This is a genomic window from Paenibacillus ottowii, assembly GCF_050516475.1.
Taxonomy (GTDB): Bacteria; Bacillota; Bacilli; order Paenibacillales; family Paenibacillaceae; genus Paenibacillus; species Paenibacillus ottowii.
In genome coordinates this window covers 4,423,621-4,654,306 of the sequence record NZ_CP191577.1, presented here as the reverse complement: position 1 = coordinate 4,654,306, position 230,686 = coordinate 4,423,621, and the positions used below count along the sequence as shown (strand labels likewise).

Below are 230,686 nucleotides of genomic sequence, written 5' to 3'. Positions count from 1 at the left end.
TTATAAGGTCGGCCTGTGTATAAGTTGGATAATATTGGTATTCACATGCCACACCGACGCACAAATTGGCTTGTTGTATTCATGGTCCAAACGACCATCTGATGACCGACTGAGAATGATATGGTATGCAACTAGAGCTGGAGCTAAGCCGACGAGAGAGAATAATTCAATGAAACATCCGGTGACAGTTACACGCTGATCAATTAGTGAACGAATACCTATAGAATATCTTCCATTCTTATAGTTGGAAAGGGTGTATAATAATAGAATAGGAAATCTCTAAAGGAGAATTATATGAGTCTTTTTAATAGATTGGAACAATTTACTTATTTGGTTGCACACCAACGGACTGATCGCTATCGGCCTATCGCCCGCGTCCTGTACGAACATCATCGTATATTTAGGACCATGCTCACAACAGAAGATATTTATACCGCTTTAAGACAAATGGATGAGTTTGTTAAACGGTTCCCTGACTACTCAATGGAGGATTTGGAGATGGACCTTGGTACGATGAAAGAGTGGGGGAATATCGAGATATCGCAACAAGAGAATGTCAAATACGTGGCATATGAAGACTTCAAGCGAAAAAAATATTTGATTCGAGCCACCGATGCACTCATAGATGTTGAAGAAATGATCACAACGATGGAGCGACGGGCAAATCGAGTAAGGGGGTCACTAGAGAAGAATTTAGCGGCCCGTATTATCGAAGAACTCGATCGTTTCAAAAGTGCAACGACAAAAGAACCATCCGAACTTTACAACCTTTGGAACGAAATCATGGGGCGACATGATCGCTTGCGCATTGATACGTCGGATTACCTCTCCCATGTGAACAGTAATGACATGGAAGCGGCATATCTCTCGGATCAGTTCCTTGAGCATAAAAATAAATTTGTTAGCTACTTGGACGAATTTGTTCGTGATATTCAAAAGCAGCAAGTTCGCATTTTAAAGAAACTGATGTCCGTTTCCAAAGATTACATAGAAAATGTCATTTATTTAATCGTAGATTACGAGATCAATCGGATTCAGCTTCCTACCCTAGGAGACACGGATCAAGAAGAGCGCGTGGAATTGCACAAAAAGCAGTGGCAATCAATGATTAATTGGTTTGCCAATGAAAGTTCCCAAGAGGGCGGGTACTACTTTTTGATGGAGCAAACCAAAACCGCAATCAACAAGGTCCTTCGTCTGTCTAGACAAGTAAGTGATCGGCTCTTCCACTACACCAACCGGAAGCATGATTACTTACATCTTGCGGCCCTATTTTTCAAGGCCAATGATGATGGAGAATGCAAAGAATTGTTTGGCTATATAAAGGGAATTGGTCCCGCTTCACAAATGGTTATTACCGACATACAGACATCAGACAGTGAAACCAAGACCGTATGGGAGTTGCCTGCAGAGCAGATCGAACTAATTCCCCGCAAAAAAAGAGATTTTGTTAAGCGAGTTAAATCGATCCTACTTGAAGACCCATTCGAGCGTCAGCGAATTGAAATGGAACACAAAGAGCAAGAGGAACGATTGCGAAGAGAAATGGAAGCGATCTCTTTGAACGGCCAAATTCGAATCCGAGACTTGAATGAAATTAGCCCCGCATTAAGGGATACTTTGTTGTACATGGAAACCGAAGGCTTGCGCAATCATGATATTGCTTATTTACCTGACGGACGTGAATTTCGCGCATTTGTCGCTAGTGAAGATCGCATTAAGATGAAGTGTACAGATGGAGAGCTTACAATGGATGACATTGAAATAGTGTTAGAGGACGGTGTTACAGATGAGTAACGCAGAAGCCCTAACCGAAGAGATTCAAACCCTTGTATTTTTGCTCTGGTCCGAAGAGTGGATCTATAAGGAGCATAAGCCTGAATTATACTTTCGCATTCGAAGTCACGAGCACAAATTAAAAGCTGTTTTTCGTGAATGGTTCTATTACCCTATCTACATGGGGGAAGGTTATGTTCGTTTGATCAAACGCCCTGAACGGAGAGTGCTCGACCCTAACCCTACGCACTCATTGAAATACCAAATGGATTTTGTTTTATATTCATGTGTACTGGCGTTCATGGAAGAGAAGGGCGAGGATCAACAATTTGTACTGCGTGAGTTGCTTGAAAGCATTAAAGCGTACTATCCTGGAGGGCCAGATGCCATTTCGTGGTCTGATCATGGGGTTCGTACAAGTCTGATTCGCGTAATTAAAACGTTGGAGCAAGAGCGGCTTCTTCTCATGTTCGACCGAACCATTGACCAATTTCGAGACAGCGAAGATTATGATTTACTCATGCAAGTCTCCAATGGGCTTAGGCATGTGATTCGTCAGACTCGTCTATCATTATCTGAATTTAGTAACATGATTTCGCTTAGGGAGGCACTTCATCAAGAAGAAATTAAAGAAGGCATGATCTGTGAACAGCAAATTTGGAGACGCTTATTTGCACAGGGCTGCCTGCTTTTATCCGAATTATCACATGATGAAGTGATTTATGCAGAAAGACATGGCCTTCGTATGCAGCAAAAGCTGGAGGAAGTATTTCAAGGGGTGTTTCTAGAGCGGTACGCCTCCACTTGGATTCTAGTCCATGACAAACCCAGGGAAGGGAAGAGCGTCTATCCTGCTTATAACACACATTCCCATATCGTCACTGCGATAGGGACTCATTTACGTGATCGGCTTGATCGAGGAGAAAATTGGTTGAATCACCGCGGCTATGTTGTGCTTTACGCCAAAGATGCCTTCGACCTTTTTGTTTCAGTTCGTAGGGCGAATCAGGAGTATTTAGCGAAGTCCAGCTTGTCTGACCGAGCGCTATGGGAAGAGGTTGCCGACTATATGAAGCAACTGGGCTTGTTGAAAGTAATAAACGATGAATGGATCTTTAGTGATGCTTTAGGCCGTGTGGCAGGTGAAATTGTAGAAGAAGTACCGCAAAAGGAGGACGTTAAGCGTGAGCTGGAAAGCGACCAGAATTGGCTATTTTAATGTTTGGTATCATGCCGATACGGAAATTGAACTTTCGGACGGAAAACTGTTTATTCGGGGTGACAATGCTAGCGGGAAGACGATAGCCTCGACTCTGATGTTGCCTCTGCTCCTTGATGGGAATTACAACCCTTCTCGTCTTGATCCTCAAAAGCGTACTGATCGCTTGTTGATTGACCTTCATCTTGGTGAAGAGGCGGTTAATCAAAAGAAAGACGGAAACGGCTACCTTTACATGGAATTTCGTAAGGGGGAGCAGCTCATAACCATTGGTATGGGCCTTACTGGCGTGCGCAAGTCAAGAGATTTAACGACCTGGTATTTCATTGTGACAAATGGAAAGCAGGTCGGGAAAGACTTGTTACTATACAACCAAACAAGGGATGGGAAGGCTCCGCTTGATTATCGTGATTTCTGTGACCGTTTCAAAGGATCGTTCATTACGGAACATAAAGCCGAATACGCGAAAGAGGTCAATCGGCTGTTGTTCGGGTTTCAAAATATGCATACCTTCCATATGTATATCAAGCTATTAATTGAACTGCGGCCACCGAAAATTAGCAAAGATGTCGGGCCTAGCATTATTAATACAAGTTTGACGGACGCGCTCCCAGAGCTATCCGATAACGATTTGGAGTCGCTAACGAATATTGTATCAAAAATTACTGAGCAAGAAGAACTCTTAACTAAGACAACATCTGAAGTAGAAGCACTGAAAAAGCTGAGCGAGGCCTATGAAGCTTACCAACTTGCTCTGTTCTTCGAGTTCACCGAGCATGTTTCTCGAGCCTCCCGACTGTTTGAAAGTGAGCAAAGTCGCCTTGTCACAAAAGAAAATGACTTGCAAGAGATGACCCAAAGACAATCAGATGCGAAGAGGCGAATCGATGAATCAGAGCAACAAATTACAGCGCTTGGAGTAACCGTTAATACGCTTAAAGAAGCTCATCAGGATGTCTTCAAAGCTGAAAAAAAGAAGCGAGAAATGGAGAGTCAGTTTGGTCAAGTTAAAGAAAGGTTAGGCCAAAAGGAAACCCAACTCCGCAACTCTAGGACGGATGTTCATAAGAATAAACAAACCATCAATGAGGCAGTTCAGGGTGAACTTCAAATCAAGGATGAGATCCAAGGAATCCTCGATTACTTGAAAGAGTATGAAACGTCGATCAAGTTCGATTACCACGATCGGTTTGTTAGTCAATTCTCAACGACGGCGGATCAGATTAGTTTAATTACGTCGTGGAAGGAAGAAATTAATCGGCATATTGCACGATTAAAAGAAATTGATGAAAATCTACGGTGCTATCAAGAACAAGAAGCGAAAACCATGCAGAAACGAACCGATTTTGAAAACAAACTTGAGGCATACAATGCTTCAATTGTAAAAATAGACTCGTTGTACAAGCAACTTCAAAAATCCAGAGTCGAGTTGTTCGAACGAATCGAAAGGTGGTCAGCTGATCACGGCCTATCAATTGAAACACGAGAGTGGGAATCATTACAGGGGATTTTAGGTGACTTATATGAATATAGTGAAGACGAGGAAAAGCTTCATTCTTGGAAGCAGAATATTTTAGAGCCTCGGGAAAAACCATTCCAAACCCAAAAAAGAGAAGCCGAGTACCATATTCAGCGGCTAACTGGTGAAATCAAGAAAGTTCAAATCGAATATGAGAAGGTTCTGTCAGCACCGTTTGTGGAACCTCCTGAGCAGAAAGAGGAGCGACTACAATGGAATGGCCTTGATGAGCTTCAAATCCCATATATTCGCTTTTTTGAAGCTGTCGAGTTCAAGGAAGCCGTTTCGGACCATATCCGAAAAAGTGTCGAGTCCGTCATTCAACGTTCTGGACTGCTCCAGGCTGTCATTGTACCTGAGGAATATGAAGCAAAGGCGAGTAGTCAAGCGGTTGTACTTCGCACACAAGCGCCGAAAAGCAAGCATCTAGGCGATCTGATGGAGCCTGTTTCTAGTAATAGAATCGATACAAAAACAATTGAGCGTGTTCTGCAGGGAATTTCAGTTGATGAAAATCAAGAAGGGTACATCGGCGAGGATGGCGTTTTCCGTAGCGGATTCCTAGAAGGAACTGCGCCTAGATGCAGTGAGTCGTATGTCGGTTTTCGGGCTCGAGAAGAGGCTCGTCAGCGGCGCCTGCTTGCCCTTCGAGAGCAACTAGATGAATTAGAACAGCATTTGTCGGATCAAAGCCACGAACTACGCGCGGCGCAGGCCGAGATCGACGAACTACGCCGAACATGGATGAAGATCCCTTCCACGCAAGAAATTAAGGAGGTTTATCGGGAGCAGGATGCAGAAAAGCGAAATGCTAAACGTTGTGAGTCGGAAAAAGAGGAAGCATATACGCATTATGAGTCCATTCGTCGAGAAACCCTTAATGTTCGAAATCAAGTTATGCGTTTAATTGGCGATATGGATCTCCCGCTTCGCCTGGACGTTTGCAGCCATACCCTAGAACAATGCAGGAAATATAAAGATGAAATCTTGGAATTAGGCAAGCTTACCGAAAAACGAATGGAAGTGGAAAGGAGGATTACCCAGACCAGGGGGCATCTGTATTCTTTGGAATCCATCGTAGAGGATTATCAAGAGGACTACGATGAATTATCGTACGAGCAATCGAAGCTCGAAAAGACCATTCAGCGCTTGCAAGAAGCTATGGATTCAAACTCCGATGTGTTTAAACAGATTGAGAATGCGAACCAGCAGCTTAACGATGCTAAAGATGGTCAGCGACAAGCAGAACAGGTATTTAACCAACTCACACCCCAAATAGATAATGCAAAAAAAGAAATTGAGAAACTCAAAACTGCTATTTTACAAGCTTCGAAACGGGAGAGCGTGTGGTTTAAAGAATTTCGCAAGCTCCAGACAATAAATAGTCCGTTTTCTTCTTACACGGCCGATCAAATAATAGGGCGGGACAGTGTAAGTGCTCCTAATCGTGAAGAGGCGCTTGAGCACCTTTTGGAAGTAGAAAGCGAGGTACGAGGCGATCTTGAAGACTACCGTTTACGTCGCCAACGCGAACAACCTTGGAACGGGGAAAATGAAGTAAAAGGGGAAATAGGAAGAACTGATGTGGACGCGCTAACTCGGTTAACCTCGTATTCTACGCTAAGCCTGCAGAGCAATAGTGGGGTTCCATGTTCGCCGCTAGAGTTGCTTCAAGAATTGTCCGACATTGAGCTTAAATTAAAACAAAATATCGGGGAAAAAGAAAAAGAACTGTTTACAGATATTATCATTAACGAGATCGGACGTACAATCCAGGCACGAATTTATGAAGCCGGACAATGGGTTAATGATGTAAACGAGCGGTTCCATGAGTTCGAGGGACTTCGGATTCGTCTGGACTGGAATGCAAAGGATGCTTTGGAAGATGATACACTAAAAACAAAACAGCTTGTGGATTTGTTAAGCCGTAATAGTAGATTCATTGATCCTTCCGACCTTGAAAAAGTTGCAGCTCATTTCCGCGCACGCATCGAAGCCGTACAACAACGAACAAAAAAAAATTTTAGAATGACCAGGCTGGAGGCCTACAAAGAGGTTTTGGATTACCGGAAATGGTTTATATTCGAAACGAAGGTTGATAAAGGTACGGGACCAGAAAAAGTTGGAAACCGCAACTTTGGGAGATATAGTAATGGTCAAAAAGCGATCATTTTGTATATGCCGCTGCTTGCGGCGATCGACGCGATCCTTATGAGTGCATCAGATACCGCACCAAGGTTAATTACGCTTGATGAGGCATTTGCGGGAGTCGATTCCAGCAATAAAGAGAAAATGTTCAATATGATTCAAGACTTTGGTTTTGATTACATTATGAATTCGTATGATTTGTGGGGCTGCTATCGAAGTGTAAAATCACTTTCGATCGTCACAATCTTGCGGCAACCTTCCTCTCCGCATATAGGTTTCCGTCGTTATCATTGGAACGGGAAGAGACAAGTGGAAGTGGAGTGAACAAAACGGACTTCAATTAAGCCATATTTGGACTAAAAAGAATAGACATTTTACTCGCCCTCTTCAATTATTTCTTTAGTGTTCAGTAACTTGATATAGCTCCAAAAACAAGTGAATTTTTTTGAGGAAGTGTATTTATGGAGTCTTCACTGATGGAACTGGTTCAGATTTTTCGAACTGAGAAAGGATTTAGCTCCTTGTTTACACTCTTTCGGGATAAATACCGAAGTTACGGAAGGATTGGGAGGAGCACCAAAGTTGTTCTTAGCGATCCATCACCACATGAACTGCAAACGTTAGAAGGTTTTTTTGGTGAGATATACAGGAATGATAAACCAATTATGATTACTGCTGCAAAATTTGAGAGAGCTATTATGAAAACAAAATATAAGAATTCATTTGAAGGTCTAGATATGAACGATCTTTTACAATTGTACTTTTTGGGGACTTTAACGTCTAAAAGCGAAGATAAACACAACTTTGAAAAAGAGAAGGAACTGTTTTTTCAAACTTTTTTGAGTCAATCTAAAGAGGGCAGCCCGTTCTATAGATTTGTTTTGTTCATAACAAACTATCGAAAAAATGCATTTATTCATTCCATTTATAAGGAAAACCCAAATTTACTTAAGCAACTACTTAACCTAATGAAAAAAATGTTTGACCATTTACCTTTGGGTAACAATATCTTTTTACCCTTACTCGCCTATAAGCTTACAGATGATTTCCATGCTTTAGCTCCTAATTCGGACGGCGGTAAGATGATGCTGTTTGCATTACAAGTGTTAAATCACTTGGATAATGGAGAGGATATCATTTCAAAACCCGATGAAGAACAGATTAAACACATTTTAGATGGACATCGTATCATATTCTGCTCGCAGTCCAATAAATTAGCTCGTCGTTTGTGGATTTTAGAAGACCAAAATGGTGAAGAACAAAAAAATCAATTAATTCCATTGGAAAAGGTCGGATCAGGTGGGTTTGCTGAAGTATACAGAGTTTTTGATTCAATTGAAAAGAAAGAAATGGCATGTAAAATACTCTTTGAGAAGTCAGTGTTTCTTCGAGAATATGGAAAAGAAGGAGAGGACTACTTACTGCGCTTTAAAAGAGAGATTAAACTTTTACGAGAAAGAATATCTCATGCAAATATTATTAAAATTAACAAAATAAAGCTCGATAATGATCCTGTTCTATTCACAATGCCATTGGCGGAAACCTCCTTAGAAAAATGGCTAGAGTTAAATCCTACCGCGTCGGATGAAACAAAATTAGGTATATTTAAAGATATACTTTGTGGTGTGTCTTATCTGCATAATTATAAAATCAGTCATCGGGATCTTGCCCCACATAATATCTTGTTATTTTCCAACAGTGACGGAACTATATTGGCAAAGGTTGCTGATTTTGGTTTGGCGAAAGACGACCAATCACTTTCTTCAATTACTAGACTTTCTAACATGTCATATGGAAGAGCCGCGTTTACTGCCCCAGAGCAAAAGATAAGCTTGAAAAATGCGGATTCTCTATCTGATATTTATTCGCTAGGGGCCATAATGTATTTCATATTTAGTGGGGAGTCACCAGAGCAAAGATTCAGATCATTTATTAAATATCAACCTATTGTTGGAAAAGCAATGGAGGAGGATCGTTCCAATAGGTATCAGACTGTCCAAGAATTAATGGATGATTTAATTAATAGTTCGGCTCAAAGTAATTATTTATTTGATAGTTTAAGGACTTATGAATTCCAAGATTTCTCTTTTGATGTGAAGCAAGTATTAAAATGTATGTCTGCCGTGAAGATTGAAGAGTCGCAAGAAGTTGTTGAAAAATTCGTTAGACCTTTCTTATCCATTCCCATTGACGTTCTTATGGAATGTGCAAAACATGAAACGATAATAGTGCCATTTATAAATGTAGCAAAAGAGAACATTTATAGAGTAATAGATTGTAATGAAGTGGATTGGGTTCACCTTTCAGAGCTTTTGAATGGAATCTATAAAATATCACAAAATCTTGTGGTGCAAATATCTACTTTAAACCTGATAATAATAGCTGCACTAGAGAAGAAAATTCCTTTAGCTCAAGCTATAATGGTCGATATTATTGGGAATTTGGCTGGTCAGGATAGAATTTCTCAACAAATAGCACACATAATTGGGGAGGAATTTTTAACTTCTCATGATTTATTAATCAGCCTTTTGAAGGATACTCATTATCCATCCGATATACGTTTCGTTTTAAATGACTATTAAAACGGGCGAACTCAGCGAATACGGACGACTTGTATATTTTGGATATACTATACAAAGCACACAGTTGTTTGTTGCTGATACCTAATACTTTGCACCCATTGAAAATATTTAAAAGTACTTTATGTAAAATCAATAGGTTTTGGTTAAATGTAGCTGTATCGTATGAATTATCATACAGGAAGCTATCTGGTCCTTAGATTACCAGCGTGCGTTAGAAAATGCTAACCTCATTTGGAAGAAAGTCTCCAACTTTCTTTTCATGGTAATTCCTAGTAGTTCCACACTTTCTTTTTTTCCCGTTTATCAAATGCCGTGGCAAGCACAATAAAATCAACAAAATTGGTTCCACACTTTTTTATCACCTGACAAAAAGTGTTCAGTTACTGTTCGGTTACACTAAAGTTGGTATCTTTACGTTATAGTTGGTTCCTGAGTTTTAAAAACCGGTTGTCCTAATTTAGGATAACTGGTTCTTTTAGTTGCTGAACTAACCGGTATTAAGCTGCCTTGATGTCAAAGAAAATAAAGTATTTTCTTTGTACTTTGATCAAGATAGTTTTAAGCATTACATGCTACCCGCATACGTTCTTTAGTTAAATATTGGGAATCTAATTTAGTGAGGAGGGCGTAGCCCAAGCGAAGGCGTGAAAGCGTCCTTTTATTGAACTAACGGGCAGGATAGCCACATATGGAGCAAAGCAGTGTTAACCACGTTGACCTACCCCTGGGACTTAATGTGTCGTATCGTTAGCTGCGCTAACAAACGTCGATACTGCAAATGCTATTGGAGCAATTACTTTCACAGGAGCTTTAATACAGCCTTAAGACTAAAAGCGGTTAATTCTTTGAGATTGGCTGCTTTTGCCTTTTGAAATTGCTGCGCAAAGCCAGTTCAGAAAAGTATAATTTTCTTTCTTTTAATGACTTTTTAGTTTATACACAAGAGAGATTTAGCATTACTAGCTATATAACGAAGAACATCAGAGAATGAACAGAAGAAATGTTCGGGAACATTCAGTGAATATGCTCTCAATCTACATGTCTATGTTCCAAAATAAGAGCTCAACCTAAAGTGGTTCCTAGTATGCGGCTAGCCGACGACCCGAAGTTAATTAGTGACAGGGAAAGGGGTATATCAAGCCAGTCATTACACTCGCAGAATCCTATATTGCTTTGCCTTCGGAAGAGGTTTAACTCCCGTTACTTCTATCTGCTCATCCCGCTCTCTGAGCGGGTTTTAGCTTTTTATTGAGTAGAGTATAGAAATGAGATTATTAAGTCTTAAAGGTTCATCATGATTTGTAAACATCATATAGAACGAGGAAAGATGGGGGGAATTAATTATATTTACTCACTCTCCTAAGATATACGATTTGATAGATTAGTTGTATAGCAAAGTCTTTATTGTTTACATTGAAAATAACACGTATTATGGTTCTTTCTGTAAACAAAATCACTAATCTATCCGATACATACATAAGGATGTTTTATTGTTAAATATACCCTTGAAAATTATGATTTCACATATCATTTATATTAGATTTCGGTTTAAGATAAACAGCTACTTTAATATGCACAGCAGTATGTAAACGCAGCAACCAGAAAGGAGATGGAACGTGAATCGTGAGGAAATTCTTCAACATTTTGCAAATGAGGTCTACGAACCGTTAAAGCATCAAATGTTATTTACGTTGGAAGCCTCTTTTCAAAATCGTAAGCATGCTTTGGCGAAGACATTTCGTAATTCACTGGAGCAACTACTCGGGAAAGTCAAGCAGATGCAGCGAGAAGGTACCAAGCAGGCGTTGGGATATATATCTTACTCCATGCTCCGTACCGAATTAGCAAACGGAAGGGCGACCTATTTGGTGGAGGCCATGGACAAGACGTGGTTTATGGATCTCCATCCTTGCCGGGATACCTATGATGCGAATTGGGCATTTCGCTATTTGGACGATTGGGAGACGGAATTAAGTAAGCACGCTAAGAAATATGGTGGAAGAATCGGATTAGATGATATTCAGAGGATGAAATTGCACGTAGCAGTACATGTTCATCAATATATCATTGCTTTGGCGCGTTTTAGTATCACAGAGGCATGGCTGGATGAAATACAGTTGGAAGATGTGTTCGAACTGAGAGTCGGAGAGTATTTAGATCGAAGCGAAGTCGTTTATAAACGAGATATGTGTGTCAAAGATTCGACGGTGATGAAAGAGTGGCTTGAGGAAAAGAAGCCATATGACTACATACATGAAGTTTTTCGGGGAATTGACGGATCTCAAGGAGATTATGAAGGAATACGTCTGCAATATGCCGATTTGAGTGAAAGTTCTTTCAACAATAGTGTTTTTACAGAAGGGAATTTGATTGGTTCTTGTTGGAATAAAGCCTGTTTACAAGAAGCGGATTTTAGTGGTTGTTTGATTCAGGAAGCCCGTTTTGAACAAGCCAACTTAAGAGGGGCATCTTTCCGGGATGTAATAGCTGTACCTGGAATTTACCAGTCTGAACGATGGGAAAGACCCGGTTTTCAACCCGTAAGTTTTGCAGGAGCGGATCTTACAGGAGCCCAATTTCAGGGAGCTTACTTGAAGGATGCAGATTTCACCGGGGCCATATTGCGGGGGGCTGACTTTATGGGGGCAGCGTTTGAGGGAGCCTGCTTCAAAGGAGCGGTGCTGGATGGAAGCCGGTTTAGTTTAGGCATGCATCCAGTCGTACAGAGTCTAACTTAATTTGTATAACACAATGCGGGGAAACGGAATGAAAGGGATGTGGCATAGTGGAGTATTTCCTTTGTCAGCAGGATGATCGGATGTTGTATGCTGCTGTTCCCGTATGGGATGAAGAAGCAAATGCAGAGATGATGGACCTAAATGACTGGACGAATTGGCCCCCATCTTATGCTGCACAGTTTAAGGTTAATGGTCACGATTATACAGTTTACCCTGATATTCTAATGGGTTCAAGGATGATGGTATCTGATGCTGTGCATGAATTGTTACAGGTCTATGTGCCGAGCTTGTTCAGCCGTATGGCTTTGCTTCGGGATATGGAACGTTCGCAGCAAAAGTTGTATTGGATGATTCAACCCCCTTTAGTGGATTGTTTGGGTGAGCAAAGCCAATTTCGTCCCGGAGGAACATTGATGAAGCTGGTCGTAGATCGAAAACGTACCGAGGGGAAATCCCTATTGCAAGTCCAAGGGTTGCGTGAAACCTGCATGTTGGTCAATCTGGCCTTGGCGGAAAGTCTGTTGCGGAGAGGGACAAGTGGCATCACCTTTCAGGAAGTCGCCATGCAGTAATAAAGATGGGAGTGGATGATGTATGGAACATCTGGATAAGAAAATTGTTTCGTTGCTACACACAGTAACAGCAGAAAATACCGAAAATGATCAATCTTTAATTCAGGATGAAGGAGTGAATCACGCTCACGGGAAGGAACCGTTTGGACAGCCCTTACAAACATTTATGCAACTCGGTGGGGAAAGATTTATTTTTGCTCAGCGACATTTGCTGGATGAACGCATCAGTATAACAATGCCAAAGAGCTTTCGGGATATGCCCATGCACGAGCAACGATTAAAATATCCCTCTCATCATCGTCCGGATTTTATTTTTACCAATGACACAGGCACGATTAACTTAACCTTCAAGCATACCGAAAGTCCATTACAAACCGAAGAGTTGGAGAACTTTACGGATGAGATGGCTCAGGTGGTAAAACAAACCCAGAAGTTGACTGAATGGTTTGGCCATGAAGTGCTGGAGAACGAAGAGTGTCAGATTGGATACTGTGAATTTATGACACCAGTATGGAATGCGCGTGTGTATAATTTATCCTTTTTTACGGTGCTGGAAGGACGTGCGCTCATGTGTACTTTTAACTGTACGGATGAAGAGATGGCGACCTGGCAGCCAATAGCCCGCAGTATGCTGCTAACGTTGAAAATCGAGTCTGAACGAAAGGAAAATCAACCCTTATGACATTAACCCATATTACATATGATCGGCTGCAAATTACACCATTTGAAGTGGTTAGCATTCAGGAACTGCATATGACCAAGCGACTGAATGAGCACACCCGGCTCTCTTTTACCGCTATTTTGCCTGAAGAACTACAGGACAGTTATGTCCAGTTGATTGAAGCCGATTCACCGGTTTGTGTATCACAACTAGATGAGGTAGGCACTCCAACACCGCTATTTAACGGAACGGTGCTCCATATGGAAGTCAAAGTGGTCAGAGATGTGTATTACCTGGAGGTCGAGGCAATATCACACACGTATAAACTGGATATTCGTAAAAAGAACAGGTCCTTTCAAGATAAAAATATGAAGGTTGAGGAATTGCTGCGAGCTGTAGGTGCAGATTATCCCGGTTTTGATATCATTGATTCGGCTACAGGGGGAGCGACTTTAGGCCGTATAGCAGTCCAATATCGTGAAACCGATTGGGAGTTCCTCAAGCGGATCGCTTCGCGTTACCATACTTCACTCACGCCTGCGTCGGTGTTTGAGGTGCCGAAGTGCTATTTTGGAGTCGAAGAAACCCAGTCTGGACTGGACTTAACCAATTATCATTATACCGTCAGCAAGCGAGTCGGAGATTATCGTTATTTCAACGGCAATGATACAGCACATGTAAACGAGCATGATTTTATTGATTACCGGGTTGAGGCGGAGCAGGTATTGGAGCTCGGCAGCACCGTTACCTTTAAGGGTAAAAATCTGTATGTGTACAAGGTAGACACTCATATGCAAAAAGGAATGATGCAGCACGTGTATACCCTGACTTCCCACAAGGGATTGAGACACCAAGAGGTGTTTAACGAGCAGCTTATCGGTCTGTCTTTACCTGGTAAAGTCATTCAGGTAGAGCGAGATCGTATCAAACTACATTTACATATCGATGCTGCGCAGGACCCTGCAAAGGCCCACTGGTTTACCTATGTTTCTCCTTATACTGCAGAAGGACATAGCGGATGGTACGTAATGCCTGAGCTCGGGGATACCGTTCTGCTCTATTTCCCTGCCCATCGCGAGGAAGAGGGCATGGCAAGTACATCTTTGCGCGAAAAGAATCAGAGTACGGGACAACATGCTCTTGCACACCCTGACATCAAATTGTTCCGTACCGCCCACGGCAAGGAAATCAAATTAACCCCTGATGAAATTGTCATCACCAGTAAAGAGGGGACGATGTATATCCAGTTAAATGAGAAAGATGGTATTCACATTGTAAGTGATAAACAGATTCAATTTTCAGCAGGAGGAAATATCTCCATTCATTCTGGCAGTAAAGTGAAAATCACCGCTGGGGATGAAATTCAAATGACGAGCAAAGGCAGTACCGTATCGCTGGGTGGAATAACCAATGTTTTGGGCAGTGAAGTGAAAACAAACTAAGAAAGGACATGGGGGGAAAGAGGAATGGCAAAAAAGTCTCATTCGGAAGAGGAACCTATCCAGGCTGGACGGGGAAGCAAGCAGGGCTACGTAGTTGCCGGGGCCATCTTGAGCTGCAGCTTTGGTACGCAGCCGACACGGCTCAAACGACCGTTCAGTCACGGCGTATATGTGAAGGAGAAAGCCCAAATGAATGTTGGAGATTACTTGCCCGGCACCAATATCAGCAATTTTGGCCGTTGCTCCTGCCCAGCCAATCCAGCGGTCAAAAGTAGTGACATGGTCGATATTTATGGGGTCAAAAAAGTGAACTGTGTTCCGGTGATCACCGGACCCTGGATCGGGGGCAAAAGCGATGTGCTTGTTGAAGGAGAACCAGCCCTGCTGGATCAATGTTCGAATGCGTGCCTATACGGGGGAATGATTCGGATTACAGACGATGGCCAGACGCTGGAGTAGGGAGGCACAAGTTGAATCATACACAAACAATGTTAACGTATACGGAGTTGGAATGCATAGGTCCATATCCTCTTCAGACGATCCATGAACTGCGTATTGAACGGAAATTGAACGATCATGTCCGGTTAAGGATCAGTGGATGGATAGATGAAGAGCAGAGAGATCATTACATAGAACAGGATCAGGATAACGAGCCTGTCATCATCCGAACCAAAACAGACAATGGTCAATCTGAACGCATTTTGTTCCATGGTTTATTGGTCCGTGCAGAAACACGAATGGTGCGTGGTATCTATTATGTGGAGCTTGAAGCCGTTTCCCATACGATTCAGTTGGATATCACACCTGTCACCCGTTCTTATCAGCATACCTTAATGCCTTACGAAAAGTTGATCAAGCAAATCATTCAGAAGTACAGCCAGGCTGATGTTATCGATAACGCAACAAACGGTGCTACCCTGCATGCCTTTACTTTACAGTATCAGGAGACGGATTGGGCCTTTCTCAAACGGATCGCTTCCCGATTTGGAGCTGTGCTGATTCCGGAAATTTCATTGAACGGACCCAAGTTCTGGTTGGGTATGCCGGAGGGACAATACGTTGAAATGAAGCATCCTGTTTACCGAACCCGGCGCAGTTTTGATCCCAACAGCAAAACGAATTTCAGCTACTTGTTGCAGAGTGAAACGCTTGCCCGGCCCGGGGATCTGACGGATTGGAATGGCGAGCAATGGATGGTAGCGGAAGTCACTTCTGAATTGCAAAAAGGAGTGCTGCTACACGAGTATGAACTGGTTCACGAACAGGGAATTCAGCAAACAGAGATTTTGTGCCCTCACCTGACAGGAGCTTCGCTCGAAGGACGTGTATTGGAAGCCAAATCAGGCCGAATACGTATTCATCTTACAGTGGATGAAAAACAGGATCGGGAAACGGCATGGTGGTTTCCATATGCCAGCAGTTATACAGCCGAAGGGCACAGCGGTTGGTACGTCATGCCGGAACAAGGAGATACAGTATCTGTCCGGTTCCCTACAGAGCAGGAGGCGGACGGATATGCGGCAAGCTCCATACGAAAAGGCCGAAATTCGCCGAAGCTCACTGACCCAGCCACCAAGTATTGGGGGACACCTCATGACAAGGACATCAAGCTAAGTGCCAGTGAATTGAAGGTGACGGCCAAGTCGGAACGGGTTCACATTCAATTGAATGCATCGGGGGTTCAGGTCGTCAGTGAGCATGGATTGTCATTGTCGGCAGGCAAGACGCTCTCCTTGCATGCAGATGGGGAACTGAATATTCAAGCTGCCGAGGCCATCTATTTCAAAGCAGGCAGCAGCAGCTTGGTGCTGGACGGTGAAACGGATATACGATCCGCTAAAGTCCAACTGGAAGGGACGGTTAAAAAACCGGTTTTTGTAGCTGAACTGGCACCAGTCTGGGAACCGCCATTAATGTCTGTAAAAGCCTATGCGGAGGCGCAGGCGGCGAAAAGTGCAGCAAGCAGCAGTACAGGAGAAAGCTCCAATTCAGGCGCTACATCGAAAGATGGGGGAGCCCTTAAGTCAGCCGTAAACACTCCCAGCTCACCGAAGGCCAGTCTACTGGATGGCGTATTGGGACTAGCCCAGAAAGTATGTGATGTGGCTGCGTCTATTCCTGTCTTGGGGGCCATTCCGAAAGCAGCAAGTCAAAAAATAGCCTCGATTCGTTCCGAGGTCGCTTCCTCCGGACCGTCATCCATAGTTAAATATGCGGCAGCCGGATTGTCCATGATTGCCAGTGTACCTTCCCATGGCTGGGGAGTGATGTTAGGGAAGACTGCCAAGGTTGCTGCTCAAACCTTACATGCGCACGCGGAGGAACAGAGGGCACGTGAACAACATGCGATGATGGATTTTCTAGGCAAGGTGTGGACGAGTGCCAGAGGATATGGAGGAGTACAATCCATTCCGGACTTCATCAACTATGTTATAGGAGTCAGTAAAGCTTCCGTACAAGCCTATGGCGAAGTTCCTCCTGATATACGGGAACGATGGTATCAAAGAAATGTGGATCAACAGTTTGAAAAGGCGCTGGATGCTTATTATAATAATCAGGATCTCTCCACAGATATAATTGCATTAATGGAACATCAGCGGCAGACAGACAACCATTTTCGATATAGTGACAGAGCTTTGATGAGTTCCAAGTATCGGGATGATATGAAAGGGTATACGACGGAACAGAAGAAATATCTAATTGATTTTCTGAATTCAATTGACGAATATAGAAAAGAGTATGGGCCGTTTAGGGAAAGTCCTTTTATGAAAGACTTGGATGAGACTGAGCGGATTGTGTTCAATGAAATCAAAAACTCTACTCATGAATATGTAGAGGCGACATGGGAGCGAATACGTAACTTTCCTAATCTAGATATTCGTCAAATGGTGATTGATAACTTCGAAGGAAAACAAGACGTAGCAGATAAAATTGTTAAAGTCATAACGCAACCAGATGCTGTTTATGAAAAAGCAAAAAATAGCTCCAAGCAAGAAACTGCCCATCTGTTAGTAGAAGCAGCATTTGCGTTTGTAGTTGGAAGGAAAGGAAAGAGACATTCCAAAGATGACGGTGCTTCACCAGGAGGATCGCATAAGAAGGATGATCATTCTTCTGAGGGGACGGGTGATGTTGTCCCAGTAATAAAAAACAATTTCGAGTTTGTAAATGGCTTTGACGATCATATGATAAATACACAAGGTATTGTTAGAAAAGGGAATAAGGGTGTTGTCGGAGGTCATAATTTAGAAAACTTCGAAAAAATTCTGACAGATCAAGGCTGGAAGCTAGATGATATCATTATTTCAAGAACACCGCATCCCACAGTTCCTGGAGTATTTCAGGTTCAGTATAGACTTCCAGCTCTTGATAGGGAATTAAACGTAATACCCGGTCAGTATAAAAATATTCCACACCCTAAAACAGTGTATGATCCAAATGTAATCTCGAATGATCAAATGATAAAATGGGGGAAGGAAGCGATGGAGCATGGCGAGATTGTAGGTAGGGAAATTCGAGGAACAGCATCAAATGGGTTGAAATTCACGGGATACCTTGATGGAAATGGAAAAGTGACGAATTTCTTCCCGACTATATCAGAATAATTTCTAGGGGGATTATTTGGTGAATGTTAAATTAACAGAGAAAGAATTATTGGAGATGTATTATAGACATCTTGAAGGGAAGTATTTTTTAGATGCACTTAAAAATTATTGTAACGGAAATGGGTTTGGTGGAAGCGAGTGCGTTTGGTGTGTTTTTGCAGGTGAGTTAGATGAATGGGATGAAGGTTATTTCGGGGAGACGGGAGTTTGTTATTTTTTTGACTACCCTGCAGTAGAGGAAGATCAGACTATTGTATTGGATTACCCTACTTTCTATCATTATCTAAAAGAAGCAAGTACGGATTATTTAATACGGAATCCAAATGTTAAGGATGAGGTTGAAGCTCGATTAGAGGAAATCAAACAAAAGTTCAATATCGCATAATGGACTTTTGTTAAGAAAGTAGACAAGGGTTTATTTATTCTGATGGGTGGAGTGAATAAGTTTGTAAAGTGAATTTGAAGCGGGACTTATTTGGGAATTATATTGTGTATTTACTTGTGGGGGTTGCTCAGTGCGGAGTGAACCCAACATTCAACTAATAACACATATAAACTATATAACACCCATATAATGATTTCTCCATTACCTTTGTGCGCACATCAAAGCTTGAGTTTTATACTCTAAATAAAGCTTTTGATTACATTGAACAGGTCGATCATGGTCAGATACCACCATGATTGACCTGTTTTTTGTTATCTTCGCTTTTTCGTATTTTTTTTAAAAAAATTAATTGCAGCAATGTACATACATAGGACGATAGTTAGGGTGGAAAGGACATTAACCAAGTCTAAAGTATCGGGATGATATGAAAGGGTCTACGCCGGAACAGAAGAAGTATTTAATAGATTTTCTGAATTCAATTGACGAATATAGAAAAGAGTATGGGCCGTATAGGGAAAGCCCTTTTATGAAAGACCTGGATGAGACTGAGCGGATTGTGTTCAATGAAATCAAAAAATCTGCTTATGAAAATGTAGAGGCGACATGGGAGCGAATACGTAACTTTTCTAATCTAGATATTCGTCAAATGGTGGTTGATAACTTCGAAGGAAAACAAGACGTAGCAGATAAAATTGTTAAAGTCATAACGGAGCCAGATGCTGTTTATGAAAAAGCAAAAAACAGCTCCAAATAAGAAAATGCCCATCTGTTAGTAGAAGTAGCATTTTTATTTGCCGTTGGAAGGAAAGGAAAGAAACATTCCAGAGATGATGGTGCTTCACCAGGAGGATCGCATAAGAAGGATGATCATCCCTCTGAGGGGACGCCAAAAGTTCCTAATTCTACAGGGAAGTTTGTTGGAAATATTAACGAGTTGAAGCCAGCAGAAAGAAAAGTTGCAAATGATTTAATTGCAGAGGGCAAGACAGTTGAGCGGATTCCAGAATCAACAAAGCACGGAGAAAAAACACCAGATTTTAAAGTGGATGGAGTTCTAACAGAGCTTAAATCTCTTCAAAATCCAAATGTTAATACTGGGGTTGGAAGGATTAAAGACGGATTTAAACAACATGCTGAAAAAGTTATTATTGATGGTAGAGAGGCAGGACTTACGAAAGAATAAGCACAGCAGATTCTTGACCGTGCTAAGGGGACTTATGCTGATAAGCAAATTCCGGGGAAAGTAGAAATATGGACAAACGATGGGAAGGTAACTAATTAGGAGGAATTTAAAATATGGCTAGATTGCAATGTAAGTGTGGGGAGTACTTGTCCACTGTAGAAGCTCCGAACGATGTTCAATTGCATGTTTATACTGATAGAGAGTGGGACGATATTATAAACATGGGGGACTCTATAGATCCGCTTTCAATACCTGATCCTAAGAAAGAAGTATGGAGATGTAATAATTGCGAAAGAATTTACGTTTTTAACGAGGATAATACAGTTAACAAAGTCTATGTAGTAGAAAAACAATAACGGAGTATACAATCACAAAAAATTAGATCGTACAATACAACCAACAAACCAAACACTAAACAGCTCACAAACACTTGATAAATTTTCAAAAGTTCATTCCTACTTGAATCATGAGTGGGGAATGAGCTTTTTTGGCATGCCCAAAATCAAGGAGGACGAAACGAATGGCAAAACGTAAATAGGTAATCAGCAGAACAGTTGAAGGAGCAGACAATCAGACAGGAACTAGAAAAGGAAATGCGGTCTATTACTCAGACACAAGCAGCATACGAAAAGCTTATGGATAGAATTCGTAGTTACTGCTAGCAAGCAAGGGAATTGCGGGAACAGGAGACAGAGTTGCAGCAATCAGGGTATACAGATTTCTAGGTTAGAGAAGAGATTCAGAAGTTGTAAACCGTGCAGAACATTTGGATGCGCTAGCATAATCAGAAGGATGGACCGCAGCGCCAACAGCAAGAGATATTGGCTGAAAAAGTGGCTTAGCATACAGAATTGGAGGGCTAGAAGGAATGAACAATGGCTTACCTAAAAAATATCAAGGTGTGATGCGTGATCTGTTTTAACAGTATAAGGGGACAGGCAAGCTATTGAACTAATTACAGAGAAGGGAGCCTATGCGATGCAGGCCAGCAAGGATAGCAACAATGACGTTATTGAAACGATTCAGCAATTGAAGTGAACGGAGTAGATTCCATTGAAGAATTGAGGTCAACGGTTCAGGGGGCAGTACTGAAACAAAGGATTGTCAACAGCAAATCAAATATCTTTTTTGAGGGCTAAATTTTAATAGTTGATAGGAGTCATGTACCCCAGTGTTCCATGGATCGATGTTTGTTGTACCAGTTTACGTAATCGTAAAGCTCCAGTTCCAGATGACGAAGGCTCTGGAAGTTCATCTGGTTGACGAACTCCGTTATCATGCCTTTAAAGGTAGCTTCAGCCACGGTATTGTCATAAGGACAGCCTTTCATACTGAGTGATCGGCCAATGTTAAAGGTGTTCAATATCTCATCCATCCTCTGATTTTTGAACTCACTTCCTCGGTCTGTGTGAAACCACTGAATCTGACGCAGATCGCCTTTCATCGTCGCAAAGGCGCGGGAAACCAGTGCAGTGTCCTTCTGGCGACCTGCACTATGGCCTATGATCTCACGATTAAACAAATCGACAAGTACGCAAATATAGTGCCACTGATTCCGGACTTTCAAAGGTTAGATCACTGAACACGAATTGCTTCTTGCGATTTGTAGGACGTCACACATGGCTGATACTGAGTATTTATCACGGTTGTTCTGGATGATGTCCCATGATCAGCGAGGCTTGCTTTAAAATATAGTTCTCCATTTTAAGACACTGGTTTTCTTTGCGTAAAGCCATCAGTCCAATTCTTAGGAAGAGCGATTGTCTTTCTCCTTGAACGAGCCCGTTGTCTGACCTTGCTTAATCCAGCGATCTAGAGCCGATGCTGTGAGGCCATATTCCTCCACCAAATCTGCTCTGGACTTCCCGTTCTCGTATAATTGAACCATCTGCTTCTTGAACTCTGCTGTAAAAATACGTCGTTGTTTCGGCATTGTAGATATCCGCTCCTTAGGATGATAGTTTTATTCTACAAGCCCTCATTTTTATTGTCCAACTAAGTGTAGCCGATCCATGATGAAAGGGTATACGACGGAACAGAAGAAATATCTAATTGATTTTCTGAATTCGATTGACGAATATAGAAAAGAGTATGGGCCGTTTAGGGAAAGTCCTTTTATGAAAGACCTGGATGAGACTGAGCGGATTGTGTTCAATGAAATCAAAAACTCTGCTCATGAAAATGTAGAGGCGATATGGGAACGAATACGTAACTTTCCTAATCTAGATATTCGTCAAATGGTGATTGATAACTTCGAAGGAAAACAAGACGTAGCAGATAAAATTGTTAAAGTCATAACGGAGCCAGATGCTGTTTATGAAAAAGCAAAAAACAGCTCCAAACAAGAAACTGCCCATCTGTTAGTAGAAGCAGCATTTGCGTTTGTAGTTGGAAGGAAAGGAAAGAGACATTCCAGAGATGATGGTGCTTCACCAGGAGGATCGCATCATGATCATTCTTCTGAGGAGACGAATAATGGTGGTTCGGGCAGTAGTAGGACTAGAACAATTTCAAGTGCTGATGATTTATCAGATGCAGCTAAATCTAAAATCACTACTAGTCAGAGGGCTACTTTGAATCAACAAGAAAGAACATACTCACATTTAACCGAAATGGATTTAAAGGGAGCACAGAGAGATTTAGATGGCAACCCTGTTCCAAAACCAGGCGGAGGTTATTATGATCATGCTCAAGAAGTTTCTGACGCATATCGTGGTTTAGTTGATATGAAAAAAAGTTGGGAAGGGGTTCTTAGAAATCCTAATTTGGACACTGAACTCCGACAACTTTATACTTCTAAGTTAAATGAAGTAGACGTTTCGATGAAAAAAATTGAAGATATGTTTGCCCCTCATGGCGGAGTGTATCCACCTAAATAATGATTGGAGTAATGTATATGATTAATAGAAGAAAAGCATTAAAAGAGTTTTTAACAAATGAAGAATATAGAAGTATTGTGGAAAACGCAACACAATTTTCAGATATGACACTACCTGTATGGCACTTACAGATTACAGGAAAATGTCTCTTTGAGTTATCAAACTTCGATTTGATTCGTTGTATTAGACAAGGCATTTTTACCAATCTAGCAATATTTGAAATTATTGAAAGGATTGATGAACAGAATACACCTTTCTATGCTGATATTGATTCAATGGAATTGATGGAGAAATTATCATCTGTTAGTTCTGAAATGCTTTCAGTGTACAAGGGTAAATTAGATAGAATTATTGAAAATATTGAACAGAAGCACTTAATAGATTTAGCAGATATCTGGATGTTTGATGAACAGAAAGAAACATACAAAGACTATATCNNNGTGTACAAGGGTAAATTAGATAGAATTATTGAAAATATTGAACAGAAGCACTTAATAGATTTAGCAGATATCTGGATGTTTGATGAACAGAAAGAAACATACAAAGACTATATCAATAAAATAAAGAATAAAATCCAATGATTAAATTTAATGAGGTGCTTTTAAATATGAATATCTGTCAAACGAGGTATGGTCAAGCCCCCATTTAGTGGATAGTAGGAACTGTAAGATATTTTGTGTAAACATTTCACAGTGTGAACATGAACCTCTGAATTCTGTTTTGTAGTGTGACCTTGAAAGGCTGTAGTCTTTCAAGGTTTTTCTTTGTTCACCTTGTCAAAGAAGAAGTAAATCATCAGGAAGTAATTCTGCCCTATTCTCAACGCTTGAATAAGCAATGCTACCACGTAAAAGAGTGACGATTGGGATGCGTTCTGCATCCCAAAGTATTGTTTGCTAGACTGATAAATTGACGGTAAAGCCGTTCTTGCTTTCTGGTGATTCAGTATACTGAATTATAAATTGCAAAAAGGGTATGATGCTCACAAGACCACTAAAAGAAAGAGAATTAAAATTGAAAGTTTCTATCTGATTCAAAATCGTCAAGCTTGCTAAGATGAATATGGAGACCATGGTGTAATGCGAATTATTTATAAGCAAACTCCTAAAGGGATTGAGTGGCATGTAGTACAATGGCACTAGGTTTTCTATGGTAGAATTACTTTTATTGCCATTAATCTGATATAAAGTCGTGTAAAAAGTTAAATTAAGTAACACTAACAATAGAAAGGGAGAAAGTCTAGTGGACGAGAAAGTTAAATATATTAATGAGCTATTCAAATATCTAACACAAAATAATGATACAAAAGAATATCAAACGTTTTTTGCTCTACTAGAAAAAGTAAAATATAATCCTAGCTTGCTAGAGTATTACGGAGAAGAATTTGTTGAACATTTGATGGACCTTCTCCCGCGTATAGAAGATAAGTATGATCAAGCTTCACTAATAGAAACGATCATTGAATGTTTAGACATTTACACATTTAGTGAAAACTACCTCAAGGAAATCTTTGATAAATATATGTTATGTATAGCTGAAAAAGCTGTTAATGTGAAAGGAATGTCAGCTTGTTTAATAGGGTTTATACAAGCGGCAATTAGTGGGAAAGAAATAATTAAGAAGTTGGAGGAGAATTTAGAGAAAGAACACTTAATAAGCGTACTCTCAAGAATGTACATCAATTATCTTGTTAATTCTGTAGAAACCAATTCTTACTTGATGAAGGAAGTACAAGAGGCCTACTATTTAAGCCAGCGTTCTGGAATTGTTGCTCAATTTTTATTATTAGTGCATCCACATGTTCGGAAATATGCGGGATTAAGTCAAATCACTTTCTTATATGATTCATACAGAGGTGTGTATGAGGATTGCTGGCCAAGAGGGTTACTTCCTAATATGAAAGACACGCTTATTAAGTCAAAGGTGTTGTCATCAAAGGAAGTAAGTGTTTTAGAAGAGTTGGATAGGTTAATCAATATGCAAGAAAAAGAATTAGATTCGATGGAAGTCAGAAAATTGTATGAAGATTTTTTCGAAGGTAAAGATCCACTTGAGGTAATCTTTACTTTGCCAGTGTAGAAAATTACGTAAAGAGTTCTACCTAACCACTTGATGATATGTTCCTTGGATTAAGCGGGCGTTAGATAACGAAGCCAAGCAAATTCGATTATTCTTACCCCTGCTAAGATTGAATTGATATATTATTCCGATGTGACATATTCAAGATTAAATAATCGCCCTATGCTTCTGTGTGTGATTCCTACCTATAGAGTGTCTACCATATAAGGGGAAGTATCTCGAAAGGAGAAATCGTTTATATCATCCTGTAAAAGACTGTATTCAAAAGTTTGGGCTAACACATCGGGCGTTTGTCGTTCTGTATGATATCTCTTGAGAGGTTTCGTAGTTGCTTGATTGCTACACTGATTCCATCCCCCGCTTCGGCTACGATGAACAGGAAGCATATATCTTATGATGGAAGTGGAGAGCAGCAAGAACCTACCGCCGCAGCGGTAGGCAGGGCGAATCAATGAAGCATCTCCTTTAGATACGACATAGTCCTTATACGGCGGGAGAATGTGCTTGAACATGGTTCTGACAATATGGACGAGCTTGTTAATCTTCGTCAAGCATATCAAAAACCAGTCGGCAATCTTCTACAACAAATTTATGAAGAAGATTTAATAAGGCCAATACACGATATCAAAATAATCAAAAAAACTTGTTTTGTATGCAGAAACGACACTCTTTTTCTTTATCCTGATATAAAATATTCTTCTCCTCACAACTTAATAAGGGAGAGCATTACTTTAAATTGGGTAAGACAGTTTGTACTAATTGTGGGTTTAAACTTTATAATGATGTAAGCGAACCAGCGGATTATGAAATAAACTAAGCGGAAGAACGCATTTTGGAGTCGGTTTCCAACTTTCTTTTCATGGTAAATTTTAGTGGTTCCAGACTTTTTATTTCTCGTGTTTATCACGTGCCGCGGCAAACCCAATAAAACCAACAAAATTGGTTCCGTACTTTTTTATCACCCGACAAAAAGCCCGATGTTCAGTTACATTAAAGTTGGTACCTTTACGTTATAGTTAGTACTTTGACATTATAGTTGGTGTCTTAGCATTATAGTTGGTTCCTGATTTTTAAAACCGGTTGTCCTAGTTTAGGATGACCGGTTTTTTAGGTACTTAAATTTATCTGTTGTAAGGAGAAAATAAAGTTGTAGACTGAGAAAATAAAGTATTAGACTGACGATGCTTCATTAAGCTAACGGGTAGGAGGTTTAAGATCAACCTCGGTGAACCGTATCACAAATAGAGGCAATTTCTCTGAAGAAAAACTTACAGAAGTCTGTATTTACAGAATGCGGACCCTTAAGAGTAGGTTAGGTCAGTCTTTATGGAGTAGTTTGAATGACAGACTCATTCTTTAAAATAGGGCGTAATCCCTCTTGAATATAGGTTCTCCACTAACTTGAGAAATTCTTCTGACGATAAATCCTTTTGACGCTGGAGCCAAAGACGAAATAAAGAAAGGGAAGTTGTCAGGTAAAACTCAATTAAGTATGGCGTTAAGGAATGGTTTTGCGGAACGTTTAATGCTAATTGGTCCAAAGTGATTTCTTTTTTTAAGCGGTTTATAAAACGGGTATTTCCATAATCACCTAAAAGGGCATTAAGAACCAGGAGATGTTCTCTTTTGTCCAAACAATAGAGCGTATCTTGAACCGTATGCATCGATAGCTCTTTATTCGCCAATTCTTTTTTTATGTCATTAAATAAGTCATTTTCAACAGAGTCTAACAATTCGTAAATGTCAGTAAAGTATTGATAAAAGGTGCTGCGGTTATATCCTGACTTATTCGCGATTTCCTGAACCGAAATTTTCTCAATCGGCTTTTGGCTATACAACTCACAAAAAACTTCTACAAACTTTTGTCTTGTTTTCTCCGTTATTTGGGGTTGCTTTTTCATGTTTCCCTCCTACTAGCGAATAAGAATATCATCCGACAAATAATAAAAAACTGATGATTGATCAAGGAATTATAAAAATTTATAATCATATCATACAACATGTTGTCGGATAATGAAAAAGAAAATATTAATAAGTAGGAGTGATTTTAATGCCAGCAAAACAAGAAAGAATTTTAATTTTTGGTGCAGGTGTTATCGGGAGCATGTACGCAATTAAGCTCATTGAAGCAGGGTTTGACGTTACCCTGTTTGCACGTTCTAATAGATTTAAAACATTAAGAGAAAATGGCCTGCAATATAAGGAAAAAGGTACGGTTAAATCGATACAAGTGAAAGTCATTGATACGCTAGAAAATGACGATGTATACGATTTTATTTTCGTTACCGTTCGCTATGATCGGTCCGAATCAGCGTTGTTAGCGCTAAAAGATAATAAAAGTAAAAATATAGTTACGATGACTAATAATTCAATTGGATTTTCTTCGTGGTTGGATATCGTAGGGGATAGACTTTTACCCGCTTTTCCCGGCTTCGGCGGGCAGATTAAAGATGGAGTTTTACATGCTCGATTTCTACCCAAAATTTTAGCGGCAACTGCATTTGGAGAAATTAAAGGTGTGGTGACAGAACGCATAGAAAACCTCGCAAAACTATTTAAAACAGCAAAGCTTCCCTACGTTATTAAAAAGAATATGCAAGCGTTTCTAATCACACATTCCGTATCGGATATTGCCATGCTGAGCTTTTTGCATTCTGAGAATAAGATAATTGACAACAATACAGTCAGAACCAAAAAGACGGCACGTAAAATAACAGCCACTTTAAAAGCGAATCTAAGGGCAATACAAAAAGCGGGTGTTTCAATTGATCCACCAAATCTTAAAATAGCGCTTAAATTTCCAAACTTATTTTTGGATCTTTTCTTTATGATATGGCTACGAACTAAAATGGTTAGGGATATGATGTTGCCGGAATTATGCGAATAATGCTAACAATGAGATTGTGCAGCTGAGTAATGATTTAATGAAATTTTTAAGTCAAAATGATATCAAATCGGAAATACATGTTCAGTAATTTTTTTGTTAAAATATTATGGTGATTTTTAACTTATTTTCATTAAATCCTTCAATAAGGCATTAATCTGAATATGAAAATCGAAATATATAGTTTTTTCGTAGCATCCTTGACTAAACTCCCTCAATATGATTTAGTTTTCTCACTCAGGCTCATGAATTCGCAGGTTACACTGCAATCAATGCCGCATCTCCAAGTTTAGAAAGAGAGACGCGACAAAGTAAATTAACAGTGCTTATTTGAAGTATGAAGGGATTACAAATACACTTTCTCTATGGGTTGAGATACCAACTATAATGTCACTAAACACCCGATGAGCAAGTTCATCGGGCTTTTTAAGTTAGGAATATCTGTCGACGGGGTAGAGCCACAAGGAAGTTTTTTTAGCCGGATACGGCGGTACGCAAGACGTTATGACCGTCGTCCAAAGCGGGGTATAAAGTTGTAGACGATGTAATTGTCTGCTTACAGACTTCTTTCTAAGCATTACTCTACTAACCCCAATTGCATATATTCGTTTATCGTGACGACGCCAGTTGGGGGCATCTGGTGATCGCTTTGATATCGTTTTAAGGCCGCGGTAGTATCAGAGCGAAACTTTCCGTTGCAAATTCCTTTGAAGTAACCTGCGCTCTTCAAGCGAGATTGAATCAATTGCACAGCGCCTCCGACGTCGCCTTCTGCCAAGTCCTTTGGATCTCGATCAGACTCTCCTAATACATGTCCATATATGGTTACTTTTGTGCCTAGAGGGATCAGATTGTATAATTCCATAACATCGTGGTTCCACATTCGAATACAACCATGGCTTTGATGCTGTCCAATAGAATACGGCCTATTCGTTCCATGAATGCCGTAATATCCCCAAGGTACATTTAATCCAAGCCAGCGCGGACCAAAAGACGCTCCCCAGTTTTCCCCCTTGTATACAATTTTATATTCCCCAATAGGTGTAGGGGTTGAATGATTGCCAACAGCGACCGAATATCTTTTCACTATTTTGCCATTAGCACGAACAAAAAGTCGGTGCTGCTGAGGATAAACTTCGATGGCGTAAACTCCTTGTTCAGATACGATCGGTAATGACGGATCGGCATGTGCGGTTATACCCCTGGAAAGAGCGGGTAAGAAAAGGATCGAAACCAGTACGACAATTCGAAAAGGAAGTGAATGCATGCTTTGCTTCAATTATTATCACCATTCCGTATTTAAGGTGGTAGGGCAGAAAAAGGCAATTGCTATGTAAACTTACTAATTGGTCAATTACCGGACAACCTTATTTTTCACCTTACAGCTGCTGTCTATTCCTATGTCAGAAAACATGAATTGTAAAAACTCCAATGGTGCGAGAATAAGCCATTTAGTGGTTTTATCTTTTATACAAAGGCATGAAAAAAGCGGCTTCAACGATGACAGTCGCTTTTTTAAATTTTTTCATGCTCTTTAGTAATTATTGATTGGAGCTTCTATCTACAGGCAAGTTCAGCTGAAATATAAAGGTGTTATTGGTATGATTAAGCGTTAAGGTGCCCTGATGTAACTCGGCAATATTTCTTGCTATGGAAAGCCCCAGTCCTGCTCCTGTTTGGATACCTTCGCTACTTCTAGAATGGTCAACCTTATAAAAACGATCAAACAGCTTCTCTTTTTGGTCTTGGGTGAGAGGAGTCCCTTTATTTTCGACCTCAATCGTAATTTGTTCAGGGGTCGTTTTCATTCGAATGTAAATGGCTCCAGGCTTTAAGGAATACTTTAAGGCGTTCATCAGAAGATTATCGATTGCTCTAGCCATTTTATCGCTGTCAACGGAGGTAAAGACCGGAGTGTCACCGATTTCCTTCACGATATATACTCCGTTTTCCTGAGCAATGGGTTCGAACTCGAATAGCAATTGATCTAAAAGTTGGAATAAATTAATCTTTCTCAGAATTAAGCGGGTATCGACTGAAGTCAGCCGTGTATATTCAAACAAGTCATCCAGCAACTTCTTCAAATGAATCGCCTTGTTATAGGTGTTCTGAACAAAGCGCGTATATTCATCTTTATCTTGATATGAGTCTGTTCTTAAAAGCTCGATATAGCCGATAATGCTAGTCAAAGGCGTACGCAAGTCATGAGAAATGCCAGTAATCATTTCCATCTTGGATTTTTCTACTTCACGTTCTTTTACAATCTGTTGCTCTAAACGTTCTGTCATTCGATTGATGTTGAGCGCAACCCGTCCCAGTTCATCTTGTCGAACAACAGGTACCCGATAGTGTAAATTACCTTCGGAAATAATCTGAAGCCCTTGCTCCAATGTAATTAAGTCTCGAACGATTCGTCGTGTCAAAACTAAAAATGTAATAATAAACATGACCATAAATAAGGGGGTAAGAAGATAAGGAAAAAAATTGCGAAACCACTCCCATTGCATGACACTACTAATTTTCAAGAAAAGTAGAATGAGAATATTATTTATAACAGTAGAGATAATTAAACTCAGCACCATTCTGATTAAAATGTTGACTTGAATGCTTTTTTTTTGCTTTGGTTTTTGTATATGCTCATTCAATTTTGTAGCCAACTCCCCACACCGTTTTAATATACTGAGGATCTCTTGGGTATTGCTCTAATTTTTCTCGTAAATTACGAATATGAACCATCACCGTATTATCTGAGGACCCATATGGCGCCTTCCATACACTTTCGTAAATGTGCTCCGAACTAAAAACCTGTCCAGGGTGGCTGGCAAGCAAAATCAGGATCGAAAACTCCAGAGGAGTCAGCGAAATTTCATTTCCCTTTAACTTTACCGAATGTTTACTCTTATCAATCACCAGGTCTTTAATAAGGATAAGGGAATTAAATTCTTCTTTTCCTATTAATGATTGACGCCGTAGCTGTGCTTTTACACGAGCAAGCAACTCTAACGGATTAAACGGTTTGATCATGTAGTCATCGGCCCCGGTAGTCAGCCCGTTGATTTTATCAATATCTTCTTCTTTGGCTGACAGCATGATAATCGGAATATTCGAGATTTCCCTTATTTTTAGGCATGCTTTGATCCCATCCATTCGTGGCATCATAACATCCAGGATCACCAGTTGAATCGATATTGTCTTTATAGCATCCAGGGCTTCTTCACCATCAGCTGCTTCAATCACTTGGTAACCTTCATTGCGTAGATATACATGAATAACATCCCGAATCTCGGAATCATCATCCACAACAAGGATTGTATTCATTACCGATGCTCCTTCTTTTTTTGACTTGGTAAATTAGGTTATTTAAGGGGCTAATTAAAGGGTCATTAACATTTACATGTTTTCCCTTTTGCGACAGACGTAAACAAAAGCAGGAGGGATATTAAGAGGCACCCAATTAACTTTTTCGATAATAAACTTTTCAGAAAGTTGCTTTTTCATTTGAAGCGAATATTGAAAGGCGATAAATAAGCCTCCAGGTTTGAGTGCTTTATAAATCTGTTCGACCAAGGTATCTCTCAATTCACGCTCAAAATTAAAAAAAGGTAGCCCGCTAAAAATACAATCCAACTGTTGAATGTTCTCTTGCTTCATCGCTTCTACTATACGTGCAGCGTTCGGATGACAGGAGAAGTTGGGATATTTGGTCTGTAAATTATTCCTCATCGTCTCATCCATCTCAAATAATAACACTTTCGTTGCCTCATTTACCTGGCTGTTGATAAAACGGGTGATAGCACCTGTACCTGATCCAAGCTCTGCGACTGCCTTAACCTCGTTCCAAGGCGCTTGCTTAACCATTTTTGTAGCCAGAAACCGAGAGCTTGGTATAACACTTCCCACATTTTTCGGACTGTGAATAAAGCTTCGCAAAAATAAAAGATTTTCATTGAATTTCAACTGATTATCCTCCATTACGGTTTATGTACACAAATCATAATGAAAAAAACTAAGGAATTTATGAGTATATTTCTAAAGAAAATCTAAAGAAGTTATCTATAGGAGGCTCAAAGTCTAGGTCATTCATTTCATACTTCAGAATTTCTTTAGAAATATCCCTATAATCTCCTAAGATTTTTATATTAATATGCTTTCATCGACATAATAAGGAGGTTAGAACATGATTAGCGATATCGTCTTACAGCTAGTCAACCATTACGGGTATTTGTTTTTTTTCCTAGCCTTCTGCCTAGGCCCATTTGGGGTCCCTGTTCCTAATGAGCTAACCATACTAACAGGTGGAATTTTGAGTAACAACGGAGTTTTAAACCCGTGGATTGTATATATGGCTATCCTCGCTGGCTTGTTAATAGCCATTTCAGTTGCTTATTTTGCGGGCAGAATCTTTGGAGAGAAATTCAAACCAAAGTTTCAAAACAACCGTCATTTCCAGAAGGCGGAGAAACTTTTTGAACAACATGGAGATATTGCAATGTGTTTTGGAATGTTAATTCCAGTCATTCGGTATATTCTGCCTGTATTTGTTGGTCTCAACGGAGTCTCGTACAAGAAGTTTGTTTTGATTTCGTATTCGAGCGCCTTTGTATGGACCATTACGTTTTTTACTATTGGCAAGTTCTTTGGGCATCATATATTAAATTGGCTAAATATAATTGATCCTAAATTAGCTGTGGCTGCCCTAATGCTAGCCGTTGGCACTTTTATCACGGCGAAATGGTTCAAGCTCATCTTTACTGCATGACAGAATAAATGAAGTAAATAAGACAAAACCGTTTGATCTTTTGGAACGATATAAAGGAGAGATGTGGTCCATGGAAAAAGTAAAGAAAGAAAAAATATTGATTCTTACTGGAAATTATGGGAATGGCCATATTCAAGTAGCCCAAGCCCTGCAAGATGCAATGCAAATTCGATTTCCTCATATGGAACCTGTGGTTATTGATTTTATGGAATGGATTCATCCCTATGTGAATCATTGGAGTCGATTGATTTATCTGCAAACCATAAAAACATTCCCTCAGGTTTATGGATATCTATTTCAGAAAACACGGAAGCAAAACGCTCTATCCCATATCATAAAGACCGTTTTCTCTACAGGAATGGGACGAATGATGAAATTAATCAGTAAAATACAGCCAGCTATTGTAGTAAGTACATTTCCTTTAGCAGCAGGCGTGATATCCAAGCTGAAATCAAATGGTTTAATCGATATCCCTATGGTTACTATCATTACCGATCACACTGATCATAGCTCATGGATTTATCCTTATACTGATCAATATATCGTAGGTTCCAGAGTTGTTCGTGATTCTTTGATTCAATTAGGTGTTGAAGAGGCACGGATTGCGGATACAGGAATCCCTATTCGGCCGCAATTTTCTCAGTCCATAGAAAGAGAGAAAACAGCAAAGAAGTATGGATTAAATCCTTATATGCCTACTGTGCTTATGATGGGAGGAGGTTGTGGCATGATTGGCGATGGAAGTACTACTATTCAGGAAATTGATCAATTGCCACAGCCTGTACAATTCATCATTGTTTGCGGACAAAATGAAAAACTTCGGATGGAATTAAGTGAGAAGCTGAAAGGTTCCAAACATCGCATCTATTTAACAGGTTACATTCATGATGTTCATGAGTTAATGGCCGTATCCGACATTATGATTACCAAACCAGGAGGAGTCACAACTTTTGAGGCGATTGCTATGGAACTGCCGATGCTACTTTGTAAGCCTATCCCTGGTCAAGAAGAGGATAATGCCGAATTTTTAGTTCGTTCTGGGGTAGCCATTCATGCAGAGACATCTCGGGATTTAACAGAACGTCTATCGCAATTACTAGATGATGCAAAACTTCTTCAGGATATGAGAGAGAATACTAAACAGTTCCATCCTAAAGAGTCCGCGTTTGCATCATTAGAAGTTATCTTTGGAACCATGAAAATGAACAATAGAGTCAGTGGAATGAATATATGCTCCTAGATGAAAGGCAAGCATGGATTTACTATTGTTAAAAAGGAGCAGGAGCATGAGACAGACATTAATCATTCTCTTTAGTGCATTACTCGTGTACACGATTATTCCAACCCTTATCGTTCGACTATTTGGAATCGGGGTTTATAAAAGAGGAACGGGCGAGCAGCCCATTGCCTTAACGTTTGATGATGGACCAGACCCAGAATATACGCCTCTTTTGCTGGATTTATTAAAGAAGCACAACATAAAAGTGACCTTTTTTGTGCTTGGTCAAAAAGCAGAGAAATATCCTGATTTAATCCAACGAATGCACCATGAAGGCCATCTTGTTGGAATCCACAATTACGTGCATTGGTCCAATGCCTTGATGAGTCCTAAGAGGGTTCGTGAACAGGTAAACAAAACGGCCAACGTTATTGATCGTATTATTGGAGAAAAAACGTTTTACTATCGCCCCCCATGGGGGGTTATCAACCTGTTTGACTTTTTATTGATGAAGAAATTTCGCATGATTCTTTGGTCTGTTATTGTAGGGGACTGGAAAAGCTCCGGCGGCAAGCAAAAAATTAAGCAAAGACTGCTGTCCAAGCTAAAAGGGGGAGCTGTTATTGTTCTTCATGATAGTGGAGAAACGTTCGGGGCAGACAGGAGCGCACCTGCATACATGCTGGAGGCACTAAATGAATTTATTACTGAGGCATTATATACAGGGTATTCCTTTCATAGAGTAGATGCTGATCAATAAAATAAAACTTAAGCCAGGAGCACATTTTGTTCAGGCTTAAGTTTTTTTACTTAGATGAGGATCATAGGGGTGTTAGACATTTTCCATATTTCAGTGCAGGCCTGGATACTATCCGTTCGTAGCATCCCAGTATCAAGGATGACCAGCTCGAAAGAGATGGATTTTATTAAATCTAGCGCTTCCAGACCATCTGCAGCTTCTATGACAAAGTATCCTTCATCGCGCAAATATACGTGAATAACGTCTTGAATCTCTGGATTGTCAGCTACAACAAGTACTGTATCCATTACAGGGCGCTCCTTTTGCGGCAGATATATACGAAAGCCGGAGGGAAGTTACAGGGCACGAATTCGACTTTTTCAATAGTAAAGTTTTCGGCAAACCTTTTTTTCATTTGGAGCGAGTACTGAAAAGCGATAAAGATACCGCCTGGTTTTAATGCCTGAATAATCTGATTAAGTAAATTCGCTCGCATTTCACTCGTAAAATTAAAAAACGGTAATCCACTAATAATACAGTCCAGTTGGCCGATGTCATCTTGATTCAATTTTTTAACTAATTGGCAAGCATTTGAGTGACACATGAAATCCGGGTATTTTGTCTTCAGATTCTCTCTCATTTTCTTATCTCTTTCGAACAATAACACTTTTTTTGATCCAGTTAACTGTGTCTTCATGAAACGTGTGATAGCACCTGTACCTGAACCAAGCTCTGCGACGGCCTTTACCTCATCCCAGGGTACAGATTCAACCACCTTAGCTGCCAGAAATCGAGAGCTAGGCATAACGCTTCCCACTCGTTGTGGATTGGTAAGGAATCCTTGCAAAAAAAGTAGGTATTCATTGAAATTCAACCGTTTATCCCCCATGACTTATTTTCTTCCTTTTGTTTTTTGTTCATATAAATAAAGGTAGCGAAAAAATCTAAGGATTTTACGAGGATATATCTAAAGAAAATCTGAAGATATGCAGACTAGTTCGAATCCGAAGTAATCCTCGCCGGGCTCTATAAAACTCAGGGAAATCTAAACATAGTAAAGTTTAATATTTAATTTGCCAAGTGGTTGTGTGATCGCTATTATTATATAATTTTACATATAAAGGAGGTGAAAGTAAGAAAACACGGGATATGGTTCACATGAGTGATGCACTGCAACGGAGAATCAGCCGACAAGCAGATGTAGAATGAAAATCACAAAATTTTGGGAGGTAAAATTATGTTTAAAAGTAGTAAGAAACTGTTAACGGTAGTTCTTGCAGCTTCCATGAGTTTTGGGTTTTTTGCATCAACTTCAAATGCAGCGACAGACTATTGGCAAAATTGGACCGATGGCGGCGGGACGGTTAATGCTGTTAATGGGTCCGGCGGCAATTACAGCGTAACATGGAAGGATACCGGGAATTTTGTTGTCGGCAAAGGCTGGACTACTGGATCGCCAGACAGAACGATTAATTACAATGCCGGTGTCTGGGCGCCGTCCGGTAATGGATATTTGGCCCTCTACGGGTGGACGAGAAACTCACTCATCGAATATTACGTTGTTGATAGCTGGGGGACTTATCGACCTACCGGAACGTATAAAGGTACGGTGACCAGTGATGGGGGCACATATGACATCTATACGACAACACGATATGACGCACCTTCCATTGACGGCCCAAAAACGACATTTACTCAGTACTGGAGTGTTCGACAGACGAAGAGACCGACCGGGGGCAACTCCACGATCACTTTCAGCAATCACGTGAAGGCTTGGGCAAGCAAAGGAATGCATCTGGGGAATAGCTGGTCTTACCAGGTGTTAGCAACGGAAGGGTATCAGAGTAGTGGGAGCTCCAACGTAACGGTGTGGTAACCTGAGGGCATAAAGCCTTATTACAACATAGATAAAGAAAAGAATGCCGAAGACAAATACTTATCTGGAAACTGGAACTGGCCTCATAGAGAGCAACAATAACGTAGAGAATAGTCGGAACAAGGCGCACTTAACAATTGTTAAACTAAAGAGATACGTTAGTTAAAGAACAGCGACAGTTGAGGACGATTTTTGTCTACGACTGTCGCTGTTTTAATAACTGAGATGAACATAACACCTGAGGTTGTGGAAATGGTAGGGAGAAGGTATAGTTTATATGTATGTATTTTGTCCGGGAAGAGGTTCATATGGCAACAATTCACGATGTAGCGTTAAAAGCGGGCGTGTCGGTCACTACAGTATCCCGTGTAATGAATAACCGGGGCTATATCAGCGAAACTACACGCAAAAAAGTGTTCGACGCAATGGAAGAGCTTAATTATCAACCGAATGAAATAGCACGCTCCTTGCTACGCAAGCAGTCCAATATTATCGGTCTTATTATTCCCAATGTCTCGCATCCGTTTTTTAGCGAGCTTGCTAATCAGGTGGAGTACTATGCCTATCAGCATAAGTGCAAGGTTCTGTTGTGCAATTCGCATATGGACCCTGTGAAGGAAAAAGTGTACATCGATATGCTGAAGCGGAACCGTGTAGACGGCATCATTATGGGTAGCCATACCCTGGAGGTAGAAGAGTACCGACATTTGAATTCACCGCTTGTGACATTTGACAGGCAGATTGACCCGCATATTCCGTACATTTCTTCGGACAACTATCGCGGGGGCGAGCTGGCTACAGAACTGCTCATTCGCAAAGGCTGCCGGAAAATTGCGCATATCTGTGGGAATCTGGAGCTGAACATGCTGTCCAATGAGCGTACCACAGCTTTTCGGGATGTCGTGGGCAGACATAATGTCGAGCATGTAATCGTTCAAACAGACCTGAATGTGTTCGACCAAAAGGAATACGAGCGAATGATCTCCAAACTCGTTCATGAACATCCGGATGTGGATGGGGTGTTTGCAACAAGTGATATTATTGCTGCTTTTGCGTTGAAAGAATATATCCGCGCCGGACGGCATGTGCCGGAGGAAGTGCGGATTGTAGGCTTCGATGACGTGAGCGCGGCTTCCTGGCTGACGCCTGAACTTACATCGGTGAGACAGCCGATTGCAGAGATCGGCAGGCTAGCGGTCGAGCTGATTCGTAGGCAGGCAGAAGGGGAGCAGGTACAGCCTGTCAATCTGCTGCCTGTTGAATTGATTGAGCGTGCAACGACCTGAATGAAGAAATCTGTTCCTCTAACAAGGGGAACAGATTTTTTTTAAAAAATGTTAAAGGTTTAACATGTCAAACGATTGACACAGATTGAATCTTTGACATATAATCCGTTTGTAAGCGTTTTATTTAACTGTACAGCAGCCATTATAGAAATAGGGGGATGACAACAGTGAGGAAATTCAAAAGAGTTCAATGGATGGTAATGCTGCTTCTTTTGGTTATGGTGGTGTCTGCTTGCGGCGGCTCCGGAGAAAAAGGTAATTCGGCTTCTGGAGGGGGATCAGCGGATTCGGGAAATGTCAAAATTACACTTTTGAACTCCAAAGGTGAAATCCTTTCACAACTGGAGGATGCCGCCAAGGCGTTCCAGAAAGACAATCCCGGCATTACTGTTGAAATTCAGCCGGTTCCGGCCGGTGGATCGCCTTTTGAGCGTGCCTCTGCATTGTATGCATCTGGAAACCCACCGACCATGATCATGCTTGATACAGGTGATGTGGAGAAATTCAAGGATCGTATCCTCGACTTAAGCGGGGAGAAGTGGAATAAGGACACTGTTGAAAACGCTACCACAAATACAACGTTTGACGGTAAAAATTACGCGTTTCCGCTGGCTGTTGAAGGCTACGGGTTCATCTACAACAAAGCGGTTGTCGATAAAGCGGTAGGTGGAAGCTTTGACCCCACTACAATTAAAACCCGAAATGACCTTGAAAAGCTGTTCCAGCAAATCGAGGCATCTGGAAAGAAAGCATTGGTAATTTCACCAATGGATTGGTCCCTGGGCGCTCATTATTTGCCACTTGCTTATGCCGGTCAGAACAAAGACATGACTCAAGTGGACAAATTCATAGCATCACTGAAGGCGGGCCAGGTTAATTTGGCTACCAATCCAGTATTTAACGGACTTATGGATACATTCGATGTCATGATGAAATACAATATCGATCAGGCTTCCCCACTGGCAGGAGCTTATGAGCGCGGACCTGAACTGCTTGGCAAAGGCGAAGTTGGCGTTTGGTTCATGGGCAACTGGGCATGGCCGCAAATCAGCGGTTTTGATACGGCTAACAAAGAATACGGTTTCTTGCCTGTACCCATCAGCAACAATCCCGATGACTATGGCAATCAGGAGATTTCATCCGCTGTTTCCAAACGTATTGTCATTGACAAGGAGAAGAGTACGCCGGAACAGCAAGAGGCGGCGAAGAAGTTCCTGAACTGGATCGTTTACGATGCGAAAGGCCAGGATTTCCTCGTAAACAAAGCGAACATTATTCCAGCGTTCAAAAATATTACACTGCCTGCGGCCGACCCGCTTGGTAAGTCTATTCAGGAGTATATCGCAAAAGGCAAGTCAGAGCAGTCGATGAGTATGCTGCCTGCCGACCACTGGTCTAAGCTAGGATCTTCCATGCAAAAATATCTGGCGAAGCAGGGCGATCGCGCAACACTGGCTAAGGAAATCGAAGACTACTGGAAAACCGTAAAATAAGGCCTAATTTCTAATTACCCGGAAATAGAGAGAGAAATCCGAAACAAAGAGAGGGATCACCATGATTGCGGAAAAAGGAGTATGGAACCGGCTACGGACGCGGCTGTTGTTCACCGGACCCACTTTGTTTGCCTTCATCACGGTAATGATCATTCCATTTGTGTACGGCATTTATCTGACGTTTACAAACTGGGATGGTATTTCCACGACACTATCGCTGGTTGGCATCCAAAACTATCTGGCCGTTTTTCGGGATATTGAGTTTTGGAAATCGTTCGGTTTGACGCTCAAATATGTATTTTATACCGTTGTTCTTATCAATGTTATTGCTTTTATGCTGGCTTATGTGCTGACTAAAGGATTAAAAGGACAGAGCATTTTCCGGGCAGGATTTTTCCTGCCCAACCTTGTCGGCGGCATTGTACTCGGTTTTATCTGGCAGTTCATCTTTAACAACGTGCTTGTCTATTTGGGACAACATGCCAACATACAGGCGCTCAGCACGACTTGGCTGGCTGATCCTGACAAGGCGTTCTGGACACTCGTGATTGTAACCGTATGGCAGAACGCAGGTTACATGATGGTCATTTATATCGCAGGATTGACGGGTGTGCCGAATGATATCATGGAGGCTGCAAGCATTGACGGGGCGAGCAGCTGGACCAGACTGCGGAAAATGGTGCTGCCCTTGATGGTTCCTTCTTTCATCGTATGTATATTTTTATCCCTGCAACGTGGGTTTATGGTCTATGACGTCAACCTTGCACTCACGAAAGGCGGGCCTTTCAGTAGTACTCAAATGGTGTCGATGCATGTGTATGAAAAGGCATTCCTTTCCCGTGATTATGGTGTGGGGCAGGCAGAGGCATTCGTGCTGTTCCTGATGGTTGCTCTCATCACTCTGCTTCAGGTTTATTTCAGTAAGAAGCTGGAGGTGGAGGCATAATGACAAGCAAAAAGGCTGCTTCCTCCGTGATCAAATTCATTGTGCTGACCGTCATACTCATATTGTTCATCGTACCGTTCGTCTTTCTGCTGATCAATTCGTTCAAGGAAAATATGGCCATTACCTCGAATCCATTATCGCTTCCAGAGAGCTTCAATGTGGCCAACTATACGAACGCATTCGATAAGATGAATTATATCACTGCCTTCACCAACTCATTGGTCATAACGGTGTTGAGTGTCTTGTTTATCTCCCTGTTCACAGCAATGACAGCTCACTACTTTGTCAGAAACAACACTAAGTTCAACCAATATACATTTATGCTGATGGTTGCTTCCATGATTATTCCATTCCAGGCCATCATGATTCCATTAGTAAAAATATACGGCTCCCTTGATCTGCTGAACAGCAAATGGTCGCTGATTTACATGTATATCGGTTTTGGCAGTTCGCTGGCTGTTTTCATTTATCATGGATTCGTAAAGAGTATTCCGAAGGAATTGGAAGAAGCGGCGCTGATAGACGGCTGTACGCGGGTTCAAACATTCTTCCGGATCGTGTTTCCGGTATTGATGCCCACGACGGCCACTATCTCCATTCTTAATGTGCTGTGGGTCTGGAATGACTTTCTGCTGCCTTCGCTCATTCTGGTCGATCCTGAGCAAAGGACACTTCCACTGTCCACGTACAACTTTTATGGAACCTACACAGTGGATTATGGTCCATTGATGGCAAGTTTGGTACTGACGATATTTCCAATCATTATCATCTATCTGTTCGCCCAAAAGTATATTATTCAGGGTGTTATGCAGGGTTCAATTAAATAACTGTAAGGGTAGGATGCCTTATCAAACATACTAGAGCATATACGAGAGAGAATGCTGATCAATTTATTTCCCAATCGAAGCATATGCTTCGGTCGGAGTATCGATTGAACTATCATTTAATGGCTGAATTCGGCTGGATGAACGATCCGAACGGTTTCATCCAGTATAACGGGCAGTATCACTTGTTCTATCAACATTACCCGTATAAATCGGAATGGGGACCGATGCATTGGGGACACGCAGTCAGTCGCGATCTTATGAAGTGGGACTATCTGCCGGTCGCGTTGGCTCCGGACGGTGAGTTCGACCGGGACGGCTGCTTCTCCGGCAGTGCGATTGAGCAGGACGGGAAGCTTGTCCTGATGTATACCGGACATGTTGTAACCGGACCTGACAAGGATCAGGATTACAAGCAGTCACAGGGGATTGCAGTATCGGAAGACGGGGTGACTTTTGAAAAGTGGGAGGGCAACCCGGTCATCGGATATGACGCCATACCCGACATGGTCAGCCGCAAAGATTTTCGTGATCCTAAGGTGTTCAGACATGAAGATCAATACTACGTCGTTCTTGGCTCTAATGATGCCCAAGGGAACGGGCTTGTATTGCTTTACCGGTCTAATGACCTGAGAAACTGGACGTATGTCAATGTGCTGGCTGTGAGTGACGGACGCTTCGGCGATAATTGGGAGTGTCCGGATTTGTTCCCGCTTGGCGATCGGCACGTATTCATGCTGTCTCCACAGCGCATGCCTGCTCAGGGAGAAGCATACCGTAACCTGCATTCCACCATGTACGGTATAGGTGACTTCAATGCCGAGGCTGGAACATTTACGGCAGAGCAGTATGCTCAGGTAGATCATGGATTCGATTTCTATGCCCCGCAGTCAACCTTGGATGATAAAGGGCGGCGGACTATCATCGGATGGATGGATATGTGGGAGTCGGAGATGCCGACCCAGCAGGGACACCACTGGGCTGGTGCGATGAGTCTTCCGCGGGAAGCGGTGATCGACCACGGCAGATTGTTGTTCCGTCCGCTTGAAGAGGTGGAGAATTACCGATCCAATCTGTTCGAGCAGCGGGACATCATACTGACAGGCGAGCAGATCATGGAGACATCCGGAGATAGCTACGAGTTGAAGGCAGTATTTGAGTTCGAGGCTGGCCATACGGATGAATTCGGCTTGAAGCTGCGGGTGGGCGGCGAAGAGGAGACTGTACTGTCGTACCGTCCCGATGATGGTCTGTTTCGTTTTAACCGTGAGCGTGCCGGTATCGGACCAGGCGGAGAGAGAAGAGTGCCCTTGGGTCTACAGGAGGGACGCCTGGAACTGCGGATTTTCGTCGATAAGAGCTCTGTGGAAATATTTATCGGCGACGGTGAATACGTTCTCACTGGAAGAGTGTATCCCGGAATGGAATCAACGGGTATTCGTGCATTTGCGAACGGAAAATGTACGATTGCCTCGTTCCAGAAGTGGGATATCCTCACATAGAATCGCATCACAAACAGGAACCTAACCGTGGAGGGTCAGATTCCTGTTTTTTTATAGCCATTTTGCTCGTGTGATTTTAGGCGCGCTTATGTTGTAGATAAGCATCAAGATAAGCGTCAATTTTTGCGAGAGCTTCTTTTGTACCGCCGGATTGCTGGAAGCTGTCATTTATTTTTTGTACGCCCTCTTTATACGCTGCGTTTGAGACTACCTCATGTACAGCATCTCTTAACGATTGTGTATTGATTTGATCCTTGGTTATCCGATAGCCAGCTTGAAGTTCCGTTAACCGCTGCGCGACCATGGGCTGATCTTTGTCCTGAGGCAGCACGACCAAGGGTACATTAAAGTGAATTCCTTCGTTCACACTGTTCATTCCACCATGGGTAATAAATACATCTGAATGACGTAATACCTCCAATTGAGGGACATAGGACGAGATGATAAAGTGTTCAGGAGCCGGGTTAATTTTGGTGAAGTCGGCTTTCTCGCCAGCCGCAATCACGACCATGCCTTCAAAATCGGAAAAAGCTTCAATGCAGGTGTTAAAAAAGTCCTCAGTATGGTCCAGCACAGTTCCCATCGAAATATATAAAACCTTTTTACCCTGTAATCTGTCGAGCGGGAATGAATTTTCTTCTTTGCGCTCCGGGAAGCTGGGACCAATAAAAAGATGCTCGTCCCCAAATTGTTCACCATTCGGTTGAAAATATTTGCTCGTATATACAACATTCAAAGCCCCTGAATTGTTCATAAATTGAACCAGCTCTTTGGGGGCAACACCGAATCTTTCTTTCATGAGCTGCAGTGAAGTCGTAACTTGTTCATCAGGATGAAACGGTACTTTAGCGTCGGAGCGGAAGAGATTGGCAGCCATCAGATGATTTGAAATGAGAAAAGATGGGGATGAAGAAATGCCTGGAATATTCAAATAATCTCTTACTAATTCACCAGCTCCGAATCGATCATAGAACACCAAGTCAAATTGAATACGCTCGGACAGCTCCTGAGTGATGGCTAAGATGTCCATCGAAGTCTGGATATGAATATTCAAAAATGCGTTCAGTCCTGCCGGCGTGTTGGTATCAATGGAAGCAGTCCTGACTAGATCAGGATGCAAGTGAACCTTCGCTCCAACGGCTTCGAGTCTATTCTTGTATTTCTCAGTTGTAATGTAATGAACCTGGTCCCCTCGTGCTGCAAAGGCTTGCGTGATCCCAAGCGTGGGGTTTACATGTCCTTCTGCCGGAAAATTAACCATTAATACATTTAACATCCATCCTTACTCCTTTCCTACTCTTTCATTTAAGATGCAGTTTTAACTGAATCTCTTAATCCATAATAACAATAATATTTATTTTTTCAAATGATATCCTTTCACGATTGCGTTTTAAAACGCGGTCAACATCATTCTGAAGAATAACATAAGGACATGTTGGCATGAAATGTGTATAACAAATATTTACCTCGTGCATAGTAAAGACGAACCTATTTAGCGAGGGAGGTTTTTTCTTAATGAATGTTCAAAGAGCACAAGAAATAGCGTCCTCTCCCATCATGGCAAATGTGTTGTGCGATGGGTTGCCCATCTATATTCAGCATGTGAACGAACAACGTGAGACGGCACGGATCTATGCGCTGAACAACCCGGAAGAGGAACGAGAAGTGCCTTTGTACACGTTGACAGAACGTGATCTGACCCTTGAATAGAAAGGAGCGACATGGAAAATGAAACCCAATCAACAGAAAGAAATCGAGGCAGATCGTTTGAATTTTCGTGATCAGACGGATGATGTGGTTAGAGAGGTACCGGCCACCACGGATGCCAGCGAAGCTGTTGCAGCAATGACCTCGCACATCAATAAATATGATGTACCAGATGAGTTGGAAGAAGAATAGAGAGTGGACAAGCGCGCACAGGATAACCTGCTGCGTGCTTTTTATATGACGCATTTCTTGGCTGCTATCGAACAACAAGCATTCAAAGCATTCAATGCCCAAACGTACAAGTGAAACTGCCCGTGTGTACGTTTTTTTTCTTTCGTTTTTTTGTAAAATGATATATAAATGTTTTTTGTTCAAAATTGAAAAGCTGAATTCAGAATTGTAGGAGGGAATTATGAACGATGCATCTAATGTACAGGTTCAAAATTTAAATCCGGAAACAAGTGAAAGTAAAAGTGAAGGTGAAGTTGAGAACAAGGATATTTCAAAAATATTAACGATCATATGGTTTTTTATAATTTATAGTGAGTCTGTTATTCTTCAACATTTGTTCGGTGGTTTAAATCTGCTGCAAAGTTCTTTATTCACTATAATTATCATATTGCACATCCTCTTGTACTTGCATGCTCATCGAGTGGCAAAATATTTTTCATGGGCTTATTTTGTGGTACAAGGGGGCTTGATCTTTGCAAGTGCATTTCTTTTACCCGAAAGCTTCTCCATAGTACTGGTGGGTTTAATGCCCGTTTTGGTGGGTCAGAGTATAGGTATTTATTATAAGCCGCTGAAGGTCATTCTTGTATTTTTGATCTCCTACGTTCTTTTTTGTGTGGCTGTGGTCTCTCACAACGACGGCAGGCAATTTGTGCTGCTCATCCCCCTATTTTTTCTAATTGTGGTTGTTATAGTAGCTTATGCGGTTCTTTTTTTCAAACAAGTCAAAGCACGAATCCGCACACAAAATGTTCTGAAAGAGCTTGAAATTGCACATCAAAAGGTGGAAGAACTTACAATTGCTAATGAGCGACAACGTATGGCCCGTGATCTGCATGATACGCTGGCTCAAGGGCTTGCTGGGCTAATCATGCAGCTGGAAGCCATTGACGCTCATCTGACCAAAGGAAGTACGCAAAGAGCCCAAGAGATTGTCCAACAATCGATGTCACAAGTACGGAGGACATTGTCTGATTCAAGGCGAGCCATAGACAATTTGCGTTCGAAAACGATCTCAGAGGTTGATTTTGCAGAAGCAGTAGAGGAAGAAATACAGCGATTTACAATGGCTACGAGCATTCGTGTCATACGCAACATTAAAATTAAAGCTTCAGTTCCTAGACTGCTGTTCGAGCATGGACTGTTTATTATAAGCGAGTGTTTAACCAATGTAGCGAAGCATTCACACGCGAATACCGTATGGATTCATATTTTAGATAATGAAGGCAAGATTGAAATTGAGATTCGTGATGATGGAAAAGGATTTGATACGAATATTATTGCCAAGCAAACAGGACATTATGGAATAATAGGGATACATGAACGTGTACGGATGCTAGGTGGAAAAATAAATATCAATAGTATATTGCAAGCAGGTACAGCTATCAAAATAGAGGCGCCTCTTACTAAAGGAGACCTATCATGAAATACAAGATTTTAATTGTCGACGATCATTGGGTTGTTCGAGAAGGATTAAAGCTGGTGTTGGAAACCAATGACAGTTATGAGGTTATTGGCGAGGCCGGAGAAGGTGCAACCGCTCTTAAACTGATCGAGGAGCTTCAACCGGATGTCATATTACTGGATTTATATATGCCGCAAATGAGTGGTTTGGAAACTATGAAAGCTCTCAGAGAAAAACAAAATGAAACGCCCGTCATTATCCTGACTACCTATAACGAAGATGATTTAATGATTAAGGGACTTTCTTTGGGGGCAAAAGGGTATCTGTTAAAAGACACCAGCCGTGAAAACTTATTTCGTACGATTGAGTCAGCGCTAAGGGGTGAAACGCTGCTTCAGCCAGAAATAACAGCAAGGGTGTTCGCTGCAACGAATAAGAAAGAAGCCAAGCTAGAATCCCGCGAAAGCAGCTTGGTGCTTACTGATAAGGAAAGGCATATATTAAAGTCTGTGGCCCATGGATTTAAAAGCAAGGAAATAGCATTTGATATGGGGATTTCCGAGCGTACCGTAAAGGCGCATTTGACGAATATTTATAACAAGCTTGGTGTTGATTCCAGATCCGAAGCCGTTGCCGTTTCGTTGGAACGTGGTATTTTACAGCTTTAGAAATTTTAACTGAATAAATGTTATTTCATTGCCCAGTCGTACATAAGGTGCTTGCCCCTTTGTACGATTTTTTTGTGTGTCCATTGTTATAACATGAAACAAGCAATGAAAAAAGCTTACTTGACCTGCGGGTTGCTGATAGCACCTTTAGAAGAGAGAATCAGGGAGGATGACGTGAAGTTGAAGAGAAAAGGAATCAGGATCATGATTGCAGGGGTTGCATTAGCTATAGTAGCTTCTGGTTGCTCCAGTGCAACGGAGAACGCTGTAACACAAGCAAATCACCCGGTGAAAGTAGAGAAACTTGTAATGAAACCTTTGGCCAACGATTTTAATCTGGCGGGAACATTACAGGCAAGTAATGAAGCTAGTGTTTCCTTTGAAGGGGATGGACGTATATTGAACACTATGGTTGAGGTAGGGGACTCCGTAGAAAAAGGGAGTGTCCTTGCGAAGTTAGATACATCTGCCTACCAGCTGCAGCTGGATCGGGCCAAGGCCACCATGGAAAAGGCAAAAGCCGGTCTTAGCCAAGCGGAGGCTTCTGTTCAATCGGCACAGGCGGGTATTCATAGTTCACAATCCCAGGTCGATGCGGCCCAGTCGAAATTGCAGGAATTAAACAATGGCGCCAAAAAGCAGGAAATTGCACAGTCACAAAATGCAGTTACCGCGGCAACCAAGGCTTACAATAAGAAAAAAGCGGATGCCGCACGGACGCAAAGTCTGTTCCAGGCAGGTGCAGCCTCATTGTCGGAAAATGAGAATGCACAGCTGGAATTAGCGAATGCACAAAAAAGTTTAAGTGACGCACAAGAGCAGTTGTCTCTCTTGCTTGCGGGAGCCTCGCAGGAGCAACGTGCCCAGGCTTCAGCTGGTGTAGAGCAGGCCAGAGCAGGGCTGGAGACCGCTATGGCTACGAAGCAGCAAGGGCTAGCCAGTAAAGCTCAGGCGCAGGCTACCTACGAGGATGCATTGGCTGCTTATGAGCAGTCATCCCTGTCACTTAAAAAGGCTACTTTAACCTCCCCGATCGCTGGCGTAGTCATTGAAAAAAAGGTGTCTGACGGTCAACTGGGCTCCAGTGGGAGCGAGGCATTCGTCGTCGGGAATATCAAGACCTTAAAGGTACTTCTTCCCGTACCGGACAACGAAATCTTATCGTGGAAGAAAAACCAGAAAGTAAATGTATCACTCTACAATGAAATTAGAACAGGGACCGTTACTCAGATCTACCCATCAACGAATGCGAAAACGGGCAGTATTAATGTGGAAGTCAGCCTGCCCAACCCTGAACTGGATTGGAAACCTGGACAAGTCATCAGCGCATCTAAAAGTGTGAATCAATCGGAAGCACTGTTAGTGCCTGTAGAATCCGTGATTAGCACGGGAAGTGACCCTTATATTTTTAAAGCTGTAAATGGTAAGGCTGTTAAAACCACAATTAAAGTAGGAAAAGTGACGAATAATCAATTCGAAGTTCTCTCCGGACTACAGGCAGGCGATCAAATTGTTACCCAAGGAGCAGGAACCTTGTTTAATGGCGATGTAATTGGGAATGATGTGCTTGGGAAATCGGAGGAGTCGTCCGAATGATTAAATATATCGTTAAAAAACAAAAAATTACGCTCATTTTCTTTGGCATGTGCATACTGCTAGGACTCTTTAATTTTACATCGTTACCCAAACAGGAGCAGCCTGATGTTATTCCCATGACCGCCAGTGTTACAACTATCTATCCGGGTGCCTCACCTGAGAGAGTCGAGCAAACCATTACTAAGGTTATGGAACAGAAAATTAAAGCTGTACAAGGTGTCAAAACGATTTCTTCCACTTCATCGAAAGGCCAATCCAGTATCATCATAGAAGCTTTGAATGATGCGGACCCGACAAAAGTATGGGCTGATCTTCGTACAAAGGTGCAGGATGCACAATCTGAGCTTCCAGACGATGCGATGCAGCCTATAATCAATGATAGCATGACCAGCTCATTCATTGGCTCATATGCGATCACCTCTGGTAAGGTTGAGGATTTATACTCATTAAATGAATTAATGAACAAATGGAAAGATCAATTAAAAACCGTCCCTGGTATTTCGCAAGTTAATATTCAAGGAATACCTGAGCAAGAGGTACGAGTCAGTTTAGACACACAAAAGATGCAACAATATAACATTTCCTGGGAACAAGTCGTTCAAGCGATCAAGGACGAGAATGACAGAGTTCCTACAGGGAGTTTGGATTTCAATGAGCGCAATTACCAGCTGACGGTGAATGCCTCAACTGATCCATCGATTCTAAATAACGTTCAGATTTCAAGCAATGACGATGGATTTCCGATATCTTTGAAGGATATAGGTACTGCCTCGCTTGTTTTTAAAAAAGCAGCCAGTTATACGTATGTGAATACGAAGCCTGCTATTTCGATCAGTGTAAGCGGAGATATAGGAACAGATGTGCCGACAGTATCTAAAGCAACCACAGCTAAAATCAATCAGCTAGCGAGCAGTTTGCCGAAAAATGTACATTTTGAGCTGCTTTTTGCCCAAAATGATCGAGTGAGTGAAATATTTGGAAACCTGACCAAAGAGATGATGATCGCTATTTTATCGGTCATTGTGATATGTACCTTAGGCTTGAATTTGCTGACTTCTGCATTTGTGGCGTTGGCCATTCCTGTTTCCATCGCCATCGGCTTTATTTTCTTGCCTATGACAGGAACTACGCTGAATCAAATTTCAGTCATCGGGCTCATCATCGTGCTGGGGATATTGGTTGATGATGCTGTCGTGGTCAATGACAATATTGAACGCCGACGCTCTGAATTTGGGGAAAATGCGACAGAGGCGGCCATTAAAGGAACCAAAGAGGTATCCTTATCGATCATTACAGCTACGCTAGCTACGGTTGCAGCATTTGCCCCGTTGTTATTCCTGCCGGGTAATATCGGAGACTTTATTAAACCGATCCCTACCGTTATTTCGTTAACGATGCTGGCTTCGATGATTATGTCGCTAACGATTATTCCTATTTTCCGTCAATGGTATGATCAACGCCGTAAAGGGAAACAGAGTAACCAAGCAGTTAAGCCGCCTGGGCTTCTGGGTCATCAAATCCAGTCTCTATCCAACGTGTACTCTAAAAATTGGATGCCAAGAATACTGCGGCGTCCGCTTTTAACAGCGTTGGTCGGTCTATTGATGGGTACGGTAGCTTATGGACTACTTGCGATTGTTCCCATTCAATTATTTCCGGAATCCGATCAAGCGGATGCCACGATCAGCGTGACCATGCCGGAAGGAACGTCGTTGCAGGCAACCAATCGGGTTATTAACGAAATTGGGATGTGGGTCAAAAAACAACCAGAAACAGAACGGTTGTCGGCCACGGCAGGTGGAGGAGCGCCTCAAATGTACAGCGATGTTGCGGGCGGTCACGGTTCCGGGGGAGCGGTCAACGGTCAACTTGCTGTCGTAGGAAAAGAGGGGCTATTTGATCTCCAGAAAACAGTGGATAATTGGACCCATACGCTGCAAGCCAAATATCCATCTGCATTGATCAGCATTCGGGTTCCTCAATTAGGTATCCCGGTCGGCAGTGCGGTGTCTATCCGAGTGAAGGGAGAAGATATTAATAAACTGCAAAAGATGACAGCTAAAGTCAAAGAAATAGTTGCAGGCACCCCCGGAGCAATAGACGTGACCGATAATATGGGGATGCAAAGCTATAATCTGAATTTCCAAGTCAATCCACAAGCGTTGGATAAATATAGGGTTACCTATTCTAATTTGACACGAACTCTGCTGTTAATGGGGGATGGGGTCAATGTTACGGATTTTGATACAGGTAAGGAATTGCTGGATATAAATGTATACATGAATAAACCAAACGATGATCCTGAGGTATTGTTCCAACAATTAAGTGTAACCAACGCGGCAAAAGAGCAAATTCCATTGTCCCAGTTAGTCACGATGAAACCGGGCTTTTCCATTCAGCAAATCCACCGCTATGATTTGGAGCGGACGGTCACGATCTCAGCCAATGCGAATGGGCGTACGGCTACAGAACTCACTAATGACATTCGTAGCAAACTAACGAATACACAGTTTGAACCAGGCTACACTTGGGAGATGGGAGGAGAAACATCCGCGCAATCTGATATTTTTAAAGATTTGGGCAAGTTAGCCATTATCGTTGTTTTTCTTATCCTGCTCTTGATCACAATGCAGTTCTACTCCATCTCCACACCGCTCATTATTATGACCACTGTGTATCTGGCAGCGGCAGGCGGTATTCTTGGAAGCTTTATTTCGGGCATGCCCATTGGATTCATGAGCATTATGGGGATCATTTCACTGGCCGGTATCGTCGTACGCAACGGTATTGTGCTGATAGAGTTTATTGAAGATGCGCGCCGTGAAGGGGCTGATCTGACAGACGCCATTCTGATGGCATGTTCTGCTCGTTTCCGTCCGATTCTGCTTACTTCGCTAACTGCGATTGTGGGGATGATCCCTATTGCCACAATAGGGGAAATTCTCTTCAAGCCGTTGGCAACGACTATTATCTTCGGGCTGATCTTTTCGACCATTTTAACCTTGTTTGTCGTTCCGACGCTGTATATGGTTGTAGCTCATCTGAAGCTAAAGCGGAAGCACAATCAGGAAAAATCTATAAATAACGATAGCTCATTGAACTTGTAGGAAAAATACGGAAAACAATATACTTCCATTGTTCTTTTTATAATACGGATCGTACATGAGGCGAAGGTCTTCATGTACGATCTTTTTATTTGTTGACATAGTCAACAAATGTCATTACTATAATTGTTGCAAAAGTCCACTAAATAGGGGGAGTTATGGTCAATATAGATGCTAATATCATAGCGGATATGAGGCGTTTTAATCGGTTCTATACGAATTTACTTGGTGTTTTAGATAGACATGTGCTGGATAGTGGATATTCCTTTACTGAGGCACGTGTCATTATAGAGATTGGGTTGATCGAGCCATGTATTGCGAATACGCTGGTCGAATCTCTTAAAATTGATCGCAGCTATATGAGCAGAATCATTGCTAAATTTTGCAAAGAGGGCTTTCTTGTTAAGGAAAATTCAACGTTGGATAATAGAACAAATCTAATTCGTCTGACACCCAAAGGAAAAACGTTCTACAACCAATTGAATGAAAGGTCTGATGAACAAATTCTACGATTAGTTCAAGGACTTTCAGAAGAAGAGATTCAACAATTACATGCTTCCATGTTGTTAATTCAGAAGAAATTGGATATTTCGGAGAGGATACAGAATGATACGATTTGAATGCGACTATACCGAAGGTGCCCATGAACGTATATTACAGCGACTACTGGAGACGAATGAGGAACAGACGCCAGGCTATGGTGTGGACGATCATTGTGAAAAAGCCAGAGCTTATATTAAAAAGGCATGTGACTCTGAAAATGCGGATGTACACTTTTTGGTTGGAGGTACACAGACCAATACAACGGTCATTTCTTCGATTTTGCGTCCGCATCAAGGCGTGATTGCCGCAGTTTCTGGACATATTGCTGTGCATGAGACCGGAGCAATTGAGGCTACTGGACATAAAGTACTAACATTGCCAAGCGAGGATGGGAAAATCCGGGGTGAACAGGTAAAGGAACTGTACGACGCTCACTGGCGTGATGCTGCTCCTGAGCATTGTGTACAGCCCGGGATGGTCTATATTTCTCAACCGACCGAGAATGGAACGATCTATAGCCGATCCGAGCTGGAAGTGTTAAGTAAAGTCTGTCGTGAATGTGATTTACCGCTGTTTATAGATGGGGCCCGCTTGGGCTATGGTTTGGTTGCAGAGGATAGTGATGTATCTTTAGCAGATATAGCACAGCTGTGCGATGTGTTTTATATTGGCGGTACCAAAATTGGAGCCATGATGGGAGAAGCTGTCGTTATCCTAAATGATGCTTTGAAAAAAGATTTCAGATATATGATCAAGCAAAAAGGAGGACTGCTGGCTAAGGGCAGAATGCTGGGCATTCAGTTTGAAACGCTGTTTGAGGACGGTTTATACTTTGAGATTTCCAAACACGCCATAGATATGGCCATGTTGCTGCAAAAAGGATTATCCGAGCAAGGATTTTCTTTCCAATATCATTCAACAACCAATCAGCAGTTTCCGATTTTATCAGATCGTATATTACAGGCATTAAGCGAAAAATATACTTACTCCTTTTGGGAGAAGGTTGATGATACACATACTGCTGTTCGATTCTGCACCAGTTGGGCCACGAAGAAAGAAAATATTGAAATGCTGCTTCAGGATATTAAAGCATTACAATAGAGGTCACGGATAAACGATGAGTATCATCTTGAAGAGGTAACATGGATGATGGAATAGGCCATACCTCGTTGCACACATTGCAGCGAAGTATGGTTTTTTTGTCGTGTAAATGACCTCATTCAGGCGGCCCGTCTTTAGTTCCATGAAAGAGCAAGTAGATATAAAAATGGAAAAACAAGACAAGAGTGGATGTATAAAATCAGCGCCTAATTATTTACACTGAATACCTAACGAACCTGTTTACGGTATTGAAGAGGGGAGAGCCCGGTTATTTTTTTGAAAATTTTATTAAAATGGGAAGCATGACCGAAGCCGACATCCTCTGCAATGTGCTGGATTTTGTCCTTGGTGGTTCGCAGTCTGGTTTGAGCAGCCCTGACCCTCACTATGCGGATGTATTCGCTAAAATGAAAGCCAGTTAATTTTAGAAAGATACGGCTTAGGTAAGCTGGACTAATAAAAAAGCAGGCGGCCACTTGTTCGAGAGTTAACGGCTCGCTGAAATGATTCTGAATAAAAGACGAAATTTCTGTGATTTTCTGATGCATGGGATGAGAGGAAACAAGTTCGCTACGCTCCGCTGCTTCTGATCGGTGCACGAGGATGAGCATTTCCAGCAGCAGGTGCTGTACACAACGGTCATGCAGAGGCTGCTTGTTTCTGCATTCGGTATTCATTTGCAGGAACAGCCGTTCCACTTCGACTTGTTCTCTAGCTGGTAAGCGAAGCAACGCGGATTGCTGATAAGGCGGTAGATCGAGAATGTCACGATCCTGCTGTGGGAGAAACGTCGGAGAAAAATGAATTAAAATGCGTTCGGTTTCCTCCAATTGCGTGCAGGCGGTAGAGTGTAAGTCATGAGGGAGGATGAATATCAGATCGCCCTTACGAGCGGTGTATACCTTGCCATTCATAAAGTAGATGCGTTCGCCCTGCAGCAAAAAATACAGCTCATACTTCTCATGAACATGAGGTCTGGGCATAACTGTGAAGCCGGTACGGTAGATGTGATGGATGGAGAATTGTTGTTCTCCGATGACATATTTGTCTTCCTTGATTTCATTCATGTGCTTCTTCCTTTGCCAATTAAGATAAGTAAGCGCATTCATATACCCTTAGTATATATGACACCTGCCCACGGTAAAAGTAGAAAAGATTGATGAAAGGAGGTGAAGTAATTTCTGAACGTCTCGGATCATTCTTTTATAAAAGTATGCGCTGATGTGAAAGAAATCTTAGGGAGGAAACAGAATATGAGCAAGCAGCGTACATGGAAAAAGGTGCTATGTAATATGGTTGTGGGTTCAATGTTGTTGACCTTGTGCCCGCCACTGATCCAGGCAGAGACTGCGGCAGGAACAGAGATGGCAAAAGTGGAAAAGGTAGAAAAAATAGCGACGAATATTCCGGCGTTTCCGGGGGCTGAGGGTGGTGGTAAATATGTTACCGGTGGACGCGGTGGTGAAGTATACGAAGTTACCACGCTGGCAGACTACGGCAAAGGGGAGCAGATGATCCCCGGATCTCTTCGTGCAGCGGTCAGCTCCGATAATCGGACGGTCGTATTCCGGGTGGGTGGAACCATTCATCTTAAGGAGCCACTTAAAATTTTGGGCAACAACCTGACGGTTGCGGGTCAAACAGCTCCTGGCGATGGCATAACTGTAAGCGATTACACCACAGGAATTGATGCAGATAACGTTATTTTTCGTTACCTGCGTTTTCGATTAACCGACCGTTACCCCAGCGAGGATGACGCATTAGGAGCCAGATATCATAAAAATATTATGATTGATCACTGTTCCTTTAGCTGGTCGGTGGATGAGGTGCTAAGTCTGTACGATAACGTAAATACGACGGTACAATGGTCCATTGCGTCCGAAAGTATGCTAATGACCACGCACCAGAAAGGTCGTCACGGCTATGGCGGCATATGGGGTGGTCGAAATTCCACCTATCATCATAACTTGCTGGCTCACAATGCAAGCCGCAATCCGCGTTTCCCAACCGATAAAAAACAAATTGATGCTGTGGAAATGACTAATAATGTCATTTATAACTGGGGATTTTTCTCTTCCTATGGCGGCGGTGAAGGATCGTATAATGTGCTGAATAACTATTATAAGTATGGACCCAACACATATAAGGATGTTCGCGGTCAAATCTTTGTAGACGTGGGGAGTAAAAAATATAAAACACGTATGTTTATTGGTGGCAACTATATGTACGGGAACGATTCGGTTACCCAAGACAACTGGCAGCTTGGAACATCCATTGGGTCGATTATTGATCCTTCCACTCGTTTGGCAGAGCCGATTGAAGTCAGAGGCGAATACGACAACGGAATTTCACCGGATGCGTACGGTCCATATCAAGCGACAGATGCACAGACCGCTTATGCTGAGGTGCTTGCTGGTTCAGGAGCGACGTTACCCAGAAGAGATGCGGTGGACGCCCGCATTATGAATGATGTGAAGAATGGAATGGGTGCATTTATCAACTCCCCACGGGAAGCAGGGTGGATATATGATGATTATAGCGTAACCACCGCGGAGCTTACTGATAGTGATCGTGATGGCATGCCGGATGAATGGGAACGTGCTCATGGACTGGACCCTAAAAATGCAGACGACCGTAACGGTCAGGAGTTTGCCGGCACAGGGGAGTATGCTCATTTTGCCAAGGGCTACACGAATCTGGAGGTCTATTTGAATGATCTCATTGCGAAGCTGTCCAATGGAAGTGAGGTGGATAATCCGGAGGCCGCCGTACAGGTATCGGATGAAGGCGGACGTTCATTGAAGCATAACGATATTTTGGAAGCGGGACGTAATGCAACCATAACTGCAACGGCCAAGGACCAAGATGGCATTGCTCACGTTGAATTTATCATTGATGGCAAACTCGCCGGAAAAGTAGAAAATGCGCCTTATCAAATCGATTGGAACCGTGTGATGGACGGTACACACTACATTGTTGCACGGGTGACAGACCGGAAGGGCACAGCTGCATTTTCTAATTCTGTCACCATCCATGTCAACACGACTGCATCATCGGGAAGCTGGCTCAGCGAAGAGGTTGGCTCTGAGGGCAACGATGGATATATCCAAGGGCATACTCAGGTATTAAAAGAAGATGCAAACGGCAGCAGCATACGACTAAAATCGGCGGGGGACATTGACGGTCAGGCTGATCTTTTCCATTATGCTTATCAGAAATGGGAGGGAGACGGCGAAATTACAGCCCGTGTGGAGAAGATTACTCCTGTGGACGATAATGCCGAAGCAGGTGTAATGATTCGTGAATCACTGAAGCCTGGATCAAAAATGGCCTTTATGTCTTTAGCATTTGTTAAATATGGCAAACAGGGCATTCTTATCAGTCGTGATCAAACGGATGGTAAAACGAAACGAGCGTCAATGGAGACGTTTATTACAACGCCATATTCGGTTCGTTTGGTGCGGCAAGGACAAAAGCTTACCGGATGGGTATCTGCCGACGGTGTGACGAACTGGGAGAAGGTTGGTGAAACCGTTATAGATTTTCCAGATCATCAACCGCTATTGTTTGGGCTCGCTACCGATGCATCCAAACAGCAAAACGATGTATGGAATTACAATACGTCGGAATTCAGCAATGTCACGGTCCACAAGCTAACAGGCTCAGGAGGAAACTCTCCTACTAGTGTGGTTGTATCGACCTATGGCCCTGCTGACTATACATCCCTCCAGGCAGCTATTGATGCAGTCCCTGACAACAGCAACACAAAGACTGTGATCCATCTCAAAAACGGTACGTACCGTGAAAAAATAAAGGTGAACTCCTCCAAGAAAAATCTGAGCATTATCGGAGAAGATCGGGACAAAACGATCATTGCTTTTGATGATACGGCCAAAACGGTGGTGGACGGTAAAGAATTAGGGACGAGCAACAGCTATACCATGCGTGTGCAAAGTCCTGATTTTGTGTTGGAAAATGTGACGGTCGCCAACACAGAAGGGACCGGGCAGGTGCAGGCTGTAGCGTTATATGCCGAAGGTGACCGTGGCAAGTATCACAATGTCAAAATCACCGGATTACAGGATACATTGCTTGTGAACCGTGGCAGACAGTATTTTAAGGACAGCTACATCAGTGGCAGTGTTGATTTTATATTTGGCAATGCACCTGCCGTATTTGATAATTCGATCATACACAGCCTGCGTGCCGGATATGTGACAGCAGCTTCAACAGAAGAGAACCAGCCGGGTTTTGTATTTACTCAGTGTCGTCTGACAAGTGAGGCTGGATTGACAGGCAAGGTGGATCTTGGGCGGCCTTGGCGACCTTACGCTCATGTTACTTTTTTGAAGACCTATATGGATGACCATATCAAGCCGGGGGGCTGGAACAATTGGGGGAAGGAATCCAATGAGCAGACCGCAAGATTTGGAGAGTTCGACAACTTTGGACCAGGTGCAGAAAGTAGCGGGCGTGTACCTTGGGCCAAACAGCTTGCGGCTGACGAAGCCAACCAGTACACCGTTGAAGCTGTTCTGAGCGGGACCGATCATTGGGATTGGCGTCTATAAATCTGATGTTCAATAGATAAGCGGGGGAGTCGCTTTGAATGCTCCAGCGTGTAGATGCCTTTATTACACATGGAGGAATGAACAGTGCGAGCGAAGCCTTGTATTACAACGTGCCGATGGTTCTGGTTCCCATGATATCGGATCAGCCGATCGTGGCTAATCGGGTGCAAGAGCTGGGATTGGGTATTGCTGTGAATAAAAATGAACTCACACCTGCTATCTTAAAAGCTGCTTTAGTAGAGGTGTTGAATCAAGCCAAGGGTGCGTGTACGGCAGTCCCCGATTTTAACCAATCAGGATTATGCGTGGCATAATCGTCATAACAAAGCAGCACGTAACCGGACTTTAGCTTCTTGTCCAGATTTACGTGCTGCTTCTTGTATTGACCTCGTCCTATAGACTGTGATTTCTTTCGTGTAGAGCAGCCGATTTGTCAAACTCTAATTTTTTTGAAATCGCCAGCAGACCAAGACAGCAGAGGATCAGGAATAAGCATATCCAATAGGAGTTTCGATAACCCATCCATTGAGCGAACAATCCGCCCAGCAAGCTCCCCGCCAGTCTTCCAATCGTTGTCGCATTGGAATACAGCGTCGAGGCGTATCCAGGGAGAGCTGGCAACAAGTCCTGCATATAGCTGATACCAATCGCTGAAATTACTGCAACAAAGAAGGCTAGAAGAAGCTGCCCCACGAATAGTTGCCACATCTCTGTAGACATAAGGACGAGCAGATAATAGACAACGCCTGTTAATGCCCCTAAAAATATAAGTAAACGGTTGGAGTATTTGGCTGCTAGTAGGCCCAGCATGAGCATCAAGGGGATTTCCAAAATGGCGCAAATACTGGCTACTAGAGCAACGTCACTCGTGTTACCTTTTAAATTGTGAATAATGAACAAGGAAATATTCAAACTATTCATCCAGTGAGATGTATAAAGCAAAGTAAGAACGGAGAAGGGGATCAGAATTTCAATATTTTTATGTAATGAAATGTGATGAAGAGAGCGTTGATCCTTATGTTTAAGCTGAACAGGAGACTGCTTGATAAAAAAGAATAGCAGAACGGCAATAAGTACAAAAATAGAGGTCGTACCGACAAAAATACCTTTAAAGCCCGTATGTGCAATCAAGAAGGAGCCAAAGAGCGGTCCGGTAATAAATCCAAGCGAGAACATAGAACGAAGCGTTGAATTCGCGAAGGCATGGTCCGCAGATTTACTGCGATCTACCGCCTCACGGGCACTGGCAAATAACTGAGGCATTCCAGGGGCACCCATAGCCGTAAAGATAGTCATATAGACAAAAAGTACATAAAAATTTTGGATGACAAGATATCCTGCGAAGGCTATCGCATTAAATACCGTACACATCACTAAAATTTGCTTGCGGTCCAATCCGGTATCGGAACGTTTGGCAATAAGAGAGCTTATCCATATGCCACAAATCAAAGTCACCGCTGTAAATACACCAAAGGTTCCCACAGATACGCCAAGTGTACCTGTAAAATATACGGCTAAAAAAGGTGCACTTATAGAAATAGCCATACCTTGCAATAACATACAGGTCATGAATAGCGGATAATTGGGGATAACGAAAAGATTTTGAATACGCTTTAGCATTTCATTTTTACACCCCTTCCAATTTAGAAGCAGAACAATACATACCTATCCTAACTAAACTATATACGACTTTAGCATAATTTGTATATTTTCATTGTATAAAATATTATAAATGATTTTCACTGAAGCGATCTATGAACTGCTTGACCAGTTCATTCAATGTTCCAGCGGCCTTCGTAGGAAGGCGGTGATCAGCTTTTTTAATGAAAACAAGCTCACTCTTCGGTAATTGCTGGTTCAATAGGTTGGCATAACGATGGAAATGTTGATCCTCTTCACCATAGACGAGCAGGACGGGAAGCTGGATTTCCCCCAGTCGTGAGGTACAGTTGTACTTCAAACTGTAACGGTAAAATTGCTCAACATTCTTGGGATTTCCATGCCTCGCATCGTTGAATAACCTGCGAAATAAAGATAATCGTTTCGTTTGTGACCAAGCATTAGAAAGCGCGATTGTACCGACTGCGCCGATCTTGGAAAGAGCAATACCCAACGAAATTTTGTTTTTTAGCCGCCAATCATTTACCTCCGACATCCCGCTGATCACAATCCCTCCCCATGCCCGATCTGGATAAGTTAAGAGGAATTCCAATACGATCGAGCCTCCGATCGAATATCCACACAAAAATACCTTATCCAAGTTCAACCGATCCATCAAATGTTTAATATCCTCTACAATGAGAGGGTAAGTAATCGTTTGCTTGGAAGGCAGGCTTTTACCGTGTCCTCTGATGTCAAAAGCAATTGTTCGAAAATAGGGCGATAAACCTTGGATTTGGTACGTGAAACTTAAGCTTGTGAGTACCGGAGGGTGAATGAATAGAATGGCCGTTCCTTCGCCGGAATCTATATAATGCATGGAATATTCGTGTAAGTTTGTTGTAGTCATCGTTCTGCTCTCTTTCGGAAAGGTTTGATTTTAAATGGGCTCTATTAGTATGTATGCATTAGTTATATAATCGAAGGGGTCACACATTGGATCCACTAGGTTATGTAGCCGAACGGTTTTTAATATAAGTAAATATTTACAAGGTAATGTAAATGTAATGGAGGTTTTTAGAACATTGATTTTGTTGGCATGCATTATATTCTTAGTCACTTTAGTTTTGGTCATTTGGCAGCCTAAACATCTGTCCATTGGGTGGTCTGCGTGCGGCGGTGCCATACTCTCCTTGCTGGTGGGGGTAGTGGATTTGCATGATGTTTGGGAAGTTACTCGAATGGTTTGGAATGCAACACTAGCTTTTGTTGCCATTATTCTGATTTCATTAGTCCTTGATAAAATTGGTTTCTTCGAATGGGCAGCACTTCATATGGCGCGGATAGCCCGTGGAAGCGGAACCCGGATGTTTGTCTATGTGAGCGTCCTGGGTGCCATAGTTGCTGCTTTTTTTGCCAATGATGGAGCGGCATTAATTTTGACGCCAATTGTACTGGCGATGGTTCGGGCACTGAAATTGGATGAGAAAATGGTGTTTCCTTTTATCATAGCAAGCGGATTTATTGCAGATACGACGTCGCTTCCGCTTGTAGTCAGCAACCTCGTTAATATTGTGTCAGCCGATTTCTTTGGAATCAGTTTTATGGAATATGCGAGTCGTATGATTGTACCTAATCTGTTTTCCTTAGCGGCTAGTATCGTGGTACTGTATCTCTTTTTTCGCAAAAGAATTCCTAAAACGTTTGATGCGACACAGTTAATCACGCCTGCAACTGCGATAAAAGATCCAAAGATGTTCCGTATGTCCTGGATCGTTCTCACAATATTGTTGATTGGCTACTTTGTATGCGAATTTTTTGACATTCCCGTCTCGGTGGTGGCTGGTTTGATTGCTATCCTTTTCTTGCTGATGGCTAGAAGAAGCCCTGTGGTACCCATGAAAGAAGTCATTAAGGGAGCTCCATGGGCCATCGTATTTTTCTCTATCGGGATGTATGTGGTAGTGTATGGTTTGCGCAACGCCGGTTTGACGGATCTGCTGTCCCACGTGATTCAAGCGGCTGCTGATCAAGGTATGTTTGTAGCCACCATGGCCATGGGTTTTATTGCGGCGATTATCTCTTCGAGTATGAATAACTTGCCTACGGTCATGATTGATGCGCTTGCCATTAATGCCACTCATACAACCAGTATGGTCAAAGAGGCACTGATTTATGCTAACGTCATTGGGTCGGACCTTGGACCGAAAATAACTCCAATCGGTTCATTAGCCACATTATTGTGGCTGCATGTGCTTCGTTCGAAAAACGTGAAAATTTCATGGGGCACTTATTTTAAAACAGGCATCGTCTTAACTATTCCTACACTTTTTATTACCCTGTTGGGCTTATATCTGTGGTTAATCATGTCATAATGAGCTATTCACTACATTGATATTTACAATGAAGTGCTTGATAATAAATGGATATCGCACGAGACCAAGATACCCAAAAGTGAGGGACTGAAATGGCGGCAAAATTATATTACACCGCTCCAAATCTTACGGAGTGGAACACTTATATTACACAAAGCATGGAAAGAGACGGAGCATTTTTTGTTATGCTTGAGGAAACGGCCTTTTATCCGCATGGCGGAGGTCAGCCGTGTGATACAGGAACGATACAGGGCATTCGTGTATTAGATGTTGTTCTCGAAGACGGGGATATTTGGCATCAGGTAGAACGCTTGCCGGAGGAGGGGAAAGTGGCCTGCCAATTGGATTGGGAGCGCAGATTTGATCATATGCAGCAGCATAGCGGGCAGCATTTGCTGTCAGCGGTTTGCCTAGAACTGTTGGGTGCGCGTACAGAGAGCTTTCATTTGGGACAAGAGTACGCCACAATTGATGTCAACTGTTCGGATATAACCTCTGCCCAGCTATCGGCAATCGAGCAGGAAGCCAATCGGCAAATCTACAATAACCGCAGCATTAAAAGCTATTTTGTAACCCATGAGCAACTGAAGGACATTCCACTTGTGAAAATGCCTAAAGTGACGGAAAATATTCGAATTGTTGAGATCGAGGGCATTGAATATAATGCCTGCGGCGGTACACATGTGGCTCAGACCGGGGAAATTGGGATGATTAAATGCTTGAAATGGGAGAAGCAAAAAGGGATGGCGAGAATCCATTTCAAATGTGGTGCTCGCGCACTCCACGACTTTAATGAGGGTGTTCGGATTTTGGACGTGTTATCTGCGAAGTTCAATACCGGACGGAAGGATATTTTGACCCGATTCGAAAAGTGGGAGCAGGAGCACAAGCAACTCAAGGCGCAAGTGGAGCTCCTGCAAGAGGAAAATGTATCGTACCAAGCAAAAGAGTTGCTGTCTGCTGTACAGGGGCATGTTCTTGCTCGTGTATTCGAACAAAAATCCTTTCAGGAGATGCAGCAATTGGCTGCCAAGCTGACCGCTGAGCATGATTTGCTTGTTTTATTTGCCACAACAGCAGAAAACAAAATCATTCTGGCACACAACGGTACCCAATCCATTAGCTGCGGAGCGTTTTTAAAGGAAAATCTGGGCGCGTTCCAGGGTAAAGGGGGCGGTAGCAACCAATCTGCTCAGGCAGCATTTTCGTCCCGCAATGACCTCTTGAATTTCTTTGAAACGGCCCAGCGGCAGTTCATTCAGGGCTAATGTAATGGAGGATTAGTGACGCAGCGGCAGCTTCCACTTTTCCTCTTCTGTAAATAAAATAAAAGAAAAGATAAGTGCAACAACAGCGCCCCAAACGGCTTTATCCCCAATCGTCAAAGTCAGAAATCCCCCCAGCAAGGCTCCTACCAAGAAGGCGGCCAGGATGACACCATAACGCATCGCACGAATGGCAGCGTTCGTGTCCTTGGTCGTTACGGCGACATACACAGCCTCGATAGCTGATCGGAGGTTGCCGGTGCTGACCGTGGAGGTGTACGGCACATCAATGAGCTTGCGGAAGGAAGTCATTTGCACGGAAGCGACGAACGAGACGATCACCACCACTACCGTATTGGGAACTCCTTGCGGAATCAATCCCACGATGAAAAAAATCGCAATTTCCAGTAAAAGAATTGCGCGGGTCCAGTCCGGAGTTAAACGGTGGGTTGATTTTCGTTTAATCCCTTCAGCAACAAAAACCCCCAGTGAAAAGGCGATCAGGGGCGGGATATAGGATAACGCCTGAATCCAGTGGCCTTGAATGACTTTGACAGCCAGCAGCACGATATTGCCTGTCTGTGCGTTGGCGAAAACACCGCCTCTTCCAACAAAGGTATATGTGTCCAAAAAGCCCCCTACTAATGATAGTAAGGCGCCCAGTCGCAACGATTCGGACGTTACCTGATGTAAATGGATTTTGCCTTTCATAAACACGGCATATAAGCCTCCTATGCTAAACGTCGGTTCTTTAAAGCTAACACGAAAATCCAGGACCATACAATTAAATTAATCACTTCAGCATGAAAATGACACAAAGAAGCCACATCAGGTCCCATACAATAGAAAGGACGTGATGCGGCTTCTTGGAGTTTTGTTTAAAGTGCCATCTGGAACTTCGAGAATGTGCTTATTGCAGAGCTTGAACGAGGGCTTTCCCAAACTCCTGAGCTCCGTCTGGACCATCGGCTGTAATAATATCGCTATGCGCAACGACATGCTGAGCGAGATATTCGGCTTGATGCGCTTGGAGCTGATCCTTTTGTACATCCACTGGATAGCATGTAGCTGTTCTTCCAGAGAGCAGTCCGGTTTGAGCCACGGCCACAGAGCCTGCACAGATGCCGCCCACTAAAGTCTTTTGCTCATGAGCTTGTTTCAGGAGAGCTTGGAGATCGGCGTTATTCCACAGATGATCATTCGTTCCTGATCCACCGATCACAGATACCACATTATAATCAGCCAGCACAGCGTCTGTAAAAACAAGATCAGCCGTCGCTTTACCGTTGTAGTCACCCATAATTTCGCCTGTTTTTGTACTGGCCAGTGTCACGGTAACGCCTGCTTGTTCCAGCGCTTCTTTGGGTTTAAATAATTCATCCTCATTAAAGCGCTCTGGGGGTATAATAAAAAGAGCTTTTTTACTCATACTCTATTCCTCCTTGAATGTGTAACGTTATCTACTATTGTAGGGTGGCTTTGCTAGGCTGTGAAGAATGCACTTTCAAGTACGGAGGTTACCTGCAGGTTACTAATAGTGTGCAAGATCATGATGATTCAGAAGGAGTTAATTGACATATGTCTGATACACTGAGAGAAGAAATACGGGAGAAAATTATAAACGGAGACTACAACTGCGAAAAGGAACTAACGTTATCTGTACTAAGCGGGAAATGGAAGGTCGTTATTTTATGGCATTTGGGTGTGGAAGGACCGCATCGGTTCAGTGACCTGCAAAGACTGTTTCCGAAGCTGTCACATAAAGTGCTGACCAACCAGCTGCGGGAGTTAATGGAAGATGGTATTGTGCACCGGGAAGTGTATCCGGAAGTGCCTCCAAAGGTGGAGTATTCAATGACTGAGCTCGGAATGACGATTTTACCGATTGTGGAGATGATGTATGACTGGGGGAAAAAGCGGGTGCAATCCATTCGTGATGAAATGCAACGCAGCAGTGAGAGAAACGCCTGAAATTTTGGATACGATCTAAGGTCGACCATTATTGCTTTGTCATATGAAAAATAGAACGCCTTGCGCTATGAGTACAATTGTACTCATAGCGCAAGGCGTTCTTTGCTTCAATATGAATCATTGCTGTTCAAGTGCGGGTAGAACCTCAATCCAGCGTGTAGCCCAGGTACCGATATGGTCAAATAAAGGAGCTAAATCGCGTCCTTTATCCGTAAGTGAGTATTCAATCCGCACGGGCTTCTCAGGATAAACCGTACGTTGTATGATTCCTTCTTCCTCCAGCTCTTTCAAACGGTCCGAAAGGACCTTTCCACTTAAATTAGGAATTGAATTCTCAATCGCTACGAAACGTTGCGGTCCATTCGTGAGTTGAAATACGATCAACACCGTCCAACGCTTGCTCAGTATCTCCATAGCTTTTTCAAACCGTGGACACATCTGCGGAATATTCATGTGATCACCTCATGCTCCTATTATTAACGATTCACTGTTAAAAGTAAATGATTTTACTTTACATAAATTTATTACTTGACGAAATTGAATGATATAAATATACTTTGTTACATAAAGTAACTTGTCGGATTTGAGACGGAGTTCTATATATTAATACTTAAAAATTGAACTTATTTTGATATGATTAATGATAAAATCAAATGAACAGGTACGAACGAATCGCGTGGTTATGGTTTGGACGCAGGGGGAAGTCGGATGATACTGGAATGTGAAGTGTGTGTAGTTGGAGGAGGACCCGCAGGGACTTTGTTATCCTGTCTACTGGCGGAGCAGGGTGTTTCCACGATATTAGTTGAGCGGCAGAGCGTGCCCGGAAAGGCTTTCCGCGGTGAAATATTAAATGATGAGGGTCAGGAAGTGATCCAAAAGCATAAGCTGCTCGAACAAATTCATAAGGATCATATTCTCGCTTCTACAAGAATCGAGTATTGGCAGCATCAACAGCTGGTCAAAACGGTTGAACCAGCTTCAAACCATGGTAATGTAGGAGTGCACATTCCACAACCTCGATTTTTGAAAGCTCTGCTCAAGCAGGCGTCCACCTACGAGTCCTTCCGTTACCTGGCAGGTACAACTGTGACTGCGTTGGAGGGTAACAGCACGCAGGGATATACGGGCCTGACCGCCCGCGACAAGGACGGCCGTGAGATTACGATTCACAGTTCGTTGATTGTGGGGGCAGACGGTCGCTATTCGACTGTGCGCAAGCTGGCGCAGATGCCTGTGACGAACATTCGTCACGGCTATGATCTGCTATGGGCCAAAATCACGGCACCAGCCGGGTGGGAGCCCATTACTCGTCTAGCGCTGGTCAATGGAGGGCAGCTGGCTTTATTTTCACAGGCTGAGGGCTATATTCAAATTGGCTGGAATGTGGAGGAAGGCAGCTTTCCAACCCTGTTTAAGCAATCTTTTGCACCTTTTATACACCAGTTTACAGACGCTTTTCCGGATTTGAAGCATAGTGTACTGGATCAGATTCGTTCATGGAAGGACTTCGTGCCGTTGGATATTTTCAGCAGTCGCAGCGAGACATGGGTACAGAACGGACTGATCCTGATTGGAGATGCGGCGCATACCATGACACCTACGGGAGCTTTTGGCTTGAATGCTGCTTTGAAGGATGCCGATATGCTGGCCAGTGAGCTTCTTCGTTTGCGTCAGCAGGTATATACCGTAGAAGATCTGAAGTCTTTCGAAGACGGACGACGGCAGGCTGTCACTGAGCTTCAGGAGCGTCAGCTGATCATGGAATCCACGTTTCATGAACATTTTTTACACATAGTAACATGATATAAAAACCTGACAACAACGATTAGCCTGAGAAAATATGAGGCGTTTCATATATAGAGTTTATATAAAGGATGGTGCAGAGAGATGAATATAAAAGATGTAGCTACGCTACTTAACGATAAAATTCAAACCGTTCGTGGAGAGCAATCTTCGACGATATTGGTAGGACCGATCAAGCTGCCAGTTAATTTGGAAGGAGAGACGGTTGTTTTTCAATGGTATTGCTGGCTGCCTGTACGGGACGAGGAAGATCGTCAGGACTTACTGAATGCTAATGCTGAGACGATTGTGAAGCGACTGTCTACACTGAATTTGGCGGAAGGACAACAATCGAGCGTTTTGGTGTACGGTGATCTCCAACGCTCGGAAAATGCTTTAGTTCGCATGCATAGTATTTGCCATACTGGAGATATTTTTGGTAGCAAGCGCTGCGATTGCGGATTTCAGCTCCACCAGTCGATGAAAATGATTGTAGAACATGGAACAGGTGCATTGTTCTATCTGGCTAATCATGAAGGTCGCGGGATCGGTTTGTTTAGCAAAGCTATGGCTTATATTCTGCAGGAAGAAGGCATGGATACCGTCGAAGCCAACCATCAGTTGGGTTTTGAAGATGATACGCGCAATTATGTGGATGCCATTAGTGTGCTTCAGCACTTGAGACAAAAACCGGTAACGCTGATCACCAATAACCCTAAAAAGCTGGATGCCTTGAAGAAGTCGGGGATGAATGTGGCGGGTCGTATGCCGCTCTGGGGCGATGTGTCGCAATATAATGAACGGTATTTGAATACAAAAATAGAACGATCCGGCCATTTGCGGGATTCCGATCTCAGGGAGGTTCTATGAACACTCACGAAAAATATATGCGCCTGGCACTGGAAAATGCCAGAAGTGCCAAAGGGCAAACAGAACCGAACCCGCTCGTCGGCTCAGTCATTGTCAGCAATGGCCGTATCGTTGGGATCGGGGCTCATTTGAAGCCCGGTGAGCCACATGCCGAGATTCATGCCTTGCGTATGGCGGGTGAACATGCTCAGGGGGCGACGATTTACGTAACGCTGGAGCCGTGTTCCCATCACGGCCGGACAGGCCCGTGCGCGGAAGCGATTGTGAAGGCTGGCATTCGCCGGGTGGTGATTGCAGCCCTGGACCCGAACCCGCTGGTTTCCGGCAGAGGGGTACAGATTTTGAAAGATGCGGGCATTGAAGTCATTGTCGGAGTATGCGAGCAGGAATCGATCCGCATGAATGAAGTGTTCAATCAATATATTGTGAACAAGCGTCCTTTTATTACGATCAAATCGGCAGTGACGCTGGACGGTAAAATTGCCACCCGGACCTCGGAAAGCAAGTGGATTACATCTGAGGCTGCAAGGGAGGATGTGCATCGTCTTCGGCACGAGCATGTAGGCATCCTGGTCGGTGTACAGACCGTGATTCATGATAATCCTCAGCTAACGACTCGTTTACCAGAAGGACGGAACCCGATTCGTATCATTTTGGATAGCAAGCTGCGTATTCCATTGGATGCTCGTGTTATTACAGATGGAGAGGCGCCGACCTGGATATTCACAGGAAGGGCTTACGATGAAGGTAAGCGAAGCCAGCTGGAAGAGCTTGGTGTGAAGGTATATCTGACACAGGATGAAAACAGTGAGCGGGTCAACCTTCCGCAAATGCTGGATATTCTGGGAGCAGCGGAGGTCTCATCGGTATTCGTGGAAGGCGGGGCCGAGGTGAACGCTTCGTTCGTGCAGCAAGGACTGGCAGACAAGCTGGTGCTGTATATGGCGCCAAAACTGGTTGGAGGACGCTCAGCTCCTGGTTTTCTCGGGGGAGAGGGCGTGTCTGCGATGAGCGACGCGGTAGCCTTACAGGATTTGAGCATAACGCAGGTTGGCGTAGACTGGAAAATAGAAGGGTATTTTGGGCGAGGAAAATGAGTCAATTGAGGGGGAAGGAGGCTCCGCGAAAGGGTTGATCTTCCGATCGCTGTTGCAGTGGGATTCTTCGGATTGTATAAGAGATTTAAAGGGTAAGAATCCCATTGCAAAGGCGAACGCTACCGCTTCTCCAGATTCAATCCCTCCGCTCCGCTGCTACCCACCGCAAAGTCACTCATTTTTCAAAATGGTGTGGAGCATGGGGAAGGGCATGAGAAATAAGTACTCAAAAGCTCAAAGACTTAAAAACTTATAAATTCAAAACAGAGGATCTGAAGGGCTAAAAGGCCTGGAGGGTCTTTTTTTATAAGCTAAATGTTTATTAGGGTGAATGGTTTATGGGGTGAATAACTCATGCGGTGAACGTCTTATGGGATGAATTCAAAATAGCATCATTACATAATACTTGGGTTTTTCGTCCTGGTTTCTTATGCATTTTTAGAGACTTTCGCCTTGTTTAGTTGAAATCTAGAAATATAAGGATTGACCTAGAAATGGAGATCAAGCACAATGAAGTTGAATTTAAGCTGGAAGGAAAGAAAAGGAAAGGAAAGGGGATAGCTTTGCAGGGAAAGGGAGAAAAGAATTCAAAGGAGGATGTAGGTTGTGAGAAAAATGATATTATGCTTGTTAAGTGCCAGTCTGATTTTTCTAGCAGCACCGGTTTCTACTAAAGCCTTTTCGGGCGAAGTCACGCAAGGCGCAGGCTCATATTCGACCACATTACCTGCCGGAGCAGCTACACCGCAAAACGAAATTTACAAGACAGCGAATGTAACTGGTCCAATGCCTACCAACGACTGGTGGAGCAGCCTGGCATGGGTACCCTACTCCGAGGCTCAATATCCACATCCGCTTGCCTTGAAAAATCAGCAAAATGGTTTACGCATTTATAACCCAAGCGGAAAAATTACGGCCAATCCGGGATACATTGCAGGCTGGATGGATGATGTGAACGATTTTACCATCGGACATTCTGTAAGCGCTTCCTTTCCGGATACCAAGGTAGATGGCTTCAGCGACTGGTATGTCAAATCGTTATTTCAAAGTGGAAGCAACAAAATGAGCGCTACCTATGGGCACGGCTCTCCTTATGTCTTTTTTGAGTTTGGCGGCGGCAATCCGAAGCTCTCGTTCAATGAGGTGCCAAAGGTCTGGTCTGGCTCAGCTACCTCTCCTGTGCTTGGCATTACGATCAATGGCTCGCATTATGGTCTGTTTGGCCCCTCCGGCAGCACTTGGTCCGGTCTCGGAACGAGTACTTTGATCAATCAATTGAACGGAAAAAACTATTTTACAGTGGCGGCCTTGCCAGACAATACAACGGCGACTTTGGACAAATTTCAGCAATACGCCTATTCCTTCGTTACAAACTCCAAAGTTCAGTACAGCTACAACCAAGCCTCTTCCGAGGTAACGACCACCTTTACCGTTACAACAACCGCAAAGCAAGGCACACAAGCCGGTACTATTTTTGCCTTATACCCGCATCAGTGGAAAAATTCATCGCAGTCCCTGCTCAGCTACACGTACAATTCTGTACGTGGTCTGATGAAAACAGCGGAGGGTGCTTCTTTTCAAACCAAAATGAAATTTACAGGGGTACTCCCGTCTTTGCCCGACATGGGGTCTTATGATAAAAATACACTGAACAGTTATATAGACGAAGCGAAAGCGGAAGTCTATACTGGCGATGGTGACACGTACTGGACTGGAAAACGACTGGGCAAGCTGGCAGCCTTGGCGCCAATTGCCGACCAGGTTGGCAATACCGCAGCAGCGACCCAGTTCCGCAATGAGATCAAAAGCCGGCTGCAGGACTGGTTTAAGGCCAGCGACAGCTCAGGAAAACTGAAGAGCTCGAATCTATTTGTGTACAATAGCAATTGGGGAACATTAATCGGTTATCCCGACAGCTTTGGCAGTGCAGTAGAATTAAATGACCATCATTTCCATTATGGATATTTTATTAAGGCAGCGGCCGAAATTGCACGGGTGGACAAGAGCTGGGCATCCAATTCACAATGGGGGCAGATGGTGCAGCTGCTCATTCGCGACATTGCCAATACCGACAGGTCTGATTCGAAATTTCCGTATTTGCGTAATTTTGATCCTTATGCCGGGCATACCTGGGCCTCCGGTCATGCCAAATTTGGCGACGGCAATAACAATGAATCCTCCTCGGAGGCGATGAATGCTTGGGCAGGTCTGATTTTATGGGGCGAGGCGACGGGAAATACCCAAACTCGTGATCTGGGCATTTATCTATACACAACTGAAATGAATGCGATTAACGAATACTGGTTTGATGTACAAGGTACGAACACCCCTTCAGGGATGCAAAGCGCGACGGCCAGTATGATCTGGGGTGGTAAAACGGTGGGGAATGCAACCTGGTGGACCAATAACCCCGCAGAGGTGCACGGTATCAACTGGCTGCCGATTACCTCGGCTTCCTTGTACCTTACACAATATCCGGAGTATGCGGCTAAAAATTATAATAATCTGCTACAAAAAAGCGGAGGGAATTTCAATCCGTGGGAAGATATCGTATATATGTACAGAGCGATCTCGAATCCGTCCGATGCCAAGGCCAAATTCAGTGCACGCGTAGCCGCGATGACACCGGAAGCGGGCAATTCCAAGGCGAATGCCTACCACTGGATTTATAATTTGGATACTGTAGGCAACATTGACCGCAGCATCACCGCCAATTCACCTATTTATGCCGTATTTCATAAGAACGGTGTAAAAACCTATGTGGCCTACAACTTTACAGACCAGGTCAAAACAGTAACCTTCTCAGATGGACACAGCATTACCGTGCAGCCGAACAGCTTTAATACTGGAAATGGAAGCGGCGGCAATCCGCAGCCGGATACAGAGGCACCATCCACTCCAGCAAATGTGCGAGCTACGACCAAAACGGCTTCGACGGTTACCCTGGAATGGGAGGCATCCACAGACAATGTTGGCGTTACGGAGTATATTGTGTATAAGGACGGGGCTCAGGCGGCAAAAATAAACGCTACTTCCGCTTCAATTACAGGATTAAATGCAGCTACTACTTACAGCTTTACAGTTAAGGCTCGCGATGCAGCTGGTAACATGTCTGCGGCAAGCCAAGCTGTATCGGTAACTACGGAGGCAGCATCTGGCGGCAATGAGGGAGGCGGAGAAACGGAGGATTACACCGTCAAGGCTCGTTTTGTCAGCGATCGTGAAGCACTGCTTCAATTTACCCCCAAAACAGCCTCCGCCTATGTTGACGTGCACTATACTTTAACAGGTGGACAACAGCTTAATTACCGGATGACCAACAATGCCGGTGTTTGGGAGCAACGGGTTACAGACCTCTCCATCGGGAAGGCCGTTAGCTATTGGTTCACGTATGAAAAGGCGGGATTGCAATATGAGACTCCTTCATTTAGCTATACCCACCAGACGGCTTCCACAACGACAGGGGATTCCGAAATTTCTGCAACCGAAGTGTTGAACACCTCTCCAAACCGGACTTGCTCCTGAATAATTACAAAACTTTGGATATGATAAATATAGAGGAGATACGGTATGACAGAATTTTGGGAATCAAGTTTTATAGAAAATCAAATGATGTGGGGCTTTGAACCTTCAGACTCGGCAATCCTGACCAAGGATTTTTTTCTTAAAAAGAATATTAAGGATATATTGATACCTGGTATTGGATATGGTAGAAATGCCAAGGTTTTTGTGGATAACGGAATCAATGTAACAGGTATTGAGATTTCAAAAACAGCGATTGATTTGGCGAGACAAAAAGAGCTTAACATTAGTATTTTTCATGGCTCCGTAACGGATATGCCTTTTGATAACAAACTTTATGACGGTATATTTTGTTATGCCCTTATTCACTTATTGAATAAACAAGAGAGAGAAAAGTTTATTAACGATTGTTATAATCAGTTAAAGCCAAACGGATATATGGTTTTTACGACGATTTCAAAAGAAGCTCCGATGTATGGAAAGGGAAAGCAACTGGGAAAAGACTATTTCGAGATCATGGAAGGGGTAAAAATGTTTTTTTATGATGCTGACTCGATAAAACAAGAATTCGGCAAATATGGACTAACCGATTTTTCGGAAATTGTTGAGCCACATAAAAACATGGAAAGCAAACCCCCATTTAAATTTATCATGATAAAATGCCAAAAAGAGATGTAATAGGAATTGTAAAAGAACGACACGAAGGAAGCACATATGCTCCTCCGTGTTTTTTTTGTTTTTTAGGGGTCGTAATACTTTCGCCATGTTCGTGAGTGCAAGGGTGCGCAATAATGATAAAGGCTGATACAGAAGGATATTGCCGAGGCGAGGATTTCCAATGTTCCCGCAGTGCCTGCCCTGATCGGGTCAGGTATCCTGTAAATCTAATGTATCCACCAGCAATTAGGGTTCGATTCCCAATCGCCTTCCACGCGACTTCTGGTAGAGTATTCGAATGATCGAATAACACAATGAAAAGACCTGGATAAGAGCATCCCATATCTGGTCCTGATGACGGATGCCGGGACGATGGCTATGCGGCCAGCGGATACCGGAGAGAGCAAGCACCGACAGCGCCCGTAGCTTCGGAGATAAGGGTTCACAGTCGATGTGGGCTGGTGAATTCCATCCCCGAATGCGGGAACAGGCGGCCCCTTCCTTTTTCCTTAAGCTTGGCCCCGCCCTTTATTCCGGGGGGATGCTCTGCAAGGGTCCTATCCCTACAACAAATAAAAATAAATCCTCATTTTAAAAATGTGTTTTGACTCAACGTGCGAATAAGCGGAGCGGTCCGTTTGAATCTGGAGAAGCGAATCGTTCGCCTTTGCCCCTGAAATTTAACCCTATAAGGGGTTCATCAAATCCAATATTCAGGGGCAACAGCGATCGGAAGATCAAATGGAACGTGGAGCCGCTACACGCGGAAAATGTACATTTTTAAGTTGAGGATTATCAATACTAGGAGTGATACGATGTTTAAGAAAATAACGATTAAATCCGATGAGCGCGGGCTGCTGTTTAAAAAAGGAAGCTACCACAAGTTGCTGAACCCAGGGACTTACCTAATGAAGACATTTCAGCAGGAAGAATTTGAAATTTTAAATGTAGCCGAACCCTTTTTTGTACGAGATCATGATATTCGTTTGTTTTTGACAGATCCTCTATTGCTGGAGCAATTGACCGTCATCGATGTGGAGGACCATGAATATGTGCTGCATTATGAGGATCATCGGTTTGTAGAGCTGCTGACAGCAGGGAAATATGCATTTTGGAACATGCTCAAGGAGCATCGTTTTGTTCGTGCAGATACTCGGCAGCCTGCCATTGATAAGGCTTTGGGGCAAGCATTCTTGTCCAAGACACCGGGCTTCTGGAAAGCTCTACAGGTGGCCAGTCATGAAGTGGGCTTTTTGTATTACGATAATGTGCTGCAAGGTGAACTGAAGCCAGGCAAATATTATTTCTGGTTGTCCACGGTGAACACAGAGATCAAAACCATAGATATGCGACAGCAGCAGATGGACCTGATGGGGCAGGAAATCATGACGGAGGACAAAATCACGCTGCGTCTGAACTTCGTATGCCAGTACCGGATCACCGACCCGCTGCGAGCGTTGGAGTTCAAAGCATACGAGGAGCAAATCTACATTATGCTGCAGCTGCTGTTGCGCGAATACGTAGGTACAATGAAGCTGGATGATCTGCTGAAAATGAAGCAGGAGATTGCGGAATATGTTTTGACGCGACTGAATGAGCAGAGCGATGAATATGGGGTTGCTTTTACGTCAGCAGGGGTGAAGGATATTATTTTGCCGGGGGATATCAAAGATATTCTGAATACGGTGCTATTGGCAGAGAAGAAGGCACAAGCCAACCTCATTACACGACGTGAAGAGACGGCATCCACTCGTAGTCTGCTCAATACGGCCAAGCTGATGGACGAAAATGCTACCCTCTATCGTCTCAAAGAGCTGGAATTCATGGAAAAAATCTGCGAGAAGATTGGTACGATATCGCTGACTGGCGGAAATACGCTGCTGGAGCAGCTAAACACGTTGGTTCATATGAAAGAGGGGCAGGGACTCCAATAACAGAAAATACTCCCGAACGATGAGTGCAAGCCGGCTCAAGGTTAGGGAGTATTTTTTTAGTTCGTTTTGGTGGATGCGAGAAAAGCGTCCATATCAATTACCGGAATGAGAGCACCCTGATGCTCCATCACAGTAGGGAACAACTCGCGTTGCCATTCTTCCTCATTGCTTTGTAGCTGACTGTCTTCGGCAGATGCCGTATCCTCCACCTGATCGACAAGCAAAGCAATCTTTGCACGACTGAGCAAAATCATTTTGTCCTCGGAGGAATCGCTTGCTGCGGGAAGAAGCAGCTTCTTGCGTAGATTAAGGATGGTAAATACATCGCCACGAATGGTCACCATTCCTTCATGCCATGCTTCGGAAAAGGGAAGCGGTGTCCCTTTTTTGGCATTCATGACTTCTTCTACTTCCAGAAAGTTTAATGCGAACTTTTTGTCCGCCAGACTGCACACAATATATTCAGACATAGCAATTCTCCTTACATATTCAGATAAGTCCATTACAAGTTGTGAACTAGCGATAAAATAGGTTAACTATTGCGTTTTGATAGATGGAACGATAAAGTGGAGGATGCGGTAAAATGGTTTTAGTTAATCACAGAATATCACAAACGAGCAGTTAAATCTTCCAAAATAACAGCCAAACGGACAGAGTGTAGCTTTGAGTTTCCCTTACATATAAATGTTGGGGCTAAGCCCATGTCCGATGGCACTACATTTTTAAGATAAGCGGGTTGAGGTAGAATGGATCATGAAAAGCAACGACTAAGTATCGAGGCAGCCAGATTATACTATCTGAACGACTATAGCCAGCAAGACATCGCGGTCAGACTCGGGGTTTCGCGACCCACGGTATCGCGCTTACTTCAGGCTGCCAAGGAACAGGGATACGTGCGGATCAGTATTGTGGACCCAATGGAGGATATGGACGCGCTCGGAGAGCAGGTGAAAAAGAAATACGGGCTGGATACCGTGCTGGTCTGTTATTCGCCATTAAATGATTATCAGGAGATCAAGAAGCACATTAGCAAAAAAGCAGCCGATTATTTGTATGAAACGGTACAGGATGCTGATATTATTGGAGTGACATGGGGAACAACCATGCATGCGGTGGCGCTTCATCTCCAGCAAAAGCAGGTCAAGGGAGTCGAGGTGGTTCAGCTTAAAGGAGGCGTAAGCCATTCACATGTCAACACTTATGCGGTGGAAACCGTAAATTTGTTCGCAGAAGCCTTTAACACCATCGCTCGGTATTTGCCGCTGCCCGTGATTTTCGACAGTCAAGCTGTTAAGAGAATGGTCGAGGAGGATCGACATATCCAACGTATCATTCAACTTGGCAAGCAGGCGAACATTGCGGTGTTTACGGTGGGTACGGTCAAGGAGGATGCACTGCTGTTCCGGTTAGGTTACTTTAACCATGAAGAGCAGAAGCTGCTGCAAAAAATCGGCAAAGGCGATATTTGCTCACGCTTTTTTGACGATGAAGGTAAGATATGCAGTCAGGAAATCAACAGCCGTACCGTGGGAATTGATTTGTCTGAGCTGCGAAAGAAGGAGAAGTCCATCCTCGTGGCTGGAGGTCAGCGCAAAGTAGAGGCTATTCGGGCATCGCTGCGTGGCAAGTATGCGAATATTTTGGTGACGGATCAGTTTACGGCACAAGCACTTTTGCAGTAGGGCATGTTGGCCTCATTCCAAATAAACATACGGTTATGGCGCAGGCCTACAGGGTATTATGAAATGTAGGTGAACGCCCTGTGTACAAGCGTGAACATAATTTCAAAATGTGTTTTACATATGTTCAAAGCCGTGCTATGATGATCTCATCACAGAGAAATAAATGGTTCATTTTCTTCACACTATTTATTGAATGAAGGAGCTTTCAGATATGAACATTGCAGCATTAATCGACCATACATTGTTGCGTGCAGATGCGACGAAGGACGAAATTACAAAGTTGACTGCTGAGGCAAAAAAATACCAATTTGCTTCCGTATGTGTAAATCCGGCGTGGGTAGCCTATGCTGCCGAACAGCTTGCAGGCACAGGCGTAGCTATCTGTACGGTTATCGGTTTCCCGCTGGGAGCGAACACGTCGGCAACGAAAGCATTTGAAACGAAAGATGCGATTGCTAACGGTGCGACTGAGGTGGATATGGTTATTAATATCGGCGCCTTGAAGGCACGTGATCTGGAACTCGTAGAAAAGGATATTCGTGCGGTTGTGGAAGCTGCTGCAGGTACACTGGTCAAAGTGATTATCGAAACCTGCCTGCTGACAGACGAAGAGAAGGTACTGGCATGTGAGCTGTCCGTCAAAGCCGGAGCGAATTTTGTGAAAACTTCGACGGGTTTCTCTACAGGTGGAGCTACTGTGGAAGACGTAGCCTTGATGCGCAAAACGGTAGGACCTGAGATTGGTGTTAAAGCTTCCGGCGGCGTACGCAGCCTGGAGGATGTGCAAAAATTAGTAGAAGCTGGCGCAAGCCGGATCGGTGCAAGTTCCGGTGTAAAAATCATCGAGGGCGAGCAATCTACATCTTCCTACTAAGTTTATTTTAAAGTCATGGAGGGATTCGGGATGAAGGATCAATTGATTCAGAAAGCGCTTGAGGCGCGCAAACAGGCATATGTTCCGTATTCGAATTTTCAAGTAGGTGCTGCGGTTCTCGGGAGCGATGGCACGGTATATCACGGATGCAATGTGGAAAATGCCTCCTATGGCTTATGCAATTGTGCGGAGCGGACAGCGATTTTCAAAATGGTATCCGAAGGCTGCCGTCGAATTGATTCGATTGCGATAGTAGCGGATACGGAAGGACCTGTGTCTCCATGTGGGGCCTGTCGTCAGGTTATCTCCGAATTTGCTCATCAAGATACCAAAATTTATCTGACAAACCTTCATGGCAATACGGAAGAGTGGACGATGGAGCAGTTACTGCCGGGTGCTTTTCGACCTGCAGATTTGGGAAAATAAAAAAAAGAATGCCTCTTTGGGGCGCATTCTTTTTATGGTCAATGTAAGCGCTTAATGTAATGAGGAGGAATTGAAATGAAATATGTAATCGCTCTGGTGGGATTGCTTGTTGTATTTGCACTTACTTACGTTGCCAGTAGTGACAAACGTAAAATCAGGTATCGTCCACTGGTGGTTATGGTTGTCTTGCAGGCGGCGCTAGCGTTTGTATTGCTGAACACAGGGATCGGTGAATTTTTGGTCAAGGGCTTTGCAGCTGGGTTCAACAGTCTCTTGGGATATGCAAGTGAAGGGATCAACTTTGTATTTGGCGGAATTGCCAATGAAGGGGCGGCGCCGTTCTTTATCGGAGTACTGCTGCCGATTGTGTTCATTTCCGCGTTGATCGGGATTTTACAATATATAAAAGTGCTGCCTTTCATTATTAAATATATCGGGCTTGTCTTGAGCAAAGTAAACGGAATGGGTAAACTGGAATCCTACAACGCTGTAGCTTCGGCTATCCTGGGTCAATCCGAAGTATTTATTTCCGTCAAAAAGCAAATTGGTCTGCTGCCGCAACATCGGCTGTATACGTTGTGTGCATCTGCGATGTCTACCGTATCCATGTCGATTGTGGGAGCTTACATGCAAATGCTGAACCCCAAATATGTAGTTACCGCATTGGTGCTGAATCTGTTCGGCGGCTTTATTATCGCTTCCATTATTAATCCGTACAAGATTGAGAAGGAAGACGATTTACTGGAGGTTCAAGAGGAAGAAAAGCAGTCCTTCTTCGAAATGCTCGGGGAGTATATAATGGATGGTTTCAAGGTTGCTATTACGGTAGCTGCGATGCTGATCGGTTTTGTGGCGCTGATTGCCATGGTTAACGGCATTTTCTCCTGGTTGTTTGGAATCAACTTTCAGGCACTGCTGGGCTATGTGTTTGCACCGTTTGCCTTTGTTATGGGGATTCCGTGGAACGAGGCCGTGCAGGCGGGCAGTATTATGGCTACCAAACTCGTATCCAACGAATTTGTAGCCATGCTGGATCTGACCAAGCAAACAGGGTTGTCTGAGCGTACGGTCGGGATCGTATCGGTATTCCTCGTATCCTTTGCAAACTTCTCATCCATCGGTATCATTTCCGGGGCTGTAAAGGGTCTGCATGAAAAACAGGGAAATGTAGTGGCCCGTTTTGGTCTGAAGCTGTTGTACGGGGCGACGCTGGTTAGCGTGCTGTCCGCAACGATTGCAGGGTTGTTTTTGTAAAAAAAACAGCGAATTAGGAAAGGATTTTTATGATGTCTAAATTTAAACGGATTCACTTGGTCGTTTTGGACTCGGTTGGTATTGGCGAAGCACCGGATGCTGCCCAGTTTGATGATTATGATGTAGATACACTTGGTCATATTGCGCGCGAACGCGGCGGGCTGAACATGCCGAATATGGGTAAGCTCGGTCTGTCCAACATTCGTTCCATACAAGGTGTGCCAGCGGCCGATAAGCCACTTGCTTATTACACCAAAATGCAGGAAGCTTCGAATGGCAAGGATACGATGACAGGCCATTGGGAGATCATGGGCTTGAATATTGCGGTTCCTTTCCGTGTATTCCCGGATGGGTTTCCAGATGAGCTGATTCAGCGCATTGAGGAGCATACAGGCCGCAAAGTCATTGGCAACAAGCCAGCCAGCGGCACGGAGATTATTGATGAGCTGGGCGAAGAACATGTGAAAACCGGTGCACTCATCATCTATACCTCAGCGGATTCAGTGCTGCAAATTGCTGCTCATGAGGAAGTTGTACCTTTGAAGGAGCTCTACGAGATCTGTGAGTTCTGCCGTAAAATTACGCTGGAAGATCCGTACATGCTGGGTCGCATTATTGCCCGTCCGTTCGTAGGTGGGCCAGGCAACTTCTCTCGTACCTCCAATCGGCATGACTATGCGCTAAAGCCATTTGGTCGTACCACAATGAATGAACTGAAGGATGCAGGACTGGATGTAATCGCCTTGGGTAAAATCTCTGACATTTTTGACGGCGAGGGTGTAACGAAGGCCGTGCGCACAGTGTCCAACATGGATGGCATGGATAAGCTGGTGGCTACGCTGGACGAGGAATTCACCGGATTAAGCTTCTTGAATTTGGTGGACTTTGATGCTGTGTACGGCCACCGCCGTGATCCGCAGGGATACGGTCAAGCCTTGGACGATTATGATGCCCGTCTGCCAGAAGTCTTCGCTAAAATGACCGATGACGATCTGCTGATCATCACCGCAGACCATGGGAATGACCCAACCTATCGTGGAACGGATCATACCCGCGAATATGTGCCTTTGCTGGTATATTCTCCTCGTTTTGTAGATGGAGGCAAGGAACTGGCGGTTCGTAAGACGTTTGCGGATATAGGAGCGACTGTTGCGGATAACTTTGGTGTAAGACTGCCTGAACATGGAACCAGCTTTTTGGCAGAGCTTCAGTAATCTAGGCAAGAGTGCGGGCAGGAAGATTAGTAACAATATAAGCATGGATAAATGGGACGGAGGAATAAAAAACATGAGTGTACACATTGGAGCCAAACCTGGAGAGATTGCAGAAACAATTTTGCTGCCAGGAGACCCGCTACGAGCCAAATTTATCGCTGAAACGTACCTGGAGGACGTGACCTGCTACAATGAGGTACGCGGAATGCTCGGATTCACGGGAACGTACCAAGGCAAACGCCTGTCTGTACAGGGAACCGGGATGGGATTGCCTTCCATCAGTATTTATGTCAATGAACTGATTAGCGAGTACGGGGTGAAAAACTTGTTCCGCGTGGGTACATGCGGTGGAATGAAGGAGCACGTGCATGTTCGTGACGTCATTTTGGCACAGGCATCCTGTACAGATTCCGGCATGAACCGCCATATCTTTGGCGGCTATGATTTCTCACCGATTGCCAGCTTCCCTCTTTTAAAAGGGGCTTATGATCGCGGTGTTGCCAAAGGCCTGAACATGCATGTCGGTAACGTATTCAGCTCAGACAGCTTCTACCGTGATGATAAATCAGTGGTCCAAAAGCTGATGGAATACGGCGTGCTGGGTGTGGAAATGGAAACTTCGGCTTTATATACGCTGGCAGCCAAGTTTGGCGTAAATGCCTTGACCATTCTGACAGTAAGTGATCACTTGCTGACAGGTGAAGAAACAACAGCAGAAGAACGACAAACCACGTTTAAAGAAATGATGGAAGTTGCACTGGATACAGCAGTATCCCTGTAAACGATCATACGCACAGTGAGGAGAAATGACATATGAGAATGGTAGACTTGATTGAAAAAAAACGTGATGGAAAAGAACTGAGCACTGAGGAAATTAACTTTATTATCCAAGGCTATACTCAGGGTGAAATTCCTGATTATCAGGTCAGTGCATTGGCGATGTCTATTTTCTTCAAAGATATGAACGAACGGGAACGTGCTGATTTGACCATGGCAATGGTTCATTCAGGAGATACGATTGATTTGTCCGCGATTGAAGGTGTAAAGGTCGATAAGCACTCCACTGGCGGTGTGGGTGATACGACAACACTGGTACTGGCTCCGCTTGTAGCAGCCTTAGACATTCCAGTGGCCAAAATGTCAGGTCGCGGCCTGGGTCATACGGGCGGAACGATCGACAAGCTGGAGGCCATCGCAGGCTTTCACGTAGAAATCACCAAGGATGAATTCGTGGATCTGGTGAATCGCAGCAAAATTGCGGTCGTCGGACAAAGCGGCAACCTGACACCTGCGGATAAAAAATTGTATGCCTTGCGTGACGTTACAGCAACGGTAAATTCCATTCCGCTGATCGCCAGCTCGATTATGAGTAAGAAAATCGCTGCCGGCTCTGATGCCATCGTACTGGATGTCAAGACAGGTGCGGGCGCATTCATGAAAACAGTAGAAGATGCCAAAGAACTGGCACATGCCATGGTAAGCATCGGGAACAATGTCGGTCGTAAGACCATGGCGGTTATTTCTGACATGAGTCAACCGTTGGGGTTGGCTATCGGGAACTCGCTGGAAGTTAAAGAAGCAATTGATACGCTGCGCGGTGAAGGCCCCAAAGATCTGGAAGAGCTGTGTATGGCTTTGGGCAGTCAGATGGTATTTTTGGCCGGGAAAGCAGACTCTCTTGAACACGCCGAAGAGAAGCTCAAAGAGGTCATTCGTAACGGCAAAGCCCTGGAGAAATTCAAAGAGTTTATTGCGAACCAGGGCGGCGACGCTTCTGTAGTGGATCATCCAGAACGCCTGCCACAAGCACAGTATCTTATTGAAGTACCTGCAAAGCAGGACGGTGTGGTAGCTGAAATCGTGGCTGACGAAATTGGTACCGCTGCGATGCTGCTGGGAGCAGGTCGCGCAACCAAAGAATCCGAGATCGATTTGGCTGTCGGCTTGATGCTGAACAAAAAAGTCGGCGATGCGGTTCAAAAAGGTGATTCACTGGTTACAATCCATGCGAACCGTGAAGACGTGGACCAAGTAATGGAGAAAATCTACACGAACATCCGTATTGCGGATCATGCGGAAGCCCCCGTGCTGATCTACGGAACAGTGACAGAGTAAGATATAGCTGTACTGCGTAAGTTAATAGCAATCCATGGTTATAGAGCCGGAGTCCTTAGCTTAAAGGGCTTCCGGCCTTTTTGTCGTTCTTTACTGTGGCAACTGAACGGCTGCATTAAAAAGCAGTCTATACTTGAGAGCCACTGGATGGATTCCTTTAAACAAGTTTGAAAAATATGACAGCCAGACTCATAATGGATATGAGTTTGGTTTTTTTATAGAAAATAAGCCGTTCCATCTGTGCAATCATGATGACGACTAAATTGATATAGTGTAGCTTCAGCATATCTTATGTGGGAGGGATTGAAATGGTGGAAAAATGGGTTTGGATGGGCGTGGCGGGTGTGATCGTAGGTTATGTCACTTTGGCTAACTTTCCGACGAACACGTATACTACATCAACGGCGAGTGTAACGCACCCAGCAGCTCCGCTTAGCAAGCAAAATAAGCAAGGAGAAGCAGCGAAGCGTATCGTACATGACCAATTCATGCAATTCGGAGGACAAGGACAAACAGAATTTAGATTTGAAGAGGGACGCAAGCTATACATCAGCATCAAGAATACAGGAAAGCAACCCGTACAATACAAGCTCAACAGTTCGAATGGGTCAGACCTACAAGGTACAACGAGCGGATTTTCCAGCCGAACGTTGCAGCCGGGAGAACGCCATGATCTGCTGTTTATTAAGCCAGAGGGGCAGAGCGGAGTAGATTCCCTGAGTGAGCTGATTTTAAAAGTAAGTACGGACGATGGATCACAAGGAAACGTTAAAACCTTCGCATATATTACACTGTAAGCTCCTTCCAGAATGGGCACGACATGCGGTCATTAGTCTACTTATGTTACAATAGAACGGTTAAAGACTTAATGAACAGAATAGGTCAGAGTAGAAAGCAGAAAGGATGACCCGTTGTGCCCAAAAATTATGAATCCAATAATCACAAAATGTCACGAAGGCTGTCACTTACAGCCATTTTACTTACACTTACATTTGTAGCTCTTACCGGCTGTGGCCAGGATAATAATCCTGGAACAAGTGATGCTGGGAGCAGTACAAGCATGATCGAGAACAAAGCTGGAGGCAACCCAAGCGATTCAAACCAAAGTGACAAAGCAGCTAAAGAGAGCGAGAGTGCAGAAAACAGCGGTACTGTTGCGCAAAAGTCAGCTCCTTCCGTCCCGGCAACTTCATCGGAAGCAGCTTCTGCTCCTACAGCCCCGAGTTCATCTCAGAATCCTTTTGAGGTAGCAGGTATTCAAGATCCTAAAGCGTTTTTGAACACATTCAAGGCGTTGCAGAAGGCGGTTGCCGACAATGACAAGGAGAAGGTAGCCAATTATATTTTGTACCCTCTGCGTGTCAATGATAGTGAAAAGTCGCTAACGATTCCGGACAAAAAAGATTTTATAGCCAAATATGATCAGATTTTTACAGATGCGATTCGCGAAGCACTAGTGAACCAAAAGACAGATGATTTGTTTGTTAATTATCAGGGAGTTATGGTGGGATCGGGTGAACTGTGGCTGAGAAGAGCTACGGATAATCCGAAGCAATTTGGAGTCTTTTCGATTAATCTTGAAACGGTAGCCAATTAAGTCGTAGTCCCCGTGTGCACATGCCCTCTAGGCGGTCGGAAACGTATAAAAAGTTTCTGACTGTCCCCCCTTGTCGAATGCAAATTTTAGACCATCCCATGCTAAAAAAAGGTTTGACATCCCTCATAAACTCTCGTATTATATCCATATAACTCATTAAACAGGTAGGAATTAAAGTATTAAGTATAACCTTGCCATTCTGGCGGAGAACCTCTAGGAACAGCAGGCAGACACTGTACACGCGACAGGTTTGACCTATCAGAGCTGCATCAGGGAATTCTCCGCTCTTTTTTTTAAGTCTGTCTGTAAATAACAGGCGTAAATGAATGTGTATTTACAAATTACATAGAATGAGGGGTGTCTTGATGAAAAGGAAATACAAAATGGGGCTTATTCTCGGGCTATCTTTGGTTTTAACGATGATGCTAAGTGCTTGCGGAGCAAGCAAGGAAGGGACGCAGGCCGATGGTAGCTCTGCTTCCGGCTCCAAGGATGTAGAGTTGCTCAATGTTTCTTATGATCCGACCCGTGAGTTGTATGAGGCGTATAATAAAGCATTTGCCGCCCATTGGGAGAAGGAGAAAGGGCAGAAGGTTACAATCAAGCAATCCCACGGCGGATCTGGCAAGCAAAGCCGCTCTGTGCAGGATGGACTGGATGCAGACGTGGTTACACTGGCTCTGGGCTATGATATTGATGCGTTACAGGAAAAAGGACTTGTTAAAGAGGGCTGGCAAAGTAAATATGAGCATAACAGTTCCCCGTATACATCAACCATCGTGTTCTTGGTACGTAAAGGGAACCCGAAGGGAATCAAGGATTGGGACGATTTGATCCGCGGTGATGTGCAGGTCATTACACCAAACCCTAAAACCTCGGGTGGAGCCCGCTGGAACTATCTTGCAGCCTGGGCCTATGCACTCAAAAAGAACAATAACGATGAAGCCAAAGCACAGCAGTTTGTGCAGGAGTTGTATAAGCATGTGCCGGTACTGGATAGCGGAGCACGTGGAGCGACGACGACTTTCGTAGAGCGTGGAATTGGCGATGTGCTGATCGCTTGGGAAAATGAAGCATTGCTCTCTGTGAAGGAGCTAGGTGCGGATAAATTCGATATCGTGTATCCGTCGATCAGTATTTTGGCTGAGCCTCCGGTAGCGATAGTCGATAAAGTGGTAGATAAAAAAGGTACACGCGAGGTGGCGGACGCGTACCTGAAATATCTGTACAGTGAAGAAGGCCAAACCATTGCTGCCGAACATTATTATCGCCCAACACTGGAGAGTGTGGCGGCAAAGTTCAAGGATCGGTTCCCAAAGCTGGAGCTTGTAACCTTGAAGGATGTATTCGGGACATGGAAAGAGACACAGCAAAAGCATTTTAGCGACAAGGGTATTTTTGACCAGATTTACGTACCTGGTAGTTCATAACATAAGTGGATTATAAAGGCGAGTGGATCGGTAGACGCGAGTGTCATAGTCAAAGGATGCAGAGAGGGATGGACAGAACATGAATCAAATGCAAGCCACCCGAAAACGCGTACTTCCCGGGTTCGGGTTAACAATGGGTTATAGTGTGTTGTACCTCAGTCTGGTGGTGCTGGTGCCATTATCAGCACTGCTCCTGAATTCGACCGGACTGACATGGGAGAAATTTTGGGACGTTGCGACAGATGCCAGGGTGCTGGCTTCCTACAAGGTGAGCTTTTTGTGTGCCGCGGCTGCGGCGCTGATCGATCTATTTCTTGGTTTATTGATCGCCTGGGTACTGGTGCGATATGAGTTTCCAGGGAAACGAGTTTTTGATGCGGTCATTGATCTGCCCTTTGCTTTGCCAACGGCAGTGGCAGGGGTTGCGTTGACCGCTCTATATGCACAGAACGGCTGGATTGGTTCACTGTTTGAACCGCTTGGGTGGAAATTGGCATACTCACAGACAGGGATTACGCTCGCGTTAATGTTTATTGGTATTCCGTTCGTCGTACGGACAGTTCAGCCGGTGTTGGAGGAACTGGACAAGGATGAAGAGGAAGTAGCTGCTACGCTGGGAGCGGGCAGATGGCGTACCTTCCGCAGCGTTATTGTACCGGAGCTGGTGCCGCCGCTGCTGACGGGGTTTGCGCTCGCCTTTGCCCGCGGCATTGGCGAGTACGGCTCTGTCGTCTTCATCTCTGGCAATATGCCGATGAAGACCGAGATTGCTCCGCTGCTCATTATGTCCAAGCTGGAGCAAAATGACTATGCAGGGGCGACAGCGGTGGCGCTGATGCTGCTGGTCATTTCATTCGTACTGTTATTCGTGATCAACAGTATTCAGCGCTGGTCGCGGCGCCGTACTATCTAACTAATGTAGCATTAAACCCCGTGTTTAAGGAGGATACACCATGTCACAAGCGATAACTGGGCAGGAGCTTGCTTCTGCTGCGCCAATGCCTGCATCTGCACCGCCCAACAGGGTTACAACCGAAGCCCCTTGGGTGAAGTGGACGCTCATTGGCGCTGCTTTTTTAGCTTTGCTTTGGGTGTTGGTATTGCCGCTAATCGTCGTGCTTACCGAAGCACTCAAGCAGGGATGGAGCGTATACATTGAAGCGCTACGGGACCCGGATGCCATGTCCGCATTGCGGTTGACGCTGCTGGTGGCAGCGATAACGGTTCCGCTGAATACGGTATTTGGTGTGGCTGCTGCCTGGCTGATCACGAAATTCCATTTTCGCGGCAAAGGTTTACTGGTCACCTTAATTGATTTACCTTTTGCGATCTCGCCGGTCGTCGGAGGACTGATGTATGTATTAGTGTTTGGCGCACAGGGCTGGCTTGGACCTTGGCTGGACGAGCATGATATTAAAATTATATTCGCTTTGCCGGGTATTATTTTGGCGACGTTGTTCATTACATTTCCTTTTGTGGCGCGCGAGCTTATTCCGCTGATGGAAGATCAGGGACAGCAGGAGGAGGAAGCGGCGGTCACGCTGGGTGCGCGCGGCTGGCGTATTTTCTGGCAAGTGACGCTGCCGAACATCAAGTGGGGCTTACTGTATGGCATTATTTTGTGTAATGCGAGAGCCATGGGGGAGTTCGGTGCAGTGTCCGTCGTTTCGGGACATATTCGGGGAGAGACGAATACACTTCCGCTGCATGTGGAGATTTTGTATAACGAGTATCAGTTCTCGGCATCCTTTGCGGTGGCCTCGTTACTGCTGTTACTTGCTCTGGCAACCCTGGTGCTTAAAAGCTGGTTTGGACGCAAACGCGTGCATTAATTGATGATTATGTATATGATCCAACAGGGCCTCTCTTTGTGTCTATCGTCTGTCAACGGCGAGAAGATGGGAAGGGAGGCCCTTGTTCTAAGGTAGCTTATATGGATAATAAAATGATCATATCAAGGCACGTTAGTATGCCCAGGAGGAGCGAAGGGAAATATGAAACATCCGTTTCAGTCCTATCGTCAGTTGTTTCCGGTGCTGTCCTCACATATCCATGTAGGGAGCTGTTCCCAGGGGGCGATATCGAGACCGGTTTCCGCTGCCATTGAGGAATATCATCGGAGCTTGCTGCAACACGGTCATAACGGCGACCTGTCTATGGCACGTCTGGAGGAAGCTAGAGGTCATTTTGCCAAGCTCATCGGGGCGGAGCCAAACGAAATTGCGGTGCTGTCCTCAGCCTCTGAGGCGATAGCCGGTGTGGCCACTGCCCTTCCTTATATACCGGGAAAAGAAAGGATTGTGTATGCAGATACCGACTTTCCGACGGTGGGGCACATCTGGCAGGCACAGGAAATGTTCCGTGATCATATTTGTTGTCTCCCTTCTACGGAGGGAGAAGTGACCATAGAGCAGTATGAGGAACACGTTACAGAGAATACTGCGCTTATTATGGTGTCCCATGTGAATTATGCCAACGGATTCCAGCAGGATCTCCAATCCATTGCCAATATAGCTCACCGAAATCAGGCGTTACTGTTCGTGGATGCTTATCAGTCTGCAGGCATAATCCCGGTAGATGTAAAGGCAATGGGGATAGATATTCTGGTCGCAGGAGCACGCAAATATCTACTGGGGATACCGGGAGTGGCTTTTCTTTATATAAGCAAGGACCGAATAGACCGCTTCAAGCCACGTCTTACGGGCTGGTTCGGACAGGAGTGCGCCTCTCGGTTTGATATTGCTCATCCGGTTCCGGCGGTGGGAGCCCGCTGCTTTGAGACGGGATTACCCTCCTTCATTAGCATTTTTGCCGCCAATGCTGCTTTAAAGCTGCTGCTGGAGATTGGGGTCACGAATATTCAGTCCTATATGAATGAGCTGTTGGACTTTTCTGTTGAATATGGACGCAGCAGAGGGCTACACATACGTATACCTGAAGGAGGAGACGTATTACCAAGTCTGCTTGCTGTTAAAGTAGCCGACGTGTCGGCGGTAGAGAAGCGTTTGCGAAGCCGAAATATGATAGTATCAGCACGAAAGGATGTTATTCGTGTGGCTCCGCATTTTTACAATACGGCAGAGGAAGTCCGACGGGTCATAGATGAGCTAGCTGGGAGTTGTTGAACAGCAAGAGCCTCTTCCGAGTCAATGGGAGCATAGCATGTCCCTTTTACACTGGAGAGGCATTTGTTGATTTAGAGGCTTTTGTTGATATAAAAATTTTAATTATACGATCCGTTTACGCAGCCAGCCGGATACCAGGTCCGTTAAAATGATCAGCACTACAATGCCGAGTAAAATAACGCCTACACGGTTCCAGTTGCGCATTTGGAGTGCAAACAGCAGCGGAGTACCAATCCCGCCTGCACCAACCAGACCGAGTGTGGTAGCGGACCGGATATTAATTTCAAAACGATAGAGCGAATAGGAAAGAAACTGTGGAATCACCTGCGGCAGCACGGCGAAGAAAATGACCTGCCAACGGTTGGCCCCGCACGCAATCAAAGCTTCCTGCGGCCCGTGATCGACACTTTCAATCGTTTCTGAGAACAGCTTGGCCAGCATGCCGATCGAGTGAATGCCAAGAGCAAGCACACCTGCAAACGAGCCGGGACCTACGGCTTTAATGAATAAAATGGCGACGATCATTTCGGGAAATACCCGGATCACACTTAGTACAAATTTCCCGCTGCCTGATAAGGGACGCAGACGGGTCATATTGCTGGATGCCCAAAAGGCAAATGGAAGGCAGACAAATGCGGACACGAAGGTCCCGAGCACTGAAATGACCAATGTATCCAGCAGCCCACGCAGCAAATCCTCTCCCTCAGGGATGTAGACGAACGACCAGTCAGGGTGAAGGAATCCGTCCAATATCGCGACAGAGACACTTTTGGCTGTCCCCTGTAATCCTTCGAACTGTATCCCGCGAAAAGCCCAAATGTAAATGATAATTAGCAGAATAGCTACCGCCCATAAGCGTAGGCGGGGGCCAATTGGTCTGCGAAGCGTAGGATCATTCATAATAATTTCCTCCGTAGCAGGTTACTGCCGTAATCAATCGCAAGCACGATGACGAGGGTCAGTAGAATAATAATGCTCGCCCGGTCATATCGGAACAGTCCAAGGGAACGGTCAAGCAGCAGACCGATGCCGCCAGCCCCGACCAGCCCCAGCACAGAAGCTGCGCGCACATTAACCTCAAAGGTGTACAGCAAGTACGACACAAAATAAGGAAGTGCCTGCGGCACCACACCGAAGGCGATAACTTGAATGCGGCTGGCACCAACCGCAGTCATAGCCTCCAGTGGTCCGGGATCAATGGCTTCAATCGCCTCAAAGGTCAGCTTGGCTATGATCCCGAAGGAGAAGAAGAGCAGGGCCAGCATCCCGGCAAACGGTCCGATGCCAAACACGGCCACAAAGATCGAGGCAAACAGCAAATCAGGAATCGTCCGTACCAGATTCAGAATCGTGCGCATCGGCAGCGAGATGAGCTTGCGCGGCATCACATTATAGGCGCACAGCAACGCGACAGGGATTGCCAAAATGGCTCCCAGCGTCGTGCCGACAATGGCGATCTGGATCGTTTCCAGCATCGGTTTCCAGATGATAGGCAGGTAACTCCAATCAGGAGGGAACATTTCCTCCAGCAATTTGCCCATCTCCGGTAAGCCAACGATCAATTGGTAAGGCGTGGCATCCGTATGAATGGAGCAGGCTACCAGCACCACGATAAAAATCATCCAGGTGGCGTAACGCTTGTAGCGTCCTGGCAGAGGTGGCCCTGCGGGCGGCTTGCCTGGCTGCGGCGGTCCCACAGATGGTGACGGTTGTATCGCAGAGAGCGGCTGGGCAGTAGAGTCAGGCTTCATGATCCCACTCCTAGCAGTTCATCATGCTTGATAGCCCGGCCGTAGATCTCTGCGAAGGCTTCATCCGTAGCCTCCTCCGGTGTGCCGTCGAACACGACCTCTCCGGCGCGTAATCCGATGATCCGCGTAGCATATTCGCGCGCCAGATCAATGAAATGCAGATTGACAATGGTCGTAATCTGCATTTCCCGGTTGATTCGCTGGAGGTCGTCCATCACCTGGCGGGTGGTTAGCGGATCAAGCGACGCGACAGGCTCGTCTGCCAGAATAATTTTAGCCTCCTGTGCCAGAGCACGCGCGATGGATACACGCTGCTGCTGGCCGCCAGACAGCTCATCGGCTCGGCTGTAAGCTTTTTCGCGGATATTCACGCGTTCCAGCGCCGTTAGTGCCAGTTCGATATCTTCCTTCGGGAAGAGACCGAGAATAGTCCGCAGCGTCGAATGATAACCGACGCGGCCGGAAAGTACGTTGCGAAGCACCGTCGAACGCTTAACCAGATTGAAACTTTGAAAGATCATGCCGATATCACGGCGAATGCGCCGCAGCTCGCTGCTTCCGGCAGACGTGACCGACCTGCCACCTACAACGATGTCGCCAGATGTGATGTCATGCAGTCGGTTAATGGAACGCAGCAGGGTGGACTTACCCGCACCGGATAAGCCGACAATGACGACCATTTCTCCCTTCTCAATCGTTAAATTAATATTGTTCAACCCTTTGGTGCCGTTCGGGTATGTTTTCGATACGTTTCGAAATTCGATCATATGCTCCCAACTTTCTCCCCAATGGGGTGGAATGAAAACAACACCGCCATGAATACATGGACGGTGCTGCCCTGTCATTCGTAAAGCCTGTTTCGTACTTGTTACTTAACCGCTTGGCCGACGGCTTCGGCGTATTCACGCACAGAGTCGAAGTTTTTATCGTCGCCTTTTTCATAACCTACATGGGTGTAAATTTCCTTAATGATTTCGCCGCCTTCAGGGTCGTTGGCAATGTCAATAAAGGCTTGGGCGATTTTGTCTCTCCACGTTTGATCCATATCGGAACGTACGCTGACAGTGTCATTTGGAATTTTAGCTGTGTAATGAATGACACGTGTTTTTTCAAATACATCCGGGATTTCCTTCTTCACTGTGTTACGTGCATCCTGGAAAACGGCGACTGCATCAACCTGACCGTTCAGTAGCGCCAGAATAGCAGCGTCGTGGCCTTTGATCGTCACACCTTGCACATCCGTGTCTGGATCCACGCCAGCTTTTTTCAGCTCTGCTGCGGGGTACACATAGCCTGCGGAGGAGGTTACATTTTGCCAGCCAACCTTCTTGCCTTTCAGATCAGCCAGGCTTTTTATCGAAGAATCTTTTTTCACCACGATCATGGCTTTATAAAAGTTTACTTTTTCAGTCGTGTCTTTGCCTGTGGCATCTTCAATGCCGTAGCGTTGAGCTTGCAGGAGCAAGTCGGCTGCTTTGCGGTTATCATGGGCCAGAACATAAGCATTTGGCGGAAGGAATCCTACATCTACCTGTTTGGAAGACATGGCTTCCACAATCGTATTATAGTCAGGAGATACGGTTACTTTTACCGGGATACTGAGCTTGTCCCCCAGCAGCTTTTCAAGCGGTTTGGCTTTGGCTTCGAGTGTATCTGCATTTTGGGAAGGGACGAACTGTACCTTTAACTCTTTAGGAACATAGGCTGTGCTTTCGTTTTTAGAGCCATCTGTACCTGGAGTGGAGGCGCTGTTGTTATTGCTTGCATTCGAGCCACAAGCGGCTAGACCTGCTGCCAGTGTGAAGGTCATGCACAAGGTCAGTGCTTTTTTGAACAAAATAATTTCCCCCTAAACATCGTAATAACGAAAATTTAAAAAACCTGTAAATTCAGTGACAAACCAAATCTTAACAGCTAGTCCCACAGGTAGGGTAAAAAGCACTCCTGACTTTGGTAAAAATGATGTAAAATTTATCATTTGCTAGAGGCCATAGGCTGTATTTAAGCGAATTGCTTATTTTAACATTCTCTTAACAGTGCTCTGTTAGACTTGTTCAAGCTCTATGACCGAAGCTGAGGGAGAGAACAAGATTGGATATTTTGGACGTTAATGATAAGACAGGGCAGGAACATGCAGGTGCTGTGAAGGTGAAATTCCGCATTATGGTTACCACCGATCTGCATGTCAGCTTGTGGAATTATGATTACTATACAGATCAGGAAACGCAGCATTATGGACTGGCGCAAACCGCGAGTCTGATTCATAGGGCCCGCGCAGAGGTGCCCAATCACCTGCTGCTGGATAATGGAGATGTGATTCAGGGGAATCCGATGGGAGATTATGCTGTACAGCGGCTCCAACAGGACCCAAGTGAGGTGCATCCCGCCTATAAAGCAATGAATCTGCTGGGATACGAGGCAGGCAGTATCGGTAATCATGAATTTAACTTTGGGTTGGAATATTTGCAGACTTGTCTTCGAGGAGCGCAGTTTCCTTACGTGAATGCCAACATTTATATAGCGGGAGACAAAGAACAAAACTTTTTCACACCTTATCTATTGCTGGATAAGACGGTTGAGGATGACGCAGGCGGCAAACATCTGCTGAAGGTGGGAGTCATCGGCTTTGTACCTCCGCAAATTATGCAATGGGACAAGGCATGGCTGGAAGGGAAAGTTATCGTCAAAGATATACTGGAAACCGCCAGACGATTTATTCCAGAAATGCAGGCAGCGGGAGCCGATCTCATTATTGCGATGCCCCATGCAGGCTTTGAGGATATTCCCGAAGCCCCCAATATGGAAAATGCGGTGCTGCATCTGAGCAGGGTGGAAGGGATCGATGCCATTGTGTTTGGTCATGCGCATAAAGTATTTCCCGGTCCTTCGTTTGCAGGTAAGTCAGGTGTTGATACTGAACAGGGCACCATCCACGGTATTCCAGCAGTAGAGCCGGGCTTCTGGGGAGATCATCTAGGTATCATTGATCTGGATCTGACCTTTATGGGAGAAAAATGGCAAGTGACTGCATCTGCTGCCGAGGCACGTCCGGTGTATGACCCGATACGCAAGGAAGCTCTCGTCCAACCGGATACTGTGATTCAGCAGTCGGTAGCAGAGGAACACGCTGGAACCCTAGATTATATTCGTGCACCTGTAGGTCGAACGACGGTAGCGGTGAACAGCTTTTTTGCCCAGGTGATGGATGACGCTTCGGTACAGCTCGTGAATGATGCACAAATTTGGTATGTGAAACAGCAGCTACAAGGGAGCGAGTACGAAAGACTGCCCGTTCTATCGGCAGCAGCTCCTTTTAAAACAGGCGGCAGATATGGCCCGGCGTATTATACCGATATTCCGGCAGGGACGCTGGCGATCAAGCATATTGCCGATCTGTACAATTTTCCGAATACGCTGCATGTCGTTCGACTAAGCGGGGCGGAAATTCGGGAGTGGCTTGAGTGGTCTGCCGGTCAATTTCGACAAATTGATCCTTCGGCAGAGGGGGAGCAAGAGCTGATAAATTCTGAGTTTCCAAGCTTTAATTTTGATATCATCGATGGCATTCAGTATCAGATTGATGTAACACAGCCGGCCAGATATGATGCTGCCGGGGAATTAAAGGACCTAGATGCGCACAGAATCATTCATATGTCTTTTGAAGGGGAACCGATGGATATGCAGCGGAGTTATCTGGTCGTAACGAACAACTATCGCGCGTTCTCCTCTGCGCTGGTTAATCTGGGTGGGGAGCGAGTTGTGCTGGCTTCACCGGATGAGAACCGGCATGTGCTGACCGAGTATGTACGGCATATGAAGACATTGACGCCAAAGGCTGATGGTCACTGGTCCCTCGCTCCATGGCCGGGGCATCCACATGTGACGTTCCTAACTTCACCGCAAGCAATGAATGTAGCCAATGCTTATGCTGAGTTGCTTTATGAAGGGCTGACGGTAGATGGATACGCCAAGTTTGCTCTTGATTTTCGGCGATTCTAAAAATGTCCTGCAAGTTATTATCCCTAAGTCCACAGCATCAAAATAATAGAAATAGACTGTCTTTTAGAGGACGGTCTTTTTTCATAAAACGGATTTGAAATCGTACGAAATTCGTGATTTTATATGTCCTGAGTCGCGTTTTAAAGTTATTGACCTCTCGTATAAATAGACATATACTTTGATTAAACAAATTTTGGTTTAAAAGGTAATGAAAAAGTCACCATCATTCGTTTGAGGGGGTGTCCCTTTGGAAAAAAACACCACGATCCGCGCAGAAATAGAAAAGTATATTCAAAGTGAAGGCATTTCGATGCAGTGTTTTGCAGATGCTTCTAAGGTAAATCCGGGTACACTTAGCGGTATACTTAACCGAAACCCGCCGCGACCTATTTCAGTGAATCAGCTTGATCTGATTACTGAGGCGATGGGATTGGAAGAAGGATCTTTGTTCGAAATGTATGTAGATGAGTGTTTTATTCATTCCTTGCCACACTGGAGGAGATTGCGTCCGTTTCTTCTTCGTTGCTCAGAGTTGAACAAGCTGGATTGTATACGCAGAGTACTCGGCTACTTAATGGACGATTTATCGAATATTCCAGCCATTTTTGAGACTGCAGAAGCGATGTTTGAGGATGGCCGACATGAAGCCTCCATGCTTTTGTATGATTGTGTCATCGAGAGTGAGAAGTATACCCACTCTGAACGATTGGCGATCAGCTATTTCCGTATATTCCAGATTCAGATTAAGGATAACCAACGGAACTTGAAGGCTGCTGTACAATTCCATTTGTACCGTAGTCGTCTACCGGAAATTTATGCACTGGAAGGCTTACATATGCTAGCTCAAGTGTTTGCTTTAAAAATGCAATGGGCCGAGATGGAAATGTATGCGGACGAGCTGAGAGAGCTGGCGCAAGCATTGTATCGCAATCGGAACCGCTTTGGAGATGAGCACCTGGAGCTGCTTAAGCCGCTCGTTTATTACTATGCTCAGGGGCATCTGCTCAAGGCCAGCTGCTATGAGCTTCAGGGTAGATATGAGGAATCCAAGCAATGGATTGAAGGTTATGCAGATTTGAGCTGGTTTGAAGGGTTGGACGAGGAAGGCTGGAAAGTGGTCAACCTGCATCGTGTATATGCACAGGGCAGCCGACTTTGTATTGAGATCAAAATGGGCAACACTTCTGCAATCTATGAATATATGACTTACCTGCGCGAGCATCCGGATGAGACACTGGAAGGCTTGAATACGTTGCTCGAATCGGCAAATCGGTTTGGTTATTTCGTGGACGCCGAGCTGGAGCTATTCAGCCAGCAACTCAAGAGCTTCTGGGAGCTTGCACCGGAACAATGGGACACCCATTATCACAAGCATTTTAATGCATTTCGCTTTGCCTCCTTTTGCAAGGTGTATGCGGAATATTATTTTCGAAAAGGCGACTACCCCGAGGGCTTGGCACAAACACTGCATTGCCTGCAACTGTCTGTCGATAACAGCTATACCGAACATATCATTGGTTGTATGGCTTTATTTGAGCAGCATCGGAATTTTGCTACCCCTGGTCAGCAGCAGTTGTATCAGAGTCTTTGTCTCGGCGTACGGGCAAATGAAAAAAATCATGCCTATGATCACAGTACGGGTGGGCATTTATAAGTCTAAATTTTATTCAAATTCTTCATATAACACGTGCTTACGAGGATGTCCCCGTTTCAAAGGAGGATATTCTCGTTTTTTAGTTGTTATTGATTCTTGTGACTTTTTGTATAGAAAGCATCGTTTTGCGCGTTGACAAGTTTCGTATGCAGGATTAGGATAAATGCAGCACAGAAAGTGAAGGAGAGCATGTACTAATGACGATTCCCAAAACACTAACGATAGCCGGCTCCGACACAAGCGGCGGAGCAGGTATTCAGGCGGACCTGAAAACCTTTCAGGAGCTTGGCGTATATGGCATGACTGTATTAACTACTGTAGTGGCGATGGAACCTAAAACCTGGAACCATCTTGTATATCCTGTTGCGTTGGACGTGGTTGAGGCGCAGCTGCGTACTGTATTGGAAGGTATCGGTTTTGATGCGATGAAGACTGGTATGCTGGGTTCTGTAGATATCATCGAACTGGTTGCCAGCCATTTGAAAAAGCATGATCTGAAACGGATTGTGATTGACCCGGTTATGGTCTGCAAAGGCACGGATGAAGTGCTTCAGCCGGAAAATACAGAGGCGATGCTGGAATTGTTGATTCCTGGCGCTGACCTGGTAACACCAAACTTGTTCGAGGCTTCACAACTGGCGAAAAGTGGACCAATTACGACGCTAGAGCAGATGCAGGAAGCGGCTGCCATTATCCATGAGCGTGGTGCCAAGCACGTGCTGATCAAGGATCGTGGCAAAATTCGCGCTGGTAAGGCGATGGATCTGTTGTATGACGGAATTACTTTTGATTGGTTTGAAGCGGATGTTGTACAAACCAACTTTACTCACGGTGCAGGCTGTACCACTTCGGCTGCGGTAACGGCTGGTTTGGCACAAGGACTGACTGTACGCGAGGCGGTGGATCAAGCCAAGAAATTCATTACACAGGCCATTGAAGGAAGCTTCAAGCTAAATGAATTTGTCGGTCCGACCCTGCATGTGGCACACCGTTTGCAAAATCAATAAAGGTACGAGGGTCTGCGATCCTAGAGATACTTATAAATCTCCATTAGACTGGATATTTATTAGATTGTTTTAGACAGTGACTTTTTGATATATAGAGTTAGATGAGGCATAAAAGCCGCAATACATGGTATTGCGGCTTTTATGGTTGTATTATTTTGGCATTCCAGCTTCCAGTTTGGTCTAATCGTACTGTATAATAGGCATCAGATTTATTACATTAAAGGGGGAAACGAAGCAATGACAATATTCAGCGAAATGGCTTATAGCCGGCCAGTGCAACCTGAAATTGAACAGCGGTTTAAAACACTGTTGCAGCAGTTTCGTGAAGCAGACAATGTAGAACGTCAAAATGAAGTTATACATGCGATTAACAAGCTGCGCAGTAACGTGGAAACGCAACTGCAATTAGTGGAAGTTCGGCACTCCATTGATACGGAAGATGCGTTCTACAAAGCAGAGCAAGAGTACGCTGATGATTTCATGCCGGTTATCCAGGAATATGTAACCGATTATTACCGGGCGTTGGTGGAGTCTCCATTTAGAGCTGAGTTGGAGAGCCAATGGGGGAGCCAGCTTTTCAGTATTGCTGAGGTGGCGCTCAAGTCGTTCCACCCGGATATCATTGAGGATTTGCAGCAGGAAAATAAGCTGACTTCGGAATATGCTCAATTGATTGCCTCAGCGAAAATCCCGTTTGAGGGGGAAGAACGCACATTGTCTCAGCTCCTGCCTTTTGAAATGGCAACCGACCGTGAGACGCGTAAACAGGCCTCCGAGGCCAAATATCAATTTATGAGTGAGCATGAGGATAAGCTGGACCGGATTTATGATGAATTGGTGAAGGTACGCACGCGCATGGCGCATAAGCTGGGCTATGACAACTTCGTAGAATTGGGCTACGCCCGCTTGGGACGTACAGATTACAATGCAGAGATGGTAGCCAATTTCCGCGAGCAGGTGCTGAAGCACATCGTTCCTCTGGCAACCAAGCTGAAAGAGCGCCAACGCGAACGGATCGGAGTAGATCAGCTTCGCTATTACGACGAGGGCTTCAACTTCTTGTCAGGCAATCCTACGCCAAAAGGCGACCCGGACTGGATTCTTCGTAATGGAGCGCGTATGTATGAGGAGCTTTCGCCAGAAACACATAAATTTTTCAGTTTTATGGTCGAGCGTGGACTGATGGATTTAATCAGCAAAAAGGGCAAGCAAAGCGGAGGCTACTGTACATTTTTAAGCGAATATGGCACGCCGTTTATCTTCTCCAACTTCAATGGTACATCCGGTGATATCGACGTATTGACGCATGAAGCAGGTCATGCCTTCCAGGTCTATGAAAGCCGGCATTTTGAAATTCCTGAATACCACTGGCCAACCATGGAAGCGGCTGAAATCCATTCGATGAGTATGGAATTTTTCGCATGGCCTTGGATGAAGCTGTTCTTCGAGGAAGATACGGATAAATATCACTTTGAACATCTATCTTCATCGTTGTTGTTCGTACCTTACGGTGTAGCCGTAGATGAATTCCAGCATGCTGTATATGAACACCCGGACTGGACTCCAGCTGAACGTAAAAGTGCATGGCGTTCCATTGAACGCAAGTATAAACCGCATCTGAATTATGAAGGCAACGAGTACCTTGAGCAGGGCGGATTCTGGCATAAGCAGGGCCATATTTTTCAATCTCCGTTCTATTATATTGACTATACATTGGCACAATTGTGTGCATTCCAGTTCTGGAAACGTATGGGCGAGGACCGGACGGCAGCGTGGGAAGATTATTTGAAGCTATGCCGTGCCGGGGGAAGCCGATCCTTTACCGGATTAGTTGAGCTGGCTGGATTGATCTCGCCGTTCCAGGATGGCTGTATCGCCTCTGTGATCGGGGAAATCGAAGCATGGCTGAACAGCGTGGATGATAAAAAGCTATAAACACAGCCCAAAAGGGTATTTCACTTGCCTGTTTAGCCTATCTAGCCGATCTAGCCAATCTAGCCGAAGAGCTTGTAGATGGGATGCTTTTTGAAATGAAAACAGAGCAGTTGCACGAAAAAAGCCGGGAACCTCTACATGATGTAGAAGTCTCGGCTTTGTGTTTATTTTTCAGAGCAAATATACCTTATTCATGTTTGGTGTTGAGTGGTTTGAGATTAGCCTCAATAGATGCACGGCGCGGCTCCAAGAATGGAGGCAGTGACAGGGATTCGCCCAGAAACTCCAATTCCTCGTCGGTGTCAAAGCCAGGTCCATCGGTAGCCAATTCAAACAGAATGCCGTTTGGCTCACGGAAGTACAAGGAACGGAAATAAAAGCGATCTACAAAACCAGAGTTGGAGATTTGCAACTGCCCAATACGGTCTACCCACTGTTTGAGCTCTTCCTCGGTTTCAACACGGAAAGCAACGTGATGCACACTGCCGCGTCCTGGTCGCTCTTGTGGCAGATCGTTGCGCTCTTCCAGATGAACTTCAGTTCCCGTACCACCTTCACCTGTTTCGTAGATAACCACATCCGGTTGTCCGGCAACTGGGGAAGGGTAGGAGCCTTTTTTGCGGAAGCCCATCACTTGTTCAAGAATAAGAATGGTATTCTCCGCTTTGGGAATGGTCAGATGAACCGGACCAAGTCCAACGATGCCGTATTCCGCAGGAACAGGGCTTTTCTCCCAAGGCGTGCCGCCCCGCATTCCGTTGTCATGCTCATCTGAAACGAGGAAGAAGCGTTGTCCTTCGAAATCCTCAAACGAAAGCGCCAAGCGTCCTGCTTGATCTATAATTTCACCATGCTTCACATCCAACTGATCGAAGCGGTTTTTCCAGTAATCCAGAGCCTTGTCGTTCGGTACCCGTAGGGAGAGCGCCGAAATGCTGTTATTCCCTGTGCGAGTTTGTCCCGCATGTGGAATTTCAAAGAAAGTGACTTCCGTACCCGCGGTTCCGCGCTCATCCCCATAAAAAAGGTGATACACACTAACATCATCCTGGTTCACCGTTTTCTTGATCAACCGAAGTCCCAATACCTGAGTATAAAATTCAACATTTTTAGCCGCTGCTGCTGTAATCGCCGAAACATGATGCAATCCTAACAATTTCATGTTATTTGCCCTCCTTGGTTTTTATATGATTAGGTTTTTCAAAGTAAAATAAACCGTCGTCGTAAACTTTTCTTTATATTTATTATCTTGATATTAAGATATATTATTTTTTATTGTTTGTCAACATGAATTACGATCTTACTTCAAAAACAGGCAAAATAGATACTCGATATTATGCAAAAGCAGATAGAATAAAGCATCTGGGAGCATAAGCCTTCCCTATGGCTTGAAATGGGGATAGGTATCTATGATTCAGGGTATTGGAGTGGTGGCTATGGTACGAGAGCTCTTCGATTGTGGATCGACCATTTGTTTAATACATTGCCTCTAGTAAGAGTAGGCTTTACAACCTGGTCAGGAAATCATCGGATGATAAGGGTTGGAGAGAAGCTGGGCATGACTCTGGAAGCCAGACTTCGAAAGTGCAGATATTATAACGGAGAGTATTATGATTCGATCCGAATGGGGCATTTACGGGAAGAGTGGAGGTTATAGGTATCTTGTAAAATAAGGTCTTACTAAGCATGAAAAGATGACCTCTGAATGAATCAGAAGTCATCTTTTTTGAGGCACATGGATATTTTGCTTTCTTATTGTTAGGTGCATCTACTCTGATTCTCGAAGTCGCTCTACAATACTTTGTTTGTTGTTCATAGAATAGACTGCTACTGGAATAAGTATCCCAAGCAATATCAGTAAAGGCAGTGAAACTAGCATTGGCCAAATTATAAAGTGATAGCTCAAAAACCACATCATACTGCTTAGGGGTTTCACAATTGAAATAGATGATATGATCCCTAATAAAATGGAGAATAGGGCGGTGCCGAGAACATAATATAGCCCTTCATAGATCAGCATACCCCGCAATTGCTTTTTGGTCATGCCGATACTTTGCAGCATGGCAAACTCCTGACGCCGTGTCAATATACTCGTCAGAATTGCGTTTACAAAGTTGAGGATACCAATTAGGCCGATAATCAGACTGAGCGTGCCACCGATCATCATGATGGTGTTTTGCATACCGGAAAACTCATTCATTGAAGTGAATTTGGATGTGTAGTTCATTACCGGCTCTGTAGTTTCGGTGTAACTTTTTAAAAAGCTCTCCATGGCCTCTTCCTGATCAGGTGATACATTAAAGGCGTAGCTCATCACAGCAGGCTGCTCCGCAAGCGGCTTGTAAATATTTGCCGGAAGATAGAAGTTATACGTACTTGAACGGCGATCAGAATTGGTACTATATTTAATTGCAACATGACCAAGCACTGTGAATGCATGCGTAGTATACTCTTTATCCAGCGGAGCTTCTGCTACTCCCATATAACTGTGAAGCGTGACCTTTTCACCCACCTTATACAGAGCTTTTTCCATATGGGGGATGTCATGGTCATCTAAATCTACCCCTTCCAATATATACTTACCGGAAGCCAGCTTTTCAAAATCAAGCTCACCGTCTAGTAATCGCAACCGGTGCAGTGGTAAATCTTCCAGCCCATATACTGCTGCAATGAAGTTGCCGCGAGAATCAGTCTCATCGTCCTCATTGGTGTATTTTCCATTCTCGACAGTAAGCACTAATCTGCCACCGTACAAGCGACCGCCCTCTTCAAAGCCGGGCTGTGTCTGTACAGCCTGAATAAAACTTTCGGAGGTCTCATTTTTAGGGCCGCTAAAATAGGGACGTTGAAAATATTCAGCATGAGCAATGAGAAAGTCAGTGTCATTGAATTTGGATACAAACTTATCCATATCAATGCTCTGAGACAGGGTGAACGCCGTGTTAAGAAGTACAAGGCTTAACGAAAGACTGATGACTACTAACACGGTACGCTTTGTATTGCGCCCCAAGTTGGAGCGAGCCATGTGGATCATTTTAGCGCCTTCAGTGGATTTTTTCAGCTTACGGCCGCCCTTGGTATTTCCGTCTGTGTATCTTACTGCCTCAACTGGCGAAACAGCTGCCGCAATTCTGCCTGGCTTGAAAGTGCTGATCATTACGGTAATGAGCGCGAACAAAGCCGATCCTATAAAAATCCATGGGTTGGGAGATACCGATACCTCGGTACCAGCAAAAGTAGTGTGGTTTATAAGAAGTGGTATAAGTGCTTTACCGACAAAAAAACCTGCTATTAACCCAAACGGGATTCCTATCCCTGAAAGAACTAACGCCTGTCTGCGAATGATCCGGCGGATCTGCTTGCCGCTTGTGCCGATCGTCTTTAAAAGACCATAAAAACGAATATCTCGCATCACCGATATTTGAAAAATGTTGTAGATGATCAAATAGCCGGTAAATACGATCAGTATCAGGGCGGAAGTAAGTGCCATGATTGTTCCCGCATCCATACTAAAATTGGTTGAGATGTATGACCAATTTACATTATTCGCGATATAGTTCGGTGCATCTTCGTCAAGCGAATACCCGCTTTCGGTAATCACTTTACTGAGCTTTCCCCGCAAATCAAGGCTATTGTCGAACATTATATTTGCACTAATGGTTCCTGTATAGAAATGATCTTTTTTATAGGTGCTTTGTAATTCCTTTGCATGAGCATCGACATAGGATCTGGAGGCGAATATTTGTCCTGTGTTAAACACAGGATCGCTTTTCCACCAGCCGGAGAGGATAAAATCACGCTGTACTTCTTTACCTCGTATGTCAAGCTTTAGCCTCAAAGGTGCTCCAACCTCCAGTGGAACACCCAATAGCTGCAACGTCTTGGAGTCTGCGATCACTTCATTTTCCGCCGCAGGCTTGTGCCCCTCTTTAAGCTCAATAAAACCAAGCTTCATCCCTACATCATCGTAATACCAGAACTCTGTGTGGCGTTTTAGAAATTTATCGTTCATAACTCCGTCGCTTAGTATACGGTTATAAGCTATTTCCTTGATCAACGGATGATCCTTGACATGATTAAATTCGTCATCCGTTATATATTTAAGTACGGCATGTCCATCTCCACCGACCTGTCGCATGGTCGCCCGTTGTAAATTTTCCCCAGCGCCAATCCCCATAGTGAACAGTGTTGTAAATAGCAATGAGGTTAGTGCTATGGCAACGATAGCAAAGAGGTTACGGGCTTTGTTTACTTTGAAGCTCTTCTCTGATAAATTACGGATTACTTTTTTGTTCTTTACCTTGATCATTTTGTATCACCGCCGACCATTTTACCGTCCTCAATTCGGATGATCCGGTCTGCCATTTGCGCAATTTCCTCGTTATGAGTAATCATTACCATCGTTTGGCGGAACTGCTGGCTGGATACTTTGATTAATCCCATCACATCCAGACTGGTTTTACTATCCAGGTTCCCGGTGGGTTCATCTGCTAAAACAATTGCAGGTTTTGCTGCCAATGCTCTGGCGATGGCTACGCGTTGCTGCTGGCCCCCCGATAGATGGTTGGGCAGGTTATTCAACTTTTGGTCAAGACCCAAGGTATGTACAATTTTATCTATGTGGGTTTTGTCTGGCTCTTTACCATCCAGTTCAATAGGAAGCACAATATTTTCGTAGACATTCAAGACGGGTACCAGATTGTAATTTTGAAAAACAAAGCCGATCTTTCGTCTGCGGAAAATGGTCAATTCTTCGTCCTTCAATGTAAAAATATCCTTGCCGTCAATCGTAACGTTTCCACTGGTTGGACGATCAAGTCCACCCAGCATATGGAGAAGGGTAGATTTGCCGCTCCCGGATGTACCGACAATGGCCACAAACTCTCCGCTTTCCACCTCCAGGTTAACTCCATCTAAGGCATGAACAGCAGTATCCCCGTTACCATAATACTTTTTTAATTCCTGTGTTCTTAACAGAGCCATATAAGTTCTCCTTCACAAAAAAATGTCTGGACCGTAGTCATCTACAGTACAGACACTAACACACTAATCTTTCTACAATCTTTCTGGAATCTAACAATACTGAAAGGATTAAGTATCCATAGAAAGAAAAATAGAGAAGGTAGAGCCACAGCCGTAGTGTGAATGTACCTTGATGTAACCACCCGCCGCAGCGATAATTTCTCTAGCTAAAAACAGTCCAATCCCGACACCCTCCTGCGTGTTAACAGTGGGAGAGCGATAGAAGCGGGTAAAGATTTTACCTTGTTCCTCTTCTGCAATCCCTATGCCGTTGTCAGTGATATCAATTCGGCAAAACAATTCGTATGCTATCACTTTTATAATCATGCTTCCGCCTGTCTCTGTATATTTTATAGCGTTATCCATAATGTTATAGACAGCTTCAATCGTCCACTTTAGGTCAAAATTAGCATGAATAGCGGTATCCTCCATAACAACTGAAATCCCTTTGGCATCTGCTTTTGGCGTTATTTGCTCCAATGCAGCATCAAGGAGCCTTTGCACAGATTCCCGTCTTGGCGATACCGTGATAATTCCCGTTTCAAGCCGCGATGTTTTCAACAATGCCTGGATAAGAAAGTTAAGCTTTTCGGCCTGTGCAGATAGAGCTTTCACACAAGTGGAGGTATCCTGTGATAATTCATATTCGCTAAGTAGTTGGGAATAAAGCAGGATGTTGGCCACTGGTGTTTTCGTTTGATGTGAAATATCGGAAATCAGCTCATTTATTTTATTCTTTTCGGCAAGCAGATTTTTGGAGGACACGGAACAAATGGAAAGAAATTTCGCAAATTTAGCTTCTATTGCAGAGAGAACGGATTCATCAAAGACATCCTCCGAGAAGCTGCCATTTATCGCGGCATCCAGCATGTTCTCAATGGTTTTCATTGTTTTATGGATGCTCCTGCGATAAAGCATAATAGCACCCACAGCGGTGCATACAGCAACAACGGCAACTCCAATACATATATAGAGGAGTGTTGTCATTTCAACGCCCATGTGTAGCCCAGCCCGTAAACCGTTTTAATATATTGTGGGGAAGAAGGATGATCCTCGAGCTTGTCACGTAGCCTTTTTATCGTAACTGACAAGGCATTTTCACCTACATATTCAGCTCCGTCAGTCCAGATGCTGTCTATCAAATGATCACGCGAAACGGTATTTCCTCGATTGTTGATTAGGATGCGCAACAATTTTTGCTCCGTTTTACTTAGTTCAATAGGTGTACCATTCTTAATAAATTGCATTCTCTCGAATGAAAAAGAAAAATTGTCTAGCTGAATGGAGTCTGCAAGCGAGTATCTGGATTTCTTAAGCTGAACGCCAACTCTTGCTCTCAGTACCATAAGACTGAAGGGTTTGGTGATATAGTCGTCAGCACCCAGCTCAAAACCAGTGACGACATCTGTTTCCATATCATTCGCAGTCAGAACGATGACGGGTCTAGTTGTTTTTTTTCGTATATCTGTTAAAAGATCAAGCCCGTTTCCATCTGGTAAATTAATATCAAGAATGACTAAATCAAAAGCAGTGATGTTCAATTGCTCTTTTGCAGCAGCAATGTCATACGTTTGTGTAAATGCGTTGTTAGGTTCTTTAAGGGCAAGAATAATACCGTTACTCAAGGCGATATCATCCTCGACGATTAGTATGTGATTCATCATTTGCCTCCTATTTTTTTGATTCATCAAGTTAATGAATCCCGAGTTCCAAGAATTGCTTACAGTAAAAATGAAAAAAGGGGGACCCTAAATCTTCCATCTCTATTTTACAGGATATTGCTCTTATTTGCTCATTCGCTCTTCAGACTATTCAGTTTTTGCTAGCATCTATTTACCATGGTTTATTCAATGCAAAAAATTTGACAGATACAATATCACTGCTATAATTTATCCTAGTTGTTTTGATAATGATTATCATTATTGGAAGGGAGGACAGGGCCGAAGCTTGGTACAGGTTATTGGACAGGCTCCCTTAGTTAGAAATGAAATTGCGCTATTTAATATTGGCTTTTCTCGTACTGGCCTTCGCCTCGGTGTTTATCGGTGTTCATGATGTAACTCCACTTGATTTGTTCCACTTAACCAACGATCAAGCACAGGTGCTCCTGATTAGCAGGCTCCCACGTTTGATCAGCATTATTATCGCAGGGGCGAGTATGAGTATCTGCGGGCTGATCATGCAGCAGCTTACCCGGAATCGGTTTGTTTCGCCTACCACCGCAGGGACGATGGATGCGGCACGATTAGGTGTACTGGTGGCCATTATGGTGTTTGGAGCGGCAGGGTTTTGGACGAAGATGCTGACGGCTTTTGGATTTGCTTTAGGGGGAACGCTGATTTTCATGAAGATACTGGATAAAATCCGCTTCAAGGACCCAGTATTTATCCCGCTGGTTGGTCTGATGTTTGGGGGCATTTTAAATTCGGTGACGACTTTTTTTGCCTACAAATATAATCTGATCCAGGGCATTTCCTCGTGGATGCAGGGAGATTTTTCTCTCATTATGAGTGGTCGCTACGAGATGCTGTATCTTAGTGTTCCTTTGGTCGCGTTGGCGTACATATATGCGAATCGTTTTACAATTGCAGGCATGGGTGAGGATTTTGCGGCCAATTTGGGCGTACATTACAAGCGCACCGTCAATGTGGGTTTGGTGATCGTGGCTTTGGTGTCCTCTGTGGTCATCTTAACCGTCGGGACGATTCCCTTTTTGGGGCTGGTTGTACCCAATCTGGTCAGTATGTATATGGGGGATAATCTGAAAAAAAGTCTGGCTCATACAGCGATTTTGGGCGCGGTGTTTGTGTTGTTTTGCGATATTTTGGGACGGGTGATCATATACCCATATGAGATTTCTGTAGGGCTTACGGTGGGTGTGATCGGGAGCGCGTTGTTCTTGTATTTGCTGCTGAGGAGAAGGGCTTATGAATCCTAAATTAAAAATCGGAATATTAGCCGCTGCCGCGCTTGTGTTGATTGCTGCTTTTGTGTTTATCGATCTTCCGCACACCTGGCATTACGCGCTGCCACGACGATTGAAGAAGGTCGCAGCCTTCATTTTGACAGGTGGCTCCATTGCATTTGCAACCGTTATTTTCCAAACGGTCACGAATAATAAGATTTTGACTCCGGGTATTATCGGACTGGATTCACTGTATATGCTGATTCAGACGACGATAATTTTTGCATTTGGTTCCGTCCCATTGATTTCGACTAGTAAAGAATTAAACTTTTTGCTGTCCGTGGGGATGATGGTGCTATTCGCGGGATTGCTATACAAGTTAATTTTCCGTAAGGATGGACGGGGAATTTATGTGCTTTTGCTGATTGGTCTGGTGTTTGGGACACTATTTAACAGCCTGTCTACCTTTATGGAGGTACTGATTGATCCGAACGAATTTGCGAAAATTCAGGACAAGAGCTTTGCCAGCTTTAGTAATGTAAACACCGAGCTGTTGTGGCTTTCTGTATTCGTGCTTGTGCTCGTATTTGCTTATGCGTGGAGATTCATCAAATACCTGGACGTGCTGTCACTCGGAAGGGAGCATGCCATTAATTTAGGGCTTCCTTACAGTTATATCATCAAAAGATTGCTGATCATTGTAGCGATTCTCATCTCCATATCTACGGCACTTGTCGGGCCGATCACGTTTCTCGGACTAATTGTGGCCAATGTGGCTTACCAGGTGATGAAAACCTACCGGCACCGTTATATCATTCCGTCCTCCATCTGTATTAGTGTGATTGCGTTGGCAGGATGCCAACTGCTGGCAGAGAGAGTATTCGACTTATCGACAACCGTCAGCGTCATTATTAACTTTATCGGGGGGGTGTACTTCCTGTACCTTTTGCTGCGGGAGAATAAATCATGGTAGAAGTCAAAAACGTATCCAAACGCTACGGGAATAAAAATGTGGTGGATCAGGTATCCGTCACTGTACCTAAAGGCACCATTACCTCCTTTATTGGACCTAACGGCGCTGGAAAAAGCACCCTGTTGTCCATGATCAGTCGCCTGACAGATAGTGATGAAGGAGAAATCCTTATTGATGGGCAGGCTGTGAGCCTGACGAAAAGTGAGGAGCTGGCCCGAAAGATATCCATTTTAAAACAGACCAATGATGTCAACATTCGCTTAACCGTGAAGGAACTGGTCAGCTTCGGCCGTTTTCCGTATTCCAAGGGCAGATTGAACAGTGAGGATCGCAAAATGGTGGAGCAGTCTATGGCCTACATGGGGCTGGAGGATATGAAGGACAAGCATATTGATTTGCTAAGTGGGGGACAGCGGCAACGGGCTTTTATTGCGATGATTCTGGCACAGGACACGGAATATATCCTGCTGGATGAGCCGCTGAACAATTTGGATATGAAGCATTCGGTTCAGATTATGAAGACGCTGCGCAATTTAGTGGATGATCTGGGCAAAACGATTCTGGTGGTGCTTCACGACATTAACTTTGCTTCCTGCTATTCAGACTATATTGTGGGGATGAAGGATGGAAGATTGCTGAAACAAGGAACGGCTGACGAGATGATCGATAGCCAGGTATTGAAGGAATTGTACGATATGGATATTCCGATTCAACAGATCGGTGATCATAAAATTTGTGTGTATTTCACTTAGGGGGAATGTAGAATGAAGAAAAATATGATGTTTTTAACGCTGATGCTTGCACTGGTACTGATCGTGTCGGCTTGTGGCCAAGCAGCTCCGGCAACACCGGAAGCGACAGGCGATGGCTCCTCGACTGCAACCACAGAATCCAAGACCATCTCGGTCAAACATGCACTCGATGAAAACCCGGTTCAAGTCAAAGTCAATCCGAAAAATGTCGTTGTGTTTGATTTTGGTTCACTGGATACGTTGGATAAGCTGGGCGTCGACGTTGCGGCGGTAGCGCAGCAGGATCTTCCTACGTATTTGAGCAAATATAAAGATTCCAAATACGCAAGTGCAGGCACGCTGTTTGAACCGGATTATGAGAAAATCAGTGATCTCTCTCCTGAACTGATCATCATCGGTGGCAGACAAGCGGATGCCTATAAAGAGTTGAGCAAAATTGCACCTACTATTTCGATGGCTGTAGATACCAAGGATTATATTAATTCCTTTAAGAAGAACGTGGAAACGTTGGGGCAAATCTTCAACAAAGAGGATGCTGCCAAACAGGAACTGGCTGCAATTGATAGCTCCATCAAGGCTGTGCATGACAAGGCTGTAGCGAGCAAGGCTAAAGGCTTGATCGTACTGACGAACGAAGGAAGCTTGAGCGCATATGGCTCACAATCCCGCTTCGGTATCATTCATGATGCTTTTGGCGTAACTTCTGTAGATCCTGACATTAAAGTGTCCACGCATGGACAAAAGGTTTCTTTTGAATATGTACAGCAAAAAAATCCGGATTATATTTTTGTCGTTGACCGCGGGGCTGTGGTGGTCGAGGAAGGCAAGGAACAGGTTACAGGTAAACAAACCATTGAGAATGAACTGGTGAAGAAAACCAATGCATATAAAAATGGTCATATTGTATACCTTGATCCTAACTACTGGTACCTGTCAGGTAATGGTCTGGAATCCGTGTCTGAAATGATCAAGGAAATAGATGCTGCACTGTAATGCCTACATTCACATCATGGAGGACTGCGTAGGATGAAAGGTCATGTAGATGAAATTTCATTAGATGGGTATCTTGTGCACGTCTATACACCTCCCGCTTCCGTGAATCATAATGAGCTGTATCCTGTACTGTATGTGCAGGATGGCAGCTCTTTATTTCTAAGCGGGTTGGATGAGCTGGAACGAGGTTTTTCTACGGGAGAGCTGCCCCGTGTCGTGCTGGTGGGTATTCAGCCTGTAAATCGACTGGATGATTATACGCCTTGGAAGGCAGCTGCTTTAGTAGAGGGAAGACCTGCCTTTGGCGGTGGTGGAGATGCATATCTGGCGTTTGTGGTTACAAAATTAATGCCATACGTCGAGGCAAAATATCCAGTGCAAACTGGGCTGAAGCATACCGGGATGATCGGCGCATCGTTGGGCGGACTGATTTCCATGTATGCAGCCTTCCAGTATCCGCATATATTTGGACGCATTGGTTCGATTTCGGGCTCGTATTGGTTTCCGGGTATGATCGATTATATGCAATCCGCATCATTTGCCACTGTAATGGCTGGGGTACATCGTGTATATATCTCTGTCGGGACCCGTGAAGGGGAAGGGAAAACGAATGTACAAAAAGACATGGTTCCGTTGACCCTCCAGGCACACGAGGTGCTGCTGACACAGGGATTGGATACCCAAGATGTGCTGCTTGAACTGGATCAAGATGCGGTGCATCGTGTGGATTGTTTTCAGCGTCAGTTTCCTCAGGCCATACAGTGGCTGTTCGGATAGCATAAAAGGGAATACGAATTTCATACGACAACTTCAAAGAATTGGAGAGCGTAGAGTCTCTATGTCTTTGGGGTTGTTTTTTTTGTACGTATTTTTCGTATAATAGAGAAATGTTAAAAATTTTAAGTTATACCTTATGGAAGTGAGGGGAGACAACCATGAAAAAAAACCGCCTGGGAGCTTCGGATTTGCTGGTAGGTGAGATTGGTCTGGGATGTATGTCGGTCGGTACGGAGGAGCAGCAAGCCGTTTACTTGATTCATGAAGCGTTGGATAAAGGCGTAAATCTGTTGGATACGGCTGATTTGTACCAGCATGGACGCAATGAAGAAATTGTGGGGGCAGCGATCCGTGGACGGCGGCAGGATGTCATCCTGGCGACCAAGGTTGGCAATCGGCGTATACCAGGGCAGGAGGGCTGGGAATGGGACCCGTCCAAGAAATATATCCTGTCAGCTGTGAAAGAAAGCCTGCGCCGCCTGGGAACGGACTATATCGACCTGTATCAGTTGCACGGAGGGACGATTGACGATCCGATGGACGAAACCATTGAGGCTTTCGAGCAACTGCAGCAGGAGGGCGTTATCCGTTACTATGGCATTTCCTCCATTCGCCCGCATGTTATCCGTGAATATGTGGAACGCTCGAATATCATTAGTGTTATGAATCAGTATAGTTTGCTGGATCGGCGTGCAGAGGAAGAAGTGTTGTCTTTGCTTCAGGAGCGGGGGATTAGCGTGATTGCACGTGGACCCGTGGCGAGCGGTGTATTGGCCGATAAGGGAGAAGAAAAGGCGGCCAAGGGATACCTAGACTATAAAGAAGCGGAGCTGCTGGACGTGCGTAAACAATTAAAGGCATTTGCAGGGTCGAACCGTAGTATGGAGCAGACAGCGATCCGTTATAGCTTGTCTCATTCGGCTGTCGCGGCTGTGATCCCGGGTGCAAGTTCTTTGGCACAATTGGAGCATAATATTTCTGCAGCAGATATTGCACCGCTAACTGAGCACGAGCGGGAGGCGCTACAGCAAATCAGCCGAGCCAATCGTTATGATGCGCAATACCGCTGATCCGAATATTTACAGAAGATGGAGCGATTGGTTCTCCCCGCGTTATCTTTACCTTTAGAACGGAAAATCTGTTAAACGTGTACTCACTATAGTTGCAATATATAAAAGAAACATTACAATATAAGAATGAACTCAATTTGTTCTACCATCATTTGGGATGGAGATGTTCATAATTTTACTCTAGGAGGGACCAACGAATGGAACGCATCGAATCTGAACAGCAATATCAGGATTTGATTAATAGTGACGGTTTGACCGTTGTAAAATTTGATACAACCTGGTGTCCAGACTGCAAGACACTGGATAAATTTATGGATGGCATTATACAGGAAAACGCAGATAAGCGTTTCTTTGCGCTGGATGCTGAGAAGTTTCAGCCGATTGCCGAGGAAAATCAGGTACGTGGCATTCCGAGTCTGCTCGTGTTCCGTAACGGCGAGAAGATTGCTCATTTGCACAGCAAATACGCCAAAACGCCAGCTCAAGTTTCGGAATATTTGACCACGCTGGAATCCAAACAATAATCAGCACGCAGGATTACAACGATGGAATGATAGGGATCATTTCAATAAAATATGATTTCAGTGTAATCGAAAAAGGGATATCCGCGGGCAGTGATTCATGCCCTGCGGATATCCCTTTTTGGTTATGAAGTAACAAATGATAGCTTACAAAATAATGAAAAAGAACACAGCTGCCAGCACGAAGCGATAGATGGCAAACGTAGTCAAGCTCAAACGTTTGAGCAGACCGAGGAACGTTTTGATCGCCAGCATTCCGACGATAAAGGCGGTAATAAAGCCGGCAGCGAACACTGGGAAGTCACTCATAGACAGATGATCCATACTTTTAATCATATCAATACCTGATGCACCCAGCATGACCGGAACAGAGACGAGAAATGTAAATTCTGCGGCTGCCGTATGACTGACACGTGCGAATAGGCCCCCAGACATAGTCGAGCCTGAACGGGAAAAGCCTGGCCACAAGGCTAGGACTTGGAACACACCGATGGTAAATGCTTGTTTGTACGTGATCTCATCCAATGTATGTGATCTAATAGGCGGATGGAATTTTTCAGCCGCGATCATGAGCAAGCCCCCGATCACCAAACTGTACAAAACCGTTTCAGGGCCAAACAGGTATTGCTTGATCACATCACGGAACAGTACGCCAATTAACCCCGCAGGGATCATGGCTAAAATAATGTGCAGCAGGTTTAGACGCGGTTGGCTTGAGACTTTGCGTCTGAAATCAAACAGGCTGAGGAATCTGCGCCAGTATAAAACAACGACCGCCAGTACAGCTCCTAATTGTACGATAACCTCAAATGTTTTGACCGTATCATTCTCTGTGTTCAATCCTAGAAGATCGGCCGTGAGGATCATGTGACCCGTCGAAGAGACCGGCAAAAATTCTGTCAGCCCTTCAATAATTCCCATAATAATAGATGATAAAATATCCAATTTACTAGCTCCTCCTTACACGCATGTAGGGCAAACAACCTGAGTCGTTTGCCCTAAAATATGTCATTTCAGTAGGAGTGAACGCAAGTGTCAAGTCCAAAAGCTAGTCGCTCAGGTTACAAAGGTTCACTCCTGGGAAGAAGTGTCCGATTCCGTATCCATGTCCGAGATCGGGGATTTGTGGTGCAAAATAATTTCCACCCGACGAATACGATTTTTACCCATTTCACGAATGATAAATTTCACATCATCTTCTATGAATTCCTTGCCCTGTCTCGGTTCCGGAACCCGGCTATACACCCACCCTCCGACAGTATCCACGTCTTCATCGTCTAATGTCAAGCCCGTCAGATCACTCAGATCAGAAAGCATTACTTTACCATCCATCAAATAACTGTTCTCCGTCAGTTTCTCGATTTCCTTCCGTTCATCCTTATCAAACTCGTCCCGGATTTCGCCAACAATCTCCTCCAAAATGTCCTCAATGGTAATCAGACCAGAGGTTCCACCATATTCATCGACCAGAAGAGCAATATGAACCTGCTCCTTCTGCATACGTTTCAGCAGCGTGTTGACGGGAATAACTTCCGGTACGGTCAAGATCGGTTGAATTAGGCTATCAAAATCAAGCTCGGGATTGCGATCATACTCAAGGAATAGCTGCTTGGTATTGATCATACCAATGATCTGATCCTTGCTGTCTGTCGCTACCGGAAAACGGGTATACTGTTCTTCGTGAATAGTCTGCATGTTTTCTTTGAGCGAGCGATTCGTAAACAAGCATACCATATCTGTACGTGGCACCATAATTTCTTTGGCGACGGTCTCGTCAAAAGCGAAGATACGATTTACGTAGCCATATTCGGTGTTATTGATCTTACCACTTTCCACGCTTTCGGACAAAATGATCTGAATTTCTTCCTGAGAGTGCGCTTCTTCATGCTCACTAGCCGGTTGAAGACCAAACAGACGAACCAGGCGATTGGCTGAGCCGTTAAGAAGCCAAATAAACGGATACATGATTCGGTTAAACCACACAATGGCTGGAGAGGCTAACAGGCTGACAGCTTCCGCCTTGCGAATCGCCAAGGTTTTGGGAGCCAATTCTCCAATTACCACGTGCAAGTAAGTTACAATGACAAATGAAATAATAAAGGCCAGGATATGTGAAAACTCCCCATTGATGTTGAGCTGTTGAAAGAGAGGCTCCAGCAATTTGACTACAGTTGGTTCACCGAGCCAGCCGAGTCCTAACGCTGTAATCGTAATACCAAGCTGACAGGCAGACAGATAGCCGTCCAGATTGTTGACGACTCTTTGTAGCGCCAGTGCGTTTTTACGGTTCTCCACCACCAGCTGATCTACCCGGCTGGAACGGATTTTAATAATCGCAAACTCGGTAGCCACGAAGAAAGCACTAAATAAAATCAACACCGCAAACAAAAATAGACTGACACCTATACCCATATAATTTTCACTCATCCCTTTTTCGTTCAATTTTTTAAGAAACTCTATTTTGAGTTCACTTGAACTTATTTTAAGAACTTAAAAGAAAATATACAAGGTTCATATGGAACCGTAGCAGGTCACCTACCTCTAATTTGCACGAAAAATAAGGCTTAATAGAACCCGCACGGCTCATTGCTTCACTTTACAAGCCTAGTTTAAGGGCGTATGATGAGTTCGAATGAACTTGAAATGTACCATAGGGAGGAAAGCAGATGGAGTCTTTTACCCTCACTCGCCGTGATATGGCCCATTTGCTGCTGGCCATGGAAGGTCGCAGTGAATTGCAGCCTTTAGCCGTTCTTCAGGACGCCTGGAGGCGCACTCATAGCCATCTTGCCCGTTCCGGCAGCACAATGCCGACATTTCTGTACACCGAGGTGACACCTGTGCTGGATAAAATCATCAAGGGCAAGCACAGCGCAGCCTTTTCGCTGCAGGAGATCGTTTCTCTAGGTCAACTGGTCGAATATAGTCATGTCTCACTGGCCTCTATGCAAAATTGGGTCAAACGTGATTTCAAGGAGTTCCTCGGTGCTCCGAAGATCGGCAAAAAATACTCAGTCAACCAGGCTGCCATATTGCTCATCGTGGAAGATTTAAAATCATGTCTGGATTTTGAATCCATCCGTCAGCTATTTCATATCCTGTTCCAACAGCCCGAAGATGATACGGATGATCTGATTCAGCCGGTCGATCTGTATGCTGCATATTCAACTTTATTTGAAGAACTGGATGCGAACGGAGACCAACTGCTTGATGTAGCAGGTGCAGGGTATGCAAAAGACAACGGAAATTCTGCTACAGGACAGCAGCGTCAGGAAGCTGCGACAGAAGAGCTGCTGATTCAGGCCGCAGATCAATATACCCGTCGTTTACAGCATTTGACCTCTAATCAGCGTGAAGCAGTGCGTAATACATTACTGGTGGCAGCGGTATCGGTACAAAATAGTTATTTTTTGTCCATGGCACGTCGGTATGTGAACGCGACTTTGTTTTTGGATTTTCAAGAGTAGATCAGGATTGGCGCAAGAAGCCGATCCTATTTTTTTGCTCTTTTTTAAGGATTGTCTACCCTTTTGGAGACTGAAAAAGTATACAAAAGAGGTATATACACTCAAACGCTGTCAAAGATACAATAAACATATATAATCCAGCAATTGGAAAAACTTTGAATATCTCTTCCAAAGCACCTGGATACACATACAGGAGGTAATGGCATGTCCGATGTCTCCATCATCATTTGTACCCGCAACCGGATCGAAGACCTGACACGCTGTATACAATCTATTGCTGTACAGCAGCAATTGGAGCATACGGCTGTAGAACTGCTGATTGTTGATGACGGCGATATTTCCGACCAACAGATTGAACAGTACCGTCACTTGGTATCCGGATTGCCTCAAGGCGTTCTGAAATATTATAAAAAAAGTCGTCCCGGCGTTTGGTTATCCCGCTATGAGGCCTTGTCTCTTGTGAGATATGATATAGTGCTGTATTTTGACGATGATGCCGAACTGGACGATAAACTCTATATCCGGCGCTTGCTCGATACCTACGAACAGGATGAAACGATTGTAGGTGTTGGAGGGATTGCAAAGGGACTACATTCGAGCCGGGCAGGAAAGCTGCTGGGCGTTTTGACTTTTCAGATGTCTTCTTCCCTCGGCAAGCTCTCGCCCAGTAGTCTGGCGGGGTCGTTGCTGCGTTGGGGTGAAGCAACCGAGACTTTTGACACTGAATTTTTCCATGGCTGCAATATGTCATTTCGGAGGGATGCGCTTCGGGACATGAAGCCGTATCCGTGGATGACCAGCTATGCCGTGGCTGACGACTTGTATATGTGCCAGTTAGCGAGTCGTTACGGCAAACTCGTGATCAATCCCGACTTAAAAATCATCCATCACGAGTCTCCAAGCTCGCGCGATAAGGCGGGCAGAGTAGCCAAGGCAACAGCGATTAACCACTATTATTTTCTTGCCCTGAAAAAGGCGGGATTTATCCAGTATGGAGCTCTTTTATGGACCTTAACCTACTTGATGCTTAAAGAAACGCTGCGCCGTAATTTTAACGCAGCAGATGGATACAAGCAGGGGGTGTTGTTCATTCTGAACCCGCGAAAGCAAAAATATAACGAATATTTAGGCCCGGCGGTTCAGTAATCCGCTTTATACACATTGACAGGATAAAGGGGGAGTATGATGTTAAGCTTGTCCATTGCTCTGTGCACCCGCAATCGGGTTGACGATCTGACCCGATGCATTAATTCCATTGCCATGGGGGGAGCACCGGAAGCATGTGAAACCGAGCTGTGGATTATTGATGACGGAGATTTGCCAAAGCATGTGCTGGAACGTTATGAACATCAGTTGGGCAGAGCGGGAATTGCCTACCGCTATCACCGTAAGGAGCAGCCTGGATTATGGCTATCACGTGTAAAAACGGTGGAGCTTGCACAAGGTGACATCATTTTGTTCCTTGACGATGATGTGGAGCTGCCGAGCAACTACTTGAATGAGTTAATGCGCACCTATGAAGCATATCCGCAGGCGGCTGGTGTCGGCGGTATAGCACAGGGAATGAGCAACAGCTTCATGGGTACTATTCGCTGCTTGCTATCATTCCAGCAATCCTTGTCCAAAGGGAGATTGTCCCTCAGTGGTCAGTCCGGCTCAATGTACAACTGGCATAAGGCCAAGAAGACGTTTAAGACCCAGTTTTTTCATGGCTGTAATATGTCATTCCGTCGTGAAGCAATTCTAAGTTTGGAGCCGGTACCCTGGTTGCAAAGCTATAGCGTCGGCGAGGATCTACTACTTTCCCGTATAGCCATGAAAAGCGGTCCATTGTATATAAATCCAGCTCTTACGCTGCTTCATCACGAATCGCCGTCCTCGCGCGACAATATGGAGCAGGTGACTTATATGCGGGTGATGAATCATATTCATCTACTTCGCGACGAGGGGGCTGGGCCGCTCGGTTATGCAGCCCTATATTGGACGACGATGTATCAGATTTTGAGAGAAAAGCCTAAAAAAAATCATAAAGCCATTCAAGGCTATAGAAGAGCACTAAAAGAGATCTTCTCAAGTGCGAAGGAGCCTGTTAGTGGAGGACAGCTGCCTGAACGTAATTCCAAAAAAACGGTAGGCTGATGGAGGTGCGTCAAAAGACGCAATGTGAGCATAGAGACGAGAGGCTTAATAAGGAACAGGAGTTGGACGTAACATGAGCACATGGACAGCAGCAAGGAAAGTATTCACGGGTGACAGTCTCGCCAAAACGATCATGCGCACGAGCTTTAACAATTTCTTTGTGCTAATCGTCACGACCCTGACTTCCATCCTGACCGCACGTATGCTCGGAGTAGAGGGGAAAGGTGAACTGGCGGCTGTTCTGTTCTGGCCTACACTGATCGGCAGTGTATTGAGCTTCGGCTTGCCAACCTCGTTAATTTATAACCTTAAGAAAAAAACAGGCACGACGGAAGAACTGCTGGCGTTGTCGCTCTGGATTCAGTTGCCTGCCAGTTTGTTGGCGGGAGCGGTGGCCTGGATATGCATGCCGTTGTGGCTGAATGGCTATGGTGCGGACATCATCCAACTATCGCAGATTTATTGTGCGGCAGCAGTGCCGCTAGCCGTGCTGACAGCACTCACGACGGCATTATCGCAAGGATTGGATCGGTTTAGCGTATATAACGGCCTGCTGTTTTACTATCCATTACTGAATTTCATTGGTTTAGTGACCCTGTGGCTGATGGGCTTGCTCAATGTGCAGCTGGCGGGGATAGTGAATTTTGCCGCGAGTTTCCTTGCGCTCGTGTGGGCGTTCCTTCGTTTGTGCAAGCATATGAATTTGCGCGCATTTCGTCCGTTGACCAGCCGCCAGGTGCTGCGCCCCTATTATAGCTATGGAGCGCGGGTGTATGGGATGGAGTTGATGGGAACGCTGTCCACACAAACAGACAAAATCGTCATTGTGGCCCTGCTGTCACCCAAAGCGTTCGGTCTGTACTCTGTTGTCTACGCCTTGTCCCGAGTGTTCAATGTGGTGCAAAATGCCGTCACTAACGTTACCTTTCCCAAGGTGACGGGAATGGAGCACAGCAAGATTGTCGAAACGGTGGGGCGTGCTTTTCGCATCTCCATGGCTGCGATGCTAATCGTCATTGTACCGGCTCTTTTCATTGGTCGATACATGCTGGGTTTGCTGTATGGTCCCGCTTTTCTGGAAGCATCGCTAACGTTCTACCTGCTGTCGCTGGAATGTATTATTGGTGGCGGCTCCTGGATTCTGGCTTCAGCCTTTAACGCACTTGGTCGTCCGGGATTGGTACTGTTCCGGCAAATTGTAGCCTATGCAATCACCGTGGGTCTGTTTTTCATTTGTACACCGATCTTCGGTCTGGACGGCATTGCTATTGCTTTGCTTGTAGGTGCTTGTGTACGGTTGGCGTTCTCGCTGTTCTCGTTCCCGATGTTTTTCAATGTTCCGTTATCTCGGATCATTTTTGATAAAAGTGATATTACATTTGTCTTGCAGACTATACAAAAGAAGCGCAGGAAGGGTGAACTGAAAGATGCCGAATTCGCATCCCATGGCTAAACTGAAAAATAAGCTGAGCGTCATTCTCGACGTAGTCCCTCAAGGTTCGAACATTATTTATGTCGATTATCCCGTCTATAATAACGGTGGGGACGTACTGATCATGAAAGGCACCGAAGCGTTCTTCAAGGATAATGGCATTCGTGTCCGTGCCCGTTATAGCGCCATGGATATACCCGATCAGCTTCATATTCCGGGCGACTGGATTATCGTGTGTCACGGCGGGGGCAACTTCGGCGATTTATATGCAAATCACCAAAATTTGCGGGAACGCATTGTTCGTGATTTCCCTAACCACCGAATTGTAATCATGCCGCAGACAATCCACTTCCAGTCTGAACAGAAGGCTAATGAGGTGGCGGCCTTGTTTAATGCGCACCCGGATCTACATATGTTTGTGCGGGATACACGCTCTTATCAGTGGGCTAAGGATAAACTGAACCAATGCAGTATCACATTATGTCCTGATATGGCTCACCAGCTCTGGCCATTGAAGCCAACAACGGAAACCGTGAAGGACGTATTGTACTTCCTGCGTACAGATATTGAAACGGTAGGAGGACAAAAGAAATTCGATGACGAGGCGGATGCCTCTCACCGTCTGGATTGGGATACTTTATTCACTCCGCTGGAAGTGAAGGGGATCGTCTATTTCCAAAAGTTTTACCGTCTGAATAAAAAAATCGGCGGCCCGCTGCCTACGCGTACATTTTGGTACAAGTATACCGACCATCTCATGAACAAGGCGGTTACGCTGTTCAGTTCTTACCGCGAGGTTCGCACTTCACGGCTGCATGGTCACATTCTAGCCTGTCTGCTAGATATGCCGCATGTTGTCATCGATAACTCTTACGGCAAGAATTCGCAATATTATAATACCTGGACACAGCCGAATCCAAAGGCGAAGCTGTTCAGTGAAACCCCTGATGCATTAGAGCAACCGTCTTAATCGCGGGAAAAGCCCTCTAACAACCTCCTGAACACTTCATTGGTTTAGGAGGTTTTTGGTTCAGTGCAGCATAGAGTATTCATATGAATTAATTAGATAAACAATTAAGCCAATGAATATTTAATGACTTAATATATAAGAGAGGATATTTTCGCTCTATTTTGACAATTCATTTCATGAATAGATATAATTTATGGGATAAAACTTGCAGAAAAGCGGGGAATTCTCCGACTTTTGCTGTACATCACATGATCGTATATTTATTTAAATGAATCGAGGCTGACGAATGAGCAATCAATCGATAGACATGCTTCTCACGAAGGATATTGTGCGTGAAGGGGAGCCGATTTTGCGCACAAAGGTTGATCCGGTATGTCTGCCGCTGTCTGAAGAGGATCTTCAACAGATGCAGTGGATGCTGGATTATCTGAAAAATAGCCAAAATGAAGAGCTGGCCACCCGCTATGACTTGCGCCCGGGCGTAGGGCTATCTGCCAACCAGGTTGGGTTGAATAAAAGAATGTGTGCTATCTACTATGAAGATGGGGACCAAACGGTAGAATATGCCCTGTTTAATCCAAAGCTGGTCAGCCACTCTACATCCATGATTTATTTGGAACAGGGCGAGGGATGCCTGTCTGTAGATCGGTACATCCCCGGATATGTCCCGCGGTACGAGAAGATTCGCATCAAGGCCATTTTACCGGACGGAACTCAGGAGCTGTTAACGTTTAAGGGCTATGCAGCAATTGTAGTACAGCATGAAATGGACCATCTGGATGGGATTATGTTCTATGACCGTATCAACCCGGAAGATCCTCATAAGCTGCCACAGGGAGTGCATATCGAACCTTGTGTACGTTAATCGTTCGTGTCTGTAAAGTGTGGTGACTCCGTTCACCACCTTTTTATTTTGCAAGAAAACATGGAACTAAATGTTGTGAAGCTTTAAAATTGAAAACATGTAAGCCGTGATAAAGGCTATTGAGAACGAACAAAATGTAAGCGCTTATCTTGTGGGAGGGATGGCATGTATCGTGGAGTACGGCATCTGATGAATAATATGCGTATGCGGAATAAGCTGCTCTTCTCCTATGTACTGATTGTCATGATCCCCGTGCTGGTGGTTGGCGGCTGCGTTACTTTTTATTTGCGAGCGCAGGCACTGGACAGTGCGATTGCCCAGACGGTAAATAATGTGGAGAAAATTAAGAGCCAGACGGCAAATTTATTGCGGGTGCCAACGGATATTTCAAACGGGCTCATGTTCGATAAAAGGCTGAGGGAAATGGCAAACCATCGTTATTCCGGCATGGTGGAGCTTATGAATGCCTACCATCAATACAAGGATTTTAATGAGTACACCCAGCAATATAGAGAGGTTGCTACCATTCGCTTCTATTCGTACAATCCGACCATAGTCAACAATCTGGAGTTTATTCCTGTGGACGCCAACATTGAGCGGCAGCCGTGGTTCCAGGCGGCTTTGAAGGGGACGGCGATTAACTGGTTTTACATTCAGGATAAGGAGGATAACCCGGTTAATCGCCTCAGCCTGGTACGGCAAATTCCTTTTCCCGAATACAATTCCAAGGGAGTCCTGATGATTGCGCTGAGTCAGACCGAGTTGAATTATATGCTGAGCAAAGAGCCCTTTGAAACATTGATTGCGGATCATAACGGGATAGTAGTCGCAGCTACCCATCCGCAGTCGGTAGGTCAGACATTGACCGATTTACATTTAGGCTTTGATGTCCAGCGTGCAGGTAAGGGTATATATGAAGCAAAAGTTAACGGAACGCCCTCGAACATTATTGTGGATGAGCTGCTGCCAACTTCAAGTGTGAGCGGATTCACAATTATTTCGGTGTTTTCGACAGAACATATCGTGCAGGGGGCGAACCGGGTCAGCCTGATCGGTGCATTATGTGTTCTAGCGGTACTGATCATGGCGTTGATTCTCATTACCATCATTTCCTGGCTTATTACCAAACGGCTTCAGCGGCTGAGCTATGAGTTGGGTAAGGTAGCTGCGGGTGATTTTCATGTGGTATCAAGTGTGGAGGGAAGGGATGAGATCGGTGATTTATCCCGCCGTTTCAACTACATGGTGAGCAGTATCCGCCAGCTTATGGCCCAGGTCTATGAGACGAGTGAGCACAACAACAAGCTTGAATTGGCGCAAAAGGATATCAAGCTAAAAATGATGGCAAGCCAAATTAATCCGCACTTTCTGTTTAATGCGTTAGAATCCATCCGAATGAAAGCACATCTGAATGGAGAAGCGGAGATTGCAACGACAGTACGTTTGCTTGGCAGGCTGATGCGTAGGAATCTGGAGATTGGTAGTGGTAAAACAACCGTATTACAGGAACTGGATATGGTGCGATCCTATTTGCAGATTCAGCAGTTCAGGTTTGGAAATCGCTTGATCTATGAAGTGAATTTGGAAGAAAGCGCGAAGGACATGTCGATTCCTCCCTTAATTATACAACCGCTGGTGGAAAATGCAGTCATTCATGGCCTGGAAAATAAGGAAGAGCCCGTTACTGTGAAGGTAGATATCACGATAGAACGAAGAGAGCTGCAAATTAAAGTTGCTGATAATGGAATTGGCATGGAAGCAGAGCAACTGACCCGTCTATTGGCTCGGATTACAGGTACGGAGGAGCCGGAAGGGAGCAGTATTGGTCTGCGTAATGTACATCAACGTCTGACATTAATGTATGGGGAACGTTATGGTCTGCATATTGAAAGCGCATTACAAGTAGGAACATCCGTATACTTTTCCATTCCAAGGGAGGAAGCGTCGAATGTATAAAGCGATGATTGTAGATGATGAGCCTGCGATTCGCGAAGGATTGTCTTCCATTATTGACTGGGGGGATTGTGGCTTCCACATCGTCGATACAGCAGGGAACGGGCGCGAGGCGCTGGAGAAGTTCGGAGAACATCGACCGGAACTGGTCATTGTAGATATTCGTATGCCTGGGATGAGTGGACTGGAGGTGATACAAAACATACGTCAAATGAACGGGGAGCCGTTTCACTTCCTGATTTTGAGCGGATACGCAGACTTTGATTATGCAAGGCAAGCCATGGGATTCGGGGTGGATGGTTATCTGTTGAAGCCCGTTGATGAGGAAGAAATGACATTAGAGCTCAAACGGGTACGGCAAAACATTGAGAATGAAAAGGGAGATGGAAAGTGGGGAAGTCCGACTTCGCATGAGCGCGATTGGATTGAAGCATTGCTGTTTCCGGTTCATGGAGAACATGCTCGCGATGCTGTCGAACCTAGCCAGAGTGCATCCGAGCAAGCTGAACAACAAAGCGGAGGTGGAAAATACGGACAACAGCCAGCGTTACCCGCATTGGACTGGAGCAGCTATCAGGTGGTTCTGCTGGATATGCGTATACCTGACTGGGATCGGCAATCCCGGCAGCTCGCAGCCAAGCAGCGGCTAGCGGAATTGTGTCGTGAACAGGGTAGAGGCATTGTGTTTGAGGCTGGAATATATACGGGTCTGCTGCTCCCCGCCATGTTAAAAACAGAGGAAGATGCTGTTCAGCTGCTGGCTGTATGGCGACAGGAGCTAAAACCGTGGGTAACTGAAATTTATGGAGCTGCGGGTGCTCCGGTAGACATACTTGGCGAGATTCCCAGATCTTTTGAGCAGGCGTTACGATTGTTGGAGCGTGCGTTTTTGTTCCGGGCAGAAAGAGTCATGCTCCCCGGTGACCTGCATGAATGGGAGACAATCCATGCTGAAATGGATGAAGCGTCGGATCGAGCCTCGAATGCTCCCATACGTTATGCAGAAAAGCTGTACTATGCGCTGGATATGGCTAACGGTAAAGCCGCGACCCGTGTCATTAAGGAAATGGAAGCCCAATTTCCCAAAATTTATCGTACCGAATCTGGAATCAAGGCAGCATTCGCCCAGACGTTCACACTGGCACTCAACAAGTATGCAGCTGGACAGGAGCACAGCCGAACCGTGCTGGAGGACCATTCCAGCTTGATTACCAACGTATATGCTTATTCAACATTGGGGGAGCTGGTGGATCACTCGCTTGAGCATGTATTGCAGTGGATTGGTCAGACTGACACAGGTGGCAAGGAAATCATCATGAAGCAAATGATAGATTTTATACATGGTCATTATGATGAAAATTTGCGACTGGAGTTACTGGCAGATATGTTCAATTACAATAGTGGATATTTGGGCAAATTGTTCAAAAGTCATACAGGCGAAGCCTTTAATGCCTACCTGGATAAGGTGAGGATTGAGCGAGCAAGGGAATTGCTTGCACAGGGGATTAAGGTACACCAAGTGGCGGGACGCGTGGGATATGCAAATGCAGATTATTTTCATAGTAAATTTAAAAAGTATGTTGGCATGTCACCGTCCTCCTACCGTAATCAGGTTCAAAAGAACGGAGGAACCGATAGCTGTTGATCAATTTCTAGGTTTAACATTATAAAGTCTCTCTTGCAGTTGTCGAAGGTATGTTCTCCGATATCTGTAAGAAAGGCTTTTTTATATGATGAAAAAGGGTGGATCAATAGAAAAAGTCACATTCACTATGGAATTTAGGTAGTTTTCATAGAAAAGACATCGTTATGACACAACTTTGACACGATGTTCACATTTTTGATTCTATTTCATTTAAATTAATTCTATATAATGGGGATATTCTGAAGCCGGGCGATGATAACTATGCAAGTTAACTGTGAGAGTTATTTCCCAAATAAGTGAAGTTTTCATATGTAAGAATGTGAATACAATCACAAATGTAAAAAGCTTCAGATTACATACATTATAAAACACTGTTAGAAGAAGTGCAGGGGGAGGAGCAGTATCATGGACGTATTGGATTTGGCACGGTTGCAGTTTGCAACCACTACAATTCTTCATTTTGTTTATGTGCCGATCTCCATTGGATTGTCGTTGTTAGTGGCAATTATGGAGACAATGTATGTTATCAAGAAAAAAGACTTGTACAAAAAAATGGCTCAATTCTGGGGAACATTTCTGCTGATTAATTTCGCGCTAGGGGTAGTCACCGGGATTTTGCAGGAGTTCCAGTTCGGAATGAATTGGTCGGACTTTTCCCGTTTTGTCGGTGATGTATTTGGTACACCGCTAGCCATTGAAGCATTACTCGCATTTTTCCTGGAATCGACCTTTATCGGTCTATGGGTATTCGGCTGGGAAAGATTATCGAAAAGCGTCCATCTAATTTGTATGTGGTTGGTAGCGATCGGTACGATGCTCTCGGCTTTGTGGATTCTGGCTGCCAATTCCTTCATGCAGCGTCCTGTAGGATATGGGGTTGTAAATGGACGTGCAGAAATGCAAGATTTCGCTGCCTTGTTAACGAACGAACAGCTTTTATGGGAGTATCCTCACACCATATTTGCTGCCATTGCAACCGGGGCTTTCCTCGTAGCCGGTATTAGTGCCTGGAAGCTGATGCATAAGAAGAACATGGACTTTTTTAAACCTTCTTTTAAATTAAGCATTATTGTTGCATTAATCTGTGCGATTGCTATTCCTTTGTTTGGTCATGGACAGGCTCAATATTTGATCAAAACACAGCCCATGAAAATGGCTGCCAGTGAAGCTCTGTGGGGAGACAGCGGCGATCCGGCGCCTTGGACGGTGATTGCAAATATTGACCCTGATAAGCAGGAAAATACCTTTGAGATTAAGGTTCCGTTTGCACTGAGCTTTCTGTCGTATAGCAAGTTTTCCGGCTCTGTGCCTGGTATGAAGGAACTTCAAGCAGAGTATGTAAAAACCTATGGTCCGGGGAATTATATTCCACCAGTCCGTACGACCTTCTGGAGCTTCCGCATTATGATTGCGGCGGGATGTGCGATGATTGCACTTGCTCTGTACGGGGCTTACCTAAGTTTTCGACAAAAATTGGAGGGCTCCCATCGTTGGTTCTTCCGTCTTATGCTGTGGGGGATATCTCTCCCATTCATCGGAAATACCGCGGGCTGGATCATGACAGAAATGGGACGCCAGCCGTGGACTGTATTTGGTTTGCTGCAAACAAAAGATTCCGTTTCACCTACCGTTGTAGCAGGAGAAGTGCTGTTCTCACTGATTGCATTTACATCGCTGTATCTCATTTTAACGGGGGTACTGGCATTCCTGTTTGCTCGTACCGCTCGTAAAGGTCCAGATATGGAGCCGCATCAGCATACGGTAATTCATGATCCATTTGCTCAAGGGGGTGACAGCATTGACGTTAAATGATTTATGGTTCTTATTGATCGCTGTGCTGTTTACAGGCTTCTTTTTTCTAGAAGGCTTCGATTTTGGCGTGGGAATGGCCACTGGATTAGTGCCGCGCAATGACCAACAAAAACGTTTGATGATCAATACAATTGGTCCATTTTGGGATGCCAACGAAGTGTGGCTGATTACAGCCGCAGGTGCGATGTTTGCCGCTTTCCCGCATTTTTATGCAACGATGTTTAGCGGATATTATCTGGTATTTGTGTTTATTTTGCTAGGCTTGATCTTGCGAGGAGTCTCCTTTGAGTTCCGTGGCAAGGCCGAAGGGAAAGGGTGGACAGGAACGTGGGATGCCTGCATCCTGATTGGCAGCTTCCTGCCGCCGATGCTGTTTGGTATGGTCTTTGCGGCTTTGGTAAAAGGCGTACCTATTCAGCAAAACATGAATTTGAAAGCTGGATTTATGGATGTATTCAACGGATACACCGTATGGGTTGGACTGACAGTGGTTGGGATGTGCCTTATGCACGGACTAACGTTCATTTCTCTGCGGACGATTGGTGAGGTAAGGGATCGTGCTCGTGTGATTGCGTCCAAATTCCTTCCAGTGTTGGGGATTCTGCTTGCTGGTATGGTCGTATGGACTTATTTTGCAACGGATTTCTTGGCACGTCGTGGTCCCTTTATGTATGTTGCGGTGGCAGTGGGAATTGCCGCCTATGTGCTAACATGGTATTTCCTGAAGCAGCGCCGTGAAGGATGGGCTTTCGGGATGACAGGTGCCATCATTTTGCTAAGCTTCGTCTCGTTATTCGTTGGCTTGTTCCCAAGATTTATGGTGAGCTCGATCAACAGTGCTTTTGATTTGACGATATATAATGCAAGTTCCAGTCCTTACACATTGAAAAATATGACGATTGTTGCAGCAACGCTTTTACCCTTTGTGTTGGCTTATCAGGCATGGAGCTATTTTGTTTTCCATAAGCGTCTCAGTGAGAAGGATCACCTGGAATACTAATGGATAAAGCCTGGTTTGAATTAAAGGGCATTCGGCCAGTAATGCTGCTGCTGGCCGCCCTTTCGCTGCTCCAGGGAGCAGCTGTAATTACACAAGCCATCTTTTTGGCAAAGGCTGTAACGATTTTGTTTAATAAAAATCCGTTGGTAATGGCTTGGCCATCGCTGGCGTTGTTTTTCGCGGCTTTTGCAGTGAGGCATACGACGATCTGGCTGCAACGCCGGACAGCTGGTCGTTTTGCCGAAGCAGCAGGCGCTTCCTTACGGGAGCGTCTGCTTGCGCGTTTGCTCGAGCGGGGTCCGGGTTTTGCTGCGCAGGAAGGAAGCGGCAAGTTGGTGACGCTAGCGCTAGATGGTGTAGATCGGTTTCGCAATTATTTGGAACTGTCGATTCCCCGTATGATAGACATGATGGCTGTGACCCTACTTGTGCTTGTGTATGTTTTCACATTGGACATGATCTCAGGTGTGATTTTAACGATTACGATGCCGATCCTGGTGGGCTTCTTTATTTTGCTCGGCCTGGCGGCGCGCAAGCAGGCAGACAAGCAGTGGCGTTCCTATCGACTGTTATCACATCATTTCACAGATTCGTTGCGTGGACTCCAGACACTAAGGTTTTTGGGACGCAGTCGGGCACATGGGGAAACCGTGGGGAAGGTCAGCGACCAATATCGCATGGCCACGATGCGTACGCTGCGGGTTGCGTTTCTTTCTTCATTTGCTCTCGATTTTTTCAGTATGCTGTCGGTTGCTTTTGTAGCGGTAGGCCTGGGTCTGCGCCTGATCAGTGGATCCGTGGGTCTGGAGGCAGGCTTGGCGGTGCTTATTCTAGCACCGGAATATTTTATGCCTATACGCCAGTTGGGATCAGACTACCACGCCTCATTGGACGGTAAGGAGGCGTGGGAAGCGATACGCTCCATTCTCGTTGCAGAGGATGAAGTGATAGAGCCGAATGCACAGACAGCTAATGATAAAGGATTAGACATCACGGGACAGGATATCCTCAAGCTGTCTGATGTGTGTTTTCTTAATGAAGACGGTTCCGCCCGGCTTGAACATGTGTCTGCAAGTGTGGAACCGCACATGAACATGATCGGCATCGTCGGGGCGAGTGGTGCAGGCAAAACGACATTGCTAAGTTTGCTGGGCGGCTTTTCTGCCCCCACTTCAGGTGAGCTGATCCTGAATGGATGCCGATTATCTGCGGATACCCAAGCTGAATGGCAGCGGCATATTGCCTATATTCCACAGCATCCATATCTGTTCAGCGCTACTTTGGCTGATAATATTCGCTTTTATGAACCGGAAGCGTCCAACCAGCAGGTAGAGTGGGCGATTGATGCCGTTGGCCTACGTGAACTGGTGGACGGTCTTCCGGGTGGATTAGATGAGCCTATTGGGGAAGCAGGCCGGACATTGAGCGGAGGGCAGGCGCAGCGGATTGCCTTGGCGCGGGCTTTGCTCAGTGACCGTCCGATCATATTATTGGATGAGCCGACGGCACATTTGGATATTGAGACAGAATGGGAGTTAAAACAGACTATTTTATCCGTATTCAAACACAAAAGGATGTTTCTCGCCACCCACAGACTGCATTGGATGCCGGATATGGATTGTGTCTGGATGATGAACCAAGGTCGTCTGGAAGAGGCAGGTTCCCATCAGCAACTGGTTGCACAAAAGGGAGAATATTATCGATTGCTGACGGGAATGTCGGAAGGAGGGGACGGACGATATGAGAGCAACGGACAATAATAGCCAAGGCTGGTTTTTGCCTTATTTGAAACAGTATTTTTGGGCCTTTCTGGCAGCGGCTCTTTTGGGTGCGCTGTCCATTGGATGTGCAGGCGCGCTGCTCTTTACGTCCGGCCACCTGATTACTCGTTCGGCCTTAAAGCCTGAAAATATATTAATGGTGTATGTGCCCATTGTGCTTGTGCGAACGTTTGGTTTTAGTAAAGCCGTCATTCAGTACCTGGAACGCTTGGTAGGCCATGATGCTGCGTTGCGCCTTGTGTCCCGTATGCAAGTACGACTGTATCGGGTAGTGGAACCGCAGGCGCTGATGATTCGCAGCAAATTTCGTACAGGGGATCTATTGGGGTTGCTGGCGGAGGATATTGAGCAGCTTCAAAATATCTATTTGAAGCTGGTCCTGCCTGCGTTATCGGCTTTGCTGATCTATGCAGCAGGCATCTTGGCGCTTGGCTGGCTGGACGGAACATTTGCCTTGCTCATGGCGCTATATGGGGGATTTTTGCTTTTTATCGCCCCGGCTATCTGGCTATGGACCTCACTCGCCAAACGGCGAGCGTTCAAGCAGGAACGAAGTAAAGCCTATCAGGAACTGACGGATGCTCTGTTCGGCATGAGTGATCTGGTGCTGAGCGGGCGGACTGGGCATTTCCTTAGCGCCTTTACACAACAGCACAAGAGGGCTGCCATGTTGGAAAATTCGCTTCGCCGGAACGAGTGGCGTTCTCATTGGATCGCACAATGCCTTGTAGGCGGCGGAATTGTGATTATGACTGTATGGGCTGGAGGGCTGGTAGCACAGGGCCGTATTGAAGCCACATGGTTGGCTTCCTTTGCTCTAGTAACTTTTCCGTTGCTGGATGCTTTCGTTCGCGCTGGGGAAGCGTTGGTTCATGCGCCGGAGTATAAGGATTCACTTCAACGTTTAAAAGATTCCGAGAAGGATACATCTGCATTTGCGGCACGAACAGATGCAGAACAACCAGCGGCAGACGATGCGGCGGACACTACCAAGGAACAGAAACAGGCTACCGCTCAGCGCCTAAGTCACGGAGGCGACCTACTGCTGAATAACGTGAGTTACCGTTATGCAGCAACGCAGGATTGGAGTGTGCGTAATATCTCTCTACACGTACCGCAGGGGGGCAAGGTTGCATTGCTTGGCCGCAGTGGTGCGGGCAAGTCTACGCTGCTGAATCTGATTCAGGGAGCATTGCAGCCTGATGAAGGGAGCGTCACTGTCGCAGGGGTGCCCGTATTTACAGGTGGAGCATACTCCAGTCTGTTTGCGGTGCTAAACCAGCAACCGTATTTGTTCGATACGACGGTAGCGAACAATATTCGTTTAGGGCGCCCTGACGCTACGCTGGATGAGGTTCGTGCAGTGACGGAGCAGGTAGGGCTTGGAGCCCTGATCGATTCTTTACCGGAGGGTTACGATACTAGAATGCAGGAGACGGGACTTCGCTTCTCCGGGGGAGAAAGACAGCGCATTGCACTGGCACGGATTTTGCTGCAAAATCATCCGATTGTTTTGCTAGATGAGCCGACAGTGGGGCTTGACCCGCTGACGGAGCATGAACTTATGCAGACGGTATTTCGCGTGCTGGAAGGCAAAACATTGATCTGGATCACTCATCATCTCACAGGAATGAAGCATATGGACGAGGTGATCTTTATGGAACAAGGCACCATCCCCATGCGAGGTAGTCATGATGAGCTTTGGCGTGAGCATGCCCGGTACCGTCATCTGTATAAGCTGGATCATCCGAGTCTGTAAAAATAGGGATAATCACCAGGTCGGATAAATATGATTTATCCGCTAGGAGTTTTAAAACAAGGTATTTAAAATTTCGTTTAACTTTTATATACTGTTAGAGTTGATGCGTCACATATCATGTAGATTTCAACTGGAGGGGCTGATAGGAATGAAAACACTCATCTCTAAACATTGGCATTTGATGCTGATTGGTTTTGTAGCCCTGATCATGGGCGGGTTTGTCTTGTTCTATTTTCAGGGGAGTGTGTCATCGTTTCCGGCCGCTCAACCTAAACAAGCTCAGGAAGAGCCAGACAAGACCCAATACGAGATCGTTACAGTGGGTGTAAAAGGGGATGGTTTCTATCCTAAAAATATTGAAGTGAAAGCTGGCGTTCCAGCCAAGATTAATTTTAAGAAAATGACGTCCTTTACTTGCATTAATGAAGTACAGTCGCTGAAGATCGGAATGGATGTTTACTTGGATCACGAAAATAACTATTATTCCGTCAAAGATTTAAAACCGGGGGTATATGAGTACAATTGCGGTATGTACATGTACTACGGGACGATCACGGTAAAATAAATCAAAAAAGCTTTCTGGCACATTGCTGCTAGAAAGCTTTTTTTCTTCCCTCAGGGAATTTACATGGGAACGGAGCAGGCGGAATGGTGCTGGACAAGCAACAGCGATGGGAAGCACCATCCGCATGCGTAGTGGCACAAATGTAATTTTTTTCATCCCATATATCTAATTTTGAACTGATTTTTCTCCTAATTCGTCGGGTACCCGCTTTTGAACCAGCAAAGTATGATAATAGTATCTAGAGATGAGGAGGAGCTTGTTATGGGATCTTCAACTGAAACCGCTTCCAGTACTGATGCTGTGATTCCTGAATCCAATCGGGGAAGACCGCGTAAGGCTCGCGGATCGAAGCCTGAACGCGGTGGAAAAGGCTTGTGGGACAGTGTGAAGCAGCAGAAGTATCTTTATTTTATGTCTATTCCTTTCGTCATATGGGTGTTTGTTTTCAGTTATTTTCCACTGTGGGGCTGGACAATGGCGTTTCAAAACTATAAGCCAGCCAAATCGTTTTGGAATCAAAAGTGGGTAGGGCTGGACAACTTTGTTGAGCTTTTTCAGGATGAACGTTTTTATCTGGTTTTACGTAATACGCTGGCGATGAGCTTGATGGGTATTGTTTTTGGTTTTGTTGTACCGATCTTTTTTGCAATTCTGCTAAATGAGCTGCGCGGTATGCTGTTCAAACGAGTTGTGCAGACAGTATCCTACCTTCCGCATTTTGTATCCTGGGTAGTGGTGGCCGGACTGGTGACGAAAATGCTGTCCATTGACGGAGGGGTTGTTAACGATATATTGGTAGCGCTTCATATTGTGGATGAGCCGATTCAGTTCATGGCCAAAGGCAACTGGTTCTGGTACATTGTAACCGCTTCCGACATTTGGAAAGAGACAGGCTGGAATACGATTATTTATTTAGCCGCCATCACCGGAATTGACCAAGAACAGTATGAAGCTTCGCGGGTAGATGGGGCCAGTCGCTGGAGACAGATGTGGCATATTACGCTGCCAGGTATTCGTTCGACCATTGCCATTCTGTTTATTATGGCGATTGGACATCTGGTCAGCAATGGTTTTGAAAAGCAGTTCTTGCTTGGCAACAGTCTGGTAACCGATTATTCGGAAGTGCTGGATTTGTATGCACTGAATTACGGGATTAATTTGGGTCGCTTCTCTTACGGGACGGCAATAGGGATTTTCAACTCACTGGTTAGCATTCTGTTGTTGTTTACAGCGAACGGTATATTCAAAAAACTGACCAAAGAAAGCATCATGTAGGGAGGGAGAAGCGAAATGACGAATAAGGCATTTAATGCTACACGGTCTGAAAAGCTGTTTGACCTGTTCAACTATATCCTCATGGCTCTGATCGTGGTGTTGACGCTGTATCCGTTTCTAAACGTACTAGCGATTTCCCTGAACAATTCGACGGACACGGTTCGCGGCGGTATTTATATATGGCCTCGCCAGTTTACACTTGAAAATTACAAAACGATTTTCCAATACGATGGCCTTCTTCAGGGTCTGCAGATCTCGATTTTACGTACAGTGGTTGGAACGGTACTGGGACTTATCTGTGCTTCAATGCTTGCATTTACACTCAGTCGGGTCGATTTCCGCGCACGCAAGTTCATATCCACTTTTCTAGCCTTAACGATGTATTTTTCCGGCGGGATGGTGCCTGTGTTTATTTTGATGCGTGATTTGCATTTGCTGGGCTCATTCTGGGTGTATATTTTTCCGGGGCTGATCAGCGCGTTTAACGTTTTTGTCATTCGCTCCTTTATGGACGGGTTGCCGTATGCGTTACAGGAGTCTGCCAAGCTGGATGGAGCCAATGACTTTACGATATATTTAAAAATTATTTTACCGCTGTGCAAGCCTGTGCTGGCGACCATTGCTCTGTTCTTGGCGGTAAATCAATGGAACGCATGGTTTGATACGTATTTGTACAACGGAACAGCCGCACAATGGACAACGCTGCAATTTGAGCTGATGAAGATACTGCAAAGTACCCAGCAAGGCGGTGCTAATATGGCGAATAGCAATGATATGGCCAAGCAAATGGCTCAAATTTCGCCAGAGTCGATTAAAATGGCGATCACGATTACCGTTACGCTTCCCATTTTGCTCGTATATCCGTTCCTGCAAAAGTATTTTGTAGGCGGTATGACACTGGGAGCTGTTAAATCATAACCATCCAATCGTAACACTCAATCTTCAACGGTAAAATCCTACAAACGCAGGAGGTCCTGAACATGAAAAAACACTGGTCCAGATTTGCACTAATCCCCTTGCTCGCCGTGTCACTTGCCACACTCGCAGGATGCGGTGGAAGCGATAAAGCAGCGAAGGAAGGCTCATCCAGCAGCACAGATCCGATTACGTTTAGCTTTTTCGGAGCAGATACAAGCCCGCAATGGAATGGAATGAAGGATGAAATAGGCAAGGAAATCACCAAGAAAACAGGTGTAACCTTGAACGCGGAATTTGATGTCAGCGGCGGAGGTGGAGATGACCGAATTGCTTTGATGGCAGCAAGTGGTGAATACCCAGACCTGGTCTCTCCTAAAGCAAATATTAACAAGCTTGTGGATGCGGGAGCGATGATTGATCTGACTGATCTGATCAACGATCACGCACCCAATCTCAAAAAGCTCTACGGCCCCTATATGGATCGGCTGAAGTACAGCAATAAAGATCAAGCCATCTATGTTATTCCTACGTATGCAGGAGTGGGGCAGGAGAGTTTTGACGCGACGGGAGGATTTGAAATTCAGCATAAGGTGCTCAAGGAGCTGGGTTATCCCAAGGTAAGAACCTTACAGGATTTTGAAAACGCACTCAAAACCTATACAGCCAAGCATCCAACAATCAATGGCAAAAAGACAATCCCGCTCACGCTGGATGCAGATGACTGGAGAATTATGATTACGGTAACGAACCCTGCTTTCCAGACGACGGGAGCGCCGGATGATGGTGAGTATTTTATTGATCCCAAAACGTTTGAAGCCAAGCTTCATTACAAACGTCCGGAAGAAAAGGAATATTTCCGTTGGTTGAACCACATGTACAATGAAGGGCTGCTTGATAAAGATTCGTTTGTGCAAAAAAGCGACCAATACAAATCCAAAATTGCCAGCGGTCGTGTCCTCGGTCTGATCGACCAGGAGTGGGGTTATCAGGATGCCGAAAATGCATTAAAAGCGTCAGGTAAGGCTGATGCCAGCTACGCGCATTTTCCAGTTACACTTTCGGAGGAATATAAGGATCATTCCTTTCAGGATACAGGCTTTGCGTCCGGTTATGGTGTAGGGATTACGGAAAGTTGCAAGGACCCGGTGCGGGCTATTAAATTCCTGGATTATTTAGCTTCCGATGAGGGACAGGTGCTAGTGAACTGGGGAATCGAGGGCAAGCATTATGAAATCAAAGACGGCAAACGCGTCATTCCTGCCGATGTGCTAGATCAAAAAACGAACAATACAACCAGCTTCAATAAATCCACTGGAATAGACTTGTACACATTAATGAGCGGACACTATGGCGACGGAGTGAAAGACCCTACGGGGAACTACTACACTGCCAAATTCCCGGAACAAATTATCGCGGCTTATTCGAAGCCGGAGAAAGAATCACTTAAAGCATATGGCGTAAAAACGTGGAAGGAACTGTTTCCAGGCAAAGAAGAATTTGATGTGAAGCCTTGGGGCGCAGCCTATAACATAACGACAGACAATGAATCCAACTATAACGTTACATTCAAAAAAACGACAGACATTATCCGCAAACGGATACCGGAAGCCATATTAGCACCAGCTTCCAATTTTGATACGGTATACGACAACATGATTAAAGAACTGGATGCCGCCGGAGCTGTTCAAATGGAACAGCAATACACGCAACTGGTGAAGGACAGAGTAGAGTTATGGAGTGGGAAGGCTGCTAAATAGTAAGTCCATTTATCCAAACTTTGAAATCTCGGAGTGACAGAGCGCATGCGTCATAGGCAATTTTGGGAGCAGCACTTTGTCTGACCTCATTTGAGGGAGGGTTTGACGTGACGAAGGGCGAAAGGCCACAGTCCCTGCGGTTATGGTATCGCCAGCCTGCTGAGATATGGGAGGAAGCATTGCCAGTCGGCAATGGAAGGCTGGGAGCTATGGTATTTGGCGGAATCAGGGAGGAGCATTTGCAATTAAACGAAGATACGCTCTGGTCCGGATTTCCAAGAGATGGCGTTCAGTATGATGCATTGCGATATCTGCAGCCTGCCAGAAAGCTGATTGCAGATGGAAAATACAAGGAAGCGGAGCAACTGATTACTACAAACATGCTGGGCCGCGATACGGAAGCCTATCAGCCTTTGGGTGACTTGTGGATTACGCAGGAGAACCTGGGGGAGATTGCGCATTATGAACGGGAACTGGATATGCAGACGGGGACGGCAGCGGTCACTTTTCAGAGTGATGGAGTCCGCTTTACCCGCAAAGTTATCGCCAGTGCACCTGATGGAGTCCTTATGGTGTCGCTGACTGCGAATGAGGTCGGGAAAATCCATGCATCTGTGCGCATGACCACACCCCATCCTTGTGAAGATGAAGCTGGAGAGGATGTGCATTTTGCTGATTCCTCCAAATGGGCTAGCGATGACGATCCATCCGAGGAACCGACCAGGGACTTTATTACGTTGACTGGACGAGCGCCCAGTCATGTGGAATCAAATTATCACGGCGATCATCCACAGGCTGTCGTTTACGAAAATGGTTTGGGAATGGCTTTTGCCGTTCAGGCGAGGGTTATTCCCGAGGGAGGAACCTTAACGTCGGGTAATGACGGAGCGTTGATCATCTCGGGCGCGGATAAAGTCACGGTGTATTTGGCAGCAGCTACCGGATTTCGGGGATTTCATGCTATGCCGAATAGTGATGCAACGGAGTCAGTAGAAGCATGCAAAGTCATTCTTGACGAAGCGATTTTGCTGGGAAGTGAGCAAGTGCGGCAACGCCATGAGCAGGATCACCGGAAGCTGTTTGACCGTGTTGCATTGGAACTGGGGGGTGACACGCAAGCTGACGAGTCCGCTCTACCGACCGATCTGCGGTTAGAACGTTACCAGAAAGGTCAGGCAGACCTTGGGCTGGAAGTGCTGTTGTTTCAGTATGGACGCTATTTGCTTGTGGGCAGTTCGCGTCCAGGCAGTCAGCCCGCCAATCTGCAGGGCATCTGGAATGACCGGGTACAGCCGCCTTGGAACAGTAACTATACAACCAATATTAATACACAGATGAACTATTGGCCCGCAGAGGTGTGTAATCTTGCCGAGTGCCATGAGCCGTTACTGCACATGATTGGAGAAGTCAGCCGTACGGGGCGCAGGGTCGCTTCCATCAATTATGGGGCTCAAGGATGGACAGTTCACCACAATATAGATGTATGGAGATACGCCGGACCGTCGGGTGGCCATGCCAGTTGGGCATTTTGGCCACTTGGGGGTGTATGGCTGACTGCTCACCTATGGGAGCGTTATCTGTTCACCTTGGATACAACCTATTTGGCAGAACAGGCTTATCCGCTTATGAAGGGGGCGGCAGCCTTTTGCCTGGACTGGCTCGTGGAGGGGCCGGATGGTCGGCTCGTAACGTCTCCATCCACATCACCTGAAAATAAATTCAACACGCCCGAAGGCGAGGATTGCAGTATATCGATGGGTTCCACGATGGACATGACGCTAATTCGGGAGCTATTGAGCAACTGTATTCAGGCCGCCGATCTGCTGGAATTAGACGATGAATTTCGCAAACGCTGCGAGGAGACACGGGAACGATTAATGCCCTATCAAATCGGCCGCCACGGTCAGTTACAGGAATGGTTGGTCGATTTTGAGGAAGCGGAGCCTGGGCATCGACATGTTTCGCATCTTTACGGGGTTTATCCCGGCCGACAGATCCATATCCGTGATACACCGGAGCTGGCTGAGGCGGCCCGCATATCACTAAGTCGACGACTTGATCATGGTGGCGGGCATACGGGATGGAGCTGTGCTTGGTTGATTAACCTGTACGCCCGGCTGGAAGATGGCGACGCTGCCCATCGGTATGTTCGCACGTTGTTGTCGCGATCGACTTACCCTAATTTATTCGACGCTCACCCACCTTTTCAGATCGACGGTAATTTTGGTGCGACGGCAGGCATCGCAGAAATGCTGCTGCAAAGCCGCCCGGGAGAGCTGACACTATTGCCTGCCCTGCCATCGGCATGGTCGGAGGGACGGGTCAGCGGTTTGAAGGGACGTGGCGGGGTCACGGTCAGTCTGGAGTGGTCCAGCTCGCGGCTGGTCCGTGCGGAACTAACCGCCTCCGTCCAGACAGGAAGCTTCACCATTCGCAGTGCATATCCGTTTCACGCTGATACTCGTCAGGCTCAGCCTGACCCCAAGCACGGAGGATTTATTTTGTCATGGATTTTTACCAAAAGGCAGGAAAAAGCAAAACAATATACGATTATAATTGAGGGAGAGGAAGAGAGACAATGACTATTTTTCAATTTCCGCAGGACTTTATGTGGGGTACCGCAACAGCTGCCTACCAGATCGAGGGAGCCTATCAGGAGGATGGGAGAGGCCTGTCGATCTGGGATACCTTTGCCCATACGCCTGGTAAAGTTTTTAACGGGGATAACGGCAATGTAGCTTGTGATAGCTATCATCGCTACGAGGAAGATATCCGCCTCATGAAGGAACTGGGCATTCGTACATATCGGTTCTCGGTGTCCTGGCCGCGTATATTCCCGAATGGTGACGGTGAAGTCAACCAAGAAGGGTTGAACTATTATCATCGCGTTGTTGATTTGTTGAACGACAACGGGATAGAACCGTTTTGCACACTGTATCACTGGGATCTGCCTCAGGCGCTACAGGATGTTGGAGGGTGGGGAAATCGCCGTACGATTCAGGCATTTGTCCAGTTTGCGGAAACGATGTTCCGTGAGTTTGACGGTAAGATACACCATTGGCTCACATTCAATGAACCTTGGTGCATCGCCTTTTTATCCAATATGTTAGGGGTTCATGCTCCGGGTCTGACGAATCTCCAGACAGCCATTGATGTAGGACATCATCTGCTGGTTGCGCATGGTCTATCTGTACGCCGATTCCGAGAGCTAGGTACCAGTGGCCAGATCGGGATCGCTCCCAATGTCTCCTGGGCTGTTCCTTACAGCACCTCGGAGGAGGATAAAGCGGCTTGTGCACGCACGATTTCTCTGCACAGTGACTGGTTTCTTCAGCCTATTTATAAAGGCTCGTATCCTCAGTTTTTGGTAGACTGGTTTGCGGAGCAGGGAGCTACTGTGCCTATTCAGGATGGGGATATGGACATCATCGGTGAGCCTATTGATATGATCGGTATCAATTATTATAGTATGTCGGTTAATCGCTTTAATCCGAAAGCAGGATTTCTTCAATCCGAAGAAATCAATATGGGACTACCTGTAACAGATATCGGCTGGCCGGTCGAGTCGCGTGGACTGTATGAGGTACTGCATTATTTGCAAAAATACGGGAATATCGATATTTACATCACCGAGAACGGGGCTTGTATCAATGATGAGGTCGTAAACGGCAAGGTGCAGGATGACCGTCGGATTTCCTATATGCAACAGCATTTGGTGCAGGTGCACCGGGCAATTCATGATGGCCTTCATGTTAAAGGCTATATGGCATGGTCACTTATGGACAATTTTGAGTGGGCAGAGGGATATAATATGAGATTTGGCATGATTCATGTCGATTTTCGCACACAGGTCCGCACTCCAAAGGAAAGTTACTATTGGTATCGAAATGTAGTAAGTAATAACTGGTTGGAAACTAGACGTTAAAACGAAGAAAAATGTTATGAAAATAGAGCAGATTTAAGCCTGCCTCTGCTCCCGTTTGTTTAAATAGGAGGCCCTCTGGGGTAATAATAGCCAAGATGAATTATAGATAATTCTAGTATGTGGAGACCAGCAGGAATAAAAAAATAAAAAATGTGCATACTGAAAAAAAATACCTGGCGAGGGCAATTTTTAAACCATTTTAACTAGAGGGAGTGGAGGGTATGGCTTTGAATTTTAGGAAATCAGGATCAAGGGATAACCAAATGAGCCGCACGGTATCTGTTATTTCTTTGATCGCTTGTATTGCAGGTATTATTCTTATTTTGCTTGATATAGGAAATTTAACTGATCGTAATATCTATCTAATGACAGGCATTGGCGCCTTTGCTGCCGGAATTTTTATTTTTCTAATTGGGAAATCATTTGTCATAGCCCGCAAGAAGGAAGACCAAGAAAACGGACATCGTTAATACATTGACAATGCTGTACAGAAAACGGATAACGAGAATAACAGCACGGGGCTTCGAGCAGTGTGGCATGATAACTGTAAGGAGTCCCGATTTTTGCTTTAATATAGCTTTTTTAAGATACTTTAAGATGCATAATTAACGTTTTTATATGTCATTTTTGAATTAAAAAGAATTTTTGAATTGCAAGAGAAATTTTAATTTTAGAGAGGTTTTTCACAAAAATCGGACAAATAATCGACAATTCTGTTAACAATAAAAAAAATGGCCGCTTTTCTGCTATCTTATATAAGGGCAACATTACAGGAGTTCGTTAAGTCTTGAGTAATTTACTATTTTAAGGAGAGGGGAACAACATGAACAAAAAACCAAAAGCGATTATTGCGTTGGTTTTGACCGTGCTCACGGTAGCATTGCTCATCTGGACGTGTTTTTATGCTGGCGGAAAATACGTTGTTTTCGATCCGAAAGGACCAATTGGGCAAGCACAAAAAGAGCTGATCATTCTTACAACGGCATTGTCTGCGCTTATAATTGTACCGGTTATGATTTTGACATTCTTCATCGTTTGGCGGTATCGAGATACCCCAACAAACAAGGTGAAGTATCAACCTCACTGGGATGACAGCAAAAAGCTGGAAACCACATGGTGGGCTATTCCGATTATCGTTATCCTTATTATTGCGGTCATCACTGCAAGATATACCTACTTGCTGGAGCCTTCCAAGCCGATTGCAAGTACGCAAAAGCCAGTAACGATTCAAGTAACTTCACTGGACTGGAAATGGCTCTTTATGTACCCAGAGGAAGGTATAGCTACTGTTAACCAAGTTCACATTCCTAAAGGTGTTCCAGTCCGTTTTGAGCTGACTGCTGACGCCCCGATGAACTCGTTCTGGATTCCGCAATTGGGCGGTCAAATCTACACCATGTCAGGCATGGCTATGAAACTGCATTTGCAGGCCGATCACGAAGGAACTTACTTTGGCTCGGGTGCAAACTTTAGCGGTGAGCATTTTGGACAAATGCGTTTTGATGTAGAAGTCCAGTCGGATGAAGAATATAAAAACTGGGTCGCTGACATCAAGAAGCAGTCTAAGCCGCTGACGAAGGACGGCTATTTGGCGCTTGCAAAACCAGGTTTGTCCCAGCCTGCTGAGTATTCTTCGATTCCAGACGGCTTGTTCAAAGAGATTGTCAACAAGTATGTAGTGGAAGGCTCTAACCCCCATGCTGGGCATGGCGAAGCTACATCCACAGAAGATTCATCCAAGTCCGGCACAGAAGAGCATGCTGCAATGGACATGAGTCATATGAATATGAGCGGACACAATTAAATGATTATAGGGAAGGAGGCCCCCAATGCTTGACAAAATAAAAGAGTTTGCATCCACTTTCTTCGTTACTGGAGACCCGATGATCTATGGAGCGGACGTTTCCATCGCACTAGCAACGATCGGGATCGTGTTTGTGCTCACTTATTTCAAAAAATGGGGCTGGCTTTGGAAAAACTGGTTGACTACGGTTGACCATAAAAAAGTCGGTATTATGTATATTCTTGCGGCCATCTTGATGTTATTCCGCGGAGGCGTGGATGCATTATTGATGCGTATTCAACTTGCTACACCGGATGTGACACTCCTGCATCCTGAGCATTACAACCAGATTTTCACCACTCACGGCACAATCATGATCTTGTTTATGGCGATGCCGTTGATGTTTGGTTTGTTTAATATCGCTGTCCCCCTGCAAATTGGTGCGCGCGACGTTGCGTTTCCTTTCCTGAACGCATTGAGTTTCTGGCTTTTCTTTATGGGTGCGATGTTGTTCAACTTGTCCTTCGTTATCGGCGGTTCGCCAGATGCAGGCTGGTTGAGTTATCCACCGCTTTCAGAGCTACAATTTAGTCCTGGCGTCGGTCAGAACTTCTATATCTGGGGGATTCAGATTTCCGGTATAGGTTCATTGGCTACAGGGATCAACTTTATTGTTACCATTATTAAAATGCGTGCACCTGGTATGACATGGATGAAAATGCCTGTCTTTACGTGGTCCGTATTTTCATCATGTGTTATTATCATTTTCGCGTTCCCGATTCTGACGGTTACTTTAGCATTGCTATTCCTTGACCGCTTCGGAGGGGGACACTTCTTTACCCTTGATTTCGGCGGTAACCCGATGATGTATATCAACTTGATCTGGATGTGGGGTCACCCTGAGGTATACATTGTAGTATTGCCTGCTTTCGGTATTTATTCCGAGGTCATCAGCGTATTCTCCAAAAAGAAATTGTTTGGTTACAAATCCATGGTTTACGCCATGTTTATGATTGCGATCCTGTCCTTCTTCACGTGGGCGCATCACTTCTTCACGATGGGATCAGGCGCAGATGTTAATGCATTCTTTGCGATTTCGACAATGGTTATCGCAATACCGACAGGGGTTAAAGTATTTAACTGGCTGTTCACGATGTACCGGGGTAAACTTGAATTTAAAACTCCGATGATGTGGTCTATTGCATTTATTCCGAACTTCCTGATTGCAGGTTTGACGGGCGTCATGTTGTCTGTAGCGCCTGCTGACTTCCAGTTCCATAACAGTTACTTCCTGATCGCTCACTTTCACTCCGCTCTGATCGGTGGGGTAGTGTTCGGTTACCTGGCAGGTCTGTACTACTGGTGGCCTAAAATGTTCGGTTTCACATTGCCTGAAACGCCTGGTAAATGGGCTTTCTGGTTCTGGAATATTGGGTTCTATGTATGTTTCATTCCGCAATATTCTCTCGGTCTGATGGGGATGACTCGTCGTCTGAGCACTTACGGCTGGGATACTGGCTGGCAGCCGCTTAACATGGTTTCCACCGTTGGGGCATTCCTGATGGGGATTGGTTTCTTGTTCCAGGTTCTTCAAATTCTTCTGGGTATCAAAAATTACCGCAAGCTGAAGGATACAACTGGCGACCCTTGGGGTGGTCATACGCTCGAATGGTCGATTCCTTCACCTGCACCGGAATACAATTTTGCTACCATTCCGCAAGTAGAAGAACGCGATGACTGGTGGGCAGAAAAAGATAAACGTGCAAAAGGTATTTTCAGAAAGCAACCGCCAATTGAAGCGATTCATATGCCGAAAAACTCGGCGATTCCATTCATTATGTCGGTATTCTTTTTCATTGCAGGTTTCGGATTCGTATTTGGATGGTCGTTCTTCTATATTCCAGGGCTGATCGGTGTGGCAATTTGTATGATTTGTCGTTCGTTCTTCTCCTATGATAGCGACTACTATATCCCTGCGGATGAAGTAAAACGCACGGAAGCGGCAATAAGGGGGTCTGTATAATGGCACAAGCTGCAGCACATCACAGCCATGATCATGACCACGGGCATCACGATCCGCAAGAATTGAAGATGCTTGGTTTTTGGATCTTCCTCGTAACGGACGTAATCCTGTTCAGTACCTTGTTCGCAACCTTCGTCGTCCTTCGGAATAACACAGCCGGAGGACCAGGTGGCGCAGAGCTGTTTAACATGACGGGCGTTATTATTGAAACGTTCCTCTTGCTCACAAGCAGCTTCACAAGTGGTCTGGCTGTGTTGGCTATGAACAAAGGAAGCATGAAGGGATTAATCAGCTGGTTAATCGTGACGGCGATCCTGGGTCTTGGTTTTATCGGTTTTGAAGTTTACGAGTTTGTTGAAATGGTACACGAAGGAGCTAATTACGGAACCAGTGCGTTCCTGTCGGCATTCTTCACACTAGTCGGCACACACGGACTTCACGTTTCCTTGGGTCTGGTTTGGATGATTGGACTCATGTTCCAAGTGAAAAAACGTGGGCTTATCCCTGAAACAAAGGGTAAGGTTTCGGCATTGAGCTTGTACTGGCACTTTTTGGACGCTGTCTGGATCTTCTTGCTGACAGTTGTCTATTTGATGGGGGTGATGTAGATGGCACAGCATCAATCAGGAGCAGGATCGCATGGTCATGATGAGTCTCACGGTTCAGTGAAGTCCTATGTTATCGGGTTTATTCTGTCCATCGTACTGACCATCATTCCTCTCTTCGTGGTGATGAATCATATGTTAAGCCGCACTTCGACCATGGTTGTTATTTTAGCCGCGGCAGTGCTGCAATTTCTGGTTCAGCTATTCTTCTTCATGCACATCCGTGAAAGCAATGGACCACGTTGGAATGTTATGACCTTGATTCTTGGTGTAGTGATCCTGTTGACCGTCGTTGGCGGATCTGTATGGATTATGGAATACAACATGGTAGCACACTAATAGAAACACACTAGTTTTAGATAAGAGGGAGCGGCTTTAGGTCGCTTCTTCTTTTTTTTGTAAAAAAGCCTGCCTAAAATTAAACTGTGGCTCCTTGAACTCAAGTTTATAAGTGTGTAAAATGGAATTGTATAACAGAAGAGTGGAAAAGATAATAATAATCGAGAGTGAGGAAAACGTCATGAACACCGAAATATTGTTTAAACCTTTTAAGTTAGGTAACTTATCTCTTCCCAATCGGATCGTTATGGCTCCCATGACACGGAATTTTTCTCCTCAAGGTATTCCAGGGCCTGAGGTTGCCGCATATTATCGGCGCCGAGCGGAAAACGCTGTTGGGTTGATTATTACGGAGGGAACAGCTATTCATCATCCCGCAGCTGTGGAACACACAAGCATCCCTAATTTTTATGGTGAGGGGTTAAAGGGCTGGGCCAAGGTAGTAGAGGAAGTCCATGCGGCAGGCGGCAAAATTATACCGCAGCTTTGGCATGTGGGCACAGCCCGGAAAATAGGTGCGGATAACCAGCCGAATCCCGAGGCATTGCCTGTCGGCCCTTCAGGTATTTCTCCCGCTGGTGAAAAGGTAGTTGAGCCATTGACAGAGGCGGAGATAGCAGATATCATTGCAGCCTTTGCTCAGGCCGCTGCCGATGCCAAACGGGTAGGTTTTGACGGCATTGAGCTTCATGGAGCACATGGCTATCTGATAGACCAATTTTTCTGGGACAAAACGAATAAGCGTACCGATCAATATGGAGGCGATTTAGTTCAGCGTACCCGGTTTGCAGTCGAGGTCATTGAAGCTTGTCGCCGTGCAGTAGGCCCGGATTTTCCAATTGTCCTGCGATTCTCCCAGTGGAAGATGTACCATTATGGAGAAAAGCTGGCACAGACACCGCAGGAACTTGAACAGTTCCTTGCTCCATTGGTACAAGCCGGGGTGGATGTATTCCATTGCTCAAGCCGTCGTTTCTGGGAACCTGAATTTGAAGGATCAGATCTAAACCTGGCAGCTTGGACTAAAAAGATAACAGGCAAGCCGGTTATTACAGTAGGATCGATTGGTTTGGAGAAAGCCTTTTTGAGTGATTTCGAAAATAACAATAATCGTCAGACTGAGCAATCCGGTAGTGTAGAGGCCAGATTGGAACAACTTGTGCAGCTAGTAGAACGAGAGGAAGTTGATCTGGTTGCAGTTGGACGTGCATTGCTGGTTGATCCCGCATTTGCAGTAAAGCTACGTGATCAACAGATAAAAGAAATAATTCCTTACAATGATGAGGTATTACAAACGTTGAATTAAGAAAATTTCAGTTACAGGGCAAGCTGTAATTTAAGCTATTCGTAAATTCTACGAATTTGCTATAATAAAAGCATCAAGTCGAAATACACGGGGTGAAAAGGATGAATTCTGAAACGGAAGCTTTGGATTGCGAGCCGGCTTGTCACGGTTCAGATCAGGAAATTGAGCGCATAAAATCTTCCCTAGTTGAGGATTCCATCGCATACAAAATGTCGGAGCTGTTTAAAGCGCTGGGTGACCCTACACGAATCAAGTTGATTTATGCCCTGGCTCAAAAGGAACTGTGTGTTCATGATTTAACACAGGTGTTGAACATGGGCCAATCTGCGGTATCCCACCAGCTTCGTTATTTGCGCAACCTGCGTATTGTCAAACGACGCAAGGAAGGCAAGACAGTGTTTTATTCACTGGATGATAATCATGTGGAGCAGATTTTTTTGCAAACCCATCAGCACATATCACATCAATGAATTTTGACAAACCAACAGTAGGGCGCCAAGCAATTGGCGCTCTTTTGGTGTTGACTCTGAGTTTAATTTTTTTCGTTAAAAAGGGCTATAATCATTGACTTTTGCCCCTAAACCTGAATATAATGACCTTAATAAATAATATATGAACAGTTGCTCATATATAGCTAATTGGAGGCCAATTATTATGGATGCTCTAAAAAGAAATGAACGGCATGAATGGATTTTGGAAGGTTTAGATTGCGCTAACTGTGCTTTAAAGATTGAAAATGGTGTCAGTAAAATAGAAGGGGTCCTGGATTGCTCGGTCAATTTTGTTACAAAAACGTTGACGATGACCACAAATTCGGATCAACAAGAAGAGATTTTCCGCCAAACAGAACGGAAGATTCACAGACTTGAGCCTCATGTTCGGATGGTTGCCAAAAATGCTGGTAGAAGCTTGCGTGAGGACAGTCGAAGTGACGCTGGTGCAGTAGAGACAAGCTGCGCAGAGGATTGCGCGTGCGGCCATGACCATCAAGGTGCAGGACATAATCACAATGATGGAAAGCATGCTGCTCACAGTCATGGTGGTCATAGCCATGAAGCACACGGCGCGCACGATGGGCACGACCATGGTAATCATGCATACATGCATCACAATCACCATGCAGTGCACGATCATGGTGAAGCTGACCATGCTCATTCTCATTCGCATGGAGATGATGATCATGCTGGGCATACGCATGATCATGGCACGGACGGTATGCGCCGTATGATTGCACGTCTGTCCATAGGTGCGGTTATTGCGGCAGTTGCCTGGTGGTTACCTGTCGAAGGAGTGGGCAAGCTGGCTCTATTTTTAGTAGCATATATCATCGTTGGCGGTGATGTTGTCTTGCAGGCTGTGCGCAGCTTGGTACGTGGAATGGCCTTTGACGAGTACTTCCTGATGACGCTGGCTACTGTAGGCGCATTTGCTATTGGGGAATATCCCGAAGGCGTGGCTGTCATGTTCTTTTATCAAATTGGAGAGCTATTCCAAGGCATTGCAGTTAACCGTTCACGCAAGTCTATCAGTGATTTGATGGATATTAGACTGGACTATGCCAACCTGAAGACCGCTGAGTCCGTACGGAAGGTTTCCCCAGAAGAGGTTCGCGTCGGAGATATGATCGTGATCAAGCCGGGGGAGAAAATCCCGCTGGATGGTAAGGTTGTAGAAGGCAAGTCGCATGTCGATACCTCGGCGTTAACCGGTGAATCTGTGCCTCGTACCGTTGAGCCGGGAAGCAGCGTGATGAGTGGATTTGTGAATACGAATGGACTTCTGACGGTAGAGGTCAGCAAAGAATTTAGTGAATCCGCGGTCTCTAAAATTTTGGAACTGGTGCAAAATGCGAGTGCCAAAAAAGCACCGACGGAAAAGTTTATCACGAAATTTTCCAGATATTATACACCTGTAGTGGTTATCGTAGCGTTGCTGCTGGCAGTTGTTCCCCCGCTTGTTATGCCGGGGGCACAATTTGCAGATTGGTTATATCGTGCGCTTGTTTTCCTTGTTATTTCTTGTCCATGTGCGCTGGTAGTGTCTATTCCACTGGGCTTCTTTGGAGGAATCGGGGCTGCCTCCCGTTCAGGTGTGCTGATCAAGGGCGGGAATTATCTTGAAGCTCTGAATCATGTGAAGTACGCTGTTTTTGATAAAACAGGTACGCTCACCAAAGGTGTTTTCCATGTGACAGGGATTTATCCTGCCGAATCTTTTACCAAGGAAAACCTGCTGGAGACCGCTGCATTGGCTGAGGTGCACTCCACGCATCCTATCGCTGCGTCCCTGCGAGAAGCTTATGGTCACGAACTTCAACCGGAGCGAGTTCAGCAATATAGCGAAATCTCCGGCCATGGCATTCAGGCCCAAATAGATGGGCGCCTGGTATTGGCTGGAAACGCTAAGCTGATGGAGCGGGAGCATGTTGCTTTGAATGCAGGGCAGCAAGCAGGATCACTGGATGAAGGAACGGTCGTACATGTGGCTGTAGACGGAACGTATGCCGGGTGCATTCTGATATCGGATGAGGTCAAGGAAGATGCGGCCAAGACGATTGCTTCCCTGAAAAAGCTGGGCGTAGCAAAAACCATCATGCTAACAGGCGACAATCGGACAGTTGCCGAGGCTGTAGGGCGTCAGCTAGGTTTGGATGAAGTACGGGCAGAGCTGTTGCCTCAGCATAAAGCCGAAGCCATTGAGCAGTTGTCTGCAAGTAAAAAAACGAGCGATAAGATTCTGTTTGTAGGTGATGGAATTAATGATACGCCTGTGCTTGCTTTGGCAGATGTCGGTGTAGCGATGGGCGGTTTGGGCTCGGACGCAGCGATTGAGGCAGCAGATATCGTAATCATGAACGACGAGCCCTCAAGGCTGGTGACGGCGATTCATATTGCCCAACGCACGCGCCGTATCGTATGGCAAAACATTATATTTGCGCTAGGTGTCAAAGCTGTATTTCTCACATTAGGCGCATTTGGTATTGCTACCATGTGGGAGGCTGTATTTTCTGATGTAGGTGTAACACTACTAGCCGTATTAAATGTGATGCGTGTACTGAAAGTTAGCTCTAACGAATAAAAAGGAGACACCCCCTGTTAGTATTGGATGTAGCATCCTATGAAAACAGGGGGTGTTTTTTATAGCTGACTTTTTTGTATAGACATGTGTGTGCTATAGGCAGTATAGGGATCTATTTTGGCATATATAGTAGTTGTGCAGAGATGTATAAATGTGGGGAGGGCCTAATACGTTTAAGGTAGGGACTTTACAAGTAAAGTCCATGTAACATTCAGTTGTCCAATAATGAGTAAGCGTTTTCTTGAATTGGAGGGGGACTCGAATTCGTGGGTGCCAACTTCCTGACGAAAGAAAGGATGGATTAATAAGCATGGAGGCTAAACTGATGCATGTATTCGCAGAGCTGTTGGGTAGCATAAACAGCCGGGATTGCAATGTTCCAGAGCCAGATATGGAGTCTGCTGCACGGAGATTGGCTATGGAGACGCTAAGAGCAGGAAGCCAGCAAGTATCTGCTGCACAGGAGGAAGATCCATTGGGCTGGCTGGTTGGTTTAGCTGAGCAGGGGGCCATCAGTCGAGCGGAAGCATTGCTGGCTGTAAGCCCGGAATTACTTGGAGAATCGGTGCTGAATCACAGCAATGATATGGGGCAGGCCATGGGCACATTACTGCAATGGAGTGATGAATACAGGCACACCTCCATACGGCTTTATGCTGACGCTCCTGCAAGTATAAGTCGTAAAAGTACAGAGGAAGCCTCAGAAATAGGCAGTCTTGATGGTTATAGTCTCCTACATGGTCCTTTGTCGCAAGCATCCGGCCGCGTGAGGGAATTATGCTATGCCTATCTGGACGTGGCGGAGTCGGGACAAAAGGTTCATGCTCCTGACGGGAAGCCTGGTCCCATTCTTATCCCCGGTTCCCGTGCATCCGAAACGTACACAACATTTAATAAAGCATCTGGTTTGCCTGGAGTATGTGAACACCTGTCCCGACGGATCATTGGACTGCTGGAAACCGAGTACGAAGGCTTGTTTGAGTTGCTGGACGGATTGCCGTTGACTATAGCTTTGACTGAGCAGAACAATGCAGTGGGCATTGGAAGCCTGCAAGATATGCAGTTGGAGGCCCTACTGCGTGCAGCGTTGCGAAGCATGCGACAGGGAGGAGAACCACGGCTGGAGATTATGGTGCGCAATCCGGCTGACGCAAACCAGTTCCAGACCATCCGAGACTGGATTGACGGCGTTGCCGAGCAAACGTTGTGCGGCCGTCTGAGGTGCGTTCCATATCGGGTAGGCGTGCTTATGACGGTGGATACAAATTTGGTGCCTAATGCAGGCCAAACATGGGATGAACAATCTGCACAGTCAAGGAAGTCGGCCAATGCCGATAACATATCCGAGGTGAGCGCACGGCAGACCAAGCAGGCGGCTCAGGCTGCAGATTTGGCGCGTTTTGCCGACACGGTCATTTTAGAAGTCATACTAGCGCCATCTTCCCATGGTAGCGAAGCTGGCGAGCAGTTAATTCCAGCCACTGTTGATGGGCATGAGAATGCTAATGATACGATAAAACACATAGTGGAAGCTGTTCGGCGTATAAAGCCTGAGCTTCCTATATGGGTGGCGATAGATGAAATTTACCCGTCTCTAGACGGCATTAGGATCTGGGAAAATGAGCTGACGGGCGTCATTTGTTCAGACCCTGCAATTCCAGCTATACGCCTTGCCGCTGCCCGTTGGAGACTGCAGCAGCAAGCCAACCAACAACATATTGCAGGGACCACACATGCCCATGCGTGGAAGTTTCCGCTTTAGCCTGAAGGTAATCTGAATTTAAGTGGTTGAGTGCTTTGAAATGTTGAGGATACCCGCGTTGTTTGCGCGGGTATTTTTTTATTTTAGGGTATTGCCAGTTTACAAGCAGAAAGGAAAGGGTATATAATAAAACAAAAGTTTCTCTAAACCAAAATATTTGTATAGATGCAAAAATGATTATCATTCTCATTGCCAAACATGCTGCTTCGGGCTTCCCGAAGCAGCATGTGCTATTTTAGGGCACTTAACAATGGATATCATTCTCAGTGAAATTCAAGTACAAAGACCAAAAAAGGAAAGGAACGTGACATGATGCAAGCAGTTCAACGACTACAAGATACATTATCTCCCTCTAACCGGGCACTCACAAAAAACAGTGGCAGCGGACGACCCGATCCGAATCGCAAGCCGAAATTTCAGTTTAAAAGTATGCTGAAAAATAAGGAGATGCAGGCTGCTCTAGGCAGTGGAATGCTAATGCTGATGGCATGGGGGGCTTCACATTGGTGGCAATGGCTATCCGTCGTTCTCTATGTGGTGTCTTATGCCCTTGGAGGCTGGTCCAAAGCCAGGGAAGGGATTGAAACCCTGATCCGGGAACATGATTTGGATGTTAATTTACTCATGATCGCTGCGTCTTTAGGAGCTGCAGCCATTGGCTACTGGAATGAAGGAGCCATGCTGATCTTTATTTTTGCACTCAGTGGTGCGCTGGAGAGCTATACCACCGAGCGCAGCAGTAAGGATATTTCCGAGCTGATGGCGTTGAAGCCGGAAACGGCTCTGCGTTTGTCTCACGAGGGAACAGAAACGGTCGGCATTGAGCAGCTGTTGCCAGGCGACCTGTTGCTGGTTAAGCCCGGTGAATTAATTCCGGCGGACGGCCGAATCTCCAAGGGCGTGTCAGCCGTGAATCAAGCATCCATTACCGGAGAATCTGTTCCGGTAAACAAGGTGGCAGGTGACGAAGTATATGCAGGCACCATCAATGGAGAAGGCGTGCTGTATGTAGAAGTCAGCCAGTCCTCGGAAGATACTTTATTTTCAAAGATCATTCGGATGGTAGAAGAGGCACGGACCGAAGTTCCCGATTCGCAGCGGTTTATTAAAACATTTGAATCGGTATACGCCCGAATTGTTGTTGCTGTCACGCTGATTGTCATTGTGGGTGCGCCCCTTGTATTGGACTGGACATGGGCAGCGGCGTTTTACAAGGCGATGGTATTCCTTGTGGTGGCTTCACCTTGTGCGCTCGTGTCGTCCATTATGCCGGTGATGCTATCCGCTATTTCCAACCGTGCCCGGCGAGGCATTCTGTTCAAAGGTGGCGCACATGTAGAGAATATGGCGCTGACATCTGTCGTTGCTTTTGACAAAACAGGCACGTTAACGAAGGGTTCTCCTGTGGTCACGGATTGGATCACCGCCCCAGATTACGATGCTGATGAGCTATTGCACATGGTCGCAACAATCGAAAGCTATTCCTTACATCCGTTGGCACGAGCAATTGTAGCCAAAGCCGAAGCTGAATTAGGACAGAGGGAGCTTCTCACAGCTGAGCAAGTGCAGGCACTTACCGGATGGGGAATGGAAGGCACTATAGGCGGGGTCAAATGGAAAATTGGCCGCACCAATGTGCTGGATGAACCTGGACTTCTGGCAGAGCCAGAGTGGGTGGAGAGCCGAGCCCGACTGGAAGCTGAGGGCAAAACCGTATCCATTATTCTCGCAGATGATCGGATTGTCGGAATGCTGGCGCTGCGTGACGAGCTGCGTCCCCAGGCGCGTGAGTCCGTGAAACGCCTGCAAGCACAGGGGATCCGGGTCGTCATGCTGACTGGAGACCGGCCGGACACGGCTGCCGTAATCGCGGCGCAGGCTGGAGTTGACGCCGTATATGCCGGCTTAATGCCGGAGGACAAAGTCAGCCATATTCGCATGCTGCGGGAGGAATACGGGCATGTCGTCATGGTCGGCGACGGTGTGAATGATGCCCCGGCTTTGACCGCAGCGACTGTAGGGCTGGGCATGGGAATGCACGGCAGTGGAGCAGCACTGGAGGTCGCAGACGTGGTGCTAATGAATGACGGAATCGAGGAGATTGCTCCGACGATCGCATTGGCGCGCAAGGCGCAGCGGGTGGTCAAACAAAATATGATCTTCGCGGTAAGTGTGATTATGCTGCTGGTGATTAGCAACTTTGTACAAAATATAGCCCTGCCTTTTGGGGTCATTGGACATGAAGGTAGCACGCTCCTTGTCATTTTGAACGGTCTGCGTTTATTGCGGTCATAAGACTAACTATCCAATTCACAAATCACAAGTTTACACATAGGCAGGAGCATTGAACCCTCTTACAATCTAAGAGGGTTCAATGCTCCTTTTTGCTGTGTCAGTCTACTTTGCAGGCAAGGCAAGTTCATACCATCTCTAATTCGCAATTGCTACGCCTATCTGCGGCGCGGTGTAGACCGCCGCAAGAACAGGGAAAACAATAGACCCGCCAGTGCAATTCCGGTTGCAATGATGAAGGCATCATTAATCCCATGGATCGTCGATTCCGTAACAGCACTTCCGTATACTTGTTGTATGGCGAGTGCAGAGCCGCTTTCCGTAGAGATACCCGCTGTTTGCGCAAGGGTTTGTCCCAGTTGGGATATGCCTTCCGTTACAGAAGCATTCGCTGTGGTAGCGACATTTGCATAGTCCGCCAAATGAACCGTAGTTCGGCTGCTCATGACCGTAATGAGCCAAGCGGTACCAATAGATCCAGCAATTTGCCGTACCGTGTTGGACATGGCAGTACCATGGCTGCCAAGATGGGCAGGCAGCTGGTTTAGCCCTTCCGTCTGAACGGACATCATCAGCAGTGACATCCCGAAGCTGCGAATCGTGTAGATTATCATGATATGTCCATAAGTGGTGGCATCGGTCAGCAGACTGAATTCCCATGTCGTGACTGCTGTAATAATCAGCCCGACGATCGCTAACGGCCTTGCGCCAATGCGGTCGAATATTGCCCCTGATATCGGTGACATCACACCCATCAGCAGTGCACCCGGCAACAGCAGCAGACCGGATTGCAGCGGCGTAAAGCCGCGTATATTTTGCAAATAAATCGGCAGCAGCAGCATCCCGCCGAACATAGTCATATTGACGGTAGCCCCAACCAGCGTAGATACCGTAAAAATGTCGTATTTAAATACACGGAACTCCAGCATAGGCTCCAACATGTTCAGCTCGCGTACGACAAAAAATACAATAAACAAGATCCCGAAAGCGAGCGAGAGTATGACTATATTGCTACTCCAGCCCTTGTCTCCGGCTGAACTAAAGCCATACAGGAGAAGACCAAAGCCAAGAGTGGAAAAAATGGTTCCCAGCAGGTCAAAACTCGGTTTTGTCAGCTTGGACACATTTTTGAGCCAGCGTACAGCAAATAGAATATCAATGATCGCCAGCGGAATGACTAACAAAAATAACAGCCGCCAACTGTAGTGCTCCACAATCCACCCGGATAAAGTTGGCCCTACCGCCGGGGCGAACATCATGGCGATCCCCATGGTTCCCATAGCTGCGCCCCGTTTTTCGGGAGGAAATACAGTCAGGAACACGTTCATCACCACAGGCATGATGATGCCGGCGCCGCTGGCTTGGATGACGCGTCCAACCAGCATAGGCGCAAAGCCAGTGCTGATCGTGCAGACGACAGACCCGGCAGTAAACAAACCCATCGCGGATATGAACAGCGCACGTGTTCCAAAGGATTCAATGAGAAAAGCGGTGATTGGAATCAGGATTCCGTTCGTCAGCATATATCCGGTGGATAACCATTGAACGGTTGTGGCAGACACATTGAAGTCATTCATCAGGTGTGGAATAGCCACGTTGAGCAGCGTTTGATTCAAAATCGAAATGAAGGCGCCCAGCAGCAGTACGGACAGAATACGTCCGACGGACATTTTTTGATCCATGACAGCCTCCTACTTGTGAACTCTAATCGTTGCACTCATTCCCGGGATAATCCCCAGACCCTTGTAACCTTGAATGGAAATGGTAACCGGCACGACCTGCGTCACCTTGGTATAGTTGGCAGTGGTATTGGAAGTGGGCAGCAATGAAAAGGTGGCTGCGGTCGCCAGACCGATCTTTTCGAGTTTGCCGGTCAAGGACGTATCCGGGTAAGCATCGATATACACATCTACGGTTTGTCCTACTTGGAGATCCTGTACAGCCGTTTCATCTATATTGGCCGTAATCCAAAGGTTGTTCAGATCAAAAGCCTTCGCTAACGGTGTGCCCGCACCGACAATCGAGTTATTGACAGCAGTTTGCTGTACGATCGTACCGTCAGTCGGGATCGTAACGCTGATCCGGCTTCCGCCTCCCTCTACACTACCAAGCGTGCTGCCAGCGGTGTACGTTTTACCAACTTCAGCGTTCCAGCCTGTGAGCTTTCCTGCGCTTGGAGAGGCAACAGTAACCGCTTGTCCGCTCACTTGTGCATTGTCGGTTTTTATGTAGTTGGCGGACTGGTTGTAGTAGTAGGCGGCGGCTCCACCTCCTGCCAGAATAATAATAATTACCAGCAGATTAACTAATATGGCGCGCGAATTCATATTGTGCATGCCTCCCTAGTGTTTTTGAATGTTCAAAGTATGCGTCAAACCATTCATAATATTCAGATCGATTTTGGGAAAGGTTAAGAGCGTATGCAAAAAGGATGATCTTGCTGATAAAGGATGATGCGGATAATGACGACCAGAATTATGATTGTATATGACAGTGAAAATGGACATACCGAACATCTCGCTCGCTCAATCGCAGAAGGGGCACGTCTGGATCACACAGAAGTACTGTTAAAGCATGTAAATGAGGCCGACGTGAATGAACTAGTAAACGTGGACGCGATTATCTGGGGGTGTCCAGGTCATTTTGGTACCATCAGCAGCGGTTTGAAGAACTGGATTGACAAGCTCGGGTATCTATGGGCGCAGGGCAAGCTGGTGGACAAAATCGGTGCAGTATTTTGCACAACCGCTACCGTTCATGGTGGATTGGAATCAACGCTGTTGAATTTGATTACTCCTATGCTTCATCAAGGCATGATTATTGTTGGACTGCCAGCTAGTATCGCGGAAAATGCCCTCTATGGCTCCTATTACGGTGTAGGGGTAACATGTCCGGTGGAGACAGATCCCGATGGACCACCCAACCTTCCAAAGGATGATGATCTTGCGTTAGGTCGCTCTTTGGGCAAACGGGTCGCTGAGATGGCAGGACGGTACCGTAGCGCTGAAAGAGAATAGGAGGCCGCCGATGACCATTGCTTTTATCGGAGTAGCTGTGGTTGCCTTGATCTTTTTGCTGGTATTTAATACGAAGATGACGCGCAAGTCCTCGGCCAAGAAACGCCCCAACCAAGAGGATTCCAAGCAAAGAAGTAAACGACCTTATCCCGTGCAGGTGGAACCCAAGGCGCATGAATTAACGGAACATACCGGAGAGATGCAGCCTAAGGATTCCGGTGTTGAAAAACAACGTGCCCAGGAGCATCAGAAGTTGCCTGATATTCATACGGACATGAAGATGGAAAAAGATCGCAAAAACACAGAAGGTGCTTACGGGGATCAGGATTATCGTGCGGCTTTGCGTGGTTTTGCTGGAAAAGACAAAGAAAAGGATGGAAGTTCCCCGAAATCCAATGGAGAAAAGGAAGCTTTCAAAAGTGAGGACGAGAAGTACCGGGAAGCACTTCGCTCCATGAACCAAAAAAAATGAGATCCCTTCATTTGTACATGGCAAAAAGGCTGCTTTCTGTCTGAATTACAGGCAGAAAGCAGCCTTTTTGTGTTGGACGGCTATAGCCATTCGGTTAGTCCGATCATCGTAATCAAGCCAAGAATAAAAGAAAATGTGGCGATTCGCTGGTTGCCGTCCCCGTGACTTTCGGGAATCAGTTCCTTGTAGACGATAAACATCATAGCTCCGGCGGCAAAAGCAAGACCGTACGGCACGAGTCCGTTCACCCAGCTGCTCAGATAAAAACCGATTAGACTGGTGATGATTTCCACAGCTCCTGTTAGGGTGGCAATACCCAATGCCTTGAATCGTCCGATGTTTTGATTCACAAGGAATAGTGCTACGATAAAGCCTTCCGGGGCATTTTGCAGACCGATAGAAAAGGCAATGAGATTGCCAAGATTCTGAGTTTCACTCGCGTAGCTGACCCCAACGGAGAGCCCTTCCGGCAAGTTGTGCAGGGTAATGGCTGCAATAATTAGAAAAGATTTGGACTCCAGTTGAAAGGTCTTGGAATCCGGGTCCTCCAGATCCGCATGGGGGATATACATTTCCATCACCAGTAATACGAGGCAGCCGAGCAAGATCCCCACAGTCAGCACGAACCAATTGGCATGCTGGATCGCTTCCGGAATCAGATTATACACGGATGCAGAGGTCATGATTCCTGCGGCATAAGCCAGTAGAACATCGCGAAGCCGATGCGTGACATTGCGCATAAACAATATAGGCACGGCGCCGAGTCCAGTGGACAGGGCAGAAATTAAGCTACCTACGAAAACATCACTCATAATCGGGATAATCCCTCCATACTTTAAACTTCGCTTCATGAAAACTTCATTTGACTGTTTACAGCTCTTTCCGCATAATGAAATTAGGATTTAGAATCAGTCTAAGTCATAAAAGGCTACACACAAGTGATTCGTTTTTTCTACATCCGGGTGTCCACACTTTGATATAAGCTTTGCTGGCGGAACTACTCTTAGATTATATGCAGCAGCCCAGCGCCCGGTACCGGAAAACTTGCTATATAATACTTATGATATTTTAGGAGGAACCAAGATATGTACAAGTCCATTATTATAGGCACCGGCCCTGCCGGTTTGACCGCCGCTATTTACCTGGCACGCGCTAACATGAATCCGCTGGTGATCGAAGGACCACAGCCAGGCGGACAATTAACGACGACTACGGAAGTCGAAAATTTCCCAGGCTTTCCTGAAGGAATCATGGGACCCGATCTGATGGATAATATGCGTAAGCAAGCGGAGCGTTTTGGCGCTGAATTCCGTACAGGCTGGGTGAACAAGGTAGACACAACTGCTCGTCCATTTACACTGGATGTAGAAGGGTTGGGTGAACTGGTTACCGATACGCTGATTATCTCCACAGGGGCAACTGCCAAATACCTTGGGATTCCCGGTGAGCAGGACAATATCGGACGTGGCGTGAGCACTTGCGCTACCTGTGACGGATTCTTCTTCCGTGGCAAAGAAATCGTTGTTATCGGCGGTGGGGACTCTGCACTGGAAGAAGCTAATTTCCTGACTCGTTTTGCCTCCAAAGTAACATTGGTACATCGCCGTGAAGAATTGCGGGCATCTAAGATTATGCAGGATCGTGCTCGTGCGAACAGTAAAATTGAATGGGCGCTCAATCGTACTCCTGTAGAAGTGATCGCTGACGAAAACGGAGTAACTGGCTTGAAAGTGCTGAATAATGCAACAGGGGAAGAGGAAATCATTACAGTCAGTGGCGTATTCGTGGCAATTGGTCATCATCCGAATACAGGCTTCCTAGAAGGACAAATTACCACGGATGCGAACGGTTATATCGTTGTAAATCCGGGTACTTCCGAAACAAACGTGCCTGGCGTCTTCGCTTGTGGCGACGTACAGGATACACGCTACAGACAAGCGATTACCGCAGCAGGCAGTGGCTGTATGGCTGCTATGGACAGCGAGAAATACATTGAAAGTCTGGAGCATAGCGCACTGGCCTTGTAATACTTGCAAGTATGGTTAAATATAGATGTAACAAAATAAATGATGAGGTGATATTCATGGAAAAAGCAATCGTATACACATCTACAAACTGCCCGCATTGCCGTCAAGTAAAAAGCTACTTAGCTGAAAAAGGCGTAGAATACGAAGAACGCAACATTGAAACGAATGAAGCATTTGCTCAAGAGGTTTGGGATATGGGCATTCGTGCTGTTCCATTGACTTTGATCGGGGAAGAACGTATTTCCGGTATGAACAAAACCAAGTTTGAAAAAGTGCTGAACGCTTAATATGGGCGTACGGGAACCTGAGAGTTCCCGTACGCTTTTTTTTATAAAGATACGCGCACGCGCCCGAGAAAAGGAGCTGTTGCTGCATAGGCGGCACCTAGCATCGTCGAGCGGCTGCCAAGCGCGGAGAAACGAATCTGCAGTTGCCGCCGGTGATAGGGCAGTGCACGCTCTTCGATCACTGCACGCATACTTTGCTCCAGCCAAGGTCTGGCTTCCGCCAGTGGACCGCCGATCATAAGCATTCCGGGATTGAGACTGTTCACAATGTTGGTAATCCCCACACCCAAATAGCGCCCGATTTCATCAAGGACGCTTAATGTATTCGCATCACCTTGCTGCGCAAACGGTAGTAAATCCGCTGTATTATGTGCGGGCAGCTTCAATGACGATGCTACATACGCCTTCTCCGAGGCATATAGCTCCCAGCAGCCTCGGCTGCCACAGGAGCAGAGGCGTCCGTTCCAGTCAATGGACATATGGCCGCTTTCTCCAGCATACCCCCACGCCCCTTGGTACGGCTTGCCATCAATAATGATTCCAGTCCCGATCCCGGACCCTGCACTGATGTAGACCAGATCCCGCGCCAGCTGCCGATGATCAGCGTCCATACCATAGTACAATTCGCCTTGTGCACCGACGTTGGCCTCATTATCCACCACTACGGGAAGACCCAGCTCTCTTTCAAGTTGCTGCCGCAGCGGAACCTCTTCCCAGCCCAGATTGGGCGCGAATAAAACATTTCCGGCTTCATCCACCATACCCGGTACCCCCAGCCCAATGCCAACAATACCGTGCGGGGAGGGAGGAGTGGCCTGCATGAGCTCGTGAATGAGCTTACGAATCTGTTCGATAATAAAGCCAGGATCATGCTGGGTTAAGGAAAGGGTAAGCTCTGTTTCAATGGTACCTGATAGATCGGTCAGAGCGCCTTTAATGTACTGTACGCTAACCTCGATACCGAGTACAAAGCCTGCACGGCTGTTGAATAGCAGCATTAAAGGTTTACGTCCACCGCTGGATTCTCCTAATCCTGTTTCATACACCAATCCATCGGTGATCAACTCTGCAACCAGGTTGGACACGGTGGCTTTGTTTAATCCAGTTTGACTGGATAGCTGTGCCCGGGATAGAGGGGCATGAAGGCGGATTCGCTCCAATACGATAGATTTATTCAGCTTTTTGACAAGCGCCTGATCGCCAGTAACATTCATGGTTATTTCACTTCCTGTTGATGTAATTCCCGTTATTATATCATAAAAATAAACTTAGTTTAAGCAATAGACAAAGTTTCTTGGCTGTGCTAGAATCATTTTTGTAAACGTTTACTACAAAGGAGGAACTTATAATGGCTTATTTCGAACAGGTATCCAAAATTAACTTTGAGGGCAAGCAATCTGATAATCCTTTTGCGTTCAAATTTTATAATCCACAGGAAATTGTAGCGGGAAAAACGATGGAGGAGCATTTGCGTTTTAGCATGGCCTATTGGCATACGCTGGTTGCGGGCGGTTCTGATCCTTTTGGAGTAGAGACTGCGGAACGTCCATGGTCCAAGTTTACTGGACTGGATTTGGCGAAGGCACGTGTGGAAGCTGCCTTTGAACTGCTGGATAAGCTAAATTTACCTTATTTCGCCTTCCACGATGTGGATATTGCACCTGAAGGCGCATCACTAAAAGAATTTTACAGCAATCTGGATACGATCGTGGACCTGATTGAGGAGCACATGAAAGCTACGGGCAAAAAACTGCTGTGGAACACAGCGAATATGTTTAGCCACCCACGCTATTTGCATGGGGCTGCGACCACTTGCAATGCAGATGTATACGCACACGCAGCTGCTCAAATTAAAAAAGGACTGGAAGTGGGCAAACGTCTGGGCGCAGATAACTATGTCTTCTGGGGAGGCCGTGAAGGCTACGAAACACTGCTGAATACAGATTTGAAGCTGGAGCAGGACAATCTGGGACGGATGTTCCATATGGCGGTAGATTACGCGCGTGAAATCGGCTTTGACGCTCAGTTCCTGATCGAGCCAAAACCGAAGGAGCCAACCAAGCATCAGTATGATTTTGACGCGGCGACGACGATTGCCTTCCTGCAAAAATATGATCTGGACCAGCATTTCAAGCTTAATCTGGAGGCTAACCATGCAACCTTGGCAGGTCATACTTTTGACCATGAAGTGCGTGTAGCACGGATTAACGGCATGTTGGGATCACTGGATGCCAACCAAGGAGATTTGCTGCTGGGCTGGGATACGGACGAATTCCCGGTTGATCTGTATGATGCCACACTAACTATGTATGAAGTGCTGCAAAATGGAGGCCTGGGCCGTGGCGGTATCAACTTTGACGCCAAGGTGCGCAGAGCATCGTTTGAGCCAGAAGACTTGTTCCTGGCGCACATCGCAGGTATGGATACGTATGCGAAAGGTTTGAAGGTAGCCGCCAAACTGATCGAGGACCGTGTGTTTGAGGACTTTATTGAGAAGCGCTACAGCAGCTTTAAAGAAGGCATTGGAGCAGACATCGTATCCGGAAAAGCAACGCTTGCTTCTCTGGCTGAATATGCTCTGGCGAACGAAGCACCACGCAAAAACGTGTCCGGTCGTCAGGAATATCTGAAAGCAAAATTAAACCAATACATTTTGGCTGATTAATGCCGGAATTGATATACGAATAAGGGCTGCACGATCACAGGGAAGGAGGAACTCCAATGCAGGAGACGGTAAACCAGGAGCAGGAGCGCTATGTCATCGGCGTGGATTTGGGTACTAGTGCAGTCAAAACGGTGCTGGTCAACCGTAAGGGACAAGTGGCTTATGAAACCTCTCAGTCATATCCTCTTCTTCAGCCGAAGGCAGGGTATAGCGAACAGCATCCTGAAGACTGGGTGCGTGGGACGTTAGCATCGTTGAAAGAGCTTGTGGAGAAGGCCGGAATCGGCGGAACAGATGCTGTGGACGGCATTAGCTTTTCGGGGCAGATGCACGGGCTTGTGCTGACTGACAAGGAAGGAAAAGTGCTACGTCCGGCTATTCTGTGGAATGATACGCGCACAACGGCGCAATGCCGCCGTATTGAAGAACAGCTTGGACCAGCGCTGCTGAGGATCGCACGCAACCGTGCGCTGGAAGGCTTTACGCTGCCCAAGCTGCTGTGGGTGCAGGAGCATGAGCCAGATGTGCTGGCTCGTGCAGCCCATTTTATGCTGCCCAAAGATTATGTGCGCTACTGTCTCACAGGAGAGTTGGCGATGGAGTATTCGGATGCGGCGGGCACGCTACTGCTGGATATCGCGAACAAGCAGTGGAGCGAAGAAATCGCTACTGCGTTTGATCTGCCGTTGTCGCTGTTCCCGCGGCTGGTGGAATCCTTTGACCAGACGGGCACGCTACTGCCGGAGATTGCCGAGCAGAGCGGGCTTTTGCATGAAACCAAGGTCTATGCTGGCGGAGCAGACAACGCATGTGGAGCGATTGGCGCTGGTATTTTGAGCGAGGGCCGCACTTTGTGCAGCATCGGCACTTCAGGAGTTGTGCTTTCCTATGAGGAGCGCAAGGAGATCGACGTTCAGGGACGAGCCCATTTTTTTAATCATAGTGAGCAGGATGCTTATTATATCATGGGGGTTACACTCGCGGCCGGATACAGCTTGACCTGGTTTAAGGATACCTTTGCGCCGGAGCATTCTTTTGACGCATTGTTGGAAGATGTGGACTCGGTCGAGCCAGGCAGCCGCGGGTTGCTGTTCACGCCTTATATTGTGGGCGAACGCACCCCTCATCCGGATGCTACTATTCGAGGCAGCTTTATCGGGATGGATGCAGGGCACAAGCTTGCGCATTTTACACGGGCGGTGCTGGAGGGAATTACGTTTTCGCTCAAGGAATCCATTGATATTCTCAGGGGCACAGGCAAAACGGTGAATGAAGTGATTTCCATCGGCGGTGGTGCGCGTAATGAGGCATGGCTGCAAATGCAGGCCGATATTTTTAACGCAGATATCGTCAAGCTGGAAAGTGAGCAGGGACCTGCCTTGGGAGCAGCTATGCTGGCTGCTTATGGTAGTGGGTGGTTTGAATCGCTGCAAGCGTGTGCTGAAGCTTTTCTGCGTGAAGCAGCAAGATATACACCGAATCCGGAACGTGTGGCTCAGTATGAGGGCTTATACGAGCTATACCGTGAAGTATATCTGCATACGCGGGAGCTAAGTGAGCATTTGGCGGTTTACCGTTAATACGGTGAGATATTGAGCGTAAATGAGAAGCGGCTTTGGGGGTGGAACCTCCAAAGCCGCTTTCTCCATGTAATGACTGTATGAGTTAAATACTTTTCTTCATTTTTGCATGACCTTCATTCACCGAGCTCACGGCACAGCCTGGACATGACTTGCTTGATGAACAGCCAGCACAGGCGCCTTGGCGGCTTTTTCGCAAAAATCGTACTAAAACCCATGCACTATAACCGAGGATCACCAATAAAATAATGATATTGACCATGGAATCCACTTCCTTTTATATACTTTAGGGTCTGACTTAACCCCAACCTAATAATCTGCCACACTGATAGATCAAAACAGTGATGATATAGGCAACAGTCAAAGGATAGAACACAGAAAAGGCGGTCCAGCGCCAGGAGAGTGTCTCTTTGCGAATAACCGCTACAGTAGCCAGACATGGCACATACAACAGAATGAACACCATAAAGCTAAAGGAGGCAAGCGGTGTAAAAGCATGACTGACTTGCAGCTCCAATCCCTGCATATCTGGAACGTGGTAAATGATATTCATGGTTGATACGATAACCTCTTTGGCCATAAAACCTGTGAGCAGAGACGCGCCTGCTTGCCAGGTGCCAAAACCAAGAGGAGCCAATAGAGGTGCAAACCATCCTCCAATCGTAGCGAGCAGGCTGTCATCCATTTCTACGCCGAAGCCTTGCGGACCGAAATTGGACAAGAGCCAGATGCCAACGGAGCCTGCAAGAATAATCGTTCCGGCTTTGCGGACGAAGCCTTTGACCTTCTCCCAGGTGCTGCGAAATAATGTAAGAGCCTGCGGCACCCGATAGGGAGGAAGCTCCACGATAAAGAGGGAAGGCTCACCCGATAAAATAGATACTTTGGAAAATATTTTGGCAAGTATGAGCGACACGGTGATCCCTAGCACATACATCAGCATGATAATGCTTGCTGCATGTGATGGGAAAAACACACCTGCAAACAACGCATACACCGGTAAGCGGGCCGAGCATGACATAAAGGGTACCAGCAACGTTGTAATAAGGCGCTCTCTTGGTTGTTCAATCGTGCGTGCCGCCATAATTGCCGGAACATTACAGCCAAACCCGATGATGAAGGGAATGAAGCTTTTCCCGTTCAAGCCCACAGCTTGCATCAAGCGATCCATGAGTATCGTGACCCGTGCCATATACCCGGAATCCTCGATCACCGAGATAATCAGAAATAAAATAGCAATTTGAGGCAGAAAAACAAGCACACCCCCGACCCCAGCCACAATGCCGTCCACGACTAGACTTTGCGTAAAAGCGGACGCATTCAAGTGAACGAGTAACTCAGAAATCCAGCTGCTGAGTGTCCCCGAAAAAAATTCATCCAGCATATCTGAGAGAATTGTACCCGCCCAATCAAAGGTGAACTTAAAGGTAGCGTACATCAGCAGCAAAAAGATCGGAATGCCTAAATACCGATGAGTAAGCAGTGCATCCAGCTTATCTGTCAGGCTGTGAGGTCTGAGTTTGGAGGTGTCAATTGCTTTGGAGCACAGCTCAGCAATCCATGCTGTTCGTACAGAGCGAATATACTGAGCAGGGGTGCTGGCATGACCCTCTCTAAGAAGCTCTTCCTCGCAGCGCTGGATGCGTGCAGTTACTTGTTGGCGCTGTTTCTCATTCGTTATCCATTCCATGACGACCGGATTGTTTTCCAGACATTGCAGTGCAGCCCACCGAAGCTGAGGCACAGATGTATTCGGCAGCAAGCTGCAAATATCCGCTATAGCAGCTTCGATGGCAGGACCATAATCCAGTTGAAAAGCATTGGATGTATGTCTGACCTCTCGAAGGGAAGCGAGCATTTGCTTACTTCCGCTACCTGTACGTGCGACCATAGGAATAATAGGAACGTCTAATTGATCAGCCAACAGTTCCTTGTTTATCCGAAGACCGGTAGCATCAGCTACATCAGTCATGTTTAAGCCGAGTACAAGCGGCCGGCCGTATTCCAATAGTTGTACAGTCAGATAAAGATTGCGCTGGAGCTGGGAGGCATCTACGATGTTAATCAGCGCCGCAGGCGGTTCCTCCAGCAAATAACGGGTTGCGACACCTTCATCCAGCGACAGAGGGAGTAATGAGTAGGCACCCGGCAAATCCACCAATACGGCAGACTTATCACGCAAAATTCCTGTTTTCTTTTCCACAGTGACACCGGACCAATTGCCTACCTCTGCATACGTACGGGTCAGCTTGTTGAATAATGAGGTTTTCCCTGTATTGGGATTGCCGAAAAGAGCGATCATGTCCATGTCGGAACGACCTCCAGTTGCTTCACTTGATTTTGACGGAGGCCGACCAGCTGGCCGTTGCATTCAATAACAATCGGGCCGCCCAATAAACTGATTTTTTTTAAGCGTATAATAGAGCCTTCGTTGATGCCCATGTCTGTTAAGCGACGGCGCAATGAGGGATGAAGAGGTGCAAGAGATTGCACACGCACAGTCTGACCTAATGGCGTACGAAGGAGTGAGATACATTCTGGCATGTTGCTCAGCCTTTCTGATCTAGAATGAGAATCAATATCATTTACTTCCGATGCCAGTACCATATCATGAGAATGACTTGATTGCTGTGATAAATATCTCTGCGAACGACATGTCTATGGTTATCCGTCTCTGTTATATAACAGAGTAAAGTGTCACAACCTGCCTTGAACTGCACGCTTACTCGTCTATAACCGACAAAACTAGAGCGTTTGGGGCACCTGTTTTTATGGTAAGATAGAGCTGTTTACAACTATGCTAAGAAGGGCAGGAACGCTCTGTATGAACAGAAAAATCGGGGTTAGGCTTGTAAAATGTCTGGTTGCAGGTGCGGCGCTGGCTGTGTTGCTGCCGCAGGCTGTGGAGTGGGGCAACGATGTGTATGCGGCGTCGGTCAAACCGGCTCCCTCCGTATCCTCGCAACAGCTTCAGAACAAGCTTTTACAGGCAATGGCTACGCGGAGTGAAACGCTGACCTTTACATATCAGGGGCGAGTGAACGGTCTCAAGCAGCAGTTACAGACCGCCATCCAACAGGCTATGGAGAGCGATCCGTATGTGAATTATACGATCAAAAGCTACGCATTCAGCTATACCGGCACAACCACCTCCGCCCAGGTTACGATTCGTTTAAGCTACCGGGAGACGAAGGAACAGACGGCATATGTGGATAGCACCGTGCAGGCTGTGCTGGGGGATATCATTACCAAGGGAATGACGGATCACGAGAAGGTGAAGGCCATTCATGACTGGATCGTCGTACGCCTGAAGTATGATGAAGCCCAGCAAAAGTACACAGCTTACGATGGTTTGAAAACGGGAAGCACGGTCTGCCAGGGTTATTCACTGTTGGCCTATAAAATGCTCGAACGAGCAGGCATTACGAATCGGATTGTGGAGGGTAGAGCAGGAGGGCAGCTACATGCATGGAATCTTGTTTTATTAGATGGCCGATGGTATCACATGGATACGACATGGGATGACCCGACCCCTGATCGCGCGAACGAGGTTAGCACTTCATATTATCTGCTGACTGATTCAGAGATGCGGCGGGATCACTCATGGGTTAAACCATACCCTCAGGCGAACACATCATATCGCGAAACCTTATCAGCATTAATAGCCGCTGGAGGATCCAAGGCCGCCGTGTATCAAAAACTGTACAATAACCTGGAATATCCATTGCAAGACGGCAAAGGGCTGGTCAAATCATCCGCTGATATCAAGGAACAGGTTCATAAAATGATAAATAAGGGAGGAACATCCCTTACCTTTGGCTATCAAGGAACAGAGCGGAGTCTTAAGGAGGATTTACAGTCCTTGTATCAACTTGGCTTGAAATCCATTTCCTATCAGATTACGGATCTCGGAAGTACTGGCAATCTTCGGGTAACTTTAAAATGGACCTAATGATTTTGCTGTAAAAAAGCTACATTAATAAAGGAGTATTCTAACTTATATGCACAAGCGTTCCTTTACCTATTTGCTTGGCACGCAGACGATGTCCAATGCGGCCGACATTCTGTACATTATGGCACTTGTGTCTTTGGTTTTTCATGAGACAGATTCGATCTTTTCTTCGGTGCTCGTTCCGTTGCTGCGAATGGGGGCACAGATGATCAGCGGCTTTTTGGCCCCGCTCATTTTGGCCCGATTCCAGCTTCCATTTATTTTATTCGTTTCTCAGTTCGGACAACTGGCTTTCTTCGCCATTCTGCTGGGCCACTTGTGGTCAGCAGGCACAGAGCCCGTATGGGTAGTTGTGTTTGCGTTGGTGGCTGCTATGTCCTTTCTGGACGGCTGGACCACCCCTGCGCGCAATGCGCTGATTCCCCGTCTTGCTTCCGGGGAAGGACTCATGCGGGCCAACAGTCTGGTATCGGTCAGCGATCAGACAGTGCAACTAGCGGGGTGGGGGCTTAGTGGTGTACTCGTAGCTATGCTGGGCTCGGAAAAAACACTGCTGGTGGCTGGCGGTCTGTATATGATAGCGCTGATCTTCACCAGCTTGATTCGAGATCCCCTAGAGGGCAAAGCCCATTATTTGCTTCATCCAGGAACAAGGGTGCAAAATGAAGATGCCTTGGCTGCTGAGGCTGTAACTGAGCCGGGACAAGGACAGCATGACTTGCCTCCTGCGCAGTTGGAAGATAAGCTGTATGCCCCGGAATCAGAGAGCCCGGCGGTGCCTCCTAAACGTAAAAAAGAAATACTGCGTGAGGGCTGGAGTCTTATTGGAGCCAGCCGCAGACTGAAGGCTCTTATTTTCATGGATATGATTGACCTGCTAGGAGGCTCAGTTTGGGTAGGCGCGTTCACGCTTGCCTTCGCTCAGCAGGTCTTGCACAAGAGCGAGGCATGGTGGGGATACATCAATGCCGCGTATTTTGCAGGGGCGATTGGCGGCGGCATCGTAGTCCTTGCTTGCGTCAAGCATTTGCAGCACAGACTGCTGCCCGCTATGCTGGTAGGGATGGCAGGCTACGGGCTGCTGACAGCCTGGTATGCACTGAACACATTACCGCCACTGACACTGCTTATCGTGCTGTTGATGGGACTACCTGCGGAAATGTCGGTCGTATCCCGCCGCACGATGATGCAAATGAGTGTGTCCGTACATGATCTGCCCAAGGTGCTGTCGGCCCAAGCTACGCTGACAAGCCTGACGTTTTGTATTTCGCTGCTTTTAATGGGCTGGATTGCAGATCATCTCGGTATTGTTAATCTATACTTGTTTTCAGCAGTGTTGACGCTGATTGCTGTCATATACGGTATTTTTAGTCGTCGTGCCTTATCTATGTCTTTGTCAGCTTCAGTAGCTGCCTCTTCCAAATAAACAAAAAAAGCCCGTCTCCGGGCATATACAGAGGAACATGCAGATAATGGTCTTGTGACCGGGTGTACCAGCGTGTTTCCCTGATATGTGGAGACGGGCTTTTTCACAGTTTTCTATTATTTATCCGAGGGTGCATTAGAACTCAAATCACATTCTTTTAATGGAACGATTTTAGTGCGTTTGATCCATTTGTAGCCGAGCCACAGCAGAAGGAACAGCGGCACACTCATATACGTAGCGATCATCGTTTTCCAGTCAATCTCCTGTCCGGTGAAGGCATCCGTGCCTTGCCCGATAATGACAATGATACATAGAGCAAAGGCAAACAACGGTCCAAACGGGAACCAGCGGGCTTTGTAGGGAAGCTCACTCAGACTGTGACCCTGTGCAGTAAAGGCACGGCGGAAACGATAATGGCTGACGGCAATACCGACCCACGTAATAAATCCGCACATTCCAGAGGCATTGAGCAGCCAGTTATAGACTACACCGTCCCCATACAGGGAGGCGAGAAAAGCTAGCATACCAACAGCAGTCGTAATCAGAAGTGCATTCATAGGAATGCCACGTCGATTGATGCGTCCAAGGAAACGGGGAGCCTTACCTTCCCGCGCCAAAGCGTACAGTACCCGAGTCGCTGCATACATACCCGAGTTGCCTGCTGACAATACGGAAGTCAAAATAACAGCGTTCATGACAGAGGCAGCAATGGCAAGCCCCGCTTTTTCAAATACGAGCGTGAACGGACTGACTCCGATATCACTGATATCTCCCCGCAGCAGATTTGGATTCGTATATGGAATGATCAATCCAATAACGAGAATTGCAAAAATATAGAAGAACAAGATACGCCAAAAGATTTGACGGATGGCACGTGGCACATTTTCGCGCGGATTTTCGCTCTCGCCAGCGGCTACCCCGATCAGCTCCGTTCCTTGAAAGGAGAAGCCCGCCGCCATGAATACACCCAATACGGCAAAGAACCCGCCATGGAACGGGGCATCTCCTACGGTGAAGTTGGCGAAGCCAACCGCAGGACCACCCAAGATGCCGAAAATCATCAGCACCCCTACGGTCAAAAAGATGATTACCGTCACAATTTTAATCATGGCGAACCAGTATTCAGACTCGCCGTAGCCTTTGACTGTTAACGCGTTCAGCAAGAAGATTATGGCCAAGAATAATAGACTCCACCAGGCAGAGTGGCTTTCCGGGAACCAGTATTTGATTAGCACAGTCGCTGCTGCCAATTCGGCAGCAATCGTTACTGCCCAGTTATACCAGAAGTTCCAGCCCATGGCGAAACCAAAAGCTGGATCAACGAAGCGACCTGCATAAGTATTAAAAGAGCCGGATTCAGGCATAAACGTTGCCAGCTCACCCAGGCTGGTCATTAAGAAGTAGACCATGAGGCCAACGGCTGCATAAGCCAGCAGGGCACCACCGGGTCCAGCTTCGGCGACTGCGCCACCACTGGCAAGGAACAGCCCTGTTCCGATAGAGCCGCCAAGGGCGATCATCGTCATATGACGGGCTTTGAGACTTTTCCGCAAGGTTGCGTCAGGTGTTGCTTTGTGTTGCACGTTCAAACACTCCTTCATGAAATTGTATTTCATGTCAGGGCAAGAGCCAGAAGGAGGGGGAGTATATAAATCAAAAGACCACAGGGAAAACGCCTGCGGTCTTGTCTATGCATTCCGCACCATACCTTCTTCTATAACAAGATAGCTCAACACGCGTGTTTGTGTTAGGACATCGCGTGACAGTTCTGCTCCTTTCGGTTAGCAGCCCCAGCATACGGAGTATTTACAAAGAGTCAGCTCCGCATACTTCGGCGGGTGTACCTTTCTACTGGAATCTCAGACGGCTCTTGGCGTCTCCTCCAATGTACTGATTACATCCGCGACCTCTACCTCATCATAAAACAGGTTGATGAGGTGTATGACATGATATTATATTGTATAGCGGACTATAGTATATCGTACCTGTACACTTTCTGACAATCGACAATTTTTTGAAATCCATTTTATTGAATCTTAAATCAGGAGTTACGCTTGGCCATTTGCTGCCACACCGTACCTGCGGCTTGTTCGCCTGATTCGATGCGCTCCAGCGCCATTTTAGCTTGCAAACTGACCTCAAATTCAGGGTCATCGACAGCCTTCTCCAGCGCATCACGCGCATCCTCGGTTCCAACCTCGTATAGAAAACGGGCTGCACGCCAGCGAACCAGCTTGCTGCTGTCGGATAAGGCTCCGATCATAGCGTTGGTAGCGGCGGGATCACCAATGTCCGACAACGTGTCGCCAGCGGTGCGGCGTACTGCCGCTGAAGGATCGCTCAGCGCCTCGAACAGCAATTCCATCGCCTCCGATGTACGAATATCGCCCAGATAGACGACTCCCAGCCGCCGCAGCTGCATTTTGTCGTCATGCAGCGCTTGCCGGATCAGAGGCAAATGCTCAGGCGTCGGCTCCAGCCGATCGAGCGCAGCGTAGCGTGTGCGCCAGTCTTCGTGTTGGAGGGCTTGCTTCAGCTCGGCGTCGCTCCACTCACGGCGTTCCTCTACGAATTCGCTGTTGTCCGCGCCGTGGGCAATCGCCTGCTGGATAATTTGTTCCAGCCGTTCCTGCGGAAAGGCTGCCTCTAATTCCTGCTCAACCTCGCGGGCAATATCCGGCAGCTCACCGTAGCGGACGCCGTAATCACTCAGTTTGCGTTCCTTGATCAAAGTTGCACTTGCCACGCGGGTAACGGCTTGCACGAAGCGGTCGGATAAGGAAATTCGTTCCTCCTGCTGCCCTGCCTTTACTCGAATTTGCATGGGAAGACCGCGGAAAAATTGGACAAAAACCTGTGCTTCGCCAAACGCTTCCCCAGAGCTTTCCTCGGGTAAATCCCAATTCGCATCAGCACCTTCCTCGCCTAGCTGATCCCGCACCTGGCCCAGAATAGTAGACCAATCGGCATTTCCTTTACGGTCAAGGGCTACAAAATCTGTCGTGTGAAACACGCTTTTGACCCCTTCAATTGCCAGCATACGCCGGATAAATGGGGGAGCGGAACGCTCATTGTCCCGTGTATATGTTCTGCGGATACCTGCTTCCAGCCGCTCATCCAGATGCAGCATCATGGTGTTCGGACTGGGAGTCGGCTCGATAGATGTTATCTTCATAGCTCGGTACAGCCTCCTGTTCAAAAATTCTCCATATATCATATATAGCTTATCTGTATTGTACCTCATTCTGCGTATGTCTCCAAAGAGAGAGTTTTCATTTATGAAGAAAATACAATGATATACATCACATGATTTAGATGAGTATGCCTGATAAATAGGAGTTTTTTTGAATGAAAACAGGATGCCATATAAGCCAAACTCGAAAAATTAACCTAAAAACGGAGTAAGCGGAATGGGGCTGTACAAGCGTAGCGGTCGCCTTTGTCCCCGGATTTTCGCCCTATGCATAGGTTTTATTTCTAGAAATCCGGGGGCGGTGGTGATGGGAATTACCATCCGACTGCGCAGGGGCACTATAGGTAACTTTTAAGTTCGGTTTTAGTTTGATGTTGTATTATGCATCCCGCTTCAGCAAATCGTTCTGACGGCGGCGAATGAGCAGGGAGGCGATAAGTCCCACAGACAGAACAGCTGCCAGCAGCATAAATGTAGTCATCTGATTGCCGCCATTCCCCATCAAACGAATGGAAAGCATAGGAGCTAGACTCGTACCGGCAAACAGAATGAAGGTATACAGTGAGACGGCTATGGCCCTTGCTGTCCCGCCGAGCTGGCCAACTATTGTAATAAGTGAAGGGACACTCAGGGCAATGCCGCTGACAAAACATACACTTAATATCACGATAGCTGTTAGAGAGTGCGTCATTCCCATCAGCGCCAAGCTGAGGATGGAAAGAAGAAGAGCTGTACGTAATATGAGGTGCACACTGAATTTCAGTGCCAGTTGACCGGCGAATGGTGAGAGAAGCATGCCGATGATGCCAGCGGATCTGACGTATAGCATCTGTCTGCTATTCAGGCCAAATTCAGGACTGCCAAGGTAGCTTCCCAAAACTGTATACATGCTCACAAAGGACATGAGAAGAACAAAAGCGATCGTGTAGCTTAGCCATAAAGGATACGAACGCAGAACAGTCCCCAACTGACCGAAGGCTGCCCAAATGCGAACCCCTCGTTGCGGGGAGGGAGCTTTAGGCAGGAAAAAAAGAACGATCAGGAAGGTGATCGCGTACACCATACCTAGCATCTGAAATACCATATTCCATCCAATTTGTTCGCTGATAGCAATACTAAATACCTGTCCAGCAATACCCGCCACAAGAAAACCAGTGCTGATAAAGCCGATAGCCGTTACCCGTTTTTCAGTTGGAAACATATCTACGGCGTATGCGAGAGCAACAGGGGAAAAGGTGGCTGCCGCCAACCCCTGAAGCAAGCGCAGCGCCACTAATACCGAATACTGATTGGTTAAGCCGAGAGATAACGACAGGATCGTCAATGCGAGGAGTCCGGCAACGATAACCTGCTTGCGCCCAAAGCGATCAGATAATCCGCCATAAATAAGACATCCCGCCGCAAAGCCCAAGGAAAAGATACTTCCTGGCAGGGCTGCTTCAGCTAGTGTTTTTCCAAATACTTTAGTAAAGAGAGGGACCAAAGGGATCGTCACATACAGGCTGGACATCACGGCAACCGCTGACCAGCACAGGATTACAATAATCCATGTATAAGGGAGAGCAACATTTCCCCTCTGTATAACGCTATCATTTGTTCGTAATTTACTCATCAATGGAACACTCCTTCATCTTCAAATAGTAACTTATAAATATACACAATTAAATATATTAGATAACCTAATTATATGCTTAAAAAAATTTATCTGCCCACCCCCAGTTTATCTTCCATATGATGATGGATTTTTTCTATAATTCGCAAAAAAACGATCTGCTCCTCGGGCTCCAGAATACTCGCTAGGGAAGCACAGGAAGACCAAAATGCAGGAAGCACCTGCTGTACAAGATGAGAACCCGCTTCTGTAATGCGCACATGAATTTTGCGTCGATCTGAAGAATTATGTTCTCTGATAATCCAGCCTCGTTGCTCTGTCCAGTCCAGGAGAGATGTCACAGATGCACGACGAATTCCCAGACGGTCGGCAATCATTGAAGGGCTCATCTGGGCCTGAGATTGGTGCAGTGTCAACAGCAACAATAAATCCAGCTTACTCTCTGTCAGGCCGTAAGCAGCTAGATCCAAATCTATTGCGTCGAGCGTATTATCACTGGTCCATAACAAGAAGAGACCAATACGGGCAAGTTGCCGATCCGTTTCTGCAAGAGCAGTTTGATCCATTAGCTCCAGATAAGGTTCTGGTCCCAGACGAGGAAGAGACTGCTGGACGGTGTCCCGCTTACTTTGCTTTGACGACATAAGTTCACCCTTTTCATATAATTAGGTTATCTAACTATTATCAATATAACGTATTGTCATGCATAAGACAATATCTAGCAAGAAATACTGCTACATTCGATACATAAGCAGGGTTAAAAACCGGCTGAATGAACCAAACTGTAAATAGGTTACCAAAATGCTCCAAAAGATAAGGGAAGGAGGCGTTGCTATGTTCCGTAAGCAGGAAAGAACGCTCATTATTGTATGTATCGTAATTGCGGCCATCATGCTATATGCCGTAATTAAAAGCATAGCTCGCTTGACTCCCTAGTTGGTAATCAAGAGTGATTTCGAAGTTTTCCTTAAAAATGTGGATGAAGGAGTGAAACCGATTTGTCTTCACTGGACCCTGTATTGCTAAGCCGGATACTGACCGGAGTTACCCTGTTTGTACATATCGTATTTGCATCCATCGGTGTTGGCATACCCTTAATGATTGCACTTGCTGAATGGCGCGGGCTGCGAACCGGTGATCCGCACTATACACTACTGGCACGGCGGTGGGCGCGGGGATTCGTCATTACTGTTGCCGTGGGTGTCGTGACAGGCACCTCCATTGGTCTGCAGCTTAGCTTGCTCTGGCCTACCTTTATGCGGGTGGCCGGACAAGCGATTGCGCTGCCCCTGTTTTTAGAGACGTTTGCATTTTTCATCGAAGCTATATTCCTGGGCATGTACTTGTATACTTGGGATCGGTTTAAAAGTAAATATTTTCACTTAATGCTGCTCATCCCGGTAGCGATTGCCTCGTCTGCATCAGCGGTTTTTATTACGACGGTGAACTCGTTCATGAACCAACCTCAAGGTTTTACACTCAAAAATGGAGTCATGACCAATATTCATCCCATCGAGGCTATGCTAAATCCGGCCACGCCGACTAAAGTGTCTCATGTACTGGCTTCATCCTATACATTGAGCGCGGGGGTGCTGATGGGGCTGGCTGCTTACAGCATGCTGCGGGGGCGTAATCACCCCTATTTCAAAAAGGCGCTGAAGCTGACGGCTACCTGTACCATTGTGTTTGCCATCAGTACTGTGATGATTGGAGACGCATCCGGTAAATTTCTGGCCAAATATCAGCCGGAAAAGCTGGCTGCCGCCGAATGGCATTTTGATACGATGACGCACGCCCCCTTTGTATATGGCGGCTTTATGGATAAAAACGGTGAAATCAAATATGCCCTGAAAGTGCCTTATGCACTTAGTGTGTTGGCTGGTAATTTGCCTAGTACGGAGGTTAAGGGATTAAATGACTATCCGGTGGAGGAGCGTCCGCCGCTGTCTATCCATTATATGTTTGACCTCAAGATCACTACAGGAGTGCTGATTCTCGTCATCCCACTGCTGTATCTGATCCGCAAGCGGTTGCCAGGTCGTAAACCTTACCCCAAATGGCTGCTGTTAGCGCTCGTTCTGGTCGGACCGATGGCGATGGTAGCTATTGAGCTGGGCTGGATGTTTGCGGAGGTCGGCAGACAGCCGTGGATTTTACGCGGATATATGAAGGTGTCCGAAGCAGCAACCACTTCGACAAGTGTTGGGTGGATGCTGGTGTTGTTTGTTATTTTGTATCTGGTGCTGTGTTTCTCGGCTATCAAGGTACTCAGCAAACTATTCCGTAATAAGGATGCCGTGGAAGAGATCAGACAGCTGGGCCTGGAAGGGGCTGATGGCAAGTGAGCTATGAAATTGTAGGGATCGCCATTTTGTGGACCTTCCTGTTCGGATACTTGCTTGTGGCATCTATTGATTTTGGTGCAGGCTTTTTCAGCTTTTACAGTGTGCTGACAGGCCACCAAAACAAAATTCACAATATCATCCAGCGGTATCTGTCTCCAGTATGGGAGGTCACGAACGTATTTCTCATCTTTTTTGTGGTGGGACTGAACGGTTTTTTCCCGGATGCGGCTTATTATTATGGGACAGCGTTGCTCATTCCCGGTAGTATTGCGATCGTGCTGCTTGCGATCCGGGGAGTATATTATGCTTACAATACATATGGGCATTCGGGTAAAAATAATATCGTCTACATGGCGTTGTACGGTGCGACAGGATTGCTGATTCCCGCGGCACTGTCGACGGTCCTCGCCATTTCGGAAGGTGGCATTATTGTGGAGAACAGCACGGGTGTTCATCTGCTATGGGGTCATCTATTAAGCAACCCTTACACGTGGGCGGTTATTATTCTGGCGCTGGTGAGTGTATTGTATATATCGGCGATGTTTTTGTGCTTTTATGCTAAAAGGGCAGGGGACAAGGTCGCTTTCGAAATCGTACGAGGGTACGCGCTGCTCTGGAGCGCTCCTACGATTTTGGCGAGTTTGTTCGCATTTTTTCAGATTAACAAACAAAATCCGGACCATTTCGCCAATATGCTGAACATGGCCTGGATGTTTATCGCCTCCTTCATATGCTTTGTGGGGGCAGTTTATATGGTATGGCAGCGGCGTCATTTGGGAATTTCCTTTATATTGGTGATGCTGCAGTTTGCATTTGCCTGGTATGGTTATGGCCGCTCACATCTTCCGTATGTTTTGTATCCCTATATTAATATATATGCCAGCTTTACAAACTCTACGATGGCGTATGCATTGATTACGGCGTTTGTTGCGGGTCTGCTGGTGCTGGTTCCTTCACTGCTCCTGATATTGAGATTGTTCCTGTTCGATGCGAAGTATGTACGAGGACAAGCAGGAAAGAAAGGGTGAGTTAGAGTGGTTGCATTCGAGCATTTTACGATCATGTATGAGTCGCCGATCATTATCGTGGTGGCGATTGTGTTTTTGTTTATTTATTCGGCACGCTTTAAAAATCCACAGGACTGACAATAACATGCGAAACAGGCCTTCCCGATCGATCCAGGAGGTCTGTTTTTGCTGTATTATCGCAGAATTTCCTTTACAGATGTGATTGAATTATACTTTACATATATCAGAATGTTTCATCATTTCATGTTCACATTCAAGTGACAATATATAGTTAAATTGAACCGTTGTGCTTTTGGAGAACGGGTCTTGTCAGGGAGGGGGTTGCACCATGCCCAAAGTGCGTTTTACCAATATGGATCATGTAAATACCGATAAAACCATCAAGCAATTCAGACAATGGCGGCAGGAGCGACGCAGCAAAATAAAGGATTATACGTTCGTTGTGCCAAACCATCCCCCGGAGCTGGAGTTTTTGCATCATAATCGGGAAATGGCGACGGCGACCTGGGTGGGCCATTCCACCTTTTTCATTCAGTACCTTGGGCTGAATATGGTTACCGATCCGGTGTGGGCAGAGCGTATGGCTTTTGATAAAAGGTTGGCTCCGCCCGGCATTCGCATTCAGGATGTACCGCCGCTGGATATCATTTTGCTATCACATTCGCATTATGATCATTTACATTTAGCATCGTTGCGGAAGTTATATCGCGCAGATACATTGATGCTCGTACCTAAGGGGTTAAAGTCGAAAATGATCCGCAAAGGTTTTCGTAATTGCCATGAACTGCAATGGTGGGAGCATTTTACGGTAGGCGGGGTGCGGATTACATTTGTTCCGGCCCAGCACTGGACACGGCGTACGCCGTTTGATACCAATACTTCGCATTGGGGTGGATACGTTCTGCAAAGTGAACAGCAGGTGACTGGCTCTGCCACGTCTGTTGCAGGGGCGGATGTTGATGCCGAATCTGATTCAGCGGAGGCGCCTACGTTGTATTTTGTGGGAGACACCGGATATTTCCGTGGGTTTAAGGAGATTGGCGAGCGCTTTGCCATTGATCTGACCTTTATGCCGATTGGCGCGTATGAACCGGAATGGTTCATGACCTCACAGCATGTGACGCCGGAGGAGGCGTTGCAGGGCTTTGTGGATTGTGGCGCAGATCAGATGATCCCGATGCATTATGGAGCCTTTAAGCTGGCGGACGATACGCCGAGAGAGGCGCTGGATCGTCTCGAGGCCGAGCGTGAGCGCTTGGGGATTGCTAAGGAAAGAATCCATGTACTGGGACACGGAGAGACGCTGAAAATTGGGCGCCGAAGCTCAACTAGAATCTGAGGGGTTCAATAAACGGCGTATATAAAAACGCGGCTCGGCGGACAATCATTTGCCTGCGAGCCGCGTTTTTTAATTTTAGGCTACCGTCCGGAACTAAACGGCTTCGATCTCACTCGCCAAAGAGGAATCATGGTTTGCGATGGGGTGACGAACGATTTTAACCTCATAGAAGGTGATTTTATTTTCAATAATATAGTCTGGAATTTGACGGTGATTGTGGGATTCGCGGAAGGCTTCGCTTTTCGTCCAGCCTTGAAAGTTCTCTTTTTCCTTCCAACGTGTGCTAATCGTTACTTCCTCGTAATCCTTCGTGTTTTCCGTCAGCAGCACCTCCAGACCGAGGAAGCCTTCCATCTTTTCAACCTGTCCTTCTTTGTTAAATCTTTCGATGAGCAGGTGGGCATTGCCCGGTGTGATTTTAGAAGTATTTGTTACGATAACCATATTAAATTCCTCCTGAATAATGTGGTATGGTCGGTATAATAACCGGATAGCCACCCTCAAATTTGATGGTAGCATTCATCTCATAAACGTCGCGAAGAAAAGCAGACGTCAAAATCTGGCGGGGTTCGCCAGCAATGGCGATTCGTCCCCTTTTAAGCGCAATCATATGATGACAATAGGCCGCAGCTTGCTGCAAATCATGCAGTACCATAACAATCGTCAAGCTGGACTCGTGATTGATACGCCGCAGCATATCCATAACTTCAAATTGGTGGGCGATATCCAGAAAAGTAGTCGGTTCATCGAGCAATAGAATATCCGTTTGTTGGGCCAAAGCCATAGCAATGCGTGCTTTTTGTTGTTCACCTCCCGATAGAGTATGGAACATCCGATCTGCGTAGGGCATGATGCTTGTGATTTCCATGACATGATTGATAATTTGCTGGTCTTGTCTCGTAGGGCGTGTCCTCAAGCCCTTGGCATGAGGGGATCTTCCATAAGCGACCAGCTCACGAACCGTTAATAACGGCAGCATATCCTTCATTTGCGGCAGCATGGTAATCGTCTGGGCCAAATCACGCCGTTTGTATTCCTCCACAGGCTTGCCCATCACAGAAACCTCGCCTTGATCTTGCTTGAGCAGCCGGGTCAAAATCCGCAAAAGCGTAGACTTGCCTGAGCCGTTGGGACCGACAATGGCGGTGAGCTGTCCAGCGGGCAAGGTAATGTTCACATCATCCAGCTGGAAGTATCCGCGTTGTAAGGAGAGATGTTCGCCCTGAATGGCTGTCATCCGAAATTCCCCCGTTTCTTGAGCAGGATTAAGAAGAACGGTGCTCCAATGACGGCTAGCAAAATCCCGACAGGCAATTCAATCGGATCAAACCAAGAGCGTGCGACTGTATCCGCCAGGACAACCAGTGTCCCACCGCCCACAATGGAAAGGGGCAAGAGGAAACGGTAATCTTCCCCAATCAGCAGCCTTATGATATGCGGAACGACCAGTCCTACGAACCCGATCAGCCCGGCTACACTGACCGCCGTGCCAGCGAGCAGGGCAGAGAGCAAAATAATCAGCATCCGTTGAAGCTCTACCCGCTGGCCCAGCAGCTGTGCTGAATCATCGCCCAGCAGCAGCAAATTTGCAGGCTTAATCGCAAATAAAGAGGCGATTAAGCCAATGATAGCGTAAGGAGCCATGAACTCCAGATGATGCCAGCTTCGTCCGTTTAGCCCGCCGGATAGCCATGGAAGTACAGCCTGCACGCGGTCACTGTACATGACCATCACCCCGTTGGTGAGCGCGCCCAGCAGCGCGTTAATCGCAACGCCAGCCAGCACAATTTTGACTGGGGAAGCCCTGCGGTCCCATGCCAGCAGGTAAATGACGATTGCGCTCAAAAAGGCTCCCAAAAAGGCGCTTACCGGAAGAAGGTAACTCAGCTGTGGAAGCATCACCATCGTAATGACGGCAGCAAGTCCACCTCCAGCCGATACACCAATAATGCCTGGGTCAGCCAGTGGATTTTTCATGACGCCTTGCAGAAGTGCTCCAGAAGCCGCCAGACAAGCTCCTACCAGTAAACCTACCAGTACTCTGGGAAGTCGAAGATCCATTAGAATCGTACGATAGGTGGATTCATCGTTATGTAGCAAAATCTGATTGATTTCTTGAAGTGGAATCGATACCGAACCGTAGGCCAGTCCGTACACAGAGACGGCTAGCAGCAAGATCGGAAGGGTAATCCAGGCGATGGTGCGTCTTCTGGTGCGCTTTAGTTTGTTCATTACCATCGCCTATTTCGCCGGATACAGCTTTTGGTGCATCAGATCCAGCGCCTTAGTGACCCGTGTCCCTGGATTCGTCCCGAACAAGTCTGAAGGCAAAACCTCGACCTGATTGTTTTGGACTGCCCGGATTCCGTTCCAAGCTGCATTTTCCTGCATTTCTTTTATAAATGCGGCTTTAACCTCTTCCGTATTGCCGTGAGTCATGATGAAGATGTAATCAGGGTTAGCCTGTAGGATGCGTTCTGTGTTCAACTGTGCATATTGCGGGAAATTTTGCAGGCCCGGAAAGTCAGCGGCAATGTTGGAGCCACCTGCGGCTTCCAGAATGTTTCCGCCCAGAGAATTCGGCAGTGCTGCCATGTACGTAGCCGGAGCTCCGTAGACCAGCAACACTTTCGGTTTAGAGGCAGAAGCGGTTTCCTGTTGCAGCTTGGCTACTTGTTGGTCAATTTGCTGGTTCAGCTTTGCAGCCTGAGCCTGCTTTTGTAGTAATTGTCCGAACAGCGTGATTTGTGACTGGATATCCTGAACTGAATTGGCACCAGTCAGCAACAGCTGTGAACCGACTCCTTCAATGGCTGGAATGTCTTTTTCATTCATAGGATAATTGCCTAACACCACATCCGGCTTGAGCATCGTAATTTTCTCCAGATCCACTTCATGAGTGGAGCCTATTTGCTGAACGTTTTCAGCAGCAGGTACGACGGAAGGTTCATTGGAGTTGGGCCTGCCCACGGCTGTCCCGCCCAATGCGTAAATAATGTCCAGATCGCCATTGCTGAGCGCAACGATATGCTGAGGGGCTTTTTGAAACGATAATGTCCGTTTTGAAAAATCAGTAATTTGAATCGTCGCGCCGCTTGTCGTATTTGAAGTGGCAGATACGGAAGTACTGGCTGGTTTGTGATCTGTGGTCGTAGTAGTGCCATTGCTACATCCGGTAACTGCCAATAAAAGCGCTGCGGACGACCACAACACGTAAGATTTCATGTTATTCCTCCTGCAAATTTCAAGTTAAACAATAATGATAATCATTTTCATCTATAGTTAAGAGAATGATAATGAATATCACTGACGATTGTCAATTGAAAATAGAAAATTTTTAAATAAATTTTGAATCAAAAATATAAGGGAGTCTTTCGAATTATAGAAGAAGGAACTACAAATTTTTCTTAAAATATAGCATATATCAAGGGGTTCCGCACACACAAATACATATTGACATTTTCGAAAAGTGTAAGATATATTGGTGATGGGTTTACTTGATTTTGCGAAATTCTGGAATAGAAGGGTGGGGGAGAAAGCTCGAAAAGGGCTATTTTTTTAATTTATCAATTGAGAATGATAATCAATTAGTTATATTCTCGTGGGGAGGGACTGCTGTCAACATGAAGAAGAGGTATGCTGCAATAATAGCTGTGTTTCTGCTGGTGAGTGTGCTGAGCTTTTGGCCGACTTCGTCATCTGTAGGAGCCGCTACGGCTTCTCCAACATTGGCGGATGGTACATACACGCTCAAATACAATATTCTTAAGGCAGAAAATGATTCGGTATCCATGGCTAACGATTATTTTGAGAAACCAGCTAAGTTGTATGTGAAAAAAGGGCAAATGACCATGCAAATTAAGCTGAATCATAGCGAATGGACAACAGGGTTTAAAGTGGATTACAAAGGTAAAATCATCGATACAAAGGTCATCCATAAGGATGCCAAAACTGATACTCGCACCGTGCAATTTCCAATTTCGAGTGTCAACAGCCCGTTGATCTCTAAAATTCATGTTACTGTCCCTGCATACAATTACGATCATGATTATACGATCCGCTTCGCTTTTGATTCCAAAAGCATCAAAAAAGTTACAGCTGCTCAGTCAGCGAAATCAGCCAAATCTTCTAAACAGTAAATTGAAGCTTTCTTTATCGTTCATAAAATCAACATAAATTCAAGCATAAATAATGGAGGAGAGTGTGTAGATTTGAATATGGTAATGAATCGCTTTGAGCAATTTTCTTTCAAGAAGGCATTCGTAGCATTGATCATGGCAGCACTTGTTTTTACACTGATGGCTCCATTCTCCGCTAGAGCAGCAGCAGCTGACGGCACTTATAACGTAGATTATACCGTTCTGAAAGATCAAACCAATGAAACTTCTCGATTGGACAGCTATCTGACAAAGCCTGCTCAGGTTACGGTAGCCAATGGCAAAAATGTCGTTCGTCTGACTGTAAAAAGCAGCAATCTGATTACAGCCTTAAAAGTGGAGCAAAACGGCGTACTGCAAGATGCGACTGTGGTAAGCACCAATACGGCGAACAACACTCGTGTAGTGGAATTCGAAGTAGCTGACCTGAATGCAAAAGTAAATGCTTACGCGGAAATCACCATCCCAGTGATTGGCTACACAGGCAAGTACGATGTACAGCTGCAATTCGACGAAATCTAATCCAAAATAAACGTACAAGGAGATTGAAAAACATGAACATGGCTATGAATGGTATGGAGAAATTGTCTCTGAAAAAAGTAATGCTTACTGTATTGATGGCTGCGCTTATTTTTGTGGTACTAGCCCCATTCTCGGCTAATCAAGCGAATGCGGCTTTGCCTAATGGGACGTATCAATTGCCTTATACCGTTTATAAAGATGGAACTACGGAGCCTTCTTACATGGACACAAATGGTTATGTGAAAAAACCAGCCACACTGATTGTTACAAATGGTCAATTCAAAGTGCGAGTAGCGATTACCAAAAGTGCTTGGGTTACTGAATTCAAAACTCAACAAAACGGCCAGTATGTGAATGCGACTGTGGTCAGCACCTCCGGGGATACAAGAATAGTTGAATTCCCTGTAACTAGCCCGTCTCAAAAATTGAATGTCAAACTGCATGTAAGCGTGCCTAAAGAACACACTGGTGGTATTCCTTACGATCACGACTATGTTGTTCAGTTCCAATTCGATGATAGCGATATTTAAGAGTTTGTTTTATGAGAATATGATTTTGAATTGAATACTCATTTGGAGCTTAGTTCTAAAGCTCCAAATGAGTATATTTTAAGTAGGGGGATACATCACCTTGAAGAGCCGATTTAACAAATATATTTCGACATTCGCTGCTATTCTAATGTTGTTTTCTTTAATTTCACCATACGCTGAAGCAACATCCGAGGATGAACCCACTTCGTCGAATTTGCCTGATTCAAGCACTACAGTGACTAGTGCTACGTATGCTACTTATCAGTATCCGGTAGAACTACCAAGTCCATATGTTGAGCCTACCCAAGCTATAACTACAACTGAAGCGACTTATGCAGATGGAGAGTACCTGATTGATTATAAGCCTTTACGAAAGACAGTCAGCGGAATCACCAAGGATTCGAGTTTTAAAACAAACTATACCTATCCTGGAGACCTGATCATTAAAGATGGAAAATACCATTTTTCATTTAAATTTGCGGAGGCTCAAGGACTTTCAAAATTTATAGTAGAACAAAACGGGGAAACGATTCCCGCCAAAATAGAAGTAGATTCCGGAAAAGCTTCGGGAACTGTGAGCTTCGATGTTTATGATTTTCATCAAGACGTAAATACGGAGTTTGGGTTTAACAGCAGTTCTCCATGGTATGTAGACACTGATCCGGACCGTTCGGTGAAGGAATGGATTGAGTTTGATCCTTCCAGTTTGCGACTTAAAAATTCAACGGAGAATCCAACGATTCCACCAGTGACACCGCCGGTAACGCCTCCTAGCACAGGAGAAAAATTAGCTGACTTGGACTTTACCCTCCTGAAAGATGGAACAGATGAAAAGTCTATGATGGATGGGTATACGGAGAAACCAGGCTCACTAATTGAGCGTGGAGGTAAGCAATATGCCCGGTTAACATTAAAGAATAGTAAACAAATTGATGGCTTCAAGGTAGAGCAAAATGGAGTGTTAAGCGACACCTCTATTGTAAGTGAAGATCAGAATGCGAATACACGAGTTATCGAGTTTGAGGTAAAAGAACTGCCTGCCAAATTGAACGCATGGGTGAGCATCAACTGGCCTGAGCTAGGCTACGTGCATACTTATAATGTAGATCTGCAGCTGGCTTCTGTACCTGTACCAACCACTTTGGTGGATGGAACGTACTCGATCAACTTTAACGCGTTGCATGCCACAAAAGATCAGCCATCAGCTATGGCACAATATTTGTTGTCTCCAGCGACTTTGACGGTAGTGAAGGGACAGAAAGAAGTTTCCTTTACGATTAAAGACAGCACCACCGTAACAGAATTCAAAACAGAACAAAACGGAACATTGACGGATGCAGATATTGTAAGTGTGGACAAGACAGCCAATACGCGTATTGTGAAATTCAAGGTAGCCGATTTGGACGCTGTTTTGAATGCACAGGTTCATGTAAGCACTACCTATCCAGGTGGGGTTTATGAGATGGATCATAAGCTTCGTCTTCAGTTCGATAAAAATAGTATCACAGAAAATGGAATGTCTCCTGAAACAAGATCCAATCTGGACTTCACTCTTTTGAAGGATGGAACGAATGAAAACTCCATGATGGATGGGTATACGGAGAAACCAGGCACCTTGATTGAACGTAACGGCAAGAAGTATGTTCGTTTTACCTTGAAAAACAGTAAACAAATTGACGGATTTAAGGTAGAACAAAATGGGGTTTTGACCAACACGACTGTAGTAAGCGAAGACCAAGCTGCGAATACACGTGTTATCGAATTTGAGGTTAAGGAAGTGCCTGCCAAGCTGAATGCATGGGTAAGCATCAACTGGCCTGAGCTGGGCTATGTGGAAACATATAATGTCGATCTCCAATTAGGAACGGCTACAACCCCAGTTGATCCTGGGACGCCAGGTACACCAGGGACGCCCGGAAAGGGGATAGCGGATGGAACGTACTCGATCAACTTTAACGCGTTGCATGCCACAAAAGATCAGCCATCAGCTATGGCACAATATTTATTGTCTCCAGCCACGCTGACGGTATCGAAGGGCAAGTATGAAGCTTCCTTTACGATTAAAGACAGCACCACTGTGACGGAGTTCAAAACAGAACAAAACGGAACGTTGACAGATGCAGATATCGTTAGTGAGGATAAGAATGCCAATACACGTGTTGTGAAATTCAAGGTGGCGGATTTGGACGCTATTCTGAATGCGCAGGTCCATGTGAGTACGACCTATCCAGGTGGGGTTTATGAGATGGATCATAAGCTTCGTCTTCAATTTGATCGCAGCAGCATTACAGCTAAAGGTCCGGATAACGGAACAACGACTCCAGTTGAAAATGGCAGATACAGCATAGACTTCACCGTACTCAAAAACGGAAGCAATGAACTATCTGTGATGGATGGATATATGCAAAAGCCAGCCACACTGTTAAAACAGTCTGGTAAAAATATCATTCAAATTAAAATGGATAAAAGCAGCTGGATTAAAACGTTTAAAGTAAATGGTTCTGAAGCTCAGATGGTTGAACAGTCCACCTCTGCAGACACAAGAACAGTACAATTTGAAGTGCCTAATCTTTCAGATAAAGTTACAGTGAATACGCATGTCATCGTACCTGGATTGGATTTGGGTGGCACCCCATATGATCACGTATATGATGTGCAATTCCAGTTCGAGCCTGCTACCATTCGCAGCTTTGTGGAGCCTACCTCTTCAGGGGCAGCTGATCCTATGGTTAAATTGGATTTTGACAAGCTTGCCAATGGTAAATATGCATTGAAATTCAGCATTGTGCTGCCAGACGGTGTCACAGGATCTGAATCTCCGGCTCAACGCTTCATCACCAATGGACCAGCGCAATTAGTCGTGGAAGGCGACAAACGGTTTGTAGGTCTGAAGCTGCAAAACAGCAATGAAGTTAAGGCGCTGCACATTTGGGATAACGCAAGTGGAGGTTACCAGGATGCAGAAGTGACCCGGGAAGATGCGGCAAGTAATACGAAGGACGTTCGTTTTGGCGTAAGTGACTTTAAGAATAATGTAAAAGGTCAACTGGTTGTCTATGAAGCTCCTAAAGTGGCAAGTAGTGCTCCGATGGTTTTCAAGGCGGAGGATCGAGTAGAAAAAGTATACGATTTTGAAATTAAATTCGATACCAGTAATGTATCTTATCACAACGAAACCAAAGCAGACAAAGTAGAACAGGTGAAAAATAACTTAGCCGATGGAGAGTACACTGCGAACTTCCGTGTGCTTGCGAACGGAACGGACAAGGATTCTTTGGTGGCACCATTTGTACAAAGCCTGGCCAAGTTGATTGTGAAAAATGGTAAGGTCCAAGCCTATGTAAACGTAACGAACAATCAGGCTTTGAAATTATTCCAAACGGATTTTGAAGGCCGCTATACCAATCCGACGATTATGGCTTCCGATGTCAAAGGTGATACTCACACAATGGCCTTCGAAGTGCCTGATCTGGATAAAAAGCTAAGTGTGTACACAGAGGTATATCTGCCTGAGCAATACATTTTTAATGAGAAATTTGGCGGACAGATTCAATTTGACCGCGCATCGCTCAAAGGTGAGGGAGTTAACGCAGCAGCAACTGCAACAACTGCAACTACTACTGAACCGACAGCTGCTTCTACGGATAAAGCAGTGGAACCGACCACATTCGTAGTTGAAGCCAAACCAGCAGTTAACCAGCCAGTTCAAGCGGCTTCCGAGAAGCGATACACGATCAATTACAACGTATTTAAAGACAAAACGAATGAGGCATCCGTTATGGATGGTTATCTCGATAAGCCGGCTACATTGATTGAAAAGGGAGACAAACGCTACATCCAAGTCACTTTGAAAAATAGCTCTTGGATGCCAACTCTACAGGTGGAGCAAAACGGTACGCTAAAAGATGTGGAAGTGATCTCGACATCCGGCGATACACGTATCGTTCAATTTGAGGCAGGGGACTTGTCCCGGAAAATCAGTGCTCACACACACGTCATTGTGCCTGGTTTGGTCCTTGGCGGAGTACCCTATGATCACTGGTATACGGTTCAGTTCCAATTTGATGAAGCAAGCCTAAAAGTGAAATAACCTCAGGTTATGACATCAATGAAGCTCGAATAACAGCAAAATTTGTATGCGTGCAAGTCTTGGTGCCCCGGCATCAAGACTTGTCAGCATTTACATACCCGAAAAAGTTGGGACTCACGCTGTTGCTTTATACTTTGAATTGAGGTGATTGGATTTTCATGAAACAGTATGCAGCTTTGGCTAAGGGGAAATCGTTTTGTTTCTATATGTTAATCGGTATCATGATCTTATTGCTGGCTGGATGCTCCGGGGGAACAGAGGCTGGACAGAACCATAGCGGTGGTTCGACTTCAACGACAGCAACAGATGCGACCGGAAAGTCGTCTGATGATAAAACACAGACTCCACGTATTGTAGCGACTACAGTAGCCATTGCTGAAATTACGGATGCGCTGGGCTTGGATTTGGCTGGCAAGCCGACCAGCACCAAAGCACTGCCTGACCGTTATAAGGACGTTCCTGATGTCGGGAATCCGATGAGTCCTGATATGGAAAAAGTAATGTCCTTGAAGCCTACAGATGTACTGTCGGTGACCACACTTCAATATGATTTGGAGCCTAAGTTTAAGGACCTGAACATCAATGCTGAATTTTTGAATTTTGAAAGCCTTGCAAATATGCAAAAGGAAATTCAAAAGCTGGGGGACCGATTTGATAAAGCTGAAAAGGCAAAGGAGATGAATGGAGCCTTGGATGCGAAAGTCGCCGAGATTCAGCAGAAGATCCAAGGCAAGAAGTCCCCTAAAGTCCTAATTTTACTGGGGGTTCCGGGAAGCTATCTGGTAGCTACTGAACATTCCTATATTGGGGATTTGGTTAAAATTGCAGGCGGAACCAATGTGGTTCAGGGTGAAAAGGTGGAGTTCATAGCCCATAATACCGAAGCCTTGCAGCAATCCAATCCCGATATCATTTTGCGCGCTGCGCACGGGATGCCGGATGAGGTCGTAAAAATGTTCGATGAAGAGTTCAAAACGAACGATATCTGGAAGCATTTCAACGCTGTGAAGAAGGGGCATGTTTATGATCTGCCTGAACCGTTGTTTGGCACCACAGGGAACTTAGCGGCAAGCTCTGCGCTGGATGAGCTGATGAAAATGCTGTATCCTTCGAATTAAAGGAAGCTGATGATATGTCCAAAAAATTATGGAGCCTTATTGTTATAATTGTCTTACTCGTCGGTGTCATGTTGTATTCAGCGATGACAGGCAGTCTCAAGGTGAATTTGAGTCAGTTGGTGACCGGATTGTGGACAGGTACAGATGATCAGGTAAATGTGGTCAAGGATCTCAGACTACCGAGAATTATCGTAGCCATGATGGCGGGTGCAGCCCTTGCAGTGGCGGGCGTTCTGCTGCAAGCTGTCATGAAAAACCCGCTGGCGGATTCCGGGGTGATCGGCATTTCTTCGGGAGCGGCCTTGATCTCGCTGATTGCGGTGACCGTCTTTCCGACGCTTTATTTCTGGATGCCGTTCTTTTCGTTTATTGGCGGTGCATTGGCCTGCCTAATGGTGTACGGATTTTCATGGAAATCCGGTTTGCATCCCATTCGTCTTATTCTGATTGGGGTGGCAGTAAACGCTATCTTCTCCGGTCTGGGTCAGTCGTTTAATTATCGGGGCAGTTATGCGGTCACCAGCATTAATCAGGTCACCACCTCAACGTTGTCTATGAAAAAATGGGTGGATGTCGAGGTAATTGTGACCTATGGCGGGATGGGTCTAATTTTAGCCATGCTTGTGTTCTCCTGGTGTAATTTCTTGTCCCTTCAAGATAAAACGGCTAAAAATCTGGGCTTCAATGTGACGCGCGCACGACTTTTGATTTCTGTGATTGCAGTGCTGCTTGCAGCAACGGCTACAGCCATTGCAGGGGTGATTGCTTTTATCGGCCTGCTCGTCCCGCATTGTGCCCGCTACCTGGTTGGCTCGGATCATAAGTGGCTGATTCCGTTCTCGGCCCTATGCGGCGGTTTGCTGCTGTTGCTTGCGGATACACTGGGACGAACGGTGCTGGCCCCCAATGAAATTCCGGCCTCTATTATTATGGCAGTCATTGGCGGACCATTCCTGATATTCCTGATCAGAAAGGCGGATCGCACCTATGGACATTAAAGATGTAACCTTCTCCTATGATCGGAAAACAGATCGTTTACATGCGATCAATGCTGTTATTGAGCGGGGACGAATTACGACAATTATTGGGCCCAACGGATGTGGCAAATCGACACTGCTCAGCGTGATGTCCAACAATGCTGCTCCTCGTACGGGCCAGGTCGTTCTGGACGGCAAGGAGATAGCCCACTACAAGCCCAAGGAGCTGGCTCGCCAATTGGCGGTAGTTCATCAGCAGAACGAGGCGCCCTCCGACCTGACAGTAGAAAAGCTCGTCAGCTTCGGAAGACTGCCTCATAAGAGCATGTTCACAACCAACCGGGACGAGGACGAGGAAGCAGTCGAATGGGCGATAGCCTGTACCAATCTGGAGGAACGCAGAACACGTACACTGGATCAGCTTTCAGGCGGGGAACGACAGCGTGTATGGATTGCGATGGCCTTGGCGCAGCGAACGCCGATTTTGTTTTTGGATGAGCCGACCACCTATCTGGATATGTATTACCAGCTCGAGATTCTGGAGCTGATCCGGCAGCTCAATCAGGAGCACGGACTGACCATCGTGATGGTGCTGCATGATATGAATCAGGCTATTCGGTATAGCGATGTGATGATCGCTATGAAGGAAGGACGTATTATAGCGAATGGTCCACCTACAGAGGTCGTTACATCCGAACTGATTCAGGAAGTCTATGGTGTAAAGGTAGTCATAAGACAAGACGACGAGGCGGGCATGTATCTGATCCCGATAGGCGTCGGAGCTTCCGGACATTTACACGTACAGAGAGAATGTAAGGTGCCTGTCCTTGAGTTATCCCATTGAATTTAAAATATAAAAATGGTTCTGGTCCAGGTGTTTGTAAGAAATTGAATGAGATTCAAGGACAGTTCTGCTTAGACTACGGTTCGAATCCGAACTTTTGTGTGTTATACTATTGCCGTCGGTAATTTTGTGTTTAGCACTTAACTAATGATAAGGATGGTATGCTTATATGATCAGTACAAGCGGCGTAACGCTTCGTTATGGCAAACGCCCACTTTTTGAAGACGTAAATATCAAATTTACTCCCGGAAACTGCTACGGCCTGATTGGGGCGAATGGCGCGGGTAAATCCACCTTTTTGAAAATTCTTTCCGGTGAAATCGAAGCCAATTCAGGCGAGGTTCACATGACACCGGGCGAACGGATGGCTGTCCTCAAGCAGAACCATTATGAATACGATGAATTCCCGGTTCTGGAAACCGTTATTATGGGTCATACGCGTCTGTATGAAATCATGAAGGAAAAGGATGCGCTGTATGCCAAAGCGGAGTTTTCCGAAGCGGACGGTTTGCGTGCTGGTGAATTGGAAGGCGAGTTTGCAGAGCTGAACGGTTGGGATGCCGAGCCAGATGCAGCTGCATTGCTGATCGGTCTGGGTATACCGCGTGACCTGCATGACAAAAAAATGGCTGAGATGAGCGGTAACGACAAAGTGCGCGTTCTCTTGGCACAAGCGTTGTTTGGTCGTCCGAACAATTTGCTGCTTGATGAGCCTACCAACCATTTGGATCTCGAATCCATTCAGTGGCTGGAAAACTTCCTGATGGACTATGAAGGCACCGTTATCGTTGTATCCCATGACCGTCACTTCCTGAACAAGGTATGTACGCATATTGCGGATATCGATTTTGGTAAAATTCAGATGTATGTCGGCAACTATGACTTCTGGTACGAGTCCAGCCAGCTGGCACTTACACTGGCTCGCGATGCGAACAAGAAGAAGGAAGAGAAGATCAAAGAATTGCAAGCCTTTATTCAGCGCTTTTCCGCGAATGCTTCCAAGTCCAAACAGGCAACTTCGCGTAAAAAGCAACTGGATAAAATTACGCTGGACGACATCCGTCCATCGAACCGTAAATATCCGTTCATTAACTTCAAGCCTGAGCGTGAAGCGGGTAAACAATTGCTTACTGTAGATAGTATCAGCAAAACTGTTGAAGGCGAGCAGGTGCTGAACGAGTTCAGTCTGGTCGTGAACAAAGGTGATAAAATTGCGTTTGTAGGCCCGAACGGTCTACCTAAAACGACGCTCTTCCAGATCTTGATGAACGAACTGGAAGCGGATAATGGTGAATTTTCCTGGGGGATTACAACGAGTCAGGCGTATTTCCCGAAAGATAACTCCGCTTATTTTGAAGGTGTGGATCTGAATCTGGTAGACTGGCTGCGTCAATATTCCAAGGATCAGGATGAAACGTTCCTGCGCGGCTTCCTGGGACGTATGCTTTTCTCAGGCGAAGAAGCGCTTAAGAAAGCAAGTGTGCTGTCCGGGGGAGAAAAGGTTCGCTGTATGCTGGCGAAAATGATGCTGAACGGTGCTAACGTATTGCTTCTGGAAGAACCAACCAACCACTTGGATCTGGAATCCATTACAGCGCTGAACAATGGTCTGATCGACTTTGACGGGACTATTTTGTTCACTTCTCATGACCATCAATTCATTCAAACCATCGCGAATCGCATCGTGGAAATTACACCAAACGGCGTAATTGACCGTACGATGAGCTATGATGAATACTTGGAAAATGAAGAAATTGCTAAATTGCGTGAACGTATGTATCCGGTAGAAATCGGCTAACATCCAAAACGCTAATTTCAGCAAATAAATAAACGAAAGAGGAGCTCCATCACGCCATTTGATATGGCAGGTGGACTCCTCTTTTTTCGTTTTGTGCCGTAACCCTTAGCATACTTGGTTCCGAGCGTGAGGTGAGATAAAACTCGCCTATCCTGCATCCGGAACCCTATATAGCCTATGGGGTGGCTTATGATCCGCCTGTGCGACGGCGTTGGTTGTTCGGCTTCTTCGTATTTTGGCTTTTCAGTGTTTTGGTGGAACCGTTTTGAAAGCCGCCCTGCTGTGAAGCGCCGGATTGCTGTTTTTTTTGTGCCAGCTTTTCCCGAATGGCATCTGCGAGATTAACTTTACGTGGTTCCTTAGCATCGCTCATGAATAAATTCCTCCTGTTGCCGCCAGGTTCATGTCAATCATGCTGGATTGAAGAAAAACGCGGCTGTGTCCTCATTTTATACGTTTTTAAAAGAAGGGACAAGGGCAACAATGATAACACATCGCAGGGGTGAGGCAAGGGGGAAAATATCTGTTTTTTGCATGAAGGAAAAATTGTTTTGTGTAACCTACAGGAATGGGGTTTGGCAATACTTTTTCGTGGTTCCTACAGCGATGCAGAGCGGAAAGACTGTTTCTCTAGACCCACACAAAGTTCGTCTGCTATCCTGAAAATAACAGTCAACCATAGGGAAATTGTTATTTTTTGGGCAGGTCTTTATGCTGCGAACTATATATTTGAAGGAGTGCCTCCGTTGTGGTAAATGTCTATGATGAAATACGAAAAGGTGAGCGAGGGGCGTGGGTAAGCATTGCTGCTTATCTTTTACTGTCTGCTTTTAAGCTGATTAGCGGATATCTCTTTGCCTCTAGCGCGCTGCTAGCCGATGGCTTCAATAATGTCACCGATATTGTGGTGTCGGTAGCTGTATTGATTGGTCTGAGAATTTCCCAGAAACCACCAGATTCCGATCATGCCTATGGACATTTTCGGGCGGAGACGATTGCGGCGCTGCTGGCGTCCTTTATTATGGCTGTCGTTGGTTTGCAGGTGCTGATTGACGGAATCGGGAGTATTTTTAAGGGAGGAAAGCAAACACCGGATATTACTTCTGCGGGTGTGGCTGTGATTTGTGCAGTGATTATGATGGGAGTGTATCTGTACAATAACAAGCTGGCTCGGCAAATCAATAACAAGGCGCTGCTGGCTGCGGCCAAGGATAATCTATCGGATGCACTCGTCAGTGTTGGAGCGGCAGTGGGCATTATTGGCGCACAGTTCGGGCTGCCGTGGTTGGATACTGTTGCGGCGATCGTGGTAGGATTCATTATTTGCAAAACGGCATGGGAGATTTTTAGGGATTCTACACATAGCTTGACTGATGGATTTGATGAGCAAGAACTGTCAGACTTACGAAGTACGATTGCTCTTGTACCTGGAGTAGAGGGAATTCGAGACGTTAAGGCACGGGTACACGGTAACCACGCGCTGGTGGATGTCGTTATTGAGGTGAATCCGCAGCTCAGTCTAATTGAAGGACATCGGATCAGTGACCGGATTGAGGAACGTCTACAGGAGGTTCACAATACGATGCATGTTCATGTTCATGTAGAACCTAAATTATAGTTTAATTATTAAATAATTAGTATAAAAAGTGACTTTAGACCTATATCGAAAAAGGTGTACACGCTATCTTTTGTGACGTTTGGATTATATCTCTATTCCTGCTGCTTTTACTATAATGAAGGCATGTCCGGCTATATTCGTCGGAATTATGCTCTTCAAATTCGTAAAAACAGCCAGGAGGTGCAACATTGAGAAGACGCGTGATGGGAATGCTCATGACGTCAGCCGCGCTGTTGGCAGCAATTCATGTGGCGCCGGGTCAGGTTGACGCAGCGGCATCGACAGCATCCACAGGACAGAAGGCGGTTATCCAGGCGGCTGTAAAGCTCAGATCTGGCCCTTCCACTACGGGCGATGTAGTCAGCTTTATGAAGCAGGGAGAGGCCGTAACGGTATTGGAGAAAACGAACAACTATTGGTATAAGGTCAAGACTTCTGATGGAGTAACCGGCTACACAAGCAGCTCTGACAAGTACATAAAAGTTGGCGCTACCAGCGTCGCTGCTGCTGCCACGTCGTCTGTCAGCCGTAAAACAGAAGCCTCAGAGTCAGCTAAAACTGTTTCAGCTTCAGTTAAAAATGTTTCAACTAAAGAGGCTTCGGCCTCAGTGAATAGTTCTGCCGGTCAAACGAAAGCTACGATCCAAACGTCCGTTCGTTTGCGGGCGGAGGCATCCACTTCTTCCGAGGTTCTGGGCTACATGAACACAGGGGATGTCGTTACGATTACCGATTCAAGCAACGCGTATTGGTTTAAGGTCACCACTGCTGACGGTTCAGTAGGCTATGTCAGCTCATCTCCACAATATATTCGTATTGGTGAGGGCGTTGTTGTCCAGCAGGCAGTAGCTTCTGCGGCTGCTCCTGCCTCAGATACGACTGCTCTACCTGCGGTAGCGTCTCCTGCATCGACGGTTAGCTTGTTTTCCGGTGATGCGGCGGCCTCAATCGAACAGGTTATTGACACAGGTATGACCTATCTGGGAACACCTTATGAATATGGTTCTGATCGCAACAGTACGGCTACTTTTGATTGCTCGGCATTTACTCGCCAAATCTTCCGTCAGGCTGTAGGGATCCAGCTTCCGGCAGATTCTCGTTCACAAGGTGAGTGGATCAAGCAAAACAGTCAGCCGAAAACGGATATGACGACACTGAAGCGTGGCGATCTGCTCTTTTTTACAAATTATAATGCATCTTCCGGGGCGTACACGTCCTTGGACAATTCCTCCCAAACGATTACTCATGTAGCAGTATACTTGGGAGACAACAAGCTTCTTCATACGTTTTCTGTAGCGGCTGGCGGTGTGAAAGTTACGGATTTCAGCAAGCCTTGGCAGGACCGTTTCCTGTTTGGGGGCAGCGTGATCCAATAAAACGCCGTTCACTCTTAAAATTTGCATCAAAAAAAGGATGTTCCACAGCTCTGTTGACCAGGGTGGGAACATCCTTTTTTCATAAGCATATGATACATATCACTTCTGGGTATAGCTATCACCCAATGTCTATGAAGCTCGTTTTCTTCCGGTAAAGAATGAAATAACGAATAGTACCAAAAATAGCACAAATAACATTTTAGCGATTGTAGCAGCTATGGAGACGACGATACCAAAAAAACCTAAAATCCCGGCGATCATAGCAAAAAATAAGAATAAAGCCGACCATTTCAGCATGTTCTGTATCCTCCTTTGATTGTATATAATGTGGCATACTCGCGTCCCGATTGAGCGTGGTAGTAGATGACAGTGACTTCTACAGATTAAGCGTGGCTGTGCCATCATTATATGTTGTTTTAAACGGTGCGAGGGCCCGTGAATCATAACGTTTGGAGCACAAGAGGATACCAGTCTGGACTTTGTTTCGTGTCCGAATGTAGAGGGTAACTATGCAGTATCATAAACATCATCGTGAAAGACGAAAGAGAGGTTACGCTATGTTAACACAGGTCAGCATTTTTATTATTGCGATCGCATTTGCCGTTCTCGTTATTTACCTTATTAAGACATTGAAAGCAGCCCAAGGCTCTCTGGATAAGGTAACTCAAACCTTGCAGGAAGTACAAAAGACAGTAGATGAACTGAGTTATGAAGTTAAACAAACGGTTCGACATGCAAATGACATCACCGCAGACGTTGATCATAAATTGAAGCAAGTAGAACCGGTGATGGAGTCGGTTAAAAACCTGGGGGAGGTACTCAGTGAAGTGACACTGGCCGCCAAGCAGGCGTCTACGGCGTTAATGACACGGCTTCAGAAGGCACGTAGCGCGGCGAGCAGTACTTCCAGAACGGAGAAGGCAATCAAGTCAACGACATCGAACAGACCCTTGACTGCAACAGAGCGGACGGTTCAGAGCTACAATGCCACTTATGGGGAACCTGCGGGCAAGCCGGCTAAGAATTGGCTGGGATATGTAGACATCGCTGCTGGGGTGTGGCAGAAAATGCGTCAGTAGTGTAGTGCTGAACCGTAAACTACAGGAAATTCATTGAAAGGGTGAGAATTATGATGAAGACATTATTACTAGCCGCTGGTTTGCTCACTCCCTTTTCCGGACAGGATACGGTTCAGCAAACCGTCTCCCCGCAGACAGCGGGGCATATGGTAAGGACTGTTCAGACGATAACCGCTCCACATGCTGCACCAACCGATTTTCATACCTTAAATGGTATATCTCTGGATGATACTCGTGCGGATGTATTGAAAAAACTGGGGAAGCCGCTTCGAATCAAGAAGGATATGCTGCTGCTTTCTACAGAATACCAATATCCGGATGTCACCGTAGGTATGCGTGATGACGTCGTCTCTTATGTGCATGTAGACCCTGCTGCCGGTCGAATCAAGGTTAATGATAAGTGGCTGCCGCTGCAACGGAAAACGCTGGATCAAGCGCTGGGCGGCTCGCAATTCACCGCAGAAGACGGAGAGGTGTATGTGCGCGGGCAGCGTGCGATCAAAGTATTTACCGATAAAACGTCTGATAAGCCAAAGTATGTTGAGTTTTTTGATGAAACAGAGTGGTGATCGATTTTTTCGAGCCGTGACATCATATGGAAGTTTCAAATGGATGTATAAAGTGTAATAGTCAGAGAAGTCAATCCTTAAAGGAGCGTGAGAAACATGAATCAGACCAATCATAAATCTTATGCCAAGGTGGTAGAGAACGGTGTACAAGCCGTTGAAGCTGTGAATGAGTTGCGTAACACGGGCTATCGTTATGAGGATGTGTTCGTGCTCGCTCATGATCAGGATCGGACGGATCGTATTGCAGATACGGTGGCAGCCAAAGAAATCGGGATTAAGGAAGAAGGCGTTTTCGATTCCTTAGCGAATTTGTTCCGTTCCCGTGGTGATGAGCTTCGTGCTAAAATCACTTCCTTGGGCTTTACAGATACGGAAGCAGATTTTTATGAAAAAGAATTGGATCAAGGTAAAGTGCTGGTTATTGCGAAAAAATCGTGATATTGCCAGTTCATCATAGGATCAGATAGATTTGAAAAAGAGGATGTGGCCGCAGCACAGTGTTCCGCGGGTCCTCCAAAAACATAGATAAGGAATGGGGCTTCAGCCTCATTCCTTATCTATGTTTTTGGAATGCCTGCTTACGGAAACGCTATTCCTAATCAACATGGGTGTTGCCCCCTAAGCAGGTATAGTATAATACATGGGTTACAGATAAGGAGAGAGCAATGAGAATTCTAATTGTTGACGATAATCCAACGAATGTCATTATTATTCGTGAAATACTAAAAAAAGAAAATTATCGCGATGTAATCTCTGCCAGCTCGGCCGCAGAAATGCTGGAGCATTTGGGAATCGGCGACCGTACCATTAGTCTTCGGCCCCGTCCTTCGGATATTGATTTGGTGCTGCTGGATATGATGATGCCTGAAATGGACGGCATTGAAGCATGCAGCATCGTACAGGAATATGAGCATTTAAAAGATATTCCGATTATTATGGTTACCGCTGTAGGCGATTCCAAAAAGTTGGCCGAAGCCTTGGATGTGGGAGCCGTCGATTATGTCACGAAGCCAATCAACAAGGTAGAGCTGATGGCTCGAATTCGGTCTGCCTTGCGTCTCAAGCAGGAAAAGGACTGGCATAAGGATCGGGATCAACGGATTCAGGATGAATTAAAGCTGGCTGCGATGGTTCAGCAGGCGGTGCTTAGTCCTGCCATTCAGGACCCGATGCTGCATGCGAATGCACTGTACCAGCCTTCCTTTGAACTGGCGGGGGATTTATATTCATGGTATCCGCTAGGAGAAGGGAGATATGCTATCATTTTGCTCGATATGATGGGCCATGGCATTTCTTCTTCTTTGTTTTGCATGTTCATTGCGTCTGTACTCAAGGATACAGTCATCACGTATGTGGAGCCCGAGAAGGTCATACAAGAGCTAAATCGTCGTTTTAATCAACTGGATCTGGGCAAGCAGCTGGTACAGTATTATTTTACGGCGATTTATATGGTGATTGATACTCGTTCACGGCGAATTGACTATGTAAATGCAGGGCACCCTCCCGGCTTGCTGTTCAACCAGGACGGCAGCATAACCAAATTAGACCGTGCGTGTAGCCCGGTCGGATTGTTTGATAAAATTGATGCAGAGATGCACACGATTTATTACGAAGGAACTGGACATATCGCTTTGTATACAGATGGCTTGCTGGAGGCAGTAAAAGGAGAATATGAGGAGCAATTGGAGTATCTGACTGCCTGTCTGCGCAAGTATGAAGAATGGAATGAAGAAGCGATGCTGGATGCGTTTTTTCGTAACGAAGGACCGCAGGATCGCGATGATGATAAGTGCCTGATCTGGATTTCATTGAAAGAGGGAGAGAGCTTGCATGAAAATCAGAAATAAACTGCTGATTGGCTTTGGATCGCTTATGGCGATCCTCCTTGTGCTGACGCTAATCAGCTATGACCGGATGGGGAGCCTGAATGAACAGCTCAACCAGGTGTATCAAGAACGATATGTGAAGGTCCGGAAAACAACGGCTATACGCGGACAGGTGAACGATATGGCTAAAGTCATGGCCAACCTGATCTTGAATCCGGGCTCCTCTGTCGGCGAGGCCAAACGCGAGCTTGATGATATTTCCGCTACTGGAACAAAAATGCTGGCTAGTCTGCAAACGGACTCTGGCACGAGCGAAGAACAACAGCAGATTGACCGGGTGGCTGTCGCCTGGAAGGATTTCCTAAACTACGAAGAGAGACTCATTTCCTTATTGGGGCAAGATCGTATTGAGGAAGCTAATGCTTTCCGTAACAGCACGGGTTTGCCTGCTCAAGAGGAGGCAATGGACAGCATTAACACCCTTGCCGTTTTTCAGGATCGGGAGATTGATAACGATATGAAGCAAGCCAATCTGGCTTATGAGGAATCTGTGCAGATAACCACAATCCTGATGGCTGCTGGCCTGATCATGGGCTTACTGGTTATTTTGTGGGTGCTCCCAAGCATTGCCAAAGGTCTAAATACCGTTAACCTCATGATGAGCGGCTTTGGCAAGGGGAAGTACAGGGCCATCAGCCGGATGAGTGTGGCCTCCAAAGATGAAATCGGAGAGGTCGCTCGTGTATTTCAACAATTGGCTGGAGATCTGGATGAAAAAAGGAAATTCGAGCATTCTGTTCTTCAAACGCAGAAGGACCAAACATGGCTTAATGCCAATACTGCACGGGTGACGGAGCTGTTTCGCGGTGTGAATTCACTGGAGCAGGTTGCTCAGATGTTTATTAGTGAATTTACGCCCATCTTGGGAGGCAGCTATGGAGCCATCTATTTGCAAGGGAAGGATGTAGAAGACCACCGATTCAAGTTATATGGCTCCTATGCAAAGGTGACTGGCGAAGGCTCGATCAGAGATGTTATCCAAGTGGGCGAAGGTTTGCTTGGACAGTGTGTTCTGGATCGTAAGCCGATCTTGATTGCAGAGGCGCCTGAAGGATACTTGTCCATTGGCTCCGCCTTAGGAGAAAGTAAGCCAGTGGGAATTATGATTTTTCCCATTTTGTTCGAGGATGAATGCATTGGTGCCGTAGAAATAGCGTCACTGGATCGCTTCACTGAGCTGGAAACGAAGCTGTTTGCACAGTTAGTGGAGAGCTTGGGGATCATTTTGAACAATATCAAGGGACGGATGCGGGTTGAGCAATTGCTGCGCGAATCGCAGGCACTTACCGAGGAATTGCAATGCCAGTCCGAAGAGCTGCAAACTCAACAAGAAGAGCTCAAACGTTCCAACGAGAATTTGGAGGAGCAAACAGAGGAACTCAAGCGTTCCGAAGAGCTATTACAGCGTCAGCAGGAAGAATTAGAGCATTTTAATACTGAACTGATTGCCAAAACGAGAGCACTGGAAGAACAGGTTCGAGAAGTGAAAGAAAAGAACGACGAGATCGAACGTGCACGGGCCCAGTTGGAGCAGCAGGCGATGCAGCTAGGGATTACAAGCAAATACAAATCTGAGTTTTTGGCCAATATGTCGCATGAATTGCGGACTCCGCTAAATAGCTTGCTCATTCTTTCTCAGCTGCTGTCTGAGAACAAGGAAGGCAATCTCAAGCCCAAACAAGTGGAATATGCACAAACCATTTATATGTCAGGCGCGGACTTGTTGAAAATGATTGATGAGATTCTGGATTTATCCAAAGTGGATGCTGGAAAAATGGATATTAACCATGAAACGGTTCATCTAAAGGAACTAGAGCTATTTGTTGAACAGAACTTTGCTCCAGTTGCAGCCAAACGTGAGCTTCATCTGCATACCGAAATTGAAGAAGACTTGCCAGAAGCTATTATTAGTGATAGTTATCGTCTCAAACAAATTTTACGTAATTTGCTGTCCAATGCGTTCAAGTTCACCACCGAAGGTTCTATTCGTTTCAAGGTATCTCGGGCAAACGGAGAGCAGCTTCCAGATATGCTAGATTCACGAAAATCCTACCTGGCTTTATCTGTACGTGATACAGGCATCGGGATTGCATCAGATAAAACAGATCTGATCTTCGAAGCCTTCCAGCAGGTAGACGGTACGACTAGCCGGAAATACGGGGGAACAGGGCTGGGACTGTCAATCAGCCGTGAGCTTTCCAAATTGTTGGGCGGTGCCATTACAGTCGAATCCGAGCAGGGACAGGGCAGCTGCTTCACACTGTATTTGCCGGAACAAACGCCTACCGAAGAGATTAAGGATTCTCATTCGAGAGAGGCGCGCAGCAGTGCAGAGGTGAACCTGGATTTTGAAGATGTCGCTGCTTCATCAGAAGCAAATCTTTCCATGATCATGCCTGCTGAACGCTTACCCGTGTATCAGATGCCTTTGAAGAGCGGAGCGGAGGACATTAAGCATCCGGGTGACGACCGAAATGAGATTACCCCGCAGGATAAAGTGCTGCTGATTATTGAAGATGATATTAATTTTGCTAATATTTTGTACGACATGGCCCGCAGCCGGGGCTTTAAGGCGCTGATTGCTCTCAAAGGAGACGATGGGCTGAACATGGCTCATTCTTATTTGCCGGACGCTATTATATTAGATATTCAGTTACCAGTGATGGATGGCTGGTCCATTTTGGGCGAGCTGAAAGGAAACTCATCGACACGTCATATTCCAGTACATGTGATTTCGGTCATTGATGATGTGAAGCAGGGCTTAATGATGGGCGCAATTGCCTATCTCAAAAAGCCTTCTTCGAAGGAAAGCCTGGATAAGGCATTTTCACATATAAAATCGTATACAGATCAAATGGTAAAACGCCTGCTTGTGGTGGAGGATGATGATAATCAGCGTAAGTCCATTATTGAGCTCATCGACCATGACGATGTGGCCATTACGGCGGTATCGACAGGTAAAGAAGCACTGAACGAGCTAGCCACCCAGCGGTATGACTGCATGGTACTGGATTTGATGCTGAGTGACATGACAGGCTTTGAATTGCTCGACCGCATTCGGGAAAACGAGCAGCTCACCGATCTACCGATCATTATTTATACAGGCAAAGATCTGGATAGTAAAGAAGAAACACAACTCCGAAAATATGCAGAATCCATTATTATTAAGGATGTCAAATCACCTGAGCGGCTCTTGGATGAGACTACGTTGTTCCTGCATCGGGTAGAGGCGAATCTTCCTGAGGATAAACGTAAAATTTTGCAAAAGCTTTATAATAAGGAAGAGCTGTTTGAAGGCAAAAAAATATTGTTGGTAGACGATGATATTCGTAATGTATTTGCTTTGTCTAGTGTGCTGGAAAGCTATCGTATGGAGGTTACCTTTGCGGAAAATGGAAGGGAAGCTCTGGAAATGCTCGAACAAACGCCTGATTTTGATCTGGTGCTGATGGATATGATGATGCCGGAAATGGATGGATATGAAGCAATGCGACGGATTCGAGTAATGCCGCAATTCGAGAAGTTGCCTATTATTGCCCTGACAGCCAAGGCGATGAAGGATGATCGCTCCAAGTGTATTGAGGCAGGCGCCTCCGATTATGTAAAAAAACCGATTCAAACCGAACAGCTTTTATCATTAATGCGGGTGTGGTTGTATTCGTAATCCAAAAAAATGGGTAATATAAATTGACACTTGATTCAGAGCGGTACAGGCAAAACCTATTTAGGAATTGGAGAGAGATTATGACATCGAAGGATATGGCGGATAATGCTGCTAATGAAGTGAAATCGAATGACAATGAGCGGGAAATGATTGAGATTGAGCTGTTGCTGGAAGGTATTCATCGGCTGTACGGCTACGATTTTCGCAACTACGCTCTGCCATCGATCAAGCGGCGTATTTATTATCAAGCGCAGTCCGAGAACGTAAGCACGATATCAGGGCTTCAGGAGAAGGTGCTGCATGATCGCAGCGCCTTCGATAGACTGGTACAGAGTCTTTCCATTCCGGTGACCGAGATGTTTCGCGACCCGGAGCTGTTTCTAATTTTCAGGCAAAAGATCATTCCTATTTTACGGACGTATCCGTATATCCGAATATGGCATGCAGGTTGCTCCACAGGTGAGGAAGTGTACTCTATGGCAATCATGCTGTATGAGGAAGGCTTATATGACAAGGCCCGTATTTATGCGACGGATATGAATAACCTGTCTTTACAACAAGCGAAGGAAGGCGTATACGGGATTGACCGAATGAAGCTGTATACCAAAAATTATTTGGAATCAGGGGGCACACAATCGTTCTCTGAATATTATACAGCCAAGTATGATTCGGTAATGTTTCATCCCTTTTTACGAAAAAATATCATTTTTGCTGAGCATAATTTAGCGACAGATCGGTCTTTTAACGAGTTCAATGTTATTTTTTGCCGGAATGTTATGATTTATTTTAACGATGAACTTCGCAACCACGTACATGGGTTGTTTTACGATAGCTTGAGTCATTTTGGTGTGTTGGTGCTTGGGGCCAAGGAATCCATACATTTTACCGATTATAGTGATTCCTACGAGCCGCTGGACCGGGTAGAGAAAATATACCGGAAGATTAAATAGAGATGCTTAGGAGGATTCCATGGGGCTTCATGAACCGATTCATATATTGCTGGTAGATGATAGACCTGAGAACCTGCTCGCTCTTGAGGCAGTGCTGGAGAGTGAACAATATAATCTGGTAAAGGCCACATCTGGGGAAGAAGCGTTGCGATGTCTGTTAAAAGATGAATTTGCACTCGTGGTCCTCGATGTGCAAATGCCGGGTATGGATGGAATTGAGACCGCAAAGTTAATCAAGGCCAGAGAGAAGACGAAGGATATTCCGATTATCTTCATTTCAGCTAACAGCAAGGAAGCGGAGCATTTGTTTGCCGGATATTCAGCGGGCGGTATTGATTATATGGTGAAGCCGTTCATCCCTCAAATTCTCAAGTCCAAAATTGAAGGCTTCGTACAAATGTATCTGACAAATAAGCGTTTGAAAACACAGTCCATGCTGCTGCACCAGAAGACGCAGGAGCTGGAAAAGATGAATAGCGAACTGATTGCCGCCAAGGAAGCGGCAGAGATTGCTGCTAATGCCAAAACTGAATTTTTGGCAATGATGAGCCATGAAATTCGTACGCCTATGAACGGTGTCATTGGCATGATTGATCTGCTGATGGAGACAGAGCTGCAAAACGATCAGCAGGAATATGCCGATATCATCCGTCGCAGTGCAGACGCGCTGGTCGCGGTCATCAATGATATTCTGGACTTTACCAAGCTGGAGTCAGGGAAGATGGAGGTTGAGGAATATCCGTTTGATTTGGTTTCCTGTATCAAGGAAGTTTTCAGCCTGTTTACGGTAGAGGTGAACCGCAAAAATTTGGAGCTGGTTTATTTTCTCGATGAACAGATGCCTCCCGTGTTATATGGGGATATGGGTAGAATACGGCAAGTGCTGATTAACCTGGTTTCCAATGCCGTCAAATTTACAGACCAGGGCGGGGTATATGTCTTCGCATCAGTCAAAGAGCGTAGCGACAATGGGCTTACAGTTGAGTTTTCTGTAAAAGATACAGGCATTGGTATCGATCCCGCTAAGGTTGGAAGACTATTTCACCCTTTTTCCCAACTGGATTCTTCTATGACACGCAAATATGGTGGAACGGGTCTGGGACTCGCTATTTGCAAAACCTTAGTGAATATGATGGGCGGAGATATCCGTGTGGATACGAGTGGAGAACAGGGTGTGACGTTTCATTTTACAATGAAACTTGGCATTGCCAAGGAAAATGAACTGGAAGGGGAGTCCAGCCACGTTTGGGAAATTCCACATCAGGAGTCTCCCACCCGTAAACCCGTACTAGTCGTGGATGACCATCCCATCAATCAGAAGCTGATGGTAAATATACTGGATAAGCTCGGTTTGGCTTCAGACGTGGCCGCAGATGGGCAACAGGCGCTTGATATGGTTATTGCGAATCAGGATTACGACTATATCTTTATGGACTTGCAGATGCCTGTAATGGACGGTCTGGAGTGTACGAGTAAAGTACGTGAACAATTGGCGGGAAGATCTCAACCTGCCATTATCGCTATGACAGCTAACGTCATGGAGGGAATTCAGCCCCGATGTATTGAAGCTGGAATGAACGATTATATTAGCAAGCCTGTTAAAATCAGCAGTGTAAAACAGGCGTTGCTCCGGCATTCTCCGGACCATTTTCCAATGCGGCCAGGTAAAGACCGAATCAATGAAGCTTAGCTGGTTGTATTTTACAGGTGTATAAAAAGTGATAACGTGATTCAAACACTCGTATATTGGGTTAGTATGTAGGGAAATCTTTTTTTGGGAGAGTAGGCCAATGAATACTAATAAAAATGAGAAGTTCAATGCGATCACAGAAACAGCAGATGGTGTAAATACCGTTTATCTGAGTGGAGAATTGGATCTTTCGGTAGCACCTGATTTCCGTCTGGTCATGGAGCCTTTAGTGGGGGAATCCAGCCAGGATTTGATTGTTAACTTAAGAGACCTTAAATACATTGACAGCACTGGCATTGGTATTTTGTTATCCATTTTAAAAGCAAGGCATGGGATGGAGTCCCGGTTTACAGTTCAAGAGGTACCGCCTCAGATTCAAAAGCTGTTTGATATGACCGGTATTGCCAAATTCTTTGTCCCCCAGGAGAATTCCCAATAGGAAAGGAAAGAAAAAGAAATGAATGCTCAAATTCAAAAAGTAGTTCTTAATTTGCCGGCCACAGCTGACTTTGTTGATATTGTAAGATTAAATTTATATGGTATTGCCGCGAAAATGGGATTCTCTTATGAGGATATTGAAGACATGAAAGTGGCTGTATCGGAAGCCTGTAATAACTCTGTCCTTTATGCATATGGTCATGAGGGAGGAGTTGTAGAAGTAGCATTCGAATTTGACGAAGCTTCGTTGTCCATTCGTGTCAAAGATGAAGGGGAGAGCTTTGAACGCGTGGAGGACCCGTCCCGTATCGCATCCTTGCATGACAAGGAGTTGAATGATGCACAGATTGGCGGATTAGGTTTTTATCTCATGCAGGCGCTTATGGACGATGTTCAAATCTTGAATGAGACAGGAAAAGGCACCGAAGTAGTGCTGGTAAAGCGTCTAACCAGAAGTGAGGAAACAGTATGAATGAAAAGGTAACTCCCCCAGAGTCGATGGATGAAGCCGTTGGTCTAATCTGGGAGTACCAACAAACCAAAGATAACGAAATTGCTACCGTGCTGATCCGCAAGTATGAGCCTATGGTCAAAATGGCTGCCGGGAAGATATCTCGTAACCGCCCGGACTTATACGAGGATTTATATCAGACCGGTCAGATGGCTTTGATACGTCTGCTCCAGCAATACGATATCAGCTTGGGTATCCCGTTTGAACCATACGCTATGAAAAGTATGCTGGGACATATGAAAAATTATTTGCGCGATAAATCCTGGTACATCCAGGTTCCTCGCCGTATTAAGGAAAAGGGAGCGCTTGTTCAACATGCCATTGATGAGCTGACCGTCAAATTAGAACGCTCACCCAATGTAGACGAGATAGCGGAGTATCTGGATCTTACGGTTGAGGAAACGATCGAGGTGCTTGCTGGTCGCGAGTGCTACCACTATGTTTCACTGGACTCGCCATTATCCCAGGAAGAGAGCGCAGCAACGTTAGGGGAGCTCATTAGCTCGGATGCTAACGATTTTGACACAGTGGAAAAACGGATGGATCTGCAGCATGCTTTAAGCCAACTGAAAGAGCAGGAACAGAAAGTGCTCCTTCTTGCATTTCAGGATGGTCAATCTCAGCGTGCGATTGCGCAGACGTTAGGCGTATCGCAGATGAGTGTTTCCCGTATTCAGAAGCGAGCAACAGAAAAGTTGAAGCAGATTATGTCTAATTCCTCTCTTTCATGAGCACATCGATGAATTCATCGCTTATAATATTTGTCGCTCCATCGTAAGGACACGTTATTCCAATTAGGGAAGCGTGTCCTTTTTATAAAGCGGAAAAAGTAAAGAAAGGATGGAATCTATGACAGCATTTGAACAGATTTCTACCTTTCGTAGAGGTTGGGAATGGTGGGACGTCTGTGCTACGGACTGGCAGGATTCGGTCATACAGCACTTGAAACAGAAGATTCCAGAGGCCGCAGAGTGGCTGGATAAGGTAGAAGACATTCCATCCAGCTTTATTTCTGTGCGCTTTCCAGATGGCCATCAACCGTTGATGTGTGGATCGTTGATCTACTCCGTTCAGGAGGAGATCGACAGTCAGCGCAACTGCAATAAGTTTTATTTCCTCGTCCTAAACCAGAAGTTAGTGACCTTAAATCTGGACCAAAATACCCGTGAAATTATGCATACCGCAGAGCGCCAAACCATGCTGGAACAATGTGAGGACGCAGCTGACGGCATGTTCGTATTGGCGAGAGCTGTGCTTCATTATTTTCATACAGGTATGGACAAGTTTGAGATCAATCTAAGAAGACTGGAGGAGGACATGGAGAAAAGGAATGCACGTACGCTAATGGATTCCATATTGAATGCGCGTTTCGAATTGTTGTATTGGAGCAATATGTTCATTCCTTTTTCAGAGCTGGTCACGGCTTCCCGGGAAGCATACCTGGATAAGCTGGAGGAGAATCGCTTTTTTAAACAGTTACTGTACCGGGTCACTCGGATGGAGGGACTTTTCCGCCATTATGAAAAGGAAATCGATACACTGATCTCTATAGATGACGCTATTTCTGCGTTTAGGGGCAATGAGATTTCAAAGACGCTCACCATTGTGACCGCTGTATTTACACCTGCCACTGTAGTTGGAGCTATTTGGGGTATGAACTTTGAAAATCTACCCTGGATTAAAACAGGCTGGGGCTTCGCCTGCGTGATCATTGTTACTGTGCTAAGTATGGCGGGGATGTACGGCTGGCTGATGATGAAGGGATGGACAGGAGATTTATTACAAACAAACAAGCGCAACAAATTGTAGCGGCCGCTTACAGCATTTAATGATGTATATGTAAAAAACGATCCATCACCATCGGAGGCGTGTTAAGCCTAATACCGATTACGATGGTGATGGATCGTTTTATATGAGATAAAAGACAATTACTTAGTACCCTGGCTCATTTTGATATATCCTAACAATTCGGCGATGAAGTCTCCGATGACCGGAAGATTTAACTGTACCAGGAAGCTGAGCAACCAAGCGAGTAAAGCGAGTATGACCACTGTTCCCAGCGTAAGGCCAAGCCCCCGTGAAATCCCGGCCGTCAGATTGCTGATAATTCTTCTTTTGGTGCTGGAGTAGTTCTCTAAAATATCTTTGAATTCTGCTTTTTCCAATGTGTCTGCAATTTGATCCAGACGTTTGTTAAGCCGTTTGACCTCATGGCGCAGCTCAAAAGGATGTTCATTTACATCAAAATCTCTATCATGATCATGCTTTTTAACAGGAGTAGCAGAGGCGTGCTTGGATGAAACTTCGTCTGGTTGATCTTGTTTCTCAAGAGGATGAAAGGTTCTTTTGTTGTTCCGGGCAAGATCATCTCCATAAGAGTTTGATTTGTTCATGGTCATCCCAGCCTTTCTATCATTTAAAAACAGCCAGCTTGTTGCCTGCTGGCTGTTCAGTGTTTGGAGCTTATTATGGTTGTAATCAGAATGTGTTCCTGTTATGAATTTGCGTTTAATTGTTTCTGAGTGTCCTTGGCGGCCTGAGCGGTTGCATCCATAACTTCTTTATCTGCTTTGGCTGCTTCATTAGCAACATCCGCAGAGGCTTTAGTTACGCTGGCTACGATGTTGTCTTTGCTCTCGGATACCGTTTTGGCTACATCTGCTGTTTTGGTGGACACGGTTTTAGCCAAATCTGTCGCTTTACTGCTGACTACAGATGCAACATCCTTAGTTTTATCGGACACAACAGTCATTTTTTCAGACAGATCGCTACGCAAATCGCGGCCCGGCTTTGGTGCGAACAGCAGGGCTGCCGCAGCACCAATCAAACCTCCGATGAATAAACCCTTTGCAAAACCTGAAGTGCTTGCCATATTTTGATTGTCGATGTTACTCATGATAGATCACTCCTTTTATAGAATAAAAAATATATAAATGTTAGGTAGCCCTTCTTAATAGCCTGGACACAAGTCCGAGCAAGAACACGAACAATGCGGTTCCCAGTATGGCTGGAATGACTGCAAAATCCCCGATGACTGGGCCCCAGTCTCCTAGGATCGTAGCACCGAGCCAAGCTCCTACAAAACCAGCAATCATAGAGCCTGCAATGCCGCCAGGCATTTCATGACCAGCCAGTGCATCGCCAATCAATCCGATAATAATAGCCATTACAATACTTAGGACAATTCCCCACACAAGGATCGCCTCCTTTATCCTGAGTTCACACAACGATAAGGTTTTTGATGAATGCTGAGCTTCAATATTTTTTAGCTTTGCTTACTTCGTATATAAACGTCGTGACCCGGAGTGAAACAAAAAATGCCTTCTTACGAGTGCTCATAGGCGAGGGGGAGACGGTGGAAAGGAACGCTACAAACGCGCTCGCCAATAGACCACGGGAACGGTAAATAGCAGCCAGATCATACCTGCAATATAGCCACCTGCAATGTCCGTGGGAAAATGAACTCCCAAATATACACGGCTGAGCCCAATCAAGAGAATGAGTAATGCACCAAGCACACACGGAAGGAAGAATGTGCGCTGATGAACCTTTCGTTCTATAGCCCAAATGGCAAATATCATTCCGTAAAATCCCATGGAAATCATCGCATGACCGCTGGGAAAACTGTAACCCCCTGCTTCCACCAAGTGTTGAAGAGACGGGCGTTCTCGTTGTAAAAGTTGTTTTATGATCGTATTCAGCACCCACATTGCCGTAAAGCTGCTTAGGATGGCAAAGGAATACGCTTTTGAGCGGAAATAGACTTTGCACAAGATTGCGGTAACGAGGGCTATCAGTAATGATGTGTGGAATGAGCCCAACGATGTAATAAATATAGCGACGGGGAGCAGCTGGTAATGAGCAGCAGTTGTGTCTGGAAAAATAATATCCTGAATGCGCTCATCCCAATATAGAAAAGGAGCTGTGCCAATCCATCTGACTGAATAGGCAATGAGCAGCAAGACAACGATCATGATCATAGATGCGGACAGACTGCGACGCAAATAGTTTGGTAAGAAACGGAATGGTTGAGGTTTATGGGATAGCATATGTAGTAAATCGCCTCCTTATGGCTGTGATACATTCATTTTGTGTACTATTAACTTAACGAATAACGAACTGGAGAGCAAAACCAGACAGAGACAATAGGCTGATTGACGCATATAAGTGCGGGGTAAAGGGATCGTATTACAGCGTTTGTAAATGCAGGGCCGGAAGTGGAATCACGAAGTAAGGGCTGCTTTACGGAACTGAAATCCATGGAGGTGTTAAGGATGATTAAAATCGTGACGTCAGCAGAGAGACATACCTCAAATAAAGGATGGATTCATAGTGAGTTTAGCTTTTCATTTGCCGATTATGAAGATCCAAGCAATGCCCATTTTGGATGTATGCTAGCCCATAATGATAACGAGCTTAAACCGCAGCAAGGTTTCAAAAGACACCCGCATCATGATTTGGAAATTGTCACTTATGTAATTGAGGGTTTTCTCCATCATAGCGACAGCTTGGGACATGAACAGGATTTGAAAAGCGGCTCGGTCCAGGTTATGAGTGCAGGTACCGGGATTGAACACGAGGAACGAAATCCTGGGAATGAAAACCCGGTTCGCTTTTTGCAAATGTGGTTTCTACCCGAGCGTCCTGACCTTCAGCCTTCTTATCAGGTTCAAAGATTCAAGCACAGTGAACGCCTAAACCGACTTCAGCCGGTTGTGTCTGGTTCAGAGGTGGAGGGAGCGTTATCCATTGCACAGGATATCAATCTGTATCTGAGCAGATTGGAAAAGGGACAGCAGCTTGAATATCCGCAGCAAGAAGAGCGCCGCACTCACATTTATATCATTAGTGGTCATGTAGAAGTTACGTGTCAGGATGGCGAATTTCAGTTAAAACCTGGCGATGCCGCGCGAATTCAGAAAAGCTGTGCATTAAAGATACTAGCTACAGGGAATGAGAATATAGCTGAACTGGTATTAGTAGATTTGCCTTGAAGCATCCAAGCGTAAAGGAAGAAGTGTATAAAAAAACTATATATATTGAAAAAATAAAGCTCGTATCCTATGTACGTCTGTTAAGACGACTGGAGGTACGAGCTTTATTTGTGGTGACAATCTTAATATAGCCAAGCTGTCAGTCCTACAAGCTGAGTTAGGAGGGCTTGCGCAATCTGCCCAGTTCGGAGACGATGGCTTCAACCTCAGAAATGCTGAGGTTAGGCTTGTTGATCACCATATCGTAGACATCATGGATGTCTTCGTATTGCTCTAGCGAGAAAGCGGAAGCCTGCATAGCAGCACCACTCGCCATACGGAGCTTGGTTTTAATGCCCTCAATCATATACTCAATGTTGGCATGAGACGGTACAGACAAATCCATCGTTAATGTTCCATCCTTTCATAACAGGGGAAGTTGCCTGTATTGTATCATGTTTTTGTTGTAGAATGTACTGATAGCCAGATTACCGATATACAACTGTAATAAGGAGGATGGACAAAGTTGTCTTTGTATAATCGAGCTTCCGCATCCGGTCGCTCGCCCTTAGAACCTAATGTAGAGAAAACAGATCGCGATGGACTCGCATTGTTTTTCCGAGAAATTCAACATCAGCATGCTATAGATAAGTTGACTTTTGTCTGTATCGGTACAGATCGCTCGTCGGGAGACTCACTTGGGCCACTGGTAGGAACCATGCTCAAGGACCAAGGCTTTCCGCATGTGATTGGCACAATGACGGAGCCCTGTGACGCAGATCATCTGGTCTCATACTTGAAGCGTATTCCCCAAGATCATCACGTGATCGCCATAGATGCTTGTCTTGGACAGCACGGCTCAACGGGAATGTTCCTTGTTGCTCGTCAGCCGCTAACCCCTGCTCGATCGGTCGGGCTGCCTCTGCCATCTGTCGGTCATTATAGCGTGGCAGCGATTGTGAATGAGCGCAGTCCCAAACCCTACTGGACACTCCAGATGACGTCGCTTCACCTGGTCATGACGATGGCTGCATATATTGCTGATGCAGCGGCTTGTGAATTTGGCTTAAAAACAGCTTCGCAGGATTTTCCAGCAGGTTACCGTTTCAGATATTGACGGTCTGCTTAATAATATACATCAGCATGTTCTACTTACTAATATGTTTAGAACCAATAGATTATATACAGAGAAGGAAGGGTTCCACATGGAAAAGGTATTATGCGAAGGAACGACGATCTGCTATGCCGAGCAGGGAAAAGGAGATCCTCTCATTTTATTGCACGGATTTTGCGGAAGCTCCTCCTATTGGGATGAAGTTGTTCCCTTGTTGTCCTCAAGCTATCGTTGTATTGTTCCAGACTTGCGTGGACACGGACGCAGCGATGCTCCACTCGGAGCCTACACGATTGATCAAATGGCAGACGATGTGCTTAAACTTCAAGAACAATTGGACATTCCTAAGGCTGCATGGTTTGGCCACTCTCTAGGAGGCTACTTAGCCCTTTCTGCGGTACAGAGACATGCCGAGCGTCTTACAGCCTTTGGACTGATTCATTCTACGGCTTATGCAGATACGGATGAAGGTAAAGAAAAGCGGAATAAGGCTGTATCCACCATTCAAACGGAAGGGATTACAACTTTTGTAGATGGGCTCATACCAGGGTTGTTTGCTCCTGAACATGTGAAGTCGATGCCGAGCCAACTACTCAAAGTCAAAGAAATTGGCTACAAAACACCTCCACAAGGAGCTGTAGGAGCATCGCTGGCTATGCGCGAACGTCCTGACCGTCGGGATGTGTTGTCAGCTTCTGCATTGCCAGCTATTTTAGTAGCAGGAGAGCAGGATCAGGCTGTACCTCCAGCACGGACGTTTACAACAGATCGGGCCGGAGTCACTCAGGTTACCCTACCGAAGTCTGGACACATGAGCTTGTTTGAAGCACCAGAGTTATTAGCGAATGCCATCTTGTCATTTTTGGACCAGAACGTGAAGAAGTAGAGTAAGGTAAGTCCTATAACCGGAACCTTCTGATGTGGTAACAGAGGGGATCCGGTTTTTTGTACAAATTGTTATTAGATGTGTAGAATGCCTAATTCATATTGTTTTTGTTCAAGGCAAACGCCGTCGGCAAACCGTCGATACTCTCTAAATTTTTCTCGTATGCATACTTTTTAAGTGCTTCTTCGCCCATCTGAATCGCCACGTCCTTCAGCTTTTCCCGTTCACTCTTGTAAGTCATGAAGGGAACTGCAAATCCACATGTATGTTGTACCATATGAACATCAACCACAATGATTTGTCTTGCTCCAGGCAGTGGATTGAAGAGAGGATACAGCTCAAGCCAACGCTTTGTATCAGGCAGTACGACTGCACCCGTACCATAGAGCTTTAATACACAGGGCTCGCCTTCAAATGCACAGAACATGATGGTTACCCGTCCGTTCTCTATAATGTGTGCGCTTGTCTCGTTGCCACTTCCCGCCAAGTCAAGATAGGCTACCTGATGATCTGACAATATACGAAAGGAGTCGTATCCTTTGGGGGAAATATTCACATGCCCCGTCTCAGATACAGGTGCTGATCCTACAAAGAAAATATGCTGCCGCTGTATAAACTCCTTATATTCCGGTAGTATCGAACTAAATTGTTTTCCCATACGTCAACATCCTCCCCGTAAAAATATCAAAGCGTAATTTTGTTTCGGATGAAAATAAATATTTTATTATATTGCGTGAATAAATAACATATAACGATTATTTTTTTGTTTCTCATGAAACAAAATTAACACAAGAGTAGCAGAGGATCAATAGCAAATTTTCGAATAATGGGATTACGCCATGAGGGAGACATTTGGCTTTTAGACAAGGATGTCATACAATCAGAAGGGACAAGGTTCCTGATTCTCTAGGCATCGGGATGAAAGGAAGGGAACAGCTTGCTTAGAAAAGATTATTTGCTAGGTATGATGGAAGAATTGACATCCGCAGTAGCATCGGTGCTTGGTCTAAGGCGTGAAAACAAACACGTCGAAGCGCTAAAACAACTAGATGACCTACTCAACAAGCAGTTTCGCCTTCGTTCAGATTTGCTCAGACGATTGCCGCCGGAACAAATTATTGAGTTTTTCCGAATGGGCCCTGGGATGGAAGCGGATGAGCTTCAGCAAGTGGCTCGCATTTTGGAAGAAGAAGCTGCTATATACTTGGAAACCAGCAAAATAGACGAGGGCATACGAATTTTAATGAAATCTCTTCATTTATATTTGTACAGCGATCTGAATGGCGCGACTCGTGATCTACAGGTCCTGCCTGAACGAATAGCGTGTATTGTAAAGCTGGTTCATGAATATGAGCTTCCACCTGAAACCAGCAAGCTGTTGGCTGTTCATTATGAGCGCGAAAACAGGCTGGACAAAGCCGCCGATGTGTGGTTTGGATTGGCATGGGAGCAGCCAGAGCTGAGATTGGAAGCAGAGACATTTTACAGCCAGCTACTGGATAAGACCAATGCAGAGCTGGAACGGGGTGGGATTTCACGCCAGGAAATCATCGAGGGTTTGTCCGAGATCACCCAATTACATGAAAGAAAGTGAGATGTACCTTTTGGATTCACTGCGCGAACTTGTATACCAATTGACCACGGGAGGCTCCCTCATCACAGCGACGCTGAGTCAGCTGCGCAAACGCGAGGATGCTTCTTTTACTAAAGTACAAATCAAACCTGTAGAATTGAAAAACAAACTGCATTACCAGTTTGCCTTTCATTACAGCAACAAAGTCATTCATGAAAATCTGACTCCTGACGAAGCTAATGAGCGCATGACTGCCTTGTTTGAGGATACATTCCGCCAAGGACTGCTGTGTGCCAAGGATGCAGACTATCAGGTGCTGATCAGTAAAAAATATAAAGTATCCATTCTGACAAAGTCACCGAGCAAAAGCAAAGCCGATCTGTCTCATAATCGCAAAAAGCAATATGTGCTTGAGGAAGGAGAGCGTATTCCTTTCCTGATTGAGCTCGGCATCATGAATGAGGACGGTAAGGTACTAGCTCGGAAGTATGATAAATTCCGTCAAATCAACCGTTTTCTCGAAATGGTGCAAGATGTATTGCCCAGCCTTCCGGTAGGCCGCCCATTGACGATTGTGGATTTTGGCTGCGGCAAGTCGTATTTGACCTTTGCTCTGTATCACTATTTGGCTGTGCAGCAAAAGCGACCTTTGCAGATTGTCGGCTTGGACTTAAAGGCAGATGTCATTGAAACCTGTAATGTTCTGGCTCAAAAGCTGCAATATCGGCAGTTGGAGTTTCTGGTCGGAGATATTGCGGATTACAATGAACTGGAGCAGGTGGACATGGTCGTTACCTTGCATGCATGCGATACAGCAACAGATGCAGCGCTGGAAAAAGCTGTCCGCTGGGGAGCATCCGTCATTTTATCGGTTCCGTGCTGCCAGCACGAGCTGTTTAGTCAACTGGAAAATCCGGTATTGGAGCCTTTGCTCTCCCACGGTATTTTGAAGGAGCGTTTTTCTGCACTGGCAACGGATGGAATCCGGGCCAAGCTGCTGGATATGATGGGGTATCGGACACAGCTACTGGAATTTATCGATATGGAGCATACCCCTAAAAATATTCTGATTCGTGCCGTTAAAGGCCAAGCGGGAGAACGTTCCGTTTTGTGGCGTGAGTACACAGCATTTCGGGATTTTATACATGCTGATCCTTATCTGGAACGTGCTTGTGCGGATTTGCTCCCCGAAGGAGCGGGGCAGAAGCAGTCACACAGCTAAGGAACATAGTAAAAGTGGAGCCACTGCGGGGGGCTCCACTTTTTTTGTGATTTACAATTTATGGTTTCTGTGCGCAAACATCTACCCGCCATAGGCACTTCTAAAAGCAGTGCACAAGACATCACGATCCACCTTCCACAATGCCGCGAGCTCCTCGCTGACATCTTCGTCCCACCAGTCGCAGAGTAGTTTGCGATTGCTATGGTTTTCCGCAATCCAGATGAGGTGTCCGACAACCTTGCGGCAGTACAGCTCTTCACCCTGCTTGACCAGATCAGGAGCAATGTGAACAGGCAGACGCTTGCAGGCTCGGTACAGCTCTTTGCTGCATGCGCGGCGGATACCACGAGCCGTGGGTAAACGGGATTGTGAATTGTCATGTTTGGGGAATTTGCCGGGAGGCATAATGTACCCCCTCCTCTCTCTCACAATTTATGCGGGCACAGGAGGCGGGGTCACTGATCTCCCTAATTGCGTGAAGTGGCGACGTGTTCTGCCGCTGTGATACACTAATGAAAATAGAGAAACAGGCAGGGAGTGGGATGAGAAATGGACCATATATCTAGTATCATTAATTATTTGTTTGAGATCATTCGCAGTATGGGGTATTTTGGTATCATGTTAGGCTTGATGGTAGAGGTAATTCCAAGTGAAATTGTCCTCGCTTATGGCGGCTTTTTAGTGTCCTCAGGACATATTAATTTTTTTGGAGCAGTTATTTTTGGAACGATTGGCGGGGTGCTGGCCCAGCTGTTTATATATTGGATCGGGCGCTATGGCGGCAGACCGGTATTGGATAAGTACGGGAAATACATACTCATCAAAAAAAGCCATGTCGACCACGCTGAAGCCTGGTTTAATAAATACGGTACAGGAGTCATTTTTACAGCTCGCTTCATCCCTGTTGTGCGTCACGCGATCTCAATCCCTGCCGGGTTGGCTCGAATGAACGTATGGCGCTTTATTATTTTGACGACGCTGGCGATTATACCTTGGTCTGTTTTGTTTATATATTTAGGTATGGTGCTGGGAGATAAGTGGGAGCAGATTGATGAAGTGGCGGCACCCTACATCAAACCCATTTTGCTGGTTGCGCTTGCACTCTTGATCATTTACTTTGTAATCAAATGGATTGTAGCCAAAAACAAAAAAGGAAGTGTATAACATGAGTCGTACTAACGTATCGCAATATTTCGGTAAGGGCTTGAGTCCCGAGCGGTTTATGGAAGGTATGGAAAAGAACAAGGAAGCTTTCCGCTCCGGATACGATCAGTTTGTGTGGAGTAGCGAAGAGGATCGGGAGTTTTTTGAAAGCTTGAACCATCGTGACGATCTGCGTGTGCTTATATTGGCTGCCGACTGGTGCGGGGATGTCGTACGCAATGTACCCGTAGTGTTCCGCGCACTGGAAAATAGCGGTATTCCAACCGAAGTGTTGATTCTTGAAAATCATCAGGCGCTGATGGACGACTTCCTGACGATGGGCGGACGTGCTGTGCCGATTGTGATTTTTGCGGATACGGGAGGTCACGTACTTGGTCACTGGGGACCACGCCCTGCACATGTCCAACAAATTATGATCGAATTCAAACGTGAAAATCCAGATCGGGAAGCCGATGATTATCAAGAAAAAATCGCAGTTGCTCGCAAAGAAATGGCTGCAAAATATGGGGAGGGAACCGAGGTTCATCCTGTGATTGTTCAGGAATTACGCGAGCTGATCTCGGGATTTTAACTTATGACCTTATCAATTCGTAGCTTTAACCTTGGACCACTTCAAACGAATGCTTATTTGCTTCAAGGGGATGATCCACAGCGCGCCGTTATTATTGATCCAGGAATGAATCCGGGACCTTTGCTGAGAGCGATTGAATCCCTGACCATTGAAGCTATCCTGCTGACCCATGCCCATTTTGATCATATCGGCGGGGTGGAGGAGATTCGCAATGCGAAAGGATGCCCGGTGTATCTGCACGCCTTGGAGCAAGACTGGCTCACATCTCCTAAGCTGAATGGCTCCTTGATGTGGCCAGAGGCATCTCCACCGATCTCGACAGAACCTGCTGAATATGATTTGGCAGAGGGACAGCAATTAAATCTAATCGGGCATACGTTCAAAGTGTTCCATACACCGGGGCATTCACCCGGCAGCGTCAGCTTCTTGTGCGGCAAAGATCTTTTTTCCGGGGATGTACTGTTCCGTCAGGGTGTTGGACGCACAGATCTAACGGGTGGCCGGGAACGTGATTTGTATGACTCCATCCAGAATAAGTTGTTTCCGCTTGGAGATGACGTTACAGTGTATCCTGGTCACGGACCCAAAACATCCATTGGTTATGAGAAAGCCCACAATCCGTATATTCGATAAATCTGATGAACATAAATTAGTGAGGCAAAATCAAAGAAGTGACAGGTTTTGCCTCAATTCGACAACAAAATATAAATTATATATAGACAAAGGTTATTATTTTTGTTAACATACATGTATTAAAGTTACATACTAAACTCGCGAAGCACGCAAGCTGTGGATGAATCCCGGTTTGCGTTCTTTTTTTTGCCCATAAGAGGATATAGAGGCATGAAGCCGTCAGATCACAAGGGGGAGCAAGAATGAAAAGAAAACATATATATAAGGCACACCGTGAGAACGAAGGCAGTTTACGTATTCCCAAAATAATAGATATTAAAGATGCTGTGGTATGTTCCGAACCGAAGATTATAACTTGGAATAAGGTAAAACGGCGGAACGGAAGTCTTGTACAAAACTGGCATATAAGGCTCAATGAACATAGAAATGGACGTGGAGGCGGTTGATTATGAAGATATATAGATGGTACATAGATGATATAGACAAGCTACCTTTTTTTTAGTAGACTTAGCAGATAAGTTCAGACAAACGGGGGGGCTAACGATGCATCATTTAGGAGCTAGAATTATGATCGTCGCGGATGCTTTTGAGCAGAATCTTCCTGTGGGCGAACATGGTTATATCATTGCTTACGACCGTAATGCGGACAATGCTTTTGACTATGTCATTCGCATACCGAAGGTGAATCGCAATTTTTTCGTACCATCCGGAGACATCGAGCTGGAAGAAAGTATTCTCAAGCTGGAAGCCGAACGGATTGAGCGTGAAGCGCTGATAGATTACGCCCTTGCTACTCATAATGAGAAGCTGTTCAGACATGTGATGAACGGTGGTCATGATTCAGTAGAGACGGAGGAAGAAGAAACCGCGGCAGAATTGTTGTCACAAGCTGATTTTATCAAACAAGTTAATTTACGTGCTTGGATATAGGAGTCGGCTGTTGCCGACTCTTTTTAACAATATATATTGGGCGCGATTTCAGCAGCTATAGTTTTCTCGAAAGAGCACCGAGAGGTGCTTTTTTTATATTCTTTTTAGTAACATTTACCTCATTAATGTACAGTCTGCTTCTGTACCGCGTCAAAGATTGAATTGTATAGGGTTCTATCCTATAATTAAAAACGTTATTTCAAAGTTCGGTGTAACATTTTTGATGCTAGGATTTTGCAAAATCCGATTCCAGTCGCTTATTGGATTTTTGTTTATATATGAGGAGGGATTTGAATGAACATTTCCAAAGAAGATGTTCGTCACGTAGCCAAGCTATCCCGGTTGAATCTGACCGAGGCTGAGGAAGAAACCATGACAGGACAATTAAATGCCATTCTCCATTATGCGGAGAAGCTGAATGAGTTGAATACGGAGCAGGTAAAACCGACCACTCATGTGCTGCATGTCAGCAATGTCATGCGGGACGACGAAGTTCGCGAAAGTTTGACGCACGAGCAAGTGATGCGTAATGCACCTGAAGAAGAAGACGGACAGTTTAAAGTTCCTGCTGTTCTGGAATAGATTTCACATTTGAAAGGAGGATGCAAATTGAGCTTGTTTAACAACACATTGCCGGAAATACATAACAAGCTGCATCAAAAGGAAATTTCAGTGAGTGATCTGGTGGGACACGCTCTGGAGACAATTGATGCGCGGGAAGACAAGATCAGAGCCTATATTACCGTTGACGAGGAACAGGCCCGGGCATCCGCACGTCAGCTGGATGATCAGCTGATTTCAGGAGAAGAACGAGGGTTGTTGTTTGGTTTACCGGTCGGTATTAAGGATAATATCGTGACAGAAGGGCTGCGTACCACTTGTGGCAGTCAGTTTTTGAAAAATTTTGACCCTGTTTACGATGCCACAGTTGTCGGTAAGTTACGCGCAGCGCAAACGGTGACACTTGGTAAAATGAACATGGACGAATTCGCCATGGGCGGTTCTAATGAGAACTCCAGCTTTTTCCCGGCACGTAATCCATGGGATCTAGAACGTGTTCCCGGCGGTTCCAGTGGCGGCTCGGCTGCGGCTGTTGCGGCGGGTGAGGCTTATTTCACACTCGGTTCCGATACAGGCGGCTCTATTCGCCAGCCCGCTTCTTATTGCGGTGTAGTTGGCCTAAAACCAACCTATGGTCTCGTATCCCGTTTTGGACTGGTGGCCTTTGCCTCCTCTTTAGACCAAATCGGACCGATTACCAAAAATGTTCAGGATTCAGCCTATGTCCTGCAAGCCATTGCTGGCTATGACCCGAAGGACTCCACGTCTGCGAAGGTAGACATTCCTGATTATTTGAACGCTTTAACCGGAGATGTAAAAGGACTTCGTATCGCTGTGCCTAAAGAGTATCTTGGTGAAGGCGTAGATCCACAGGTCAAGGAAAAAGTGCTTGATGCACTGAAAACACTGGAAGGATTGGGCGCTGTATGGGAAGAGGTATCTCTTCCACACACGGAATATGCAGTTGCGACATATTACCTGCTGGCTTCATCCGAAGCATCATCCAATCTGGCCCGCTTCGACGGCGTGCGCTATGGTGTACGCTCTGACAATCCGGATAACCTGCTTGATTTGTACCATCAGTCCCGTACGCAAGGGTTTGGTCCTGAGGTGAAGCGTCGGATTATGCTTGGTACCTATGCACTCAGCTCCGGGTACTACGATGCATATTATTTGAAAGCTCAAAAAGTGCGTACACTGATCAAACAGGATTTTGATCGTGTATTTGAACAATATGACGTGATTATCGGACCTACTGCACCGACTACCGCTTTCAAAATCGGTTCTCAAGTGGATGACCCATTGACGATGTATTTGAACGATATTTTGACGATCCCGGTAAGTTTGGCTGGTGTGCCAGCTATCAGTATTCCTTGTGGTCTTGCAGATGGAATGCCAGTCGGACTACAAATTATCGGGAAAGCTTTTGATGAGTCTTCTGTCCTGCGTGTAGCCCATGCTTTTGAACAAAATACTGAATTTCACAAGCAGCGTCCGCAGCTGTAATTTGCCAAAAAGGAGGGAACCTATTCATGTCTACAACTACATCGAAGTATGAGACGGTCATCGGACTTGAAGTCCATGTGGAACTGCATACGAAGTCTAAAATATTTTGCGGATGCTCGACATCCTTTGGAGCGCCGCCAAACTCTCATACATGTCCGGTTTGTCTCGGACATCCGGGGGTATTGCCGGTATTGAATCGTCAAGCCGTTGATTATGCGATGAAAGCGGCAATGGCGCTCAATTGCACCATTGCTGATGTGAGCAAGTTTGATCGCAAAAACTATTTTTACCCCGATTCACCGAAGGCTTACCAAATCTCGCAATATGATCAACCGATTGGCGAGAACGGCTGGATTGATATTGAAGTGAACGGTGAAACCAAGCGTATCGGTATTACCCGGTTGCATCTGGAAGAGGATGCAGGGAAATTAACCCATGTTGATGGTGGCTATGCGTCTTTGGTTGATTTTAACCGGGTCGGCACACCATTGGTGGAGATTGTTTCGGAACCAGATATATCTTCGCCGGAAGAAGCCAAGGCTTATCTGGAAAAAATACGTGCTATTATGCAGTATTGCGACGTATCCGATGTGAAGATGGAGGAAGGATCGCTTCGTTGTGACGCGAATATCAGCCTTCGTCCGCGTGGACAAAAAGAGCTGGGAACCAAAGCGGAACTGAAAAACATGAACTCCTTCCGTGGCGTACAGCGCGGATTGGAATATGAGCAGTTCCGTCAAGAACAGACGCTTGAAGAAGGCGGAACAATCGTACAGGAGACACGGCGCTGGGATGAGGCGCAGGGTAAGACCTTGTCCATGCGTGGTAAGGAGCAGGCGCACGACTACCGTTATTTCCCGGACCCGGATCTCGTTACACTGCATATTGACGAGGAGTGGAAAGAGCGTATCCGTGCTTCAATTCCTGAATTGCCTGACCAACGTAAAGCGCGTTACACTTCGGAATATGGATTACCTGAGTATGATGCACAGGTCATTACGTCCTCCAAGCCACTGGCTGATTTGTTTGAGGATAGCCTCCAGTACACCAAGGATGCCAAAGCAGTATCCAACTGGATTATGGGGGATTTACTCGGTTATTTAAACAGTGCCGGTGTCGAACTGTCACAGGTTAAATTGACAGGTCGAGGCTTGGGTGAAATGATCGGACTACTGGAAAAAGGGACGATCAATAGTAAAATTGCCAAAACAGTCTTCAAGGAAATGCTGGAAAGTGATAAACTGCCACAGCAAATTGTTGAAGAAAAAGGGCTTGTGCAAATCAGTGATGAAGGTGCAATTCTGACAATTGTCGAACAAGTTGTAGCAGCCAACCCGCAATCGGTCGAGGATTACAAAGCTGGCAAGCAAAAGGCCATCGGCTTCTTGGTCGGTCAAGTGATGAAGGAGAGCAAGGGCAAAGCTAACCCTGCCCTCGCTAATAAGTTGCTGACAGAAGTGCTGAATCGTTAATGGCATAGTTATGACAGGGGCTTGTCTTTTAGGGACAGGCCCCTTTTGCATAGGTACAAAGCAATGCATGGACATCAAACAGGTATCAGAAGCGTGTTGACATATGATGAGTTTCCTTAGGAGGGCAAACGGCATGGTTACCCTATGTTCATTGGAAGATGATGATATTGTCAGTCAAATCTGGCGTCTTCAACACGTCGCCTATAGACTGGAAGCTGAGTTGATCGGGTTTAATGAGATTCCTCCGCTGATGGATACATTGGAAACGCTGAGAAGCTGCGGAGAGTCTTTTTACGGGTGGCTGGAGGATGGTGAACTATTAGGGGCGCTGGCTGTGCAGTCTGAGTCGTCCGGATCGCTTACCCTTACACGTATGATGGTTCATCCAGATCATTTTCGCCAAGGAATTGCAGATTCATTAATGAAGCATGTTTTGAATGAGTATCAGAATGTCCCCCTGTTTATTGTCACTACAGGAACTTTAAACATGCCAGCGGTGGCACTTTATCGAAAACATGGTTTTCGTCCCGTTTCTGCGGCAGAGGTGGCCCCAGGCGTGGAATTAACCACTTACCATTTGCATAACGTGGAATAATACTCACAACCGCGTGCCCGGACAGGGAAGCACGACACAACCGGGAGGAGGACTCGAATGAATAATCCGTGGATTATAGACGATTCACATATCATTTTACGGCTATTACTGTCCATGCTTCTCGGTGGGTTCATTGGCTTTGAGCGCGAACGTTCCAATCACGCTGCTGGTTTGCGGACTCACATTATGGTCAGTCTTGGTTCAACGCTGATTATGCTACTGTCCGTTTACGGCTTTGCTGATTTTATTAAAGAAGCTAATGTGCGTATTGATCCAGCTCGCTTGGCTACGGCAGTGATTACTGGCGTAGGCTTTTTGGGGGCAGGTACGATTATGTTCACGGGTAAATCCATTACTGGACTGACGACGGCGGCTTCCATTTGGGTCGTAGCTGCCATTGGCCTTGGGGTCGGAGCAGGCTTCTATTTCCCCTCTATAGCGGCAACTGTGCTCGTATTTTTAAATTTGTGGGTATTTAACAAACTAGAACTTCGGTATATGCGTGGACGCAAACGTCATCTTATTACACTGTACGGATTGTCTTCACACGGATTGCTAGAGCAAATTTCGACTTATTTAGAGCAAGAAAAGATAGAAATACGCAAAATCATGATTAAAGAGCATGAAAATGTTCCGTTTCATGAATTGCATCCGGATCGGCAGAGTATGGAGGTTTCCCTTGAGGTACTGGCCCGACATGACTTTAATCCGGTACGTATTGCAGCTGATTTACGACAATGGGAAGATATAGCTGCAGTCTCCGTTGAGTGATTATATACCTATTTTTTACAGTTACTATCAAATCCGATTGGGGTACTATGTAACCATCAAAGTATTTTTCAGCAGAGCTGCGTATGGAATTCAAAGGGGAGGATGGCATGAACTCGGAACAACCGTTACCGTCTGGACCGTCTAAACAGGCTGAACAGCCCTATAGACAGGAACGGCGGGGGCGTCTGCAATACGCTAAATTTCGCAAAGTAATTGCCATTATCATGGCAGCCATAATACCAGGAATGGGACATCTTTTTTTAGGCCTGTTTATTAGGGGACTTACATTTATTGTATTGCTCCTGCTAGATATTTTTGCGATGTTGTATGTTTCCTCAGATGGACTAAGGATTAACATCCCGCTGCTTATTTTGCTTGGATTGTTCATACCCGTTTTATATTTTTATAATGTATACGATGTCTTACAGTCAGCGGACTACATGGTTCGTTATCGGCGCAAGCCAGATCAATATGCACGAATGGATGCTAGAGGTCAGCAAAGTAGTCCTTTTTATGCATGGGAAAGAGGTTTTGCTTTTGCCGTGCTATTGGTAGCAGGTGGCGGACTTATGATTCTGTTCCGCATGAAACCTCGCTGGTTAAGCATTTTCTTCGAAGATTATGGATTTCTGACGCTGGCCATTATATTAATGATGATCGGTTTATTCCTTTTTCTAAGGGAAGCCTTATTGTCCTTTAGACGTAAAAAGATGAAAGAAAGAGGGTGAAGCAGGCGTGCACCGCAAAATAAGAGTCGGCCGCTACACCGCTTCGCTTTTGTTGATGGCTGTAGGTATTTTGCTGATTGTAGATGTGCTTCAGAACACTGAATATATGCTTCAGCTCCTTGTGTGGTGGCCTGTAATCTTTGTGCTGTGGGGACTGGAGTATCTGATTTTTTTTGGCGTGTACTATCGTAAGGAAGGCAAGCCTGACAACGGACGACGTTTTAGGCCTGACCTAAAGGGAATTCTGTCCGCTTTGGTAGTGACTGCCTCGGTTTTTATCGTAACTCAGCAAAACCATTATATGTATCTGTGGAACCGAGTTAGTCTCAATCTGACATCGGCCTCTATGGATTTTAGCCAGGCTAAAGAGAATCGGTATGATATGGGCGGCGTGCTGATACCTGTAACGATGCAGACGTCCGATATAGTAGTTGATTCGGTGAATGGAGATATAACGCTAATAAGACGGCCTGTTTCGAATATAGAGGTGCGTGGGACTCTATGGGTGGATCAAGCGCCTGCGGCTGAGGCGGACAAGATTGCTGAAGGTTCTTCACTGACTTCTACCGACGGGAAGACCATTCAGATTCGTCCGGAGGTACAGTCATACGGAGCATCAAGTAAACGTCAGCCTCGTATGAACATGCTGATCACTGTGCCGGAGGACCGGCGATTCAATATGCAGATTAGAACCTCCAATGGGAATATTACCTTGAATGGAGTTGACGCTATCGACAGCATCCGGCTTGAGAGCGGTAATGGGAATCTCATAGTTAATGATGCTATTGGCAATGTCAAAGGAGGCACCCTGAATGGTCAGATTAAATTGCATCGGATTACCGGAGATGTGGATGTGCGCACGAACCGTGGTGATATGCAGGCAGGGGATATTGAAGGAGCCGTGTCATTACACACCATGGTAGGTAACATTCAGGTTGCTCGCTCGGAAGGGGATATCACCGCAGATACTCAGAATGGTGACATGAATATACTGAATTCTAAAGCCAAACTGAATGCAAGTTCACTTAACGGCGCAATCAAAGTGCATAGCGAGCAGGTAGGGGGAGACTGGAAAATATACAGTGCTGTTGGTGATATCGTATTGGATCTTCCATCGAATGGAGATTTTCAGCTAGAGGGTTCAAGCAGTTATGGTAATCTCCAGTCCGATTTTCCATTTAAAATAGACAGTAAAAGCATTTCAGGCCAAAACGGGGATGGCAAATATGTGATCAACGTAGAGGGGAACAGCAATTTAACCATCAAAAAGCTACTGATGGCGTCGTTACCTGACTTGAATGATTCGGGGAAATCGTCTGCGCCCAATGAATCTGGAAGCTCTTCAGGTGAGCCAGAAGCTCCTATGACAGATACTCCTATAGGAACATCTGGCGACAATGCGTCGCGTTGACAAGAATCTTGAGTAGACCGTACAATGTGAGTAGCTTTAGAAGTAAATTGTAAATAGATGCGTGGTAATTTTTGATAGGATTGCAAGTAAGGGATAAGGCGGTGGACATATATGGCAGCACGCGTCCAGCATGCTTTGGAACTTCTGAAGAAGACAGGTGTACGCATAACACCCCAGCGTCATGCCATATTAAACTATTTAATGGAATCTATGGGGCATCCGACTGCAGATGAAATATATCGTGCGCTTGAGTCCAAGTTTCCAAGTATGAGTGTGGCTACGGTTTATAATAACTTAAAGATGTTTATAGAAGCGGGTATGGTACATGAGTTGACCTATGGAGATAACGCCAGTCGATATGATGCCAATATTTCGGAGCACTATCACATCATTTGTGAAAAATGCGGAAAGATTGAAGATTTCAGTTATCCGTATTTGGCAGATGTAGAACGCCATGCTGCGTTGGAAACAGGCTTCGAGGTGCACGGACATCGTATGGAGTTACACGGAGTATGCAAAGCTTGTAGTAACAAACAATCGTAACGAAACAAGGAATAGAAGTTTTTTGTGCCGTATGTATATATTGTAATGGATTGGAAACGTGAGGAATTCCCCATAAGTGGGGATTTACCGCGTTTTTTTGTTTAAATCACTTTGTTTTTTTGTTTCAAGTCATCTGCTGAAGTTACAAAATACAGAAATCAAAATTTCTTACAATGGAGGTTCAATATTGGCCAGAATTCATTCCAGACGCCGCCGTAAACGTTCTCGATTCAAAGGAGCAGCAAGCCTGCTATTATTCGCAGCGATTATATGCGCTATTACTGTCGTATGGTATGGTAATCCTCTTCACGAGAAACCGGATTGGCAGGGGAGTGTCCGACCTATTTTTATGAAGGGCAAGTTGACCGGATATGAAGCTCAAAGCTCCGGCAAAAACATGCTAATGCCGCTTAAATTGATACAAGGTCAAATTGACCCTACAATTCGTTATGAGGATGACAGCCAAACCGTCATTATGGCAACGAGACAAAGCTTGCTCCATATGAACGTTTCACAGACACAAGGAGAACTGAATGGTAAAGCATATGCGCTTAGCGTCGCCCCTCAGATTATCGGTGGAGAGGTGTATGTCCCCATAGAGGCAGTAAGTGAAGTATATGGTATATCCATACACGAAGACCCTGTAACAGGTGCCGTTATTTTGATGAAAGCTGGAGAGAAGGTCAGGCTAGGTAGTGTAGAAAAGAAAGATGGGAAACAGGATGACAGAATTGCTTTGCGTAAAGAAGCCTCTAGCCTATCTTTTATTTTGACCGATGTATCTCAACAGACGAAAGTACGTATCTGGTCCCAACAGGGCGATTGGTATTTTGTGCAGTTAGACAATGGCTATGCAGGATACATTAAGTCAGACTGTATCACTGAAGGAGAAGAGCTTGCGATACCTTCGGTTAAGGACGAATTGTCCATCTCGGAGAAGCATTGGGAGGGTAGACCCGTGAATCTCGCTTGGGAAGCTGTCTATAATCGTAAGCCTGATCCTTCCAAATTCGATCCTATGCCTGGCGTAAATGTGGTAAGTCCTACATGGTTTAGCGTCGTTGATGATGAGGGTACTGTAGAAAGCAAGGCGGACCCTGCATATGTCAGCTGGGCACATCGCAAGGGGATGGAGGTATGGGGCTTGTTGAGCAACAGCTTTAACCCTGAAATAACAACCGAGGCATTATCTACCTTTGAACGCCGAAAAGCAATTGTAGATCAGATGATTTCACTTGCCCAAGAAAATGATTTGGACGGTATTAATATTGACTTTGAAAATGTTCATACAAAGGATGGCCCCAATGTCACCCAGTTTTTGCGGGAACTTAAACCGATGGCTCGGGCACATGATTTGATACTGTCCATTGATGTTACACCTAAATCTCAAAGTGAGATGTGGTCTGCCTTCTTGGATCGAAAATCATTGGGCGCGATCACTGATTATCTCATGGTAATGGCGTATGATGAGCATTGGGCAGCTAGTCCAAAGGCCGGTTCCGTCGCCTCATTACCTTGGACAGAAGCGTCGATTAAGCGGATTCTTCAGGAAGACGAAGTGCCGCCTCAAAAAGTGATTTTAGGTATTCCGTTATATACCCGCGTTTGGTCCGAGACTCCCAAAGAAGGGAAGATTAAGGTCACATCCAAATCACTTGGTATGGAGTCAGTAGCGGATATCGTAGCCGAATTTAAGTTGAAGCCTAAATTTAGAGCCTCCGAAGGTCAGAATTATGTCGAGTATACAGAAGACGGTGTGGTCAAAAAGATTTGGCTAGAGGATCAGGTATCCCTGAAGGCAAGAGTGGAACTTGCCAAATCACTAAATCTGGGCGGAATTGGTGTGTGGAGTCGAAGTTTTGCAGATAAAAATGCTTGGATAACACTGAAAGAAATAATTAAATAAGATAAAAATTTATACAATTGAAGAAGGAAGTTTCTTATTTATGTAGAAATGATCACATGTATCCAAAATCCAATTTAGCGGTTATAGCCGCCTTGCAGGTATGGAGGGTGAAGTGCAGCTAACCAAATTAAACCTGATGCATGATGAACTGTTGCAGGAAGATTCAATAGGTGTTATTTCGTACAGAAAGCCGGGAGAGTATTTTCACGGTTCGATGTTGCACGACTTTGATGAACTGATTCTGATTATTGGAGAAGGCCAGAAACCAGGTCGTTCTATTCAACACTTATTTTTTAATGGATTAAAGTGCCAAGTGTTGTACACAACGCTCAGATGTCTGAAGGGTTGGATTATCGCTGGTGAGCAAGCCAACATTATAGATTATGTGCTAGAAGGTCGTATGGTCTGGGAACGGGATGAAAGGGTTCGTCTTTTAAGGCAGGAAATTATTGAATTTAACGATCCACTGCGGGAGCAGAAACGATTTCATGAGTTCTCCCGCTTTCTGGTCAATTACGTTCAGGGTAAGAAAGCAGTGCGAGAAGGGCGGACCATTGACGCTTATCAAAGTGTGCTGAAGGCACTGGATCATTGGGCTTCTATTGAACTCATTGAACGAGGGATTTATCCTAAGGTTCACTTATGGGTTCAGGTACAGTCGCTGGATCGAACGATTGAAAAGCTGTATAACGAGCTCACGTTAAGTACGGAGACTCTGGAGCAACGGGTTGAACTGGTACTGCTTGCTTGTGAATTTTCAGTCATGTCAAAAATGGAGGAGTGCTCTTCTCCGCTATTCCGTATATTAGGCAGCAGGCGGGAACCTTGGTCAATAGATGAACTTATGAATCATCCTGAGCTAGAAAATCTACAATTAGATCTTACTGTCGTGCTTCGTAAGCTGGTTTATCGTTCGCTTATTAGAGAATCAGCCGTCGGGGGATTTCGGGATCGCGGACAAAATCGTGAACTGCGCTACTCCCTTCTTTGACGATGGTCGAAGAGGTTAATTTATCAGGAAGAAAGGTTGATAGACGCGATCCTTTCTTCCTTTTTTCTTACCTGAATTAGAATGTACATGAGATAAAAATAAATAAATTATTACTTTGGCTTGACGAGTATGTAAAATATGTGCTAAGTTATAACTCGCCCCATTGAGCAACACGAATAATTTATAACTGTCTAAAGCAGGATAAAAGGTGTTGCAACAAGCGGAAAAATAAATTTTTAAAAAAAATGCTTGACGAAAAATGAGGTTATGTGTTATATTATTTAAGTCGCCGCTGAGACGCGGTGGTGAAACGAAGTAAGTGATGATACAAGGTTTGATCTTTGAAAACTGAACAACGAGTGAGTAAATTGATTTTGTTTGCAAAATCAAAACATGAGATATTTTATCTCGTCAGTTTCAAATGAGCTAATCGCTCTTTTAATATACCAACTTCGGTTGGTCTTTAATGGAGAGTTTGATCCTGGCTCAGGACGAACGCTGGCGGCGTGCCTAATACATGCAAGTCGAGCGGGGTCATTTAGAAGCTTGCTTCTAAATGACCTAGCGGCGGACGGGTGAGTAACACGTAGGCAACCTGCCCACAAGACAGGGATAACTACCGGAAACGGTAGCTAATACCCGATACATCCTTTTCCTGCATGGGAGAAGGAGGAAAGGCGGAGCAATCTGTCACTTGTGGATGGGCCTGCGGCGCATTAGCTAGTTGGTGGGGTAAAGGCCTACCAAGGCGACGATGCGTAGCCGACCTGAGAGGGTGATCGGCCACACTGGAGTAAGGCAAAATATGCCCCAAACACTTCGTCCGTCATCAGTGACAGACACCAGCCGTCCATCACAATATGGTGGAAGCTCCATACAAAACGGTATGAGCGATCACCCGTACGGAAGACAGCTACGCGCATAAGCGCATCCTTGCTTAAATCAAAGCCTCGAGCTTTGTCCTCGGACACAAATTCAGCTACAGCGTATTCACGCACTCTGACATCCTCATAATGGAAGCTCGGATTTTTATGGAGATAGACGATTTGCAAGGGTTGTCCATGCCAGCCGCTGTAGAAATTCGTCCGTAATATCGCATGTCGACTAACCAGCAGCTTCAAGCTTTCCTCGAATATAGCTGGCGTAAAGTGGCCCTCAAGATCAAAAGTTGCCTGCTCAAAATACACGCCTGTTTCTGCATTCATCAAACTATGGAACAGCATACCCTTTTGCATGGGGGTCAATGGGTACACGTTTTCCAATTCCCCAATCGCCTTTGTCTGCTCTTTAATTGGGAAATCTCATCTTGAGGGGGGCTTCACGCTTAGATGCTTTCAGCGCTTATCCCTTCCGTACATAGCTACCCAGCGGTGCTCCTGGCGGAACAACTGGTACACCAGCGGTACGTCCATCCCGGTCCTCTCGTACTAAGGACAGCTCCTCTCAAATTTCCTACGCCCACGACAGATAGGGACCGAACTGTCTCACGACGTTCTGAACCCAGCTCGCGTACCGCTTTAATGGGCGAACAGCCCAACCCTTGGGACCTACTTCAGCCCCAGGATGCGATGAGCCGACATCGAGGTGCCAAACCTCCCCGTCGATGTGGACTCTTGGGGGAGATAAGCCTGTTATCCCCAGGGTAGCTTTTATCCGTTGAGCGATGGCCCTTCCATGCGGTACCACCGGATCACTAAGCCCGACTTTCGTCCCTGCTCGACTTGTAGGTCTCGCAGTCAAGCTCCCTTCTGCCTTTGCACTCTTCGAATGATTTCCAACCATTCTGAGGGAACCTTGGGGCGCCTCCGTTACTCTTTAGGAGGCGACCGCCCCAGTCAAACTGCCCACCTGACACTGTCCTCGTACCGGATTACGGTACCAAGTTAGAACCTAGATACGATCAGGGTGGTATCCCAAGGATGCCTCCCTTCAAGCTGGCGCTCAAAGTTCTACGGCTCCCACCTATCCTGTACAGATCGTACCCAAATTCAATATCAAGCTGCAGTAAAGCTCCATGGGGTCTTTCCGTCTTGTCGCGGGTAACCTGCATCTTCACAGGTATTAAAATTTCACCGGATCTCTCGTTGAGACAGCGCCCAAGTCGTTACGCCATTCGTGCGGGTCAGAATTTACCTGACAAGGAATTTCGCTACCTTAGGACCGTTATAGTTACGGCCGCCGTTTACTGGGGCTTCGGTTCATAGCTTCGCTCTAAAAGAGCTAACCACTCCCCTTAACCTTCCAGCACCGGGCAGGCGTCAGCCCGTATACTTCGCCTTGCGGCTTCGCACAGACCTGTGTTTTTGCTAAACAGTCGCTTGGGCCTTTTCACTGCGGCCCCCTCGGGCTATTCACCCTACCGAGGCACCCCTTCTCCCGAAGTTACGGGGTCATTTTGCCGAGTTCCTTAACGAGAGTTCTTCCGCGCGCCTTAGAATTCTCTTCTCGCCTACCTGTGTCGGTTTGCGGTACGGGCACCTTCTCCTGGCTAGAGGCTTTTCTTGGCAGTCTGAGATCATGACCTTCGCTACT

Annotated in this window: 199 protein-coding genes, 3 pseudogenes, 1 riboswitch and 4 other annotated features (1 of these 207 cut by a window edge); of the genes and pseudogenes, 151 read left to right on the top strand and 51 right to left on the bottom strand. The window is 45.5% G+C overall.

The window, feature by feature from the left end:
- The first annotated feature begins 294 nt into the window (after nt 1-294).
- The 14 genes from ACQQ6X_RS21680 to ACQQ6X_RS21615 all read left to right on the top strand — a co-directional run bounded on the left by ACQQ6X_RS21680 (nt 295) and on the right by ACQQ6X_RS21615 (nt 20,186).
- On the top strand, nt 295-1,797 hold the full coding sequence (locus ACQQ6X_RS21680; protein WP_305166993.1) for a TIGR02677 family protein: 1,503 nt from the start codon (nt 295-297) through the stop codon (nt 1,795-1,797).
- The gene (locus ACQQ6X_RS21675; RefSeq protein WP_305166992.1) at nt 1,790-2,995 is read left to right on the top strand and encodes a DUF2398 family protein; all 1,206 of its coding nucleotides are present in this window, start codon (nt 1,790-1,792) and stop codon (nt 2,993-2,995) included. The genes ACQQ6X_RS21680 and ACQQ6X_RS21675 overlap by 8 nt, the downstream gene beginning before the upstream one ends.
- Complete coding sequence (locus ACQQ6X_RS21670) at nt 2,961-6,986, top strand: TIGR02680 family protein (protein ID WP_305166991.1); 4,026 nt, start codon at nt 2,961-2,963, stop codon at nt 6,984-6,986. Before ACQQ6X_RS21675 ends, ACQQ6X_RS21670 begins: the two co-directional genes overlap by 35 nt.
- 137 nt (nt 6,987-7,123) lie before the next feature.
- Nucleotides 7,124-9,244, top strand: coding sequence for a protein kinase domain-containing protein (locus ACQQ6X_RS21665; RefSeq protein ID WP_305166990.1), 2,121 nt, complete (start codon nt 7,124-7,126; stop codon nt 9,242-9,244).
- A 1,616-nt stretch (nt 9,245-10,860) separates the two neighbouring features.
- On the top strand, nt 10,861-11,982 hold the full coding sequence (locus ACQQ6X_RS21660) for a pentapeptide repeat-containing protein (protein ID WP_305166989.1): 1,122 nt from the start codon (nt 10,861-10,863) through the stop codon (nt 11,980-11,982).
- 47 nt (nt 11,983-12,029) lie between these two features.
- The gene (locus ACQQ6X_RS21655) at nt 12,030-12,554 is read left to right on the top strand and encodes a hypothetical protein (RefSeq protein WP_305166988.1); all 525 of its coding nucleotides are present in this window, start codon (nt 12,030-12,032) and stop codon (nt 12,552-12,554) included.
- Between the two features lie 22 nt (nt 12,555-12,576).
- Complete coding sequence (locus ACQQ6X_RS21650; protein ID WP_129550044.1) at nt 12,577-13,236, top strand: hypothetical protein; 660 nt, start codon at nt 12,577-12,579, stop codon at nt 13,234-13,236.
- Nucleotides 13,233-14,657 carry a phage baseplate assembly protein V gene (locus ACQQ6X_RS21645; RefSeq protein WP_305166987.1) on the top strand — a complete coding sequence of 475 codons (1,425 nt, stop codon included), beginning with the start codon at nt 13,233-13,235 and terminating at the stop codon, nt 14,655-14,657. Before ACQQ6X_RS21650 ends, ACQQ6X_RS21645 begins: the two co-directional genes overlap by 4 nt.
- Nucleotides 14,658-14,681: 24 nt before the next feature.
- Entirely contained in the window at nt 14,682-15,116 is a 435-nt protein-coding gene (locus ACQQ6X_RS21640; protein WP_305166986.1) for a DUF4280 domain-containing protein, read from the top strand.
- Between the two features lie 11 nt (nt 15,117-15,127).
- The gene (locus ACQQ6X_RS21635; protein ID WP_305166985.1) at nt 15,128-18,262 is read left to right on the top strand and encodes an EndoU domain-containing protein; all 3,135 of its coding nucleotides are present in this window, start codon (nt 15,128-15,130) and stop codon (nt 18,260-18,262) included.
- A gap of 19 nt (nt 18,263-18,281) precedes the next feature.
- The gene (gene cdiI / locus ACQQ6X_RS21630) at nt 18,282-18,647 is read left to right on the top strand and encodes a ribonuclease toxin immunity protein CdiI (protein WP_305166984.1); all 366 of its coding nucleotides are present in this window, start codon (nt 18,282-18,284) and stop codon (nt 18,645-18,647) included.
- 424 nt (nt 18,648-19,071) lie between these two features.
- Entirely contained in the window at nt 19,072-19,401 is a 330-nt protein-coding gene (locus tag ACQQ6X_RS21625) for a hypothetical protein (RefSeq protein WP_430493488.1), read from the top strand.
- Between the two features lie 180 nt (nt 19,402-19,581).
- Nucleotides 19,582-19,830, top strand: a complete 249-nt coding sequence (locus ACQQ6X_RS21620; RefSeq protein ID WP_305166982.1) for a hypothetical protein — start codon at nt 19,582-19,584, stop codon at nt 19,828-19,830.
- 113 nt (nt 19,831-19,943) lie between these two features.
- The gene (locus ACQQ6X_RS21615) at nt 19,944-20,186 is read left to right on the top strand and encodes a hypothetical protein (protein WP_305166981.1); all 243 of its coding nucleotides are present in this window, start codon (nt 19,944-19,946) and stop codon (nt 20,184-20,186) included.
- 786 nt (nt 20,187-20,972) lie between these two features.
- Here the strand turns inward: ACQQ6X_RS21615 and ACQQ6X_RS21610 are convergent.
- A pseudogene (locus ACQQ6X_RS21610) lies at nt 20,973-21,772 on the bottom strand (IS3 family transposase).
- A 70-nt stretch (nt 21,773-21,842) separates the two neighbouring features.
- On the opposite strand from ACQQ6X_RS21610, the gene ACQQ6X_RS21605 reads away from it, so the two are divergent.
- Both ACQQ6X_RS21605 and ACQQ6X_RS21600 read left to right on the top strand, forming a co-directional pair.
- Nucleotides 21,843-22,709: a polymorphic toxin type 28 domain-containing protein gene (locus tag ACQQ6X_RS21605; RefSeq protein WP_305166980.1), complete on the top strand. Its 867-nt coding sequence runs from the start codon at nt 21,843-21,845 to the stop codon at nt 22,707-22,709.
- 1,242 nt (nt 22,710-23,951) lie between these two features.
- Nucleotides 23,952-24,788 carry a hypothetical protein gene (locus ACQQ6X_RS21600; protein ID WP_305166978.1) on the top strand — a complete coding sequence of 279 codons (837 nt, stop codon included), beginning with the start codon at nt 23,952-23,954 and terminating at the stop codon, nt 24,786-24,788.
- Nucleotides 24,789-26,137: 1,349 nt separating this feature from the next.
- On the opposite strand, the gene ACQQ6X_RS21595 is transcribed toward ACQQ6X_RS21600, so the two are convergent.
- Nucleotides 26,138-26,689 carry a TetR/AcrR family transcriptional regulator gene (locus ACQQ6X_RS21595; protein ID WP_305166977.1) on the bottom strand — a complete coding sequence of 184 codons (552 nt, stop codon included), beginning with the start codon at nt 26,687-26,689 and terminating at the stop codon, nt 26,138-26,140.
- Between the two features lie 149 nt (nt 26,690-26,838).
- On the opposite strand from ACQQ6X_RS21595, the gene ACQQ6X_RS21590 reads away from it, so the two are divergent.
- Nucleotides 26,839-27,675: a ketopantoate reductase family protein gene (locus tag ACQQ6X_RS21590; protein WP_305166976.1), complete on the top strand. Its 837-nt coding sequence runs from the start codon at nt 26,839-26,841 to the stop codon at nt 27,673-27,675.
- 574 nt (nt 27,676-28,249) lie between these two features.
- Here ACQQ6X_RS21590 and ACQQ6X_RS21585 read toward each other — a convergent pair.
- The 4 genes from ACQQ6X_RS21585 to ACQQ6X_RS21570 all read right to left on the bottom strand — a co-directional run bounded on the left by ACQQ6X_RS21585 (nt 28,250) and on the right by ACQQ6X_RS21570 (nt 31,629).
- Nucleotides 28,250-28,939, bottom strand: coding sequence for a L,D-transpeptidase family protein (locus ACQQ6X_RS21585; RefSeq protein WP_430493487.1), 690 nt, complete (start codon nt 28,937-28,939; stop codon nt 28,250-28,252).
- Nucleotides 28,940-29,213: 274 nt separating this feature from the next.
- Nucleotides 29,214-30,317, bottom strand: coding sequence for a sensor histidine kinase (locus ACQQ6X_RS21580; RefSeq protein ID WP_305166974.1), 1,104 nt, complete (start codon nt 30,315-30,317; stop codon nt 29,214-29,216).
- The gene (locus ACQQ6X_RS21575) at nt 30,310-30,990 is read right to left on the bottom strand and encodes a response regulator transcription factor (protein WP_305166973.1); all 681 of its coding nucleotides are present in this window, start codon (nt 30,988-30,990) and stop codon (nt 30,310-30,312) included. The genes ACQQ6X_RS21580 and ACQQ6X_RS21575 overlap by 8 nt, the downstream gene beginning before the upstream one ends.
- Before the next feature lie 72 nt (nt 30,991-31,062).
- The gene (locus ACQQ6X_RS21570; RefSeq protein WP_305166972.1) at nt 31,063-31,629 is read right to left on the bottom strand and encodes a class I SAM-dependent methyltransferase; all 567 of its coding nucleotides are present in this window, start codon (nt 31,627-31,629) and stop codon (nt 31,063-31,065) included.
- Nucleotides 31,630-31,849: 220 nt separating this feature from the next.
- Here ACQQ6X_RS21570 and ACQQ6X_RS21565 point away from each other — a divergent pair, with 220 nt between their 5' ends.
- From ACQQ6X_RS21565 to ACQQ6X_RS21555, 3 genes are all read left to right on the top strand, one after another.
- Nucleotides 31,850-32,431, top strand: coding sequence for a DedA family protein (locus ACQQ6X_RS21565; RefSeq protein WP_305166971.1), 582 nt, complete (start codon nt 31,850-31,852; stop codon nt 32,429-32,431).
- Nucleotides 32,432-32,501: 70 nt separating this feature from the next.
- A complete protein-coding gene (locus ACQQ6X_RS21560; RefSeq protein ID WP_305166970.1) occupies nt 32,502-33,671 on the top strand; it encodes an MGDG synthase family glycosyltransferase in 1,170 nt (389 codons plus the stop codon).
- Nucleotides 33,672-33,717: 46 nt separating this feature from the next.
- Entirely contained in the window at nt 33,718-34,410 is a 693-nt protein-coding gene (locus ACQQ6X_RS21555; protein WP_142614075.1) for a polysaccharide deacetylase family protein, read from the top strand.
- A gap of 50 nt (nt 34,411-34,460) precedes the next feature.
- On the opposite strand, the gene ACQQ6X_RS21550 is transcribed toward ACQQ6X_RS21555, so the two are convergent.
- Together ACQQ6X_RS21550 and ACQQ6X_RS21545 are read right to left on the bottom strand one after the other, a co-directional pair.
- On the bottom strand, nt 34,461-34,697 hold the full coding sequence (locus ACQQ6X_RS21550; protein WP_305166969.1) for a response regulator transcription factor: 237 nt from the start codon (nt 34,695-34,697) through the stop codon (nt 34,461-34,463).
- On the bottom strand, nt 34,697-35,278 hold the full coding sequence (locus ACQQ6X_RS21545; protein ID WP_305166968.1) for a class I SAM-dependent methyltransferase: 582 nt from the start codon (nt 35,276-35,278) through the stop codon (nt 34,697-34,699). The genes ACQQ6X_RS21550 and ACQQ6X_RS21545 overlap by 1 nt, the downstream gene beginning before the upstream one ends.
- 348 nt (nt 35,279-35,626) lie before the next feature.
- Here ACQQ6X_RS21545 and ACQQ6X_RS21540 point away from each other — a divergent pair, with 348 nt between their 5' ends.
- The 6 genes from ACQQ6X_RS21540 (at nt 35,627) to ACQQ6X_RS21515 (ending at nt 42,316) form a co-directional block, all read left to right on the top strand.
- Nucleotides 35,627-36,265 carry a glycoside hydrolase family 11 protein gene (locus ACQQ6X_RS21540; RefSeq protein WP_305166967.1) on the top strand — a complete coding sequence of 213 codons (639 nt, stop codon included), beginning with the start codon at nt 35,627-35,629 and terminating at the stop codon, nt 36,263-36,265.
- 281 nt (nt 36,266-36,546) lie between these two features.
- The gene (locus ACQQ6X_RS21535; protein ID WP_305166966.1) at nt 36,547-37,551 is read left to right on the top strand and encodes a LacI family DNA-binding transcriptional regulator; all 1,005 of its coding nucleotides are present in this window, start codon (nt 36,547-36,549) and stop codon (nt 37,549-37,551) included.
- 167 nt (nt 37,552-37,718) lie between these two features.
- Complete coding sequence (locus tag ACQQ6X_RS21530; protein ID WP_305166965.1) at nt 37,719-39,044, top strand: ABC transporter substrate-binding protein; 1,326 nt, start codon at nt 37,719-37,721, stop codon at nt 39,042-39,044.
- 61 nt (nt 39,045-39,105) lie between these two features.
- Nucleotides 39,106-39,990, top strand: a complete 885-nt coding sequence (locus tag ACQQ6X_RS21525; RefSeq protein WP_305166964.1) for a carbohydrate ABC transporter permease — start codon at nt 39,106-39,108, stop codon at nt 39,988-39,990.
- Nucleotides 39,990-40,817: a carbohydrate ABC transporter permease gene (locus ACQQ6X_RS21520; protein ID WP_305166963.1), complete on the top strand. Its 828-nt coding sequence runs from the start codon at nt 39,990-39,992 to the stop codon at nt 40,815-40,817. The genes ACQQ6X_RS21525 and ACQQ6X_RS21520 overlap by 1 nt, the downstream gene beginning before the upstream one ends.
- Before the next feature lie 83 nt (nt 40,818-40,900).
- On the top strand, nt 40,901-42,316 hold the full coding sequence (locus ACQQ6X_RS21515) for a glycoside hydrolase family 32 protein (protein WP_305166962.1): 1,416 nt from the start codon (nt 40,901-40,903) through the stop codon (nt 42,314-42,316).
- Nucleotides 42,317-42,392: 76 nt separating this feature from the next.
- Here the strand turns inward: ACQQ6X_RS21515 and ACQQ6X_RS21510 are convergent, their stop codons facing one another.
- Nucleotides 42,393-43,592 carry a macrolide family glycosyltransferase gene (locus ACQQ6X_RS21510; protein ID WP_305166961.1) on the bottom strand — a complete coding sequence of 400 codons (1,200 nt, stop codon included), beginning with the start codon at nt 43,590-43,592 and terminating at the stop codon, nt 42,393-42,395.
- Nucleotides 43,593-43,831: 239 nt separating this feature from the next.
- Between ACQQ6X_RS21510 and ACQQ6X_RS21505 the strand changes: the two genes are divergently transcribed.
- The 8 genes from ACQQ6X_RS21505 (at nt 43,832) to ACQQ6X_RS21470 (ending at nt 52,671) form a co-directional block, all read left to right on the top strand.
- Nucleotides 43,832-44,026 (top strand): H-type small acid-soluble spore protein, encoded by a 195-nt coding sequence (locus tag ACQQ6X_RS21505; RefSeq protein WP_058712291.1) that lies wholly within the window; start codon nt 43,832-43,834, stop codon nt 44,024-44,026.
- Between the two features lie 18 nt (nt 44,027-44,044).
- Complete coding sequence (locus ACQQ6X_RS21500) at nt 44,045-44,215, top strand: hypothetical protein (protein WP_013373210.1); 171 nt, start codon at nt 44,045-44,047, stop codon at nt 44,213-44,215.
- A gap of 220 nt (nt 44,216-44,435) precedes the next feature.
- Nucleotides 44,436-45,680, top strand: a complete 1,245-nt coding sequence (locus tag ACQQ6X_RS21495; protein ID WP_305166960.1) for a sensor histidine kinase — start codon at nt 44,436-44,438, stop codon at nt 45,678-45,680.
- Nucleotides 45,677-46,327, top strand: a complete 651-nt coding sequence (locus ACQQ6X_RS21490; RefSeq protein WP_025674660.1) for a response regulator — start codon at nt 45,677-45,679, stop codon at nt 46,325-46,327. The genes ACQQ6X_RS21495 and ACQQ6X_RS21490 overlap by 4 nt, the downstream gene beginning before the upstream one ends.
- A gap of 174 nt (nt 46,328-46,501) precedes the next feature.
- Nucleotides 46,502-47,923: an efflux RND transporter periplasmic adaptor subunit gene (locus ACQQ6X_RS21485; RefSeq protein ID WP_305166959.1), complete on the top strand. Its 1,422-nt coding sequence runs from the start codon at nt 46,502-46,504 to the stop codon at nt 47,921-47,923.
- Nucleotides 47,920-51,030: an efflux RND transporter permease subunit gene (locus ACQQ6X_RS21480; RefSeq protein ID WP_305166958.1), complete on the top strand. Its 3,111-nt coding sequence runs from the start codon at nt 47,920-47,922 to the stop codon at nt 51,028-51,030. Before ACQQ6X_RS21485 ends, ACQQ6X_RS21480 begins: the two co-directional genes overlap by 4 nt.
- Before the next feature lie 155 nt (nt 51,031-51,185).
- Complete coding sequence (locus ACQQ6X_RS21475; RefSeq protein ID WP_063212887.1) at nt 51,186-51,647, top strand: MarR family winged helix-turn-helix transcriptional regulator; 462 nt, start codon at nt 51,186-51,188, stop codon at nt 51,645-51,647.
- Nucleotides 51,634-52,671 carry a threonine aldolase family protein gene (locus ACQQ6X_RS21470; RefSeq protein ID WP_305166957.1) on the top strand — a complete coding sequence of 346 codons (1,038 nt, stop codon included), beginning with the start codon at nt 51,634-51,636 and terminating at the stop codon, nt 52,669-52,671. The genes ACQQ6X_RS21475 and ACQQ6X_RS21470 overlap by 14 nt, the downstream gene beginning before the upstream one ends.
- A gap of 227 nt (nt 52,672-52,898) precedes the next feature.
- Here the strand turns inward: ACQQ6X_RS21470 and ACQQ6X_RS21465 are convergent, their stop codons facing one another.
- Nucleotides 52,899-53,738 (bottom strand): helix-turn-helix transcriptional regulator, encoded by an 840-nt coding sequence (locus ACQQ6X_RS21465; RefSeq protein WP_305166956.1) that lies wholly within the window; start codon nt 53,736-53,738, stop codon nt 52,899-52,901.
- 186 nt (nt 53,739-53,924) lie between these two features.
- On the opposite strand from ACQQ6X_RS21465, the gene ACQQ6X_RS21460 reads away from it, so the two are divergent.
- Both ACQQ6X_RS21460 and ACQQ6X_RS21455 read left to right on the top strand, forming a co-directional pair.
- The gene (locus ACQQ6X_RS21460; protein ID WP_305166955.1) at nt 53,925-57,242 is read left to right on the top strand and encodes a pectinesterase family protein; all 3,318 of its coding nucleotides are present in this window, start codon (nt 53,925-53,927) and stop codon (nt 57,240-57,242) included.
- Between the two features lie 38 nt (nt 57,243-57,280).
- Nucleotides 57,281-57,499 (top strand): annotated as a pseudogene (locus ACQQ6X_RS21455) (glycosyltransferase); the annotation flags it as partial.
- Nucleotides 57,500-57,635: 136 nt separating this feature from the next.
- On the opposite strand, the gene ACQQ6X_RS21450 reads toward ACQQ6X_RS21455, so the two are convergent.
- A complete protein-coding gene (locus ACQQ6X_RS21450) occupies nt 57,636-58,862 on the bottom strand; it encodes a sugar efflux transporter (RefSeq protein ID WP_305166954.1) in 1,227 nt (408 codons plus the stop codon).
- 106 nt (nt 58,863-58,968) lie between these two features.
- Nucleotides 58,969-59,751 (bottom strand): alpha/beta fold hydrolase, encoded by a 783-nt coding sequence (locus ACQQ6X_RS21445; protein WP_305166953.1) that lies wholly within the window; start codon nt 59,749-59,751, stop codon nt 58,969-58,971.
- A 175-nt stretch (nt 59,752-59,926) separates the two neighbouring features.
- Here ACQQ6X_RS21445 and ACQQ6X_RS21440 point away from each other — a divergent pair, with 175 nt between their 5' ends.
- Nucleotides 59,927-61,216, top strand: a complete 1,290-nt coding sequence (locus tag ACQQ6X_RS21440) for an arsenic transporter (RefSeq protein WP_305166952.1) — start codon at nt 59,927-59,929, stop codon at nt 61,214-61,216.
- Between the two features lie 92 nt (nt 61,217-61,308).
- On the top strand, nt 61,309-62,484 hold the full coding sequence (locus ACQQ6X_RS21435) for an alanyl-tRNA editing protein (protein WP_305166951.1): 1,176 nt from the start codon (nt 61,309-61,311) through the stop codon (nt 62,482-62,484).
- 12 nt (nt 62,485-62,496) lie between these two features.
- Here the strand turns inward: ACQQ6X_RS21435 and ACQQ6X_RS21430 are convergent, their stop codons facing one another.
- Nucleotides 62,497-63,198: a YoaK family protein gene (locus ACQQ6X_RS21430; RefSeq protein ID WP_023990394.1), complete on the bottom strand. Its 702-nt coding sequence runs from the start codon at nt 63,196-63,198 to the stop codon at nt 62,497-62,499.
- A 193-nt stretch (nt 63,199-63,391) separates the two neighbouring features.
- Nucleotides 63,392-63,910, bottom strand: coding sequence for a DJ-1/PfpI family protein (locus tag ACQQ6X_RS21425; RefSeq protein ID WP_305166950.1), 519 nt, complete (start codon nt 63,908-63,910; stop codon nt 63,392-63,394).
- Nucleotides 63,911-64,059: 149 nt separating this feature from the next.
- On the opposite strand from ACQQ6X_RS21425, the gene ACQQ6X_RS21420 reads away from it, so the two are divergent.
- The gene (locus ACQQ6X_RS21420; protein WP_064797279.1) at nt 64,060-64,452 is read left to right on the top strand and encodes a winged helix-turn-helix transcriptional regulator; all 393 of its coding nucleotides are present in this window, start codon (nt 64,060-64,062) and stop codon (nt 64,450-64,452) included.
- A 117-nt stretch (nt 64,453-64,569) separates the two neighbouring features.
- Here ACQQ6X_RS21420 and ACQQ6X_RS21415 read toward each other — a convergent pair whose 3' ends face one another.
- Complete coding sequence (locus ACQQ6X_RS21415; RefSeq protein WP_063212901.1) at nt 64,570-64,905, bottom strand: winged helix-turn-helix transcriptional regulator; 336 nt, start codon at nt 64,903-64,905, stop codon at nt 64,570-64,572.
- A gap of 255 nt (nt 64,906-65,160) precedes the next feature.
- On the opposite strand from ACQQ6X_RS21415, the gene ACQQ6X_RS21410 reads away from it, so the two are divergent.
- The 6 genes from ACQQ6X_RS21410 to ACQQ6X_RS21385 all read left to right on the top strand — a co-directional run bounded on the left by ACQQ6X_RS21410 (nt 65,161) and on the right by ACQQ6X_RS21385 (nt 74,317).
- Nucleotides 65,161-66,258 (top strand): FAD-dependent monooxygenase, encoded by a 1,098-nt coding sequence (locus tag ACQQ6X_RS21410; RefSeq protein ID WP_305166949.1) that lies wholly within the window; start codon nt 65,161-65,163, stop codon nt 66,256-66,258.
- An 84-nt stretch (nt 66,259-66,342) separates the two neighbouring features.
- Nucleotides 66,343-67,107: a GTP cyclohydrolase II gene (locus tag ACQQ6X_RS21405; protein ID WP_149034386.1), complete on the top strand. Its 765-nt coding sequence runs from the start codon at nt 66,343-66,345 to the stop codon at nt 67,105-67,107.
- Nucleotides 67,104-68,204, top strand: a complete 1,101-nt coding sequence (gene ribD, locus ACQQ6X_RS21400; protein WP_305166948.1) for a bifunctional diaminohydroxyphosphoribosylaminopyrimidine deaminase/5-amino-6-(5-phosphoribosylamino)uracil reductase RibD — start codon at nt 67,104-67,106, stop codon at nt 68,202-68,204. The genes ACQQ6X_RS21405 and ribD overlap by 4 nt, the downstream gene beginning before the upstream one ends.
- 606 nt (nt 68,205-68,810) lie before the next feature.
- Nucleotides 68,811-71,729, top strand: coding sequence for a glycosyl hydrolase (locus ACQQ6X_RS21395; protein ID WP_430493486.1), 2,919 nt, complete (start codon nt 68,811-68,813; stop codon nt 71,727-71,729).
- A 45-nt stretch (nt 71,730-71,774) separates the two neighbouring features.
- Nucleotides 71,775-72,404 carry a class I SAM-dependent methyltransferase gene (locus ACQQ6X_RS21390; protein WP_305166947.1) on the top strand — a complete coding sequence of 210 codons (630 nt, stop codon included), beginning with the start codon at nt 71,775-71,777 and terminating at the stop codon, nt 72,402-72,404.
- Nucleotides 72,405-73,198: 794 nt separating this feature from the next.
- On the top strand, nt 73,199-74,317 hold the full coding sequence (locus ACQQ6X_RS21385; protein ID WP_305166946.1) for a slipin family protein: 1,119 nt from the start codon (nt 73,199-73,201) through the stop codon (nt 74,315-74,317).
- Between the two features lie 56 nt (nt 74,318-74,373).
- Here the strand turns inward: ACQQ6X_RS21385 and ACQQ6X_RS21380 are convergent, their stop codons facing one another.
- Nucleotides 74,374-74,787 (bottom strand): chemotaxis protein CheW, encoded by a 414-nt coding sequence (locus tag ACQQ6X_RS21380; RefSeq protein ID WP_305166945.1) that lies wholly within the window; start codon nt 74,785-74,787, stop codon nt 74,374-74,376.
- A gap of 276 nt (nt 74,788-75,063) precedes the next feature.
- Between ACQQ6X_RS21380 and ACQQ6X_RS21375 the strand changes: the two genes are divergently transcribed.
- The 13 genes from ACQQ6X_RS21375 (at nt 75,064) to ACQQ6X_RS21315 (ending at nt 88,034) form a co-directional block, all read left to right on the top strand.
- Nucleotides 75,064-75,999 (top strand): sugar-binding transcriptional regulator, encoded by a 936-nt coding sequence (locus ACQQ6X_RS21375; RefSeq protein ID WP_305166944.1) that lies wholly within the window; start codon nt 75,064-75,066, stop codon nt 75,997-75,999.
- 211 nt (nt 76,000-76,210) lie between these two features.
- On the top strand, nt 76,211-76,873 hold the full coding sequence (gene deoC / locus ACQQ6X_RS21370; RefSeq protein WP_063210266.1) for a deoxyribose-phosphate aldolase: 663 nt from the start codon (nt 76,211-76,213) through the stop codon (nt 76,871-76,873).
- 30 nt (nt 76,874-76,903) lie between these two features.
- Nucleotides 76,904-77,299, top strand: coding sequence for a cytidine deaminase (locus ACQQ6X_RS21365; RefSeq protein ID WP_025674701.1), 396 nt, complete (start codon nt 76,904-76,906; stop codon nt 77,297-77,299).
- A gap of 75 nt (nt 77,300-77,374) precedes the next feature.
- A complete protein-coding gene (locus ACQQ6X_RS21360) occupies nt 77,375-78,553 on the top strand; it encodes a NupC/NupG family nucleoside CNT transporter (protein ID WP_305166943.1) in 1,179 nt (392 codons plus the stop codon).
- A 29-nt stretch (nt 78,554-78,582) separates the two neighbouring features.
- Nucleotides 78,583-79,767 carry a phosphopentomutase gene (gene deoB / locus ACQQ6X_RS21355; RefSeq protein ID WP_305166942.1) on the top strand — a complete coding sequence of 395 codons (1,185 nt, stop codon included), beginning with the start codon at nt 78,583-78,585 and terminating at the stop codon, nt 79,765-79,767.
- Between the two features lie 73 nt (nt 79,768-79,840).
- Nucleotides 79,841-80,548, top strand: coding sequence for a purine-nucleoside phosphorylase (gene deoD / locus ACQQ6X_RS21350; RefSeq protein WP_013373173.1), 708 nt, complete (start codon nt 79,841-79,843; stop codon nt 80,546-80,548).
- Nucleotides 80,549-80,580: 32 nt separating this feature from the next.
- On the top strand, nt 80,581-81,882 hold the full coding sequence (locus tag ACQQ6X_RS21345; protein ID WP_305166941.1) for a pyrimidine-nucleoside phosphorylase: 1,302 nt from the start codon (nt 80,581-80,583) through the stop codon (nt 81,880-81,882).
- Between the two features lie 308 nt (nt 81,883-82,190).
- Nucleotides 82,191-82,679: a hypothetical protein gene (locus ACQQ6X_RS21340; RefSeq protein WP_305166940.1), complete on the top strand. Its 489-nt coding sequence runs from the start codon at nt 82,191-82,193 to the stop codon at nt 82,677-82,679.
- A 263-nt stretch (nt 82,680-82,942) separates the two neighbouring features.
- On the top strand, nt 82,943-83,479 hold the full coding sequence (locus ACQQ6X_RS21335) for a hypothetical protein (RefSeq protein ID WP_326402591.1): 537 nt from the start codon (nt 82,943-82,945) through the stop codon (nt 83,477-83,479).
- Between the two features lie 365 nt (nt 83,480-83,844).
- A complete protein-coding gene (locus ACQQ6X_RS21330; RefSeq protein WP_142614013.1) occupies nt 83,845-84,909 on the top strand; it encodes a sulfate ABC transporter substrate-binding protein in 1,065 nt (354 codons plus the stop codon).
- Between the two features lie 79 nt (nt 84,910-84,988).
- Entirely contained in the window at nt 84,989-85,822 is an 834-nt protein-coding gene (gene cysT, locus ACQQ6X_RS21325; protein WP_149034373.1) for a sulfate ABC transporter permease subunit CysT, read from the top strand.
- Nucleotides 85,823-85,862: 40 nt separating this feature from the next.
- A complete protein-coding gene (gene cysW, locus ACQQ6X_RS21320; protein ID WP_305166938.1) occupies nt 85,863-86,741 on the top strand; it encodes a sulfate ABC transporter permease subunit CysW in 879 nt (292 codons plus the stop codon).
- A gap of 162 nt (nt 86,742-86,903) precedes the next feature.
- A complete protein-coding gene (locus tag ACQQ6X_RS21315; protein ID WP_305166937.1) occupies nt 86,904-88,034 on the top strand; it encodes an aminotransferase class V-fold PLP-dependent enzyme in 1,131 nt (376 codons plus the stop codon).
- A gap of 102 nt (nt 88,035-88,136) precedes the next feature.
- On the opposite strand, the gene phnE (ACQQ6X_RS21310) is transcribed toward ACQQ6X_RS21315, so the two are convergent.
- The 4 genes from phnE (ACQQ6X_RS21310) to ACQQ6X_RS21295 form a co-directional block, all read right to left on the bottom strand.
- The gene (gene phnE / locus ACQQ6X_RS21310) at nt 88,137-88,934 is read right to left on the bottom strand and encodes a phosphonate ABC transporter, permease protein PhnE (protein ID WP_305166936.1); all 798 of its coding nucleotides are present in this window, start codon (nt 88,932-88,934) and stop codon (nt 88,137-88,139) included.
- The gene (phnE, locus tag ACQQ6X_RS21305) at nt 88,931-89,785 is read right to left on the bottom strand and encodes a phosphonate ABC transporter, permease protein PhnE (RefSeq protein ID WP_305166935.1); all 855 of its coding nucleotides are present in this window, start codon (nt 89,783-89,785) and stop codon (nt 88,931-88,933) included. The genes phnE (ACQQ6X_RS21310) and phnE (ACQQ6X_RS21305) overlap by 4 nt, the downstream gene beginning before the upstream one ends.
- A complete protein-coding gene (phnC, locus tag ACQQ6X_RS21300) occupies nt 89,782-90,552 on the bottom strand; it encodes a phosphonate ABC transporter ATP-binding protein (protein ID WP_305166934.1) in 771 nt (256 codons plus the stop codon). Before phnC ends, phnE (ACQQ6X_RS21305) begins: the two co-directional genes overlap by 4 nt.
- A gap of 101 nt (nt 90,553-90,653) precedes the next feature.
- Nucleotides 90,654-91,622, bottom strand: a complete 969-nt coding sequence (locus ACQQ6X_RS21295) for a phosphate/phosphite/phosphonate ABC transporter substrate-binding protein (protein WP_305166933.1) — start codon at nt 91,620-91,622, stop codon at nt 90,654-90,656.
- Between the two features lie 254 nt (nt 91,623-91,876).
- Here ACQQ6X_RS21295 and ACQQ6X_RS21290 point away from each other — a divergent pair, with 254 nt between their 5' ends.
- The 4 genes from ACQQ6X_RS21290 to ACQQ6X_RS21275 all read left to right on the top strand — a co-directional run bounded on the left by ACQQ6X_RS21290 (nt 91,877) and on the right by ACQQ6X_RS21275 (nt 98,380).
- Nucleotides 91,877-93,784 (top strand): bifunctional 2',3'-cyclic-nucleotide 2'-phosphodiesterase/3'-nucleotidase, encoded by a 1,908-nt coding sequence (locus tag ACQQ6X_RS21290; protein WP_305166932.1) that lies wholly within the window; start codon nt 91,877-91,879, stop codon nt 93,782-93,784.
- A gap of 247 nt (nt 93,785-94,031) precedes the next feature.
- Nucleotides 94,032-95,438 (top strand): DNA-binding protein, encoded by a 1,407-nt coding sequence (locus tag ACQQ6X_RS21285; RefSeq protein ID WP_142614004.1) that lies wholly within the window; start codon nt 94,032-94,034, stop codon nt 95,436-95,438.
- A 197-nt stretch (nt 95,439-95,635) separates the two neighbouring features.
- The gene (gene pdxK, locus ACQQ6X_RS21280; RefSeq protein ID WP_149034365.1) at nt 95,636-96,445 is read left to right on the top strand and encodes a pyridoxine/pyridoxal/pyridoxamine kinase; all 810 of its coding nucleotides are present in this window, start codon (nt 95,636-95,638) and stop codon (nt 96,443-96,445) included.
- A 237-nt stretch (nt 96,446-96,682) separates the two neighbouring features.
- Nucleotides 96,683-98,380, top strand: coding sequence for a M3 family oligoendopeptidase (locus ACQQ6X_RS21275; RefSeq protein ID WP_305166931.1), 1,698 nt, complete (start codon nt 96,683-96,685; stop codon nt 98,378-98,380).
- A gap of 187 nt (nt 98,381-98,567) precedes the next feature.
- On the opposite strand, the gene ACQQ6X_RS21270 is transcribed toward ACQQ6X_RS21275, so the two are convergent.
- Nucleotides 98,568-99,542, bottom strand: coding sequence for a ring-cleaving dioxygenase (locus ACQQ6X_RS21270; RefSeq protein WP_305166930.1), 975 nt, complete (start codon nt 99,540-99,542; stop codon nt 98,568-98,570).
- 201 nt (nt 99,543-99,743) lie between these two features.
- Between ACQQ6X_RS21270 and ACQQ6X_RS21265 the strand changes: the two are divergent.
- Nucleotides 99,744-100,037, top strand: a pseudogene (locus ACQQ6X_RS21265) (GNAT family N-acetyltransferase); the annotation flags it as partial.
- A 111-nt stretch (nt 100,038-100,148) separates the two neighbouring features.
- Here ACQQ6X_RS21265 and ACQQ6X_RS21260 read toward each other — a convergent pair.
- The 4 genes from ACQQ6X_RS21260 to ACQQ6X_RS21245 form a co-directional block, all read right to left on the bottom strand.
- A complete protein-coding gene (locus tag ACQQ6X_RS21260; RefSeq protein WP_305166929.1) occupies nt 100,149-102,689 on the bottom strand; it encodes an ABC transporter permease in 2,541 nt (846 codons plus the stop codon).
- Nucleotides 102,686-103,363 (bottom strand): ABC transporter ATP-binding protein, encoded by a 678-nt coding sequence (locus tag ACQQ6X_RS21255; RefSeq protein ID WP_305166928.1) that lies wholly within the window; start codon nt 103,361-103,363, stop codon nt 102,686-102,688. The genes ACQQ6X_RS21260 and ACQQ6X_RS21255 overlap by 4 nt, the downstream gene beginning before the upstream one ends.
- 108 nt (nt 103,364-103,471) lie before the next feature.
- Nucleotides 103,472-104,389, bottom strand: coding sequence for a sensor histidine kinase (locus ACQQ6X_RS21250; RefSeq protein WP_305166927.1), 918 nt, complete (start codon nt 104,387-104,389; stop codon nt 103,472-103,474).
- Nucleotides 104,386-105,063: a response regulator transcription factor gene (locus tag ACQQ6X_RS21245; protein WP_305167027.1), complete on the bottom strand. Its 678-nt coding sequence runs from the start codon at nt 105,061-105,063 to the stop codon at nt 104,386-104,388. The genes ACQQ6X_RS21250 and ACQQ6X_RS21245 overlap by 4 nt, the downstream gene beginning before the upstream one ends.
- A gap of 323 nt (nt 105,064-105,386) precedes the next feature.
- Here ACQQ6X_RS21245 and ACQQ6X_RS21240 point away from each other — a divergent pair, with 323 nt between their 5' ends.
- The 7 genes from ACQQ6X_RS21240 (at nt 105,387) to ACQQ6X_RS21210 (ending at nt 111,396) form a co-directional block, all read left to right on the top strand.
- Nucleotides 105,387-106,340 (top strand): ABC transporter permease, encoded by a 954-nt coding sequence (locus tag ACQQ6X_RS21240; RefSeq protein WP_305166926.1) that lies wholly within the window; start codon nt 105,387-105,389, stop codon nt 106,338-106,340.
- Nucleotides 106,330-107,280: an iron chelate uptake ABC transporter family permease subunit gene (locus ACQQ6X_RS21235; RefSeq protein ID WP_305166925.1), complete on the top strand. Its 951-nt coding sequence runs from the start codon at nt 106,330-106,332 to the stop codon at nt 107,278-107,280. Before ACQQ6X_RS21240 ends, ACQQ6X_RS21235 begins: the two co-directional genes overlap by 11 nt.
- On the top strand, nt 107,274-108,032 hold the full coding sequence (locus tag ACQQ6X_RS21230) for an ABC transporter ATP-binding protein (RefSeq protein WP_305166924.1): 759 nt from the start codon (nt 107,274-107,276) through the stop codon (nt 108,030-108,032). The genes ACQQ6X_RS21235 and ACQQ6X_RS21230 overlap by 7 nt, the downstream gene beginning before the upstream one ends.
- Before the next feature lie 12 nt (nt 108,033-108,044).
- Complete coding sequence (locus ACQQ6X_RS21225) at nt 108,045-109,025, top strand: siderophore ABC transporter substrate-binding protein (protein ID WP_305166923.1); 981 nt, start codon at nt 108,045-108,047, stop codon at nt 109,023-109,025.
- 33 nt (nt 109,026-109,058) lie between these two features.
- Nucleotides 109,059-109,802, top strand: coding sequence for an alpha/beta hydrolase (locus ACQQ6X_RS21220; protein WP_305166922.1), 744 nt, complete (start codon nt 109,059-109,061; stop codon nt 109,800-109,802).
- A 158-nt stretch (nt 109,803-109,960) separates the two neighbouring features.
- Nucleotides 109,961-110,872 (top strand): aldo/keto reductase, encoded by a 912-nt coding sequence (locus ACQQ6X_RS21215; RefSeq protein ID WP_305166921.1) that lies wholly within the window; start codon nt 109,961-109,963, stop codon nt 110,870-110,872.
- Between the two features lie 197 nt (nt 110,873-111,069).
- Nucleotides 111,070-111,396, top strand: a complete 327-nt coding sequence (locus ACQQ6X_RS21210; RefSeq protein WP_063210325.1) for a thioredoxin family protein — start codon at nt 111,070-111,072, stop codon at nt 111,394-111,396.
- A 144-nt stretch (nt 111,397-111,540) separates the two neighbouring features.
- On the opposite strand, the gene bacA is transcribed toward ACQQ6X_RS21210, so the two are convergent.
- Both bacA and ACQQ6X_RS21200 read right to left on the bottom strand, forming a co-directional pair.
- The gene (gene bacA, locus ACQQ6X_RS21205; RefSeq protein WP_305166920.1) at nt 111,541-112,338 is read right to left on the bottom strand and encodes an undecaprenyl-diphosphate phosphatase; all 798 of its coding nucleotides are present in this window, start codon (nt 112,336-112,338) and stop codon (nt 111,541-111,543) included.
- Nucleotides 112,339-112,464: 126 nt separating this feature from the next.
- Nucleotides 112,465-113,805 (bottom strand): hemolysin family protein, encoded by a 1,341-nt coding sequence (locus ACQQ6X_RS21200; protein ID WP_305166919.1) that lies wholly within the window; start codon nt 113,803-113,805, stop codon nt 112,465-112,467.
- A gap of 254 nt (nt 113,806-114,059) precedes the next feature.
- Here ACQQ6X_RS21200 and ACQQ6X_RS21195 point away from each other — a divergent pair, with 254 nt between their 5' ends.
- From ACQQ6X_RS21195 to ACQQ6X_RS21060, 28 genes are all read left to right on the top strand, one after another.
- A complete protein-coding gene (locus ACQQ6X_RS21195; protein ID WP_149034352.1) occupies nt 114,060-114,860 on the top strand; it encodes a DUF1836 domain-containing protein in 801 nt (266 codons plus the stop codon).
- A gap of 204 nt (nt 114,861-115,064) precedes the next feature.
- Nucleotides 115,065-116,006, top strand: coding sequence for a glycosyltransferase family 2 protein (locus ACQQ6X_RS21190; RefSeq protein ID WP_063210330.1), 942 nt, complete (start codon nt 115,065-115,067; stop codon nt 116,004-116,006).
- 39 nt (nt 116,007-116,045) lie between these two features.
- Nucleotides 116,046-116,999: a glycosyltransferase family 2 protein gene (locus ACQQ6X_RS21185; protein WP_326402663.1), complete on the top strand. Its 954-nt coding sequence runs from the start codon at nt 116,046-116,048 to the stop codon at nt 116,997-116,999.
- A gap of 73 nt (nt 117,000-117,072) precedes the next feature.
- On the top strand, nt 117,073-118,452 hold the full coding sequence (locus ACQQ6X_RS21180) for a lipopolysaccharide biosynthesis protein (RefSeq protein ID WP_305166917.1): 1,380 nt from the start codon (nt 117,073-117,075) through the stop codon (nt 118,450-118,452).
- Nucleotides 118,427-119,401: a polysaccharide pyruvyl transferase family protein gene (locus ACQQ6X_RS21175; protein WP_305166915.1), complete on the top strand. Its 975-nt coding sequence runs from the start codon at nt 118,427-118,429 to the stop codon at nt 119,399-119,401. The genes ACQQ6X_RS21180 and ACQQ6X_RS21175 overlap by 26 nt, the downstream gene beginning before the upstream one ends.
- A 286-nt stretch (nt 119,402-119,687) precedes the next feature.
- Entirely contained in the window at nt 119,688-120,266 is a 579-nt protein-coding gene (def, locus tag ACQQ6X_RS21170; protein WP_063210337.1) for a peptide deformylase, read from the top strand.
- 165 nt (nt 120,267-120,431) lie between these two features.
- Complete coding sequence (locus tag ACQQ6X_RS21165; protein ID WP_305166913.1) at nt 120,432-122,222, top strand: cache domain-containing sensor histidine kinase; 1,791 nt, start codon at nt 120,432-120,434, stop codon at nt 122,220-122,222.
- Nucleotides 122,215-123,864, top strand: coding sequence for a response regulator transcription factor (locus ACQQ6X_RS21160; protein ID WP_305166912.1), 1,650 nt, complete (start codon nt 122,215-122,217; stop codon nt 123,862-123,864). Before ACQQ6X_RS21165 ends, ACQQ6X_RS21160 begins: the two co-directional genes overlap by 8 nt.
- A gap of 405 nt (nt 123,865-124,269) precedes the next feature.
- Nucleotides 124,270-125,676, top strand: a complete 1,407-nt coding sequence (locus ACQQ6X_RS21155; protein ID WP_305166911.1) for a cytochrome ubiquinol oxidase subunit I — start codon at nt 124,270-124,272, stop codon at nt 125,674-125,676.
- Complete coding sequence (gene cydB, locus ACQQ6X_RS21150; protein ID WP_305166910.1) at nt 125,663-126,676, top strand: cytochrome d ubiquinol oxidase subunit II; 1,014 nt, start codon at nt 125,663-125,665, stop codon at nt 126,674-126,676. The genes ACQQ6X_RS21155 and cydB overlap by 14 nt, the downstream gene beginning before the upstream one ends.
- Nucleotides 126,676-128,436, top strand: coding sequence for a thiol reductant ABC exporter subunit CydD (cydD, locus tag ACQQ6X_RS21145; protein ID WP_305166909.1), 1,761 nt, complete (start codon nt 126,676-126,678; stop codon nt 128,434-128,436). The genes cydB and cydD overlap by 1 nt, the downstream gene beginning before the upstream one ends.
- Nucleotides 128,417-130,216 (top strand): thiol reductant ABC exporter subunit CydC, encoded by a 1,800-nt coding sequence (gene cydC, locus ACQQ6X_RS21140; RefSeq protein ID WP_305166908.1) that lies wholly within the window; start codon nt 128,417-128,419, stop codon nt 130,214-130,216. Before cydD ends, cydC begins: the two co-directional genes overlap by 20 nt.
- 148 nt (nt 130,217-130,364) lie before the next feature.
- The gene (locus ACQQ6X_RS21135) at nt 130,365-130,781 is read left to right on the top strand and encodes a cupredoxin domain-containing protein (RefSeq protein ID WP_305166907.1); all 417 of its coding nucleotides are present in this window, start codon (nt 130,365-130,367) and stop codon (nt 130,779-130,781) included.
- 261 nt (nt 130,782-131,042) lie between these two features.
- Complete coding sequence (locus ACQQ6X_RS21130; RefSeq protein ID WP_305166906.1) at nt 131,043-132,056, top strand: ABC transporter permease; 1,014 nt, start codon at nt 131,043-131,045, stop codon at nt 132,054-132,056.
- A 15-nt stretch (nt 132,057-132,071) separates the two neighbouring features.
- Nucleotides 132,072-132,974 (top strand): carbohydrate ABC transporter permease, encoded by a 903-nt coding sequence (locus ACQQ6X_RS21125; RefSeq protein ID WP_305166905.1) that lies wholly within the window; start codon nt 132,072-132,074, stop codon nt 132,972-132,974.
- Nucleotides 132,975-133,036: 62 nt separating this feature from the next.
- Entirely contained in the window at nt 133,037-134,731 is a 1,695-nt protein-coding gene (locus ACQQ6X_RS21120) for an ABC transporter substrate-binding protein (RefSeq protein ID WP_305166904.1), read from the top strand.
- A 107-nt stretch (nt 134,732-134,838) separates the two neighbouring features.
- A complete protein-coding gene (locus ACQQ6X_RS21115) occupies nt 134,839-137,313 on the top strand; it encodes a glycoside hydrolase family 95 protein (protein ID WP_305166903.1) in 2,475 nt (824 codons plus the stop codon).
- Nucleotides 137,310-138,656 carry a GH1 family beta-glucosidase gene (locus ACQQ6X_RS21110; RefSeq protein WP_149034340.1) on the top strand — a complete coding sequence of 449 codons (1,347 nt, stop codon included), beginning with the start codon at nt 137,310-137,312 and terminating at the stop codon, nt 138,654-138,656. Before ACQQ6X_RS21115 ends, ACQQ6X_RS21110 begins: the two co-directional genes overlap by 4 nt.
- A gap of 221 nt (nt 138,657-138,877) precedes the next feature.
- Entirely contained in the window at nt 138,878-139,126 is a 249-nt protein-coding gene (locus ACQQ6X_RS21105; protein ID WP_305166902.1) for a hypothetical protein, read from the top strand.
- Nucleotides 139,127-139,479: 353 nt separating this feature from the next.
- A complete protein-coding gene (gene cyoA, locus ACQQ6X_RS21100; protein WP_305166901.1) occupies nt 139,480-140,460 on the top strand; it encodes a ubiquinol oxidase subunit II in 981 nt (326 codons plus the stop codon).
- Nucleotides 140,461-140,485: 25 nt separating this feature from the next.
- Nucleotides 140,486-142,462 (top strand): cbb3-type cytochrome c oxidase subunit I, encoded by a 1,977-nt coding sequence (locus tag ACQQ6X_RS21095; RefSeq protein ID WP_305166900.1) that lies wholly within the window; start codon nt 140,486-140,488, stop codon nt 142,460-142,462.
- Nucleotides 142,462-143,070 carry a cytochrome o ubiquinol oxidase subunit III gene (cyoC, locus tag ACQQ6X_RS21090; RefSeq protein ID WP_305166899.1) on the top strand — a complete coding sequence of 203 codons (609 nt, stop codon included), beginning with the start codon at nt 142,462-142,464 and terminating at the stop codon, nt 143,068-143,070. The genes ACQQ6X_RS21095 and cyoC overlap by 1 nt, the downstream gene beginning before the upstream one ends.
- Nucleotides 143,071-143,406: a cytochrome o ubiquinol oxidase subunit IV gene (gene cyoD, locus ACQQ6X_RS21085; RefSeq protein WP_305166898.1), complete on the top strand. Its 336-nt coding sequence runs from the start codon at nt 143,071-143,073 to the stop codon at nt 143,404-143,406.
- 181 nt (nt 143,407-143,587) lie between these two features.
- Complete coding sequence (locus ACQQ6X_RS21080) at nt 143,588-144,712, top strand: NADH:flavin oxidoreductase (protein ID WP_305166897.1); 1,125 nt, start codon at nt 143,588-143,590, stop codon at nt 144,710-144,712.
- A 101-nt stretch (nt 144,713-144,813) separates the two neighbouring features.
- Nucleotides 144,814-145,182, top strand: a complete 369-nt coding sequence (locus ACQQ6X_RS21075; protein ID WP_007432172.1) for an ArsR/SmtB family transcription factor — start codon at nt 144,814-144,816, stop codon at nt 145,180-145,182.
- A 184-nt stretch (nt 145,183-145,366) separates the two neighbouring features.
- On the top strand, nt 145,367-147,790 hold the full coding sequence (locus tag ACQQ6X_RS21070) for a heavy metal translocating P-type ATPase (protein WP_305166896.1): 2,424 nt from the start codon (nt 145,367-145,369) through the stop codon (nt 147,788-147,790).
- Nucleotides 147,791-148,100: 310 nt separating this feature from the next.
- The gene (locus tag ACQQ6X_RS21065; RefSeq protein WP_305166895.1) at nt 148,101-149,552 is read left to right on the top strand and encodes a PEP-utilizing protein; all 1,452 of its coding nucleotides are present in this window, start codon (nt 148,101-148,103) and stop codon (nt 149,550-149,552) included.
- Nucleotides 149,553-149,864: 312 nt separating this feature from the next.
- Nucleotides 149,865-151,847, top strand: coding sequence for a heavy metal translocating P-type ATPase (locus ACQQ6X_RS21060; protein WP_305167026.1), 1,983 nt, complete (start codon nt 149,865-149,867; stop codon nt 151,845-151,847).
- Nucleotides 151,848-152,002: 155 nt separating this feature from the next.
- On the opposite strand, the gene ACQQ6X_RS21055 is transcribed toward ACQQ6X_RS21060, so the two are convergent.
- Together ACQQ6X_RS21055 and ACQQ6X_RS21050 are read right to left on the bottom strand one after the other, a co-directional pair.
- Nucleotides 152,003-153,526 carry a DHA2 family efflux MFS transporter permease subunit gene (locus ACQQ6X_RS21055; RefSeq protein ID WP_305166894.1) on the bottom strand — a complete coding sequence of 508 codons (1,524 nt, stop codon included), beginning with the start codon at nt 153,524-153,526 and terminating at the stop codon, nt 152,003-152,005.
- 9 nt (nt 153,527-153,535) lie between these two features.
- A complete protein-coding gene (locus tag ACQQ6X_RS21050) occupies nt 153,536-154,171 on the bottom strand; it encodes an HlyD family secretion protein (protein WP_305166893.1) in 636 nt (211 codons plus the stop codon).
- A gap of 135 nt (nt 154,172-154,306) precedes the next feature.
- Between ACQQ6X_RS21050 and ACQQ6X_RS21045 the strand changes: the two genes are divergently transcribed.
- Nucleotides 154,307-154,861 carry an NAD(P)H-dependent oxidoreductase gene (locus ACQQ6X_RS21045; protein ID WP_305166892.1) on the top strand — a complete coding sequence of 185 codons (555 nt, stop codon included), beginning with the start codon at nt 154,307-154,309 and terminating at the stop codon, nt 154,859-154,861.
- Between the two features lie 10 nt (nt 154,862-154,871).
- Nucleotides 154,872-155,333 (top strand): hypothetical protein, encoded by a 462-nt coding sequence (locus tag ACQQ6X_RS21040; protein ID WP_305166891.1) that lies wholly within the window; start codon nt 154,872-154,874, stop codon nt 155,331-155,333.
- 80 nt (nt 155,334-155,413) lie between these two features.
- Here the strand turns inward: ACQQ6X_RS21040 and ACQQ6X_RS21035 are convergent, their stop codons facing one another.
- Nucleotides 155,414-156,145, bottom strand: a complete 732-nt coding sequence (locus ACQQ6X_RS21035) for a ZIP family metal transporter (RefSeq protein WP_305167025.1) — start codon at nt 156,143-156,145, stop codon at nt 155,414-155,416.
- A gap of 273 nt (nt 156,146-156,418) precedes the next feature.
- On the opposite strand from ACQQ6X_RS21035, the gene trxB reads away from it, so the two are divergent.
- Entirely contained in the window at nt 156,419-157,360 is a 942-nt protein-coding gene (gene trxB / locus ACQQ6X_RS21030) for a thioredoxin-disulfide reductase (protein WP_064797230.1), read from the top strand.
- 56 nt (nt 157,361-157,416) lie between these two features.
- Nucleotides 157,417-157,647: a glutaredoxin family protein gene (locus tag ACQQ6X_RS21025; RefSeq protein ID WP_013373091.1), complete on the top strand. Its 231-nt coding sequence runs from the start codon at nt 157,417-157,419 to the stop codon at nt 157,645-157,647.
- A 41-nt stretch (nt 157,648-157,688) separates the two neighbouring features.
- On the opposite strand, the gene ACQQ6X_RS21020 is transcribed toward ACQQ6X_RS21025, so the two are convergent.
- Entirely contained in the window at nt 157,689-158,861 is a 1,173-nt protein-coding gene (locus ACQQ6X_RS21020; RefSeq protein WP_305166890.1) for an ROK family transcriptional regulator, read from the bottom strand.
- 134 nt (nt 158,862-158,995) lie between these two features.
- On the opposite strand from ACQQ6X_RS21020, the gene xylA reads away from it, so the two are divergent.
- On the top strand, nt 158,996-160,312 hold the full coding sequence (gene xylA, locus ACQQ6X_RS21015) for a xylose isomerase (RefSeq protein ID WP_305166889.1): 1,317 nt from the start codon (nt 158,996-158,998) through the stop codon (nt 160,310-160,312).
- 56 nt (nt 160,313-160,368) lie between these two features.
- Nucleotides 160,369-161,892, top strand: a complete 1,524-nt coding sequence (gene xylB, locus ACQQ6X_RS21010) for a xylulokinase (RefSeq protein WP_305166888.1) — start codon at nt 160,369-160,371, stop codon at nt 161,890-161,892.
- Nucleotides 161,893-161,977: 85 nt separating this feature from the next.
- On the opposite strand, the gene ACQQ6X_RS21005 is transcribed toward xylB, so the two are convergent.
- Genes ACQQ6X_RS21005 through ACQQ6X_RS20995 form a run of 3 tightly spaced genes read right to left on the bottom strand, consistent with a single transcriptional unit; the run spans nt 161,978 to nt 164,436 of the window.
- Nucleotides 161,978-162,154, bottom strand: a complete 177-nt coding sequence (locus ACQQ6X_RS21005; RefSeq protein WP_081276834.1) for a FeoB-associated Cys-rich membrane protein — start codon at nt 162,152-162,154, stop codon at nt 161,978-161,980.
- A 36-nt stretch (nt 162,155-162,190) separates the two neighbouring features.
- The gene (gene feoB, locus ACQQ6X_RS21000; protein WP_305166887.1) at nt 162,191-164,200 is read right to left on the bottom strand and encodes a ferrous iron transport protein B; all 2,010 of its coding nucleotides are present in this window, start codon (nt 164,198-164,200) and stop codon (nt 162,191-162,193) included.
- On the bottom strand, nt 164,191-164,436 hold the full coding sequence (locus ACQQ6X_RS20995; RefSeq protein ID WP_305166886.1) for a FeoA family protein: 246 nt from the start codon (nt 164,434-164,436) through the stop codon (nt 164,191-164,193). Before ACQQ6X_RS20995 ends, feoB begins: the two co-directional genes overlap by 10 nt.
- Nucleotides 164,437-164,716: 280 nt before the next feature.
- Here ACQQ6X_RS20995 and ACQQ6X_RS20990 point away from each other — a divergent pair, with 280 nt between their 5' ends.
- Both ACQQ6X_RS20990 and ACQQ6X_RS20985 read left to right on the top strand, forming a co-directional pair.
- Nucleotides 164,717-165,844, top strand: a complete 1,128-nt coding sequence (locus ACQQ6X_RS20990; RefSeq protein ID WP_149034324.1) for a transglutaminase domain-containing protein — start codon at nt 164,717-164,719, stop codon at nt 165,842-165,844.
- A 49-nt stretch (nt 165,845-165,893) separates the two neighbouring features.
- Nucleotides 165,894-167,270, top strand: a complete 1,377-nt coding sequence (locus ACQQ6X_RS20985) for an MFS transporter (RefSeq protein WP_305166885.1) — start codon at nt 165,894-165,896, stop codon at nt 167,268-167,270.
- A 116-nt stretch (nt 167,271-167,386) separates the two neighbouring features.
- Here ACQQ6X_RS20985 and ACQQ6X_RS20980 read toward each other — a convergent pair whose 3' ends face one another.
- The 4 genes from ACQQ6X_RS20980 to ACQQ6X_RS20965 all read right to left on the bottom strand — a co-directional run bounded on the left by ACQQ6X_RS20980 (nt 167,387) and on the right by ACQQ6X_RS20965 (nt 172,719).
- A complete protein-coding gene (locus tag ACQQ6X_RS20980; protein ID WP_149034322.1) occupies nt 167,387-168,853 on the bottom strand; it encodes an amino acid permease in 1,467 nt (488 codons plus the stop codon).
- 134 nt (nt 168,854-168,987) lie between these two features.
- A riboswitch (Lysine riboswitch) is annotated at nt 168,988-169,190 on the bottom strand.
- 121 nt (nt 169,191-169,311) lie between these two features.
- Nucleotides 169,312-170,445, bottom strand: a complete 1,134-nt coding sequence (locus ACQQ6X_RS20975) for a virulence factor (RefSeq protein WP_305166884.1) — start codon at nt 170,443-170,445, stop codon at nt 169,312-169,314.
- A gap of 397 nt (nt 170,446-170,842) precedes the next feature.
- Nucleotides 170,843-172,075: an MFS transporter gene (locus ACQQ6X_RS20970; RefSeq protein WP_305166883.1), complete on the bottom strand. Its 1,233-nt coding sequence runs from the start codon at nt 172,073-172,075 to the stop codon at nt 170,843-170,845.
- Between the two features lie 89 nt (nt 172,076-172,164).
- Nucleotides 172,165-172,719: a MarR family winged helix-turn-helix transcriptional regulator gene (locus tag ACQQ6X_RS20965; protein WP_305166882.1), complete on the bottom strand. Its 555-nt coding sequence runs from the start codon at nt 172,717-172,719 to the stop codon at nt 172,165-172,167.
- Nucleotides 172,720-173,073: 354 nt separating this feature from the next.
- On the opposite strand from ACQQ6X_RS20965, the gene ACQQ6X_RS20960 reads away from it, so the two are divergent.
- The 4 genes from ACQQ6X_RS20960 to ACQQ6X_RS20945 all read left to right on the top strand — a co-directional run bounded on the left by ACQQ6X_RS20960 (nt 173,074) and on the right by ACQQ6X_RS20945 (nt 176,787).
- The gene (locus tag ACQQ6X_RS20960; RefSeq protein ID WP_063212856.1) at nt 173,074-174,420 is read left to right on the top strand and encodes a cytochrome ubiquinol oxidase subunit I; all 1,347 of its coding nucleotides are present in this window, start codon (nt 173,074-173,076) and stop codon (nt 174,418-174,420) included.
- Nucleotides 174,417-175,448, top strand: a complete 1,032-nt coding sequence (locus tag ACQQ6X_RS20955) for a cytochrome d ubiquinol oxidase subunit II (RefSeq protein ID WP_305166881.1) — start codon at nt 174,417-174,419, stop codon at nt 175,446-175,448. Before ACQQ6X_RS20960 ends, ACQQ6X_RS20955 begins: the two co-directional genes overlap by 4 nt.
- Nucleotides 175,449-175,454: 6 nt before the next feature.
- Nucleotides 175,455-175,565, top strand: coding sequence for a cytochrome bd oxidase small subunit CydS (gene cydS, locus ACQQ6X_RS20950; protein ID WP_014278118.1), 111 nt, complete (start codon nt 175,455-175,457; stop codon nt 175,563-175,565).
- 211 nt (nt 175,566-175,776) lie between these two features.
- The gene (locus ACQQ6X_RS20945) at nt 175,777-176,787 is read left to right on the top strand and encodes an MBL fold metallo-hydrolase (RefSeq protein ID WP_305166879.1); all 1,011 of its coding nucleotides are present in this window, start codon (nt 175,777-175,779) and stop codon (nt 176,785-176,787) included.
- 93 nt (nt 176,788-176,880) lie between these two features.
- Here ACQQ6X_RS20945 and isdG read toward each other — a convergent pair whose 3' ends face one another.
- Genes isdG through ACQQ6X_RS20925 form a run of 4 tightly spaced genes read right to left on the bottom strand, consistent with a single transcriptional unit; the run spans nt 176,881 to nt 180,012 of the window.
- Complete coding sequence (gene isdG, locus ACQQ6X_RS20940; protein WP_063212853.1) at nt 176,881-177,231, bottom strand: heme oxygenase; 351 nt, start codon at nt 177,229-177,231, stop codon at nt 176,881-176,883.
- A gap of 1 nt (nt 177,232) precedes the next feature.
- Entirely contained in the window at nt 177,233-178,024 is a 792-nt protein-coding gene (locus ACQQ6X_RS20935) for an ABC transporter ATP-binding protein (RefSeq protein WP_305166878.1), read from the bottom strand.
- A complete protein-coding gene (locus ACQQ6X_RS20930; protein WP_305166877.1) occupies nt 178,021-179,019 on the bottom strand; it encodes a FecCD family ABC transporter permease in 999 nt (332 codons plus the stop codon). The genes ACQQ6X_RS20935 and ACQQ6X_RS20930 overlap by 4 nt, the downstream gene beginning before the upstream one ends.
- A gap of 9 nt (nt 179,020-179,028) precedes the next feature.
- Nucleotides 179,029-180,012, bottom strand: coding sequence for an ABC transporter substrate-binding protein (locus ACQQ6X_RS20925; RefSeq protein ID WP_305166876.1), 984 nt, complete (start codon nt 180,010-180,012; stop codon nt 179,029-179,031).
- 398 nt (nt 180,013-180,410) lie between these two features.
- On the opposite strand from ACQQ6X_RS20925, the gene isdC reads away from it, so the two are divergent.
- The 8 genes from isdC (at nt 180,411) to ACQQ6X_RS20885 (ending at nt 190,823) form a co-directional block, all read left to right on the top strand.
- Nucleotides 180,411-180,926, top strand: a complete 516-nt coding sequence (isdC, locus tag ACQQ6X_RS20920; protein WP_305166875.1) for a heme uptake protein IsdC — start codon at nt 180,411-180,413, stop codon at nt 180,924-180,926.
- 72 nt (nt 180,927-180,998) lie between these two features.
- Complete coding sequence (locus tag ACQQ6X_RS20915) at nt 180,999-181,466, top strand: NEAT domain-containing protein (RefSeq protein ID WP_326402532.1); 468 nt, start codon at nt 180,999-181,001, stop codon at nt 181,464-181,466.
- A 32-nt stretch (nt 181,467-181,498) separates the two neighbouring features.
- The gene (locus ACQQ6X_RS20910; RefSeq protein WP_305166874.1) at nt 181,499-181,996 is read left to right on the top strand and encodes an NEAT domain-containing protein; all 498 of its coding nucleotides are present in this window, start codon (nt 181,499-181,501) and stop codon (nt 181,994-181,996) included.
- A gap of 100 nt (nt 181,997-182,096) precedes the next feature.
- Complete coding sequence (locus tag ACQQ6X_RS20905) at nt 182,097-186,086, top strand: NEAT domain-containing protein (protein ID WP_305166873.1); 3,990 nt, start codon at nt 182,097-182,099, stop codon at nt 186,084-186,086.
- Between the two features lie 158 nt (nt 186,087-186,244).
- Complete coding sequence (isdE, locus tag ACQQ6X_RS20900) at nt 186,245-187,204, top strand: heme ABC transporter substrate-binding protein IsdE (protein WP_305166872.1); 960 nt, start codon at nt 186,245-186,247, stop codon at nt 187,202-187,204.
- A 14-nt stretch (nt 187,205-187,218) separates the two neighbouring features.
- Entirely contained in the window at nt 187,219-188,202 is a 984-nt protein-coding gene (locus ACQQ6X_RS20895; RefSeq protein WP_305166871.1) for a FecCD family ABC transporter permease, read from the top strand.
- A complete protein-coding gene (locus ACQQ6X_RS20890; protein ID WP_305166870.1) occupies nt 188,192-189,025 on the top strand; it encodes an ABC transporter ATP-binding protein in 834 nt (277 codons plus the stop codon). Before ACQQ6X_RS20895 ends, ACQQ6X_RS20890 begins: the two co-directional genes overlap by 11 nt.
- A gap of 169 nt (nt 189,026-189,194) precedes the next feature.
- Entirely contained in the window at nt 189,195-190,823 is a 1,629-nt protein-coding gene (locus ACQQ6X_RS20885; protein ID WP_305166869.1) for an ABC-F family ATP-binding cassette domain-containing protein, read from the top strand.
- A 187-nt stretch (nt 190,824-191,010) separates the two neighbouring features.
- Here the strand turns inward: ACQQ6X_RS20885 and ACQQ6X_RS20880 are convergent, their stop codons facing one another.
- The gene (locus ACQQ6X_RS20880) at nt 191,011-191,196 is read right to left on the bottom strand and encodes a hypothetical protein (protein ID WP_305166868.1); all 186 of its coding nucleotides are present in this window, start codon (nt 191,194-191,196) and stop codon (nt 191,011-191,013) included.
- Between the two features lie 375 nt (nt 191,197-191,571).
- Here ACQQ6X_RS20880 and ACQQ6X_RS20875 point away from each other — a divergent pair, with 375 nt between their 5' ends.
- Nucleotides 191,572-192,441 carry a cation diffusion facilitator family transporter gene (locus ACQQ6X_RS20875; protein ID WP_305166867.1) on the top strand — a complete coding sequence of 290 codons (870 nt, stop codon included), beginning with the start codon at nt 191,572-191,574 and terminating at the stop codon, nt 192,439-192,441.
- Nucleotides 192,442-192,629: 188 nt separating this feature from the next.
- Nucleotides 192,630-193,817 (top strand): SH3 domain-containing C40 family peptidase, encoded by a 1,188-nt coding sequence (locus ACQQ6X_RS20870; protein WP_305166866.1) that lies wholly within the window; start codon nt 192,630-192,632, stop codon nt 193,815-193,817.
- 129 nt (nt 193,818-193,946) lie between these two features.
- On the opposite strand, the gene ACQQ6X_RS20865 is transcribed toward ACQQ6X_RS20870, so the two are convergent.
- Nucleotides 193,947-194,114: a DUF1328 family protein gene (locus ACQQ6X_RS20865; protein WP_305166865.1), complete on the bottom strand. Its 168-nt coding sequence runs from the start codon at nt 194,112-194,114 to the stop codon at nt 193,947-193,949.
- 260 nt (nt 194,115-194,374) lie between these two features.
- Between ACQQ6X_RS20865 and ACQQ6X_RS20860 the strand changes: the two genes are divergently transcribed.
- The 11 genes from ACQQ6X_RS20860 to ACQQ6X_RS20810 all read left to right on the top strand — a co-directional run bounded on the left by ACQQ6X_RS20860 (nt 194,375) and on the right by ACQQ6X_RS20810 (nt 206,413).
- Nucleotides 194,375-194,896: a DUF948 domain-containing protein gene (locus tag ACQQ6X_RS20860; protein WP_305166864.1), complete on the top strand. Its 522-nt coding sequence runs from the start codon at nt 194,375-194,377 to the stop codon at nt 194,894-194,896.
- Nucleotides 194,897-194,946: 50 nt separating this feature from the next.
- Complete coding sequence (locus ACQQ6X_RS20855) at nt 194,947-195,465, top strand: hypothetical protein (protein ID WP_305166863.1); 519 nt, start codon at nt 194,947-194,949, stop codon at nt 195,463-195,465.
- Nucleotides 195,466-195,561: 96 nt separating this feature from the next.
- Nucleotides 195,562-195,903: a general stress protein gene (locus ACQQ6X_RS20850; protein ID WP_063212837.1), complete on the top strand. Its 342-nt coding sequence runs from the start codon at nt 195,562-195,564 to the stop codon at nt 195,901-195,903.
- A 227-nt stretch (nt 195,904-196,130) separates the two neighbouring features.
- Nucleotides 196,131-197,312 (top strand): PP2C family protein-serine/threonine phosphatase, encoded by a 1,182-nt coding sequence (locus ACQQ6X_RS20845; RefSeq protein WP_305166862.1) that lies wholly within the window; start codon nt 196,131-196,133, stop codon nt 197,310-197,312.
- Nucleotides 197,296-201,015: a response regulator gene (locus tag ACQQ6X_RS20840; protein WP_305166861.1), complete on the top strand. Its 3,720-nt coding sequence runs from the start codon at nt 197,296-197,298 to the stop codon at nt 201,013-201,015. The genes ACQQ6X_RS20845 and ACQQ6X_RS20840 overlap by 17 nt, the downstream gene beginning before the upstream one ends.
- Nucleotides 201,016-201,095: 80 nt before the next feature.
- The gene (locus ACQQ6X_RS20835) at nt 201,096-201,965 is read left to right on the top strand and encodes a CheR family methyltransferase (protein ID WP_305166860.1); all 870 of its coding nucleotides are present in this window, start codon (nt 201,096-201,098) and stop codon (nt 201,963-201,965) included.
- Nucleotides 201,966-201,984: 19 nt separating this feature from the next.
- Nucleotides 201,985-203,655, top strand: coding sequence for a response regulator (locus ACQQ6X_RS20830; RefSeq protein ID WP_305166859.1), 1,671 nt, complete (start codon nt 201,985-201,987; stop codon nt 203,653-203,655).
- Between the two features lie 100 nt (nt 203,656-203,755).
- Nucleotides 203,756-204,094 carry an STAS domain-containing protein gene (locus ACQQ6X_RS20825; RefSeq protein ID WP_305166858.1) on the top strand — a complete coding sequence of 113 codons (339 nt, stop codon included), beginning with the start codon at nt 203,756-203,758 and terminating at the stop codon, nt 204,092-204,094.
- An 18-nt stretch (nt 204,095-204,112) separates the two neighbouring features.
- Nucleotides 204,113-204,565, top strand: coding sequence for an anti-sigma B factor RsbW (rsbW, locus tag ACQQ6X_RS20820; protein ID WP_305166857.1), 453 nt, complete (start codon nt 204,113-204,115; stop codon nt 204,563-204,565).
- Nucleotides 204,562-205,335 carry a sigma-70 family RNA polymerase sigma factor gene (locus ACQQ6X_RS20815; protein ID WP_305166856.1) on the top strand — a complete coding sequence of 258 codons (774 nt, stop codon included), beginning with the start codon at nt 204,562-204,564 and terminating at the stop codon, nt 205,333-205,335. Before rsbW ends, ACQQ6X_RS20815 begins: the two co-directional genes overlap by 4 nt.
- Nucleotides 205,336-205,453: 118 nt before the next feature.
- The gene (locus tag ACQQ6X_RS20810; RefSeq protein ID WP_305166855.1) at nt 205,454-206,413 is read left to right on the top strand and encodes a magnesium transporter CorA family protein; all 960 of its coding nucleotides are present in this window, start codon (nt 205,454-205,456) and stop codon (nt 206,411-206,413) included.
- Between the two features lie 119 nt (nt 206,414-206,532).
- Here ACQQ6X_RS20810 and ACQQ6X_RS20805 read toward each other — a convergent pair whose 3' ends face one another.
- The 4 genes from ACQQ6X_RS20805 to ACQQ6X_RS20790 form a co-directional block, all read right to left on the bottom strand.
- Entirely contained in the window at nt 206,533-207,003 is a 471-nt protein-coding gene (locus tag ACQQ6X_RS20805) for a DUF5665 domain-containing protein (protein ID WP_305166854.1), read from the bottom strand.
- 95 nt (nt 207,004-207,098) lie between these two features.
- Complete coding sequence (locus tag ACQQ6X_RS20800) at nt 207,099-207,500, bottom strand: YtxH domain-containing protein (RefSeq protein ID WP_305166853.1); 402 nt, start codon at nt 207,498-207,500, stop codon at nt 207,099-207,101.
- Between the two features lie 40 nt (nt 207,501-207,540).
- The gene (locus ACQQ6X_RS20795; RefSeq protein WP_063212827.1) at nt 207,541-207,798 is read right to left on the bottom strand and encodes a GlsB/YeaQ/YmgE family stress response membrane protein; all 258 of its coding nucleotides are present in this window, start codon (nt 207,796-207,798) and stop codon (nt 207,541-207,543) included.
- Nucleotides 207,799-207,972: 174 nt separating this feature from the next.
- Nucleotides 207,973-208,653: a phosphatase PAP2 family protein gene (locus ACQQ6X_RS20790; protein ID WP_305166852.1), complete on the bottom strand. Its 681-nt coding sequence runs from the start codon at nt 208,651-208,653 to the stop codon at nt 207,973-207,975.
- Nucleotides 208,654-208,878: 225 nt separating this feature from the next.
- On the opposite strand from ACQQ6X_RS20790, the gene ACQQ6X_RS20785 reads away from it, so the two are divergent.
- Complete coding sequence (locus tag ACQQ6X_RS20785; RefSeq protein WP_305166851.1) at nt 208,879-209,598, top strand: pirin family protein; 720 nt, start codon at nt 208,879-208,881, stop codon at nt 209,596-209,598.
- A 157-nt stretch (nt 209,599-209,755) separates the two neighbouring features.
- On the opposite strand, the gene ACQQ6X_RS20780 is transcribed toward ACQQ6X_RS20785, so the two are convergent.
- Complete coding sequence (locus ACQQ6X_RS20780; RefSeq protein WP_063212824.1) at nt 209,756-209,983, bottom strand: DUF1128 domain-containing protein; 228 nt, start codon at nt 209,981-209,983, stop codon at nt 209,756-209,758.
- Between the two features lie 120 nt (nt 209,984-210,103).
- Here ACQQ6X_RS20780 and yyaC point away from each other — a divergent pair, with 120 nt between their 5' ends.
- Both yyaC and ACQQ6X_RS20770 read left to right on the top strand, forming a co-directional pair.
- Entirely contained in the window at nt 210,104-210,694 is a 591-nt protein-coding gene (gene yyaC / locus ACQQ6X_RS20775; RefSeq protein ID WP_430493485.1) for a spore protease YyaC, read from the top strand.
- An 88-nt stretch (nt 210,695-210,782) separates the two neighbouring features.
- On the top strand, nt 210,783-211,577 hold the full coding sequence (locus ACQQ6X_RS20770; RefSeq protein WP_305166850.1) for an alpha/beta fold hydrolase: 795 nt from the start codon (nt 210,783-210,785) through the stop codon (nt 211,575-211,577).
- Between the two features lie 91 nt (nt 211,578-211,668).
- Here the strand turns inward: ACQQ6X_RS20770 and ACQQ6X_RS20765 are convergent, their stop codons facing one another.
- Nucleotides 211,669-212,235, bottom strand: a complete 567-nt coding sequence (locus tag ACQQ6X_RS20765) for a pyridoxamine 5'-phosphate oxidase family protein (RefSeq protein WP_305166849.1) — start codon at nt 212,233-212,235, stop codon at nt 211,669-211,671.
- Between the two features lie 279 nt (nt 212,236-212,514).
- Between ACQQ6X_RS20765 and ACQQ6X_RS20760 the strand changes: the two genes are divergently transcribed.
- Entirely contained in the window at nt 212,515-213,171 is a 657-nt protein-coding gene (locus ACQQ6X_RS20760; RefSeq protein ID WP_305166848.1) for a DUF6483 family protein, read from the top strand.
- The gene (locus ACQQ6X_RS20755) at nt 213,158-214,372 is read left to right on the top strand and encodes a class I SAM-dependent methyltransferase (protein WP_063212819.1); all 1,215 of its coding nucleotides are present in this window, start codon (nt 213,158-213,160) and stop codon (nt 214,370-214,372) included. Before ACQQ6X_RS20760 ends, ACQQ6X_RS20755 begins: the two co-directional genes overlap by 14 nt.
- 81 nt (nt 214,373-214,453) lie before the next feature.
- Here ACQQ6X_RS20755 and ACQQ6X_RS20750 read toward each other — a convergent pair whose 3' ends face one another.
- The gene (locus tag ACQQ6X_RS20750; RefSeq protein ID WP_149034293.1) at nt 214,454-214,777 is read right to left on the bottom strand and encodes a dehydrogenase; all 324 of its coding nucleotides are present in this window, start codon (nt 214,775-214,777) and stop codon (nt 214,454-214,456) included.
- Between the two features lie 144 nt (nt 214,778-214,921).
- Here ACQQ6X_RS20750 and ACQQ6X_RS20745 point away from each other — a divergent pair, with 144 nt between their 5' ends.
- From ACQQ6X_RS20745 to ACQQ6X_RS20675, 15 genes are all read left to right on the top strand, one after another.
- On the top strand, nt 214,922-215,536 hold the full coding sequence (locus ACQQ6X_RS20745; RefSeq protein ID WP_149034292.1) for a DedA family protein: 615 nt from the start codon (nt 214,922-214,924) through the stop codon (nt 215,534-215,536).
- A gap of 1 nt (nt 215,537) precedes the next feature.
- Entirely contained in the window at nt 215,538-216,107 is a 570-nt protein-coding gene (locus tag ACQQ6X_RS20740; RefSeq protein ID WP_305166847.1) for a thioredoxin family protein, read from the top strand.
- Nucleotides 216,108-216,110: 3 nt separating this feature from the next.
- Entirely contained in the window at nt 216,111-216,740 is a 630-nt protein-coding gene (locus tag ACQQ6X_RS20735; protein ID WP_149034291.1) for an MBL fold metallo-hydrolase, read from the top strand.
- Nucleotides 216,741-216,982: 242 nt separating this feature from the next.
- The gene (locus ACQQ6X_RS20730) at nt 216,983-217,186 is read left to right on the top strand and encodes a hypothetical protein (RefSeq protein ID WP_305166846.1); all 204 of its coding nucleotides are present in this window, start codon (nt 216,983-216,985) and stop codon (nt 217,184-217,186) included.
- Between the two features lie 97 nt (nt 217,187-217,283).
- Complete coding sequence (locus ACQQ6X_RS20725; RefSeq protein ID WP_063212814.1) at nt 217,284-217,670, top strand: hypothetical protein; 387 nt, start codon at nt 217,284-217,286, stop codon at nt 217,668-217,670.
- Nucleotides 217,671-217,964: 294 nt separating this feature from the next.
- The gene (gene gatC, locus ACQQ6X_RS20720; RefSeq protein WP_305166845.1) at nt 217,965-218,252 is read left to right on the top strand and encodes an Asp-tRNA(Asn)/Glu-tRNA(Gln) amidotransferase subunit GatC; all 288 of its coding nucleotides are present in this window, start codon (nt 217,965-217,967) and stop codon (nt 218,250-218,252) included.
- A 27-nt stretch (nt 218,253-218,279) separates the two neighbouring features.
- Nucleotides 218,280-219,737 carry an Asp-tRNA(Asn)/Glu-tRNA(Gln) amidotransferase subunit GatA gene (gene gatA / locus ACQQ6X_RS20715; RefSeq protein WP_063212811.1) on the top strand — a complete coding sequence of 486 codons (1,458 nt, stop codon included), beginning with the start codon at nt 218,280-218,282 and terminating at the stop codon, nt 219,735-219,737.
- A 26-nt stretch (nt 219,738-219,763) separates the two neighbouring features.
- A complete protein-coding gene (gatB, locus tag ACQQ6X_RS20710; protein WP_064797199.1) occupies nt 219,764-221,209 on the top strand; it encodes an Asp-tRNA(Asn)/Glu-tRNA(Gln) amidotransferase subunit GatB in 1,446 nt (481 codons plus the stop codon).
- 133 nt (nt 221,210-221,342) lie between these two features.
- Nucleotides 221,343-221,804: a GNAT family N-acetyltransferase gene (locus ACQQ6X_RS20705; RefSeq protein ID WP_305166844.1), complete on the top strand. Its 462-nt coding sequence runs from the start codon at nt 221,343-221,345 to the stop codon at nt 221,802-221,804.
- A 57-nt stretch (nt 221,805-221,861) separates the two neighbouring features.
- Nucleotides 221,862-222,575 carry an MgtC/SapB family protein gene (locus tag ACQQ6X_RS20700; protein ID WP_305166843.1) on the top strand — a complete coding sequence of 238 codons (714 nt, stop codon included), beginning with the start codon at nt 221,862-221,864 and terminating at the stop codon, nt 222,573-222,575.
- An 83-nt stretch (nt 222,576-222,658) separates the two neighbouring features.
- A complete protein-coding gene (locus ACQQ6X_RS20695) occupies nt 222,659-223,303 on the top strand; it encodes a hypothetical protein (RefSeq protein ID WP_305166842.1) in 645 nt (214 codons plus the stop codon).
- Nucleotides 223,304-223,310: 7 nt separating this feature from the next.
- Nucleotides 223,311-224,714 (top strand): DUF4097 family beta strand repeat-containing protein, encoded by a 1,404-nt coding sequence (locus ACQQ6X_RS20690; protein ID WP_305166841.1) that lies wholly within the window; start codon nt 223,311-223,313, stop codon nt 224,712-224,714.
- A gap of 111 nt (nt 224,715-224,825) precedes the next feature.
- Nucleotides 224,826-225,257: a Fur family transcriptional regulator gene (locus tag ACQQ6X_RS20685; RefSeq protein WP_013373015.1), complete on the top strand. Its 432-nt coding sequence runs from the start codon at nt 224,826-224,828 to the stop codon at nt 225,255-225,257.
- Between the two features lie 187 nt (nt 225,258-225,444).
- Nucleotides 225,445-227,163 carry a glycosyl hydrolase family 18 protein gene (locus ACQQ6X_RS20680; protein WP_305166840.1) on the top strand — a complete coding sequence of 573 codons (1,719 nt, stop codon included), beginning with the start codon at nt 225,445-225,447 and terminating at the stop codon, nt 227,161-227,163.
- Nucleotides 227,164-227,275: 112 nt separating this feature from the next.
- Complete coding sequence (locus tag ACQQ6X_RS20675) at nt 227,276-228,154, top strand: nucleotidyltransferase-like protein (RefSeq protein ID WP_305166839.1); 879 nt, start codon at nt 227,276-227,278, stop codon at nt 228,152-228,154.
- Nucleotides 228,155-228,625: 471 nt separating this feature from the next.
- Nucleotides 228,626-229,117: a sequence feature (16S ribosomal RNA rRNA prediction is too short), on the top strand.
- A 270-nt stretch (nt 229,118-229,387) separates the two neighbouring features.
- Nucleotides 229,388-230,218 (bottom strand) — a sequence feature (23S ribosomal RNA rRNA prediction is too short).
- 9 nt (nt 230,219-230,227) lie between these two features.
- Nucleotides 230,228-230,581: a sequence feature (23S ribosomal RNA rRNA prediction is too short), on the bottom strand.
- A gap of 74 nt (nt 230,582-230,655) precedes the next feature.
- Nucleotides 230,656-230,686, top strand: a sequence feature (23S ribosomal RNA rRNA prediction is too short); it runs 237 nt beyond the window's last position.

What these genes read in the sequence shown, in the direction of transcription:
- ACQQ6X_RS21680 (WP_305166993.1), top strand. Translation starts at nt 295, where the DNA reads ATGAGTCTTTTTAATAGATTGGAACAATTTACTTATTTGGTTGCACAC.
- ACQQ6X_RS21675 (WP_305166992.1), top strand. Translation starts at nt 1,790, where the DNA reads ATGAGTAACGCAGAAGCCCTAACCGAAGAGATTCAAACCCTTGTATTT.
- ACQQ6X_RS21665 (WP_305166990.1), top strand. Translation starts at nt 7,124, where the DNA reads ATGGAGTCTTCACTGATGGAACTGGTTCAGATTTTTCGAACTGAGAAA.
- ACQQ6X_RS21650 (WP_129550044.1), top strand. Translation starts at nt 12,577, where the DNA reads ATGGAACATCTGGATAAGAAAATTGTTTCGTTGCTACACACAGTAACA.
- ACQQ6X_RS21645 (WP_305166987.1), top strand. Translation starts at nt 13,233, where the DNA reads ATGACATTAACCCATATTACATATGATCGGCTGCAAATTACACCATTT.
- ACQQ6X_RS21640 (WP_305166986.1), top strand. Translation starts at nt 14,682, where the DNA reads ATGGCAAAAAAGTCTCATTCGGAAGAGGAACCTATCCAGGCTGGACGG.
- ACQQ6X_RS21625 (WP_430493488.1), top strand. Translation starts at nt 19,072, where the DNA reads ATGAAAGGGTCTACGCCGGAACAGAAGAAGTATTTAATAGATTTTCTG.
- ACQQ6X_RS21615 (WP_305166981.1), top strand. Translation starts at nt 19,944, where the DNA reads ATGGCTAGATTGCAATGTAAGTGTGGGGAGTACTTGTCCACTGTAGAA.
- ACQQ6X_RS21605 (WP_305166980.1), top strand. Translation starts at nt 21,843, where the DNA reads ATGATGAAAGGGTATACGACGGAACAGAAGAAATATCTAATTGATTTT.
- ACQQ6X_RS21595 (WP_305166977.1), bottom strand. Translation starts at nt 26,689, where the DNA reads ATGAAAAAGCAACCCCAAATAACGGAGAAAACAAGACAAAAGTTTGTA.
- ACQQ6X_RS21590 (WP_305166976.1), top strand. Translation starts at nt 26,839, where the DNA reads ATGCCAGCAAAACAAGAAAGAATTTTAATTTTTGGTGCAGGTGTTATC.
- ACQQ6X_RS21585 (WP_430493487.1), bottom strand. Translation starts at nt 28,939, where the DNA reads ATGCATTCACTTCCTTTTCGAATTGTCGTACTGGTTTCGATCCTTTTC.
- ACQQ6X_RS21575 (WP_305166973.1), bottom strand. Translation starts at nt 30,990, where the DNA reads ATGAATACAATCCTTGTTGTGGATGATGATTCCGAGATTCGGGATGTT.
- ACQQ6X_RS21565 (WP_305166971.1), top strand. Translation starts at nt 31,850, where the DNA reads ATGATTAGCGATATCGTCTTACAGCTAGTCAACCATTACGGGTATTTG.
- ACQQ6X_RS21560 (WP_305166970.1), top strand. Translation starts at nt 32,502, where the DNA reads ATGGAAAAAGTAAAGAAAGAAAAAATATTGATTCTTACTGGAAATTAT.
- ACQQ6X_RS21555 (WP_142614075.1), top strand. Translation starts at nt 33,718, where the DNA reads ATGAGACAGACATTAATCATTCTCTTTAGTGCATTACTCGTGTACACG.
- ACQQ6X_RS21550 (WP_305166969.1), bottom strand. Translation starts at nt 34,697, where the DNA reads ATGGATACAGTACTTGTTGTAGCTGACAATCCAGAGATTCAAGACGTT.
- ACQQ6X_RS21545 (WP_305166968.1), bottom strand. Translation starts at nt 35,278, where the DNA reads ATGGGGGATAAACGGTTGAATTTCAATGAATACCTACTTTTTTTGCAA.
- ACQQ6X_RS21540 (WP_305166967.1), top strand. Translation starts at nt 35,627, where the DNA reads ATGTTTAAAAGTAGTAAGAAACTGTTAACGGTAGTTCTTGCAGCTTCC.
- ACQQ6X_RS21535 (WP_305166966.1), top strand. Translation starts at nt 36,547, where the DNA reads ATGTATTTTGTCCGGGAAGAGGTTCATATGGCAACAATTCACGATGTA.
- ACQQ6X_RS21525 (WP_305166964.1), top strand. Translation starts at nt 39,106, where the DNA reads ATGATTGCGGAAAAAGGAGTATGGAACCGGCTACGGACGCGGCTGTTG.
- ACQQ6X_RS21520 (WP_305166963.1), top strand. Translation starts at nt 39,990, where the DNA reads ATGACAAGCAAAAAGGCTGCTTCCTCCGTGATCAAATTCATTGTGCTG.
- ACQQ6X_RS21515 (WP_305166962.1), top strand. Translation starts at nt 40,901, where the DNA reads ATGCTTCGGTCGGAGTATCGATTGAACTATCATTTAATGGCTGAATTC.
- ACQQ6X_RS21510 (WP_305166961.1), bottom strand. Translation starts at nt 43,592, where the DNA reads ATGTTAAATGTATTAATGGTTAATTTTCCGGCAGAAGGACATGTAAAC.
- ACQQ6X_RS21505 (WP_058712291.1), top strand. Translation starts at nt 43,832, where the DNA reads ATGAATGTTCAAAGAGCACAAGAAATAGCGTCCTCTCCCATCATGGCA.
- ACQQ6X_RS21500 (WP_013373210.1), top strand. Translation starts at nt 44,045, where the DNA reads ATGAAACCCAATCAACAGAAAGAAATCGAGGCAGATCGTTTGAATTTT.
- ACQQ6X_RS21495 (WP_305166960.1), top strand. Translation starts at nt 44,436, where the DNA reads ATGAACGATGCATCTAATGTACAGGTTCAAAATTTAAATCCGGAAACA.
- ACQQ6X_RS21490 (WP_025674660.1), top strand. Translation starts at nt 45,677, where the DNA reads ATGAAATACAAGATTTTAATTGTCGACGATCATTGGGTTGTTCGAGAA.
- ACQQ6X_RS21480 (WP_305166958.1), top strand. Translation starts at nt 47,920, where the DNA reads ATGATTAAATATATCGTTAAAAAACAAAAAATTACGCTCATTTTCTTT.
- ACQQ6X_RS21475 (WP_063212887.1), top strand. Translation starts at nt 51,186, where the DNA reads ATGGTCAATATAGATGCTAATATCATAGCGGATATGAGGCGTTTTAAT.
- ACQQ6X_RS21470 (WP_305166957.1), top strand. Translation starts at nt 51,634, where the DNA reads ATGATACGATTTGAATGCGACTATACCGAAGGTGCCCATGAACGTATA.
- ACQQ6X_RS21465 (WP_305166956.1), bottom strand. Translation starts at nt 53,738, where the DNA reads ATGAATGAAATCAAGGAAGACAAATATGTCATCGGAGAACAACAATTC.
- ACQQ6X_RS21460 (WP_305166955.1), top strand. Translation starts at nt 53,925, where the DNA reads ATGAGCAAGCAGCGTACATGGAAAAAGGTGCTATGTAATATGGTTGTG.
- ACQQ6X_RS21450 (WP_305166954.1), bottom strand. Translation starts at nt 58,862, where the DNA reads ATGCTAAAGCGTATTCAAAATCTTTTCGTTATCCCCAATTATCCGCTA.
- ACQQ6X_RS21445 (WP_305166953.1), bottom strand. Translation starts at nt 59,751, where the DNA reads ATGACTACAACAAACTTACACGAATATTCCATGCATTATATAGATTCC.
- ACQQ6X_RS21435 (WP_305166951.1), top strand. Translation starts at nt 61,309, where the DNA reads ATGGCGGCAAAATTATATTACACCGCTCCAAATCTTACGGAGTGGAAC.
- ACQQ6X_RS21425 (WP_305166950.1), bottom strand. Translation starts at nt 63,910, where the DNA reads ATGAGTAAAAAAGCTCTTTTTATTATACCCCCAGAGCGCTTTAATGAG.
- ACQQ6X_RS21420 (WP_064797279.1), top strand. Translation starts at nt 64,060, where the DNA reads ATGTCTGATACACTGAGAGAAGAAATACGGGAGAAAATTATAAACGGA.
- ACQQ6X_RS21415 (WP_063212901.1), bottom strand. Translation starts at nt 64,905, where the DNA reads ATGAATATTCCGCAGATGTGTCCACGGTTTGAAAAAGCTATGGAGATA.
- ACQQ6X_RS21410 (WP_305166949.1), top strand. Translation starts at nt 65,161, where the DNA reads ATGATACTGGAATGTGAAGTGTGTGTAGTTGGAGGAGGACCCGCAGGG.
- ACQQ6X_RS21405 (WP_149034386.1), top strand. Translation starts at nt 66,343, where the DNA reads ATGAATATAAAAGATGTAGCTACGCTACTTAACGATAAAATTCAAACC.
- ribD (WP_305166948.1), top strand. Translation starts at nt 67,104, where the DNA reads ATGAACACTCACGAAAAATATATGCGCCTGGCACTGGAAAATGCCAGA.
- ACQQ6X_RS21390 (WP_305166947.1), top strand. Translation starts at nt 71,775, where the DNA reads ATGACAGAATTTTGGGAATCAAGTTTTATAGAAAATCAAATGATGTGG.
- ACQQ6X_RS21385 (WP_305166946.1), top strand. Translation starts at nt 73,199, where the DNA reads ATGTTTAAGAAAATAACGATTAAATCCGATGAGCGCGGGCTGCTGTTT.
- ACQQ6X_RS21380 (WP_305166945.1), bottom strand. Translation starts at nt 74,787, where the DNA reads ATGTCTGAATATATTGTGTGCAGTCTGGCGGACAAAAAGTTCGCATTA.
- ACQQ6X_RS21375 (WP_305166944.1), top strand. Translation starts at nt 75,064, where the DNA reads ATGGATCATGAAAAGCAACGACTAAGTATCGAGGCAGCCAGATTATAC.
- deoC (WP_063210266.1), top strand. Translation starts at nt 76,211, where the DNA reads ATGAACATTGCAGCATTAATCGACCATACATTGTTGCGTGCAGATGCG.
- ACQQ6X_RS21365 (WP_025674701.1), top strand. Translation starts at nt 76,904, where the DNA reads ATGAAGGATCAATTGATTCAGAAAGCGCTTGAGGCGCGCAAACAGGCA.
- ACQQ6X_RS21360 (WP_305166943.1), top strand. Translation starts at nt 77,375, where the DNA reads ATGAAATATGTAATCGCTCTGGTGGGATTGCTTGTTGTATTTGCACTT.
- deoB (WP_305166942.1), top strand. Translation starts at nt 78,583, where the DNA reads ATGATGTCTAAATTTAAACGGATTCACTTGGTCGTTTTGGACTCGGTT.
- deoD (WP_013373173.1), top strand. Translation starts at nt 79,841, where the DNA reads ATGAGTGTACACATTGGAGCCAAACCTGGAGAGATTGCAGAAACAATT.
- ACQQ6X_RS21345 (WP_305166941.1), top strand. Translation starts at nt 80,581, where the DNA reads ATGAGAATGGTAGACTTGATTGAAAAAAAACGTGATGGAAAAGAACTG.
- ACQQ6X_RS21340 (WP_305166940.1), top strand. Translation starts at nt 82,191, where the DNA reads ATGGTGGAAAAATGGGTTTGGATGGGCGTGGCGGGTGTGATCGTAGGT.
- ACQQ6X_RS21335 (WP_326402591.1), top strand. Translation starts at nt 82,943, where the DNA reads ATGATCGAGAACAAAGCTGGAGGCAACCCAAGCGATTCAAACCAAAGT.
- ACQQ6X_RS21330 (WP_142614013.1), top strand. Translation starts at nt 83,845, where the DNA reads ATGAAAAGGAAATACAAAATGGGGCTTATTCTCGGGCTATCTTTGGTT.
- cysT (WP_149034373.1), top strand. Translation starts at nt 84,989, where the DNA reads ATGAATCAAATGCAAGCCACCCGAAAACGCGTACTTCCCGGGTTCGGG.
- cysW (WP_305166938.1), top strand. Translation starts at nt 85,863, where the DNA reads ATGTCACAAGCGATAACTGGGCAGGAGCTTGCTTCTGCTGCGCCAATG.
- ACQQ6X_RS21315 (WP_305166937.1), top strand. Translation starts at nt 86,904, where the DNA reads ATGAAACATCCGTTTCAGTCCTATCGTCAGTTGTTTCCGGTGCTGTCC.
- phnE (WP_305166936.1), bottom strand. Translation starts at nt 88,934, where the DNA reads ATGAATGATCCTACGCTTCGCAGACCAATTGGCCCCCGCCTACGCTTA.
- phnE (WP_305166935.1), bottom strand. Translation starts at nt 89,785, where the DNA reads ATGAAGCCTGACTCTACTGCCCAGCCGCTCTCTGCGATACAACCGTCA.
- phnC (WP_305166934.1), bottom strand. Translation starts at nt 90,552, where the DNA reads ATGATCGAATTTCGAAACGTATCGAAAACATACCCGAACGGCACCAAA.
- pdxK (WP_149034365.1), top strand. Translation starts at nt 95,636, where the DNA reads ATGACGATTCCCAAAACACTAACGATAGCCGGCTCCGACACAAGCGGC.
- ACQQ6X_RS21275 (WP_305166931.1), top strand. Translation starts at nt 96,683, where the DNA reads ATGACAATATTCAGCGAAATGGCTTATAGCCGGCCAGTGCAACCTGAA.
- ACQQ6X_RS21270 (WP_305166930.1), bottom strand. Translation starts at nt 99,542, where the DNA reads ATGAAATTGTTAGGATTGCATCATGTTTCGGCGATTACAGCAGCAGCG.
- ACQQ6X_RS21260 (WP_305166929.1), bottom strand. Translation starts at nt 102,689, where the DNA reads ATGATCAAGGTAAAGAACAAAAAAGTAATCCGTAATTTATCAGAGAAG.
- ACQQ6X_RS21255 (WP_305166928.1), bottom strand. Translation starts at nt 103,363, where the DNA reads ATGGCTCTGTTAAGAACACAGGAATTAAAAAAGTATTATGGTAACGGG.
- ACQQ6X_RS21250 (WP_305166927.1), bottom strand. Translation starts at nt 104,389, where the DNA reads ATGACAACACTCCTCTATATATGTATTGGAGTTGCCGTTGTTGCTGTA.
- ACQQ6X_RS21245 (WP_305167027.1), bottom strand. Translation starts at nt 105,063, where the DNA reads ATGAATCACATACTAATCGTCGAGGATGATATCGCCTTGAGTAACGGT.
- ACQQ6X_RS21240 (WP_305166926.1), top strand. Translation starts at nt 105,387, where the DNA reads ATGAAATTGCGCTATTTAATATTGGCTTTTCTCGTACTGGCCTTCGCC.
- ACQQ6X_RS21235 (WP_305166925.1), top strand. Translation starts at nt 106,330, where the DNA reads ATGAATCCTAAATTAAAAATCGGAATATTAGCCGCTGCCGCGCTTGTG.
- ACQQ6X_RS21230 (WP_305166924.1), top strand. Translation starts at nt 107,274, where the DNA reads ATGGTAGAAGTCAAAAACGTATCCAAACGCTACGGGAATAAAAATGTG.
- ACQQ6X_RS21225 (WP_305166923.1), top strand. Translation starts at nt 108,045, where the DNA reads ATGAAGAAAAATATGATGTTTTTAACGCTGATGCTTGCACTGGTACTG.
- ACQQ6X_RS21220 (WP_305166922.1), top strand. Translation starts at nt 109,059, where the DNA reads ATGAAAGGTCATGTAGATGAAATTTCATTAGATGGGTATCTTGTGCAC.
- ACQQ6X_RS21215 (WP_305166921.1), top strand. Translation starts at nt 109,961, where the DNA reads ATGAAAAAAAACCGCCTGGGAGCTTCGGATTTGCTGGTAGGTGAGATT.
- ACQQ6X_RS21210 (WP_063210325.1), top strand. Translation starts at nt 111,070, where the DNA reads ATGGAACGCATCGAATCTGAACAGCAATATCAGGATTTGATTAATAGT.
- ACQQ6X_RS21200 (WP_305166919.1), bottom strand. Translation starts at nt 113,805, where the DNA reads ATGGGTATAGGTGTCAGTCTATTTTTGTTTGCGGTGTTGATTTTATTT.
- ACQQ6X_RS21195 (WP_149034352.1), top strand. Translation starts at nt 114,060, where the DNA reads ATGGAGTCTTTTACCCTCACTCGCCGTGATATGGCCCATTTGCTGCTG.
- ACQQ6X_RS21190 (WP_063210330.1), top strand. Translation starts at nt 115,065, where the DNA reads ATGTCCGATGTCTCCATCATCATTTGTACCCGCAACCGGATCGAAGAC.
- ACQQ6X_RS21185 (WP_326402663.1), top strand. Translation starts at nt 116,046, where the DNA reads ATGTTAAGCTTGTCCATTGCTCTGTGCACCCGCAATCGGGTTGACGAT.
- ACQQ6X_RS21180 (WP_305166917.1), top strand. Translation starts at nt 117,073, where the DNA reads ATGAGCACATGGACAGCAGCAAGGAAAGTATTCACGGGTGACAGTCTC.
- ACQQ6X_RS21175 (WP_305166915.1), top strand. Translation starts at nt 118,427, where the DNA reads ATGCCGAATTCGCATCCCATGGCTAAACTGAAAAATAAGCTGAGCGTC.
- def (WP_063210337.1), top strand. Translation starts at nt 119,688, where the DNA reads ATGAGCAATCAATCGATAGACATGCTTCTCACGAAGGATATTGTGCGT.
- ACQQ6X_RS21165 (WP_305166913.1), top strand. Translation starts at nt 120,432, where the DNA reads ATGTATCGTGGAGTACGGCATCTGATGAATAATATGCGTATGCGGAAT.
- ACQQ6X_RS21160 (WP_305166912.1), top strand. Translation starts at nt 122,215, where the DNA reads ATGTATAAAGCGATGATTGTAGATGATGAGCCTGCGATTCGCGAAGGA.
- ACQQ6X_RS21155 (WP_305166911.1), top strand. Translation starts at nt 124,270, where the DNA reads ATGGACGTATTGGATTTGGCACGGTTGCAGTTTGCAACCACTACAATT.
- cydD (WP_305166909.1), top strand. Translation starts at nt 126,676, where the DNA reads ATGGATAAAGCCTGGTTTGAATTAAAGGGCATTCGGCCAGTAATGCTG.
- cydC (WP_305166908.1), top strand. Translation starts at nt 128,417, where the DNA reads ATGAGAGCAACGGACAATAATAGCCAAGGCTGGTTTTTGCCTTATTTG.
- ACQQ6X_RS21135 (WP_305166907.1), top strand. Translation starts at nt 130,365, where the DNA reads ATGAAAACACTCATCTCTAAACATTGGCATTTGATGCTGATTGGTTTT.
- ACQQ6X_RS21130 (WP_305166906.1), top strand. Translation starts at nt 131,043, where the DNA reads ATGGGATCTTCAACTGAAACCGCTTCCAGTACTGATGCTGTGATTCCT.
- ACQQ6X_RS21125 (WP_305166905.1), top strand. Translation starts at nt 132,072, where the DNA reads ATGACGAATAAGGCATTTAATGCTACACGGTCTGAAAAGCTGTTTGAC.
- ACQQ6X_RS21120 (WP_305166904.1), top strand. Translation starts at nt 133,037, where the DNA reads ATGAAAAAACACTGGTCCAGATTTGCACTAATCCCCTTGCTCGCCGTG.
- ACQQ6X_RS21110 (WP_149034340.1), top strand. Translation starts at nt 137,310, where the DNA reads ATGACTATTTTTCAATTTCCGCAGGACTTTATGTGGGGTACCGCAACA.
- ACQQ6X_RS21105 (WP_305166902.1), top strand. Translation starts at nt 138,878, where the DNA reads ATGGCTTTGAATTTTAGGAAATCAGGATCAAGGGATAACCAAATGAGC.
- cyoA (WP_305166901.1), top strand. Translation starts at nt 139,480, where the DNA reads ATGAACAAAAAACCAAAAGCGATTATTGCGTTGGTTTTGACCGTGCTC.
- ACQQ6X_RS21095 (WP_305166900.1), top strand. Translation starts at nt 140,486, where the DNA reads ATGCTTGACAAAATAAAAGAGTTTGCATCCACTTTCTTCGTTACTGGA.
- cyoC (WP_305166899.1), top strand. Translation starts at nt 142,462, where the DNA reads ATGGCACAAGCTGCAGCACATCACAGCCATGATCATGACCACGGGCAT.
- cyoD (WP_305166898.1), top strand. Translation starts at nt 143,071, where the DNA reads ATGGCACAGCATCAATCAGGAGCAGGATCGCATGGTCATGATGAGTCT.
- ACQQ6X_RS21080 (WP_305166897.1), top strand. Translation starts at nt 143,588, where the DNA reads ATGAACACCGAAATATTGTTTAAACCTTTTAAGTTAGGTAACTTATCT.
- ACQQ6X_RS21075 (WP_007432172.1), top strand. Translation starts at nt 144,814, where the DNA reads ATGAATTCTGAAACGGAAGCTTTGGATTGCGAGCCGGCTTGTCACGGT.
- ACQQ6X_RS21070 (WP_305166896.1), top strand. Translation starts at nt 145,367, where the DNA reads ATGGATGCTCTAAAAAGAAATGAACGGCATGAATGGATTTTGGAAGGT.
- ACQQ6X_RS21065 (WP_305166895.1), top strand. Translation starts at nt 148,101, where the DNA reads ATGGAGGCTAAACTGATGCATGTATTCGCAGAGCTGTTGGGTAGCATA.
- ACQQ6X_RS21060 (WP_305167026.1), top strand. Translation starts at nt 149,865, where the DNA reads ATGCAAGCAGTTCAACGACTACAAGATACATTATCTCCCTCTAACCGG.
- ACQQ6X_RS21055 (WP_305166894.1), bottom strand. Translation starts at nt 153,526, where the DNA reads ATGGATCAAAAAATGTCCGTCGGACGTATTCTGTCCGTACTGCTGCTG.
- ACQQ6X_RS21050 (WP_305166893.1), bottom strand. Translation starts at nt 154,171, where the DNA reads ATGAATTCGCGCGCCATATTAGTTAATCTGCTGGTAATTATTATTATT.
- ACQQ6X_RS21045 (WP_305166892.1), top strand. Translation starts at nt 154,307, where the DNA reads ATGACGACCAGAATTATGATTGTATATGACAGTGAAAATGGACATACC.
- ACQQ6X_RS21040 (WP_305166891.1), top strand. Translation starts at nt 154,872, where the DNA reads ATGACCATTGCTTTTATCGGAGTAGCTGTGGTTGCCTTGATCTTTTTG.
- ACQQ6X_RS21035 (WP_305167025.1), bottom strand. Translation starts at nt 156,145, where the DNA reads ATGAGTGATGTTTTCGTAGGTAGCTTAATTTCTGCCCTGTCCACTGGA.
- trxB (WP_064797230.1), top strand. Translation starts at nt 156,419, where the DNA reads ATGTACAAGTCCATTATTATAGGCACCGGCCCTGCCGGTTTGACCGCC.
- ACQQ6X_RS21025 (WP_013373091.1), top strand. Translation starts at nt 157,417, where the DNA reads ATGGAAAAAGCAATCGTATACACATCTACAAACTGCCCGCATTGCCGT.
- ACQQ6X_RS21020 (WP_305166890.1), bottom strand. Translation starts at nt 158,861, where the DNA reads ATGAATGTTACTGGCGATCAGGCGCTTGTCAAAAAGCTGAATAAATCT.
- xylA (WP_305166889.1), top strand. Translation starts at nt 158,996, where the DNA reads ATGGCTTATTTCGAACAGGTATCCAAAATTAACTTTGAGGGCAAGCAA.
- xylB (WP_305166888.1), top strand. Translation starts at nt 160,369, where the DNA reads ATGCAGGAGACGGTAAACCAGGAGCAGGAGCGCTATGTCATCGGCGTG.
- ACQQ6X_RS21005 (WP_081276834.1), bottom strand. Translation starts at nt 162,154, where the DNA reads ATGGTCAATATCATTATTTTATTGGTGATCCTCGGTTATAGTGCATGG.
- feoB (WP_305166887.1), bottom strand. Translation starts at nt 164,200, where the DNA reads ATGGACATGATCGCTCTTTTCGGCAATCCCAATACAGGGAAAACCTCA.
- ACQQ6X_RS20995 (WP_305166886.1), bottom strand. Translation starts at nt 164,436, where the DNA reads ATGCCAGAATGTATCTCACTCCTTCGTACGCCATTAGGTCAGACTGTG.
- ACQQ6X_RS20990 (WP_149034324.1), top strand. Translation starts at nt 164,717, where the DNA reads ATGAACAGAAAAATCGGGGTTAGGCTTGTAAAATGTCTGGTTGCAGGT.
- ACQQ6X_RS20985 (WP_305166885.1), top strand. Translation starts at nt 165,894, where the DNA reads ATGCACAAGCGTTCCTTTACCTATTTGCTTGGCACGCAGACGATGTCC.
- ACQQ6X_RS20975 (WP_305166884.1), bottom strand. Translation starts at nt 170,445, where the DNA reads ATGAAGATAACATCTATCGAGCCGACTCCCAGTCCGAACACCATGATG.
- ACQQ6X_RS20970 (WP_305166883.1), bottom strand. Translation starts at nt 172,075, where the DNA reads ATGAGTAAATTACGAACAAATGATAGCGTTATACAGAGGGGAAATGTT.
- ACQQ6X_RS20965 (WP_305166882.1), bottom strand. Translation starts at nt 172,719, where the DNA reads ATGTCGTCAAAGCAAAGTAAGCGGGACACCGTCCAGCAGTCTCTTCCT.
- ACQQ6X_RS20945 (WP_305166879.1), top strand. Translation starts at nt 175,777, where the DNA reads ATGCCCAAAGTGCGTTTTACCAATATGGATCATGTAAATACCGATAAA.
- isdG (WP_063212853.1), bottom strand. Translation starts at nt 177,231, where the DNA reads ATGGTTATCGTAACAAATACTTCTAAAATCACACCGGGCAATGCCCAC.
- ACQQ6X_RS20935 (WP_305166878.1), bottom strand. Translation starts at nt 178,024, where the DNA reads ATGACAGCCATTCAGGGCGAACATCTCTCCTTACAACGCGGATACTTC.
- ACQQ6X_RS20930 (WP_305166877.1), bottom strand. Translation starts at nt 179,019, where the DNA reads ATGAACAAACTAAAGCGCACCAGAAGACGCACCATCGCCTGGATTACC.
- ACQQ6X_RS20925 (WP_305166876.1), bottom strand. Translation starts at nt 180,012, where the DNA reads ATGAAATCTTACGTGTTGTGGTCGTCCGCAGCGCTTTTATTGGCAGTT.
- isdC (WP_305166875.1), top strand. Translation starts at nt 180,411, where the DNA reads ATGAAGAAGAGGTATGCTGCAATAATAGCTGTGTTTCTGCTGGTGAGT.
- ACQQ6X_RS20910 (WP_305166874.1), top strand. Translation starts at nt 181,499, where the DNA reads ATGAACATGGCTATGAATGGTATGGAGAAATTGTCTCTGAAAAAAGTA.
- isdE (WP_305166872.1), top strand. Translation starts at nt 186,245, where the DNA reads ATGAAACAGTATGCAGCTTTGGCTAAGGGGAAATCGTTTTGTTTCTAT.
- ACQQ6X_RS20895 (WP_305166871.1), top strand. Translation starts at nt 187,219, where the DNA reads ATGTCCAAAAAATTATGGAGCCTTATTGTTATAATTGTCTTACTCGTC.
- ACQQ6X_RS20890 (WP_305166870.1), top strand. Translation starts at nt 188,192, where the DNA reads ATGGACATTAAAGATGTAACCTTCTCCTATGATCGGAAAACAGATCGT.
- ACQQ6X_RS20885 (WP_305166869.1), top strand. Translation starts at nt 189,195, where the DNA reads ATGATCAGTACAAGCGGCGTAACGCTTCGTTATGGCAAACGCCCACTT.
- ACQQ6X_RS20880 (WP_305166868.1), bottom strand. Translation starts at nt 191,196, where the DNA reads ATGAGCGATGCTAAGGAACCACGTAAAGTTAATCTCGCAGATGCCATT.
- ACQQ6X_RS20865 (WP_305166865.1), bottom strand. Translation starts at nt 194,114, where the DNA reads ATGCTGAAATGGTCGGCTTTATTCTTATTTTTTGCTATGATCGCCGGG.
- ACQQ6X_RS20860 (WP_305166864.1), top strand. Translation starts at nt 194,375, where the DNA reads ATGTTAACACAGGTCAGCATTTTTATTATTGCGATCGCATTTGCCGTT.
- ACQQ6X_RS20855 (WP_305166863.1), top strand. Translation starts at nt 194,947, where the DNA reads ATGATGAAGACATTATTACTAGCCGCTGGTTTGCTCACTCCCTTTTCC.
- ACQQ6X_RS20850 (WP_063212837.1), top strand. Translation starts at nt 195,562, where the DNA reads ATGAATCAGACCAATCATAAATCTTATGCCAAGGTGGTAGAGAACGGT.
- ACQQ6X_RS20845 (WP_305166862.1), top strand. Translation starts at nt 196,131, where the DNA reads ATGAGAATTCTAATTGTTGACGATAATCCAACGAATGTCATTATTATT.
- ACQQ6X_RS20840 (WP_305166861.1), top strand. Translation starts at nt 197,296, where the DNA reads ATGAAAATCAGAAATAAACTGCTGATTGGCTTTGGATCGCTTATGGCG.
- ACQQ6X_RS20835 (WP_305166860.1), top strand. Translation starts at nt 201,096, where the DNA reads ATGACATCGAAGGATATGGCGGATAATGCTGCTAATGAAGTGAAATCG.
- ACQQ6X_RS20830 (WP_305166859.1), top strand. Translation starts at nt 201,985, where the DNA reads ATGGGGCTTCATGAACCGATTCATATATTGCTGGTAGATGATAGACCT.
- ACQQ6X_RS20825 (WP_305166858.1), top strand. Translation starts at nt 203,756, where the DNA reads ATGAATACTAATAAAAATGAGAAGTTCAATGCGATCACAGAAACAGCA.
- rsbW (WP_305166857.1), top strand. Translation starts at nt 204,113, where the DNA reads ATGAATGCTCAAATTCAAAAAGTAGTTCTTAATTTGCCGGCCACAGCT.
- ACQQ6X_RS20815 (WP_305166856.1), top strand. Translation starts at nt 204,562, where the DNA reads ATGAATGAAAAGGTAACTCCCCCAGAGTCGATGGATGAAGCCGTTGGT.
- ACQQ6X_RS20810 (WP_305166855.1), top strand. Translation starts at nt 205,454, where the DNA reads ATGACAGCATTTGAACAGATTTCTACCTTTCGTAGAGGTTGGGAATGG.
- ACQQ6X_RS20805 (WP_305166854.1), bottom strand. Translation starts at nt 207,003, where the DNA reads ATGACCATGAACAAATCAAACTCTTATGGAGATGATCTTGCCCGGAAC.
- ACQQ6X_RS20800 (WP_305166853.1), bottom strand. Translation starts at nt 207,500, where the DNA reads ATGAGTAACATCGACAATCAAAATATGGCAAGCACTTCAGGTTTTGCA.
- ACQQ6X_RS20790 (WP_305166852.1), bottom strand. Translation starts at nt 208,653, where the DNA reads ATGCTATCCCATAAACCTCAACCATTCCGTTTCTTACCAAACTATTTG.
- ACQQ6X_RS20785 (WP_305166851.1), top strand. Translation starts at nt 208,879, where the DNA reads ATGATTAAAATCGTGACGTCAGCAGAGAGACATACCTCAAATAAAGGA.
- ACQQ6X_RS20780 (WP_063212824.1), bottom strand. Translation starts at nt 209,983, where the DNA reads ATGGATTTGTCTGTACCGTCTCATGCCAACATTGAGTATATGATTGAG.
- ACQQ6X_RS20770 (WP_305166850.1), top strand. Translation starts at nt 210,783, where the DNA reads ATGGAAAAGGTATTATGCGAAGGAACGACGATCTGCTATGCCGAGCAG.
- ACQQ6X_RS20765 (WP_305166849.1), bottom strand. Translation starts at nt 212,235, where the DNA reads ATGGGAAAACAATTTAGTTCGATACTACCGGAATATAAGGAGTTTATA.
- ACQQ6X_RS20755 (WP_063212819.1), top strand. Translation starts at nt 213,158, where the DNA reads ATGAAAGAAAGTGAGATGTACCTTTTGGATTCACTGCGCGAACTTGTA.
- ACQQ6X_RS20750 (WP_149034293.1), bottom strand. Translation starts at nt 214,777, where the DNA reads ATGCCTCCCGGCAAATTCCCCAAACATGACAATTCACAATCCCGTTTA.
- ACQQ6X_RS20745 (WP_149034292.1), top strand. Translation starts at nt 214,922, where the DNA reads ATGGACCATATATCTAGTATCATTAATTATTTGTTTGAGATCATTCGC.
- ACQQ6X_RS20740 (WP_305166847.1), top strand. Translation starts at nt 215,538, where the DNA reads ATGAGTCGTACTAACGTATCGCAATATTTCGGTAAGGGCTTGAGTCCC.
- ACQQ6X_RS20735 (WP_149034291.1), top strand. Translation starts at nt 216,111, where the DNA reads ATGACCTTATCAATTCGTAGCTTTAACCTTGGACCACTTCAAACGAAT.
- ACQQ6X_RS20730 (WP_305166846.1), top strand. Translation starts at nt 216,983, where the DNA reads ATGAAAAGAAAACATATATATAAGGCACACCGTGAGAACGAAGGCAGT.
- ACQQ6X_RS20725 (WP_063212814.1), top strand. Translation starts at nt 217,284, where the DNA reads ATGCATCATTTAGGAGCTAGAATTATGATCGTCGCGGATGCTTTTGAG.
- gatC (WP_305166845.1), top strand. Translation starts at nt 217,965, where the DNA reads ATGAACATTTCCAAAGAAGATGTTCGTCACGTAGCCAAGCTATCCCGG.
- gatB (WP_064797199.1), top strand. Translation starts at nt 219,764, where the DNA reads ATGTCTACAACTACATCGAAGTATGAGACGGTCATCGGACTTGAAGTC.
- ACQQ6X_RS20705 (WP_305166844.1), top strand. Translation starts at nt 221,343, where the DNA reads ATGGTTACCCTATGTTCATTGGAAGATGATGATATTGTCAGTCAAATC.
- ACQQ6X_RS20700 (WP_305166843.1), top strand. Translation starts at nt 221,862, where the DNA reads ATGAATAATCCGTGGATTATAGACGATTCACATATCATTTTACGGCTA.
- ACQQ6X_RS20695 (WP_305166842.1), top strand. Translation starts at nt 222,659, where the DNA reads ATGGAATTCAAAGGGGAGGATGGCATGAACTCGGAACAACCGTTACCG.
- ACQQ6X_RS20685 (WP_013373015.1), top strand. Translation starts at nt 224,826, where the DNA reads ATGGCAGCACGCGTCCAGCATGCTTTGGAACTTCTGAAGAAGACAGGT.